219 protein-coding genes, 1 tRNA gene, 1 pseudogene and 4 riboswitches (2 of these 225 running past the window's edge) are annotated in these 222,197 nt (G+C 67.0%); of the genes and pseudogenes, 109 read left to right on the forward strand and 112 right to left on the reverse strand.

Annotated features, from left to right (window positions below):
- Positions 1-521, reverse strand: the beginning of a protein-coding gene (locus ACQR50_RS12910) for a carboxyl transferase domain-containing protein (RefSeq protein WP_428968622.1). 1,078 nt of this gene lie to the left of the window's left edge; 521 of the gene's 1,599 nt are visible here — the first part of the coding sequence; the start codon lies at positions 519-521; its stop codon lies beyond the left edge, outside the window.
- Positions 522-660: 139 nt separating this feature from the next.
- A complete protein-coding gene (locus ACQR50_RS12915; protein WP_428968623.1) occupies positions 661-1,827 on the reverse strand; it encodes an acyl-CoA dehydrogenase family protein in 1,167 nt (388 codons plus the stop codon).
- Between the two features lie 192 nt (positions 1,828-2,019).
- On the opposite strand from ACQR50_RS12915, the gene ACQR50_RS12920 reads away from it, so the two are divergent.
- Entirely contained in the window at positions 2,020-4,176 is a 2,157-nt protein-coding gene (locus ACQR50_RS12920) for a histidine kinase dimerization/phosphoacceptor domain -containing protein (protein ID WP_428968624.1), read from the forward strand.
- Positions 4,177-4,244: 68 nt separating this feature from the next.
- Here ACQR50_RS12920 and ACQR50_RS12925 read toward each other — a convergent pair whose 3' ends face one another.
- The 7 genes from ACQR50_RS12925 to rpiA form a co-directional block, all read right to left on the reverse strand.
- Positions 4,245-4,697: a biliverdin-producing heme oxygenase gene (locus ACQR50_RS12925; protein ID WP_428968625.1), complete on the reverse strand. Its 453-nt coding sequence runs from the start codon at positions 4,695-4,697 to the stop codon at positions 4,245-4,247.
- Between the two features lie 53 nt (positions 4,698-4,750).
- Positions 4,751-5,497, reverse strand: a complete 747-nt coding sequence (locus tag ACQR50_RS12930; RefSeq protein ID WP_056434341.1) for an HAD-IIB family hydrolase — start codon at positions 5,495-5,497, stop codon at positions 4,751-4,753.
- Positions 5,494-6,327 carry a Cof-type HAD-IIB family hydrolase gene (locus tag ACQR50_RS12935; protein WP_428968626.1) on the reverse strand — a complete coding sequence of 278 codons (834 nt, stop codon included), beginning with the start codon at positions 6,325-6,327 and terminating at the stop codon, positions 5,494-5,496. Before ACQR50_RS12935 ends, ACQR50_RS12930 begins: the two co-directional genes overlap by 4 nt.
- The gene (gene gnd / locus ACQR50_RS12940; RefSeq protein WP_428968627.1) at positions 6,324-7,307 is read right to left on the reverse strand and encodes a phosphogluconate dehydrogenase (NAD(+)-dependent, decarboxylating); all 984 of its coding nucleotides are present in this window, start codon (positions 7,305-7,307) and stop codon (positions 6,324-6,326) included. The genes ACQR50_RS12935 and gnd overlap by 4 nt, the downstream gene beginning before the upstream one ends.
- Positions 7,308-7,379: 72 nt before the next feature.
- On the reverse strand, positions 7,380-8,501 hold the full coding sequence (gene tal / locus ACQR50_RS12945; RefSeq protein ID WP_428968628.1) for a transaldolase: 1,122 nt from the start codon (positions 8,499-8,501) through the stop codon (positions 7,380-7,382).
- On the reverse strand, positions 8,501-10,588 hold the full coding sequence (gene tkt, locus ACQR50_RS12950) for a transketolase (RefSeq protein WP_428968629.1): 2,088 nt from the start codon (positions 10,586-10,588) through the stop codon (positions 8,501-8,503). The genes tal and tkt overlap by 1 nt, the downstream gene beginning before the upstream one ends.
- A gap of 71 nt (positions 10,589-10,659) precedes the next feature.
- Positions 10,660-11,331, reverse strand: coding sequence for a ribose-5-phosphate isomerase RpiA (rpiA, locus tag ACQR50_RS12955; protein WP_428968630.1), 672 nt, complete (start codon positions 11,329-11,331; stop codon positions 10,660-10,662).
- Positions 11,332-11,595: 264 nt separating this feature from the next.
- Between rpiA and ACQR50_RS12960 the strand changes: the two genes are divergently transcribed.
- Genes ACQR50_RS12960 through ACQR50_RS12970 form a run of 3 tightly spaced genes read left to right on the forward strand, consistent with a single transcriptional unit; the run spans position 11,596 to position 17,616 of the window.
- Positions 11,596-12,780, forward strand: coding sequence for an efflux RND transporter periplasmic adaptor subunit (locus ACQR50_RS12960; RefSeq protein WP_428970700.1), 1,185 nt, complete (start codon positions 11,596-11,598; stop codon positions 12,778-12,780).
- Between the two features lie 7 nt (positions 12,781-12,787).
- Positions 12,788-16,015 (forward strand): multidrug efflux RND transporter permease subunit, encoded by a 3,228-nt coding sequence (locus ACQR50_RS12965; RefSeq protein WP_428968631.1) that lies wholly within the window; start codon positions 12,788-12,790, stop codon positions 16,013-16,015.
- On the forward strand, positions 16,015-17,616 hold the full coding sequence (locus tag ACQR50_RS12970) for an efflux transporter outer membrane subunit (RefSeq protein WP_428968632.1): 1,602 nt from the start codon (positions 16,015-16,017) through the stop codon (positions 17,614-17,616). Before ACQR50_RS12965 ends, ACQR50_RS12970 begins: the two co-directional genes overlap by 1 nt.
- Positions 17,617-17,684: 68 nt before the next feature.
- On the opposite strand, the gene ACQR50_RS12975 is transcribed toward ACQR50_RS12970, so the two are convergent.
- From ACQR50_RS12975 to ACQR50_RS13000, 6 genes are all read right to left on the reverse strand, one after another.
- Complete coding sequence (locus ACQR50_RS12975) at positions 17,685-18,053, reverse strand: phasin family protein (RefSeq protein WP_056434363.1); 369 nt, start codon at positions 18,051-18,053, stop codon at positions 17,685-17,687.
- A gap of 111 nt (positions 18,054-18,164) precedes the next feature.
- Entirely contained in the window at positions 18,165-18,623 is a 459-nt protein-coding gene (locus tag ACQR50_RS12980) for a hypothetical protein (protein ID WP_428968633.1), read from the reverse strand.
- On the reverse strand, positions 18,620-19,078 hold the full coding sequence (locus ACQR50_RS12985) for a hypothetical protein (RefSeq protein ID WP_076717089.1): 459 nt from the start codon (positions 19,076-19,078) through the stop codon (positions 18,620-18,622). The genes ACQR50_RS12980 and ACQR50_RS12985 overlap by 4 nt, the downstream gene beginning before the upstream one ends.
- Positions 19,079-19,130: 52 nt before the next feature.
- Complete coding sequence (locus ACQR50_RS12990; RefSeq protein ID WP_056434369.1) at positions 19,131-19,478, reverse strand: hypothetical protein; 348 nt, start codon at positions 19,476-19,478, stop codon at positions 19,131-19,133.
- 51 nt (positions 19,479-19,529) lie between these two features.
- Positions 19,530-20,090 (reverse strand): helix-turn-helix domain-containing protein, encoded by a 561-nt coding sequence (locus ACQR50_RS12995; RefSeq protein WP_428968634.1) that lies wholly within the window; start codon positions 20,088-20,090, stop codon positions 19,530-19,532.
- Between the two features lie 152 nt (positions 20,091-20,242).
- Complete coding sequence (locus ACQR50_RS13000; RefSeq protein WP_056434373.1) at positions 20,243-20,443, reverse strand: hypothetical protein; 201 nt, start codon at positions 20,441-20,443, stop codon at positions 20,243-20,245.
- A 392-nt stretch (positions 20,444-20,835) separates the two neighbouring features.
- Between ACQR50_RS13000 and acnA the strand changes: the two genes are divergently transcribed.
- Entirely contained in the window at positions 20,836-23,523 is a 2,688-nt protein-coding gene (gene acnA, locus ACQR50_RS13005; protein ID WP_428968635.1) for an aconitate hydratase AcnA, read from the forward strand.
- 249 nt (positions 23,524-23,772) lie between these two features.
- On the opposite strand, the gene ACQR50_RS13010 is transcribed toward acnA, so the two are convergent.
- Complete coding sequence (locus tag ACQR50_RS13010; RefSeq protein WP_428968636.1) at positions 23,773-24,453, reverse strand: hypothetical protein; 681 nt, start codon at positions 24,451-24,453, stop codon at positions 23,773-23,775.
- 4 nt (positions 24,454-24,457) lie between these two features.
- The gene (locus ACQR50_RS13015; protein WP_428970701.1) at positions 24,458-25,672 is read right to left on the reverse strand and encodes a TIGR04063 family PEP-CTERM/XrtA system glycosyltransferase; all 1,215 of its coding nucleotides are present in this window, start codon (positions 25,670-25,672) and stop codon (positions 24,458-24,460) included.
- Positions 25,673-25,769: 97 nt separating this feature from the next.
- Here ACQR50_RS13015 and ACQR50_RS13020 point away from each other — a divergent pair, with 97 nt between their 5' ends.
- The 3 genes from ACQR50_RS13020 (at position 25,770) to ACQR50_RS13030 (ending at position 28,358) form a co-directional block, all read left to right on the forward strand.
- Complete coding sequence (locus ACQR50_RS13020; protein WP_428968637.1) at positions 25,770-25,943, forward strand: hypothetical protein; 174 nt, start codon at positions 25,770-25,772, stop codon at positions 25,941-25,943.
- Entirely contained in the window at positions 25,936-27,303 is a 1,368-nt protein-coding gene (locus tag ACQR50_RS13025) for a putative O-glycosylation ligase, exosortase A system-associated (protein WP_428968638.1), read from the forward strand. The genes ACQR50_RS13020 and ACQR50_RS13025 overlap by 8 nt, the downstream gene beginning before the upstream one ends.
- Before the next feature lie 248 nt (positions 27,304-27,551).
- Positions 27,552-28,358 (forward strand): VCBS domain-containing protein, encoded by an 807-nt coding sequence (locus tag ACQR50_RS13030; RefSeq protein ID WP_428968639.1) that lies wholly within the window; start codon positions 27,552-27,554, stop codon positions 28,356-28,358.
- 285 nt (positions 28,359-28,643) lie between these two features.
- On the opposite strand, the gene ACQR50_RS13035 is transcribed toward ACQR50_RS13030, so the two are convergent.
- Together ACQR50_RS13035 and ACQR50_RS13040 are read right to left on the reverse strand one after the other, a co-directional pair.
- Complete coding sequence (locus ACQR50_RS13035) at positions 28,644-29,570, reverse strand: right-handed parallel beta-helix repeat-containing protein (RefSeq protein ID WP_428968640.1); 927 nt, start codon at positions 29,568-29,570, stop codon at positions 28,644-28,646.
- A gap of 233 nt (positions 29,571-29,803) precedes the next feature.
- Positions 29,804-30,376: a type 1 glutamine amidotransferase domain-containing protein gene (locus ACQR50_RS13040; RefSeq protein WP_056434627.1), complete on the reverse strand. Its 573-nt coding sequence runs from the start codon at positions 30,374-30,376 to the stop codon at positions 29,804-29,806.
- Between the two features lie 122 nt (positions 30,377-30,498).
- On the opposite strand from ACQR50_RS13040, the gene ACQR50_RS13045 reads away from it, so the two are divergent.
- Positions 30,499-31,500, forward strand: a complete 1,002-nt coding sequence (locus ACQR50_RS13045; protein ID WP_322540013.1) for a DNA topoisomerase IB — start codon at positions 30,499-30,501, stop codon at positions 31,498-31,500.
- A gap of 27 nt (positions 31,501-31,527) precedes the next feature.
- Positions 31,528-32,700 carry a mechanosensitive ion channel family protein gene (locus ACQR50_RS13050; RefSeq protein WP_428968641.1) on the forward strand — a complete coding sequence of 391 codons (1,173 nt, stop codon included), beginning with the start codon at positions 31,528-31,530 and terminating at the stop codon, positions 32,698-32,700.
- On the opposite strand, the gene ACQR50_RS13055 is transcribed toward ACQR50_RS13050, so the two are convergent.
- Both ACQR50_RS13055 and ACQR50_RS13060 read right to left on the reverse strand, forming a co-directional pair.
- Positions 32,682-33,725: a DUF2167 domain-containing protein gene (locus ACQR50_RS13055; RefSeq protein WP_428968642.1), complete on the reverse strand. Its 1,044-nt coding sequence runs from the start codon at positions 33,723-33,725 to the stop codon at positions 32,682-32,684. The two genes, ACQR50_RS13050 and ACQR50_RS13055, sit on opposite strands and share 19 nt — an antisense overlap.
- A gap of 48 nt (positions 33,726-33,773) precedes the next feature.
- Complete coding sequence (locus ACQR50_RS13060) at positions 33,774-36,740, reverse strand: L-glutamate gamma-semialdehyde dehydrogenase (protein ID WP_428968643.1); 2,967 nt, start codon at positions 36,738-36,740, stop codon at positions 33,774-33,776.
- A 551-nt stretch (positions 36,741-37,291) separates the two neighbouring features.
- Between ACQR50_RS13060 and ACQR50_RS13065 the strand changes: the two genes are divergently transcribed.
- On the forward strand, positions 37,292-37,771 hold the full coding sequence (locus ACQR50_RS13065) for a pyridoxamine 5'-phosphate oxidase family protein (protein WP_428968644.1): 480 nt from the start codon (positions 37,292-37,294) through the stop codon (positions 37,769-37,771).
- A 100-nt stretch (positions 37,772-37,871) separates the two neighbouring features.
- Here the strand turns inward: ACQR50_RS13065 and ACQR50_RS13070 are convergent, their stop codons facing one another.
- On the reverse strand, positions 37,872-39,089 hold the full coding sequence (locus tag ACQR50_RS13070; RefSeq protein WP_428968645.1) for a polyhydroxyalkanoate depolymerase: 1,218 nt from the start codon (positions 39,087-39,089) through the stop codon (positions 37,872-37,874).
- A 225-nt stretch (positions 39,090-39,314) separates the two neighbouring features.
- Between ACQR50_RS13070 and ACQR50_RS13075 the strand changes: the two genes are divergently transcribed.
- The gene (locus tag ACQR50_RS13075) at positions 39,315-41,108 is read left to right on the forward strand and encodes an ABC transporter transmembrane domain-containing protein (protein ID WP_428968646.1); all 1,794 of its coding nucleotides are present in this window, start codon (positions 39,315-39,317) and stop codon (positions 41,106-41,108) included.
- A gap of 222 nt (positions 41,109-41,330) precedes the next feature.
- Positions 41,331-43,280: a beta-N-acetylglucosaminidase domain-containing protein gene (locus tag ACQR50_RS13080; RefSeq protein ID WP_428968647.1), complete on the forward strand. Its 1,950-nt coding sequence runs from the start codon at positions 41,331-41,333 to the stop codon at positions 43,278-43,280.
- Here ACQR50_RS13080 and ACQR50_RS13085 read toward each other — a convergent pair.
- Positions 43,264-45,759 (reverse strand): family 20 glycosylhydrolase, encoded by a 2,496-nt coding sequence (locus tag ACQR50_RS13085; RefSeq protein WP_428968648.1) that lies wholly within the window; start codon positions 45,757-45,759, stop codon positions 43,264-43,266. The two genes, ACQR50_RS13080 and ACQR50_RS13085, sit on opposite strands and share 17 nt — an antisense overlap.
- A 299-nt stretch (positions 45,760-46,058) precedes the next feature.
- Between ACQR50_RS13085 and rnr the strand changes: the two genes are divergently transcribed.
- Together rnr and ACQR50_RS13095 are read left to right on the forward strand one after the other, a co-directional pair.
- Positions 46,059-48,257, forward strand: a complete 2,199-nt coding sequence (rnr, locus tag ACQR50_RS13090; RefSeq protein ID WP_428968649.1) for a ribonuclease R — start codon at positions 46,059-46,061, stop codon at positions 48,255-48,257.
- Positions 48,258-48,435: 178 nt separating this feature from the next.
- Positions 48,436-49,404: a glutathione S-transferase family protein gene (locus ACQR50_RS13095; RefSeq protein ID WP_428968650.1), complete on the forward strand. Its 969-nt coding sequence runs from the start codon at positions 48,436-48,438 to the stop codon at positions 49,402-49,404.
- 127 nt (positions 49,405-49,531) lie between these two features.
- Here ACQR50_RS13095 and proS read toward each other — a convergent pair whose 3' ends face one another.
- Positions 49,532-51,064 (reverse strand): proline--tRNA ligase, encoded by a 1,533-nt coding sequence (gene proS, locus ACQR50_RS13100; RefSeq protein ID WP_428968651.1) that lies wholly within the window; start codon positions 51,062-51,064, stop codon positions 49,532-49,534.
- A 92-nt stretch (positions 51,065-51,156) separates the two neighbouring features.
- On the opposite strand from proS, the gene ACQR50_RS13105 reads away from it, so the two are divergent.
- On the forward strand, positions 51,157-52,062 hold the full coding sequence (locus tag ACQR50_RS13105; RefSeq protein ID WP_428968652.1) for a DMT family transporter: 906 nt from the start codon (positions 51,157-51,159) through the stop codon (positions 52,060-52,062).
- A gap of 27 nt (positions 52,063-52,089) precedes the next feature.
- Here the strand turns inward: ACQR50_RS13105 and bluB are convergent, their stop codons facing one another.
- On the reverse strand, positions 52,090-52,713 hold the full coding sequence (gene bluB / locus ACQR50_RS13110; RefSeq protein WP_428968653.1) for a 5,6-dimethylbenzimidazole synthase: 624 nt from the start codon (positions 52,711-52,713) through the stop codon (positions 52,090-52,092).
- A gap of 109 nt (positions 52,714-52,822) precedes the next feature.
- Here bluB and ACQR50_RS13115 point away from each other — a divergent pair, with 109 nt between their 5' ends.
- Positions 52,823-53,062: a SemiSWEET family transporter gene (locus tag ACQR50_RS13115; RefSeq protein ID WP_428970702.1), complete on the forward strand. Its 240-nt coding sequence runs from the start codon at positions 52,823-52,825 to the stop codon at positions 53,060-53,062.
- A 175-nt stretch (positions 53,063-53,237) separates the two neighbouring features.
- Here the strand turns inward: ACQR50_RS13115 and gcvPB are convergent, their stop codons facing one another.
- From gcvPB to ACQR50_RS13140, 5 genes are all read right to left on the reverse strand, one after another.
- Positions 53,238-54,794 carry an aminomethyl-transferring glycine dehydrogenase subunit GcvPB gene (gene gcvPB / locus ACQR50_RS13120; protein ID WP_428968654.1) on the reverse strand — a complete coding sequence of 519 codons (1,557 nt, stop codon included), beginning with the start codon at positions 54,792-54,794 and terminating at the stop codon, positions 53,238-53,240.
- Positions 54,791-56,149: an aminomethyl-transferring glycine dehydrogenase subunit GcvPA gene (gene gcvPA / locus ACQR50_RS13125; protein ID WP_184105506.1), complete on the reverse strand. Its 1,359-nt coding sequence runs from the start codon at positions 56,147-56,149 to the stop codon at positions 54,791-54,793. The genes gcvPB and gcvPA overlap by 4 nt, the downstream gene beginning before the upstream one ends.
- Before the next feature lie 191 nt (positions 56,150-56,340).
- Positions 56,341-56,712, reverse strand: a complete 372-nt coding sequence (gene gcvH / locus ACQR50_RS13130) for a glycine cleavage system protein GcvH (protein ID WP_056434420.1) — start codon at positions 56,710-56,712, stop codon at positions 56,341-56,343.
- A gap of 2 nt (positions 56,713-56,714) precedes the next feature.
- The gene (gene gcvT / locus ACQR50_RS13135) at positions 56,715-57,890 is read right to left on the reverse strand and encodes a glycine cleavage system aminomethyltransferase GcvT (RefSeq protein WP_428968655.1); all 1,176 of its coding nucleotides are present in this window, start codon (positions 57,888-57,890) and stop codon (positions 56,715-56,717) included.
- A 162-nt stretch (positions 57,891-58,052) separates the two neighbouring features.
- Positions 58,053-58,161, reverse strand: a riboswitch (glycine riboswitch).
- 253 nt (positions 58,162-58,414) lie between these two features.
- Positions 58,415-59,053 (reverse strand): hypothetical protein, encoded by a 639-nt coding sequence (locus tag ACQR50_RS13140; protein ID WP_076717129.1) that lies wholly within the window; start codon positions 59,051-59,053, stop codon positions 58,415-58,417.
- 114 nt (positions 59,054-59,167) lie between these two features.
- Between ACQR50_RS13140 and ispH the strand changes: the two genes are divergently transcribed.
- The 3 genes from ispH to rnhA are packed head-to-tail and all read left to right on the forward strand — an operon-like array spanning position 59,168 to position 61,515.
- A complete protein-coding gene (gene ispH, locus ACQR50_RS13145; RefSeq protein WP_428968656.1) occupies positions 59,168-60,124 on the forward strand; it encodes a 4-hydroxy-3-methylbut-2-enyl diphosphate reductase in 957 nt (318 codons plus the stop codon).
- A gap of 3 nt (positions 60,125-60,127) precedes the next feature.
- Complete coding sequence (gene thrB / locus ACQR50_RS13150; RefSeq protein ID WP_428968657.1) at positions 60,128-61,081, forward strand: homoserine kinase; 954 nt, start codon at positions 60,128-60,130, stop codon at positions 61,079-61,081.
- A complete protein-coding gene (rnhA, locus tag ACQR50_RS13155) occupies positions 61,078-61,515 on the forward strand; it encodes a ribonuclease HI (RefSeq protein WP_056434428.1) in 438 nt (145 codons plus the stop codon). Before thrB ends, rnhA begins: the two co-directional genes overlap by 4 nt.
- A 37-nt stretch (positions 61,516-61,552) precedes the next feature.
- On the opposite strand, the gene ACQR50_RS13160 is transcribed toward rnhA, so the two are convergent.
- From ACQR50_RS13160 to ACQR50_RS13170, 3 genes are read right to left on the reverse strand one after another with little or no spacing between them, the layout of a single operon-like run.
- Positions 61,553-61,729: a YegP family protein gene (locus ACQR50_RS13160; protein ID WP_076709711.1), complete on the reverse strand. Its 177-nt coding sequence runs from the start codon at positions 61,727-61,729 to the stop codon at positions 61,553-61,555.
- A 25-nt stretch (positions 61,730-61,754) separates the two neighbouring features.
- Entirely contained in the window at positions 61,755-62,840 is a 1,086-nt protein-coding gene (locus tag ACQR50_RS13165; protein ID WP_428968658.1) for an NAD(P)/FAD-dependent oxidoreductase, read from the reverse strand.
- Positions 62,837-63,775 carry an alpha/beta fold hydrolase gene (locus ACQR50_RS13170; RefSeq protein WP_428968659.1) on the reverse strand — a complete coding sequence of 313 codons (939 nt, stop codon included), beginning with the start codon at positions 63,773-63,775 and terminating at the stop codon, positions 62,837-62,839. The genes ACQR50_RS13165 and ACQR50_RS13170 overlap by 4 nt, the downstream gene beginning before the upstream one ends.
- A 50-nt stretch (positions 63,776-63,825) precedes the next feature.
- Here ACQR50_RS13170 and ACQR50_RS13175 point away from each other — a divergent pair, with 50 nt between their 5' ends.
- From ACQR50_RS13175 to ACQR50_RS13210, 8 genes are all read left to right on the forward strand, one after another.
- Positions 63,826-64,320, forward strand: a complete 495-nt coding sequence (locus ACQR50_RS13175) for an A24 family peptidase (protein ID WP_428968660.1) — start codon at positions 63,826-63,828, stop codon at positions 64,318-64,320.
- Between the two features lie 50 nt (positions 64,321-64,370).
- Positions 64,371-65,399: a Flp pilus assembly protein CpaB gene (gene cpaB / locus ACQR50_RS13180; RefSeq protein ID WP_428968661.1), complete on the forward strand. Its 1,029-nt coding sequence runs from the start codon at positions 64,371-64,373 to the stop codon at positions 65,397-65,399.
- A gap of 2 nt (positions 65,400-65,401) precedes the next feature.
- Positions 65,402-66,952 (forward strand): type II and III secretion system protein family protein, encoded by a 1,551-nt coding sequence (locus tag ACQR50_RS13185; protein WP_428968662.1) that lies wholly within the window; start codon positions 65,402-65,404, stop codon positions 66,950-66,952.
- 26 nt (positions 66,953-66,978) lie between these two features.
- Positions 66,979-67,647 (forward strand): CpaD family pilus assembly protein, encoded by a 669-nt coding sequence (locus ACQR50_RS13190; RefSeq protein ID WP_428968663.1) that lies wholly within the window; start codon positions 66,979-66,981, stop codon positions 67,645-67,647.
- Positions 67,644-68,906 carry a pilus assembly protein CpaE gene (locus ACQR50_RS13195; RefSeq protein ID WP_428968664.1) on the forward strand — a complete coding sequence of 421 codons (1,263 nt, stop codon included), beginning with the start codon at positions 67,644-67,646 and terminating at the stop codon, positions 68,904-68,906. Before ACQR50_RS13190 ends, ACQR50_RS13195 begins: the two co-directional genes overlap by 4 nt.
- Positions 68,907-68,911: 5 nt before the next feature.
- On the forward strand, positions 68,912-69,892 hold the full coding sequence (locus tag ACQR50_RS13200; RefSeq protein ID WP_428968665.1) for a type II secretion system F family protein: 981 nt from the start codon (positions 68,912-68,914) through the stop codon (positions 69,890-69,892).
- Complete coding sequence (locus ACQR50_RS13205; RefSeq protein WP_428968666.1) at positions 69,893-70,885, forward strand: type II secretion system F family protein; 993 nt, start codon at positions 69,893-69,895, stop codon at positions 70,883-70,885. It begins immediately after the preceding gene.
- 97 nt (positions 70,886-70,982) lie between these two features.
- Complete coding sequence (locus ACQR50_RS13210) at positions 70,983-71,357, forward strand: hypothetical protein (protein ID WP_428968667.1); 375 nt, start codon at positions 70,983-70,985, stop codon at positions 71,355-71,357.
- A gap of 223 nt (positions 71,358-71,580) precedes the next feature.
- Here ACQR50_RS13210 and ppdK read toward each other — a convergent pair whose 3' ends face one another.
- From ppdK to ACQR50_RS13225, 3 genes are all read right to left on the reverse strand, one after another.
- Positions 71,581-74,241, reverse strand: coding sequence for a pyruvate, phosphate dikinase (ppdK, locus tag ACQR50_RS13215; RefSeq protein ID WP_428968668.1), 2,661 nt, complete (start codon positions 74,239-74,241; stop codon positions 71,581-71,583).
- 124 nt (positions 74,242-74,365) lie between these two features.
- Positions 74,366-76,540: a glycine--tRNA ligase subunit beta gene (glyS, locus tag ACQR50_RS13220; protein WP_428970703.1), complete on the reverse strand. Its 2,175-nt coding sequence runs from the start codon at positions 76,538-76,540 to the stop codon at positions 74,366-74,368.
- On the reverse strand, positions 76,540-77,379 hold the full coding sequence (locus ACQR50_RS13225; protein ID WP_056434449.1) for a glycine--tRNA ligase subunit alpha: 840 nt from the start codon (positions 77,377-77,379) through the stop codon (positions 76,540-76,542). Before ACQR50_RS13225 ends, glyS begins: the two co-directional genes overlap by 1 nt.
- 248 nt (positions 77,380-77,627) lie before the next feature.
- Between ACQR50_RS13225 and ACQR50_RS13230 the strand changes: the two genes are divergently transcribed.
- Genes ACQR50_RS13230 through ACQR50_RS13250 form a run of 5 tightly spaced genes read left to right on the forward strand, consistent with a single transcriptional unit; the run spans position 77,628 to position 79,835 of the window.
- Complete coding sequence (locus ACQR50_RS13230; protein ID WP_056434642.1) at positions 77,628-77,831, forward strand: helix-turn-helix transcriptional regulator; 204 nt, start codon at positions 77,628-77,630, stop codon at positions 77,829-77,831.
- The gene (locus ACQR50_RS13235; RefSeq protein WP_428968669.1) at positions 77,809-78,258 is read left to right on the forward strand and encodes a hypothetical protein; all 450 of its coding nucleotides are present in this window, start codon (positions 77,809-77,811) and stop codon (positions 78,256-78,258) included. Before ACQR50_RS13230 ends, ACQR50_RS13235 begins: the two co-directional genes overlap by 23 nt.
- A complete protein-coding gene (locus ACQR50_RS13240; protein WP_428968670.1) occupies positions 78,255-78,446 on the forward strand; it encodes a hypothetical protein in 192 nt (63 codons plus the stop codon). Before ACQR50_RS13235 ends, ACQR50_RS13240 begins: the two co-directional genes overlap by 4 nt.
- Positions 78,443-78,886, forward strand: a complete 444-nt coding sequence (locus ACQR50_RS13245; protein ID WP_428968671.1) for a hypothetical protein — start codon at positions 78,443-78,445, stop codon at positions 78,884-78,886. Before ACQR50_RS13240 ends, ACQR50_RS13245 begins: the two co-directional genes overlap by 4 nt.
- A 49-nt stretch (positions 78,887-78,935) precedes the next feature.
- A complete protein-coding gene (locus tag ACQR50_RS13250; RefSeq protein WP_428968672.1) occupies positions 78,936-79,835 on the forward strand; it encodes a TraB/GumN family protein in 900 nt (299 codons plus the stop codon).
- A 175-nt stretch (positions 79,836-80,010) separates the two neighbouring features.
- Here the strand turns inward: ACQR50_RS13250 and ACQR50_RS13255 are convergent, their stop codons facing one another.
- Both ACQR50_RS13255 and ACQR50_RS13260 read right to left on the reverse strand, forming a co-directional pair.
- On the reverse strand, positions 80,011-80,247 hold the full coding sequence (locus ACQR50_RS13255) for a helix-turn-helix domain-containing protein (RefSeq protein ID WP_428968673.1): 237 nt from the start codon (positions 80,245-80,247) through the stop codon (positions 80,011-80,013).
- Positions 80,247-80,858, reverse strand: a complete 612-nt coding sequence (locus ACQR50_RS13260) for a hypothetical protein (protein ID WP_428968674.1) — start codon at positions 80,856-80,858, stop codon at positions 80,247-80,249. The genes ACQR50_RS13255 and ACQR50_RS13260 overlap by 1 nt, the downstream gene beginning before the upstream one ends.
- 115 nt (positions 80,859-80,973) lie before the next feature.
- Here ACQR50_RS13260 and ACQR50_RS13265 point away from each other — a divergent pair, with 115 nt between their 5' ends.
- Together ACQR50_RS13265 and ACQR50_RS13270 are read left to right on the forward strand one after the other, a co-directional pair.
- The gene (locus tag ACQR50_RS13265; RefSeq protein ID WP_428968675.1) at positions 80,974-81,549 is read left to right on the forward strand and encodes an outer membrane protein; all 576 of its coding nucleotides are present in this window, start codon (positions 80,974-80,976) and stop codon (positions 81,547-81,549) included.
- 137 nt (positions 81,550-81,686) lie between these two features.
- Positions 81,687-82,313 carry a 50S ribosomal protein L25/general stress protein Ctc gene (locus tag ACQR50_RS13270; protein WP_428968676.1) on the forward strand — a complete coding sequence of 209 codons (627 nt, stop codon included), beginning with the start codon at positions 81,687-81,689 and terminating at the stop codon, positions 82,311-82,313.
- Positions 82,314-82,518: 205 nt separating this feature from the next.
- Here ACQR50_RS13270 and ACQR50_RS13275 read toward each other — a convergent pair whose 3' ends face one another.
- Complete coding sequence (locus ACQR50_RS13275; RefSeq protein ID WP_428968677.1) at positions 82,519-82,962, reverse strand: EF-hand domain-containing protein; 444 nt, start codon at positions 82,960-82,962, stop codon at positions 82,519-82,521.
- A 215-nt stretch (positions 82,963-83,177) separates the two neighbouring features.
- Here ACQR50_RS13275 and purB point away from each other — a divergent pair, with 215 nt between their 5' ends.
- Complete coding sequence (gene purB, locus ACQR50_RS13280) at positions 83,178-84,491, forward strand: adenylosuccinate lyase (RefSeq protein ID WP_428968678.1); 1,314 nt, start codon at positions 83,178-83,180, stop codon at positions 84,489-84,491.
- A 180-nt stretch (positions 84,492-84,671) separates the two neighbouring features.
- Here the strand turns inward: purB and ACQR50_RS13285 are convergent, their stop codons facing one another.
- From ACQR50_RS13285 to dnaK, 4 genes are all read right to left on the reverse strand, one after another.
- On the reverse strand, positions 84,672-85,184 hold the full coding sequence (locus ACQR50_RS13285; RefSeq protein WP_428968679.1) for a thioredoxin family protein: 513 nt from the start codon (positions 85,182-85,184) through the stop codon (positions 84,672-84,674).
- Between the two features lie 86 nt (positions 85,185-85,270).
- Positions 85,271-86,128, reverse strand: a complete 858-nt coding sequence (locus ACQR50_RS13290) for a hypothetical protein (RefSeq protein WP_428968680.1) — start codon at positions 86,126-86,128, stop codon at positions 85,271-85,273.
- Positions 86,129-86,221: 93 nt separating this feature from the next.
- A complete protein-coding gene (gene dnaJ, locus ACQR50_RS13295) occupies positions 86,222-87,349 on the reverse strand; it encodes a molecular chaperone DnaJ (protein ID WP_428968681.1) in 1,128 nt (375 codons plus the stop codon).
- A gap of 177 nt (positions 87,350-87,526) precedes the next feature.
- Complete coding sequence (gene dnaK, locus ACQR50_RS13300) at positions 87,527-89,425, reverse strand: molecular chaperone DnaK (RefSeq protein WP_428968682.1); 1,899 nt, start codon at positions 89,423-89,425, stop codon at positions 87,527-87,529.
- 179 nt (positions 89,426-89,604) lie between these two features.
- Here dnaK and ACQR50_RS13305 point away from each other — a divergent pair, with 179 nt between their 5' ends.
- The 4 genes from ACQR50_RS13305 (at position 89,605) to ACQR50_RS13320 (ending at position 94,327) form a co-directional block, all read left to right on the forward strand.
- Entirely contained in the window at positions 89,605-90,051 is a 447-nt protein-coding gene (locus ACQR50_RS13305) for a copper chaperone PCu(A)C (RefSeq protein ID WP_428968683.1), read from the forward strand.
- A gap of 230 nt (positions 90,052-90,281) precedes the next feature.
- Complete coding sequence (locus ACQR50_RS13310) at positions 90,282-92,375, forward strand: LamG-like jellyroll fold domain-containing protein (protein ID WP_428968684.1); 2,094 nt, start codon at positions 90,282-90,284, stop codon at positions 92,373-92,375.
- A gap of 69 nt (positions 92,376-92,444) precedes the next feature.
- Entirely contained in the window at positions 92,445-92,906 is a 462-nt protein-coding gene (locus ACQR50_RS13315) for a vgr related protein (protein WP_428968685.1), read from the forward strand.
- 290 nt (positions 92,907-93,196) lie between these two features.
- Positions 93,197-94,327 (forward strand): flagellin, encoded by a 1,131-nt coding sequence (locus tag ACQR50_RS13320; protein WP_428968686.1) that lies wholly within the window; start codon positions 93,197-93,199, stop codon positions 94,325-94,327.
- Between the two features lie 55 nt (positions 94,328-94,382).
- Here the strand turns inward: ACQR50_RS13320 and grpE are convergent, their stop codons facing one another.
- Both grpE and hrcA read right to left on the reverse strand, forming a co-directional pair.
- Positions 94,383-94,928 (reverse strand): nucleotide exchange factor GrpE, encoded by a 546-nt coding sequence (grpE, locus tag ACQR50_RS13325; RefSeq protein WP_056433430.1) that lies wholly within the window; start codon positions 94,926-94,928, stop codon positions 94,383-94,385.
- Between the two features lie 12 nt (positions 94,929-94,940).
- On the reverse strand, positions 94,941-95,981 hold the full coding sequence (gene hrcA / locus ACQR50_RS13330) for a heat-inducible transcriptional repressor HrcA (RefSeq protein ID WP_056433433.1): 1,041 nt from the start codon (positions 95,979-95,981) through the stop codon (positions 94,941-94,943).
- Positions 95,982-96,274: 293 nt separating this feature from the next.
- On the opposite strand from hrcA, the gene rph reads away from it, so the two are divergent.
- Positions 96,275-96,991, forward strand: a complete 717-nt coding sequence (gene rph / locus ACQR50_RS13335; protein WP_056433287.1) for a ribonuclease PH — start codon at positions 96,275-96,277, stop codon at positions 96,989-96,991.
- Positions 96,988-97,614 carry an RdgB/HAM1 family non-canonical purine NTP pyrophosphatase gene (gene rdgB, locus ACQR50_RS13340; RefSeq protein WP_056433290.1) on the forward strand — a complete coding sequence of 209 codons (627 nt, stop codon included), beginning with the start codon at positions 96,988-96,990 and terminating at the stop codon, positions 97,612-97,614. Before rph ends, rdgB begins: the two co-directional genes overlap by 4 nt.
- A 41-nt stretch (positions 97,615-97,655) precedes the next feature.
- Here rdgB and ACQR50_RS13345 read toward each other — a convergent pair whose 3' ends face one another.
- Positions 97,656-98,042: a hypothetical protein gene (locus tag ACQR50_RS13345; RefSeq protein ID WP_056433293.1), complete on the reverse strand. Its 387-nt coding sequence runs from the start codon at positions 98,040-98,042 to the stop codon at positions 97,656-97,658.
- Between the two features lie 33 nt (positions 98,043-98,075).
- Positions 98,076-98,696 (reverse strand): CAP domain-containing protein, encoded by a 621-nt coding sequence (locus tag ACQR50_RS13350; protein ID WP_428968687.1) that lies wholly within the window; start codon positions 98,694-98,696, stop codon positions 98,076-98,078.
- Between ACQR50_RS13350 and hemW the strand changes: the two genes are divergently transcribed.
- Entirely contained in the window at positions 98,695-99,858 is a 1,164-nt protein-coding gene (hemW, locus tag ACQR50_RS13355) for a radical SAM family heme chaperone HemW (RefSeq protein ID WP_428968688.1), read from the forward strand. The two genes, ACQR50_RS13350 and hemW, sit on opposite strands and share 2 nt — an antisense overlap.
- Positions 99,859-99,864: 6 nt before the next feature.
- On the opposite strand, the pseudogene cutA reads toward hemW, so the two are convergent.
- Both cutA and ACQR50_RS13365 read right to left on the reverse strand, forming a co-directional pair.
- Positions 99,865-100,177, reverse strand: a pseudogene (cutA, locus tag ACQR50_RS13360) (divalent-cation tolerance protein CutA).
- Positions 100,174-101,409, reverse strand: a complete 1,236-nt coding sequence (locus ACQR50_RS13365; protein WP_428968689.1) for a penicillin-binding protein activator — start codon at positions 101,407-101,409, stop codon at positions 100,174-100,176. Before ACQR50_RS13365 ends, cutA begins: the two are co-directional and overlap by 4 nt.
- Here ACQR50_RS13365 and rsmI point away from each other — a divergent pair.
- From rsmI to gmk, 7 genes are all read left to right on the forward strand, one after another.
- Positions 101,408-102,277 carry a 16S rRNA (cytidine(1402)-2'-O)-methyltransferase gene (gene rsmI / locus ACQR50_RS13370; RefSeq protein WP_428968690.1) on the forward strand — a complete coding sequence of 290 codons (870 nt, stop codon included), beginning with the start codon at positions 101,408-101,410 and terminating at the stop codon, positions 102,275-102,277. The genes ACQR50_RS13365 and rsmI overlap by 2 nt on opposite strands.
- Positions 102,278-102,336: 59 nt before the next feature.
- On the forward strand, positions 102,337-102,693 hold the full coding sequence (locus ACQR50_RS13375; protein WP_428968691.1) for an STAS/SEC14 domain-containing protein: 357 nt from the start codon (positions 102,337-102,339) through the stop codon (positions 102,691-102,693).
- A 39-nt stretch (positions 102,694-102,732) separates the two neighbouring features.
- Positions 102,733-103,110: a YraN family protein gene (locus ACQR50_RS13380; protein WP_428968692.1), complete on the forward strand. Its 378-nt coding sequence runs from the start codon at positions 102,733-102,735 to the stop codon at positions 103,108-103,110.
- Between the two features lie 57 nt (positions 103,111-103,167).
- Positions 103,168-104,130 (forward strand): glutathione synthase, encoded by a 963-nt coding sequence (gshB, locus tag ACQR50_RS13385; RefSeq protein WP_428968693.1) that lies wholly within the window; start codon positions 103,168-103,170, stop codon positions 104,128-104,130.
- Positions 104,131-104,328: 198 nt separating this feature from the next.
- The gene (locus ACQR50_RS13390) at positions 104,329-104,538 is read left to right on the forward strand and encodes a hypothetical protein (RefSeq protein WP_428968694.1); all 210 of its coding nucleotides are present in this window, start codon (positions 104,329-104,331) and stop codon (positions 104,536-104,538) included.
- Positions 104,535-104,744, forward strand: coding sequence for a hypothetical protein (locus ACQR50_RS13395; protein WP_056433316.1), 210 nt, complete (start codon positions 104,535-104,537; stop codon positions 104,742-104,744). Before ACQR50_RS13390 ends, ACQR50_RS13395 begins: the two co-directional genes overlap by 4 nt.
- 81 nt (positions 104,745-104,825) lie before the next feature.
- Positions 104,826-105,485: a guanylate kinase gene (gene gmk / locus ACQR50_RS13400; protein WP_172839685.1), complete on the forward strand. Its 660-nt coding sequence runs from the start codon at positions 104,826-104,828 to the stop codon at positions 105,483-105,485.
- A gap of 147 nt (positions 105,486-105,632) precedes the next feature.
- Here gmk and ACQR50_RS13405 read toward each other — a convergent pair whose 3' ends face one another.
- The 3 genes from ACQR50_RS13405 to ACQR50_RS13415 are packed head-to-tail and all read right to left on the reverse strand — an operon-like array spanning position 105,633 to position 107,190.
- Complete coding sequence (locus tag ACQR50_RS13405; RefSeq protein ID WP_428968695.1) at positions 105,633-106,316, reverse strand: ATP12 family chaperone protein; 684 nt, start codon at positions 106,314-106,316, stop codon at positions 105,633-105,635.
- Entirely contained in the window at positions 106,313-106,528 is a 216-nt protein-coding gene (locus tag ACQR50_RS13410; protein WP_056433321.1) for a hypothetical protein, read from the reverse strand. Before ACQR50_RS13410 ends, ACQR50_RS13405 begins: the two co-directional genes overlap by 4 nt.
- Positions 106,525-107,190, reverse strand: a complete 666-nt coding sequence (locus ACQR50_RS13415) for an HAD-IA family hydrolase (protein WP_428968696.1) — start codon at positions 107,188-107,190, stop codon at positions 106,525-106,527. Before ACQR50_RS13415 ends, ACQR50_RS13410 begins: the two co-directional genes overlap by 4 nt.
- 166 nt (positions 107,191-107,356) lie before the next feature.
- Here ACQR50_RS13415 and ACQR50_RS13420 point away from each other — a divergent pair, with 166 nt between their 5' ends.
- From ACQR50_RS13420 to ACQR50_RS13430, 3 genes are all read left to right on the forward strand, one after another.
- The gene (locus tag ACQR50_RS13420; RefSeq protein WP_056433325.1) at positions 107,357-107,746 is read left to right on the forward strand and encodes a glycine zipper 2TM domain-containing protein; all 390 of its coding nucleotides are present in this window, start codon (positions 107,357-107,359) and stop codon (positions 107,744-107,746) included.
- A gap of 125 nt (positions 107,747-107,871) precedes the next feature.
- Positions 107,872-108,207: a PadR family transcriptional regulator gene (locus ACQR50_RS13425; protein WP_428968697.1), complete on the forward strand. Its 336-nt coding sequence runs from the start codon at positions 107,872-107,874 to the stop codon at positions 108,205-108,207.
- Positions 108,204-108,773 carry an HAAS signaling domain-containing protein gene (locus ACQR50_RS13430; protein WP_428968698.1) on the forward strand — a complete coding sequence of 190 codons (570 nt, stop codon included), beginning with the start codon at positions 108,204-108,206 and terminating at the stop codon, positions 108,771-108,773. Before ACQR50_RS13425 ends, ACQR50_RS13430 begins: the two co-directional genes overlap by 4 nt.
- A gap of 32 nt (positions 108,774-108,805) precedes the next feature.
- On the opposite strand, the gene ACQR50_RS13435 is transcribed toward ACQR50_RS13430, so the two are convergent.
- The 3 genes from ACQR50_RS13435 to ACQR50_RS13445 are packed head-to-tail and all read right to left on the reverse strand — an operon-like array spanning position 108,806 to position 111,066.
- Positions 108,806-109,900: an RluA family pseudouridine synthase gene (locus ACQR50_RS13435; RefSeq protein WP_184106028.1), complete on the reverse strand. Its 1,095-nt coding sequence runs from the start codon at positions 109,898-109,900 to the stop codon at positions 108,806-108,808.
- Positions 109,897-110,271, reverse strand: coding sequence for a fluoride efflux transporter CrcB (crcB, locus tag ACQR50_RS13440; protein WP_428968699.1), 375 nt, complete (start codon positions 110,269-110,271; stop codon positions 109,897-109,899). The genes ACQR50_RS13435 and crcB overlap by 4 nt, the downstream gene beginning before the upstream one ends.
- Positions 110,272-110,331: 60 nt before the next feature.
- On the reverse strand, positions 110,332-111,066 hold the full coding sequence (locus ACQR50_RS13445) for a hypothetical protein (protein WP_428968700.1): 735 nt from the start codon (positions 111,064-111,066) through the stop codon (positions 110,332-110,334).
- Positions 111,067-111,341: 275 nt separating this feature from the next.
- On the opposite strand from ACQR50_RS13445, the gene ACQR50_RS13450 reads away from it, so the two are divergent.
- On the forward strand, positions 111,342-111,563 hold the full coding sequence (locus ACQR50_RS13450) for a hypothetical protein (RefSeq protein WP_056433343.1): 222 nt from the start codon (positions 111,342-111,344) through the stop codon (positions 111,561-111,563).
- Between the two features lie 56 nt (positions 111,564-111,619).
- On the opposite strand, the gene ACQR50_RS13455 is transcribed toward ACQR50_RS13450, so the two are convergent.
- Positions 111,620-112,183 carry a glycine zipper 2TM domain-containing protein gene (locus tag ACQR50_RS13455; RefSeq protein ID WP_428968701.1) on the reverse strand — a complete coding sequence of 188 codons (564 nt, stop codon included), beginning with the start codon at positions 112,181-112,183 and terminating at the stop codon, positions 111,620-111,622.
- 175 nt (positions 112,184-112,358) lie between these two features.
- Positions 112,359-112,667: a glycine zipper 2TM domain-containing protein gene (locus ACQR50_RS13460; protein WP_042484532.1), complete on the reverse strand. Its 309-nt coding sequence runs from the start codon at positions 112,665-112,667 to the stop codon at positions 112,359-112,361.
- A 136-nt stretch (positions 112,668-112,803) separates the two neighbouring features.
- Between ACQR50_RS13460 and ACQR50_RS13465 the strand changes: the two genes are divergently transcribed.
- Positions 112,804-113,442, forward strand: coding sequence for a trimeric intracellular cation channel family protein (locus tag ACQR50_RS13465; protein WP_428968702.1), 639 nt, complete (start codon positions 112,804-112,806; stop codon positions 113,440-113,442).
- 18 nt (positions 113,443-113,460) lie between these two features.
- Here the strand turns inward: ACQR50_RS13465 and fumC are convergent, their stop codons facing one another.
- On the reverse strand, positions 113,461-114,861 hold the full coding sequence (gene fumC / locus ACQR50_RS13470) for a class II fumarate hydratase (RefSeq protein ID WP_428968703.1): 1,401 nt from the start codon (positions 114,859-114,861) through the stop codon (positions 113,461-113,463).
- Between the two features lie 101 nt (positions 114,862-114,962).
- Positions 114,963-115,147: riboswitch (cobalamin riboswitch) on the forward strand.
- 90 nt (positions 115,148-115,237) lie between these two features.
- On the opposite strand from fumC, the gene ACQR50_RS13475 reads away from it, so the two are divergent.
- The 4 genes from ACQR50_RS13475 to cobS are packed head-to-tail and all read left to right on the forward strand — an operon-like array spanning position 115,238 to position 117,919.
- Positions 115,238-115,645 (forward strand): DUF1636 domain-containing protein, encoded by a 408-nt coding sequence (locus ACQR50_RS13475; RefSeq protein ID WP_428968704.1) that lies wholly within the window; start codon positions 115,238-115,240, stop codon positions 115,643-115,645.
- Positions 115,642-116,652: a nicotinate-nucleotide--dimethylbenzimidazole phosphoribosyltransferase gene (gene cobT / locus ACQR50_RS13480; RefSeq protein ID WP_428968705.1), complete on the forward strand. Its 1,011-nt coding sequence runs from the start codon at positions 115,642-115,644 to the stop codon at positions 116,650-116,652. The genes ACQR50_RS13475 and cobT overlap by 4 nt, the downstream gene beginning before the upstream one ends.
- Positions 116,649-117,206 carry a histidine phosphatase family protein gene (locus ACQR50_RS13485; RefSeq protein WP_428968706.1) on the forward strand — a complete coding sequence of 186 codons (558 nt, stop codon included), beginning with the start codon at positions 116,649-116,651 and terminating at the stop codon, positions 117,204-117,206. The genes cobT and ACQR50_RS13485 overlap by 4 nt, the downstream gene beginning before the upstream one ends.
- Positions 117,203-117,919: an adenosylcobinamide-GDP ribazoletransferase gene (cobS, locus tag ACQR50_RS13490; protein WP_428968707.1), complete on the forward strand. Its 717-nt coding sequence runs from the start codon at positions 117,203-117,205 to the stop codon at positions 117,917-117,919. The genes ACQR50_RS13485 and cobS overlap by 4 nt, the downstream gene beginning before the upstream one ends.
- Here cobS and ACQR50_RS13495 read toward each other — a convergent pair.
- From ACQR50_RS13495 to ACQR50_RS13505, 3 genes are read right to left on the reverse strand one after another with little or no spacing between them, the layout of a single operon-like run.
- Positions 117,904-119,358 carry a cobyric acid synthase gene (locus tag ACQR50_RS13495; protein ID WP_428968708.1) on the reverse strand — a complete coding sequence of 485 codons (1,455 nt, stop codon included), beginning with the start codon at positions 119,356-119,358 and terminating at the stop codon, positions 117,904-117,906. The two genes, cobS and ACQR50_RS13495, sit on opposite strands and share 16 nt — an antisense overlap.
- Positions 119,346-120,284, reverse strand: a complete 939-nt coding sequence (cbiB, locus tag ACQR50_RS13500) for an adenosylcobinamide-phosphate synthase CbiB (protein WP_428968709.1) — start codon at positions 120,282-120,284, stop codon at positions 119,346-119,348. Before cbiB ends, ACQR50_RS13495 begins: the two co-directional genes overlap by 13 nt.
- The gene (locus tag ACQR50_RS13505) at positions 120,277-121,266 is read right to left on the reverse strand and encodes an aminotransferase class I/II-fold pyridoxal phosphate-dependent enzyme (protein WP_428968710.1); all 990 of its coding nucleotides are present in this window, start codon (positions 121,264-121,266) and stop codon (positions 120,277-120,279) included. Before ACQR50_RS13505 ends, cbiB begins: the two co-directional genes overlap by 8 nt.
- 27 nt (positions 121,267-121,293) lie before the next feature.
- On the opposite strand from ACQR50_RS13505, the gene cobU reads away from it, so the two are divergent.
- Both cobU and cobO read left to right on the forward strand, forming a co-directional pair.
- A complete protein-coding gene (gene cobU / locus ACQR50_RS13510; protein ID WP_428968711.1) occupies positions 121,294-121,818 on the forward strand; it encodes a bifunctional adenosylcobinamide kinase/adenosylcobinamide-phosphate guanylyltransferase in 525 nt (174 codons plus the stop codon).
- Positions 121,818-122,417, forward strand: a complete 600-nt coding sequence (gene cobO / locus ACQR50_RS13515) for a cob(I)yrinic acid a,c-diamide adenosyltransferase (protein WP_428970704.1) — start codon at positions 121,818-121,820, stop codon at positions 122,415-122,417. Before cobU ends, cobO begins: the two co-directional genes overlap by 1 nt.
- Positions 122,418-122,626: 209 nt before the next feature.
- Here cobO and cobF read toward each other — a convergent pair whose 3' ends face one another.
- The 6 genes from cobF to cbiE are packed head-to-tail and all read right to left on the reverse strand — an operon-like array spanning position 122,627 to position 127,720.
- Positions 122,627-123,391 (reverse strand): precorrin-6A synthase (deacetylating), encoded by a 765-nt coding sequence (gene cobF, locus ACQR50_RS13520; RefSeq protein ID WP_428968712.1) that lies wholly within the window; start codon positions 123,389-123,391, stop codon positions 122,627-122,629.
- The gene (gene cobA / locus ACQR50_RS13525; protein WP_428968713.1) at positions 123,388-124,110 is read right to left on the reverse strand and encodes a uroporphyrinogen-III C-methyltransferase; all 723 of its coding nucleotides are present in this window, start codon (positions 124,108-124,110) and stop codon (positions 123,388-123,390) included. The genes cobF and cobA overlap by 4 nt, the downstream gene beginning before the upstream one ends.
- Positions 124,107-125,414, reverse strand: coding sequence for a cobyrinate a,c-diamide synthase (locus tag ACQR50_RS13530; RefSeq protein WP_428968714.1), 1,308 nt, complete (start codon positions 125,412-125,414; stop codon positions 124,107-124,109). The genes cobA and ACQR50_RS13530 overlap by 4 nt, the downstream gene beginning before the upstream one ends.
- Positions 125,411-126,175, reverse strand: a complete 765-nt coding sequence (gene cobM, locus ACQR50_RS13535; RefSeq protein ID WP_076717228.1) for a precorrin-4 C(11)-methyltransferase — start codon at positions 126,173-126,175, stop codon at positions 125,411-125,413. Before cobM ends, ACQR50_RS13530 begins: the two co-directional genes overlap by 4 nt.
- Position 126,176: 1 nt before the next feature.
- Positions 126,177-126,527 carry a cobalamin biosynthesis protein gene (locus tag ACQR50_RS13540; RefSeq protein ID WP_428970705.1) on the reverse strand — a complete coding sequence of 117 codons (351 nt, stop codon included), beginning with the start codon at positions 126,525-126,527 and terminating at the stop codon, positions 126,177-126,179.
- A complete protein-coding gene (cbiE, locus tag ACQR50_RS13545; RefSeq protein WP_428968715.1) occupies positions 126,521-127,720 on the reverse strand; it encodes a precorrin-6y C5,15-methyltransferase (decarboxylating) subunit CbiE in 1,200 nt (399 codons plus the stop codon). The genes ACQR50_RS13540 and cbiE overlap by 7 nt, the downstream gene beginning before the upstream one ends.
- Here cbiE and ACQR50_RS13550 point away from each other — a divergent pair.
- A complete protein-coding gene (locus ACQR50_RS13550) occupies positions 127,719-128,465 on the forward strand; it encodes a cobalt-precorrin-6A reductase (RefSeq protein WP_428968716.1) in 747 nt (248 codons plus the stop codon). The two genes, cbiE and ACQR50_RS13550, sit on opposite strands and share 2 nt — an antisense overlap.
- Here ACQR50_RS13550 and cobJ read toward each other — a convergent pair.
- From cobJ to ACQR50_RS13585, 7 genes are all read right to left on the reverse strand, one after another.
- Positions 128,441-129,190, reverse strand: coding sequence for a precorrin-3B C(17)-methyltransferase (gene cobJ, locus ACQR50_RS13555; protein WP_428968717.1), 750 nt, complete (start codon positions 129,188-129,190; stop codon positions 128,441-128,443). The genes ACQR50_RS13550 and cobJ overlap by 25 nt on opposite strands.
- Positions 129,187-129,912 (reverse strand): precorrin-2 C(20)-methyltransferase, encoded by a 726-nt coding sequence (gene cobI, locus ACQR50_RS13560; protein ID WP_428968718.1) that lies wholly within the window; start codon positions 129,910-129,912, stop codon positions 129,187-129,189. Before cobI ends, cobJ begins: the two co-directional genes overlap by 4 nt.
- Positions 129,909-130,538: a precorrin-8X methylmutase gene (locus ACQR50_RS13565; RefSeq protein WP_428968719.1), complete on the reverse strand. Its 630-nt coding sequence runs from the start codon at positions 130,536-130,538 to the stop codon at positions 129,909-129,911. Before ACQR50_RS13565 ends, cobI begins: the two co-directional genes overlap by 4 nt.
- A complete protein-coding gene (locus ACQR50_RS13570; RefSeq protein WP_428968720.1) occupies positions 130,538-131,659 on the reverse strand; it encodes a cobalamin biosynthesis protein CobG in 1,122 nt (373 codons plus the stop codon). The genes ACQR50_RS13565 and ACQR50_RS13570 overlap by 1 nt, the downstream gene beginning before the upstream one ends.
- Entirely contained in the window at positions 131,656-135,099 is a 3,444-nt protein-coding gene (gene cobN, locus ACQR50_RS13575) for a cobaltochelatase subunit CobN (protein WP_428968721.1), read from the reverse strand. Before cobN ends, ACQR50_RS13570 begins: the two co-directional genes overlap by 4 nt.
- A 4-nt stretch (positions 135,100-135,103) precedes the next feature.
- A complete protein-coding gene (cobW, locus tag ACQR50_RS13580; protein ID WP_428968722.1) occupies positions 135,104-136,141 on the reverse strand; it encodes a cobalamin biosynthesis protein CobW in 1,038 nt (345 codons plus the stop codon).
- A gap of 181 nt (positions 136,142-136,322) precedes the next feature.
- Positions 136,323-136,521: riboswitch (cobalamin riboswitch) on the reverse strand.
- A 25-nt stretch (positions 136,522-136,546) separates the two neighbouring features.
- Positions 136,547-137,602, reverse strand: coding sequence for a HoxN/HupN/NixA family nickel/cobalt transporter (locus ACQR50_RS13585; protein WP_428968723.1), 1,056 nt, complete (start codon positions 137,600-137,602; stop codon positions 136,547-136,549).
- Positions 137,603-137,774: 172 nt separating this feature from the next.
- Positions 137,775-137,976, reverse strand: a riboswitch (cobalamin riboswitch).
- 99 nt (positions 137,977-138,075) lie between these two features.
- Here ACQR50_RS13585 and ACQR50_RS13590 point away from each other — a divergent pair.
- Together ACQR50_RS13590 and ACQR50_RS13595 are read left to right on the forward strand one after the other, a co-directional pair.
- Positions 138,076-138,651: a septal ring lytic transglycosylase RlpA family protein gene (locus tag ACQR50_RS13590; RefSeq protein WP_428968724.1), complete on the forward strand. Its 576-nt coding sequence runs from the start codon at positions 138,076-138,078 to the stop codon at positions 138,649-138,651.
- A gap of 437 nt (positions 138,652-139,088) precedes the next feature.
- Complete coding sequence (locus ACQR50_RS13595) at positions 139,089-139,349, forward strand: hypothetical protein (protein ID WP_428968725.1); 261 nt, start codon at positions 139,089-139,091, stop codon at positions 139,347-139,349.
- 171 nt (positions 139,350-139,520) lie between these two features.
- Here the strand turns inward: ACQR50_RS13595 and ACQR50_RS13600 are convergent.
- Positions 139,521-139,597: transfer RNA gene (locus ACQR50_RS13600), tRNA-Pro, on the reverse strand.
- 225 nt (positions 139,598-139,822) lie between these two features.
- Here ACQR50_RS13600 and yajC point away from each other — a divergent pair.
- Genes yajC through ACQR50_RS13620 form a run of 4 tightly spaced genes read left to right on the forward strand, consistent with a single transcriptional unit; the run spans position 139,823 to position 143,140 of the window.
- The gene (gene yajC / locus ACQR50_RS13605) at positions 139,823-140,140 is read left to right on the forward strand and encodes a preprotein translocase subunit YajC (protein ID WP_428968726.1); all 318 of its coding nucleotides are present in this window, start codon (positions 139,823-139,825) and stop codon (positions 140,138-140,140) included.
- Between the two features lie 4 nt (positions 140,141-140,144).
- Positions 140,145-141,749, forward strand: a complete 1,605-nt coding sequence (gene secD, locus ACQR50_RS13610; RefSeq protein ID WP_428968727.1) for a protein translocase subunit SecD — start codon at positions 140,145-140,147, stop codon at positions 141,747-141,749.
- A 16-nt stretch (positions 141,750-141,765) separates the two neighbouring features.
- The gene (secF, locus tag ACQR50_RS13615) at positions 141,766-142,746 is read left to right on the forward strand and encodes a protein translocase subunit SecF (protein ID WP_428968728.1); all 981 of its coding nucleotides are present in this window, start codon (positions 141,766-141,768) and stop codon (positions 142,744-142,746) included.
- Between the two features lie 10 nt (positions 142,747-142,756).
- Positions 142,757-143,140, forward strand: a complete 384-nt coding sequence (locus ACQR50_RS13620; RefSeq protein WP_076717249.1) for an Mth938-like domain-containing protein — start codon at positions 142,757-142,759, stop codon at positions 143,138-143,140.
- A gap of 133 nt (positions 143,141-143,273) precedes the next feature.
- On the opposite strand, the gene ACQR50_RS13625 is transcribed toward ACQR50_RS13620, so the two are convergent.
- Positions 143,274-144,446, reverse strand: a complete 1,173-nt coding sequence (locus ACQR50_RS13625) for a glycosyltransferase (RefSeq protein ID WP_428968729.1) — start codon at positions 144,444-144,446, stop codon at positions 143,274-143,276.
- Between the two features lie 205 nt (positions 144,447-144,651).
- Between ACQR50_RS13625 and ACQR50_RS13630 the strand changes: the two genes are divergently transcribed.
- Entirely contained in the window at positions 144,652-146,100 is a 1,449-nt protein-coding gene (locus ACQR50_RS13630) for a S41 family peptidase (RefSeq protein WP_428968730.1), read from the forward strand.
- Between the two features lie 198 nt (positions 146,101-146,298).
- Here ACQR50_RS13630 and ACQR50_RS13635 read toward each other — a convergent pair whose 3' ends face one another.
- Positions 146,299-147,123, reverse strand: a complete 825-nt coding sequence (locus ACQR50_RS13635; RefSeq protein ID WP_428968731.1) for a phosphoheptose isomerase — start codon at positions 147,121-147,123, stop codon at positions 146,299-146,301.
- Positions 147,124-147,318: 195 nt separating this feature from the next.
- Here ACQR50_RS13635 and ACQR50_RS13640 point away from each other — a divergent pair, with 195 nt between their 5' ends.
- From ACQR50_RS13640 to ACQR50_RS13670, 7 genes are all read left to right on the forward strand, one after another.
- Positions 147,319-148,257: an outer membrane protein assembly factor BamD gene (locus tag ACQR50_RS13640; protein WP_294310129.1), complete on the forward strand. Its 939-nt coding sequence runs from the start codon at positions 147,319-147,321 to the stop codon at positions 148,255-148,257.
- Positions 148,258-148,464: 207 nt separating this feature from the next.
- Positions 148,465-150,126 carry a DNA repair protein RecN gene (gene recN / locus ACQR50_RS13645; RefSeq protein ID WP_428968732.1) on the forward strand — a complete coding sequence of 554 codons (1,662 nt, stop codon included), beginning with the start codon at positions 148,465-148,467 and terminating at the stop codon, positions 150,124-150,126.
- Between the two features lie 137 nt (positions 150,127-150,263).
- The gene (locus ACQR50_RS13650) at positions 150,264-150,419 is read left to right on the forward strand and encodes a hypothetical protein (protein WP_428968733.1); all 156 of its coding nucleotides are present in this window, start codon (positions 150,264-150,266) and stop codon (positions 150,417-150,419) included.
- A 65-nt stretch (positions 150,420-150,484) separates the two neighbouring features.
- Entirely contained in the window at positions 150,485-152,623 is a 2,139-nt protein-coding gene (ligA, locus tag ACQR50_RS13655) for an NAD-dependent DNA ligase LigA (protein WP_428968734.1), read from the forward strand.
- Between the two features lie 317 nt (positions 152,624-152,940).
- Positions 152,941-155,697, forward strand: coding sequence for a TonB-dependent receptor (locus tag ACQR50_RS13660; protein ID WP_428968735.1), 2,757 nt, complete (start codon positions 152,941-152,943; stop codon positions 155,695-155,697).
- A 112-nt stretch (positions 155,698-155,809) separates the two neighbouring features.
- A complete protein-coding gene (locus tag ACQR50_RS13665) occupies positions 155,810-156,949 on the forward strand; it encodes a sensor histidine kinase (protein ID WP_172839688.1) in 1,140 nt (379 codons plus the stop codon).
- On the forward strand, positions 156,946-157,743 hold the full coding sequence (locus tag ACQR50_RS13670; RefSeq protein WP_056431755.1) for a LytR/AlgR family response regulator transcription factor: 798 nt from the start codon (positions 156,946-156,948) through the stop codon (positions 157,741-157,743). The genes ACQR50_RS13665 and ACQR50_RS13670 overlap by 4 nt, the downstream gene beginning before the upstream one ends.
- Positions 157,744-157,877: 134 nt before the next feature.
- Here ACQR50_RS13670 and queE read toward each other — a convergent pair whose 3' ends face one another.
- From queE to ACQR50_RS13685, 3 genes are all read right to left on the reverse strand, one after another.
- On the reverse strand, positions 157,878-158,510 hold the full coding sequence (queE, locus tag ACQR50_RS13675; RefSeq protein WP_428968736.1) for a 7-carboxy-7-deazaguanine synthase: 633 nt from the start codon (positions 158,508-158,510) through the stop codon (positions 157,878-157,880).
- A gap of 4 nt (positions 158,511-158,514) precedes the next feature.
- Positions 158,515-159,210, reverse strand: a complete 696-nt coding sequence (gene queC, locus ACQR50_RS13680) for a 7-cyano-7-deazaguanine synthase QueC (RefSeq protein WP_058746824.1) — start codon at positions 159,208-159,210, stop codon at positions 158,515-158,517.
- Between the two features lie 212 nt (positions 159,211-159,422).
- Complete coding sequence (locus ACQR50_RS13685) at positions 159,423-160,274, reverse strand: ABC transporter permease (RefSeq protein WP_056431909.1); 852 nt, start codon at positions 160,272-160,274, stop codon at positions 159,423-159,425.
- An 87-nt stretch (positions 160,275-160,361) separates the two neighbouring features.
- Between ACQR50_RS13685 and ACQR50_RS13690 the strand changes: the two genes are divergently transcribed.
- The gene (locus tag ACQR50_RS13690; RefSeq protein ID WP_219020718.1) at positions 160,362-161,021 is read left to right on the forward strand and encodes a GcrA family cell cycle regulator; all 660 of its coding nucleotides are present in this window, start codon (positions 160,362-160,364) and stop codon (positions 161,019-161,021) included.
- A 144-nt stretch (positions 161,022-161,165) separates the two neighbouring features.
- On the opposite strand, the gene ACQR50_RS13695 is transcribed toward ACQR50_RS13690, so the two are convergent.
- Positions 161,166-162,026 (reverse strand): outer membrane protein, encoded by an 861-nt coding sequence (locus tag ACQR50_RS13695; RefSeq protein ID WP_428968737.1) that lies wholly within the window; start codon positions 162,024-162,026, stop codon positions 161,166-161,168.
- A gap of 152 nt (positions 162,027-162,178) precedes the next feature.
- On the opposite strand from ACQR50_RS13695, the gene parE reads away from it, so the two are divergent.
- The 5 genes from parE (at position 162,179) to ACQR50_RS13720 (ending at position 168,726) form a co-directional block, all read left to right on the forward strand.
- Positions 162,179-164,158, forward strand: a complete 1,980-nt coding sequence (gene parE / locus ACQR50_RS13700) for a DNA topoisomerase IV subunit B (protein ID WP_428968738.1) — start codon at positions 162,179-162,181, stop codon at positions 164,156-164,158.
- Between the two features lie 83 nt (positions 164,159-164,241).
- Positions 164,242-165,408, forward strand: coding sequence for a hypothetical protein (locus ACQR50_RS13705; RefSeq protein ID WP_428968739.1), 1,167 nt, complete (start codon positions 164,242-164,244; stop codon positions 165,406-165,408).
- A gap of 94 nt (positions 165,409-165,502) precedes the next feature.
- Entirely contained in the window at positions 165,503-166,693 is a 1,191-nt protein-coding gene (locus ACQR50_RS13710) for an aspartate aminotransferase family protein (protein ID WP_428968740.1), read from the forward strand.
- Positions 166,694-166,758: 65 nt separating this feature from the next.
- Positions 166,759-167,694, forward strand: coding sequence for an ornithine carbamoyltransferase (gene argF / locus ACQR50_RS13715; protein ID WP_428968741.1), 936 nt, complete (start codon positions 166,759-166,761; stop codon positions 167,692-167,694).
- 117 nt (positions 167,695-167,811) lie between these two features.
- Complete coding sequence (locus ACQR50_RS13720) at positions 167,812-168,726, forward strand: Hsp33 family molecular chaperone HslO (protein ID WP_076717274.1); 915 nt, start codon at positions 167,812-167,814, stop codon at positions 168,724-168,726.
- Between the two features lie 329 nt (positions 168,727-169,055).
- Here the strand turns inward: ACQR50_RS13720 and ACQR50_RS13725 are convergent, their stop codons facing one another.
- The 3 genes from ACQR50_RS13725 to ACQR50_RS13735 are packed head-to-tail and all read right to left on the reverse strand — an operon-like array spanning position 169,056 to position 171,435.
- The gene (locus tag ACQR50_RS13725) at positions 169,056-169,835 is read right to left on the reverse strand and encodes a LysR family transcriptional regulator (protein ID WP_058743821.1); all 780 of its coding nucleotides are present in this window, start codon (positions 169,833-169,835) and stop codon (positions 169,056-169,058) included.
- Entirely contained in the window at positions 169,832-170,230 is a 399-nt protein-coding gene (apaG, locus tag ACQR50_RS13730) for a Co2+/Mg2+ efflux protein ApaG (protein ID WP_428968742.1), read from the reverse strand. Before apaG ends, ACQR50_RS13725 begins: the two co-directional genes overlap by 4 nt.
- Positions 170,227-171,435, reverse strand: a complete 1,209-nt coding sequence (locus ACQR50_RS13735) for a trans-sulfuration enzyme family protein (RefSeq protein ID WP_184105981.1) — start codon at positions 171,433-171,435, stop codon at positions 170,227-170,229. The genes apaG and ACQR50_RS13735 overlap by 4 nt, the downstream gene beginning before the upstream one ends.
- A gap of 134 nt (positions 171,436-171,569) precedes the next feature.
- Between ACQR50_RS13735 and ACQR50_RS13740 the strand changes: the two genes are divergently transcribed.
- The gene (locus ACQR50_RS13740; RefSeq protein ID WP_056431906.1) at positions 171,570-171,875 is read left to right on the forward strand and encodes a hypothetical protein; all 306 of its coding nucleotides are present in this window, start codon (positions 171,570-171,572) and stop codon (positions 171,873-171,875) included.
- Between the two features lie 154 nt (positions 171,876-172,029).
- Here the strand turns inward: ACQR50_RS13740 and ACQR50_RS13745 are convergent, their stop codons facing one another.
- Positions 172,030-173,904, reverse strand: a complete 1,875-nt coding sequence (locus ACQR50_RS13745) for a glycoside hydrolase family 35 protein (RefSeq protein ID WP_428968743.1) — start codon at positions 173,902-173,904, stop codon at positions 172,030-172,032.
- 323 nt (positions 173,905-174,227) lie between these two features.
- Entirely contained in the window at positions 174,228-175,571 is a 1,344-nt protein-coding gene (locus tag ACQR50_RS13750; protein WP_428968744.1) for a methyl-accepting chemotaxis protein, read from the reverse strand.
- A 171-nt stretch (positions 175,572-175,742) separates the two neighbouring features.
- Between ACQR50_RS13750 and ACQR50_RS13755 the strand changes: the two genes are divergently transcribed.
- Positions 175,743-176,987 (forward strand): phospholipid carrier-dependent glycosyltransferase, encoded by a 1,245-nt coding sequence (locus ACQR50_RS13755; protein ID WP_428968745.1) that lies wholly within the window; start codon positions 175,743-175,745, stop codon positions 176,985-176,987.
- A gap of 28 nt (positions 176,988-177,015) precedes the next feature.
- Here the strand turns inward: ACQR50_RS13755 and ACQR50_RS13760 are convergent, their stop codons facing one another.
- From ACQR50_RS13760 to ACQR50_RS13825, 14 genes are all read right to left on the reverse strand, one after another.
- A complete protein-coding gene (locus ACQR50_RS13760; protein WP_428968746.1) occupies positions 177,016-178,116 on the reverse strand; it encodes a glycosyltransferase family 2 protein in 1,101 nt (366 codons plus the stop codon).
- Between the two features lie 5 nt (positions 178,117-178,121).
- Positions 178,122-179,165 (reverse strand): 3-isopropylmalate dehydrogenase, encoded by a 1,044-nt coding sequence (gene leuB, locus ACQR50_RS13765; protein WP_184105976.1) that lies wholly within the window; start codon positions 179,163-179,165, stop codon positions 178,122-178,124.
- 56 nt (positions 179,166-179,221) lie between these two features.
- Positions 179,222-179,953: a DNA repair protein RecO gene (recO, locus tag ACQR50_RS13770; RefSeq protein WP_428968747.1), complete on the reverse strand. Its 732-nt coding sequence runs from the start codon at positions 179,951-179,953 to the stop codon at positions 179,222-179,224.
- 332 nt (positions 179,954-180,285) lie between these two features.
- Positions 180,286-180,486: a hypothetical protein gene (locus ACQR50_RS13775; RefSeq protein WP_428968748.1), complete on the reverse strand. Its 201-nt coding sequence runs from the start codon at positions 180,484-180,486 to the stop codon at positions 180,286-180,288.
- A gap of 598 nt (positions 180,487-181,084) precedes the next feature.
- Positions 181,085-183,004: an excinuclease ABC subunit UvrC gene (gene uvrC, locus ACQR50_RS13780; protein WP_428968749.1), complete on the reverse strand. Its 1,920-nt coding sequence runs from the start codon at positions 183,002-183,004 to the stop codon at positions 181,085-181,087.
- Between the two features lie 224 nt (positions 183,005-183,228).
- Complete coding sequence (locus ACQR50_RS13785; protein WP_042484285.1) at positions 183,229-183,549, reverse strand: DMT family transporter; 321 nt, start codon at positions 183,547-183,549, stop codon at positions 183,229-183,231.
- A gap of 291 nt (positions 183,550-183,840) precedes the next feature.
- Positions 183,841-184,503, reverse strand: coding sequence for a hypothetical protein (locus tag ACQR50_RS13790; RefSeq protein WP_428968750.1), 663 nt, complete (start codon positions 184,501-184,503; stop codon positions 183,841-183,843).
- Entirely contained in the window at positions 184,496-184,990 is a 495-nt protein-coding gene (locus tag ACQR50_RS13795) for an ATPase (protein WP_056431687.1), read from the reverse strand. Before ACQR50_RS13795 ends, ACQR50_RS13790 begins: the two co-directional genes overlap by 8 nt.
- A gap of 60 nt (positions 184,991-185,050) precedes the next feature.
- The gene (locus ACQR50_RS13800; protein ID WP_307002385.1) at positions 185,051-185,281 is read right to left on the reverse strand and encodes a F0F1 ATP synthase subunit C; all 231 of its coding nucleotides are present in this window, start codon (positions 185,279-185,281) and stop codon (positions 185,051-185,053) included.
- A gap of 80 nt (positions 185,282-185,361) precedes the next feature.
- Complete coding sequence (locus ACQR50_RS13805) at positions 185,362-186,153, reverse strand: F0F1 ATP synthase subunit A (protein ID WP_428968751.1); 792 nt, start codon at positions 186,151-186,153, stop codon at positions 185,362-185,364.
- Between the two features lie 33 nt (positions 186,154-186,186).
- Positions 186,187-186,531, reverse strand: a complete 345-nt coding sequence (locus ACQR50_RS13810) for an AtpZ/AtpI family protein (protein WP_420854040.1) — start codon at positions 186,529-186,531, stop codon at positions 186,187-186,189.
- A gap of 330 nt (positions 186,532-186,861) precedes the next feature.
- Positions 186,862-187,242 carry a YdbL family protein gene (locus ACQR50_RS13815; RefSeq protein WP_076711475.1) on the reverse strand — a complete coding sequence of 127 codons (381 nt, stop codon included), beginning with the start codon at positions 187,240-187,242 and terminating at the stop codon, positions 186,862-186,864.
- 2 nt (positions 187,243-187,244) lie between these two features.
- Positions 187,245-187,433, reverse strand: coding sequence for a YnbE family lipoprotein (locus ACQR50_RS13820; protein ID WP_244955784.1), 189 nt, complete (start codon positions 187,431-187,433; stop codon positions 187,245-187,247).
- A gap of 29 nt (positions 187,434-187,462) precedes the next feature.
- On the reverse strand, positions 187,463-190,621 hold the full coding sequence (locus tag ACQR50_RS13825; protein WP_428968752.1) for an intermembrane phospholipid transport protein YdbH family protein: 3,159 nt from the start codon (positions 190,619-190,621) through the stop codon (positions 187,463-187,465).
- Between the two features lie 157 nt (positions 190,622-190,778).
- Between ACQR50_RS13825 and radC the strand changes: the two genes are divergently transcribed.
- The 9 genes from radC to ACQR50_RS13870 all read left to right on the forward strand — a co-directional run bounded on the left by radC (position 190,779) and on the right by ACQR50_RS13870 (position 197,932).
- A complete protein-coding gene (radC, locus tag ACQR50_RS13830) occupies positions 190,779-191,468 on the forward strand; it encodes a RadC family protein (RefSeq protein WP_428968753.1) in 690 nt (229 codons plus the stop codon).
- A gap of 285 nt (positions 191,469-191,753) precedes the next feature.
- On the forward strand, positions 191,754-192,728 hold the full coding sequence (locus tag ACQR50_RS13835) for a hypothetical protein (RefSeq protein ID WP_428968754.1): 975 nt from the start codon (positions 191,754-191,756) through the stop codon (positions 192,726-192,728).
- An 86-nt stretch (positions 192,729-192,814) separates the two neighbouring features.
- Positions 192,815-193,390 (forward strand): aminoacyl-tRNA hydrolase, encoded by a 576-nt coding sequence (gene pth, locus ACQR50_RS13840; protein WP_428968755.1) that lies wholly within the window; start codon positions 192,815-192,817, stop codon positions 193,388-193,390.
- Positions 193,387-193,989: a TIGR02466 family protein gene (locus tag ACQR50_RS13845; RefSeq protein ID WP_058745799.1), complete on the forward strand. Its 603-nt coding sequence runs from the start codon at positions 193,387-193,389 to the stop codon at positions 193,987-193,989. Before pth ends, ACQR50_RS13845 begins: the two co-directional genes overlap by 4 nt.
- Positions 193,990-194,156: 167 nt before the next feature.
- Complete coding sequence (locus ACQR50_RS13850) at positions 194,157-194,351, forward strand: hypothetical protein (RefSeq protein ID WP_294306076.1); 195 nt, start codon at positions 194,157-194,159, stop codon at positions 194,349-194,351.
- Positions 194,352-194,490: 139 nt separating this feature from the next.
- Entirely contained in the window at positions 194,491-195,591 is a 1,101-nt protein-coding gene (ychF, locus tag ACQR50_RS13855; RefSeq protein ID WP_056431664.1) for a redox-regulated ATPase YchF, read from the forward strand.
- A gap of 91 nt (positions 195,592-195,682) precedes the next feature.
- The gene (locus tag ACQR50_RS13860) at positions 195,683-196,075 is read left to right on the forward strand and encodes a BLUF domain-containing protein (protein WP_428968756.1); all 393 of its coding nucleotides are present in this window, start codon (positions 195,683-195,685) and stop codon (positions 196,073-196,075) included.
- Between the two features lie 39 nt (positions 196,076-196,114).
- On the forward strand, positions 196,115-197,467 hold the full coding sequence (locus ACQR50_RS13865; RefSeq protein ID WP_428968757.1) for an ectonucleotide pyrophosphatase/phosphodiesterase: 1,353 nt from the start codon (positions 196,115-196,117) through the stop codon (positions 197,465-197,467).
- Positions 197,468-197,479: 12 nt separating this feature from the next.
- Positions 197,480-197,932: a MaoC family dehydratase gene (locus tag ACQR50_RS13870; RefSeq protein ID WP_428968758.1), complete on the forward strand. Its 453-nt coding sequence runs from the start codon at positions 197,480-197,482 to the stop codon at positions 197,930-197,932.
- Between the two features lie 23 nt (positions 197,933-197,955).
- Here the strand turns inward: ACQR50_RS13870 and ACQR50_RS13875 are convergent, their stop codons facing one another.
- Complete coding sequence (locus ACQR50_RS13875) at positions 197,956-198,471, reverse strand: hypothetical protein (RefSeq protein WP_056431651.1); 516 nt, start codon at positions 198,469-198,471, stop codon at positions 197,956-197,958.
- 298 nt (positions 198,472-198,769) lie between these two features.
- On the opposite strand from ACQR50_RS13875, the gene petA reads away from it, so the two are divergent.
- The 7 genes from petA to ACQR50_RS13910 all read left to right on the forward strand — a co-directional run bounded on the left by petA (position 198,770) and on the right by ACQR50_RS13910 (position 204,179).
- On the forward strand, positions 198,770-199,363 hold the full coding sequence (petA, locus tag ACQR50_RS13880) for a ubiquinol-cytochrome c reductase iron-sulfur subunit (protein WP_219020744.1): 594 nt from the start codon (positions 198,770-198,772) through the stop codon (positions 199,361-199,363).
- A gap of 14 nt (positions 199,364-199,377) precedes the next feature.
- Positions 199,378-200,661 (forward strand): cytochrome b, encoded by a 1,284-nt coding sequence (locus ACQR50_RS13885; protein WP_428968759.1) that lies wholly within the window; start codon positions 199,378-199,380, stop codon positions 200,659-200,661.
- A gap of 26 nt (positions 200,662-200,687) precedes the next feature.
- Entirely contained in the window at positions 200,688-201,536 is an 849-nt protein-coding gene (locus tag ACQR50_RS13890) for a cytochrome c1 (RefSeq protein ID WP_428968760.1), read from the forward strand.
- Between the two features lie 158 nt (positions 201,537-201,694).
- Positions 201,695-202,231, forward strand: a complete 537-nt coding sequence (locus ACQR50_RS13895) for an adenine phosphoribosyltransferase (RefSeq protein WP_428968761.1) — start codon at positions 201,695-201,697, stop codon at positions 202,229-202,231.
- The gene (locus ACQR50_RS13900; RefSeq protein WP_428968762.1) at positions 202,231-202,686 is read left to right on the forward strand and encodes a tRNA (cytidine(34)-2'-O)-methyltransferase; all 456 of its coding nucleotides are present in this window, start codon (positions 202,231-202,233) and stop codon (positions 202,684-202,686) included. Before ACQR50_RS13895 ends, ACQR50_RS13900 begins: the two co-directional genes overlap by 1 nt.
- 34 nt (positions 202,687-202,720) lie before the next feature.
- Positions 202,721-203,581: an oxygen-dependent coproporphyrinogen oxidase gene (hemF, locus tag ACQR50_RS13905; RefSeq protein ID WP_428968763.1), complete on the forward strand. Its 861-nt coding sequence runs from the start codon at positions 202,721-202,723 to the stop codon at positions 203,579-203,581.
- Positions 203,582-203,585: 4 nt separating this feature from the next.
- A complete protein-coding gene (locus tag ACQR50_RS13910; RefSeq protein WP_428968764.1) occupies positions 203,586-204,179 on the forward strand; it encodes a GNAT family N-acetyltransferase in 594 nt (197 codons plus the stop codon).
- On the opposite strand, the gene ACQR50_RS13915 is transcribed toward ACQR50_RS13910, so the two are convergent.
- Entirely contained in the window at positions 204,163-204,909 is a 747-nt protein-coding gene (locus ACQR50_RS13915) for a hypothetical protein (protein ID WP_428968765.1), read from the reverse strand. The two genes, ACQR50_RS13910 and ACQR50_RS13915, sit on opposite strands and share 17 nt — an antisense overlap.
- 16 nt (positions 204,910-204,925) lie before the next feature.
- Positions 204,926-205,777: a hypothetical protein gene (locus tag ACQR50_RS13920; protein WP_428968766.1), complete on the reverse strand. Its 852-nt coding sequence runs from the start codon at positions 205,775-205,777 to the stop codon at positions 204,926-204,928.
- A gap of 170 nt (positions 205,778-205,947) precedes the next feature.
- Between ACQR50_RS13920 and lipB the strand changes: the two genes are divergently transcribed.
- From lipB to ACQR50_RS13940, 4 genes are all read left to right on the forward strand, one after another.
- Positions 205,948-206,601 carry a lipoyl(octanoyl) transferase LipB gene (gene lipB / locus ACQR50_RS13925; protein WP_056431893.1) on the forward strand — a complete coding sequence of 218 codons (654 nt, stop codon included), beginning with the start codon at positions 205,948-205,950 and terminating at the stop codon, positions 206,599-206,601.
- Positions 206,602-206,691: 90 nt separating this feature from the next.
- Entirely contained in the window at positions 206,692-206,964 is a 273-nt protein-coding gene (locus tag ACQR50_RS13930; RefSeq protein ID WP_042484220.1) for a hypothetical protein, read from the forward strand.
- 247 nt (positions 206,965-207,211) lie between these two features.
- Positions 207,212-207,922, forward strand: coding sequence for a hypothetical protein (locus ACQR50_RS13935; RefSeq protein ID WP_428968767.1), 711 nt, complete (start codon positions 207,212-207,214; stop codon positions 207,920-207,922).
- A gap of 182 nt (positions 207,923-208,104) precedes the next feature.
- Positions 208,105-209,967, forward strand: coding sequence for an ABC-F family ATP-binding cassette domain-containing protein (locus tag ACQR50_RS13940; RefSeq protein ID WP_428968768.1), 1,863 nt, complete (start codon positions 208,105-208,107; stop codon positions 209,965-209,967).
- A 177-nt stretch (positions 209,968-210,144) separates the two neighbouring features.
- Here the strand turns inward: ACQR50_RS13940 and ACQR50_RS13945 are convergent, their stop codons facing one another.
- On the reverse strand, positions 210,145-210,429 hold the full coding sequence (locus ACQR50_RS13945; RefSeq protein ID WP_428968769.1) for a DUF3297 family protein: 285 nt from the start codon (positions 210,427-210,429) through the stop codon (positions 210,145-210,147).
- 91 nt (positions 210,430-210,520) lie between these two features.
- Complete coding sequence (locus tag ACQR50_RS13950) at positions 210,521-210,913, reverse strand: hypothetical protein (RefSeq protein WP_056431605.1); 393 nt, start codon at positions 210,911-210,913, stop codon at positions 210,521-210,523.
- A gap of 139 nt (positions 210,914-211,052) precedes the next feature.
- Between ACQR50_RS13950 and ACQR50_RS13955 the strand changes: the two genes are divergently transcribed.
- Positions 211,053-211,454 carry an EVE domain-containing protein gene (locus tag ACQR50_RS13955; RefSeq protein WP_428968770.1) on the forward strand — a complete coding sequence of 134 codons (402 nt, stop codon included), beginning with the start codon at positions 211,053-211,055 and terminating at the stop codon, positions 211,452-211,454.
- 129 nt (positions 211,455-211,583) lie between these two features.
- On the opposite strand, the gene ACQR50_RS13960 is transcribed toward ACQR50_RS13955, so the two are convergent.
- The 3 genes from ACQR50_RS13960 to ACQR50_RS13970 are packed head-to-tail and all read right to left on the reverse strand — an operon-like array spanning position 211,584 to position 214,205.
- Positions 211,584-212,402, reverse strand: coding sequence for a shikimate 5-dehydrogenase (locus ACQR50_RS13960; RefSeq protein WP_428968771.1), 819 nt, complete (start codon positions 212,400-212,402; stop codon positions 211,584-211,586).
- Positions 212,403-212,446: 44 nt separating this feature from the next.
- Positions 212,447-213,442: an NAD(P)H-dependent flavin oxidoreductase gene (locus tag ACQR50_RS13965; RefSeq protein ID WP_428970706.1), complete on the reverse strand. Its 996-nt coding sequence runs from the start codon at positions 213,440-213,442 to the stop codon at positions 212,447-212,449.
- Between the two features lie 52 nt (positions 213,443-213,494).
- Complete coding sequence (locus ACQR50_RS13970; protein WP_428968772.1) at positions 213,495-214,205, reverse strand: c-type cytochrome; 711 nt, start codon at positions 214,203-214,205, stop codon at positions 213,495-213,497.
- A gap of 129 nt (positions 214,206-214,334) precedes the next feature.
- Here ACQR50_RS13970 and ACQR50_RS13975 point away from each other — a divergent pair, with 129 nt between their 5' ends.
- Positions 214,335-215,225, forward strand: coding sequence for a prephenate dehydratase (locus tag ACQR50_RS13975; protein ID WP_428970707.1), 891 nt, complete (start codon positions 214,335-214,337; stop codon positions 215,223-215,225).
- A 125-nt stretch (positions 215,226-215,350) separates the two neighbouring features.
- Here ACQR50_RS13975 and nudC read toward each other — a convergent pair whose 3' ends face one another.
- Genes nudC through mutY form a run of 3 tightly spaced genes read right to left on the reverse strand, consistent with a single transcriptional unit; the run spans position 215,351 to position 218,588 of the window.
- Positions 215,351-216,208, reverse strand: coding sequence for an NAD(+) diphosphatase (nudC, locus tag ACQR50_RS13980; RefSeq protein WP_428968773.1), 858 nt, complete (start codon positions 216,206-216,208; stop codon positions 215,351-215,353).
- The gene (locus ACQR50_RS13985) at positions 216,205-217,503 is read right to left on the reverse strand and encodes a serine hydrolase domain-containing protein (protein ID WP_428970708.1); all 1,299 of its coding nucleotides are present in this window, start codon (positions 217,501-217,503) and stop codon (positions 216,205-216,207) included. Before ACQR50_RS13985 ends, nudC begins: the two co-directional genes overlap by 4 nt.
- Before the next feature lie 23 nt (positions 217,504-217,526).
- Positions 217,527-218,588: an A/G-specific adenine glycosylase gene (gene mutY, locus ACQR50_RS13990; protein WP_428968774.1), complete on the reverse strand. Its 1,062-nt coding sequence runs from the start codon at positions 218,586-218,588 to the stop codon at positions 217,527-217,529.
- A gap of 26 nt (positions 218,589-218,614) precedes the next feature.
- Here mutY and ACQR50_RS13995 point away from each other — a divergent pair, with 26 nt between their 5' ends.
- Genes ACQR50_RS13995 through ACQR50_RS14005 form a run of 3 tightly spaced genes read left to right on the forward strand, consistent with a single transcriptional unit; the run spans position 218,615 to position 220,595 of the window.
- A complete protein-coding gene (locus ACQR50_RS13995; protein ID WP_156361024.1) occupies positions 218,615-219,130 on the forward strand; it encodes a DUF721 domain-containing protein in 516 nt (171 codons plus the stop codon).
- Entirely contained in the window at positions 219,130-219,825 is a 696-nt protein-coding gene (locus tag ACQR50_RS14000; protein ID WP_428968775.1) for a thioredoxin domain-containing protein, read from the forward strand. Before ACQR50_RS13995 ends, ACQR50_RS14000 begins: the two co-directional genes overlap by 1 nt.
- 29 nt (positions 219,826-219,854) lie before the next feature.
- Positions 219,855-220,595 carry a DsbA family protein gene (locus ACQR50_RS14005; RefSeq protein ID WP_184105953.1) on the forward strand — a complete coding sequence of 247 codons (741 nt, stop codon included), beginning with the start codon at positions 219,855-219,857 and terminating at the stop codon, positions 220,593-220,595.
- A 459-nt stretch (positions 220,596-221,054) separates the two neighbouring features.
- On the opposite strand, the gene groL is transcribed toward ACQR50_RS14005, so the two are convergent.
- Positions 221,055-222,197: the 3' portion of a chaperonin GroEL gene (gene groL, locus ACQR50_RS14010; protein WP_056431576.1), read on the reverse strand. 498 nt of this gene lie beyond the right edge of the window; 1,143 of the gene's 1,641 nt are visible here — the last part of the coding sequence; the start codon falls outside the window, past its right edge; it ends in the stop codon at positions 221,055-221,057.

Below are 222,197 nucleotides of genomic sequence, written 5' to 3' on the forward strand. Positions count from 1 at the left end.
ATCTGCGCCTGGTTGAAGAAGATGCGGCCGAAATGATCGCGGTCGGGAAAGACCTCCGCCTGATGCGGCAGGTTCGCGCCGCCGCTATCGACCAGATAGATGCAGGGCAGCCGGTTCTCGAGCGCGATCTCCTGCGCGCGGAGGTGCTTCTTGACGGTCAGCGGGTAATAGGTGCCGCCCTTCACCGTCGCGTCATTGGCGACGATCATTACCTGACGACCATGCACACGTCCGATCCCCGCGATCACCCCGGCGCCCGGCACGGCATCGTCATACAGGCCGTTGGCGGCGAGTTGGCCAATCTCCAGGAAGGGCGCGCCCGCATCGAGCAACTGTTCCACCCGGTCGCGGGGGAGCAGCTTGCCGCGCGCAACATGACGCTCGCGCGAGGCCTCGTTACCGCCGAGCGCTGCCTGAGCGACATCCGCACGCAACCGCTCGGCCAGCACACGGTTGTGGTCGGCATTGGCGCGGAACGCCGCATCGTCACGCGAAAGGCGCGAGGAAAGAACCGCCCCCATCAAATCCTCCCCAAGCTATGCTTGGGGAGGGGGACCATGCGCAGCATGGTGGAGGGGCAAGCCCCTCCGGCCCCTCCACCCCTCGCTTCGCGAGCGGTCCCCCTCCCCGCGCTATGCGCAGGGAGGATTTGGTTACGGCTCATTGCGCCACCTTTTCGAGCTTGCCGATCAATTCGCGGCCGATCAGCATCCGGCGAATCTCGTTGGTCCCTGCCCCGATGTCGAGCAGCTTAGCATCGCGCGCAAAACGTTCGACCGGCCACTCCTTGGTATAGCCCGCCCCGCCCAGCGCCTGGATCGCCTCCAGCGAGACCTTCACCGCATTCTCGCTCGCCAGCAGGATCGCGCCCGCCGCGTCGAACCGGGTCGTGCGCCCGGCGTCGCAGCTCCGCGCAACGGCATAGACGTACGCCCGCGCCGAATTGAGCGCGACATACATATCGGCGATCTTCGCCTGGATCAGCTGGAACTCGCCGATCGCGCGGCCGAACTGCCGCCGCTCGCGGACGTAGGGCACGACCACGTCGAGGCACGCCTGCATGATCCCCAGCTGGATACCCGCCAGCACCGCACGCTCATAGTCGAGCCCGCTCATCAGCACGCCGACACCGCCGTTCACCGGCCCCATCACCTGCGCGTCGCCGACGAAACAGTCGTTGAACACCAGCTCGGCGGTCGGGCTGCCGCGCATGCCCATCTTGTCGATCTTCTGGCCGATCGCGAAGCCCGCCATGTCCTTTTCGATCAGGAAGGCGGTGATGCCCCGGCTCCCCTCGCCCGTCTTGGCATAGACGACGAGCGTCTCGGCATAGGGCGCGTTGGTGATCCAGAATTTGGTACCGTTCAGCACCCAGCCGCCGTCCGCCTTCACCGCGCGCAGCTTCATCGACACGACGTCCGAGCCCGCCGACACTTCGGACATGGCCAGGCTGCCGACATGCTCGCCGGAGATCAGGCCGGGCAGATATTTCGCCTTCTGCTCCGCGTTGCCCCAGCGGCTGATCTGGTTGACGCAGAGGTTGGAATGCGCGCCGTAGGACAGTCCCAGCGAGGCCGAAGCCCGCGACACTTCCTCGATCGCGACGACATGCTCCAGATAACCGAGCCCCAGGCCACCATCGGCCTCGGCGACGGTGATGCCGTGCAGGCCCAGCGCGCCCATTTCGGGCCATATGTCACGGGGAAACCAGTCTTCCGCATCCATTCGTACGGCGAGCGGTGCGATCCGGTCGGTCGCGAAACGGCGCGTCGCCTCACGGATCATGTCCGCGCTTTCGCCGAGCGCGAAGTCGAAATCGTCGATCATGTCCTCTCCAAGCGGCTCTTTGAGTCCGTTAGCTCGCTTTAAACGTATATTACCCAAACGCGCAATCTTCGTTCCGTCCCCCACAGTGCCCCCTCCACGCTCGATCCCATATCGGATCGATTGCAGGCTTCAGGGATTTGCAACCCCGTATGAAACGCGCCATGTGACGGATCGAGAGGAATTTTTTGCCCGATGGCCACTCGCCCCGTCGCCACTGATCCCAATCTGGACATTACCGCCTGCGATCGGGAGCCCATTCATATTCCCGGCGCGGTTCAGCCCCATGGGCTGTTGCTGGTGGTCGACGCAGCGACGCTGGAGGTGATCGCGGGCGCCGGGCCGATCGAGGAGCGATTGGCCCCCGCCTGGCTGAGTCGACCCCTGGCCGCCTTGCTGGGCGACGAGGTTGCGCAGATGGTGTCCGACATGCCGATCGGCCCCGGCACGACGGTCGCCGCCGTGCCGGTCGAGGGTATTTCGGAACGCTTTTCAGTCACCGCGCACCGCATCGCGGGCGAGCGCGTGCTGATCGAGCTGGAAGCCGGAAGCACCGACGCTCCCTGGGGCAAGGGCAGCCCGCTCAACTGGATCGACGCCGCCGTCACCAGTTTCGAGCGGACCGCCGACCTGCCCATGTTGTTCGAACGGGCCGCCACCACCTTCCAGATGCTGACCGGATTCGACCGGGTCATGCTCTATCGCTTCCTCGACGAGGATGCGGGCCGCGTCGTCGCCGAGGCGCGGTCGGCCGGCCTGCAATCCTTCCTCCATCATCATTTCCCGGCTTCCGACATCCCGAAACAGGCGCGCGCGCTCTATGTCCGCAACCGGACGCGCAGCATACCGGACGTCGATTATGTCCCCGCCCCGATTCGGCCCGAGGGTTTCGAGACGCTGGACCTCAGCGATGTCGGCCTGCGCAGCGTGTCGCCGATCCATGTCCGCTATCTGAAGAATATGGGCGTGGCAGCTTCGGCGTCGATCTCGATCGTCAAGGACGGCGTGCTGTGGGGCATGATCGCCTGCCACCATTATACGCCCCGCCGCCTGTCGCCCGACCTGCGCGCCGCCGCCGCCGGGCTGGCCAGCGCGCTGGCGCGGCAGATTCGGTCGAAGGAAGAGGCCGAGCTGTATCGCGAGCGGCTGCGCCTGCGCGCCGCGGAGGACAGCCTGTTGCCGCGCATCATCGGCATGGGCGATCTGGTCCCCGCCATACGCCGCCTGATGCCCGAGATGATGGCGATGATGGGCGCGACCGGCTTCGCCGTCGTCGACCAGGGCAAGGCATATCGCCACGGCACCTGTCCGCATGACCTGGCGATCCCCGATATCGCCAGCTGGGCCGTGATCCGGGGCGCGGGCGACGTGTTCTTCACCCATGAGCTACCCGCCCAGATGCCCGATGCCGCACCGCTGGCCGCGACGGCGGCGGGTGTGCTGGCGCTGCCGCTGGTCGATGGCGGCGTCACCCTGCTCTGGTTCCGGGCCGAGCATGTCGAAGAGGTCGAATGGGCGGGCAATCCGCACAAGTCGGTCGCGCTGACGCCCGATGCGACGCTCAACCCGCGCACCTCGTTCGAAAGCTGGCGGGAGACGGTGCGCGGCCGCTCGCGCCGCTGGACGATGGAAGAGGTCGAGGCGGGGCACCGCCTGCGCCGCGCACTGCACGATGCCGCGCAGAATTACCGGCTGCGCGGGCTGAACACCGCATTGCAGCGCACGCTCGACGACAAGGAAGCGCTGCTCCTGCAGAAGGACGTCCTGATGAAGGAGGTGGACCACCGGGTCCAGAACAGTCTTCAGCTCGTCTCGTCCTTCCTGTCGCTCCAGGCCAAGGCGGCGGACGACCCCCGCGTGCGCGAGCAGCTGGCCGAGGCGCAGGCCCGGCTGTCGGCCGTGGCGCTGGTCCATCGCCGCCTGTACCGCGACGATCAGATTCAGACGGTCGATCTGGCGCGCTATCTGGAGGATCTGGTCGGCGACATGAAACAGTCGCTCGGCCGCGACTGGGCGGCGATGATGCGGCTGGACCTGGCGCCGGTGCTGATGCCGACCGACCGGGCGATCAATCTGGGGCTGGTGACGACGGAGTTGATCATCAACGCCACCAAATATGCCTATGCCGGCGCGGTCGGGGCCGTGACGATCACCCTGGAGCAATATGGCAACCGCCTGCGCCTGATCGTTGCGGATCAGGGCCGCGGCAAGGGCGACGAAGAGCCCGGTCAGGGTCGCGGATTCGGCAGCCGGATGATGGCGGCGATGATGCAGCGGCTGTCTGGCTCGATCGAATATGACGACAACCAGCCCGGCCTGCGCGCCATCGTGGTCGCGCCGATCGCGGATTGAGGGCTGGACCCTGATGACCCGAAATGCTCCCCCTCCCCTGGAGGGGGGGGCTTACATGTCACCCTGCCCTAAGTAGCCCTCCGATATAGTCCAAAGACCTGCTCAGCCGCCACGACGGCGCAGTCGACCCATGCTTCATCGCCAGCTGCAGCATCAAGCGCATGGCGAAAATCCCGCCACTCCCCCGCCCCGAAACCGGATTCCAGATAGGCGCGGGGAAGCCCCTCCCCCACCTGCCGGGCCAGCATCACGCCGCCCAGTCGCGAGCCCTCGGTCACGTAGAGCGCGCCCCAGCGCGCCGCCTCGTCATCAGCCGGATCGAACGGCAAGGGCTCGGGCATCTCCCGCCCGAGAGCGGCCAGATCCGCCGCCAGCGCCGCGCGTCGCGACCGCCACGGAAAAGCGATGCTCCGCTCCGCAAGCCACGCCTCGACCGCGGGCAGTGCGCGGGCATGGGCGATTAGGAACGCCGTATAGCTTTCCCGATCGTCCAGCCGATAGGCTCCATAAGCCGCGTCCACCGCCTCATGCGCGGGAGCTGTGCGGGCCCGTAGGGCGGCGGACGCGCTGTCGCTTACTTCAGGCAGGCGACGATCCCGGCGATGACCGCCAGCGTCTCTTCCGGATCGCGCACGCGCACCGTGTCGAGGCCCAGCTCCTTGGCGGGATAGTCGTTGCCGCCCGGGAAGATCGCGTCGCCGATGAACATCATCGCGTCGAGCGGGATGCCGCTGGCGTCGCGCAGCTTCTTCAGGCCGTACGCCTTGTCGACGCCCTCACGGGTGATGTCGATCGAGGTCGCGCCGCCCATGTTGATCGACAGGCCCGGCAGGCGCTGCTTCAAGTCAGCCTGGATGACCTTGCGCTTCTCGAACTTGGGGTCCCAATGTTCCTTGGCGTCGATCGGCGCCTGCTGGCCGAGCGCGGAGAAGGTGATCTGGCTGCCGCGATCCTCGATCCGCTCGCCCCAGGTCTGCTCGGGCACGAAACCGGTCGCTTCCAGCGAGGCGTCGAACGCCTCCAGGATCTTCGCCTTGGTTTCGTCGTCGAACAGCTCGGCATAGACCGGGGTCCAGCTGCCGTCCTGATAGGTGTAGAGCTTGGTGCCGGTGGTCGGCATCAGCCACAGCTTGGTGCGATCGGCGCGCTCGGGCAGGCGGCTGGCGACCTGCTTGTCGAATTGCGGCCAGTCACCGCCCGAGATCACTGCGACATGCGCGACGTCGAGCAGGTCGGCCAGCGCCTCCCCCATCGGCTCGCCCAGGGGCTGCTTGCTTTCGGCCAGCGTACCGTCGAGGTCGAACGCAACCAGTTGCTTCATGAAGGCACTCCGATTCTGGGCAGGATGATGGTGTCGATGGCATAGGCTACGCCATCCTCGGCATTGGAACGGGTGTGTACCGAGATCTGTTCCCTAACCGCGTCCGGCGCATTCGCCATCACGATCGGCAGCCCGGCGCGTGTCAGCATGGGAAGGTCGTTGGCCTGGTCGCCCAGCACCGCCACTTCCTCCAGCGAGACGCCGAACGCCTTGGCCAGGGTCGCCACACCGTCGCCCTTGTTGGCCTTCGAAGCGGTCACATCGAGATAATAGGTCTGCGACTGGGCGATGGTCGCCGCTTCGCCATGCGCCGCATTCGCCTTGTCATGCAGGCCGCGCAGCAGATCGGCATCGTCGCTGACCAAGGTGATCTTGTCGACCTTTTCCACCAGCCCGGCGAAGTCCTGCGTTACCACCGGCTCCTGTGCGGAGGCCTTGCGCTCGTGATCGACATGGGTGCCCTCACCGCTGCTGGCGTACCAGCGATCGTCGGCGAAGACCCAGATGGCGACGGGATTGTCCGCCGCCATCGCCAGCACGGCGTTGACGACATCGACCGGCACGCGGAACTGCGCGTCGACCGAGCCGTCGCGGCGGAACACCGTCCCGCCGTTGAACGCCCCGATCGGCGCGTCGATGGACAGCTCGGCCGCCAGCCAGCCCAGCCCCGAACGCGGCCGGGCGCTGATGATGGTGAAGCCGACGCCCGCCGCCTCCAGCCGCTTGACGGCGGCGATGGTGGCGGCGCGCAGCGTCTTGTCGGGGTCGACGAGCGTGCCGTCGACGTCCGACACGACAAGCCGGATCGGCCCCGAAACCGGATCGCTCATTGCGGGATTTCGGTGTGGCCGCCAAAGCCGAAGCGCATCGCCGACAGCACCTTGTCGCCATAGGTATGCTCGACCCGGCTGCGATAGCGCGCGAAGAGCGAGGCGGTCAGGACGTTGGCGGGAACCTTCTCCTCCATCGCCGCGTCGATCGTCCACTGGCCCTCGCCGGAATCGGCGACATGGCCCGAGAACTGCTCGAGCATCTCGTCCTTGGCCAGCGCGATGGCGGTCAGGTCGAGCAGCCAGGACGAGATCACGCTGCCGCGACGCCAGACTTCGGCGATGTCGGTCAGGTTCAGGTCGAAGCGCTCATCCTCGGGCAGCTTGTCGCTGTTCTTCGACTTCAGGATATCGAAGCCTTCGGCATAGGCCTGCATCAGGCCATACTCGATGCCGTTGTGGATCATCTTCACGAAGTGACCCGCGCCCGCAGGCCCGGCATGGATATAGCCCTTCTCGGCGCGCTGATCGACCTTGTCGGCGATGCGGCCCGGCGTGCGGACGATGTCACCCAGCCCCGGTGCCAGCGCGTCGAAGATCGGATCGAGATGGTCGACGGTTTCCGTATCGCCGCCGATCATCATGCAATAGCCGCGCTCCAGGCCCCAGACGCCGCCCGAGGTGCCGACATCGACATAATGGATGCCCTGTTCGGCCAGCATCTTCGCGCGGCGAATGTCGTCCTTGTAAAAGCTGTTACCGCCGTCGATGATGACGTCGCCGTCCTTCGCGAGCTTGGCGATTTCCGCGATCGTGTCCTCGGTCGGGCCACCGGCGGGCAGCATGACCCACCAGATCGCCTTATCGGCGAGCTTGGCCGCCATGTCCTCCAGCCCGGTGGCCGCCTCCGCGCCGTCCTTGGCGAGCGTCTGCACCGCCTCGTCGCTGCGATCCCAGGCCACCACCTGATGCCCAGCCTGCATCAGGCGGCGTGCGATATTGCCACCCATGCGGCCAAGGCCGACCAGACCGATCTTCATGCGGGAACTCCATTAACTGACATGAGAAATGAAAAGGCCCCCTCCCCGCTGGGGGAGGGGGCCGCCGGGGCCTCAGGCCGCCGGCTGCTTTTGCCCGATCGCGCCGAGCAGATCGTCGAACGCCTTGACGAAGGAGGCGACCCCCTCGGCCACCAGCGTGTCGGTCACGCCGTTCAGGTCCAGGCCCAGCCGCTCGGCCTCGGCCAGGACGTGCTTGGCTTCGTCGATATCGGCGGTCAGCGTCTCGGCCACCGTGCCATGGTCACGGAATGCGTCCATGGTCTTGGGCGGCATGGTGTTGACCGTGTCCGGCCCGATCAGCGTGTCGATATAGAGCGTGTCGGGGAAGGACGGATCCTTGGTCCCCGTCGAGGCCCAGAGCAGACGCTGCGGCTGCGCACCCTTGGCGGCCAGCGCCTGCCAGCGGTCGGACTTCAGGAAGTCCAGATACCATTGATACGCCATCTTGGCGTTGGCAATGGCGACCTTGCCGCGCACGGCCTTCAGGGCGTCCGACTCCGTGTCACCGGCCGCGATACGCTCGTCGATCTTCTTGTCGATCGCCGAGTCGATGCGGCTGATGAAGAAGCTGGCGACGCTGGCGATCCGGTCAATCGGCTGCCCGGCCTTCACCCGCTCTTCCAGACCCGCCGCATAAGCCTCGGCCACCTTGATATAGGCGTCGACCGAGAAGAGCAGCGTCACATTGACGTTGATCCCCTTGGCGATGGTCGCCGAGATCGCCGGGGCGCCCGCGTCGGTGCCCGGGATCTTGATCATCAGGTTCGGGCGGTCGACCGCGTGCCACAGCTTTTCGGCCTCGGCGATGGTCGCGTCGGTGTCGTCGGCGATGTAGGGCGACACTTCCAGGCTGACATAGCCGTCCTTGGCGTCGAGCCGATCATAGACCGGCTTCAGCGTTTCCGCCGCCGCCTTGATGTCCTGGATCGCCAGATGCTCGTAACGGTCGATGGTCGCCGCGCCGGGGTTTTCCTTGTCGAAGGCGGCGAGCGTGGCGTCATAGGCGTCGCCATGCCCCATCGCCTTTTCGAAGATCGACGGATTGGAGGTGACGCCGGTCAGCCCGTCCTCGGCGACGAGCTTTTCCAGGCCCTTCGCCTCAAGGAACTTGCGATCGACGAAATCGAGCCAGGGGGCGCAGCCCTTGGCGCCCAGTTCCGACAGCTTGCTCATCACTTGGTCTCCAGCATTTCGCGGGCCACCTTCACGACATTGTCGTGGGTGAAGCCATACTTGTCCTGCAACTTGGCGAGCGGCGCCGAAGCCCCGAAGGTCGACATGGTGATCGTGCGACCGTCGAAGCCGACATAGCGGTCCCAGCCGATCGAACCGGCCTGCTCGACCGCCAGACGCTTGGTCACGGTCTTCGGCAGCACGCTGTCCTTGTACGCCGCATCCTGCAGCTCGAAGCGATACCAGCTGGGCAGCGATACGACGCGCGCCTTGATGCCTTCGGCCTTCAACGTTTCATAGGCGTCCGCCACGAGCGACAGTTCCGACCCCGTTGCAATGAGGATGATGTCGGGTGTGCCGTCGCAATCCGCAAGGACGTAGCCGCCCTTCTTCACGCCCGAGGCCGGTGCGTACTTGCTGCGATCCAGCGTCGGCAGCGCCTGACGCGAGAAGATGAGCGCGGTCGGGTGGCTGGCCGACTCGACGGCGCAGCGCCAAGCCTCGGCCACTTCGTTCGCATCGCCGGGGCGAATGGTATCGAGACCGGGGATCGCACGGAGCGTCGCCAGATGCTCGATCGGCTGATGGGTCGGGCCGTCCTCGCCGACGCCGATCGAGTCGTGCGTGAAGACGAAGGTCGCGCCCAGCTCCATGATCGCGGCAAGGCGGATCGGCGCGCGCATATAGTCGGAGAAGACCAGGAAGGTCGCGCCGTAGGAACGCAGGTGTGACAGCGCCATGCCGTCGACGATCGCGCCCATCGAATGCTCACGCACGCCGAAGTGCATGTTGCGGCCTTCATAGCTGCCCGCCTGGAACGAGCCGCCGTCCTTGATCAGCGTTTTGGTCGAGGGCGCGAGGTCGGCCGAGCCGCCGATCAGCCACGGCACCTTGGCCGCGATGGCGTTCTGTACCTTGCCGCCCGAGTCGCGGCTGGCGACGCCCTTGGCATCCGCCTCGAACACCGGGATATCGGCATCCCAGCCCTCGGGCAGCTTGTCCGCCAGCATCGCGTCCAGTTCGGCGGCGAGTTCGGGATATTCGGCGCGATACTTGTCGACCATCGCGACCCATTCGTCGCGCAGCGGCTTGCCGCGCGCTTCGATGGCACCCTGGAAGGCTTCGCGCACGCCGTCGGGCACCAAGAACTTGGCATCCTCGGGCCAGCCATAGGCCTTCTTGGTGGCACGGATCGCGTCGTCGCCCAGCGGTTCGCCATGCGCCTTTTCGCTGCCCGCCTTGGGGCTGCCATAGCCGATGACCGACTTCACGACGATGAAGGTCGGCTTGTCGGTCGTCGCCTTGAAAGTGTCGAGCGCGGCGGTCAGCGCGCCGACGTCATTGGCGTCGTCGACGTGCAGGACGTTCCAGCCATAGGCCTCGAACCGCTTGGCGACGTCTTCGTCGAACGCGATGTCGGTGCCGCCCTCGATCGAAATCTGGTTCGAGTCGTAGATCCAGCACAGGTTCGACAGCTTGAGGTGTCCGGCGGTCGAGGCGGCCTCGGACGCGACGCCCTCCATCATGTCGCCGTCACCGCATACGACATAGACGTCATGGTCGAAGATCGGGAAACCCTCGCGGTTGAAATGCGCGGCCAGCCAGCGCTCGGCGATCGCCATGCCGACCGAATTGCCGCAACCCGCGCCCAGCGGACCGGTCGTCGTCTCGACGCCGGTGGTGTGGCGATATTCGGGGTGGCCCGGCGTCTTGGAGTTCAGCTGGCGGAAGCCCTTCAGGTCCTCCAGGCTCAGCGCTGGGTTGCCCGACTTGTTGCCGTCCGCGTCGATCTCCTCGATGCCCGCCAGGTGGATCAGCGAGTAGAGCAGCATCGAGGCGTGGCCGACCGACAGTACGAAGCGGTCGCGATTGGGCCAGTCGGCGTGGGCGGGATCGTAGCGGAGGAACTTGGACCAGATGGTGTGACCGACCGGGGCGAGCGCCATTGGCGTGCCGGGGTGGCCCGAATTGGCCTGCTGCACCGCATCCATCGACAGGGTGCGGATGGTGTCGATGGTCAGGCGCTCGATCGACCCGTCCTCGTGGAGATGGCTGTCGGCCACGGCGGTGGTGGTGGCATCGGTCATGAAACTGGCCTCATCCTCTTATGTACGATCGAACGCCTCCGCGCTCGCTCTGGTTGCCATGCAGGGTCGCCTTAGCGCGGGTTCCGTCCCCGTTCCAGCCGGGTAACGACCCCATTGTCGGCGATATAGGCGGCGTCGATCTCGGATAGGAACAGGCCATGCCCGACGACGCCCGGAATCGCCGCCAGCGCCGCCGCCAGCCCCGGCAGGTCGGCATCGTCCCAGCCATGGCCATCGACCACGATGTTGCCATTGTCGGTCAGATAACCGGTCCGTTCGTCAAGTCGCTCGAAAAGCCCGGAAAGCCGTTCCATCGCAAAGGCGCGGGCGAAGGGCAGGATTTCGATCGGCAGCTTGGTGTCGTGCAGCCGCTCGACCCGCTTGGAGCCATCGGCAATGACGATCATCCGGTCGGCGGCGGCCGCGACGACCTTTTCCCGCAGCATGGCCCCGCCAGCACCCTTCACGGCCGACAAGTCGGCGTCGATGGCGTCCGCGCCGTCGATCGCCAGGTCGACCCGCGCCACCGCGTCGAACGGCCGGACCTCCAAACCCAATCGCTCGGCCAGCTCCGCGCTGGCCCGCGAGGTGGCCACCGTCTCGATGGCCAGACGCCGCTCGGCGAGCAGCACGATGACATGGGCGGCCGTCGACCCGGTGCCCAGCCCGACGAGCATATTGTCGCATACCTCATCCACCGCGGCGGCGGCGGCCAGGCGCTTGTCGGCATCACGATCGGTCATGTACTTTGAAAATGCTTCGGAAACCCAAAGGCTCCCGCCACCCGCGCTTTTGCCGCACCGCGACAAATTGCGACAATTAAGACGGACGGTTTAGGCCATGATCGCTTGCCTTTTCGAACCCCGTTCGTGCAATTTGACACAGGTCAGCAACGTTCCGCCGTCTCGCGCATTAAGGCGCGGGCCGGCTCCGCGGCACATTTCAGGCAGGTGAACGAATTGAACTTTGCAGGTTTTCGCGGTCGCCCGGCGCTTGCCGGGACGGCCATGGCTCTCGCGCTGGTCAGTTTGTCGGCCTGTGGCGGCGGAGACAAGGGCAAGGCAAAGGGCGGAGCCGGCGGACAGCAGCAGACCCCGACCGTCGGTTACGTGACCGTCCAGCCGACCGACGCGCCGATCGTGACCGAACTCGCCGCGCGCACCACCGCCTTTGAAAGCTCGGACGTGCGGCCCCAGGTGACCGGCGTCATCCGCCGCCGCTTCTTCACCGAAGGCACGCTGGTGAAGCGCGGCCAGCCGCTCTACGAAATCGATCCCCGGCTGTATCGCGCCTCGGTCAACCAAGCCGCCGCGAATGTGCAAAGCGCGCAGGCCAATGCCGAGGCGACGCGGACGCTCGCCGAGCGCTATCGCCCGCTGGCCCAGATCGAGGCGATCTCGAAGCAGGACTATACCAACGCCCAGGCCAGCGCCCGCCAGGCCGCCGCGCAGGTGGCACAGACCCGCGCCGCGCTGGAGACGGCGCGCGTGAACCTGCAATTCACCACCGTCCCCGCCCCCATTACGGGGCGCATCGGCCGATCGCTGTTCACCGTCGGCGCGCTGGTCAGCGCGGGCCAGACCGATCCGCTGGCACAGATCCAGCGGCTCGACCCGATCTTCGTCGATATCCAGCAGTCGGCGACCGACCTGTTGTCGCTGCGCCGCAGCCTGTCGGCGCGCGACGGCCTGATCCCCGCCAGTGCCACTGTGACGCTGCGGCTGGAGGACGGCACCGATTACGGCCAGACGGGCCGGGTCGAGTTCGCCGAAGCCGTCGTCGACCAGCAGACCGGCACCGTGACGCTGCGCGCGCGCTTCCCCAATCCGCAAGGCTTGCTGCTGCCCGGTATGTTCGTCCGTGCCCGCTTTGCCCAGGCGATCGACACCAGCGCCTTCCTGGTCCCGCAACAGGCGATCGCGCGTGATCCGAAGGGCAATGCGACGCTGTTCGTCGTCGGCCCGAATGACAAGGTGCAGCAGAAAACGGTCAAGGCCGAGCGGACGCAAGGGGCCTTCTGGGTCGTCACCGACGGGCTGAAGCCCGGCGACAAGATTGTGACCCAGGGCCTGAACAATCTGCGCCCCAACCAGAGCGTACGTGCGGTGCCCGCCAACAGCCCGCAAAAGGTCCAGCCCCCCTCGCCCGAACAGCTGAAGAAGATGCAGGCCGCCAAGGGCAAGGCGGGCTGACCGGATCATGCTCAGCCGCGTCTTCATCGATCGTCCCATCTTCGCCTGGGTCCTTGCCATCATCGTCATGCTGGCGGGCGTCGGCGCGATCATGGGCCTGCCCATCGCGCAATATCCGGATGTCGCGCCGCCCCAGGTGTCGATCCGCGCCACCTTCCCCGGCGCGTCCGCCCAGACGCTGCAGAACTCGGTCACCCAGGTCATCGAACAGCAGCTGACCGGCATCGACGGGCTGCTCTATTTCCAGTCGTCCTCGTCCAGCCGTGGCTCGGTGACGATCACCGCCACCTTCGCCAAGGGCACCGACCCCGACATCGCGCAGGTGCAGGTCCAGAACCAGGTCCAGCAATCGGTCGCGCGACTGCCGCAACAGGTGCAGCAACAGGGTCTGGTCGTCCGCAAGTCGAACCCCGACTTCCTGTTGATCGCAGGCGTCTATGACGAGACGAACCGGATGACGAACCAGGACGTCGCCGATTACCTCGTCTCCAATCTTCAGGACCCGCTGGGCCGCATCCAGGGCGTCGGCGATACGAACGTCTTCGGTTCACAATATGCGATGCGCATCTGGCTGAACCCGCAAAAGCTGGCCTCCTATCAGCTGATGCCCTCGGACGTGACGACCGCGATCCAGAACCAGAATACCGAGGTCGCGGCGGGCGAAGTCGGCGGTACGCCCTCGGCAACGACCCAGATGTTGAACGCCACCGTGACCTCGCAGTCGCGGCTCCAGACGCCCGAGCAGTTCCGCGAGATCATCGTCAAGACGTTGAACAACGGCGCGACCGTCAAGCTGTCCGACGTGGCGCGTATCGAGCTGGGTGCCGAAAGCTATGCCGCGGTCAGCCGGATCAACCAGCATCCGGGTGCGGGTATCGCCGTCCTGATGGCACCGGGCGCCGACGCGCTGAAGACCGCCGAGCTGGTCAAGGCCGAGATCACCCGCGTCGCCAAGGGCTTTCCGCAAGGGTTGAAGATCGCCTACGCCAACGACACGACCGCCTTCATCAAGCTGTCGATCGACGAGGTGGTCAAGACGCTGATCGAGGCGATCATCCTGGTCGTGATCGTCATGTTCGTCTTCCTGCAAAGCTGGCGCGCGACGCTGATCCCGACGATCGCGGTGCCGGTCGTGCTGCTCGGCACCTTCGCCATCTTCTATCTGGCCGGGTTCTCGATCAACACGCTGACCCTGTTCGGGCTGGTGCTGGCGATCGGCCTGCTGGTCGACGATGCGATCGTGGTCGTGGAGAATGTCGAGCGTCTGCTCGAGGAAAATCCTGACATGACCCCGCGCGAGGCGACGATCGAGTCGATGAACGAGATCACGGTCGCGCTCGTCGCCATCGCGCTCGTCCTGTCGGCGGTGTTCCTGCCGATGGCGTTCTTCGGCGGGTCGACCGGCGTCATCTATCGCCAGTTCTCGATCACCATCGTCTCGGCGATGATCCTGTCGGTCGCGGTCGCGATCATCCTGTCCCCCGCCCTCACCGCCAGCCTGCTCAAGCAAAAGGCCAAGGAGCATGAGGAAGGCGCGTGGCTGGAGCGCAAGGCGCCCCGCGTGGCGCATGGCCTCCAGCGGGCGAAGGACGGGTTCAACACCCGCTTCGACTGGATGGTCGGCAAATATGTCTCGGGCGTGCGTACCGTCGTCGACCGCAAATGGCTGTTCCTGCTGATCTATGCGGGCGTCGTCGCGCTGCTGGCGGTGCTGTTCCTGCGCCTGCCGACCGGCTTCCTGCCGACCGAGGACCAGGGATCGGCCATCGTCCAGTTCCGCCTGCCCGCCGGTGCGTCCCAGGGCCGCACCATGGAGGTGCAGCGCCAGGTCGAGCAGTATTTCGCCCAGCATGAGGGCAAGAACGTCAAGGTCCTGTTCTCGGTCGCGGGCGGCGGCGGGGGCGGCACCAGCGGCCAAAATACCGGCCAGGGCTTCATCAACTTCGTCGACTGGGCCGACCGCAAGGGCAAGGAGAACAGCGCCGACGCCATTACCGGCCGCGCCTCCGCCGCGTTCCGCGGGCTTCGCGATGCGCAGGTGTTCGCCCTCGTGCCCCCCGCCATTCGCGGCCTCGGCCAGTCGGACGGCTTCACCATGGAGTTGCAGAATATCTCCGGCATGCCGCTGGAGAAATTCGAGGCGGTTCGCGACCAACTGCTCGCCAAGGCCAATGCCGACCCGATGCTGGCTTCGGTCCGCCTGACCGAGCTTCCCGACATCGCCACGCTGCGCGTCGATCTGGACCAGCAGAAGCTGTCCACGCTGGGCCTGACGCAGCAGCAGGTGAATTCGACCCTCTCGACCGCCTGGGGCGGGCAATATGTAAACGACTTCATCGATCGCGGCCGCGTGAAGCGCGTCTTCGTCCAGGGCGACGCGCCCTATCGGTCCGAGCCGGAGGACCTGAAGCAGTGGTTCGTGCGCGGATCGAGCGGCCAGATGGCGCCCTTCTCGTCCTTCTCGACGATCAACTGGGGCGTGGCGCCGACCACCCTGTCGCGGTTCAACGGCATTCCGTCCTATGAATTCCAGGGCTCGGCCGCGTCCGGCTATAGCTCGGGCGACGCGATGAAGCGGATGACCGAGCTGGCGGCGGAAATCCCCGGCACCTCGATCGCCTGGGCCGGCCTGTCCTATCAGGAACGGCTGTCGGGCGGACAGGCGCCGATCCTGTACGGGCTGTCGATCCTGGTCGTCTTCCTGTGCCTGGCCGCGCTGTATGAAAGCTGGTCGATCCCGTTCGCGGTGCTGCTGGTCATTCCGCTGGGCCTGATCGGGGCGGTCGCCTTCGTGACCCTGCGCGGGCTGACCAACGACGTCTACCTCCAGATCGGTCTGCTGACGACCATGGGGCTGGCGGCGAAGAACGCGATCCTGATGATCGAGTTTGCCGAGCAGGCGGAGAAACAGGGCAAGCGCGTCATCGACGCCGCACTGGAAGCCGCCAAGATCCGTCTGCGGCCGATCCTGATGACCAGCTTCGCCTTCATCTTCGGCGTGCTGCCGCTCGCCATCTCGACCGGCGCAGGCGCGAACAGCCGGATCGCCATCGGCACCGCCGTGATCGGGGGCATGCTGACTGCGACGGTGCTGGCGATCTTCTACATCCCGTTGTTCTTCGTGCTGGTCCGCCGGTCGGTCCGCAACGGTCTGGCCCGGTTGCGGGGCAAGCCGATGAGCGAGCATGGCGCGGGGCATCGTCCCGCCCCCGAAGGCGGAGCGGAGAAGGCCTGATGCGTATCCTGTCCCCCCTCTCTGCCCTGCTGCTCGCCGCCACCGCGCTGTCGGGCTGCTCGCTGGCCCCGAAATATGAGCGGCCCGCGACGCCGGTGCCGCCTTCCTGGCCGGTCGGCGATGCCTATCTCCGCCAGTCGGAGGCGGCCCTGCCGACGGTGCGCTACAGCGACATCTTCCGTGACGCGCGGTTGCAGCAGTTGATCGTCCAGGCGCTGGTCAATAATCGCGACCTGCGCGTGGCGGCGGCGAACATAGCCTCGACCCGTGCGCAATACCGCATCCAGCGCGGCAGCCTGTTCCCTGCCGTCAGCGCGACGGGCCGATACAGCTATACGGATCGCGGGTCGGGTGGCGCAGGATCGAGCGCGGTTGGCGGCGGCGGCACGGGTGTCGGTACCGGCAACAACGGAGGAACGGGCACCGGGACCGGCAACGGCACCGTCGATGGCGGCACGGGAACCGGCGTCGGCAATGGCGGCGTCGATACGGGCGGGACCGGCGGCATCGTCACCGGCGCGAATGGCAGCGGCAGCGCCTGGTCGGTGAATTTGGGCGTGAACGCCTTCGAACTCGATCTTTTCGGCCGTATCCGCTCGCTGACCGGCGCGGCACTCGACCGTTATTTCGCGACCGAGGCGGCGGCGCGCGCGACCCGGCTGACGCTGGTCGGAGACATTGCCGATGCCTGGCTGAATTACGGCGCGGACCAGAGCCTGCTCGCCATCGCACAGCAGACCGCCGCCAGCGCCGAGCGCAGCGTCACCCTGACCCGTGCCCGGCTCCAGGGCGGCATCTCACCGCGCACCGACCTGCGCCAGGCCGAACAGGTGCTGGCGACCGCGCAGGCGGACCTTGCGCTCCAGAAGACCGCCGTGGCGCAGGACGTCAACGCGCTGCAACTGCTGGTCGGCGCGCCGATCGATACCGCGCTCCTGCCCCGCTCGATCGAAGAGGCCGCGCCGACCGTCGCGACTCTGCCCGCCGGACTGGACTCAGGCATCCTGCTGCGCCGTCCAGACGTGGTGCAGGCCGAATATCTGCTGCGCGCCACCAATGGCCAGATCGGCGCGGCCCGGGCGGCCCTGTTCCCGCGTATCTCTCTGACCGGGCTGGTCGGCTTTGCCAGCACCGCGCTGACCTCGCTCTTTTCGGGGGGCAGCTTCAACTATTCGGTCGCGCCCTCGGTCAGCTACCCGATCTTCCAGGCGGGCGCGGGCGTGGCGAACGTCCAATATTCGCAGGCCCAGCGCGACGCCGCGCTCGCGACCTATGAAAAGGCGATCCAGACCGCTTTCCAGGAAACCGCCGATGCGCTGGCGCGGCAGGGGACGATCGACGACCAGCTGGGCGCCAATCGCCGCTTCCTGAACGCCGCGAGCGATACCTATCGCCTGACCGAGGCGAGCTATCGCGGCGGGGTGACGCCGTTCCTGAATACGCTGGATGCGCAGCGCTCGCTCTATTCGGCGCAGCGGACGGTGATCGCGACGCAGCTGACCGCGGCAAGCAACCGGGTGACGCTGTACCGGGTGCTCGGGGGCGACTCGCTGCTGGAGGCGACCGCCAATGGACCGGTGGCGCTCAGCCCCGGCAATTAAGCGACGGGGGTGCCCTCACCCTTCCCGTTCACCTCGGGGTGAATCGGAAGGGTGAGGGTCTTGCGCGTTCAGTCCTGCTTCGGCCCGCGCGCCGCGCCGACCGCGTCGCGACCGAACTGGACGATCATCTCGCCGATCTCACGCGCCTGCGACATGGAGCGGTTGCCCTGCTCGCGGAGGAACTCGGTCTGGATACGCATGACATCGCCCAGGTCCTTGGCCGACGCCGCCGAACGCATCGCGGCGAAGGCCTCGCGCGTGTTCGTCTCGGCCTGTTCGAGCATCTTGAGCGTGACCTGCGAACCGCCCTCGGCCATCTTCTGACCCGTCGCCTGCATCGCCTCGCCCGCGCCCTTCATCCGGTCGGTGAAGGCGCCCGCGCCCATATCGCCACCGATCGCACCCGCGCCGCCGCCCGTTCCGATATCCTCGGCCATGTCCGTCTTCTCCTGTGGTTATGCCCGTGTCGGTTGAACCCGCGGAGGGTTCAGGAGTTGCACGGCGTTTCCGCCGTGACATCAAAGTTCACGATCCGGCCGGATCGCGGCTCAAAGGCGCGTGAAATAGCCGTTCAGGATGGTGGCCATCTTATCGGTCGCGTGCAGATGGCCGTCGTCGTGCCGCTCGACCCACCCGCGCGCCAGCAACAGCTGGATCCAGCGTTCGCCGACCTGACCGCTCGGCGACAGCCCCGCCATTTCCAGCAGCGCGGCGTCACTCTTCTGCCCTTCGGCATGAAAGACGGCGAGCGCGATCTCCCAGGCCGGATCGCCGAACATATCGGCATCGCCCCCGGCGATCGCGCGGACATCGTGACGGTGCTTCAGGATCATCGCGGCGCATTCGCGCGGCGTCGGCACGCGCGGCGGGCGCGGCACCGGAACGCCGCTAGCCTCGCCGGAAATGGCCTGGATGCGCGCCTGCACATCCGCCATCACGGCGGTGAAGCGCCCGAAGCTCGCCCGGTCCTCGGCGGGCCAGTGCAGCAGTCGCAAATCGCAATTCATCGGATACCCCGCCATGGCAGCGACCAGTCGGGGTCCGTGCCATATCGCGCCAGTCTGATCCGGTGCCGCAGCACCCCGGCCGCCAGCAGCACGAGCATGGGATAGGCCAGCTTGCCGCCCGCCTGGGCATACATCCACGGCATCAGCGCGGTGTCGAACCCCTTGACCCCATGAATCCCGACCGCCAGCAGATGCAGCGCGGCCAGCCAGAGCGGCCAGAATCGATTGGCGAGCAGCGCGACCGCCATCAACCCGCCCATCAACGCCACGTCGATGACGAGTTCCAGTGTCTCGACGCTGCGGAAACTGGTGGAGGGATCGAAGGGCAGCACGATGGTCGCCACCGAGGCGCAGAGCAGGATGACCGCCGTCGCCCGCTCCGGCCAGCCGCCCAGCGTCAGCGCATAGAGACAGACCAGCGCCTGAAGGATGTTGAAGACATAGATGTGCGTCACGGCGTGCCCCGCTGGCCAGGATGGGAGAAGGACACGCCGCGTCGCGCCGGGATCAGGCGGCCGCGCGCAGCGGCAGGGCCTCGACGATGCCGGTCGTCTGGGGCGGCTTGGGACGGTTGTCGCCATATTCGTCCGCATCGAAGCCGATGGTCTGGCCGACCTTTTCCAGGATCCGGTGGCTCTGTACCGCATGACCGCGGGCCTGCCCGATCGCCATCATCGCCTGGCCGAGCATTTCGAAGGCGTGCTGGCCGACCACCGCCGACAGCCGCGCCTCGGCGCGCGCACGGGGCAGCGCCATCGCCAGTTCGCCCGCCGTGGCGAACGCCGTGTCGAGTTCGTTCTCCAGCTTCCACAGGAGCTGGGTCACCTGAAGAGCCGCTTCATGTTCCGTCGTCATCGCCTGTGCCCCCTGATCTGGTCCATGCGCCCCCGGCGACATGGAGGATGGTCATCCGGCAAGATGCGTCAAACGTCCGATCACCCGGGTCATCACGTCGAGTCCCGTCGCCAGCATGCCGAAGCCGATGGCGAGTGCGACGGCGATCGTGGGAACCCAGAGCAGCCTTTCGGCCATGCTCATGTCGTTGCGTGTCTGCCCTTGCCGCCGGACGGGAAGGGACAAGCGGGGCGATGCGTGGACATGGCCGTCCTGCACCGCCCCACCGACCGTACTCCCATCCGGTGCCATCGGAAGTGGCATGGGCGATGGTTCGGGAGCTAGCCCCGTAAAATCAGGTATGATTTTATGCGGGGTAGCTTCTTCTTGTTCTTCAACAACTTGGTCATTCGACTGGGCGTCTGTCCGGGCCTCGTATTCGTCCAGCGCCATCGCCGCCTCGCGCCGGTTGCGGGCGCCGAGCAGCCGCACCGCCTCGGCCAGATAGCTGTCGACGGTCGACTTTCCCAAGCCGAGTTCGGTGGCGATTTCCTTCGAGCCCTTGAGCGCCTTGACCCCGCGAAGACATTCGCGATGGCGGCGGGTGAGCAGGGCGAAGCGTTCGGGCGTCATCTCATTTTCCGGTCGCGCCGGATAATCGGTCCAGCCATGACGCTGCCCTAGCCGGACGGACGGGGGCTCGCCAAGCGGTTCCGTCTCCGATGCGGGGGAGATGAGCCATTAATAATCAAGGTTAATCGCTCTCGCCGGTTATTCCAGGCCGGTCAGTCCTTCCGATGTGGCACGTGAATCGCCTCGATCGAATCGAGCGCCTGGAGCAGGTCGTCAAAGGCCGTGTCCTCCTCGACCGGAAAAGACCGGCGAAATCCCGAACCCAGCACGTCGAGATCGCGCTGGGTCAACAGGCCGACCGCGACGATCGGATCGGGACGGCGGACATCCTTGCGCGGCGGGTTCCCGGTCATTTCCGCCACCGCCGGTATTGCACGGCGAACACACGCCCGTCGGCCGATCCCGTGCGTCCCGCAGGACCATATAAGGTGATCGACCGATCATTCTTCAGGGCACGCATTGTCCGAACTCCATCCATGACCATCTGAACCCGCTATCGACCTTGGCTGTTCCACGCATTTTCACGCATGCGACCAGCCGTCCGCCGCGAACCGTGCCGGGCCAGGATGCAGTTCGATACGGGCCGAAGTTGCGAATGGCTTTCAATGCGCTGCACCCTTCCCTGTCGAGCAACCCCTTGCTAAGGCCGCTGGCGTCAACCGGAGATTTCCCCGGCGCGCCTGCTCGCGGCTGCATGCTGCCGTGTCCCACTGGGCGTGCCCGGCTCGACCATGAAGGGACGCCCATGACTGCGATAGGCCAGGACAGCCTGAACACCCGCTCGACCCTCGACGTCGACGGCAAGAGCTATGATTATTACAGCCTCGCCAAGGCTTCCGAGCAGCTCGGCGACATCAGCCGCCTGCCCTTCTCGATGAAGGTGCTGCTGGAGAACCTGCTGCGCTTCGAGGACGGCAAGACCGTCACGCGCGAGGATATCCAGGCGATCGTCGACTGGCAGAAGACCCAGCGTTCGGACCGCGAGATCCAGTATCGCCCGGCCCGCGTGCTGATGCAGGACTTCACCGGCGTTCCTTGCGTGGTCGACCTCGCCGCGATGCGCGACGCGATCACCAAGCTGGGCGGCGATGCGGCCAAGATCAATCCGCAGGTTCCCGTCCACCTCGTCATCGACCACTCGGTCATGGTCGACGAATTCGGTACGCCGCAGGCTTTCGAGGATAACGTCGACCTCGAATATCAGCGCAACATGGAGCGCTATGAGTTCCTGAAGTGGGGATCGAAGGCGCTCGACAATTTCTCGGTGGTTCCGCCGGGCACCGGCATCTGCCACCAGGTGAACCTGGAATATATCGGTCAGGCCATCTGGTCCTCGACCGAGAGCGGCGAGCACGCCAAGGGCGGCGCGACGATCGCCTATCCGGACACGCTGGTCGGCACCGACAGCCACACCACGATGATCAACGGCCTGGGCGTGCTCGGCTGGGGCGTCGGCGGGATCGAGGCGGAAGCCGCGATGCTCGGCCAGCCCGTATCGATGCTGATCCCCGAAGTCGTCGGCTTCAAGCTGACCGGCAAGCTCCAGGAAGGCATCACCGCCACCGACCTGGTGCTGACCATCACCCAGATGCTGCGCGCCAAGGGCGTGGTCGGCCGCTTCGTCGAGTTCTACGGCCCCGGCCTGTCGTCGATGACGCTCGCCGACCGTGCGACGATCGCCAACATGGCGCCCGAGTACGGCGCGACCTGCGGCTTCTTCCCGATCGACGACAAGACGCTCGACTATATGCGCCTGACCGCGCGTTCGGACGACAATGTCGCCCTGGTCGAGGCCTATGCCAAGGCGAACGGCTTCTGGCGTCATGACGATGCCGCCGACCCCGTCTTCACCGACACGCTGGAACTCGACATGTCGACGGTCGTGCCGTCGCTGGCGGGTCCGAAGCGTCCGCAGGACAAGGTGGTGCTCACCGAAGTCGACGACGTGTTCAACGCCGACCTCGCCAAGGTGTACAAGAAGGACGCCCCCGCCCGCGTCTCGGTCGACGACCGTGGCCATGACATCGGCGACGGCGACGTCGTGATCGCCGCGATCACCAGCTGCACCAACACCTCGAACCCGTCGGTGCTGGTCGCCGCCGGCCTGGTCGCCCGCAAGGCGAACGCGCTGGGCCTCAAGCCCAAGCCCTGGGTCAAGACCTCACTCGCCCCCGGTTCGCAGGTCGTCACCGATTATCTCGACAAGGCGGGCCTGACCGCCGATCTCGACGCGATCGGCTTCAACCTGGTCGGCTATGGCTGCACCACCTGCATCGGCAATTCGGGTCCGCTCGCCGAGCCGATCTCGAAGGCGATCAACGGCAACGACATCGTCGCGGCCTCGGTCCTGTCGGGCAACCGCAACTTTGAAGGCCGCGTGTCGCCCGACGTGCGCGCCAACTTCCTCGCCTCGCCGCCGCTGGTCGTCGCGTACGCGCTGAAGGGCACGGTCACGCAGGACATGCGTGAGACGCCGATCGGCCAGGGCAAGGACGGCCAGGACGTCTACCTCAAGGACATCTGGCCCTCGAACGACGAAGTCCGCAGCCTGATGGATGCGAACATCGACGACGAGATGTTCCGCTCGCGCTACGGCAACGTCTATGCGGGCGACGCCAAGTGGTCGGCGATCGAAGTGACCGGCTCGGACACCTATGCCTGGCCGACCGGCTCGACCTATGTCGCCAACCCGCCCTATTTCGAGGGCATGGAGATGACGCCGAAGCCCGTCACCGACATCATCGAGGCCAAGCCGCTCGCCATTCTGGGCGACTCGATCACCACCGACCACATCAGCCCGGCCGGTTCGATCAAGGCCGACAGCCCGGCAGGCACCTTCCTGCAGGAGCATCAGGTCGCCAAGAAGGACTTCAACTCGTACGGGGCGCGTCGCGGCAACCATGACGTGATGATGCGCGGCACCTTCGCCAACATCCGCATCAAGAACGAAATGGTGCCCGGCGTCGAAGGCGGCATGACCCAGTATGACGGCGAAGTGATGCCGATCTATGACGCCGCAATGCGTCACAAGGCCGACGGCACGCCGCTCGTCATCGTCGCGGGCAAGGAATATGGCACCGGTTCGTCGCGCGACTGGGCGGCGAAGGGCACCAACCTGCTCGGCGTGCGGGCGGTCATCACCGAGAGCTTCGAGCGTATCCACCGTTCGAACCTGGTCGGCATGGGCGTCCTGCCGCTTCAGTTCGCCGAGGGCGTGACCCGCGAGACGCTGAAGCTGGACGGCTCCGAGAGCTTCACCATCCAGAACGTTGCAGGCCTGCGTCCGCGTCAGGATGTCGAAGTGATCCTGGCCCGCAAGGACGGCACGACCGAGACCTTCCTGACCAAGTGCCGCATCGATACCGTCAACGAGCTGGAATATTTCCTGAACGGCGGCATCCTGCAGTACGTGCTGCGCAACTTGGCGGCGTAAGTCGCCCATGGGGGCGGGCCGCAAGGCCCGCCTTCAGGGTTACAAAAAAAGGCCCGTCCGGAGCGATCCGGGCGGGCCTTTTTGTTTGGGTGGCGGTGGATCATGCCCTTCCACCACTCGCTATCGCGAGCGGTCCCTCTCCCCAAGCAGAGCTTGGGGAGGATTTGGCGTGCCCTTATTCCTCCCTGTGCGGAGCACGGGGAGGGGGACCGCCGCGAAGCGGTGGTGGAGGGGCAAGCCCCCTTCCCGTCAAATCTTGCGCTGCTGCGCCTTACGCAGGGCCGTCTCGCGCTCCAGCCGGTCGAGCATCGTCTCGATCGATTCGTCCTGTCGATCGGGAAGCGGCAGGGCGGCACCCCGTTCCTCGGGCGCAGGCTCGCGCATCGGCGGGATCGGCATGGGTTCGGCCGGAGCCGGGCGCATGGGCTCGCGCGGCGCCGACAGGATCGCCTCCGGGTCATAGGCCGAAAGCGGCTGGTCCAGATCGGCGGGCAGAGTCCGCTCGACAATGTCCTCCTCGAGCGGCGGCGGCGGGGCGCCCAGTTCGGCGGCGTTCAGCGGACGGCGCGGCGGCGCGTCCGGGTGGCGGTCGGAGCGGCGCACGGCGGGCACATAATCCTCGTCATCGTCGTCGCGCGCCGGCTTGGCGCGGCGCGCGAGCAGACCGCCCGGTCCCCAGAGCAGATAGACGACCGCCCAGGTCACGGCCCCCGCCCCCAGCCCCGCGACCAGCGCGAGCAGCATCCGCGCCTTCATGCCCAGCGGGGGCCGGGCGGCGGCCAGGATATCGCCGAGGCTCAGGCTCGAGACCAGCGATTCGAGCCGCCAGTCGGGCACGATCATGACGAGCAGGATCGCGAACAGTCCGACGGCCCCGCCGATCCAGGCAGGTCCGAAGCGTCGTTGAGGGGGCATGGCGGTGAAGGTCATGATCTTACGTCTTCGCCCCGTCTAACAATCGTTGGTAAACAGGTTCGTAACGCTGGATATTCGACGCCCAATTGCGTTCCTTTTCGACGAACACCCGGCCCGCCGCGCGCCGCGCGTCCCAGCCGCCGCGATCCGCCAGCAGGGCGGCCAGCGCATCGGCGATCGCCGTCGGATCGTCGGGCGCGAACAACGTGCCCGTCCGCCCGTCCTCGATCAGCTCGCGATGCCCGCCGACATCCGAGGCGGCGACCAGCTTGCCCTGCGCCATGGCCTCCAACGGTTTCAGCGGCGTGACGAGATCGGTCAGCCGCATCTTCTTGCGCGGATAGGCCAGGATATCGACCATGCTGTAATAACGCTCGACCTGCTCGTGCGGCACCCGTCCGACGAAGCGGATCGCCGCCGCCACGGGCGAATGGTCCGCCTGCGCCCGCAGCGCCGCCTCCATCGGGCCGCCGCCGACCAGGAGCAGCCGCGCCTTGGGTCGTGCGGCCACGAGTCGCGGCATCCCGGCGATCAGGTCGTCCAGCCCTTCATAATCATAGAAGCTGCCGATGAAGCCGATCACCTCGGCATCGGCCAGTCCCAGTTCCTCGGCCAGCGCTTCGTCGCGGGCGAGCGGCTGGCCGAACAGCCCCAGATCGACGCCATTGGGCGAAACGATGATCTTGTCCCGCGGCAGCCCCCGCGCGATCAGGTCGCCGCGCAAGCCTTCGCAGATCACCGCAATCGCATCGGCGCGCCGACAGGCCCAGCTTTCCAGCGCGCGCGTCACGCGGTAGCGGGCGCTCCCCGCCGTGCCGGTGCCGTTGCCGACCGCGGCATCCTCCCAAAAGGCGCGAATCTCATAGACCAGCGGCAGTCGCCGCCGCCGCGCGACAGCGAGTCCGGCCAGCGCGTCGAGCACGGGCGAATGGGCGTGAAGAATGTCGGGCCGGAAGGCCGTCACCGCCCGGTCGATCGCCCGGACATGCGCGGCCAGTCCGGCGGCCTCGCCGACCAGTCCAGCACGCATCGCGACCGGCGTGCGATAGAAGGTCAGGCCGTCGAGCGTCTCGACGTCGGCATCCCCTGCCCCCTGTCGCCCTCCCTGCCGAACGCCCGTCACCGCCGCGACGTCATGCCCGGCCCCCTCCTGCGCCTTCAGGATGGCGCGGGTGCGAAAGGTATAACCGCTTTGCAGCGGCAGCCCATGGTCTAGGATATGCAGGATACGCATCAGCTTACGACCTGTCATGCCAGCCCTTAACGCCGCGTCAACCGCCGGTTTATAAGCAGGTCCCGGAAGCGGCGTTAAGGGTTTGAGGAAACGGGCGATGATCGACAGCTTTGCCCTTCTCCTGACCCATGGCCTGATGCTGATCGCGGCATGGCGGCTGGTCGGACGGCGCGACCTGGACCAGGAAGGCGATGCCCGCCCGGCCGTCTCGAAGCCTGGCACGAAGCGGCGTCTCGACCCCGACGCAAAGCGGCGTTTCGACGATGCGTGATCTGTTCCTGATCGGATTTCTGTTCAGCCTCTTTGCGCTGGGGCTGCGGCGACCATTCCTGATGGTGCTGGCCTATATCTATATCGACATCGTCTCGCCGCAGCGGCTGACCTATTATCTGCTCAACACCGTGCCCATCTCGTTGATGGCGGTGATCGCGGCGGTGGGCGGCTGGGCTATTTTCGACGACAAGCGCGACAGCCGGTTCACCGTGCGGCAGGGCGCGATCCTGCTGCTGCTGGCCTATTGCGCCCTCACCACCTTTTTCGGCGCCGACTTCCCCACCGAGGCGAAGGAGAAATGGGACTGGGTGTGGAAGGCGCTGGCCTTTGCCGTCTTCCTGCCGCTGACCCTGCGCACCCGGCTCCGGATCGAGGCGCTGCTGCTGTTCATGATGTTGTCGGTCGCGTCGATCGTGATCGTCGGGGGCATCAAGACGCTGTTTTCCGGCGGCGGCTATGGCGAGCTGAACCTGATGGTCAGCAACAATGCCGGGCTGTACGAGGGCAGCATCATCTCGACCGCCGCGATCGCGGTCATCCCGATCATCCTGTGGTTCATGCGATACGGAACCGTCTATCCGCCCGACCTGCGGGTGCGGGCGTTCGGGATCGGGCTGATCTTCGCCTGCCTGCTGATCCCGGTCGGCACCTCGGCGCGGACGGGGCTGCTCTGTATCGGGCTGCTCGCCATCCTGATGCTGCGCGATGTGAAGCGGCGGCTGCTCTATATCGGCATGCTGGCAGTGGCGGGCATGGCGGTCGTGCCGCTGCTCCCCTCTTCCTATACCGAGCGGATGAACACGATCCGCAGCTATCAGGGGGACGAGTCCGCCTCGACCCGGCTGGCGGTGTGGAAATGGACCCTCGACTATGCCGCGTCCAATCCGTTCGGCGGCGGGTTCGACGCCTATCTCCAGAACAGCTTCCGCTACGACCTGACCGTGGTCGAGGGATCGGCGCATGACAGCAAGGTCCAGCAAAAGGTCACGACCGACCGCGCCCGCGCCTATCACTCCAGCTATTTCGAGATGCTGGGCGAACAGGGCTGGCCGGGGTTGTTCCTGTGGCTGGGGATCAACATCGCGGGGCTGTTGCGGATGGAGGCGCTGCGTCGGCGTCATCGCAGCGCCGACGACCCGCTGCACTGGGGCGGCCAGCTGGCGGGCGCGCTCCAGCACGGGCATATGATCTATCTGCTCGGCGCGGCCTTTGTCGGGATCGCATATAATCCCTTCCTCTATCAGTTGATCGCAGCGCAGATCGGGCTGGATACCTATCTGACCCGCAAGTCCCGCGAGGCGCGCCTGAAACAGGTGCCCGGTCGCGCCATGCCTGGCCGACTTTCATCGGCAGCATAATCCGGTCTTTCCCGAGAAGAGAAACAGACGAAGCCAGATCGCCCCCCAGTTTCGCCGAGTACCGGACCGGGGATGCATCCATATCCGATATGATTGATGTGGACATGCCTTCATGTCCGCCTTGCCCTTGGGGCGAATTTCCATTTTCCGGATCAATCCATGGCGTTCAAGCCGAACTCTATTCCCCTTGCCGATTGACCGGCCCGGAAATGACCGTATCGTCATGATGGTTAACAGGGGAGGCAAACTTGGTTCACGACAATCTGTACGGCTACGGCTTGTTCGCAAAGGATGATTATTACAGGTTTTCGTCGACCGAGGTCATGGCGGGCAACATCCTGAATAATGATCGCGAAGGTGATAATGGTGAAAAAGCGCTCCGCTTCTTCGGCGGCAGCCGCGTCAGCCTGACCAACTCCGGGACAACTGAAGTAGCGGGAAAATATGGCACATTCCGAATCAAGGCCGATGGCAGCTTTACTTATGCGCTGAATGAAGGCGTCAAGACCGCCACGGCCGGCGGCACGGTCCTGACCGAGAATATTCCGTACAAGATCAGCGACAAGATGGGGAAGACCGACTTCGCCTATCTCACCATGGACATCAATGTCGGCAAGACCAGTCAGGTCCGCGAAACCGTCTACACCTTCGACAAGAATCCGACTCTCGACATCCTGTCGTTCGGCACCACATATGACGGCGACCAGATGATGTTCGGCAGCGAAAACGGCAACGGGCACTGGCAAGCCGACCCATGGGGCCTCGGATTCTTCTCGAGCACGGGCGCCGACTTCGTGCTGACCGACATGACGGTCGCAACCGGAAATTCCTCGCCCGTCACGGCAGTTGTCGTATTCCAGGGATATCGCGACGGCAGACTGGTGGGCACCAAGACGGTCAATCTCGATGCGACCACCATCTCGGACCAACAGCATGTCTCGCTTGCGGAAATGGGCAAGATCGACCGCGTCTCCTATTATATTCCGAATGTCGTGGGGGGCGAATTTGACGGCCTTCCGACCCTGTTGTTCGACGATATCCACTTGCTGATTTGACCCTGTCGGGCCTGTGGCGACGTGTCTGCGACAGGCCCGCATGGAGACCGGGCGGGTCGATGGTCATCATCGCCTATCCCCTCCCCGGGGCGGGGGCGCGGAAAGGGGCGTATTCGAATGTCGATCCGCCCTGGACTGCGATGACCTGAAATGCCCCCCTCCCCTTCAGGGGAGGGGCCGGGGGTGGGGCGCTTCCGCAAGCGCGGCGTTCGTGGAGAGGCCCCACCCCAACCCCTCCCCTGAAGGGGAGGGGCTCACGTTGGCGCTATGTGATGTCGATCCACCCTAGTACCGCCGAGCGGTCGGCGTGATCCCGGCGCCCAGGATATTGCCCCGGATCACCAGCGGCTCGCCCGACCAGTTGCCGACGAAGACCGGCTTGAAATCGACGCCGGGGGCCAGACGGGCGCGGTTGTTCTCGATCACCAGACCCGACGAGTCGTTCTTGGCCCCCTCCGGTGCGACGGTGATCAGCGTCGAGTGATTGTCCTTGTCGCGGCCGAAGACGAACTCGTTCCCCGCGATCCGTCCCTTCGCGCCGTTGGACAGGTCGATCATATAGTTGGTCGAGTGGCCCTTGCTGTCGTCGAAGCTGCTGTCGAGCACCTCGACATAAGGCGCGCGGGTCTTGACGTAATGGCCCCCCTGCCCATTCTCGAAGCGGCAGGCGGTGACGCGTAAGGACTTGTAGCGGCCCATATAGATGCCGTGCGCGCCGTTGCCGGTCGGGTCGTTGCCCAGTCCGGAAAACGTCGAATGGTCGACGGTGACGGTGCCATTGGGGTCCTCGGCCGACAGGATCCCCGACTGGCTGTCGAGGAACATCGCGTTGCTGACGGACAGCGGCCCCTTTTCGATGCGGATGCCCGCGCCATTGCCGTCGCCGACCTCGATATGGCTGAAGACGATACCCTGGACCGAAGCGCCCCGCCCGCGCAGGACCAGCGCCGCCTTCCCCTCGCAGGCGATGCGGGTGAAGATGACCTTGCCCGGCTCGGTCGCGACATAGCTGATCCGCCCCGCCCCCTGGATCGCGCATTCGCGGTAGGTGCCCGGCGCGATGCGGATCGTGCCCTCGCCATCGCCGATCGCGGTGACCGCCGCCTGCAACGTGGCGAAGCCGCGCCCGCCGACCATGAAGGGCTGCGCGCTTCCTTGTGCGAGCGCGACCGCCGACGTCATACCGAGGATTAGGAGCGGAACCAGACGCATGGGATCATCCTGAAAAAGCGAACGGGCGCCGCATCCTGCCACGCATGGGAACAGGATGCGACGCCCGTGATCGTCCCGGGAAGGGATACGAAACCAAGTCCTCCCTGAGCTTGCTCGGGGAGGGGGACCGCGCTCGCAGGGCGTGGTGGAGGGGCATGGCCGGTCCGTCTTGCCCCTCCACCATCGCTGACGCGATGGTCCCCCTCCCCAAGCATCGCTTGGGAGGATTGGGATTACGCCTCTTCGGTCTCGTCCTCGTCGGCCAGTTCTTCCTCCAGCGCGGTTAGGATCGCCTGGTTGAAGGCGGGGATGTCGTCGGGCTTGCGGCTGGTGATCAGGTTGCCGTCGACCACGACTTCCTCGTCCACCACGTCCGCGCCCGCATTGGAAAGGTCGGTGCGGATCGAGGGGTAGCTGGTCAGGCGGCGACCGTCGATCACGTCTGCCTCGGCGAGCAGCCAGGGGCCATGGCAGATGGCGGCGACGATCTTGTCGTCTTCCATGAACTCGGTGACGATCTCGACCGCACGCTCGTTGAGACGCAGCTTGTCTGGGTTGCACGTGCCGCCCGGGATGACCAGCGCATCGTAATCGTCGGTGTCGACCTCATCGACGGTCAGGTCCGGCGTCGCGGTCTCCGCCTTGTTGATGTCGCCTTCCATGCCCTGGATCGGGTCGGACTTGAGCGAGGCGAGCGTCACCTTCGCGCCCGCTTCCTCCAGCGCCTGGCGGGGCTTGAACAGCTCGACGGTCTCGAAACCGTCGGCGGCGAGCATCAGGACGCGTGCCTGGGAAAGATCGGCCATGATGAAAAACTCCTGTCGGGGAAATGGCTTGGGGGAGCCAGCACCAGAACCCGCGACCGCATCGGCCGTTCCGGAACGAAGCGACCGGCGGCGCATTTGCAGAGATGACCCGAGAGAGAGCGATGGCCACCCGTCTAGTCTATTGCGATGACAGCAAACCCGGCATCACCCGGACCAAGGTTCGCGGCAAATGGGCCTATTGGACCGCCAGGGGCGAGCGGATCACCGACGCGGACGAGATCGACCGGCTGAACCGTATCGGCCTGCCCCCCGCATATAGGGACGCCTGGTTCTGCCCGCGCGCCAACGGCCATATCCAGGCGGTCGGCTGGGACGAGAAAGGGCGCAAGCAATATCGCTATCACGCCGATTTTCGCGAAGCGCAGGAAGCGGCCAAATATGAACGCTGCGCCGCGTTCGGCCATGCGCTCCCCACCTTGCGCAAGCGGGTCGAGGCGGACCTGAAGAAACGCGGCCTGTGCAAGGAGCGCGCGGTTGCCGCCGTCGTGCGGCTGCTCGACAACGGCCATATCCGCGTCGGCAACGAAGCCTATGCCGCGACCAACAAGAGTTTCGGCGCGACGACCCTGCGCAAGCGGCACGGCCAGGTGAAGGGCACGACCCTGCGGCTGCGCTATCGGGGCAAGTCGGGCAAGATGCGCGACATGACGCTGACCGACCGTTCGCTCGCCAGCTTCGTGAAGCGATGCCAGGATCTGGACGAGCAGCATCTCTTCGCCTGGGTCGACGACGAGGGCGAGGCCAATCCGGTCACCTCCTCCGACGTCAACACCTATATCCGCGAAGCCACGGGCTGCGACTTCACCGCCAAGCATTTCCGCACCTGGGCGGCCAGCGTCGCCGCGTTCGAGGCACTGGCGCTGGCCGAGGCGGATCTCAGCCTGAAGGCGATGCTGGAGCCGGTCGTCGAAAAGCTGGGCAACACGCCCGCCATCGCACGCAAATCCTATGTCCACCCCTCGCTGATCGCGCTCGTCAAAGAGGGCCAGGCGGCGTTTCGCAAGACCCTGCGCCTGCCGCGCGCGCGCGCCGGACTGTCCCGCATCGAGTGCGGCCTGATCGCATTTCTGGAGGCCGGAACCCCGGCCAGCAAGGCGGCCTGACCGCCCCCGATTTTTCAAGGAGTCCCCATGGCGAAATCCTCGCCCAAGGCGCCGATCTTCGACGGCTCCCGCATCCCCGATCAGGTCGGCAGCATCATCGACGCCACCTCCTGGTGGGTACAGCATTACTGGCTGAAGGTCCTGATCGCGATCGGTTTCGGCGCGGTCATCGTGCTGGCGCTGCTCTGGGTCCGCAAGCTCGGCGACCGCTTGTGCAGCCGTCCGGGTTTCGCGGGCGGATGGGGCGTGATCCTGGGCCATGCCATCGCACGGACCAACATGTTCTTCATCGTCACGCTCGCCGCGCAACTCGTCGCGGGCTATGCGGGTGCGCCGGGCGAAGTCGCCCGGACGATTAGCTTCCTGTTCACCATCGCCAGCGTGTTCCAGGCCGCGATCTGGGCGCGAGAATTGATCCTCGGCACGATCGAGCATCGCACCCAGTCCGAACATTATTCGGGCGAGGCGCTGCTGTCGGCCATGGGGCTGATCCGGTTGCTGGTGACGGCGGTGCTGTTCGCCATCGCGCTGGTCGTGGTGCTCGACAATCTGGGCGTCAACGTCACCGGCCTGGTGGCGGGTCTGGGCGTCGGCGGCATCGCCATCGGTCTGGCCGCGCAGGGGATTTTCGGCGACCTCTTCGCCGCGCTCGCCATCATCTTCGACCGGCCGTTCCGGCGCGGCGACAAGATCGCCTATGACAATACCAGCGGCGTGATCGAGGCGATCGGCCTGAAATCCACGCGTATCCGCGCCTTTACCGGTGAGTTGCGCATCATCTCGAACCGCAACCTGCTGGACAAGGAAATCCAGAACCAGACGGTGCGCCAGCATGTCCGCCTGTCGTTCATGATCGGCGTCGCGTACGAAACCCCGCCCGAAACCCTGGCGCGCATTCCCGCCCTGTTGACCGAGATCGTCGAGGGCGAAGGCGGCAAGGTGGCACGGGCCGGGTTCGAGAGCTTCGGCGCGTCCAGCCTGGACTTCGCGCTACAATTCGACGTTCCTGGCGACGACTGGGCCACCGCGCACGACCTGCGCAACCGGGTGCTGGTGACGCTGATGAAGCGGTTCGCGACAGAGGGGATCGTGATCCCCTACCCGACCCAGACGACCTACACCGCCGCGCCCGACGGCACCCTGGTCATGCCCTATCCGCAGGTCCAGCCGGTGGAGGTGCATCACACCGCCGGGGGATGATCCCCGGCGGGCTTGAGCTCGGCGGACACGTCCGGTGCAGGTTCGGCAAGATGATCGGGTTCGACCGCATCGTCAGCGGGCGCGGCTTCGGTATCGGCTTCCGCTTCCTTGCGCCCGAACAGCTTTCTACCCCAGCGCATCACCGCCATGCCGCCAGCCACGATCAGCACCAGGAACTTCTTGCCGAAACCCAGGATAATGGCGAGCAGGCCCAGCTTCTTGGCCGCCGCCACGCCGACGCCCGCCGCGACCAGGCCCGCCAAGCCATATTCGGCGGTCTTGTCGGTCGCGGCATCATAATCGGCATAGGTTTCGCCACGATCGAAGCTGGCGGCACGCCCAAAATCGGCGGCCGCCGCGCGGACCTCGTCCAGATGCCCCATGTCGGACACCATATTGAGGCTCAGCACCCCGCGACGCCCCAGCAGGCGAACGTCGTAATTGAGCGAGTCCGGCCCCTTGCTGCCTTCAAACTTCAGCTGCCGTGCCCAGACCAGCGAGTGGCTGCCCGCATCGTAAGAGGGCGGCTGCGCCCAGCCGACGATCTCCACTGCCGAGAAGCCTTGCTTCTTGCGCTCTTCGTTCCCCTCGTTCGCGGCGTCGCGCATGTTGGACAGGACCTCGTCGTAATCCTGCTCATGCGCGTCCTTGTCGCTGACATAGCCGGTGTCGTCATAGGTCACCACCGCGCCCCAGACATTGTCCGATACCGTGGTGCCGGTCGGCAGGACCAGGCCCAGCACGTCGCTGACCGCGTCTGTCGGGTTGCCCCAGATCTGGGTCAGCACCTTTTTGGCATCCTCGGCGGGCAGGAAATAATAACGGTCGCCCAGATGCAGCGTCGCCTTGGCCGGGCCGATCACGACATCACCCGTCTGCTTGTGCAGCCCCTGTTCGAAGGCGCGCAACGGCGCCTCGGCAATATTCGCCGCCGGCGCCGGATCGGCGGCCCATGCCCCACCCGACCAGCATCCGACCGCCAGCATCATCGCCACCGCAATGGCGCGGCTTATCCGTGGATTCATCTTCCCCCCTCGCCCGCCCTCCCGCGACAGACGAGGGGAGGATAGCCGTCAGATTCCGCCTTCGTCCAGCGACAACAGCGTGGCGTTGCCGCCCGCCGAGGTCGTGTCGACCGACACCGCCCGCTCCGCGCAGAATCGGTACAGATAATGCGGTCCGCCCGCCTTGGGCCCGGTGCCCGACAGGCCCTCGCCGCCGAAAGGCTGGCTGCCAACGACCGCGCCGATCATCGAGCGGTTGATGTACAGGTTGCCGACCGCCGCTTCCGCCTCGATCACCTCGCCCGCCCGCGCGATGCGGCTGTGCAGGCCCATGGTCAGGCCGTAACCCTTGGCGTTCACCTTCGCGATCGTCTCGGACAGCGTGCCCGCTTCCCAGGTGGCGACGTGCAGGATCGGGCCGAACCATTCCTGGGTCAGGTCCTCCACGCGGTCGAGCCGGATCAGCGTCGGCGGGACGAACAGGCCATCGGCAGGTGCGTCGAGCGTCTTGATCGTCTGCGTCACCATCGACGCGCGGTACGCCATCAGCTTGTCATAGGCGGCCTGGTCGATCACCGGGCCGACATCGGTCGCCGGATTGCCGGTCGCACCGAGCACCAGCGTCTCCATCGCGCCCTTGAGCATTGCGATGACATTGTCGGCGACATCCGCCTGCACCAGCAACAGCCGCAGCGCCGAGCAACGCTGCCCCGCCGAGCGGAAGGACGAGGTGATGACGTCCGCCACCACCTGTTCGGGCAGCGCGGTCGAGTCGACGATCATCGCGTTGATGCCCCCGGTCTCCGCGATCAGCGGCACGATCGGGCGATCATCGTCCGCCACGAGGGTGCGCGCGATCCGCTTGGCAGTGGCGGTCGAACCGGTGAAGGCCACACCCGCGATCCGGTGATCCTCGGTCAGCTTCTGGCCGACCTCCGGCCCACCGACCGCGAGCAGCAGCGCATCGCGCGGCACGCCCGCACGGTAGGCCAGCTCTACGGCGGCCTGTGCGATGGCGGGCGTCTGGGGCGCGGGCTTGGCGACGACGGTGTTGCCGGTGACGAGCGCCGCAACCGTCTGGCCCAGGAAGATCGCCAGCGGGAAGTTCCATGGCGCGACCGTCGCCCAGACGCCGCGTCCTTCCAGGTGCAGCGTGTTGCGCTCGCCCGTCGGCCCGGGCAGCTCGACCGAGCCGAGCCGTGCGCGAGCCTGCTGTGCATAGTAACGGCAGAAATCGGCGGCCTCGCGAACCTCGCCGATCGCGTCGGGAATGGTCTTGAACGCCTCCTGCACCAGGATCGCCATCAGCCGCTCGCGATCCTGCTCCAGCAGATCGGCCAGCTTCTCCAGCACGCTCGCGCGGGTATCGAGCGGCGTCGCGTTCCAGGCCGGGAAGGCCGCATGGGCGCGCGACACCAGCGATGCGACATCGGCAGTGGCGGCGACCGGCTGCACGGCGGGGGCGTTGACCGCCTTCACCGTGGCGTCCAGCGTTGCGATGTCGCTCAGATCGATGCCGGTCGAGTTGCGATGGCCCGGCGCGAACAGGTCGATGGGCAGCGGGATGCTCGGGTGACGCGCGCCGCCGACGGCCGCGATCTTGGCGACCGGATCGGCGAGGATCTCCGCCTCGGTCAGTCGCGCATCGGCGAGCTGGTGCACGAAGCTGGAATTCGCGCCATTCTCCAGCAAGCGGCGGACGAGATAGGCCAGCAGGTCGCGATGCCCGCCGACCGGCGCATAGATGCGGCACTTGTGACCATGCTCGCGCACCAGCCGCTCATACAGGCCGTCGCCCATGCCGTGCAGCCGCTGGAACTCGAAGTCATGGCTATTGCCCGCCCATTCCAGGATGGTCGCGACGGTCAGCGCATTGTGGCTGGCAAAGGCGGGGCGGATATTCTCCGCCGCCAGCATGTCCTTGGCGACCGCCAGATAGGACACGTCGGTCGCCGCCTTGCGGGTGAAGAGCGGATAGTCGGCCAGCCCCTCGACCTGGGTGCGCTTGATCTCGCTGTCCCAATAGGCGCCCTTGACCAGCCGGACGTTCATGACCCGATCGAGGCCGTTGGCCCAGCCGATGACCGCGCGCGCACGCTTGCCATAGGCCTGCACCGCCATGCCGAAGCCGTCCCAGCCCTTCAGCGCCGGGAGCGCCGCGACGCCGCCGATGATGTCGAGGCTCATCTCCAGCCGCTCGGACTCCTCGGCATCGACGGTGAGGGCAATGCCCTTGTCCGCCGCCTGCCGCGCCAGCTGCGCCAGCATGTCGGTGAGCGCGGGCACGCACTCGTAGGCGCGCGGCAGTTCGTAGCGCGGGTGGAGCGCCGACAGCTTGACCGAGATCGAATGGCCCGCCGCCGGGTCCGACCCCACCGCGTCGATCGCCTTCACATAGGCCTGGAAATAGCGCTCGGCATCCTCATGCGTCCGCGCCGCCTCGCCCAGCATGTCGAAGCTGGCAGTGAAGCCCTTGTTCTCGGGCTTCTTCATGCGGCGCATCGCTTCCTCGATGGTGCGGCCCATCACGAAGATCTCGCCCATCATCCGCATCGCGGCGCCGACCGCCTGACGCACGAACGGCTCGCCCGCGCGCGACAGCAAACGCTTCAGCGGTCCCGCCTCGCCCTCACCGACCAGCGCGCGGCCGACGACCAGGCCCCAGGTGGCGGAGTTGACCAGCTTCGACGCCGAACGCCCGGTATGCGCACGCCAGTCCGCCTCGCCCAGCTTGTCGGCGATCAACAGGTCGGCGGTCTCGGGATCGGGCACGCGCAGGAACGCCTCGGCGAGGCTGAGCAGCGCGACGCCCTCGGACGAGTTGAGGCGATATTCCTGGAGGAACTGGTTCACCCAGCCGCGATTCTGCGCGGCACGCAGGTCGGCGAGCAGGCCCGAGGCATGGCCCATGATCCGCTCGCGCATCTCCGGCGTCGCGGCGGCGCGGTCGAGCAGCGGCTTCAGGACATCGGGTTCGGGCGCACGATACAGCAATTTCATGGTCTTGCGCGCATCGGCGGTAACGGCAGAGGTCATAGGTCTTCGTCCGGTCGGGCGGCCCGGCGTGCGGCTAAGCGCTTGGCGGGTCGCATGGCTATGCTGTGATGGACCAGCGCTTAGCGGGAAATATGGGGATTGGGTATCGTTTGATACGAGACGAGGCGCGCTTCGCGACTGCCATCAGAATTGAAATTTTGACGTCGTTGGCGTATATATCTCGCAGGCGAGGACATCCGCCTTTCTGTAGAGCCCCGGCTGTTGCAGCGGCCGGGGCTCAAATGCCTTTGGGGCCCGGGTTGCAGCCCGAGCCCCGCCGGGCACCTTACCTGTTGCGAGCCTCAACGATCTTCACGACCAAGGTCGCGAAGGCGATGATGACGCCCAGGATCAGGCACAGATCGGCTACGGACATCCGTGGTCCTTTCTGTGGGTGACGGCGGAATTGCCGTCGCTGTCCTTGTTTCAACTCTCACTCAGTTTGTCAGCGAACTTTTGCACGCTCAAATCCCGCAGATGCATTTCGTACATCCGCAACCATCCCCGCCCCCGCGTCGTTCTCCCGCCAAACCCCTGAAAGGAGAGCCACGATGGCCGACGACAGCCCCCAGGAAATCGCCGCCAAGTTCCTCGACAAGCTGAAGAGCAGCCCGTTCGTCATGATCGGCCTGAACGATGGTCAGCATTCCGAACCGATGACCGCACAGATCGATGACGATCAGCCGAACACGCTGTTCTTCTTCGCCGGTCGCGACAACCGGATCGCAGGCGGTGGCGAGGCGATGGCGCAGTTCGTCGGCAAGGGTCACGACTTCTTCGCCTGCCTGGCGGGCCATGTGTCGAAGGACAATGATCCGGCGCAGATCGACAAGCTGTGGAGCAATCAGGTCGAGGCCTGGTTCCCGGAAGGAAAGTCGGACCCCAACCTGACGCTGCTGCGCTTCGACATCAGTTCGGCCGAGCTGTGGGAAACCGACATCTCGCTGTCGGGCCGGGTAAAGATGCTGTTCGGCGGCACGATCCGCTCGGACGAATCGTCCAGCCATGCGGTGGTCGGCTCGGTCGCGTAATTCGCGATTGCTGAAAGGCGAAACGCCGGAGGCCAAGGCTTCCGGGCGTTTTTCCTATGTCCCAAACGTCGCGCAGGCCGAACAGAGGATGTGGCGAGGATCAGGCGTTGGCCTTGATCCACTCCTCGACCACCGGCGCGATGCGGTTGCGCCATTTCGAGCCGTTGAAGATGCCGTAATGGCCGACCTTCTCGGCCATGTAATAGCGCTTCTTCTCCTCCGGCAGATTGGTCGCCAGCGTCAGCGCGGCGCGCGTCTGGCCCAGGCCGGAGATATCGTCGCGCTCGCCCTCGATCGCCAGGATGCCGATATCGGTGATCGCGCCCGGATCGACGCGCTTGCCATGGTGCAGCATCTCGCCTTTGGGCAGCGCGTGACGCTGGAACACCAGCTCGACGGTCTGGAGATAGAATTCCGCCGTCATGTCGCAGACCGCGCGATATTCGTCATAGAATCGCTTGGTGGAGTCGGCGCTTTCGCCGTCGCCCTGGACCAGATGCTTGAACATCTCCCAATGCGAAATCATGTGGTTGCCCAGGTTCATCGACATGAACCCGGCAAGCTGCAGAAAGCCCGGATAGACCCGCCGCCCGGCACCCGGATAGGTCATGGGCACGGTGGCGATCGCATTCTGCTCGAACCAGGCGTGCGGGCGATCGGTCGCCAGCAGGTTGACCGCCGTCGGCGCCTCGCGCGTGTCGACCGGCCCGCCCATCAGCGTCAGGGTGCGTGGCGTACAGGGATGCTTGTCCGCGCTCATCACCGCTGCGGCGACATAGGACGGCACGGAGGGCTGGCACACCGCCAGCGCATGCGCCCCCGGCCCGATCGCCGTCAGGAAGTCGATGATGTAATCGACATAATCGTCAAAATCGAATCGCCCGTCCGACAGCGGCACCAGCTTCGCGTCGCGCCAGTCGGTGATGTACACCTCGCAGGTCGGCAGCATCCGCTGCACCGTGCCGCGCAGCAGCGTCGCATAATGGCCCGACATCGGCGCGACGATCAGCAGCTTGGGGCTGTCCTCCACGCCTTCGCGGCGGAAGCGCTTCAACTGGCCGAAGGGCTTGCGCAGCACGATCTCTTCATGGACGACCACCTCGCGCCCGTCGATCTCGGTCTTGGTCAGTCCGAAAGCGGGCTTGCCGCGCGGGGCGGCGGCATGGGCAAAGACCTCCAGCGCCGACCCCATGATCGCACCGCCGCCCAGATAGGCGAAGGGATTGGCCGGATTCTGGAGCAGCCCCGCCCCGAAATTGGCCAGCGCGCTTGCGCCCGCCAGCATCGAGCGCTGCATTTCATAGGCGTCGTACAACATCGTCGATTCCCCTGCGCTCCGCCGGACGGAGCCGTGACTGGCATTTACCTATCACGAAACCGTTTGCGCATGATGACCAGAATATGGCCGATCGGTCATAGTGCCGAACCGATGACAGGTTCATGATCTCCATCACATCCCCTGAACGCACCAAAGCGCCCAAACGATGCGTCGGCCCCATAGCCCGGCGTTGAGCCGATGCGCCCACGCTGCTAGGCCCCCGGCATGGCCAGATCCGCCGCGTCCCGCAAATCCGCAGAGCCCCCCGTCCCGGCCAGCCGCCGCCTGAGCAACCTGAAGATGGTCTGGCGCTATACGCTGCGCTATCCGGGGCATCTGGCCGCCGCCACCGTGTCGCTGGCGGTCGCGGCACTCGCCACGCTGTTCATCCCGCGCACCTTCCAGAAGGTGATCGACCACGGCTTCGGCAACATCGCCGACACCGGCGATATCGCGCCCTATTTCCAGGGGCTGCTGGCGGTCGTCGTGGTGCTGGCGATCGCCACCGCGTTCCGTTTCTATTTCGTGTCGTGGCTGGGCGAGCGGACGGTCGCCGATATCCGCATCGCGGTGCAGGCCAACCTCCTGCGCCTGGCACCCCGCTACTTCGAGGAAAACCGCCCGTCCGAGATCGCCAGCCGGTTGACCGCCGACACCGCGATCATCGAGCAGGTCGTCGGCTCGACCGTGTCGATCGCGCTGCGCAACACGGTGATCGGGATCGGCGGCACCATCTATCTGTTCGCGCTGTCGCCCAAGCTGACCCTGTCGCTGCTGGTATGCATTCCGCTGATCGTCCTGCCCATCGTCGTGCTGGGCAAGAAGGTGCGTAGCTATTCGCGCGACAGCCAGGACCGGCTGGCCGATATCGGCGCGACCGCCGTGGAGACGCTGGGCGCTATGAAGGTCGTCCAGGCGTTCGGCCAGGAGCGCCGCGAGGCCGAGCGATTCGAGCTGGCGGTCAGCAACGGCTTCGCCACCTCGCGCAAGCGCTTCCTGCTGCGTGCCATCATGACGGCAATGGTCATCGGGTTGTTCTTCGGCGGTCTGACGCTGCTGCTGTGGGAAGCGGTCGCCGATGTCGCCAGCGGGCGGCTGTCGGGCGGGTCGCTGACCGCGTTTGTCGTGACGGGCATGCTGGTTGCGGGCTCGTTCCAGGCGCTGACCGAAGTATGGGGCGACATATTGCGCGCATCGGGCGCGGCGCAGCGTCTGGCCGAGTTGCTGGCCGAGGAACCCGAAATCGCGCCGCCCCCCGCCCCCGCCGTCATGCCGGTCATCCCGATGGGTGCGCTGCGTTTCGAGAATGTCGTGTTCCACTATCCGACCCGGTCCGAGGTCGCGGCGCTGAACGACTTCTCGCTCGACATCCGGCCGGGCGAGACGGTGGCGGTGGTCGGCCCCTCGGGCGCGGGCAAATCGACCCTGTTCCAGCTGGCCGAGCGTTTCTACGATCCGCAGGGCGGCAATATCTCGCTCGACGGCGTGTCGTTGCGCGATGCCGATCCGGCGGCGATCCGCGCGCGCATCGCAATGGTGCCGCAGGAGACGGTGATCTTCGGCGCTTCGGCACGCGACAATCTGCGCTATGGCCGGTGGGAAGCGAGCGACGACGAGCTTTGGGCCGCCGCCGAGGCCGCCAATGCCGCCGACTTCCTGCGCGCGCTGCCGCAGGGGCTGGATACCTTCCTGGGCGAAGGCGGTGCGCGGCTGTCGGGTGGCCAGCGCCAGCGGATCACCATCGCCCGCGCGCTGCTCCGCGATGCGCCGATCCTGTTGTTGGACGAGGCGACGAGCGCTTTGGATGCCGAGAGCGAGCAGCTGGTCCAACAGGCGCTGGAGCGGTTGATGGCGAACCGGACGACGCTGGTCATCGCGCACCGGCTGGCGACGGTCCGTGCGGCCGAGCGGATCGTGGTGATGGATGGCGGACGGATCGTCGAACAGGGGCGGCATGCGGAGTTGATCGCGGGCGGCGGTCTCTATGCCCGGTTGGCGAGCCTGCAATTTCACGATTGATGGGGCCGGTCTAATACCACTTGGCGAGGGGATTCCCTTGGCCTTCGACTTCGCTCAGGCTGAACGGGGGTTTGGCAGGACCCTACTTCCCCGCTCCGTTCATCCTGAGCGAAGTCGAAGGCCACGCCCCAACCCATTGAAATCCAACCCGCAATCGCGCTTGCAGCCCGCCCCCCACTCCCCTAGGCTCCGACAATACCAGTTCAATACCGGAGATTGAGGATGACGCGGGCGGCAAACAGAGCAATGGGGGCGGCCCTGGCGGCGATCGCACTGGCGACGCTGACCCCGGCGGCTCAAGCGAGCCCCGCCACCCTGCCCGCGATCTTCCCCGCCCCCGCCGTGATGACTCTGGGCGATGGCACGGTGACGCTGGGCCGTGCGGTCACGCTGATCGTCGCACCCGGCACCGAGCCGGAGACCGCCGCGCTGGTGCGCGACATGCTGACAAAGGCCGGTGTCACGGAGATCGCGACGGCCAACCGGCTGCCCGCCTCGCCCGACCGTCCGACCATCGTGATCGGCCCGGACAGCGCCGCCCCGGTCCGTGAGGCCCTGTCACGCAGCAACGCCAGCCCCGACGATGCCCGCGAAGGCTATACGCTGACCATCCTCCCCTCCGGTCGCAGCGGGCTCATCACGCTGGCCGGGCATGACGCGGACGGACTGTTCCACGCCGCCCAGACGCTGCGCCAGTTGCTGGCCCGCCAGACCATCCCGGCGCTGACCATCCGCGATCATCCCGCCATGCCGATCCGCGGCACGATCGAAGGTTTCTACGGCAAGCCCTGGTCGATGACCGACCGGACCAAGCATCTCGACTTCCTCGGCCAGATGAAGGCCAACACCTATGTCTACAGCCCGAAGGACGATCCCTTCGCCCGCGACAAGTGGCGCGATCCCTATCCCGCCGCGACGCTGAGCGCGCTGGGTACGCTCGCGGCGCGCGCCAGGGCGAACCATGTCGATTTCGTCTATGCCATCTCGCCGGGGCCGAGCATCTGCTTCTCCGATCCGGCGGACGAGCAGGCGCTGCTGCGCAAGTTCGCGGAGTTGCGCGGGATCGGCGTACACAGCTTCTATGTCGCGCTGGACGATATCGAATATCAGAAGTGGAATTGCGAGGCGGACAAGGCCGCATTCGGCCCCTCGGGCGCGCAAGCCGCCGGGATCGCCCAGTCCAAGCTGCTGAACGCGGTCCAGGCCGACCTGCTGAAACAGGACCCTGCCTCGCGTCCGCTCATCATGGTGCCGACCGAATATTATGATGCGAAGGAAAGCCCGTACAAGGCGGCCCTCCGCGCCAATCTGAACCCGCGCATCGTCGTGCAATGGACCGGCACCGATGTCGTACCGCCCGCCATCTCCATTCCCGATGCCAAGGCCGCGACCAAGGCGTTCGGGCGCAAGACGCTGCTGTGGGACAATTATCCGGTCAACGACTATGCCAGTTCGGCCGGACGACTGCTGCTTGCCCCCTATGCCAAGCGTGAGGCCGGGCTGTCGTCCGAGCTGACCGGTATCCTCTCCAATCCGATGAACCAGGAAGCGCCCAGCCGGGTCGCGGTGACGGGGGTGCTGGCGTTCGGGTGGAACGACAAGGGCTATGACGCCGACCGCACCTGGCATTACGCCGCGCGCGATCTGGCTGGAGGAGATGCCCGCGCGACGGCGGCACTGCTGGAACTGTTCGACACCCAGCATCTCGCCCCCACCTTCGGCAGCCAGCCCTGGCAGGAACAGGCACCCAAGCTGAAGGCGCTGCTCGACCATGTTCGCGAGGCGCTGGCGAACGGTGACGCGGGCGAACGCCGTGCGGCGCTGGCCGAACTCCATGCCAAGGCCGATGCGCTGGCCGATGCGCCCGACACGATCCGCGCGGGCGTGGTCGATCCGGCCTTTGCCGAGCAAGCCGCCCCCTGGCTGGAGGCGATGCAGCTCTGGGGTCGCGCGCTTGGGCAGACCGCCGCCGGGCTGGACGCCGCCGAGCAGGGCAATACGGCGGCGACGCGCTACTTTGCCGATGCCAAGCGGATCGCGGATCAGGCCACCGCCGTGCAGAGCATCAAGGGCGCGGTGCGCTTCGACGGGCCGATCAAGATCGCCGATGGCGTGCTCGACCGCTTCATCGCCGATGCGCCCGGCCTGATCATGATTACGGCGAAACCGTAACCGTCCGGCTGGCGCGGCGGCCATCAGGGGTACGGGTGCGAAGCTCGACCACCCCCGTCACCGCCACCGGCCCGTTATAGCGGGTCCAGGCCGAGCCGCCGGTGCGATACTCGATCGGCGTTCCGGCGAACTCGGTGTTCGCCTCCAGCCTGCCATCCACGATCCGCGCGCCCGGCGGGGCGAGGCGATAGGTCACGCCCGCCCGGTCGAGCAGTCGCATCTGCGCACCCATCCGGCCCGCGAAATCCCGCCACCCGGCGAGCAGCTTGGCCCGATCGACACGAGCGTCGTTCGGCTGATAGCCGGTGCCCGCAACATAAGCGGGCTCCCAATCCGGCTTGCTCCACGCCCGCTCGGCCAGCGCCAGCAGGCGCGGGAAGAGCATGTAATCGACCTGGCTGTCGCGCCGCACCGTCTCGCTCCATAGCTGCGCCTGGAGCCCGGCGATGCTGCGGCCCGGCTGGAGCGGCACGGTGTCGGCAATCGCCTTGGGCTGGGCCAGGATATTGGGGATCAGCGCGGCGTTGGCGGCCAGATTGCCCGGCATGAAACCGAACACCTGGAAACTGTCCACCCCGCGCGACGCCCAGTCATAGCCGGTCTCGTTCGGGTCGGCGGCATAGGGCATGTCGAAATAGCCCAGATCGGGGATCGACAGCACCGTCTTCCACCCGCGATTGGCCTGGCCATGCGCCTCGGCCACGCCGCCCGCGTGCAGGTTGCTCCAGATGTTGGTCTGGACCTTGGGCGGCATCTTGGCGGGGTCGGTATGGCCCAGGCCATCGCTCCACCCGGCGACCGCGATGCCGCGCTGGGCGAGGTCGGCGGAAATGCGCTCGATGAAATAGGCGCCCAGTTGCTTGGGCTGCATGCCCGTCTGGCCCATCATCACCTTGCAGGCGGGCGACTGAACCCAGGCCCCCGCCGTCTCGTCCGCGCCGATATGATAGGTGGTCAGCGGCACCCCCGCCGCCTTGTGCAGGGCGGCAATGTCGTCGATCACCGTGTCGATGAAGCGATAGGTGCTCGGAATACAGACGTTCAGCGTATTGTCGTCATAATGCTGGACGCTGGAATAGCGGGTGGTGTCGCCCGGCTCGACCAGCCGGAAACGCTCGGCCCCGGCGCGGTCGCCCTTGGCCATCAGCCGCTGGTAGCGCACCTCCATCGACCGGATCGCCGCGCGCGAATGGCCGGGCATGTCGAAGGACGGGATGACGTCGATCTGCCGTGCTGCGGCGGCGCGCAGGATTTCAGTATAGTCGGCGGCGGTCAGATAGCCGTTGGTGGCCGCATCCCTGGCCGGGTCGGCCCCCAGTTGCGGCGACAGGCAGTTCTTCTCCGACAGGTCGGTGCAGCGATACGCCCCCACCTCGGTCAGTTCGGGCAGGCCTGCGATCTGCAAGCGCCAGCCCTCGTCATCGCCCAGATGCAGGTGCAGCGTGTTCAGCTTGTACACCGCCATCTGCTCGATCAGCTTCAGGATCTCGGCCTTGCTATGGAAGTTGCGCGCCAGGTCGATATGCAGCCCGCGAAAGCCGTAGCGCGGCGCATCCTCGACGATCAGCGGGCGGAGCGTCGTCCCCTCCGCCGCCATCTGCTGCGCCAGCGAACGAAGCGCATAGGATGCCCCCGCCGCATCCGCCGCCGCAATGGTGACACCGCCCTGGGCCACGGTCAGGCGATAACCCTCGGCGGCGAGCCCCGCCTGCTTTCGGATGGTCAGCGGCACCGTCCCCATCGGCAATCCGGCCAGCGCGGGCGCGATGGCGGCGCGGGTGAAACCCTGGGTGGTGACGCGCAATCCCTTGGACAGATCGACCGGCGCACCGGCCGGGCGCGTGACCTTCGCAGGCCGGGGCAGGATCGCGACATCGACCGGCGTCGCCGCCCCCCGCTCGGCATAAAGAGCAAAGGCGCGCTCGGGGGTCCGCCAGACCGTCTGATCGTCGGGGGCGCTGCGGGCGAGCGCGGCCTCATCGGTCATCGGGGCTACGAAAGGCAGGGTCTCCAGCCCCGTCTCGGCATCGGTCCCCGTCCGGCTCGCGGCGATCACACGCGGGGCAAGGCCCTCGGCCGCCAGCATCGCATTGGGCATCATGTGATTGCGCGAGAAGAACGCGCCCAGGCCGGTCAGCTTCACATGATAGGTCTGGCCCGGCTTCAACTGCTGGCCGGGCTTCAGCGTCAGGACGTTCAGATCGCCGTTGATCGTGCGGTTGTCGAAGGTGTCGCTGTCGATCTTCAGAACCGGGTTGACCAGGCTGTAGCGGATTTCGACCGGCAGACTTGGCGCGCCCTCCGGCACGACGATGGCGATATCCGCCTCGAAACAGCGCGGCGTGCCGGTCGGGCAGGATGCGGGACGGTTGGTCAGGATGGTGTAGCGATAGCCGAGCGTCGCCGCGAGTCGGTCGAGATCGGCCTGCGCCGCCGGAGCCGCCGCCAGGATCGCGGCCGAAGCCCATAATGTCATCATAATCGTCGGTCCCGCTACGCCATACTGGTATTACATTGGATCATGACCCGACTATTCCTCCCCTGCAAGGGGAGGGGGTGTTCGAGCTTTGGCCTGCCCCCGGCAGACCAAGATTGTGCCGGGGGCACAATCTCGCTTAAACACGAACCATGGTGGAGGGATGTAACCGCTCGTGATGGCGGGCTGTCCTCGCAAATGGCGACATCCCTCCGTCAGGCCTTCGGCCTGCCACCTCCCCTTGCAGGGGGGATTGGAATGCTGGGGGTGACGCCGCCTCCCCTACCCCCTATCTCCGTCTGATGAAAAAACCCCAGCCGGGTCTGCCGACCCGTGAGCAAATCCTCGCCTTCATCGAACAGTCGGACCAGCCCGCTGGCAAGCGCGAGATCGCACGTGCTTTCGGTCTCTCCGCGCAGGAGAAGATCGGACTGAAGGCGCTGCTCAAGGATATGGCCGATGAAGGGCTGATCGACAGCGCCCCCGGCCGCGCGTTCCACAAGATGGGCGGGCTGCCCAAGGTGACGGTGTTGCGCGTCGTCGATGTCGATGACGGCGGCAATGTCTGGGGCCAGCCCGAGCGTTGGGAGGCGGACGGCGTCCCCATCCCTCGCCTCCGCATCCGCGAGCGCAAGCGCGGAAGCCTCGGCATCGGCCAGCGGGTGCTGGCGCGTACCGAGGAAGCGGGCGGCGGCTGGATCGCGCATGTCATGAAGACGATCGCGCCCGCCTCCGAACAGGTGCTGGGCGTGCTGCGCGAGGAGGCGGGGCGTTTCTGGCTGACCAGCGTCGACAAGAAGGACCGGCGCGAGATGATGGTGTCGGACACCGGCGGCGCGGAAGCGGGCGACCTGGTGCTGGCCGAAAAGGCGGGCCGTCCGCCGCGCATCACCGCAAAGGTGGTCGAGCGGCTGGGCGATCCCTTCGCCCCGCGCAGCTTCTCGCTGATCGCGATCCACAAATTCGAGATTCCCGACCGCTTCCAGCCCGAGACACTGGAAGAAGCCGAACGTGTCGCGCGCCAGCCGCTGGGCGACGACCGTGAGGACCTGCGCGACCTGCCGATCGTCGCGATCGACCCCGTCGATGCGCGCGACCATGACGATGCGGTCTGGGCCGCGCCCGACGACGATCCCGCCAATCCGGAAGGCTGGCGCGCCATCGTCGCCATTGCCGATGTCAGCTTCTATGTCCGCCCCGGCTCGGCGATCGACAAGGATGCACGGCGGCGCGGCAACTCGGTCTATTTCCCCGACCGGGTAGTGCCGATGCTGCCCGAGATCCTGTCGGCCGATGTCTGTTCGCTGAAGGAGGGCGAGGACCGCGCCGCGCTCGCCTGTCATCTGCAGGTGACGAAGGACGGCAAGCTCAAGAGCTTCCGCTTCACCCGCGCGGTCGTACGGCTGGCGGCGAATATCGCGTATGAGGATGCGCAGGCCGCCATCGACGGCGAGCTGTCGCACCCGCTGACCGAGACGGCCCTGCGGCCGCTCTGGGACTGCTGGGCGGCGCTGGCCAAGGCGCGCGACGATCGCGAGCCGCTCGACCTCGACCTGCCCGAACGGCGCGTGGTGCTCGACCAGAATGGCCGTATCCTGTCGGTCGCGCCGCGGGCCCGGCTGGATGCGCACCGGCTGATCGAGGATTACATGATCGCGGCCAACGTCGCCGCCGCCAAGGCGCTGGAGGCCAAGAAAGCCCCCGTCATGTACCGCGTCCATGAGGTGCCCAGCCGCACCAAGCTGGTCGCGCTGAAGGAGTATCTCGAAACCTTCGACATTCCATTTGCGATGGGACAGGTGATCCGCCCGGCGACCTTCAACCGGATCATCGACAAGATCGGCGACGCGGACTTCAAGCCGCAGGTGATGGAGCAGATCCTGCGCTCGCAGACCCAGGCCTATTATGCCCCGGTCAATCAGGGGCATTTCGGCCTGTCGCTGGGGTCGTACGCGCATTTCACCTCGCCGATCCGGCGCTATGCCGACCTCGTCGTGCACCGTGCGCTGGTCGGGGCGTACAAGCTGGGCGATGGCGGGTTGCTGCCGGAGGGCGAGGAGATGGAGCGGCTCGGCACCTCGATCAGCCAATATGAGCGCCGCGCGATGGAGGCGGAACGCGAGACGATCGACCGCTATGTCGCGGCCTATCTGTCCGAGCATGTCGGCCAGGTGGTCGAGACGCGGATCACCGGCGTCACCAATTTCGGCTTCTTCGCCACCGTCGACGGCGTGGGTGGTGACGGGCTGATGCCGATCCGCGACCTGGGCGGCGATTATTTCCATTACGACGAGTCGTCGCAGCAGCTGCTCGGCGAGAAGAGCCGCGAAATCTACAAGCTGGGCCAGCGCCTGCCGCTGCGCCTGGCCGAGGCGAACCCGGTATCGGGCGCGCTGCGCTTCGAGCTGCCCGACGGCAAGGGTGCCGCCCCCGAACCGCGCCGGGTGCTGAAACGGCGCGGAAGGCCCGCCAACATCCGCCACAACGGCAAGCGGCGCTAAATCCTCCCCGGAACGGGGAGGGGGACCAGCGAAGCTGGTGGAGGGGGATTGCCACACAGGACACCTCTTTCGGCACGCCCCCTCCACCACCGCTGCGCGGCGGTCCCCCTCCCCGTGCCGGGGAGGATCGGGATCGCTCCCCCGCCCCATGCGTACCTTCTCCGAAGGAGACACACGCATGGGCAATATGGTGGACGGCGTCTGGCACGCCGACGGGCTGTTCAAATCGGACGATAAGGGCAGCTTCAAACGCCCCGACTCCGGTTTCCGCGATTGGGTGACGGCGGACGGCCAGCCTGGCCCCGATGGCCAGACCGGCCACCGTGCGGAGGCGGGGCGCTATCACCTCTATGTCTCCTATGCCTGCCCCTGGGCGCATCGCACGATGATCGTCCGCGCGCTGAAGGGACTGGAGGACATGATCGGTCTGTCGGTGGTAGATCCGCTGATGCGCGAAAATGGCTGGACCTTCGCCACCGAGCGCGGCGGCACCGGCGACCCGCTCCATGGCGCGGACTATCTGTGGCAGCTCTATGCCCGAGCTCGCGACGGTTACAGCGGCAAGGTGACGGTGCCGGTCCTGTGGGACAAGCAGCGCGATACGATCGTCAGCAACGAGTCGGCCGAGATCATCCGCATGTTCAACACCGCGTTCGACGGGCTGGGCGCGCGGGAGGGGAATTACTACCCTGCGGACCTGCGCGAACAGATCGATGCGGTCAACGCCACCGTCTATGACCGGGTGAACAACGGTGTCTACAAATGCGGCTTCGCCAAGACGCAAGGTGCGTATGACGAAGCGGTCGGCCCGCTATTCGCCGAACTGGATTCGCTGGAAGCGCGGCTGAAGGGGCGCGAATGGCTGGTCGGTGATCGGATGACCGAGGCGGATATCCGGCTGTTCACCACGCTGGTCCGCTTCGATGCGGTCTATCACGGGCATTTCAAATGCAATGTCCGGCGGGTGCAGGACTATCCGGCGCTGGAAGCCTTGCTGGAGCGGATGCTGGCGATCCCGGAGATCGCGGCGACGGTGCATCTCGATCACATCAAGACGCATTATTATGCCAGTCATTTGGAGTTGAACCCGACCGGGATCGTGCCCGCGGGGCCGGACTTGCCATGGGCGGGGTTGGTAGCGAGTTAAGCCCCCTCTTCTTCTCCCCTCCCGCAGGCGGGAGGGGCCGGGGGAGGGAAACGCCACGAGCGATGGTCTCGGTGAGACCTCCGGCCCTCCCCCCAACCCCCTCCCGCCTGCGGGAGGGGGAGTTCCGTTAGTAAGCCCGGCCGATCAGCACGCGCTCCACCGCCTCGCGGCCGGTGAAGATGCAGGGACCGTCGTCGCAACCGGTCTGGCCCATCGGCGCGTTGCGGATGGTCAGCTTCAGCCCCTTCAGCTTCTCGACCACCTGCTCCAGTTCCGCCCCCGTGGGCTTGGCCCAGCGGACATCGACCCAGCCGGGGTTTTTCACGCCGTCCGCGAAATGCGCCTCGACGCCTGCCCAGTCGTCGACGGGCACGATCTGCGCCTTCAACCGCTCGGCCGACTGGCGGTGGAGTTCGCCCTGGATGTCGGCCAGCAGATCGGCGACTCCGCTTACGAAATCACCACGCGGATGCACGACCGAATCGAGCTTGCCGTCCTCGCGGTACAGCCGGTCGCGGCGGATGACCGAGACGTTGCCGCCCGCCATGTCGCGACCGCCGACCTCGATGATCACCGGCGCGCCCTTCTTGACCCAGCCCCAGCGCTTGTTGGCGGCCTTTTGCGCGCGGCCATCGACCATCGCGCGGATCGGCTCGCCCAGCGCGGACTGACCGACCAGTTCCTTTTGCAGGTCGCGGCAATAGCTCAGCAGCGCCTCGTCCTCGGGCTGGTCGCGCAGCATGGGCACGATCACCACCTGCCACGGCGCAACCTTGGGCGGCACACGCATGCCGTCATCGTCGCCGTGGACCATGATCATGCCGCCGATCATCCGGGTCGACACGCCCCAGCTGGTCGTCTGTGCGAAGTCCAGCCCGCCCTCGGCATTCTGGAAACGGATATTCTGGGCTCGCGCGAAATTGTCGCCCAGGAAGTGGCTGGTCCCGGCCTGAAGCGCCTTGCCATCCTGCATCATCGCCTCGATCGAATAGGTTTCGACCGCGCCGGGGAAGCGCTCATTCTCCGGCTTCTCGCCCGCAATGACGTGCATGGCGAGGCAGTCCTCGGCGAAGCTGCGATAGACCTCCAGCATCTGGATCGTCTCTGCGCGGGCCTCGTCGACCGTGGCATGGGCGGTATGCCCTTCCTGCCACAGGAACTCGGCGGTGCGCAGGAACATGCGGGTGCGCATTTCCCAGCGGACGACATTGGCCCATTGGTTGATCAGCACCGGCAGGTCGCGCCACGACTGGACCCAGCGGGCAAAGGCGGTGCCGATCACCGTCTCCGACGTCGGCCGCACGACCAGCGGCTCCTCCAGCTTTGCCTCGGGATCGGGGACCAGCCCACCCTTGCCATCGGCGATCAGCCGGTGATGCGTGACGACCGCCATTTCCTTCGCGAAGCCGTCGACATGCTCGGCTTCCTTCTCGAAATAGCTGAGCGGGATGAACAGCGGGAAATAGCAATTCTCATGCCCCGTCGCCTTGATGCGATCGTCGAGCAGGCGCTGGATGCGCTCCCAGATGCCATAGCCCCAGGGGCGGATGACCATGCAGCCACGGACGCCCGATTCCTCGGCCAGATCGCCCTCGGCGATGACGGACTGATACCAGGCGGAGAAATCCGCGTCGCGGGTGACGGACAGAGCATGCTTCATGCCCGCCCGATAGCGGCAAAGACCCGGTTTCGCCAAGAGGGCGGACGCTTGCGGCCTTTCGCCATAGTCGCACAGCGGCTAGGAGGCGCCCCATGTCCCCCAAGTCCGATGACCGCGTGCTGAAAGGCATCGGCCTGCGCCTGATCGCCATCTTCTTCCTGTCGACCATGTCGGCGTTCGTGAAGCTGGCCGAGTCGCGCGGGGCGACCTTGTCCGAGACCATGTTCTTCCGCCAGCTTTGCGCGCTGCCGGTCGTGCTCGCCTTCGTCCTGGCGGGGCCGGGCCTGGCGTCGCTGCGCACCCGGCGGCTCAAGGGGCATGCCAAGCGAGCGATGGTTGGGCTGGTCGGCATGGTCTTCACCTTTGGCGCGGTGATGCTGTTGCCGCTGGCCGAGGCGACGACGTTCCAGTTCACCGTGCCGATCTTCGCGACATTGCTCGGCGCACTGGTGCTGGGCGAGAAGACGGGCTTGCAGCGGTGGAGCGCGGTGCTGGTCGGTTTTGCGGGCGTGCTGCTCGTCGTGCGGCCGGGGGCGAGCGACATGTCGCTGTTCGGGGCGGGCGTCGGGCTGATGGCGGCGATGTTCGTCGCGATCGTCGCCATCGTGCTGCGCCAGCTGCGCGACGAGCCCGCGACCACGACCGTCTTCTACTTCACCGTCCTGACCCTGCCCTTCATCGCGGTGCCATACGCCTTCCACCTGAAGATGCATGATCCGCTGACCTGGGTGGTGCTGGTCTCGATCGGACTGGCGGGCGGCCTGGGGCAGCTGGCGCTGACCGGCGCATCGCGGCTGGCACCGGTCGCGGCCGTGGTGCCGATGGATTATTCGGGGCTGATCTGGGCGACCGTCTATGGCTGGCTGATCTTCGGGGTGCTGCCGACGGCGGGAACTTGGGCAGGCGCGCCGGTGATCATCGCCAGCGGGTTGTTCATCGTCTGGCGCGAGCAGAGGCTGGGCAAGCAACAGACCAGTTCGGCCGCCGCGGAGGATTGATCCTCCCCCGGAAGGGGAGAAAGTTTGTTACCGCACCTCCCAGCGGGTCGGTGCATTCTCCTGCCACCCGGCCCGGTGGAGCAGCGGCGTATCGTCGTCCCATTCGGCATGGCCGAGACACAGATACGCCGTAAAGGCCCAGTCCTCCGGCACCGCGAAAAGCCGCTCCATCGCGCCCGGGACGAGGATCGACACCATCCCCATCCCCAGATTGGCTGCGCGCGCCGCCAGCCACAGCGTGTGGATCGCCATCGCGGTCGACTGGCGCAGCGTCTCGGGCATGGTGCGGCGGCCCAGCCCATGGCCCGCCGCCGGATCGATATGGGTGAAGACCGCCAATTGCACCGGCGCGGCATCCAGCCCGGCCAGCTTGAGCGCGCGGTACGCCGCAGCCTGCTCACCGGCATAGTCCGCTGCCGCCGCCTGGTCGCATCGCTGGAAATCGGCGCGGACGGCGGCGCGCAAACCAGGGTCCTCGACCCGGATCACCCGCCAGGGTCGGGCATTGCCGACCGAGGGGGCCAGCGCCATCGCCTCGGCCAGTCGGGCCAGCAGCGCTTCGTCGACGGGATCGCGCCGGAAGTGCCGGACGTCACGCCGCCAGCGCAGGATCGACTCCAGCGTCGCGGCCTGGGTTTCGTCAAAGCGCATCGCCCTGCCGTCCGCGCCCGGAACATCCCATGCCGCTCGCGCGTCCGCTTCGGTGGAGTTCAATCGATTTACCAAAGGGGATCAACTACCTGTGAGCGAACGGAAATTGATGCTGCTCGGCTGGATCGCCACGGCGACGGCGGTGGCGATGTACCTGTCCTATATCGACCAGATCCAGCTGAATCTGGCGGGACAGAAGGGTTCGGTGATTCAACCGCTGGCAACGATGGTGAACTGCTCGCTCTGGGTCGCGTACGGGTTTCTGCGCGAGAAGCGGGACTGGCCGATCGTATTCGCCAATGCGCCCGGGGTGATCCTGGGCGGGATTTGCCTGTTCACGGCGGTTTGATCGGCAAGCCGCCCTCACCCTTCCCACCCGCTTTCGCGGGCGGGCCCAGTGCCGGGTGAACAGCGCCCCGCGCTGTTCAGTCCATGCCGGGGGCATGAACGACCCGTCACTCCTCTCCCGATGGGAGAGGGAGGGAGGCGCGAAGCGCCGGAAGGGTGAGGGTCGCTTCAGCCGATCAGGCCGCCTTGTCCTTCCACACCAGCACGGGCTTACGCGCGGCCAGCGTCTCGTCGAGGCGCGCGCGCGGCGCGAAGTGCGGCGCGGTCTTGAGCGACGGGTCGCCCGCCTTGGCCCGCTCCGCCACCGATGCCAGCGCGCCGATGAACTGATCGAGCGCGGCCTTGGACTCGGTTTCGGTCGGCTCGACCAGCATCGCGCCGTGGACGACCAGCGGGAAATACATGGTCATCGGGTGGAAACCCTCGTCGATCAGCGCCTTGGCGACGTCGATCGTCGAGAAGCCCTCGGCCAGGCCTTCGTCCGAGAAGATGGCTTCGTGCATACACGGGCCGCTCTTGGCGAACGGGGCGTCCAGCGTGTTCTCCAGCGAGCGCAGGACATAATTCGCGTTGAGCACCGCATCCTCGGCGACCTGGCGCAGGCCATCGGCGCCGTGGCTGAGGATATAGGTCAGCGCACGGGTGAACATGCCCATCTGGCCGTGGAAGGCGACCATGCGGCCGAAGCTGTCGGCGTGATGGTCGTCGGCATTTTCCTCTTCGACCAGGCGGAAGCCCTCACCCGTCTTCTCGACGAAGGGCAAAGGCGCGAACGGCGTCAGCGCTTCCGAGAACACCACCGGCCCCGAACCCGGCCCGCCGCCGCCATGCGGGGTCGAGAAGGTCTTGTGCAGGTTGATGTGCATCGCATCGACGCCAAGGTCACCTGGACGCACGCGCCCGACGATGGCGTTGAAGTTCGCGCCGTCGCAATAGACGTATCCGCCCGCCGCATGGACCGCGTCGGAAATGTCCTTCAGATCGCGCTCGAACAGGCCGCAGGTGTTCGGGTTGGTGATCATCACGCCCGCCACGTCCGGCCCCAGCCGCGCCTTCAGCGCATCGGTGTCGACACGGCCGTCCGCGGTCGCGGGGATGTCCTCGACCGAGAAGCCCGCAAACGCCGCCGTCGCCGGATTGGTCCCGTGCGCCGACTCCGGCACCAGGATGACCTTGCGATGGCCCTCGCCCCGCTTCTCCAGCGCCGCCTTGATCGCCAGGATGCCGCACAGCTCACCATGCGCGCCCGCCTTGGGGCTCATCGCGACCGAGGTCATGCCGGTCAGCGTGACCAGCCAGTGCGCCAGCTGGTGAATGACCTCCAGCGCGCCCTGCACCGTGTCGACGGGGGCCAGCGGGTGAACGTCGCTGAAGCCCGGCAAACGGGCCATCTTCTCGTTCAGGCGCGGATTGTGCTTCATCGTGCACGAGCCGAGCGGGAACGGCCCCAGGTCGATCGCGTAGTTCTGCCGCGACAGACGGGTATAGTGGCGCACCGTCTCCGGCTCCGACAGACCGGGCAGGCCGATCGGGTCCTTGCGGGACAGGTCGCCCAGACGCGAACCGGCGACATCGCCCTCGGCAAAGTCGACACCGGTCGTCTCGCTGTCGCCGATCTCGAAGATCAGCTTTTCTTCCAGCATCAGCGCACGGTTGCCGGTGAAGGTCGCCGGGACCGCCGCTTCGTTGGCTTCGGGGCTCGTGGGCTTCCAGCCGCTCTGGTTGATCGTCATGCCAGCACCTCCTCGAGAGCCTTGGCAAGCGTCTCGATATCCTCCGCCGTCACCGTCTCGGTGACCGCCACAACCAGTCCGTTCGCAAGCGCGTCCTCACCCGGATAGAGCCGCCCGAGCGACACGCCCGCCAGCACGCCGCGCTCGGCGAGCGTCCGCACGACCGGGCGCGCTTCACGGCCCAGGTCGAGCGTGAACTCGTTGAAGAACACGTCGTTGACCAGCTTGACGCCGGGCACCTTCGCCAGACGATCCGCCGCACGGCAGGCATTGGCATGGTTGATCCCCGCCATCCTGCGCAGACCCGCCTCGCCCAGCAGCGTCATGTGGATCGAGAAGGCGAGCGCGCACAGACCCGAATTGGTGCAGATGTTCGACGTCGCCTTTTCGCGGCGGATATGCTGCTCGCGGGTCGAGAGCGTCAGCACGAAGCCGCGCTTGCCGTCGGCGTCCACCGTCTCGCCACAGAAGCGGCCCGGCATCTGGCGGATATATTTATCCTTACAGCCCATCAGGCCCACATAGGGCCCGCCGAACTGAAGCCCGACGCCCAGCGACTGGCCTTCGCCGACGACGATATCGGCATCCATCTCGCCCGGGCTACGGACAGCGCCCAGCGCGACCGGCTCGGTCACGACCGCGATCAGCAGCGCTTTCTTGGCGTGGCAGGCCTCGGCCAGCGGAGTCAGGTCGGCGATGCGGCCGAGAATGTCCGGATACTGGACGACGACGCAGGACGTGTCGGCGTCGATCGCCGCGATCATCTGGTCGATATCGGTCTCGGCGGTCAGGACGGGCGTGCCGGTCTCCAGCGTGTCGCCGGTATACTTCGCCATGGTCTTGGCGACCGAGACATAATGCGGGTGCAGGCCCGACGACAGGATCGCCTTCGACTTCTTGGTGATGCGCCGCGCCATGCCGATCGCTTCCCAGCAGGCGGTCGAGCCGTCATACATCGACGCGTTGGCGACATCGGTGCCGAGCAGACGCGCGACCTGCGTCTGGAACTCGAACAGCATCTGCAGCGTGCCCTGCGCGATTTCCGGCTGATAGGGCGTGTAGGCGGTCAAGAACTCACCGCGCTGGATCAGGTGATCGACGCTGGCGGGCACGTGATGGCGGTACGCGCCGCAGCCCAGGAAGAAGGGCACGTCGCCCGCGACCATGTTCTTGCGCGCGAGCGCGGTCATGTGCCGCTCGACCGCCAGTTCGGACGCGTGGTTGGGCAGGCCTTCGATGGGGCCAGACAGGCGGGCGGATTCGGGCACGTCGACGAACAGATCGTCGACCGATCCGGCACCGATGACCGAGAGCATCTCGGCCCGATCGGAAGAGGTAAGGGGCAGGTAGCGCATGCGTTCCATTTCTCCGCCCCTCACCCCGAAAACCTCGCGGATCGAGGGGTCATCGCCCTTCCCCTTCTTCTCCCCTCCCGCAGGCGGGAGGGGTCGGGGGAGGGCAGTCGGCTTCAACAAGCCTGATGGTCCGGGGGAGAACGAGTCCCCTCCCCCAGCCCCTCCCGCCTGCGGGAGGGGAGTAAGGAAGATCAGAGTTTTGCGACGAACGCGGCGTAGGCGGCCTCGTCCATCAACGCGTCCAGCTCCGAGGCGTCCGACAGCGTGATCTTGAAGAACCAGCCCTCGCCTTCCGGATCGCTGTTCACCAGCGCGGGCTCGTCGGCCAGCTGGGCATTGCCCTCGACGACGGTGCCCGACACCGGCGCATAGACGTCCGAGGCGGCCTTGACCGACTCGACCACGGCAGCCTCGTCACCCTTGGACAGTTCGCGGCCTTCCTCGGGGACGTCGACGAACACGATGTCGCCCAGGGCTCCTTGCGCATAATCGGAGATGCCGACCGTGCCGACATCACCGTCGACGTCGATCCACTCATGATCTTCGGTGAAATAGCGGCTCATGGTCACTTGGCTCCTGAACGAACGTAACGATGGGGGACGAACGGCATCGCCGTGACGGTGGCGTCATGGGTCTTGCCGCGCTGAAGCAGTTTGAGGGCCGTGCCGGGCGTCGCCAGCGCGGTCGGGACATAGGCCATGGCGATTGGCGCGCCCATCGAGGGGGCAAAGCCGCCGCTGGTCACGCGACCGATAACCGAGCCGTCCTCGGCGACCACCGACGCGCCTTCGCGCACCGGCTGGCGACCCGCGACGGTCAGGCCGACGCGCTTGACGGCCGGACCGTTCTCACGCTCGGCGAGAATACGCTCGGCGCCCAGGAAATCGGCCGCCTCGCGACGCTTCTTGGCGAGCGCGAAGCCCAGATCGGCCATCACCGGCGTCGTCTCGGGGTCGAGGTCATGGCCGTAGAGCGGCAGCCCCGCCTCCAGACGCAGCGAGTCGCGTGCGCCCAGGCCGATCGGCTTCACTTCCGCCTGTTCGCACAAGCGGTCGGCGAACGCGGCGGCATGCTCGGCCGGGATCGAGATTTCGTAGCCGTCCTCGCCGGTATAGCCCGAGCGGCTGATCCACAGCGGCACGTCATTCCAGGTAAAGTCGGCGGCGGTCATGAATACCAGCGCCTCGACGCCCGGCACGATCCGCGACAGCGCATCGACCGCCTTGGGCCCCTGGAGCGCCAGCAGCGCCTGCTCGTCGAGCAGGTTCAGCGTCGCATCGTCGGGGATGAAGTCGAGCAGATAGGCGATATCGTCATACTTCGTCGCGCCGTTGACGACCATGTACAGCTCTTCCGCGCCGTCGAGGGTGCGCTTGGTCACCATCAGGTCGTCGAGGATGCCGCCCTCTTCGTTGAGCAGCAACGAATAGCGATTCTTCCGATCACTTAGGCCGGTGATGTCGCCCGGCAGGACCTTCTCCAGCGCGGTGATGACCGGGCCCAGACCGTTCTCGCCGGTGAAGACCACCTGGCCCATATGGCTGACGTCGAACAGGCCCGCCGATTCGCGGGTCCAGAGATGCTCGGCCATGATGCCTTCATACTGGACCGGCATTTCATAGCCCGCGAACGGGACCATCCGGCCGCCGCGCGCACGATGCCATGCGTCCAGCGGCAGCGTCTGGATGATCTCCTGACCCTCGGGGGCGTCTTCTACGTTCAGATCTGCGGTGTCGCTCACGGGGCCGGTCTCCGTCAAAAGGGTGTCGGCTAGGGACGCAAATGTCCTTACCCGATCCGATCCCCCTCTGTCACGGAACCTGAGAGCTTTCGCCGGAAATTCCGGCTTACCCCTTCGGTGGCACGACGGCGTGAGCCGAAGCGCGCTTTCCAGAGTGTCGATGGCGATCGCGCGGTCCCATTTGCCTGAGAGATTCCGGGGTGGTTGCTCCTTCGGCGGCCAGGTTTTCGTCACCTGAAAGGCGAACCCGGCGCTCTCCCGCGCGCGCCTATGTCGGACATGTCCGACATCGACGCCGCGCCCTCTGCCGATAGGGTTGTCCCAAGTCAATCGGGAACGGCCGTGGGCGCGATCAATCTTGTGGATTGTGCGACCATATTCCTCCCCTGCAAGGGGAGGTGGCAGGCCGAAGGCCTGACGGAGGGGTGTCACCGGCTGCCACGGTATCCCGCACTCTCCAGCGGCGACACCCCTCCACCATCCTTCGGATGGTCCCCCTCCCCTTGCAGGGGAGGAATCAGGGGTTACCGAGTCGCGTTGTACCGCAGCTGCGCGTCGGTCAGCTGGAACCCGACCAGCGCCTCGAAGCTGGCGCTGGCCACCGCCTGGCGCACCTCCGGATTGGTCAGCGGATCGACCGCCGCATCCTCGTCCCCGGCCTTGCGGCGACGGGTCAGCTTTTCGCGGACGTCGTCGGGCAAGGTCGCCGCCGCCCGCGAGATGGTGGTCGAGGCCTCGCCCGCCACCTGGCCGCGCGCCTGGCCCGCATCGAAATGCACGTTCACCCGGCCGACGCGCTTGGCGACGACGTTGGTCCCGCCGCGCACGATCGCGATATAGTAAGGCAGCACCACGTCCCGCGCCGCCGCCGTGTCGGTACGCCGCGCCTCGACGTCGAAATTGACCGTCGTCACGATGTCCGAACCAGCATCGGCGCAGTTGCCGCGAACATTGGTCAGGTTGGCGATCAGGTCGATCGAACCCTGGTCGGTCGCGCCGGGCGTCTTGAACAGCGTGATGTCGCCGGTCCCCGCCGCGACGCCGACGATCGGGCAAGCCGAGCGGACGGCGGTGATGCCGCCCGACGCATCGATCTCACCCGTACGGGCGCAGCCGCCGAGAACGAGCGCAAGGGCGACGGGAGCGAGAAACGATGCTTTCACAGGTCGAAACGCCTATTCTGGATGCCGAAGCAGGATGCCGGTTTGGCCGCCAGCATAGGAACCGGGTTGGACGCGCGCAAGCAATGGCGTAGAGCCGTCCCCATGACCCCATCCATGACCGACGCCACGAAGCCGCCGCTCGACCTGTTGATCGCCGCCCCGCGCGGTTTCTGCGCCGGTGTCGACCGCGCCATCCGCATCGTCGAGCTGGCGCTCGAGAAGCATGGCGCGCCGGTCTATGTCCGGCACGAGATCGTCCACAACAAGTTCGTCGTGGACAGCCTGAAGGCCAAGGGCGCGATCTTCGTCGAGGAACTGGACGAGGTGCCGCCCAACGCGCATGTCGTCTTCTCCGCGCACGGGGTGCCGAAGTCGGTGCCCGCCGATGCGGAGAACCGGGGCCTCGCCTATTTCGATGCCACCTGCCCGCTGGTGTCGAAGGTGCATCGCCAGGCCGAGCGGCTGGTCGAGATGGGCCGCCACATCGTCTTCATCGGCCATGCCGGACACCCCGAGGTCATCGGCACCTTCGGCCAGGTGCCGCACGGCTCGATGTCGCTGGTCGAGACGGTTGCGGATGTCGAGGCGTTCGCGCCCGCCAATCCCGACAATCTCGCCTTCCTGACCCAGACCACCTTGTCGGTCGACGACACCGCCGCGACGATCGAGGCGTTGCAGCGCCGATTCCCGACGATCCAGGGGCCGCGCGGCGAGGATATCTGCTACGCCACCTCCAACCGTCAGGCCGCCGTCAAGGCGATCGCCGCCGAGTGCGACGCGGTGCTGGTGATCGGCGCGCCCAATTCCTCCAACTCGCTGCGCCTGGTCGAAGTGGCCGAGCGGGCGGGCAAGCGCGCGATGCTGATCCAGCGTGCCGCCGATCTCGACTGGGCGTTCCTGGACGGCGTGAAGACGCTGGGCCTGACCGCCGGGGCTTCGGCACCGGAGTTGCTGGTGCGCGAACTGGTCGATCGCCTGTCGGAACGCTTCATCGTTTCCGAACGCGAGGAAGAGACCACGCGCGAGACCATCGCCTTCAAGCTGCCCCGCGGGCTGGAAACGGCCGCCTGAACCATGGCCGTCTATACGCAGGTTTCGGCCGAAGCGCTGTCGGCGTTTCTGGCACGCTATGACGTGGGCGACCTGATCTCCGCCAAGGGGATCGCCGAGGGCGTCGAGAACAGCAATTACCTGGTCGATACCACGACCGCGCGGTTCATCCTGACGCTCTACGAAAAGCGCGTGGCGGCGGGCGACCTGCCCTTCTTCCTGGCGCTGCTCGACCATCTGGCGGCCAAGGGGCTGCCGGTGCCACCCGCGATCAAGGACCGGGGCGGCGTGGAGATACAGGAGCTGGCGGGTCGCCCGGCGTGCCTTATCCAGTTCCTGACCGGCGTGTCGCTGTCGCACCCCACCCCGGCCCAGGCGCTGGCGGCGGCGGATGCGCTGGGGGCGATGCACCGGGCGGTTCAGGACTTTCCGCAGAACCGCGCCAATTCGATGGGCCATGCCAGCTGGCGGCCGCTATTCGCGCAATGCGGGCGCGATCTCGACCGGATCGAGCCGGGCCTGCACGACGCAATGGACAAGGCGCTCGACGCCGTGCTGGGCGGCTGGGAGGCGCAGGACCTCGATACATGCGTCATCCATGCCGACCTGTTCCCCGACAATGTCCTGGTGCTGGGCGACAAGGTCACCGGGCTGATCGACTTCTATTTCGCCTGCACCGATTTCCGCGTCTATGACCTGGCCGTCATGCACTCCGCCTGGAGTTTCGACGCCAGCGGTGACGTGTACGCGCCGGAGATCGGCGAGGCGCTGGTCGAGGGCTATCAGCGCCACTTTCCGCTGACCGAGGCGGAGCGCGCGGCATTCGCGAAGCTGGCGATGGGGGCATGCCTGCGCTTTGCCCTGTCGCGGGCGTGGGACTGGCTCAACACCCCCGCCGACGCGCTGGTGACGCGCAAGGACCCGCTGGCCTATTGGCGGCGCTACATCGCCTATCGCGACGGAAAGGCCGGACTGTGACCCCCGTCGAGATCGCCACCGATGGCGCATGCAAGGGCAATCCCGGCCCCGGCGGCTGGGGCGCACTGATCCGCGCGGGTACGCATGAAAAGGAATTGTCCGGCGGCGAGGCGCTGACGACCAACAACCGCATGGAGTTGATGGCCGCGATCGAGGCGCTGAACGCGCTCAAGCGCCCCTGCGCCGTCACGCTGTCGACCGACAGCCGTTACGTGATGGACGGCCTGACCAAGTGGATCCACGGCTGGAAGCGCAATGGCTGGCGCACGGCGGACAAGAAGCCGGTCAAGAATGCCGAACTCTGGCAGGCCCTGCTGGCGGCGGCCGAGCGCCACCAGATCGAGTGGAAATGGGTGAAGGGCCATGCCGGGCACCCCGACAACGAGCGCGCCGACAAGCTGGCCAGCGACGCGGCGGAGACGTTTCGGAAATAATCCGACGCCTGCCGCGTCCTTTGCCCCGAAGCGCAGATCACTCCGGTTCGTGGATCGGCGCGTTCGGACCGTTCTTCAGGATCGATTCGATGGCGTTGCGGGCTCCGGCCTTGCTGGCATAGCCCTCGGTCCACCAGATCAGTTCGCTGTTGTAGCGGAACTTGGCGACATACTCGCCCGCCTTGTTCTTCTCGATCGCAAAGCTGTGTGCCATGATGATCTCTCCGGAAAAGAAGCGATCATCCGTTAGCAGAAAACCGGCCTGCGCCATAGCGTTGGGGGTCGATCCCCTCGGGCACAGGCCCCGCGCCTAGCAGCAACGCCGCCGCCAGCGCCGAGGCGGCGGGGGCGGTCTGGATGCCGAAGCCGCCCTGCCCCGCGCACCAGAAAAAGCCCGGCATGCGTGCATCGAAGCCGTATACCGGCGCGCGGTCGGGGGCGAAGCTGCGCAGCCCTGCCCAGCGACGCTCGACCGCCTCGACGCGCCAGTCGACGACCTTTTCCAGCCGGTCGATGGCGACCGCGACGTCCCATTCCTCGGGCGCGATGTCGCAGGGCACGCTCGGCGTCTCGTCATGCGGGGTCAGCCAGAGCCGCCCGCCCGCCTCGGGCTTGAAGTAGAAACGACCCGCTATGTCGACGACATGGGGGAGGCCTTCCGGTACGGGCGGATCGGTGCGCAGTTGCACCATGGTCCGGCGATAAGGCGTGATGCCGATCGGCGCGGCGCCCGCAAGCTTCGCCACGTCATCCGCCCAGGCACCGGCTGCATTGACCAGCACTTTCGCCGAGAAGGATCCCGCGCGGGTTTCCAGATGCCAGACGCCATCGCGCCGCTCGGCCGCCAGCAAAGCCCCGTGGGTCCGGATTTCCGTACCAGACACCTTCGCCGCCGCCAGATAATCCGCATGCAGCGCGGCGACGTCGATATAGGCGCAGCTCGGCTCCCAGACGCCGTGCACCCATTCGGGACGAAGGCCGGGGATACGCGCCGCCGGATCGACGCGCGATAGGTCCACCCCGCTCCCGTCGAAATCCGTGAGCAGCCGCTCGATCCGTGCCTCGTCCTCCGTGCGGCCGACATGCAGCGAGCCGAGCGGCGTCAGATAGCCGCCTTCGCGCAGGGCAGGCCCCGAGGCGGTGGTCAGCGGCTGCACCGCCGGGCCGCCATAGGTTTCCGACCAGAAGGCCGCCGAACGCCCCGTCGCATGGCGGCCGGGCATGTCCTCCGCCTCCAGCAGAAGGACGCGCGCACGCGATCCGATCGCGGCGGCCAGCCCCGCCCCGGCCATGCCCGCGCCCACGATCGCGACGTCGTGGATCACGCCGCCACCCCGTCCAGAAAAGCATCGATCGCCGCGAGCGCGCGCAGCCGCACCGGATCGACCTCGCGCAGCAATTCATGCGCCGCCTCCGGCCCGAACCGCTCGACCTGCGCGCCGATGCGGGCCGCGATGGCGGTGGCGGCCTTGGGATCGACCAGCCGGTCGGCGTCGGCGATCAGCATCAGCGAGCGGACGCTCACCCGGTCCAGCCGGGGATCGCGCGCCAGCGCCCGGATCGAGCGCAGCGCGGAGGCCAGCCAGCCCCAACTCGGCGGCCCCAGCGCCAGATCGGGCTGTCGGGCGTACCAATAGCCCTCATCCTCGAACCGCTCGATATCATGGGTCAGGTTGCGCTGGCGGGTATGATGACCGGGACCTTGCTTGGCCTCCCAGATACCGCGCTCGGCCCGGCCCAGCGCGTTCATCAGGCCGATGATTCCCGCCCCCAGCAGCGCGCCAGTCGGCAGGCGCAGGCCCAGCATCGGCGCGACGAGGATCAGGGCGTGCGGATCGACCGCCCCCTCGACCACCGCCCGCAGCGCCAGATGCCCGCCCATCGAATGACCCAAAAGGACGTGGGGCAGGTCGCCCGCGGAGTCCTCGGCCCGCCATGCCGTCCAGAAAGCCCGTAGGTCCTCGACCAGTATGGAGAAATTGCCGCCATGCCCGACATGGCGATCGGCCAGCAACCGCCCCGATCCCCCCTGCCCGCGCCAGTCGAAGGCGGTGACGCTCCACCCCCGCCCGACCAGATGGGCGAAGACCTCCAGATATTTCTCGATCACATCGGCACGGCCGGCCTGGAACAACAGCCGTCCGCGCGGCGCGCGCGCCGCCCAGTCGAAGCGCCGATGCTCCCACCCGTCGGGCGCGTGCCAGCGCGACAGCGTGGCGGCGGCCGAAAAACTGCGGCGAAGGGACAGGGCGTCGGTCATCCGCATCCCGGTTACGGTTTTGAAAGCCCCGCCGTCTAGGGCTTGATGCCATGGAATGGACCATAATGCGTATCGCGCTGCTCGTGGCGCTCGTCCTGCTGCTCGTGTCGGCGGGGATCGAGGATGCGCGGACCCGCGAGATCGCCGACCGCAAGAATATCGCCATCGCGCTGCTCGCGCCGCTGTGGTGGTGGGCGAGCGGCGTTCCCGTCTGGCCCGGCATGGCGGTGCAACTCGGCGTCGGCGTCGCGATGTTCCTGCTGTTCGCCCAGGCGTTTCGCATCGGCATGATGGGCGGCGGCGATGTGAAGATGATCGCGGCCGTAGCCCTGTGGCTGCCCCTGCCGTCGCTGTTCCGCATGTTGCTGGTCATGTCGCTTGCGGGCGGCGCGGTCACGATCGCGATGCTGGTCGATCACCGCCTGCGCGTCCGAAGGCTGGGCGATGCCGCTCCGGCGATCGAGGTTCCCTACGGCGTGGCCATCGCGGTGGCCGCGCTCGTCATCCTTCAGGAACCGTTATTTAACCCCTTTTCGTCCATTTAACCCACCAATCGAACCGAGCATCGGGCTCGGCCAATGCCGAAGAACGCAGGATGGACAGTCGAAAAGTGTTACTGCTGGTCGGGGCCCTGCTGATTGCAGGGATCACGGCCCTATTCGCCCGAACCGTCACCGCCGGTAGCAGTGTTCCCCAGGCCCAGGCCGTCACGGTCGCCGCTCCCGTCGCGCCGCAGACCGAGATCCTGGTGGCCACGCGCACCCTGCCGGTCGGCACGATCATCGACGCCACCGCCCTGAAGTTCCAGCCCTGGCCCAAGGACATGCTGGCCGGGGCCTATTATGTGCGCGGCAAGGACGATATCGCCAAGTTGCAGGGCACCGTGCTGCGCTACGCGATCACCGCCGGTCAGCCGCTGACCCAGGGCGCGGTCGTCAGCCCGGGTGATCGCGGCTTCCTGGCCGCCGCGCTCACGCCCGGCATGCGCGCCGTCACCGTGCCCGTGTCGGCGCAGACCGCGGTTGCGGGCTTCGTGTTTCCGGGCGACCGGATCGACATGGTCCTGACCCAGGATGTCGCAGGCGGCGGCGATGGCCCGCCGCTGAAGGTGTCGGAGACGATCCTGCGCAACATCCGCGTGCTGGCGACCGACCAGCGCACGGACAATCAGGCGGCCGAGGACGGCAAGACCCAGGTCCACACCTTCACCACCGTCACCGTCGAGGCGACGCCGAAAATGGCCGAGCAGCTGGCGGTCGCACAGACGGTCGGCACGCTGTCGCTGTCGCTGCGCGCGCTGGCCGAGCGGCCTGCCGACCTGGCGGCGGGCAGCGATCCGAGTGCGGTCGCCCAGCCGACGGTCGACCGGGCGTCCTATGTCACCGGAGCGGACGTGTCGCGCTATCAGCGCCGCACCATACCCGGCCACAACACCGACTCCTCGCCCAGCCACGGCGCGATCGCCATGACCAATGACAATTCCGCCATGAACCCGGGTGCGCCTGCCATCGGTCAGGCACGCGGCAGGTCCGAAAACGCCGGCGTGCGCGTCGCTCGGGGCAGCGCGGTCGCCCCGTCATCCGGCGCGTCATCGGGCGCCACGCCGATGGGGGATGGAAATTGACCATGTCGCTTCGTTCGCTGCTCTTGCGCGCGCCGCGCACCTCGGCCTTCGTGCTGATGCTGGCTCCGCTGCTTCTCGCCCCGTCGCCCGCGCGGTCGGCGCCGTCCGGGCCCGGTGATTCGACCCCGGCCAGCGACGGTTCGGGCGCGCTGGAGATCAACACCGGCCGGGCGCGGCTGATCACCCTGCCCCGTCCGATGACCGACCTGTTCGTCGCCGACGACAGCATCGCCGATGTGCAGGTCCGCTCGCCGACCCAGCTCTATATCTTCGGCAAGAAGCCCGGCGAGACCACCGTCTCCGCCACGGGGCGCGGCGGCGCGGTCGTCTATGCGGCGACCGTCCGTATCGGCAACAATCTCGACTCGATCGGCCGGATGCTCAGGCTGGCCATGCCCGAGGCGCAGATCGTCGCCACGCCGATGAACGGCCTGATCCTGCTGACCGGCACCATCGCCGCGCCCGACGACGCCGCCGAGGCCGAGCGGCTGGTCCAGGCCTATGTCGGCAAGGACACGCGGATCATCAGCCGGTTGAAGACGGCGACCCCGCTCCAGGTCAACCTTCAGGTCCGCATCGCCGAGGTGAATCGCAGCTTCGTCAAGCAGATCGGCGTCAACCTGCTGAACCGCGACGCCAATTCCAGCGGCTTCGTGTTCGGCATCGCGTCGGGCCGCAATGCGGGCAGCATCGACAAGCTGACCGATGCGGCGGGTCTTCCGGCCGGCACCCGATATACGTTCAACCCCGGCACGCAGCGCACGACGCTGGGCCTGGGCGGGCGCGTATTGGGCATGGACCTGCTCAGCGCGATCGACCTGGGCGAATCGCTGGGTCAGGTAGCGACGCTGGCCAACCCCAATCTGACCGCCCTGTCGGGGGAGACCGCGACCTTCCTGGCGGGTGGCGAGATTCCCATTCCGCTGGCCAGCGGCTTCGGCGCGGTGTCGGTCGAGTATAAGCAATATGGCGTCAGCCTGTCCTACACGCCGACGGTGCTGTCCGACGGGCGCATCTCGCTGCGCGTCCGGCCGGAGGTGTCGCAGCTGTCGTCGGTGGGCTCGGTCACGATCAGCGGAACCTCGATCCCCGCACTGACCACCAGGCGCGCCGAGACCACGCTGGAGCTGGGGTCGGGCCAGAGCATGATGATCGGCGGCCTGCTGTCCAACTCGCGCGACAATTCGATCGAGAAGACGCCGTGGCTGGGCGACCTGCCGCTGATCGGCTCGCTGTTCCGGTCCAACGCGTTCAAGCGCAACGAGACCGAGCTGGTCATCATCATCACCCCCTATCTGGTGAAGCCGGTCAACTCGCCCTCCGAGATCGCGCTGCCGACCGACGGCATGCGTCCGGCCAATGACGCCGAACGCGTCCTGCTGGGCCGGATGGGCGGCGGCGGCGATACGTCGGCGCCGCGCCCGGTGCCGACCATGACCCCGCCGGTTCAGGGTCGACCGATGGCGGCCGAGGTCGCGCCCGTGCCGCATGGTGCCGCGACCGCGCTGCCCGCGAGGAAGAAGAATATGCCGACCCCGGGCTTTTCCGAATGACCGCCTGCCCAAGGATAATGCGCCCCATGCGTCGCTCGCCCCTCCTTCTGATGCCGCTCGGCCTGGTGCTGATGACCGGCGGCTGCATGGGTGCCGGTCAGCCGGATCTGGAGACCCGGCATCAACCGGTGGTGTCGCAGACCGAATATGCGCTCGACCTGGCGCTGTCCGGCGGACGGCTGGCGGCGGATGAGGATCGGCGGCTCGACGGCTGGGCACGCAACCTGCATCTCGGCTATGGCGACCGCGTCGCGGTGGAGGACCCGGCGGGCGAAGGCCCCGGCGCCTATCGCGAAGTCGCGGGCGTCGTCGGCCGCTATGGCCTGCTGCTCGGTCAGGCGTCGCCGATCACGCGCAGCCCGGTCGCACCCGCCACGATCCGCGTCGTCGTGACCCGCGCCCGTGCCACCGTGCCGGGCTGTCCCGATCTGCGCAGCGACACCGCGCTCGACTGGGAGGGCAAGACCTCGTCCAACCATGGCTGCGCGGTCAATCGCAACCTTGCCGCGATGGTCGCCAACCCCACCGACCTGGTACAGGGCGTGCCCGGTGCCGCCACCAGCGATACCGAGACGGGCACCCGCGGGGTCAAGGCCCTGCGCGCCGCTCCCCCGACGGGGCGTGGCGGCACCGTGCTGCGCGATCCCAATAGCAGCCAGAGTGGCGGTGGCGCGTCTGCGGGAGGCGCACAGTGAACGCCCCCTGGAAACCCGCCATGCTGACCATTCGCGACCCGTTCCTCGCCTTCGTCAGCGACGACTGGACGGTCGAGGCGATCCGGCCGCTGGTCGCCGAACAGGGATGGTCCGTCGACAAGGTCATGAAAGGCGGCCTGTCCGGTGCGATCCAGTCGCTGTCGGTCTCTGCCAGCCCGCAGATCCTGCTGGTCGACCTGACCGATACCGACGATCCCGCCAACGAGATCGGCAACCTGGCCGAAGTGTGCGAACCCGGCACGATCGTGATCGCGGTCGGATCGGTCAACGACGTCCGGCTGTACCGCTCGCTGATCGCCAGCGGTCTTCACGACTATCTGTTGAAGCCGATCAACGCCGACCAGCTGCGCGAGACGATCGCGCAGGCCCGCACCATCCTGCACGCGCCCCGCGCCATGGAGATGGCCCCCGAAAAGGCGACGTGCAGCGTCGCGGTGGTCGGCGTGCGTGGCGGCGTGGGCGCCTCGACCATCGCCACCTCGCTCGGCTGGCTGATGGCGGAACGGCTCGACCGGACGACGGCGCTGCTCGACCTGGATGTCCATTTCGGCACCGCCGCGCTGGCGCTGGACTTGGAGCCGGGACGCGGGCTGGTCGATGCGATCGACAATCCCAGCCGCATCGACGGGCTGTTCCTGGAACGCGCCATGGTCAAGGCGTCGGAAAAGCTGGCGATCCTGTCGGCCGAAGCGCCGATCAGCGCGCCGATCCTGACCGATGGCCAGGCCTTTGCCCAGTTGCAGGACGAAATGCGCCTGAACTTCGAGACGACCATCGTCGACCTGCCGCGCGGGATGATGATCCAGCAGCCGATGCTGGTCGGATCGGCGCAGACCATCGTGCTCGTCACCGAGCTGACCCTGGCCGCCGCGCGCGATACCATCCGGCTGCTGTCCTGGGCCAAGACCCATGCGCCGCAGGCGACGGTGCTGACCATCGCCAACCGGGTGCAGCCGCCCGGCCAGTGCGAGATCGCGCAGAGCGATTTCGAGGGCTCGATCGAGCGCCCGATCGATTTCGTCATGCCCTATGACCCCAAGCTGGTCGTCCAGGCCGCCAAGGTCGGCAAGCCCATCGCCGAACTCGGCCGCACCTCGCGCACCATCGCGCCGCTGATCGAGCTGACCCAGCGGCTTTGCGCCTCGGCCGAGGGCACCGTCGACATGTCGGCCAAGCGCGGACTGCTCGACCGGTTCGACTTTAAGTCGCTGCTCGGCAAGCGGGCCCGGGCCGACTGACGACCATGTCGATGACGGCGACCCTGTTCCTGGCCATGGGCGTCTTCCTGACGCTGGTACTGGCCATGGCGGCCTTTGGCGCGCCCACCCGCTCGCGCAGCCAGACGCGGCGGCTGGCGGAGCTTCGCGGTCGCGTCGCACTCGACCTCGGCAAGCCGCTGGAGGCCGTCGCCGCCTCGCGCGGGATCGCGCTGGCCGGTGACACGCGGATGGACAAGGCGTTCGGTCGCCTGCTTCCCAATCCCGCCAAGCTGGCCACGCGGCTGGACAGTACCGGACGCGACTGGACCGTCGGCCAATATGGCATGGCGAGTGCGGGACTGTCGTTCGCGATGCTGATCCTGCTGATGCTGTTCGGCCTGCCCTTCTTCGGCGCGCTGCTGCTCGGCCTGTGCCTCGGCCTCTGGGTGCCGCATCTCCTCGTCGGCCGCATGATCGCGAAGCGGCGCAACAAGTTCGTCGTCCGCTTCCCCGATGCCATCGAGCTGCTGGTCCGCGGCCTGCGCTCGGGCCTGCCGATCAGCGAGACGATGGCGGTCGTCGCGCTCGAACTGCCGGGTCCGATCGGCGAGGAATTCCGCGCCGTCACCGACCGGATGCGCATCGGCCGCAGCATGGACGCCGCGCTTCAGGAAACCGCCGACCGGCTCGACATTCCCGAATTCCGCTTCTTCGTCATCGCCATCGCCATCCAGCGCGAGACCGGCGGCAACTTGGCCGAGACGCTGTCCAACCTGGCCGATGTGCTGCGCAAGCGTGCGCAGATGAAGCTGAAGATCAAGGCGATGTCGTCCGAATCCAAGGCGTCGGCCTATATCATCGGCTTCCTCCCCTTTGCCGTGTTCGGCATGATCTGGATGATCAACCAGCCCTATATGGCCCGCTTCTTCATCGATCCGCGCCTGATGCTTGTCGGGGCGGCGGGCTTCGTCTGGATGGGCCTGGGCGCCTTCATCATGTCCCGCATGATCAGTTTCGAGATCTGAATGACCAGTCCCGCGCCCGCCCCTCTCGGCCTCGACCCCGCATCGTTCAGCGCGCTGCTCTGGGGCGTCTGCGTCTTTGCGCTGCTGGTCGCAGGCTACGCCCTGATCGGCAAGCGCGACCCGATGACGAAGCGGGTGCGCGCCTTGAACGAACGACGCGAGATGCTGAAGGCCGGGATCGACAGTGCGCCGAAGCGCCGTGCGCAGCTGATCGACCGCGCCACGTTGCTGGAACGGATGCGCACCGTCCTGGGCGCGCTCAAGATGCTGCAGGACGAACAGGTCAAGGCGATCCAGCTGCGCCTGCTCCAGGCGGGCATCCGGTCGAAGGACATGGTCTTCGCGGTCATCTTCGGACGGCTGGCCCTGCCGATCGTGCTGGGCGGCGGCATGGCCCTGTGGGTCTATGGCACCGGGGACTTTGCCGATTGGAGCGGCTTCAGCTGCTATATGATCGTCGCGGGTACGCTCCTGCTGGCCTATAAGGCCCCGGACCTGGCGTTGAAGAACAAGGTCGACAAGCGGACCGCCGCGATCCGCAAGGGCCTGCCCGATGCGCTCGACCTGATGGTCATCTGCGCCGAGGCAGGGCTGACCGTCGATGCCGCCTTTGCCCGCGTGTCGCGGGAGTTGCGTCGCGCCTATCCCGAACTGGGTGACGAATTTCAGCTGACCTCGGTCGAACTCGGTTTCCTGACCGATCGGCGGCAGGCGCTGGAAAACCTGGCGATGCGGGTGAACCTCGATTCGCTGCGCGGGGTGGTCACCACGATGATCCAGACCGAGAAATACGGCACGCCCCTGGCCAGCGCCCTGCGCGTCCTGTCGGCCGAATTCCGTCACGAACGCATGATGCGCGCCGAGGAAAAGGCCGCGCGCCTGCCCGCGATCATGACCGTTCCGCTGATCCTGTTCATCCTGCCGGTGCTGTTCGTCGTCATCCTCGGCCCCGCCGCCTGTTCGATCAAGGATACGCTGATCGCCGGACAATAGGGACAGCCGGGCAATAAGCCCGCCGCTCGCAACCAGCGCCCCCGCCAGTCGTTGACCCGTCGTAACAGACCAAATTCAACAGGATGGGATCGACGCGATGCTGTTCACTTCGACGACGCAGTTCGCCGTGCTGGGGCTGGTCCTCATTGCGGGTTGGCTCTTCGGGCTGGCGAGCCATCCGGGCGGGCGGAAATGGCGCACCCGCTACGCCACCGAGCGGGATGCCCATGCCGCGCAGGTAAAGGATACCGAGGCCAAGCTGACGGCGGCGCAGGCCCGGATCGCCGAACTGGAAAAGGAAAACCGCCGCCTGGCGAGTGCCCAGCCGGTCGCGGCCGCGCCGGTGGTGGAGCGGGCCGCCCCGGCGTCGACCTATCGCCCAGTCGCGGCGAGCGCGGCGCGTCCGGCCTATCCGGCGGGTGAGCGTCGCGGGTGGTTCGACTTCGGCAACCGGGTTACGACGCGCGGGTGATTGGTTTCGTGGGTTAGGGCTCGGTGAGACACCCTGCCCTCCCCCATCCCCTCCCGCTTGCGGGAGGGGTGTGCCTGGCGGAAACGTCCAGCGCTTCGACTAGGCTATAGCTTCTGAGATAAGCAAAACCGCTGCCCAGCAACGCGCCCCTCCCGCAGGCGGGAGGGGATGGGGGAGGGAAAGGGGCCAGGCGGCATACCCGCCAAACCCCCTCCCCCGACAATCACCGCGCCTTCAACGCCGCCTGCGCCGCCGCCAGCCGCGCGATCGGCACGCGGTACGGGCTGGCCGATACATAATCCAACCCGACCGACTCGCAGAAGGCGATCGATGCCGGATCGCCGCCATGCTCGCCGCAGATGCCGAGCTTGATCCCCGGCCGCGTCGCGCGACCGCGCTCGGCGGCCAGGCTGACCAGTTCGCCCACGCCGTCCACATCCAGGCTGACGAACGGGTCCTTGGCGTAGATGCCCTTTTCGACATAGGCGCTCAGGAAGCGCGCCGCGTCGTCGCGGCTGACGCCCAGCGTCGTCTGGGTCAGGTCGTTGGTGCCGAAGGAGAAGAATTCGCCGACCTCGGCGATCTCGCCCGCCTTCAGTGCGGCGCGCGGCAGTTCGATCATGGTGCCGACGAGATATTCGACCGTCTTGCCGCGTTCGGCGAAGACGGCCTGTGCTGCCTTGTCGACCACCGCCTTCATCAGCTCCAGCTCGCGGCGCGTGGCGACCAGCGGGATCATGACCTCGGGAATCGGGGCCTCACCCGACTTTTCCGCCACGTCCAGCGCCGCCTCGAAGATGGCGCGCGCCTGGATCTCGTAGATTTCCGGATAGGTCACGCCCAGGCGGCAGCCGCGATGGCCGAGCATCGGGTTGAACTCGTGGAGTTCGTTGGCCCGGCGCTTCAGCGTATCGACGTCCACGCCCGCCGCCGTCGCGACCTCGGCGAACTCGGCCTCCTGCTGCGGCAGGAATTCGTGCAGCGGCGGGTCGAGCAGGCGCACCGTCACCGGCAGGCCCGCCATCACCTCGAAGATCGCGGTGAAGTCGGCGCGCTGTTCGGGCAGCAGCTTGGCGAGCGCGGCGCGGCGGCCCGCTTCGTCCGAGGCCAGGATCATCTGGCGCACCGCCGTGATCCGCGCGGCGTCGAAGAACATATGCTCGGTGCGGCACAGGCCGACGCCCTCCGCGCCGAACTCGCGCGCGGTGCGACAATCGAGCGGGGTTTCCGCATTGGCGCGGACCTTCAGGCGGCGGACCTGGTCGGCCCATTCCATCAGCGTGCCGAAGTCGCCCGCCAGTTCGGGCTGCACGGTCGCCACCGCGCCGACCATCACCTCGCCGGTCGAACCGTCGAGCGTCAGGATGTCTCCCTCGCGTACCTCACGGCTGCCCACGCGCAGCAGCTTGGCCTTGTTGTCGATGGCCAGCGAACCCGCGCCCGAGACGCAGGGACGCCCCATGCCGCGCGCCACGACCGCCGCATGGCTGGTCATGCCGCCGCGCGCGGTCAGGATGCCCTTGGCCGCGTGCATGCCGTGAATATCCTCCGGCGAGGTTTCGACACGGACGAGGATCACCGCCTCGCCCGCCGCCGCCGCACGCTCGGCGGCATCGGCGTCGAACACCACCTTGCCCGAGGCCGCACCCGGCGAGGCGGGAAGCCCCTTGGTCAGCACGTCGCGGCTAGCATCGGGATCGAGCGTCGGGTGGAGCAACTGGTCGAGCGCCGCCGGATCGACCCGCGCGATCGCTTCCTCGCGGGTAATCAGCCCCTCATTTGCCATGTCGACCGCGATCTTCAGCGCCGCCTTGGCGGTGCGCTTGCCCGAGCGGGTCTGGAGCATCCAGAGCTTGGCCTGTTCGACCGTGAACTCGATGTCCTGCATGTCGCGGTAATGCGTCTCGAGCTGGTCGAAGACGGCGGCCAGCTCGGCATAGACCTCGGGCATCGCCTCTTCCATCGAGGCGGGCTTGGCGTTCGCTTCCTCGCGCGCGGCCTTGGTCAGATATTGCGGCGTGCGGATGCCCGCGACCACGTCCTCGCCCTGCGCGTTGATCAGGAACTCGCCATAATAGGCCCGGTCACCCTTGGACGGATCGCGCGTGAAGGCCACGCCCGTCGCGGAGGTGTCGCCCATATTGCCGAAGACCATCGCCTGGACATTGACGGCGGTGCCCCAGTCGGCGGGAATGTCGTTCAGGCGGCGATAGACCTTCGCGCGCTCCGACTGCCACGAGCCGAACACCGCGCCGACCGCGCCCCAGAGCTGGTCGTGCACGTCCTGCGGGAAGGGCTTGCCCCACTGCTCCTCGACCAGGCCCTTGTAGGTGGTGACCAGCGCCTTCCAGTCCTCGGCCGACATCTCGGTGTCGAGGGTGAAGCCGTTGTCTTCCTTGGCGATCTCCAGCGCTTCCTCGAAGGCACCGTGATCCAGCTCCAGGACGACATCGGCATACATCTGGATGAAGCGGCGATAGCTGTCCCAGGCGAAACGCTCGTCGCCCGCCTTCTTCGCCAGCCCCTCGACGGTTTCGTCGTTCAGGCCGAGGTTCAGCACCGTGTCCATCATACCCGGCATCGACACGCGCGCGCCCGAGCGAACCGAGACCAGCAGCGGGTTTTCCGGATCGCCGAAGCGCTTCTCCGTCACCGCCTCGATATGCGCGATGCCGTCGGCCACCTCGTCGCGCAGCTCCTGCGGGAACTGCTCGCCATCCTCATAATAGCGGGTGCACATCGCGGTCGAGATGGTGAAGCCCGGCGGCACCGGCAGCCCGATCGAGGCCATCTCGGCCAGGTTCGCGCCCTTGCCGCCAAGCAGGTTCTTGTCCCCCTTACCGCCGTCCGAAACGCCGCCGCCGAAACGGTACACATAGGTCATCGGTTCGATCCTTTACTGGTCGTCACGTCCGACGCCCTGGGGACACAGGCGTCGGTGTTAATAAGGCGATATTGCCGGAGGGGAAGACAGGAACGTGCGCCCCCGTCTCCCGATCCGGCTCAACTCATCCCTCGATCCGCGAGAAATCCGCCACCGTATGCACGGCGGCCCGGACACGGGCGAGCAGCGCAAGACGCGCGGTCCGCTTGGCCGGATCGGCGTCGTTGACGGTCACATCGTCGAAGAACCGGTCGATCGGCGCGCGAAGCGAGGCGAGCGCGGCCATCGCGACCTCGAAATCCTCGGCCTGCACCGCTTCAGCCGCCTTGGGCTCGGCGGCGTCGAGCGCGGCGATCAGATCGGCCTCGGCGGGTTCGAGCGTATAGGTCGGCGCGCTCCAGGCCTGGTCGCCCTCGACGCCTTCCTTCTTCAGGATGTTCGCGGCGCGCTTATACCCGGCGAGCAGGTTGGTGCCGTCGTCGGTGGTGACGAAGGCTTGCAGCGCATGGACGCGGGCGAGCAGGCGGACGAGATCGTCCTCGCCACCGAGCGCGAACACCGCGTCGATCAGGTCGTGACGGACGCCCGCTTCGCGTTGCTGAACCTTCAGGCGGTCGATGATGAAGTCCATCATTTCCGTCGATCCGTGGTCGACATTGCCCATGGCCCGGATGCTCGCCGCGTAGAAGGGCAAGCGCAGGCCGTTCTGCTGGATGGTGCTGGCGATACCCAACGCCGCCCGGCGCAAAGCGAACGGATCTTTCGAACCGCTGGGCTTCAATCCGACCATGAAGAACTGTGCGACGCTATCCAACTTGTCCGCCAGCGCCACAGCCACCGTAACCAGAGCAGTAGGAACATCATCCCCCTGCCCAACCGGCTTGTAGTGATCGCGAACCGCCTCGGCGACGCGCGGGTCTTCGCCCTGCGCGGCGGCGTAGTAACCGCCCATCAAGCCCTGCAATTCGGGGAACTCGCCGACCATGCCGGTGACGAGATCGGCCTTTGCCAGATACGCGGCGCGCTCCGCCAGATCGGCGAGCCGCTCCCTCTCCCCATCGGGGAGAGGGCCGGGGTGAGGGGCCGACACGGGCGAGGCGCTGCCGGGCTGCCCCTCACCCTCCCCACGGCCTTGCCGCGGGTCCCCTCCCTCTCCCCGATGGGGAGAGGGCGTTGCGCCGACGATACCCTCTTCGACCAGCCAGCGGGCGAGCTTGGCCACCCGCTCGACCTTGTCGGCGACGGTGCCGAGCTTTTCGTGGAAAACGATCTTTTCCAGCTTGGGCCGCAGATCGTCGAGCTTCGTCTTCAGGTCCGTCTCGTAGAAGAAGCGCGCGTCGGACAGGCGGGCGGCGAGCACCTTGCCATTGCCCTCGACGATCTTCGCGCCGCCATCGGTCGCCTCGATATTGGCGGTGCAGACGAACGCGTTCGCCAGCTTGCCGTCGGTCGAACGGCAGACGAAATACTTCTGGTTCACCCGCGCGGTCAGCTGGATGACTTCGGGCGGCACGTCCAGATAGGCTTCGTCGAAGCGGCCGAGCAGCGGCACCGGCCATTCGGTCAGCCCGGCATTCTCGGCGACCAGCCCTTCGTCCTCGACCAGCTCCAACCCGGCCTCGGCGGCCAGCGCCGACGCGCGCTCGCGGATGATCGCGGCGCGCTCGTCCTGGTCGACCAGCACCTTGGCAGCGCGAAGCTGTTCGACATAGGTGTCGGCGCCGGTCAGCACGATCTCGGCGGGCGCGTGGAAGCGGTGGCCGCGCGTGACATTGCCGCTGGTGATCCCGGCAATTTCGAAGGGCACCACCTCAGCCCCGAACAGCGCGACGATGGCGTGCAGCGGACGGACCCAGCGCATCGACTCGGTCGAGGCGGACTCCGCCCCCCAGCGCATCGACTTGGGCCAGGGGAAGGCGCGGACGATCGCGGGGATCGCCTCGGCCAGCACTTGCGCCGTCGCGCGGCCGGGCTTTTCGGTGATCGCGAAGAGCACGCCGTCGCGCTCGGTCAGCTGCTCGCGCGTCAGCCCGGTCTTGCGCAGGAAGCCCTCCAGCGCCTGCGGCGGGGCGGAGGCGCGCGGGCCCTTCACTTCCTCGGACACCGCCTCGGTCGCGGCAGGCAACCCGCGCGCGATCAGTGCGAGGCGACGCGGCCCCGCATAGGTGACGATCTCACCCGCCGACAGACCGGCTTTCGCCAGTTCGGCAGTGAAGAGCTTGGCGAGATTCTCCCGCGCCCCCGCCTGCATCCGGGCGGGGATTTCTTCGGAGCGGAGTTCGAGCAGAAAATCGGTCATCACGCGGCCCAGCCGTTCTTGTCCATCCAGGCGCCGCACGCGCCCTTCGCCAGATCGCGGACGCGGCCCATATAGGCCTGGCGCTCCGCCACCGAGATCACGCCGCGCGCCTGCAGCAGGTTGAAGGTGTGGCTGGCCTTGATCGCCTGTTCATAGGCGGGGATGGGCAGCTTGGCCTCCAGACAGCGTTCGCACTCGGCCGCGGCCTTCTTGAAGGCGTCGAACAGCGTGTCGGTGTCGGCGACCTCGAAATTCCAGGTCGACATCTGCTTCTCGTTTTCGAGAAACACGTCGCCGTAACTCACGCCCGCATCGTTGAAGCGCAGGTCGTACACATTGTCGACGTCCTGGATGTACATGGCCAGCCGTTCGAGCCCATAGGTCAGCTCGCCTGCGACCGGCTTCATGTCGTATCCGCCCATCTGCTGGAAATAGGTGAACTGGGTCACCTCCATCCCGTCGCACCAGACTTCCCAGCCCAGGCCCCAGGCACCGAGCGTCGGGCTTTCCCAATCATCCTCGACGAAGCGGATATCGTGCTTGGTCATGTCGACGCCGATCGCGGCCAGGCTGCCCAGATACAGGTCCTGCAAGTCGGCGGGCGAGGGCTTCAGGATCACCTGATACTGGTAATAATGCTGGAGCCGGTTGGGGTTCTCGCCATAGCGGCCGTCGGTCGGGCGGCGGCACGGCTGGACGAAGGCGGCGTTCCAGCTGTCCGGCCCCAGCGCGCGCAGCGTGGTCGCGGGGTGAAAGGTGCCCGCCCCCATCTCCATGTCATAGGGTTGCAGGATCACGCATCCCCGCTCGCTCCAATAGTCATGGAGGGTGAGGATCATGCGCTGGAAGGAAAGTGGTCCTTCCGGGGGGCCGTTTCGGGTCTGCATAATGGGGCAGGCTTTGGCGGATGGCCCTTGTGCGGTCAAGGCGAGCGGCCGCCCTAATCACCCCGACAAGTCAGCCACCCATGATATTTTGTCAGGTCTTGTTGACAATGTCGCGACTCGCTGTCACTTTGTCATGGTCACCTGACATTACGTCACGCATGGGTGACAAAGGGAGGTTGGCCATGCAAGAGGAGGTGGACATGAAAAATCGCCTCAAGGTGCTGCGCGCCGAACGCAACTGGAGCCAGGCGGAACTCGCCGGGCGGCTGGATGTGTCGCGCCAGGCCGTCAACGCCATCGAGACGGGGAAATACGACCCCTCGCTGCCGCTCGCCTTCCGCATCGGACGGCTGTTCGAGATGCCCATCGAGGAGATTTTCGATGATGAACATGACGGCGAGTGAACGCGACGCCCATTGGGGCGAGAGCCGCGAGGCGGGGCGCGTGCTAAGGAAGAAACGGCGGCGCAGAGAGTTTTTGATCGTCACGATGCTGGGCATGATAAGCGCCCCATTGGCCATCGACGTCGCGAATAGAAACTTACCGCTTTCCTCTCCCGTCACACCTGGGCTCTTTGGCCAAGTTGCCGCTCTCGCAATCCTGGTTTTCGGAAGCCTCGTCGTGTGGCGTAATTGGCGCGAGACCGACGAAATGCACCGGCGGCTGTCTATCGAGACCTGGGCCGTGATCGGGTTGACGAACTTCGTCCTGCATCCGGTGCTGACCATTATCGGTACGCAACTGCACAAAACCGATTTCGAAGGTCATAGTTGGGGCATTGCGCTCGTTATCGGCCTGACCTTCTACCTTATCCGCCGGGTGCGGTCATGAGCCGCCTTCTGACCCGCACGGCCATCGGTACCGGTATCGCGCTATCGTTGCTCGGCTGGGGTGTCGGACGGGTGAGCGAGATTACGCTCGATACGCTTCGCCCAACCATACGGACTGCCAGCATTGCCGACCACAAGCTCGCAATCCCAAAGTTTTCCGTCCATCTTTCCATCGAGGTGCGGCCATGACCGATCTATCCAAGCGCGACACCCGTGGCCCCAGCGAGCGCGCCAATCGTCGACTGGTCGCCATTTCGGGGGCGCTGGGCGGCGTGATCGGCGCTGCGATGGCAATCATGTCCGTCGTCCAACTGCCCCACGGAGCCAAGCCCGGTCCGCTCGATATGTGGACATCGCCGCTGCCGCTATGGTTCGCGATCGTCATGGCGCTGGTGTGGGGCGCCTTCCTGCCGATCATCTCCTGGCGCTGGCACCGGGTCGTCGACGAGCATGAGAGCCGCGCATATCGCGACGGCGCGCTGGCGGCCTTTTACGTCGTGGGCCTGGGCGCCCCCGTCTGGTGGTTCCTCTGGCGTGGCGGCGTGCTGCCGCCCCTTCAGGTCGAATGGATGTACGGCGCGCTGATGGCGAGCTGCGGCATCGTCTGGATGTGGCGCAAATATGCCTGACCTCTCCCTTCTCCCATCCGGCCCCTTCCTTTTCCGAAAGTCCGATCCCATGAAGACGATCATGAAAGCCGCCCTCACCTCGCTCGCGCTGATGCTGGCGCTGCCCGCCTGCGCCCAGAGCAAGCCCGCGCCGAACCCCAATGACGCCGATCCGGCCTTGTGGGTGGTCAAGGATGCCGACACGACCATCTATCTGTTCGGCACCATCCATGTGCTGAAGCCCGGCCTGTCCTGGTTCGACGAGGCGGTGAAGACCGCTTTCGACAAGTCCGACCAGCTGATGCTGGAGATGGTACAGCCCGATCCGGCGACGATGCAGCAGATCGTGATGAAGAACGGTTTCGTCACCACCGGCCCGACCCTGACCGAGCAGCTGCCCGCCGACAAGCGCGGCGCCTATCTGAAGGCGGTGACCGATCTGGGGGCCGATCCGCGCAACTTCGACCGGATGAAGCCGTGGCTGGTGGGCGTCACCCTGTCACTCGCGCCGATCCAGAAGCTGGGTTACGATCCGAAGAACGGGCCGGAGACGGTGCTGGCCGACGCGGCCAAGGCGGCGAACAAGCCCGTCGCGGGGCTGGAAACCGCCGAACAGCAGATCGGCTTCTTCAACGGCCTGTCGCAAAAGGCACAGATCGAGTTTTTGACCTCGACGGTCGACGACCTGCCCAAGGCGGGAGAGGAAATGGCCGAGATGGTCGACGAATGGGCCAAGGGCGATCCCGACGCGCTGGCCAAGACGATGAACGAAAGCCTGAAAGACTCGCCCGAGGTCGCCAAGACCCTGCTCACCGACCGCAACGCCCGCTGGGCGACATGGATCAAGGAGCGCATGGCCAAGCCCGGCACCATCTTCATCGCGGTCGGCGCGGGGCATCTGGCGGGCAACGACAGTGTCCAGGCACAGCTCGCCAAGCAGGGCATCAAGGCCGAACGCATCGCCTATTGACCTCGTTACAGGACATTCGCGCCCTCTCCCCGCGATAGGGGAGAGGGTAGCGGAGCTTGCCAGCCTGTTGGCTAAACCGTGACGGCATTGCGTGGAACCAAAGCGAGTTCTGGATGCTCGGTCCCCGCTGCACGATCATCACCGGCCGGACCGGCGCCCTCGTGCTGGCGACCGATCAGGCGCCATCCTCGGCGGTCAGGTCGTCGTCGGAGGGCTCGTAACCCAATATGTCGCCCGGCTCGCAGTCGAGATAGCGGCAGATGGCCGCCAGGGTGGAAAAGCGCACCCCCTTCACCTTGCCCGATTTCAGCAGCGACAGATTCGATTCGGTGATCCCGATCGCGCGGGCGAGTTCGTTGGACTTCACCTTGCGGCGCACCAACATCAGATCGAGATGGACGGTCACAGGCATCAGACGATCTCGGCCAGATCGCCCCGCGCGCGCAACCCCGCCGCCAGCGCCCAGGTCGCGGCCCAGGCCGCACAGGCGAGCAGCAGTCGCTCGATAATCAGGGTAAATTCGATCGAATAGGAAAAGGCCCCGACATCCGTCATCGCCCCCAGAAAGACGGCATCCCGCAACATTTGCGCCAGGGGTTCGGCGATCGCCATGGCAATGCCCGCGGCGGTCGCCCGCTGCAACCAGCGCATTCCGCTCCAATCGCGATGCTCCTGCCGATTGCCGAAACGCCATAGCGCCATGCCGACCGAGAAGAACAACAGCGTGAAGGGCAAGGCATCCAGCATCTGGATGCCCAACAACCGCCACCACCAATAGGGTTCCGCCATGGCGGCGATCATGCGTTCCGAGGCCTCGGGCAGATTGGCGATGACATGCCGGACCTCCGGCGACAATTGATCGAGCGGCTGGGGCTTGGCGCGGCATCCGTCGTCGCAGTCGATCATGAAGGCCTGCCACTGCGGCCCCACCAGCATCGTGGGCAGCGTCGCGACCCCCGCCCCCGCAATCAGGAAGCACAACACCGCGAACGCCCGCACCGCCCGAGCCCGCCCCCGGCTCATGAAATATCTGCCCGCCATCATCATCTTTCTGTTTTACAGAAATTTATAACTATCATACATCAACATTCATAGGGAATCGATGGGGAGCCCTATGACCGATCGAAGGACGTTATCGATGCGCATCCTGTTCGCCGCCGCACTGCTGACCTGCCTGCCCGCTACTGCCTTCGCACAGGAAAAGCCCGTTTTTGCAGGGCCCTATGCAGGGCCGGAGACCGGGGTCGTGATCCATGGCTTCACGTTGAGCGATGGTAATGACGACAATGAGATGACCTACCGGACGACCGGGCTGGCGGCCGGCGGCTTTGCCGGATGGATGGCGCCCGTGGGGAAGCGGCTGCGGCTTGGCGGCGAAGTCGCGGTTCACGGCGGCGGCGGGACCGCGCGCAGCCAGCAGGTCTTTGCCTATGCCGAACAAAAGGTGACATGGGGCTACAGCCTGACCGCCCGCGCGGGCTATGTCCTGGGCCGCGACACCATGATCGTCGCCGAGGCGGGCTATGGCGGCTATCGCTTCGACACGCGGCTCTCGTCGAACGTCCTGCCGGACGGCTCGCTCGACGAAACCAGCGGACTGGTCGCAGGCCTGGGTGTCGAGCAGCGGCTGAACCGCAACCTCTCGCTCCGCGTGCGGGGACAGGCTGGCGGGTCCGCTGGCCGCATCATGGTCGGCCTGCCGATCCGCTTCTAAGCGAGAACGGGGGCGGGGCGGCGGCATCGGCCTTGTATTTTTCAGTCTTTGCCGCTATGCGCCGCCGCTTCCGGTCATGGTCATCCCTGGAGGCGTGGTCGGAAGCCTATATCCATTTTTGTTTCGGAGTACCTGGAATGAGCGACACCCTTACGCTCGCCGCCGAGACGCGCGATCAGGTTGGCAAGGGAGCCTCCCGTTCGCTGCGTCGTGAAGGCCGCGTCCCCGCCGTGATCTATGGCCAGAACAAGGCCGCCGCGTCGATCCATCTCGAAGAGAAGGCCCTCGTCAAGGCGCTGATGACCGGTCATTTCTTCACCTCGGTCATCATGGTGGACGGCCAGCGCACGCTGGCGAAGGACGTCGCGTTCCATCCCGTCACCGATCGCCCGCTGCACGTCGACTTCGTGCGCATCGGCGAGCATGAGACCGTCACGGTCGCCGTGCCCGTCGTGTTCACCGACGAAGACGAGAGCGGCGTGAAGCAGGGCGGCGTCCTGAACGTCACCCGCCACGAGATCGAGCTGGTGGTCGACGCCGCCAACATCCCGACCGAAATCAGCGTCTCGCTGAAGGGTCTGGCGATCGGCGACTCGATCCACATCTCGGACGTGAAGCTGCCCAAGGGCGCCGAGCCCGCCATCGACGACCGCGACTTCGCGATCGCCACCATCGTTGCCCCGACGGTCCTGACCGCCGAGGACGAGGCGATCGACGCCGAGGCGCAGGCCGCCGACGCAGCCGAAGGTTCGGAAGAGGCCTGATCCGGCCTCGCTTTCCTTTCGAGGTCAGCGAACGAAAAGAAGGGCAGGTGGCGGCGACGCCCCTGCCCTTTTTCGTTGCCGGTCAAAATCGCCGCGAGTTCGATTGGGGGATTGGCACAAGCAAAAGGGCCGCCGAACCCGAAGGTCCGACGGCCCCGCTCATCCCCGCTCGGGGAATCGTCGGAACGGAGGGGGTGTTCCGGTCTTAGCCCTGACCCTGGCTCAGGAAGCCGGTCAGCTCGGTCTTGGACACCGTCTTGTCCTTGTCGGTATCCGCCTGGGCAAAGGCGCTGCCGACCCACTTCTTCGTCGCGGGCGCATCGGCCTTGGTCGACGGGTCGGTCTGCGACTTCAGCGCGACCATCCACTGGGCGAATTCGGCCTTGTTCAGCTTGCCGTCACCGTCCTTGTCATAGGTCGGGAACTGCGTGTCGACGACCTGGGCGATCTGGCTGCCGTTCGCCTGCACCTGACCCTGGGTCGATGCGGACGCATCCGCCGTGGGCTGTGCAGTCTGCGTCGGGTCGGCGGTGGTTGCCGGAGCAGTTTGCGGTGCGGCCGGAGCGGTCTGGGCCGGCGCAGGCGTGACCTGGGCCAGAACGGGGGCAGACGCCATCATCGCGGCGCCAAGAAAAGCATATTTCATCATCTCGTCTCTCCCTTACGTTGGTCGATCGATGACTGTGAAGACCAGGAACGCATCTTCGTCATTAGTGATACGGTCCTAAACTCCATTATGCCAGATGGGGATCCGTCCTTGGGATTTGAAGGCTCGGCTCGTCCCTGCTAACGGCACGGTACGCCGTGATTCCGAGAGGGAGTGCACGGTGAGCCGTGCCGTTTCCACGACCTGAAGGTGCCCCGATGATTCCGCGCTATTCCCGTGCCCCCATAACCCGGATCTGGGACCCCCAGACCCGTTTCCGCATCTGGTTCGAGATCGAGGCCCATGCCACCGACGCGCTCGCCGAGCTGGGCGTCGTGCCCAAGGAAGCCGCCGCGCGCATCTGGGAAGCCGACAAGGCCGCGGGCGACTTCGACATCGACCGCATCGATTCGATCGAGGCCGAGACCAAGCACGACGTCATCGCCTTCCTGACCCATGTCGCCGAGCGCACCGGGCCGGAAGCACGCTTCCTGCACCAGGGCATGACCTCGTCCGACGTGCTCGACACCTGCCTGGCGGTGCAGCTCGCCCGCGCCTCGGACATCCTGATCGAGGATCTGGACGCGCTTCTCGCCGTCATCAAGCGTCGCGCCTATGAGCATAAGCTGACCCCGACCATCGGGCGCAGCCATGGCATCCATGCCGAGCCGGTGACCTTCGGCCTGAAGCTGGCCCAGGCCTATGCCGAGTTCGACCGCAACCGCGCCCGCCTGGTCGCGGCGCGTGCTGACATCGCCACCTGCGCGATCTCGGGCGCGGTCGGCACCTTCGCCAATATCGACCCCAGCGTCGAGGCGCATGTCGCCGAGAAGATGGGCCTGACCGTCGAGCCCGTCTCGACCCAGGTCATCCCGCGCGATCGCCATGCGATGTTCTTCGCGACGCTGGGCGTCATCGCCAGCTCGATCGAGCGTCTCGCAACCGAAGTCCGCCATCTGCAGCGCACCGAGGTTCTGGAGGCCGAGGAATATTTCTCGCCCGGCCAGAAGGGCTCGTCGGCGATGCCGCACAAGCGCAACCCGGTGCTGACCGAGAACCTGACCGGTCTCGCCCGCATGGTGCGCGGTTACGTGACCCCGGCGCTGGAGAATGTCGCACTATGGCATGAGCGCGACATCAGCCACTCCTCGGTCGAGCGCTATATCGGCCCCGACGCGACCATCACCCTGGACTTCGCGCTGGCCCGTTTGACCGGCGTGATCGACAAGCTGGTCGTCTATCCGGCGCGGATGGAGAAGAACCTGAACAAGATGGGGGGCCTGGTCCATTCGCAGCGCGTGCTGCTGGCGCTGACCCAGGCGGGCGTGAGCCGCGAGGACAGCTATCGCCTCGTCCAGCGCAACGCGATGAAGGTCTGGGAGTCGGACGGCGAGTTGTCGCTGATGGAACTGCTCAAGGCCGATGCCGACGTGACCGCCGCGCTGTCGGTCGAGGAGATCGAGGCACGGTTCGACCTCGATTATCACTACAAGAATGTCGACACGATCTTCGCGCGGGTGTTCGGCGAGTAACTGTCGGAGGAGTCCCATTGGCGCGGTAAATGCCGATAGGTACTCCCCTCCCCCATCCCCTCCCGCCTGCGGGAGGGGAGTAGCTTGGGGAAATGCGGCCCCTCTTTCCTCTCCCCTCCCGCAAGCGGGAGGGGCTGGGGGAGGGAACACCGTCAGCCGGAAATCAACCGGCCTATGGGTCTATCCCACCCAACCCGCCAGCCAGTCCGCCACCGCCTGCGGCGTCATCGCCCGCGCATCGGCCAGCGCGGTCTCGCGTCCGGCATTGACCAGCCTGTTGGTCTTGGGATCGACGATCAGCACGGCGGGCACGCCCTGAAGCCGCCCCTTGATCCCATAGGACGCCGGGATATCCATATTCTGGTCGAAGCGGCCGACATCGACCGTCACCACCTCGAAATGCTTCGCGACGAAGGGACGCATCTGCGGCGTTTCCATCACCCCCGCCAGCAACCGGCAGTCCAGGCACCAGTTGCCGCCCAGATCGATCAGCACCCGCTTATGCGCCTTCGCCGCTCGCACCCGCGCTGCCGCGATCGCCGCCTTGGCATCACCCGCGTGATAGGGCAGCGGCAGCGGCTTGGGCAGCGCCTCGAAACTGGCGATCCCGACGCGCGGGGCCGATACCGGCGCGGCGGCGGGGAGCAGCGCACATGCGGCGAGCAGGGGCAAGGCGGCTTTCCACGGCGACATGACAATCTCCCTCATTCAACGCGCCATTGGAGCGCGCCCGTCGCCGCAATGCAATATGACTTTGCTTGGGGGCGGTGCCGTGTCGGCTATACCCCCCGTTCGGGGATCAGGGTCGGGACGTCATGGGCCGCCAGAACCCAGCGATAAAAGGCCTCTATCAGATAGACCCGCAGGGTCGTCGGCTCGATGCTGAGCTTTTTCACCCCCTCGAGGCATTCGGGCGAGTTGACGATGATCGCCTGCTCCAATCCCCGAACGAGATCGCTGCCCTGTTGTGCATGAAACAGCCGCGTGGTCAGGACGGGCTGGGTCTGCACCAGACAGGCTGCTACAACGAAGCCGGACAGTTCGGGATTCTGTCGATAGCGATTGTGCTGCGTCTCGATCTTGCGGAACCGTGCGCGGACCGCGGGGTCGAAGGTCTGCGAGGCGTCCAGCGCAACGTCAGGCATAAATTGACGCAATGTTCGCTCGATCAGGATACCACGGTCTAGAAAATTGGTCCCAATCAAAGCCGGGTTCAAAGGCGGACTGTCACCTGGCGGCGGATAACAACCCCAGTTCGTCGAGATGACCATGCCCTGTGCATATTGCGTGCCGGTGAAATTCGGAGGCCCTTCCACCGCCTTGCGCAACCATTCGCGGCTGGCTTTGGCAAAAGCACATGTCAGGAACATATCAGCGCGTTCGTAGGCGATATTGACCTGCGTATTGTCGACGGGCGCCCAACGGACATTGACGGGCAGTTTATCACGCGGAAGACTAAGCGCCTTGACGATGATCTCGTCAGACGAACCGCCGTCAGGCAAAACGCTTTGTTCAACCTTGCGCGACTTCGCGTCTTGCGCCGACACAGGACCAGCGAGGATCACACCCAGGGCGATCAAACATCCGAATAGCTGACGCATCGCAAGACCTTCTCCCAAAAGCCGCGACACAATCATGACTCTGATGATAGTCACGAGTCAATGCGGCCGGAGCAAATACACGCTCCGGCCTTTGACGTTCATTATCAGGAAAAGAAAACAAAAATCGGCTTATTCGCCCGCAAAGACACTCTTCAGCTTGGCGAAAAAGCCCTGACTTTCAGGACATTCGTCGCCTGTTTCCGTTTCACGGAACAGTTCGAGCAATTCGCGCTGGCGGGTGGAGAGCTTGGTCGGCGTTTCGACTTCGATCTGGATGACCAGATCTCCGGTGCCGCGCCCTTGCAGCACGGGCATGCCCGCCCCGCGCTGGCGGAGTTGCTTGCCCGACTGGATGCCCGCCGGGATCTTGATTTCATGGCTACGGCCGTCGAGGCCGGGAATGGACAGCGAGCCGCCCAGCGCCGCCGTGGTGAAGCTGATCGGCGCACGCGCGAACAGGGTCGTGCCCTCGCGCTCGAAAAGGGCGTGCCGCTTGACGTGAAGGAAGATGTAGAGGTCACCCGCCGGGGCCCCGCGCGCGCCCGCCTCGCCTTCGCCGGTCAGCCGGATGCGGGTGCCTTCATCGACGCCCGCCGGGATGTTGACGACCAGCGTCTTGGTCTTTTCGACGCGCCCGTCGCCGCGACAATCGGGGCAGGGATCGGCGATGATCTGGCCTGCGCCCTGACAGACCGGGCAGGTCCGCTCGACCACGAAGAAGCCCTGCTGCGCGCGGACCTTGCCGTGGCCGCCACACTGCTGACAGGTCTTGGCGCTGGTCCCGGCCTTGGCGCCCGTGCCGTCACAGGTGTCGCACGCCGCCGAGACATCGACCGTGATCTCGGTCTGCTTGCCGTGGAACGCCTCTTCGAGGGAGATTTCCATGTCGTAGCGCAGGTCCGCGCCGCGACGCGGCTGTTGCCGCCCGCCGCCGCGTCCGCCGCCCATGAACTCGCCGAAGACGCTTTCGAAAATGTCGGAAAAGGCGCCGAAATCCTGCGCGCCGCCGCCACCGCCGCCCATGCCCTGCTGGAACGCGGCATGGCCATAGCGATCGTACGCCGCCCGCTTCTGGGGGTCCTTCAGACAGTCATAGGCTTCGCTGATCGCCTTGAACTTGGCCTCGGAGTCCTTGCAGCCCGCATTGCGGTCCGGATGGTATTGCATGGCCAGCTTGCGGTAGCGCGACTTGATCGTCGCATCGTCCGCCGTGCGCTCGCATTCGAGCAGTTCATAATAGTCGATCGTCGTGCTCATGCCCGGTCTCGCCCCTGCGCTGGTGGATGGTGCGGCCGCCGACCGTGCCGTCAGGCCGGACGGAGCGACCGCCCAAGCGCTTCGCCACTTCATGCCCCGACAAATCGGTCGGGGCGGTATTCGCAAATTCTGGACCGAAGGCCCGGCCCCACCGACAGGGGGACCGGGCCGACCGTCTTACTTGGTGTCGTCGACTTCCGAGAATTCGGCGTCGACCACATCGTCCTGCTTGGCCTGACCGGCATCAGCGGCGGGCGAAGCCTCGCCCTGCTGCTGCTTTTCGTAGATGGCCTGGCCCATCTTCATCGCGACCTGAGCGAGGGCCTGCGCCTTCTCGTTCATGGTGTCGGGATTGCCACCCTCGACCGCCGTCTTGGTCTCGGCGATGGCCGCCTCGATTTCCGACTTCAACGACGCGTCGATCTTGTCGCCATTGTCGGCCAGCTGACGCTCGGTGGTGTGGATCAGCGACTCGGCGTTGTTCTTCGCCTCGGCCTCGGCACGACGCTTCTTGTCCTCCTCGGCGAACTTTTCCGCGTCACGGACCATCTGGTCGATGTCGTTGTCCGACAGACCGCCCGACGCCTGGATGCGGATCTGCTGCTCCTTGCCGGTGCCCTTGTCCTTGGCCGAGACATTGACGATGCCGTTCGCGTCGATGTCGAACGTGACCTCGATCTGCGGCACGCCGCGCGGCGCAGGGGGAATGCCGACCAGATCGAACTGGCCCAGCATCTTGTTGTCCTGCGCCATTTCGCGCTCGCCCTGGAAGACCCGGATCGTCACCGCGTTCTGGTTGTCGTCGGCGGTCGAATAGACCTGGCTCTTCTTGGTCGGGATCGTCGTGTTGCGGTCGATCATCTTTGTCATGATGCCGCCCAGCGTCTCGATACCCAGCGACAGCGGGGTCACGTCGAGCAGCAGCACGTCCTTGACGTCGCCCTGCAGCACGCCCGCCTGGATCGCCGCCCCCATGGCGACGACTTCGTCGGGGTTCACGCCGGTGTGCGGGTCCTTGCCGAAGAAGTTCTTCACGACCTCACGGACGCGCGGCATGCGGGTCATGCCGCCCACCAGCACCACGTCGGCGATCTCGTCGGCCTTCATGCCCGCATCGGCCAGCGCCTTCTTGCAGGGCTCCAGCGTGCGCTGGATGAGGTCCTCGACCAGACGCTCCAGATCGGCGCGGGTGATCGACTTGACCAGGTGCTTCGGGCCGTTCTGGTCGGCGGTGATGAAGGGCAGGTTGACCTCGGTCGACTGGGCCGAAGACAGCTCGATCTTCGCCTTTTCGGCCGCTTCCTTCAGACGCTGGAGCGCCAGCTTGTCTTTGGTGAGGTCGATGCCCTCGTCCTTCTGGAAGCCCGACGCCAGGAAATCGACGATCTTATTGTCGAAGTCCTCGCCGCCCAGGAAGGTGTCGCCGTTGGTGGCCTTCACCTCGAACACGCCGTCGCCGATCTCGAGGATCGAGATGTCGAAGGTGCCGCCGCCAAGGTCATAGACCGCGATCGTCTTGCCGTCCTGCTTCTCCAGGCCATAGGCCAGAGCAGCCGCCGTCGGCTCGTTGATGATACGCAGCACTTCGAGGCCGGCGATCTGGCCGGCGTCCTTGGTCGCCTGGCGCTGGGCGTCGTTGAAATAGGCCGGAACCGTGATGACCGCCTGGGTCACCGTCTCGCCGAGGTACGATTCGGCGGTTTCCTTCATCTTCTGCAACGTGAAGGCCGAGATCTGCGACGGGCTGTAATCCTTGCCGCCTGCATTCACCCACGCATCGCCGTTCGGACCGCGCGCGATCGCGTACGGGACCAGCTCGGTGTCCTTCTTGGTGACGGGATCGTCATAGCGACGGCCGATCAGGCGCTTCACCGCGAAGATGGTGTTGTCGGGGTTGGTCACCGCCTGGCGCTTGGCAGGCTGGCCGATCAGGCGCTCGCCATCCTTGGCGAAGGCGACGATCGACGGCGTGGTGCGCGCGCCTTCCGCGTTTTCGATAACCTTGGGCTTGCCGCCCTCCATGACAGCGACACAGCTGTTGGTGGTGCCGAGGTCGATGCCGATCACTTTTGCCATAAGTCTCTAAATGCCCCTCAAGAACATAGTCTGGAAGTTCGATGCCGGGGCCGTCCGGTCCCGAAAGCGGCAACCGAAAACCCCGTTCACGAAGGCGGATATAGGTGGGCGATCCGTTGCCGCAAGATTGGATGGAACCTAGTGTCGCCTCGGGATTTGCCGAAACGGGAGGGTTTGTCATGCGTCGCGCCATTTTTCTGGGCCTCTGGGCCATCGCAGGGGCGGTGGGACTGGGGGCGCTGGGCGGATGTTCGACCAAGGCCGAGCTTTATGCCGAGGAAGGCTGGGTCCGCCTGGCCGCCGTGCCGGGGCGCCCCGCAGCGGCCTATTTCATCGTGCATGGCGGCCCGAAGCCACTGAACCTGATCGGCGTCAGCAGCGACGTCGCGATCACCAGCGAGATGCACGAGGGCGGCATGGCGATGAAGAAGGTCGATTCCGTGCCTATCCCTGCCGGGGCCACCATCGCCTTCGAACCAGGCGGGCGGCATGTGATGCTTTACGACATGAACCAGGGCGTCAAGCCGGGACGCATCCTGTCGCTGCTCTTGACCTTTTCGGACGGCACCCGCCTGCGCCAGGGCGCGCGAGTGATCGCGGCGGGTGACCCTGCCCCGGGGCAATAACGGTTTTCGAACGCCAATCGACATTCGCGATGCCTCCTTCCCTCTGCGAGGGGCGAGGGAAGGTGCGATTTGGAAGCAGGAACATAGCTGCCGAATAGATGAAAACAGGACGCGCGCTTTTTTTCACGTCAGACCAAAATCGGTAATAATTCGGTCCCTCATGTGTCAAAGTCGCGCCATACAGCGCCTCCCGCTTGCTCGATGGAGCAAAAAGTGGGGTAATTTTGACCATGTCCGATACGACCGAAACCCAGTTTGCCTTGCGGCGGATCGCCGACCGGCGGCAGTTGCTGCGCGGGGCGGCGGGTCTGTCGATGCTGCCGCTGACGGGGGCGCTGGCGGCGTGCGACGACGATGCGATGCTGAACGCCAAGCCGACGACCGCCACGGGAACGGCCGCCAGCACGGCCGCCGCCACGCCGGTCGGCACCACCAGCTTCTCGATCGCGGTGCTGCCCGACACCCAATTCTATTCGCGCTACGCGACCGTCGACGAGAACCGGCAGTTCCAGCGCAAATATGGCTCGGAGCCGTTCGCGGCACAGACCCAATGGATCGTCGACAACGCCCAGACCTATGCGATCCCCTTCGTCATTCATCTGGGCGACGTGGTGGATCAGGTGCGCAAGCCTGCGCAATGGGCGGTGGCCGATGCCGCGATGAAGCGACTGGAGACGGCGCCCATCCCCTATTCGATCCTGGCGGGCAATCACGACGTCCTGTACGATGTCGATTACCACGTCCCCGCCGACCAGCAGGCAGGCACCGACAGCCAGCGCACCTTGTCGTCCGAGCCCTATCTGACCTGGTTCCCGACCTCACGCGCGCAGAACCAGTCGACCTTCCGCGAGCGCGACCGCACCGGCTTCCACGAATATCACATCTTCGAGATGTACGGCGTGAAGTTCATGGTGCTGTCGCTGTCCTGGCGCATTTCGGACGCAGGGATTTTGTGGGCGCGGGACGCGATCCGTCGCAACCCGACCCTGCCGGTGATCCTGGCCAACCACCAGTTGCTCAACATCGACAAGGACGGCAAAAGCCCGTTGGAGACCGATTACGGCCTGATGGTGTGGAACACCCTGATCCGCGACAACGACCAGATCTTCATGACGCTGAACGGCCATCACCATGGTGCCGCGCTGCTGACCAAGACCAACGACTTCGGCAATCCGGTCCATGAGATGGTCGTCGATTACCAGATGGCCTATCAGGGCGGCAACGCGCTGATGCGGCTCTACGAGATCGACTTCTCGGCCAACAAGATCGACGTCATGAGTTTCTCGCCCTGGGTCGTGCAGAAGCCCAAGGAAACGCTGAACCAGTTCGACCGCGCGGTGCTGGAGGATGCGAACAACCGCTTCACCATCAGCATCGACTTCAAGAAGCGCTTCGCCCGCTTCCTGCCGAACTTCGCCTATACCGAGATGACGGCGGGCGTGCCGATCCTGCCGCGCGTTCGTACCGCGCTGCTGTCGGGCTATACCGAGCCCGCCGCCCCGGCCGAGGTGCTGCCGCGCGATGCTGACGACTATCCCAAGATCGCCGAAACCGCCGCGCACTGGCGCGTGGCCAGCGGCATCGTCGACGGCAGGATCGTCCAGGTCGGCGAGACGCTGCCCGATGTGACGGGCCGCAACCCGATGACGCGCGTACCGCTGTCGGGCCCGGCAATGGTCGAGGACGTGGTCTGGTCGACCGACCGCCACCGCCTGTCCTCCGCACCGGGCAGCGTCCGCTTCCGCAACACCGACAAGGTGACCGCGCGCAGCAGCGCCTTCGCGACCGCCACCAATGCGCCGATCAACGCGGCGACCTTCGGCGCAGGCTATACGGTCGAGGCGTTCATCAAGATCGACGCGAACTGGACGGTGACCAACCACCGTTGGGGCAACATCCTGACCCGCAACGGCAATCGCGGCAAGCTGCCGGGCTTTGCGGGCGGCGACAGGGAAGCGCCGCCGATCCTGTTCGCGATCTCGTCGCTGCGCGAAGTCCAGTGGGAGGTCGTGCCCGCCTCGAACACCGCTTATCCGCAGGCCAACTGGTCGGGCGAGGTGATGGTCGATACCTGGTATCACATCGCGATCGTCAACGATCCGGTGGCGAACGAGACGATCCTCTATGTCGATGGCGCGCCCGTACTGCGCAACAGCGCAGGTCAGGTCGGCATTGCGACGCTTGCCGCCGACATGCCCTGGGTGCTGGGCGCCGCCTGGTGGGACGGCGCGCGCAAGGACGGCTATTTCGGCCATATCGGCGAGGTCCGTATCGTCGCCAGGCCGCTGGCCAACACCCAGTGGCTGACCGCCCGGCGGAGCTGATGAACGGGGGCGGGCCGTGAAACCGGCCCGCCCCTTTCCTACCCACGCCATGCGCCCCATCTGGGCGCCATGACCAAGCGCCCCCTCACCCCGGCGGAAGAAACGCTGGCCCGATCCGTCTTCGGCGATGCGATCGACTATACGCAGGTTCGCCTGTCGCCGACCAAATGGGCGTTCTTCCAGCCGCGCGACACGGTGATGGCACCGACGGGCTGCATCCATTTCCACCCCGAGGGCGATCTGTGGCGCGAGGATTTCGGTGCCTGTCCGCTGCACGAGCAGGGGCTGTTCATCCATGAGATGGTGCATATCTGGCAGCATCAGCGGGGCATATTCCTGCCGCTGAAACGCCACCCCTTTTGCCGCTATAGCTATTGCCTGAAGCCGGGGCAGCGCTTCGATCGCTATGGACTGGAGCAGCAGGCGGAAATCGTCCGCCATGCCTTTCTGCTGAAGCGCGGCGCGGTGGTCGCGGGGGCGCCGCCGCTGGCGCAGTATCGGACCTTGGTGCCGTTTCGGGGGGCAGACTGAGGGGGGTTTCGCTTGGGGTGAATGCCCTCCCCCATCCCCTCCCGCCTGCGGGAGGGGAGCGATACTGGGTGGGCTTCGGGACCAACGTCGCGGCGGCGTATGCTATCGCCCCGGGCACGCCCCTCCCGCAGGCGGGAGGGGATGGGGGAGGGAAAGTCCCGAACCCCGAAAATCTCACGGCCACCCGCTAATATCCGGGAAAAGCCCGGATTGTTCGATCATGGTTAATTTCGTCAACCATCTTTTTCGCGCGCGGGGCCTCCCGCGCTCGTCAGGGGATGGGAGTTACCATGACGGTCATCAACACCAACGGGGCCGCGCTTCGAGCGATGGCGGCCACGCAGCGCGCCAATACCGATCTCGCCCAGTCCATGGCGCGGTTATCCTCGGGCCAGCGGATCAATTCGGCCAAGGACGATGCGGCGGGGCTGGCGATCAGCAGTTCCATGACGGCGCAGATCCGCGGCATGACGCAGGGCATCCGCAACGCCATGGACGGCGTCTCGCTGGTCCAGACCGCCGACGGTGCGCTGACCGAAGTGTCCAACATGCTGCAACGCGTGCGTGAACTGGCGGTGCAGGCGGGATCCGGCACCTACAGCATGAGCGACCGCGCGGCGCTCCAACTGGAGGTCGCCGCGCGGTCGACGCAGATCGACCAGACGCTTCGCAATGCCTCGTTCAACGGGGTGGCGTTGTTCAATGCGAATGCACCGGTTTATGATAATAACGGACAGCTGATGGATGCCAGCGTCAAGCTGAACGTACAGGCCGGACCGAATATTACGGACACAATTCCGGTCAAGATTCCGCCGATCCCTATCGAATATCGGCATGACACCATAGATGGCTATTGGTCCTCACGATATCAGGCGCCCCTTACGCCACCACAGGCCTACAACGTCGTGACAAACGGGGTGACGCCGCATCTGGTGACCTTCAACGATTATATGGCACGGGGAAAGATTGCTGGTGCAGATATCAATCGTGAAGATATTGGCCGTATCGTTTATCAACAGCCTGGCGATCAGTGGTACGATCGAAACGGTTCGACATATAGTACTGGCTACACATATGAAGAATATGTACAGCGGACCCACTTCTCGCTAACCGACGAACTTAACGTCACGAACCGCTATCGCACCGATAATACGCTGAAGCGCGTCGACGATTTGTTGACGACCGTAGCGAACGCGCAAGGGCAGCTCGGCGCGACGGCCAATCGACTGCAATCGGCGGTAAACACCCTGACCAGCGGCACCACCAACCTGTCGGAAGCCCGCTCGCGGATCGCCGATACCGATTATTCCGAAGAGTCGGTGAAGCTCGCCCGCGCGCAAATCCTCGCCCAGGCTTCGACCGCGATGCTCGCCCAGGCCAATCAGAGCCAGAAGGATGTGCTGAAGCTGCTCGGCCAATAACGAAAAAGGGCGGCCCCGAAGGACCGCCCTTTCCTCATCCGTCCGGAAAGCCCGATCAGTCGGGCTTCTTCGCCACCGCGACCAGCGCGGGGCGCAGCAGGCGGTCCTTGATCATATAGCCCGACTGCATCTCCTGCACGATCGTGCCCGGCTCCTGGTCGGAGGGCATTTCGATCATCGCCTGATGCTTGTTGGGGTCGAGCGGCTGGCCCATCGCCTCGATCTTGGTGATGCCGTGACGGCCGAGCACGCTGTCCAGTTCGCGGCCGGTGGCGTCCAGGCCGGTCACCAGCCCCTTCCACTTGTCGTCGGTGCGCAGGTCGGCCGGAATCGCCTGAAGCGCGCGCTGGAGATTGTCGGCGACCGACAGGACGTCGCGCGCGAACGCGGTCGCGGCATAGTTGCGCGCGTCGACCGCTTCCTTCTCGGCACGACGGCGGACATTCTGGTTCTCGGCCTGGGCGTAGAGATATTGCTGCTTGGCCTCGGCCAGCTGGTTCTCCAGCTCGGCGACGCGGTCCTGCACGGCCACTTCGGGCGCGGCCTCGGCCGTCTCTTCGCGCAGGTCGTTCTGGGTCTCGTTGGTCGTGTTATCGCTCATCATAATCCCTGTTCAGCCCATCATCCGGGCGAGCGTTGCCGCCGTGAAATCCACCATGGGCACGACGCGGGCATAGTTCAACCGCGTGGGCCCGATTACGCCGACCACACCGACCACTTGGCCGTCCAGTCCACGAAAAGGCCGGGCGATCACCGAAGACCCCGACAGCGCGAACAACTTGTTCTCCGCGCCGATGAAGATACGCGTCGAATCCCCGGCGCGCGCCGAATCGAGCAGGCTGGCGATTTCCTGCTTGCCCTCCAGATCGTCAAGCAGGTCGCGGACCCGCTCCAGATCGGCGGCGGCGGCGGCATCGATCAACCGCCCCTGCCCGCGCACGATCAGGATCGGACGCCGCGCGCCATCCTCGCTCCAGACGATCAGCCCCTGTTCGACGAGCGCCCGCGCCGCCCCGTCCAGCGCCGCGCGCCCCGCCGCCAGTTCGCGCTCCAGCCGATCGCGCGCCTGGCCCAGGGTGAGGCCCGCCAGCGTGGCGGACAGGTAATTCCCTGCCTCGACCAACGCCGACGGCGTCATGCCGGCGGGCAGTTCCAGCACGCGGTTCTCGACCGCGCCATCCTCCGCGACCAGCACGGCCAATGCCTGGGTCGGCGACAACGGCACGAAGCCGATCGAGCGCAGCTTCATCTCGCGCTTGGGCACCATGACCAGGCCCGCACAGGCCGACAGCCCCGACAGCACTGCCGTCGTCGCCGCCAGCGCCTCCTCGACCGGGCCGGAGCGGGCGGCGCGCGCCTCGATCGCGGCGCGTTCCTCGATGCTGGGCTCCATGGCGTGCATCATGCCGTCGACGAACAGCCGCAAACCGATATCGGTCGGCATCCGCCCCGCGCTGGTATGCGGTGCCGCCAGCAATCCGCGCTCCTCCAATTCCTGAAGGACGTTGCGGATCGAGGCGGGCGACAGGTTGATCCCGGACAGCGCGATCGTCTTCGACCCCACGGGCTGGCCGCTCGTCAAATAGCTGTCGACCACCACGCGAAAAATATCGCGCGCCCGGTCGGTCAACTCGGTGATCGGTGGGGTGACCATGACGCGAATGTAGGCATCGCCCCGCACCGGCTCAAGCGATCGGGAGACCTCTCTTCTTCTCCGCGTCCTCTGCGCCTCTGCGCGCAAAAGGGAGATCGATCACGCGAAGCCGCGAAGGCGCGAAGATTTCCAGTTCGCTCTTCGCGGCGTCGCGGCTTCGCGTGAACCATTTTGTTGCGCAGAGGCGCAGAGGACGCAGAGAAGAAGGGGAGTGTCTTCCGATCGCCGCCGTCCTCTCTGGCGCTAGGCGCGGGGGCCGGTTAGGGCTGTCTTCAAGGAACAAGGAGAAGACTATGCGCCCGTCCGGCCGGATGCCCGACCAGATGCGTCCCATCACCATCGAGCCGAATTTCACCCGCCACGCCGAAGGTTCGGTGCTGATCGGGTTCGGCGATACCAAGGTGCTCGTCACCGCCAGCGTCGAAGAGCGCGTGCCCCCCTTCCTGCGCGGCAAGGGCGAAGGCTGGGTCACCGCCGAGTACGGCATGCTCCCCCGCGCCACCCATACGCGCGGCAGCCGAGAGGCGGCCAAGGGCAAGCAATCGGGCCGCACCCAGGAAATCCAGCGGCTGATCGGCCGTTCCCTGCGCGCCGTCTGCGACCTGAAGGCGCTGGGCGAGCGGCAGATCACCATCGACTGCGACGTGATCCAGGCCGATGGCGGCACCCGCACCGCCGCCATTTCGGGCGCCTGGGTCGCGCTGCGCATGGCGGTCAACAAGCTGATGGCCGAGGGCAAGCTGGCCAGCGATCCGATCCGTAACAAGGTCGCCGCCGTCTCCTGCGGCATCCATCAGGGCACGCCCGTCCTCGACCTCGACTATATCGAGGATTCGAACGCCGATGCCGACGCCAATTTCGTGCTGATCGAGAACGGCCACATCGCCGAGGTTCAGGCGACCGCCGAGCACGCCACCTACGACGAAGAGGCGCTGCTGCGTCTGCTCCGCCTGGCGCGCATGGGCTGCACCGAGATTTTCGCGGCGCAGGACCGGGCGATCCGCGCATGAGCGGCGAAGGAAACGGCCGTCAGGCGATCCGCAAGCTGACGCCGGGCAAGCTGGTCCTGGCCAGCCACAACAAGGGCAAGATCGTGGAATTCCGCGAACTCCTCGCGCCCTATGGCATGGAGGTCATCGCGGCCGGTGACCTGGATCTGCCAGAGCCCGAGGAAACCGGCACGACCTTCGTCGCCAATGCCGAGCTGAAGGCGCTCGCCGCCGCCGACCTGTCGGGCCTGCCCGCGCTGTCGGACGACAGCGGCTTGTGCGTCGAGGCGCTGGGCGGCGATCCCGGGCTGTTCTCGGCGCGCTGGGCCGGGCCGGAAAAGGACTTCGGCATGGCGATGCGTGCGGTCGAGGATCGGCTAAACGAGGAACCGGACATGAGCCGCGCCGCGCATTTCGTCTGCGCGCTGGCGGTCGGCTGGCCCGACGGCCATGTCGAATGGTTCGAGGGCCGCGTCGACGGCACGATCGTCTGGCCGCCGCGCGGGGACAAGGGCCATGGCTATGACCCGATCTTCCAGCCGATCGGCGGCACCGAAACCTTCGCCGAGATGGACCAGGACGAAAAGAACCGCATCAGCCACCGCGCCGACGCGTTCGGCCAGCTGGTGAAGGCGGTGTTCTGACCGTTTATTCCTCCCCAAGCACAGCTTGGGGAGGAATGCGCTTATCCCTTCGCCAGCCGCTTCTGATTGGCCGTCACCGTCCGGTGCACGGGTGCCATCGCCTGGACCGGCATCGACGCGCCGATCAGCATCGCGCGCGCCATCGACTCCCAGGCATGCAGCATCCCGCCCTGCGGATTGTGCCGGGACAGTTTCGACAGGGCCGCCTGATCGCGGTTCCAGACCTTCGCCGACTGGTCGAAGGCCTTGACCTTCTCGCTGACCATCAGCGTCATTTCCGCTGCCGAGGACGTGCCCGTCGCCATCGCCCCCATGCGCGAGGCCATGACGCTCTGCGCGCTCAGCATCGCCTCGCCCGCCATCACCGCGAATCGGGCCGGTGCGGTCCAGAAGGTGATCCACGCCATCGGATCATAAGGGTTCGCCATCGCGTCAGTACCTTCCCGTCATGCCCGGCCGAGTCAGAAGGCTCGCTCGCCAAAGACGTTGCCGGTCGGGCTATAGCGGCAAACGAGGAAATCGTCGCGCGCATTGCTCGCCATCGCGCAACCGACCGCCGTGGAACGGGCCCAGACGATCTGGCTATAATGGCCGACATCGCCGAACTGGCCCGTGCGGCTGGACTGCGGCACGGGCAGGTTCACGAAATTGCGCCGCTCGGCCAGCCAATGGCCCATCATCTCGTCATAGCGATAGGCGCCGCGCGTGCCGGTCCACAGATTTTCACCCTGCCGCGTCGGTCCCTGCGGCTGTTCGGCATGCTGGAACCGGCCGGTCCGCGCCAGTTCCTGCGCATAGGCCAGCGCGCTCGCCGCCAGTCCCTCGTCCCACGCCAGCGGCGGCAGGCCCATATCCGCCCGCGCGGTCCGGTGGCCGTCGAGCATCGCCTGACGCAGCAAACCTGCCCCGCGCGACGCTGGTGCGTCCGAGGTCCGCTGCTCGACGACGCGGGGCGGCGGCCGTTCCATCCCGCCGGTCTGCGAAGGGATCACCGGTCCACAAGCCGCCAGCAGCAGCACGGCGGGGACGAAAGATAAGAGATGGCGAAGCGTGCGCATCGCCGCCATATCGTCGCACATCATGTCCTTCGCAATATCGCCCGCACCCAGTCCGCTCGCGCTCTACGTCCATTGGCCCTTCTGCGTCTCCAAATGTCCCTATTGCGACTTCAACAGCCATGTCCGCGAGTCGGTGGACCAGGCGGCCTGGGCCAAGGCGCTGCTCGCGGACCTGGCGCATGAAGCGGCCATGCTGCCGGAGCGGCGGCTGACCTCGATCTTTTTCGGCGGCGGCACGCCCTCGCTGATGCCGCCCGCCACGGTTGCTGCGATCCTGAACGCGGCCGAGCGCCATTGGGGCTTTGCCGACGGGATCGAGATCACGCTGGAGGCCAACCCCTCTTCGGTCGAGGCGGCGCGCTTCGCCGACCTCGCCGCCGCCGGGGTCAATCGCGCCTCGCTGGGCGTGCAGGCGCTGGATGACGAGGCGCTGCACTTCCTGGGCCGCGCGCACGGCGTGGACGAGGCGCTGCGCGCGCTCCAGACCGCGCAGGAGCAGTTCGGTCGGGTCAGCTTCGACCTGATCTACGCCCGCCCCGGCCAGCCGCTGGAGGATTGGGAAGCCGAGCTGACCCGCGCCATCGGCTTTGGCACCGCGCATCTGTCGCTCTACCAGCTGACCATCGAGCCGGGCACGCGCTTCCACACCGAGGCGGCCGCCGGGCGGCTGGTCATTCCGGACGGCGATGCCGCCGCCGACCTGTTCGAGACGACGCGCGCGATCACCACCGCCGCAGGCCTGCCCGCCTATGAGACCTCCAACCACGCCCGGATCGGCGCGGAGAGCCGCCATAACCTGACCTATTGGCGATACGGCGATTATGCCGGGATCGGCCCCGGCGCGCATGGCCGCCGCGAAGGCGTCGCCACCGCCCGCCGCAAGAAGCCGGAAAACTGGATGGGCGCCGTCGACCGCAACGGCCACGGCATCGAGCTGGAGGAAACCCTCCCCCCGACCACCCGCGCGACCGAGGCCCTGGTCATGGGCTTGCGTCTGGCCGAGGGCGTCGACCTGTCCCGCGTCACCGCGCTGGCCGAAGGGCGCGAGATGGTGAATCACGCCGCCATAGGCACCCTGACCCAACAGGGTCTGGTCCGGCTGGACGGCGAACGGTTGATCGTCACCGAAGCGGGGGCGCTCCTGCTCGACGCGATCCTGCGGGAAGTCGTGCTGACAGAGGACTGATTCGCCTCAGCCAACCGACCGGCGCACCCATGTCAGATAGCGCGGCGACGCGTCGGTGATCGGCAGCGCCACGATCTCCGGCACGTCATAGCTGTGCAGCGCCTCGATCGTCTCGCACAGTTGGGCGAAGCGGCTGTGCATCGTCTTGATGTGCAGCATCGCCTCCGGCTCATGCTGGACCATCCCAGTGATACCAGCTTTCGACCGGCGTCATCTGGACGCACGCGGCCTGTCTTTGTTCGATCAGCGCGTGCGCGATCCCCGACGCTTCGTCGCGGCTGCCGACCGCGCACAAGACGACGATGGCAGCGTCGCTCACCCTCCGAACCCGGCTGGCGCGGGGCTGACGGTCACGGCGGTGCCGTCGCGCAGTTCCTGCACCTCCAGCGCGCGTTCGGCCACGCCGTCGCGGCCGAAGCGGAAGGCGCCGTCGATTCCGGCAAAGCCGTCCGCTGCGCGCAGCCGCGTCTCGGGGAAGGGCGCGTTCATCTTCCAGTCGCGCGCGATCCGCACGGTCAGCAGGACCGCATCATACCCCAGGCTCGACAGGCGATAGGGCGCGGCGCGGAAGCGGGCGCGGTACTTGGTCGCATATTGGCGGTAGAGCGTGTTGGAAACGCTGGCGAACCACGCGCCGTTCAATCCAGCCCGCGAAGCGATACCCGATTCGGAATTCCACAATTCGGTGCCCAGCAGCCGCGTATTCGCGCCCGATCCGCGCTTCAGGATCGGCGCCGCCGCCGCCGCCGTGGCGCCGCCATCGGCGATCAGCACGGCGTCATATGGGGCCTTGGCGTTCAGTCGCTGCGCCGCCGCGCCGATGCCGCCCGCGACCCGGCCATAGGGCTGGAGCGAGACGACCTGCCCCCCTGCCCCTTCGACCGCGCGCAGAAAGGCGGTGGAGGCGCGTTCGCCATACAGGCCGTTGGGCACCAGCCCCGCAAAGGTCGTCACGCCGCGCCCGCGCGCATAGGTGACGACCCGGTCGATCGACTGGGCGGGCGTATAGCCCATCAGATACGTGCCGTTCCCGGCCACGCCCACGTCGTTGGAAAAGCTGATGACCGGCACCCGCGCGGCGCGTGCCACCGGGCCGACGGCCCGGACATCCTCGGACAAGAGCGGCCCCAGGATCAGCTGCGCGCCCTCGGCAATCGCCTTCTGCGCCGCCGCGGCTGCACCGGTCGTGGTGTCGTAATTGGTGATGCGGATCGTGTCGGCCTGTGCGTCGAGCAGCGCCATCATCGTCGCATTGGCGATCGACTGGCCGACCCCGGCATTGCTGCCCGACAAGGGCACCAGCAGCGCGATGCGATGGCGCGCGGTGTCGCGCGGCAGCCCCGCCTCCGGCTCGGTCGAGGGGCGCGGCGTGGTCGGCACCGGCCGCGTTTCGGGCTGGTCGACGGGGCCGCGCGGCACGATCGTCTGACAGGCGGCCAGCGCCAGCGTCGTCGCCAACGCGACCGCGCGGCCGATCCGCCCGGCACCATAGGAACGGAAGCGGCCCCGAATGACGGCCCCCGGTTGTACGAACAGCCCTGCCTCTGTCATGACGATCCCCGTGACCCAAACCGAAAACACTCTCGAACCCGGCCTGTACATCGTCGCGACCCCCATCGGCAATCTCGGCGATCTGTCCCCGCGTGCGGCCAACATTCTGACAAACGCCGATATCATCGCGGTCGAGGACAGTCGCGTGACGGCCGGGCTGCTCCGCCATATCGGGGTGAAGCGGCCCATGCAGCCCTATCACGACCACAATGCCGAGCATGTCCGCCCCGGCCTGATCGCGCGCATGGCGACTCAGGCGGTGGCGCTGGTGTCCGACGCCGGGACACCCCTGATCTCGGACCCCGGCTACAAGCTGGTGCGTGACGCGCGCGCGGCGGGCCATGCGGTGGTGACGATCCCCGGCCCCTGCGCCGCGATCGCCGCGCTGACGCTGGCCGGGCTGCCGACCGATCGCTTCCTGTTCGCGGGCTTCCTGCCGCCCAAGGAAAAGGCGCGGGCCGACGCCATTGCCGAGATCGCCGGCATTCGCGCGACGTTGGTCCTCTACGAATCGGGGCCGCGCCTGGCGGCGACGCTGACCGCGCTGGCCCAGGGACTGGGCGACCGCGAGGCGGCGGTGACGCGCGAGATCACCAAGAAGTTCGAGGAGGCGGTGACCGGCACCCTCTCCACCCTGGCCGCGCGCTATGCCGAGGGTGGGCCGAGGGGCGAGATCGCGATCGTCGTCGCGCCGCCCGGCGAAGCCCCGCCCGCCACCGAACAGGATGCCGACGCCGCGCTGGCCGAAGCGCTCACCCGCCTGCCCGTCGGCCGTGCGGCGAGCGAGGTCGCCAAGGCGCTGAGGCTCGACCGCAAGACACTCTATGCCCGCGCACTGACAATGAAAGACGGCGATTCAAGCGATTAGGAGGCTGCATTAGCGATTCCGCAAGGATCGGCGGCGCAGAGAGGAAGCCGGGGACCGCCATGTACGCCTTTCAGTTTCGCCGCGACATCAACCTGCTGGATATTCAATGGACCGGGCATTTCACGCCCGAGGTCGCGAACCGCTATGCCCAGGAACTGGTCGAGGCGTTCCGGCGCAGCGGCTTCCGCCCCGGCTATCGCCTGCGCATCGACATGTCGGCGATCAACGTCCAGCCGAAGGACGCGATCATGACGGTCCATGAGGCGCTGCGGGACTTCCCCCGCGCCAGCCGGATCGCGATGATCAACGGCAGCGCGATCGGGCGGCAACAGATCCGTCGGCTGATGACCCAGCCCTATTTGCGCGTCTTCGATCCCGCCGAGGACAGTCTGGCCTGGCTGACCGCGCCGGAGTAACCGCTCGCCCGCGCCGCTATCCTTGGATAGCATGGGTCCATGCCGCTACCCTCCGCCCGCCCCCGCCGTGATCGCCGTGCCGCCGAAGAAACGGGCCGTCGCGGCGAGCGGCTGGCTGCCTGGTGGCTGCGGCTGAAGGGCTGGACGATTCTCGACCGCCGCGTCCGCACGCCTGCGGGCGAGGTCGATCTGGTCGCGCGGCGCGGGTCGCTGGTGGCCTTTGTCGAGGTGAAGACGCGCAAGACCGCCGCCGAACTGGATTTCGCGATCGACGCGCGGCGGCTGGCACGGGTGGCCGCCGCCGCCGAGGTGCTGATGGCGACCTATGCCGGGCCGGGTGACGACATCCGGGTCGACGTCATCCTGCTCGCACCCGGCACGCGGCCACGTCACATCGAAAACGCATGGTGTGGGTGACAGGCGCGCGGGCAGCGATTACCTCCCGTCCGCAACACCCCAAGGAAGGAAGCCCCCATGTCCCAGCCGCTGACCGTCGCCGTCCAGATGGACCCGATGGACCAGATCAATGTCGCGGGGGACTCGACCTTCGCGCTGATGCTGTCGGCCCAGGCCCGCGGGCATCAGCTGTTCCACTATGACGCGGGCGATCTCAACTGGTTGGATGGGCATCTTTGGACCAAGGCGCATCCCGTCACCGTGCAGCGCGTCGCGGGCGACCATTACAGCTTCGGCGAGCCGGTCAAACTCGATCTGGGCGACGAGGCCGATGTCGTGCTGATGCGGCAGGATCCGCCCTTCGACCTGGGCTATATCACCGCCACGCATCTGCTGGAGCGGGTCGCGGAGAAGACGCTGGTCGTGAACAATCCGCGCAGCGTGCGCAACGCGCCGGAAAAGGTCTTCGTTCTCGATTATCCGCAGTTCATGCCGCCGACGCTCGTCACCCGTTCGCTGGACGAGGCGCGGGCATTCCTGGCGCAGCATGGCGAGATCGTGATCAAGCCGCTGCACGGCAATGGCGGCAAGGCGATCTTCAAGGTCGGGCGCGACGGCGCGAACCTGTCCGCGCTGATCGAGGTGTTCAACACCGCGTACCGCGAACCGCATATGGTGCAGGCCTTCCTTCCGGCCGTGGCCAAGGGCGACAAGCGCATCGTCCTGATCGACGGCGAGGTCGCGGGCGCGATCAACCGCCTGCCAGGCGAGGGTGAAATCCGTTCCAACCTGGCGGTCGGCGGTTCGGCGCAGAAGACCGAATTGACGGAGCGCGAGCGCGAAATCTGCGCGGTGCTCGGGCCGGAACTGAAACGGCGCGGGCTGCTGTTCGTCGGCATCGACGTGATCGGCGGCGAATGGCTGACCGAGATCAACGTCACCTCGCCGACGGGCATCGTCGCGATCGAGGCGTTCGACGGGACGGATGTCGCGGGCCTGATCTGGGACGCGATCGAAGCGAAGGTCGCAGGTAGGGGCTGAACTTCATCCTCCCCGGCACGGGGAGGTGGCAGGCCGCAGGCCTGACGGAGGGGGCGTGCCGCGAGGGACTACCATGCGGCGATCCCCCTCCACCATGCTGCGCATGGTCCCCCTCCCCGTGCCGGGGAGGATTTGCCCCCCAAGGAACCCATCCCCCTCCCATGCTTTGTTCGCCTCGAGCAACGAAGGGCATAGGCAATGGGTGCAACGACCATCGGCGCCATGGTGGGCGCCGCCATCGACGGCATGTCGGGTGACGACGGCGTCGCGGACGGCGCGATCGTCGGCGCAGTCACCGCCAATGTCCTGAAAGTCGTGCTGCCGCTCGCCATCACCTATGCGGTGGGCTGGGCGGTGCTGCGCGGCGTGGGTGAGATCAAGGACCGGGTTTTCGGAGAAGCAGCATGATCGGACGTATTATCGGCGCGCTCGTCGGGCGTGAAATTGGTCGCCGCGAAGGCAATGACGGCTTCAAGGGCGCGGCCCTGGGCGCGCTGGCCGTCGGCGGCATGCGCCGTCTGGGTCCGCTCGGCCTGCTGCTCGGCGGCGGTTATGCGGCCAAGAAGGCCTATGACCGTCGCAAGGCGGGCAAGGCGGTGGGCAACCGCTACTGAGCGACGCTCGAAGGCCACAGCGATACCGCAGCGCGTCAAGCATCTCTTGACGCGCTGCAACCGCGTGCGTCAAAGGCGGATATGCCCAACTCGCCCGCCCATCTCGACGATCCCCACAAGCTGAAGCGCCGCGGCATGTTGTTCGTGCTGTCCTCGCCCTCGGGCGCGGGCAAGTCGACGATCGCGCGCAAGCTGCTTGCCGACGACGATGGCCTGCAGATGTCGGTGTCGGCTACGACGCGCGGCATCCGGCCGGGCGAAGAGGACGGCCGGGACTATCACTTTGTCGATCTCGAGGAATTTCGCCGCATGGTGGCGAATGACGAGTTCCTCGAATGGGCGCATGTCTTCGACAATCGTTACGGCACGCCGCGCGCGCAGGTCGAGGCGATGTTGGCGGCCGGCAAGGACGTGCTGTTCGACATCGACTGGCAGGGCGCGCAGCAGCTGTTCCAGATCGCGGGCGGCGACGTGGTCCGTGTGTTCATCTTCCCCCCCTCGATGGAGGAACTCCGCCAGCGACTCGAGCGCCGCGCGACCGATTCGGTCGAGGTGATCGACGCCCGCATGGCCCGCGCGACCAACGAGGTCAGCCACTGGGACGGCTATGACTATGTCCTGGTCAATGACGATGTGGAGCAGTGTTTCCAGGGGGTGAAGACCATCCTCCAGGCCGAACGGCTGAAGCGCTCGCGCCAGACGGGGTTGATCGGGTTCATCCGGAAGCTGACGACGAAGTAAGCGCTCGGGCGGCCTTTCGAGCGTGCACTTCGATTTCGCTCAATGCGAGCGGGGTGCGGGCAACCGTACCGGGTCGGCTTCCCAAACTCTCCCACCCACGTTCAGGCTGAGTCTGGTCGAAGCCCACGCCCCGCGCTGCAAGCAGGCTTAGCCCAGCGCCTTCAAGAACCGCACCGCCGCGTCGAACTCGCGCCGCTTGGCCTCGCGCGCCTCGACGGCGAGGTAATCCTCGCCCCATTGCTCCGCCTGGAAATCCTCGTCGACATGCGCGGCGGTCCAGATCGTGTCGGCATCCGCCGCATCCTCCAGCAAAGCCAGCGCCAGCACCAACGACCCCGTGATCGTCACCACCGGCGACAGCGCGGCCAGACGGAACGGATCGAGCGCCGCCACAGCCTGCGCCAGTCGTTCGACCGTCGCGGAAGGTTGCGGCCGGTGCATGATCCCTGTCACCAGCGTGAAATGCACGTCATAGCGGTCGCGCGCCCAGTCGAGCAGCGGGTTCCACACCGCATCCTGCCGCGCCACCAGTTCGGGCGGCGAGTCGGCGCGGTAACAAAGCAGGTCGCTCTCCGCATAGCGTGCCAGCCCGTCCACAAAGGGCGCCGGGTCCGTGCCGATCCGATCAATCGCCGCATTGGCAAGACCCGTCAGCGGCATGGCGCGCGGATCGACCGTTTCCTCGACACTGCGCCACTCGCCCGCGACCGCCTCGGCCAGCGCGGGCGTCGGCAGCGCCAGCGGCACCCGCCCCGGCGTGCGCACCGGCCGGTCGTCGAGCCGCACCACCTGCTCGGCATCGACCGAGACGTCCTTCCAGAACCGCTTCATTCGCCCCCGCTCCGCCAGCGATGCGCCAGACCGGCGGGCACGATCGCAATCATCGCCAGCGCCGAAAGGATGATGGCGACACCCAGCGCCTTGTGCGGCCACGCCACCCCGCGCGAGGCGAGCACCACGCCGAACAGCGCCCCCGCCACGCCGATCAGGCGCACCCCCATGATGATGAACCAGTGCCGCCGCGCGCGCGTATCGCCGCTCATGGCCGCACCAGCAGGGCGGGCAGATCCGCGACCTCTTGCGCCACGACCTCGGCGCCTGCGTTCACCAGTTCTTTCACGTCATGATATCCCCAGGCGACGCCGACCGCGAAGGCGCCCGCCGCCTTGCCCATCGCCATGTCGAAGCTCGTATCGCCGATCATCGCGACATCCTGGGCCGCCACGCCGGTCTCGGCCATGGCGGCGAGCACCATCGACGGGTCGGGCTTGGAGGGATGCCGGTCGGCGGTCTGCAGCGTGACGAAATGATGGGCCAGGCCATGTTCGGCCAATACCCGCTTCAGCCCGCGATCCGACTTGCCCGTCGCCACGCCCATCAGCCAGCCCTCCCCCGCCAGATGGTCGAGCAGGGCGGGGATGCCGTCGAACAGCGGCTCGGGCTCCATCGCGCCCGCCGTACGCAGGCGGAAGAAGGCGTCCTTATAGTCGCTGGCCAACTGGTGGTGCATCGCGTCGGCTTGCTCGGGGGCGAGCACGCGCATCGCCTCGACCAGGCTCAACCCGACGATCCGACGAATCGCAGGGGCGGGCGGCGGGGTGAGGTCCGCCATGGTGAACGCCTCGACGGCGGCGAGACAGATATTAGCCTGGCTATCGACCAGAGTACCGTCACAATCGAACAGGGCAAGGCGCGGGCGCGTCATCGCTCCCTCCTATCGGCAAGCCCGGCGCGGGGGAAGCATGACGTTTCGGATGAACAACAGCTAACAACCGCATTCAGCATTGGAACATGGCGAATCACTCATAAGGGCTTCAACGACGACGGGAATCACCCCGCCGCCGCCGGTTTGAAGATCAAGGGAGATCGTGATGTTCAAGAAGCTTTCGCTCGCTGCCGCCGCCCTTGCCGTCGGCGCCACGGCCATGGTTCCGACCGCCGCTTCGGCGCAGCGTTACTACGACCGTTATGACCGCGCCTATGGCGACGCCTATTCGGACGGTTACAATCGCGGCCCGCGCTATGATCGCGGCTATTACGACCGTGGCGGGTATAATCGCGGCTATTACAATCGTGGCCCGCAGCGCTGCAACAACGGCACCACGGGCACCATCGTCGGCGCGATCGCCGGTGGCCTGCTGGGCCGCACGATCGACACGCGGGGCGACCGTACCCTGGGCACGATCCTGGGTGGTGGCGCGGGTGCGCTGGCCGGTAACGCGATCGAAAAGTCGAACAACCCCGGCTATTGCCGTCGCTAACGGCACGGGGGCCAAAAGCCCCCTCCCCTGACATCAAAGGCCCCGTCGACCCCGGTCGGCGGGGCCTTTCCATTTCGCTTACAATGTGCCTTGCATAGCAAGATAGGTTGCATTATATTTTGCATATGGATATCGGAAGTTGGCAATCGCAGTTGCGTAAAGGGGCGGCAGAACTGGTGCTGCTGTCGGTCCTGACTCGCGGCGAAGCCTATGGCCTGGAAATCCTTGGCCGCATCCGGGCGGGGGGCGATTTGGTCAGCGAGGGCAGTCTGTATCCGCTTCTCGCCCGGCTGGAGAAAGCAGGCCGCATCACCGGCCGTTGGGAATTGCCAACCGAGGGCGGCAACCCGCGCAAATATTACAGCCTCACCCCGGAGGGCGCGGCCCTGGCCGAGGCGATGCGCGTGGCCTGGATCGATTTCCGAACCACCATCACCACCCTAGTCGAGGATCAGCCATGACCGAGCCTGCCCGCCTCATCGCCGATTATGTCCGCCGCCTGCGCTGGTCGTTGCAGGTGATCCCGGCCGAGGATCGCGACGGCCTCGTCCGCGAAATAGAAAGCCATCTAACCGACAGCCTGGCGGCGGGACACGGTTCGCTCGAAGCCGCGATCGCGGCGATGGGACCGCCTCATGCGATGGCCGCGCGCTATATTCAGGAGTTTCGGCTGGCCGGGGCGCTGGGTGACGATCGCCCTGCCCCGCTGATCCACGCGCTGTTGATACGGTCGGGACGCAGCGTGGCGGCGTTCGGCGGGGTGCTGGCCGCCATGCTGCTCTATCTGTTCGCACTGTGCTTCGCGGCTGTCGCGATCGTGAAGCCGCTCTTTCCCAGCCATGTCGGGCTTTGGTCACTGCCGCAAGGATCGGCCTTCGGCATTCTCACCGATCCCCCCGCTGCGCCGGAAATGATGGGACTGTGGATTCTGCCGCTCGCTCTCGCCGGGGCGCTCGCCTGCTACGCACTGGCGACGCTGGTCCTGCGCGGCACGGGGCGGCATGTGTTGCGGATGACCAACCCATAATTTCCTCCCCTTGAAGGGGAGGAAAAGACGGATCAGCGCGCCCCCCGACCCCGCCGTTCGCCGCGGCGTTCCTTGCGATACTGTTTGGCGTGCGCCTTGGCGCGCTGCTTCAGGACTTCCTTGGGCGGGGGGCCTCGATCCTCGTCCTGGGGCAGGACGTCGCCGCGAATCTCGTCGAAGCCGAGCTGGTTCATCGATTCGGCGAAGTGGCTGGGCAGTTCGGCGGTCTGGTCGATGCGGCCGCCATCGGGGTGGTCCACGCGGATGCGCCGGGCGTGCAGGTGCATCTTGCGGCTGATCCCGCCGGTCAGGAACGCCGCCGCGCCGCCATATTTGCCGTCGCCGACAATGGGGTGGCCGATCGCCGCCATGTGCACGCGCAGCTGGTGGGTGCGGCCCGTAAAGGGCTGCAACTCGACCCAGCAGCAGCTGTTGCCCGCGCGCTCGATCACGCGGTAGCGCGAGCGCGCCGACTGGCCGTTTTCCTCGTCGACGTGCATCTTCTCGCCGCCGGTGCCGGGCTGTTTGGCGATGGGCAGCTCGATCGTACCGTCGTCGATCGAGGGCACGCCGACGACCAGTGCCCAGTAGATCTTCTTGGCGGTGCGCCCCGAAAAGGCCTTGGCGAAGAACGCCGCCGCACGGGCATTGCGCGCGACCAGCAGCGCGCCCGACGTGTCCTTGTCCAACCGGTGGACCAGCTTGGGCCGCCCCTCCGCCTCGAACTGCAAGGCGTCGAGCAGGCCGTCCACATGGGTCGTCGTCTTGGTCCCGCCCTGCGTCGCCAGGCCCGGCGGCTTGTTGAGGACCAGCGCATCGCGATCCTTGTGGATCACCATCTCGCGCGCGAACGACTCCTCATCCTCGGACAGGATGTGGCGCGGGCGCATCGTCGGCTTGCTGCTCTCGGCCAGCGCGGGCTCGGCGGGGGGTACGCGCAGCACCTGGCCCGCCGCGATCCGGTCGCCCGGCGTCGCGCGCAGCCCGTCGACGCGCAACTGGCCGGTGCGTGCCCATTTAGCGACCGTGGTGAAGCTGGTGTCGGGCATATGCCGCTTGAACCAGCGGTCCAGCCGGATGCCGTCATCGTCGTAGCCGACCGTGAATTGGCGGACAGAGTCCGTCATGCGAAAATCCTTGTTATCGAAAGTCCGGCCCAAAGCGCGGCCAGCGAACCCAGCAACGACAAGGCGACATAACCGAGCGCGACCGTCATTTGGCCGCGTTCAATCAGGGTGATGGTATCGAGCGAGAAGGAGGAGAAGGTGGTGAACCCTCCCAGAACGCCGACGCCGATGAACAGCCGCCACCCCTCCGCGCCGCCGGTCCGGGCGAGGACGCCCGCCAGCAATCCCATCAGCAGGCAACCGACCCAGTTGACGGTCAGCGTGCCATAGGGAAAGTCCGGGCCGAACGCATCGAGCATCTGGCGGCCGGTCCAATACCGGGCCCCCGAACCCAATGCGCCGCCCAGCATCACGAGAAAAAGCGGTGACATGATCGCCGTCCCTTAGCGCAACCCCGTCACCCGCGCAAAGGACAAGCGCGAGGGTGCCGTTCAGCCGCCCCGGACCACCAGATCGATGTCGGTGCCGCCCTCGGGCCGGGCGGTCGCATAGACCATATAGGCCGCCGCTCCCCGCGTGCCGCCCAGAATATGCTGCGCGCCGTCCAGCTTGTGTTCGGCGCTATAGCCCGCTCCGCCGGCGCGTGTGTAATAATAGTCGATGACCTTGGCGGCGGGGGCTGCCGTGCGCAAGCTGACGATACGGAAGGCGCAGCCATTCGCGTCATTGCCCGCCGCCTCCGCGACGCGCGAACCCGGATAGGGCGCGAAGGCCTGCGGCATCCGGTTCGCCCATGTCGCCGAATAGCGCAGGCCCGACAGGCAGGTCGCATTGCCCGCCTGCTGCCCCGCCTTGGCCGCCAACGTGAAGGCTCCAGCCGCGGCACGGCATTCGGGACAGTCGCGTGCGGCGGCAGGCGCGGACTTCAGCGTACGGGCATCGACCGGATCGGCGGGCGGCGGCATCGCGGGCAGTTGATCGCTGGCGGGCCGGTTGGGCGGGCGCACCGCATTGGCGTTCGCGCTTTGGGTCAGGCCGGGGTCGACCATGATCTGCCCGGCCAGCGCCTCGCGCAGTTGCGGGTCGCGTGTCGGGCTGCCGTCGTTCATCGACGCCAGTTCATTGTCGAGCGCGTTCAGCTGCGCATCGTCATCGGACCGGCCGCCGCATGCCGCCAGCAACAGGCAGCCCAGCGGGATCAGGATATAGTGCGACTTCGCCATCATGAGGGACCGTCTAGCACGGGGATGCGATCTGATCCTTAACGATCGTCACCGATGGGGCCATCCTCGACAGAACCCGCCTGCCCATCCCGGCAAAGGCCGGGATTCAGTTGGGTGAGCGCTTGTGAGTTTCTCCCATTGTCCGCAACTGGACCCCGGCCTTCGCCGGGGTGGTGCTTTGGGAAGCGCATGGCCAACTTTCACCACGATACCCCATCATGACAGGATATGGACGGCCGCGCTTGTAGACCGGGCCCCGCCACGCCATCTTGGACGCCATGCTGAACCTGTTCTCGATCGTTATCGGCCTGGTCGCGCTTCTGCTCGGGATCGTGCCCTTTCTGCCCTTTTTCGCCTGGGGTTACTGGTTCGTGATCCCCATCGCGATCGTCGGCGCTGCCGTGGGGGCGCTGTCGTCGCGCAATACGGGGCGCAATCTGAACCTGATCCTCATCCTGATCTTTGGACTTCGCCTGATGCTGGGCGGTGGCTTCATCTGAACGACGAACGGCCCGGCAGGTCTCACCGCCGGGCCGTCCTTTACGCCGTCCGCCGATTAGCGGCAGCGAACCTGGCCGCGATCGATCTGCTGGCCGAGCAGCGCGCCGCCACCGGCCCCGATCACGGTGCCCAGCAGGCGCGAACCGCCGCCCGCGATCACATTGCCCAGCGCGCCACCCGCCAGGCCACCGATGACCAGACCGGTCGTGCCGTCATTGCGGCGGCAATAATAGCGACCGTTCATGCCGCGATAGATGCGGTCGTTCCGGCCGAGCGCGCGCGGCTGGTAATAGCGGCCGTCGCGATAATAGCGCTCGGGATAGTAACCGCGCTGGCCCGGCTCTAAGCGGTTATAGTCGTAATTGCGCCAGCGGACGTTGCGCATGTCGCGCCGGTAATCCTTGCGGGCGTCGCGGATATCCTCGCGATATTCGCGGCGGGCCTTGCGGACGTCGCGCGGCGAGTCGGCGCGGCGGACATCGCGGTTATAGTCGCGGCGGGCATCGCGCACGTCTTCGCGATATTCCTGACGGGCTTCCCAGCCATTCCGCTGCGCCTCGGCAGGGATGGCGGAAAAGGCGGTGGCGGCCATCGTCGCCGTCAACAGAGCAATACGCATACTCGAACTCCCGTTGATGATGGGAGGAAGAACCCGCGCTTATCCCGCTTGTTGCGTGAACCGAAAACTACTTGGCGTTCACTATCGAGACAGAATCATCTGTTTGATTTTTATAACAAAAAAGGGCGCCACCCGAAGGTGACGCCCCTGTTTCACCGTCAGGGGGAAAGCCGGTTCAGCGGCAGCGGCGGTTGCTCGTGCCGCGCTCGATCTCGCGACCGGCGAGCGCGCCGACGGCGGCACCGCCCAGCGTACCCAGCGTGCGGTCGCCGCGCGTATCGATGGTACGGCCCAGCAGCGCACCCGCGACGCCACCGACGACCAGACCCGTCGTGCCGTCCGGCTTGCGGCAGCGGACGCGGCCACGGTCATCGCGCCATTCGCGATACTTGTAGCGGCGCTGCGCGTCGGCGGCGGTCACCGGCAGGACCAGCGTGGGGACGACCATGGCGGTGCAACCCAGGGCAAGCATCAATTTCCGCATCACAAACTTCCTTTCGAATTGATCTGACGCCGTAACGTCCCACTTCTACCGTCCGTTGCATGAACGGGAGATAACGTCACGTTCATCCTCGCGCCGCCCTTTCCCCCTGCGAAGGGCCGTTCTAGGGTCGCCCGCGATGCTGCCTCAAACCACCGCCATGCTGCCCGCCGTGATGCCCTGGCTCGACCTGGCGGGGCTGGCCGTGTTCGCCGTGTCGGGCGCGCTGGTCGCGGCCAAGCACCGCCAGACGATGGTCACGCTGGTCTTCTTCGCGCTGATCACCGGGGTGGGCGGGGGGACGCTGCGCGACCTGCTGATCGATGCGCCGGTCTTCTGGGTGCATGACGCCCGCGTGCCGCTGGTCTGCCTGATCGCGGCCGTCGCGGTCTGGGCGACGCCTGCGCGCTGGTGGCGGGGCAGCGCGCTCGACTGGTTCGACGCGGTGGGGCTGGCGGCCTATGCCGTGTACGGCGCGGCCAAGGCGAGCGGCTATGGCATTACCCCCATCCCGGCGGCGATGCTGGGCGTGGTGTCGGCCTGTGTCGGCGGCATCATCCGCGACGTGATCGCGGGCGAACCGTCGATCCTGATGCGGCCGGAGCTGTACGTGACGGCGGCGGCGCTATCCTCGACCAGCTATGTGATCCTGATGCAGCTGGGGGTGCCGGGCGCCGGGCCGATCGCGGCGCTGGCCGGGTTCGTGCTGCGCGGGGCGGCGATCCGGTATCGGATCGCCTTGCCTGCCTATCCGGCGAAGGGGTGGGATCGGGGGTGATTCCCTCGGGCCTCGACCTCACCGTCCCAGCATCAACTCCGGCCGCACCACCCGATCGAAGGTCGCCTCGTCGACCAGGCCCAGTTCCAGCCCGGCCTCCTTCAGCGTCTGCCCCTTCTGGTGCGCGTGCTTGGCGATCTTGGCGGCGTTGTCGTAACCGATCTCGGGCGCCAGCGCCGTCACCAGCATCAGCGAGCGGTCGAGCAACTCGGTGATCCGGTCGCGATTGACCGTCATCCCCTCGACCGTCCGCTCGGCGAAACTCTCCATGCCGACCGACAGCAAGTGGATCGAGCGCAGCACGTTCGACCCGATTAGCGGCTTGAAGACGTTCAGTTCCAGATGCCCCTGAAGCCCGCCGACCGTGACGGCGGCATTGTTGCCGATCACCTGCGCGGCGACCATGGTCAGCATCTCGCACTGGGTCGGATTGACCTTGCCCGGCATGATCGAACTGCCCGGCTCGTTGGCGGGCAGTTCCAGCTCGCCCAGCCCCGAGCGCGGGCCGGAGCCCAGCAAACGGATGTCGTTGGCGATCTTGGTCAGCGCCACCGCCAGGACATTCAGCGTCCCATGCAGGTCGACCAGCCCGTCATTGCTCGCCAGCGCCTCGAACTTGTTGGGCGCGGTCACGAAATCGAGACCGGTCGCCTCGGCGATCTCCGCCGCGATCGCCTCGGCAAAGCCGTTCGGCGCGTTCAGCCCGGTGCCGACCGCCGTCCCTCCCTGCGCGAGCGGCAGGATATTGCGGTGGAGCGTCCCCTCGATCCGGTCGCGGGCATTGGCGAGTTGCTGCACATAGCCCGAAAATTCCTGGCCCAGGGTCAGCGGGGTCGCGTCCTGCAAATGGGTGCGGCCGATCTTGACGATCGAATCCCAGTCCTTCGCCTTAGCCTCCAGCGCGGCATGGAGCCGGTCGAGCGCGGGGAAAAGCTGCCTCGTCACGGCAATCGCGGCGGCGACGTGGAGTGCGGTCGGGAACGTGTCGTTGGAGGACTGGCCGCGATTCACATCGTCATTGGGGTGGACCGGCGACTTGCCGCCACGCGTACCGGTCAGCATCTCGTTGGCGCGGCCCGCAATCACCTCGTTCGCGTTCATGTTGGACTGGGTGCCGGAGCCGGTCTGCCAGATGACGAGCGGGAACTGCTCGTCATGGCGCCCGTCGATCACCTCCTGCGCCGCCGCCTCGATCGCATCGGCCTTGTCCGCCGTCAGGCCATGGCCGCGATTGATCCGCGCCGCCGCCTTCTTCACGATGGCAAGCGCATGGACGATGCCGATCGGCATCTGCTCGCGCGCGCCGAAGGGGAAATTCTCCAGGCTGCGCTCGGTCTGCGCGCCCCAATAGGCGCTGGCGGGGACTTGGATGGGGCCGATCGAGTCGGTTTCGGTGCGGGTGGTGGCGTTCTGGGTCATGCGGCAGGGACTCACCGATGGGGTCAGGGGTTCCACCCATATAGTCACCGCGACGCCGACGGACGAGGGCACAGTGCTTGCCACCCGGCCCCTGCCCGCCTATCGCCGCCCTCGCGACAGGTTCCTTGAAAGAGGATGAAAAGGGAATGGGGTGCGACACCCCGGCTGCCCCTGCAACTGTAAGCGGCGAGCCGCCCGCCACGACGCCATTGGGGTAATCTCCGAGAAGGCGGCGGACCGGCCCCGACCCGCGAGCCAGGAGACCTGCCCGTCGTGGTCGTCCTTCGGCTGGTCAGGGTGTACCGGACGGAACGGGGCTTTCCCCTCGCGCGGCGACAGCGCCTTTGGAGACTTGCCCGATGTACGAGCCCTTTTCATGCTGAAGCCCGCCGCGAACGGCCCCGCCGTGGTCGCCTGCAACACCTGCCGCCTGTCCGCCGAGGCGCGCGAAAACGACCAGGGCCAGCGCGGCGGCGCGCTGCTGGTCGAGGCGTTGCGCCGGGTGCAGGCGTCCGACCCCGCCTATACGCATATCGCGGTCGAGGAGATGCCCTGTCTCTTCGCCTGCCAGTCCTTCTGCACCGTCCATCTGCGCTGCCCCGGCAAGGTCGGATACGTCATGGGCAAGTTCACCCCCGATGACGACGCCGCGCGCGCCATATTGGACTATGCCCGCGCCTATGCCGACAGCGACTGGGGACAGGTGCCCTACAAGCAATGGCCGCAAGGGGTGAAAGGCCATTTCCTGACCCGCACGCCCCCCGAAGGATATGTCGTCGAATGACCGCTTTTCCCGACATCGCCGCGTTCGAGACGGCACTCGCCACCCTGCCCCGGCCCGACGACCAGGCCCGCGCCGCCGCCACCGCGCGACAAGGCCAGTTGACCAAGCCGCCGGGCTCGCTGGGCCGCCTGGAGGATATCGCGATCTTCCTCGCCGGATGGCAGGGCGTCGAGCGGCCCCGGATCGAGCGCGGCCGCGCGGTCATCTTCGCGGGCAATCACGGTGTCACCGCCCGCGGGGTCAGTGCCTTTCCGGCCGAGGTGACGGAGCTGATGGTCGCCAATTTCGCCGCCGGCGGGGCCGCGATCAACGCGCTGGCGGCGGCGGCTGGGCTGGAACTGGCCGTGGTGCCGCTCGACCTCGACCGACCGACCGCCGACTTCACGGCCGCCCCCGCGATGACCGAGGAAGAGTGCCTGAACGCGCTGTCCGCCGGGGCCGAGGCGGTGGGCGATGCCGACCTGCTCGTGCTGGGCGAGATGGGGATCGGCAACAGCACCGCCGCCGCCGCGCTCGCCGCCGCCAGTTTCGGGGGCGGCCCGGCCCTGTGGGTCGGGCCGGGCACGGGGGTCGATGCGCAGGGCGTTCAGCGCAAGGCGGCGGTGGTGGCAGAGGGCCTTGCGCTACACCGCGAACATCTGACCAGCGCCTTCGAGATCCTGCGCCGCCTGGGCGGGCGCGAGATCGCGGCAATGGCAGGCGCGGTGCTGGCCGCCCGGCACAAGCGCATCCCAGTCGTGCTCGACGGTTTCATCGGCACCGCCGCCGTCGCACCGCTGGCCCATGCCAATCCGGCGATCAGCGCGCATTGCCTGTCGGGCCATTGTTCGGCCGAGCCAGGCCATGTCCTGCTGCTCGCCCGGCTGGGGCTGGAGCCGATCCTGTCGCTGGGCATGCGGCTGGGCGAGGCGAGCGGCGCGGCGGTCGCGGTGCAGGTCATCCGTTCCGCGATCGCGGCGCATGACGGCATGGCGACCTTTGCCGAGGCGGGCATCGCGGGCGCGTGACCGGCTTTCGCCTGCATCTGCTCCGTCACGGCGAGCCCGAACTGACGGGGCGGATGCTGGGCCGCACCGACAGCCCGGCCACCGCCGGGGGCATCGCGGCCTGTGTCGCGCGGGCGAGCGGGTTGGACGTCACCCGCCGCATCGCCTCCGACCTGTCGCGCGCGCGCGTCTGTGCCGAGGCGATCGGGCCGGCCGAGGTCGATCCGCGCTGGCGGGAACTGGATTTCGGGGACTGGGACGGGCTGGCGGCGGGGGACATCGACCCGGAGGGGCTGGCCCGCTTCTGGGACGATCCCGATGTCGCCCCGCCACCGGGTGGCGAGCGTTGGTCCGATATGGTCGCCCGCGTGCGAGGGGCCATCGCCGATCTGTCCCCCGAGCCGACCCTGGTCGTCACCCATGGCGGCGCGATCCGCGCAGCGCTGCATGTCCTGTGCGGGTTCGACCTGCGCGCGACATGGTCGTTCGCGCTGCCCTATGCCGCGCTGGTCACGCTGGAAGTGTGGGACGGCACGCCCCGCAGCGCGCAGGTGACGGGGCTGGCGACCGCATGAAGGCACTGATCGTCGCGCTGGGCTTCCTGACCCGCTTGCCCATGCCGCGCGTCGAGGCAGACGAAGCGGATTTCGCACGCGCCATCCGGCTATACCCGGTGGCGGGGCTGGTCATCGGAATCATCGTCGCGGGCGCAGGCTGGCTGGGCGCGCGCATCGACCCGTGGACGGGCGCGCTGGCGGCACTCATCGCCTGGGTCTGGACGACGGGGGCGCTGCATCTGGACGGGCTGGCCGACCTGTCCGACGGGCTGGGCGCGGCGCATGGCGATCGCTCGCGGTTGCTGGCGGTGATGGCCGATCCGCATATCGGCAGCTTCGGTGTGGTCGCGCTGGCGATGCAGTTGCTCGCCAAGCTGGTGCTGCTCCATGCCTTGCCCCGCGAGGCATGGCCGATCGTCGCGCTGATCCCGGCGGCGGCGCGGGTCGGCCCGCTGGTCTGGGCGCGACTGTTGGCGCCGCTTCGTCCCGGAGGACTGGGCGCGATGGTCGCACGGGCGGTGCGGCCGGTCGACATGATCGGCTGGATACTCGCAGCCCTTGCGCTGGGCCTGTTCTATCCGCCGGTCGCGACCGCGCCGCTCATCATCCTGGCGCTGTCGCTCTGGTTCGGGCGCAAGCTGGGCGGGGTGACGGGCGACGTGCATGGCGCAGGGATCGAGCTGACCGAAACCGCGCTGCTCCTCGCCGCCGTCCTTTACGCCCTGCCCTGAGCGATCCGCAGCAGCGCGTCGCAATCGACATGCGCCTCCAGCACGGCGGCGATGGCGTCGAGCGCAGCATCGACATCGGCGCGGTGATCCGGCCCCTGCCCCGCCACGCCGATCCGCGCCAGCCACGCCGCGCGCTGCCCCGCCTGCCCAAGCAGGCCATGGACATAGCTGCCCGCGACCAGCCCATCGGCGCGGATCGCCCCCTCCGCCCGGCCATCGGCGAGATGGCCGACCGGCCGTGCCGTATCGGGGCCGCTGGTGCGCCCGAGATGGATTTCATAACCCGAAAAGGACGCGCCCAGCGCCTCGCCCGTCACCGGCCGCACGGTCTTCTCGCCGGTGAGTACGGTCTCCACGTCGAGCAGCCCCAGCCCTGCGACAGATCCCGCAGGCCCTTCGATCCCGTCCGGGTCGGCGACCGAGCGACCCAGCATCTGATATCCGCCGCACAAGCCCAGCACCGGCCGCCCGCGCCGGACATGCGCGGCGATGTCGATGTCCCAACCCTGCTCGCGGATAAAGGCCAGGTCGGCGATGGTCGCCTTCGACCCCGCCAGTACGATCATCGCGGCGTCGGGGATCGGCTCGCCGGGGCGGACCATGACCAGATCGACCTGCGGCTCCAGGCGCAGCGGATCGAGATCGTCGAAATTGGCGATGCGCGGCGTGATCGGACAGGCAATGACCACCCGCCCCCCGGCGCCCGTACGGCTCCGCTCCAGAACGACCGCATCCTCGCTGGGCAGTCGCGCGGCGTCCGCCAGCCAGGGGATCAAGCCCAGCGAATGCCAGCCGGTATGCTCGGCGATCACGCCCATGCCATCGGCGAACAGCGCCGGATCGCCGCGAAACTTGTTGACGAGAAAGCCCCGGATCATCGCGGCGTCCTTAGGCGCGATCACCGCCTTGGTCCCGACCAGCGAGGCGATCACCCCGCCCCGATCGATATCGCCCGCCAGCACCACCGGCACATTCGCCGCGCGGGCAAAGCCCATATTGGCAATGTCGCCGCTGCGCAGGTTGACCTCGGCGGGCGACCCGGCGCCCTCGACGACCACGAGATCGCACTGCGCCTCCAAACGGCGATAGCAGTCGACCACCTCGGGAAGCAGCCCGATCCGCCCCTCGCGCCACTTCGACGCGGGCAACATCCCCCGCACCTGCCCGCGCACGATCAGTTGCGAGGTGCGGTCGCCCTGCGGCTTCAGCAGCACCGGATTCATGTCGACATGGGGGGGCACCCGCGCCGCCATCGCCTGGGTCGCCTGCGCCCGCCCGATCTCGCCGCCATCGGGCGTCGCGGCGGCGTTGTTGCTCATATTCTGCGGCTTGAAGGGGCGAACGCGCAGCCCGCGATTGGCGAAGGCGCGGCACAGCCCCGCCACCAGCACCGACTTGCCCACGTCCGAGCCGGTGCCCTGGATCATCACGCCAGCCATGCGACACTCCCCGCGATCACCCAGAGCAGCAGGCAGGCGCGTGCATAGATTTGCAGGGCCGTCACGATGTCCTGCGGCGAAGCGGCCCGCCCTTCGCGTCCGATCCACGGCTTGATCTGGGTCACGCCGTCATAGGCGACGGGCCCGGCCAGCGCGACACCCAGCGCCCCCGCCATCGCCGCCTCGGGCCAGCCCGCATTGGGCGAGGCATGGGCGCGCGCGTCGCGCTTCATCACCGCCCAGCCGCCCGCTCCCGCCAAGCAGACCAGCAACCCGGCGATCCGCGCCGGCACCCAGTTCGCCCCGTCGTCGATCCGCGCCGCCGCCCAGCCGAACGCCCGCCAGCGCGGTTCCTTGTGCCCGATGATGCTGTCGGCGGTGTTGATCGCCTTGTACATCCACACCCCCGGCAGCCCGAGCAGCAGCAGCCAGAAGAGCGGCGCGACGATGCCGTCGCAAAAGCTCTCCGCCAGCGTCTCGATCGCGGCGCGCGACACGCCCGCCTGGTCCAGCCGCCCGGTATCGCGTCCTACCACCCGCGCGACCAGCGCTCGCGCGGCGGGCAGATCACCGCGCAGCAGGGCATCGGCCACGGGCCGGACATGGACATACAGGCTACGCTGCGCGAGGGCGGGCCAGGCCAGCACGGCGCTGGCGATCCAGCCCCAGCGGCCGAGCCACATATGCGCCGCGTGGTCGATCCCCCATGCCATCCCGCCGGTCAGGGCGATCAGGAGGATCATGGTCAGGACACCCAGGCCCCGCCGAGCGCCCTCGGACCGCATGGGCGAATTACCCAGCCGCTCGGCCAGATTCAGGAACCGTGCAAACGCCCCTACCGGATGGCCGACACGCGCATAAAGCCGGTCCGGCCAGCCGATCGTCGCGTCGAGCGCCAGCGCCACCAGCGCCACCGGATCAGCCATGCCGCAACGCCTCATCCAATCGTTCGAGATCCGCTGCCGCCGCAGGCACGCCGAAGCGCAGTCGTTCCGGCGCATCGGCGAAGGGCCGAACCAATATGCCCGCCGCCGCCAATCGCCGGAAGATGACGGCCGCCGCCGGTGTCTCAACCATGCGGAACAGCGGACAGGCTCCGCGCGCGATCAGGCCATGACGCGCCAGCGCCGCATCCAACGCCGCCGCCCGTTCGACCAAAGCGATCCGGGTCGCCGCGATCCATGCGCGATCGGCATAGGCCGCGCTGCCCCAGCCGATCGCATGCGCCGACACCGGCCAGTCCCCCAGCAGGTCGCGCAACCGCGCCAATATCTCCGGCGCGGCCATCACGAAGCCCAGCCGCATTCCGGCCAGCCCGAAGAACTTGCCGAACGACCGCAGCACCACGAACTGGTCGCCGCCGTCGAAGCCGCTTCCCGGCATCGCATCGGCAAAGGCTTCGTCCAGGATCAGCCAGCCCCCCGCCCGCGCTTGCGCCGCCGCCAGCCGGGCCAGTTGCTCGGGCAAACGGTGGACGCCATCGGGATTGTTCGGGTTGGCGATCAGCAGGCTGCCCGCCTGCCCCGCCCAATCGTCCAGCGCGGACTGATCGATCCGCGCGGAAGCCACCGCGCCGTGGGTGCCATAGCTCGGGCGAACCGCGACGATCGGCTGCGGCACGCCCAGCAGCGGCAACAGGCGAAGCGCCATCTCGCTGCCCGGTACCGCCGCGACCCGCTCCGCCGCAACGCCGAAATAGGCCGCCGCCTGTGCTTCCAGACGGGCCAGCGCGCTGCGATCCGGCAAGGGGGCGGGATCAACCTCCAGCCCCTCGGGCGGGGTCCAGGGCACCGGGTTGATCCCTGTCGACAGATCCAGCCATGGGCCGGGCGCGTTCGGGAACAGCGCCCTGGCCGCATCGATCCGGCCGCCATGATGGGTCAGCGCCGCCATTTGGACTTGCGTCATCGGCCCGCTCCCGCGATGCGGACCGGCATGACGAAGCCCCGCACCCTGTTGGTCCTCGGCGGCGCCCGGTCGGGCAAGAGCCGCCATGCGCAGGCGCTGGCCGAGGCGATGACGCCCACCGGCTGCTTCATCGCGACCGCGCAGGCCTGGGACGACGAGATGCGCGACCGGATCGCCCGGCACCAGGCCGATCGCGACGAACGCTGGATGACCGTCGAAGCGCCCATGGCCCTGCCGGAAGCGGTCGCCGAGCATAGCCGGTCCGACCGGGTGCTGCTGGTCGACTGTCTGACGCTGTGGCTGACCAACCTGTTGCTGGGGGAGGCCGATCTGGCGGCGGCAGGCGATGCGCTGGTCACGGCGCTGGCAAACGCACCCGGCCCGGTGGTGCTGGTCAGCAACGAGGTCGGCTTCGGCATCGTCCCCGACAATGCGCTCGCCCGGCGCTTCCGCGATGCGCAAGGCACGCTCAACCAGCGGCTGGCGCGGGTGTGCGATGCGACCGATCTGGTGGTGGCGGGGCTTCCCTTGCGGCTTTCAGGAGAGAAATGATGCGAACCGACGCCGAACATGCCGAGCGCATGGCCAAGAAAAAGGCCGCGCAGGACAGCAAGGTCGCCGCCCGCGATGCCGAAAAGGGCCTGATCATCGTCCATACCGGCAAGGGCAAGGGCAAGACGACCGCTGCACTCGGCATGGTGATGCGCGCGGTCGGCCACGGCATGCGCGTCGGCATGGTCCAGTTCGTGAAGGGCGCGATGACCACCGGCGAGGCGGCGGTGCTGGCGCGCTTTCCCGAGGTGGATTTCCACGCCATGGGCGAAGGCTTCACCTGGAACACCCAGGACCGCAGCCGCGACATCGCCACCGCGCGGGGTGCGTGGGAAGAGGTCAAGCGCATGATCGCCGACCCGTCCTACGACCTGATCGTCGCCGACGAGCTGAACATCGTACTTCGCTACGACTATCTGCCGGTGGACGAGGTGCTGGAGGTGCTGAGCACCAAGGGCACGATGACGCATGTCGTCATTACCGGGCGGAATGCGCCGGACCCGCTGATCGAGGCGGCGGATCTGGTGACCGACATGACGCAGGTGAAGCACCCCTTCCGCGAACAAGGCGTGAAGGCGCAGAAGGGGATCGAGTTCTAAGCCTATAAAGGGATCGTGGCCCTGCCCTCCCCCCTGCGGGAGGAAAGCCCTCTGTGTTTGAGCGATATGTGTTAAGCCCCTCCTCCCGGTAGGGGGGAGGGGTTTGGGGTGGGGGCTAAGCCACGGGCGACACGGCTTTGGGCGAGGCCCTCCCCCAACCCCTCCCGCCTGCGGGAGGGGAGCGGCTAGAGGCGAGTTGAGGAGATTCATCACGACCCCTCCCCCACCAAATCCCCACCCCGCCGCAACAGATACACATCCATGATCCACCCATGGACCCGCCGCAGTTCGGCACGGCGCGCGACGATCCGATCCGCCACATCCGCCAGCCGCCCCGCCTCGACCGCCGCTTGCGCCATGCCCAGATACGCCCCCCACCAGATCACCGCATCCGGCTGGTCCAGCGTGGTGAACGCGCATCCGCCGTCGAGCATCACCGCCACGCTGTCCGCCCCCTCGGGCCAGCCGCCCTCGCGCAGGCGCCGCCCGGTCGTCACCATCACTGGCGCGCCGACCGCGTTGAACGGAATGGCGTGCGCGGCGCAGAGCAGTTGCAGGCTGGTGATCCCCGGCACCACCGTGACCCGCTCCACCGCGACCAGCCGCCGCGCGATGCGGATCGTACTGTCGTAAAGCGACGGATCGCCCCAGACGAGCAGCGCCACCCGCCCGCCCTGCGGCAGATGCGCCGCGATCTCCGCCGCCCAGCATCCGGCGATCGCGTCGTGCCAATGCTCGACCGTATCGAGATACGCCCCTTCGGCGGCGCGGACCGGCAGGTCGAACTCGACCACCCGCACGCTTGTACCCGCCAGCACCTGCGCACAGATGTCGCGGCGCAGGTCGATCAGCTCGGCCTTGTCTTCCTTGCGCGGCAGCAGGATCAGGTCGGCGCTCCGCATCGCCGTCTCCGCCGCGCGGGTCAGGTGATCGGGATTGCCCGTGCCGATGCCGATCAGGTCGAGATGGATCACAGATCCTCCATCAGCGGGCCGTAGAGGATCAGTGCGGCCTTGTCCGACACGGCTTCCGCCAGTTGCGCGGCCAGCGCACCGATCGTCGCACGGGTCAGCCGCTGGTCGGGGCAGCCGACATGCTCGGCCATCAACGCGGGGGTTTCCGGCGACAGGCCATGCGCGACCAGCGCCTCGACCAGCGCGGGGAATGTCCGCTTGGGCATGAACACCACGGTCGTCGCCCCCGCATCCGCCAGCGCCGCCATGTTGCGGTCGGCGGGCAGCGCGCCGGTGACGTCATGGCCGGTCACGAACTGCACCCGCCGCGCCTCGGACCGCCGGGTCAGCGGCAGGCCCGCCGCCGCCGCCGCCGCGCTCGCCGTGCTGACGCCGGGGACGATCTCGAAGGGGATGGCGGCAGCCTTCAGGGCGATGATCTCTTCCTCCAGCCGCCCGAAGATACCCGGATCGCCGGACTTCAGCCGGACGACGCGCTTGCCGCTCAGCGCGTGGTCGACCAGCAGCCGGTCGATCTCGCCCTGCTTGGGCGAGGCACGGCCCGCACGCTTGCCGACCGCGATCAGTTCGGCGTCGGCGCGGCAATGGCCCAGCATCGGCCCGGCGGCGAGATCGTCGAACAGCACGACATCGGCCGCGCCCAGACAGCGCACCGCCTTCAGCGTCAGCAGCTCCGGATCGCCCGGCCCCGCGCCGACAAGGGAAACGAACCCAATCACCACCAACGCGCCACCAGATGGAAGAAAGTGCCGGTCACGGCCCCCCGCCGCGATCCGGTTTCGGGCACCGCCTCGCCTTGCGCATCCACGACATGGGCAAGGGCTGCATCGGGTTGTTCGAGCACGGTCGAGTAATGAAACTCATGCCCGCCCAACACCGCCCCCTCGGGCATTCCCGCCACCTCGCCCAGCAGGGTCGCGCGGCGATAGCCGAGATGCATCTTGCGCTTGGCATAGCTGGTGACGAGGCCGAGCAGACCGGCCATACGGTGGCTGACACCCTCCGCATCGATCAGCGCCTCGCCGAGCGCCATATAGCCACCGCACTCGCCATGGATCGGCTTGGTCGCGGCATGGGCGTCGAGACCGGCCCGGAACGTCTCCGCCGCCGCCAGTCGTCCGGCATGAAGCTCGGGATAGCCGCCGGGCAGCCAGACCAGATCGGCCGAGGCATCGGGGGCTTGATCCGCGAGCGGCGAGAAGGGCAATATTTCCGCCCCGCCTGCGCGCCAGCCCTCCAGCATATGCGGATAGACAAAGGAAAAGGCCGCATCCTGCGCCAGTGCGATCCGCTGCGCGGGCGGTGGCGGCAGGGTGCCGGACGCAGGCGTGACGGGCTTGGCATAGGCCGCCGCGCGGATCGCCTCCAGATCGACATGCGCCGCCAGAAACGCCGCATAGTCGCCGATCAGCCGGTCGAGTTCGGGATGCTCGACCGCCTGCACCAGCCCCAGATGCCGCTCGGGCAGCACCAGGTCGCCGCGCCGGGGCAGCGCGCCGAAGACCGGCAGGCCGATCGCCTCGAACCCCAGCTTCGCCAGCCGCTCGTGACGCGGGCTCGCCACCCGGTTGAGGATGACGCCCGCGACCCGCAATTCGGGGTCGTAGCGCGCAAAGCCCAGCGCGGTCGCCGCCGCCGACTGCGCCTGTCCCGATACGTCGATGACCAGGATCACCGGCCAGCCCATGCGCCTGGCCGTCTCGGCACTGCTGCCCATGCCGGTGGCGCCGGGTTTGGCCACACCGTCGAACAGGCCCATCGAGCCTTCCGCCAGCACCAGATTCGCGTCCGCCCCGCGCTGCCCCAGCGTATCGAGCAGCGTCGCCGGCATCGCCCAGCCGTCGAGGTTGAACGACGCACGCCCGCAGGCCCCACGGTGGAAGGCGGGGTCGATATAGTCGGGGCCGCTCTTGAACGGCTGCACGGCCAGCCCCGCGTCGCGAAACGCGCGGAGCAGGCCCAGCATCACCGTCGTCTTGCCCGTGCCCGAGGCGGGCGCGGCAATCATCAGACCCGGCGTCATTCTACGCTGTTCCCGGGACGATAGCGGCGGTCATAACCCTCCGCATATAAGCGGCTCTCGGCAAAATCGCTCTGATCGAGCACCCGGCCGACCAGGATCAGCGCGGTCCGCTCCGGCCCATCGGCGGCGGCCTCCGCAATGGTCGATAGCGTCGCGCGGACGATACGCTGCTCGGGCCAGCTGGCGCGCCAGACGATCGCGACCGGGCAGTCGGCGCCATAATGCGGGGTCAGGTCGGCGACGACCTTGTCCAGATTGTGGATCGACAGATGGATGGCCAGCGTCGCGCCGGTCGCGGCGAAGGCGGTCAGCGACTCACCCTCCGGCATGGCGCTGGCGCGGCCGGGGGTGCGCGTCAGGATCACCGATTGCGCGATGCCGGGCAGGGTCAGCTCGCTCTCCAGCACCGCTGCGGCGGCTGCGAAGGACGGCACGCCCGGCGTCACCGAGACGGGGATGCCCAGTTCGCGCAAACGCCGCACTTGCTCACCCATCGCCGACCAGACCGACAGGTCGCCCGAATGAAGCCGGGCGACATCCTGCCCCTTGGCATGGGCGTCCGCAATCTCGGCCATGATCTCGTCGAGCGTCATCGGCGCGGTGTTCACGATTTTCGCATCCGGCGGGCAATGCGCCAGCACCGCCTCCGGCACCAGCGATCCGGCATAGAGGCAGACCGGGCAGGCGGCGATCAGATCGCGGCCGCGCAGGGTCAGCAGGTCGGGGGCACCGGGTCCGGCGCCGATGAAGTGAACGGTCATCTCAATGTCCCTGGGCAATGGCGCAGGTCGCCATGCGGTCGGAGGAAATTACACGCAGGCCGACGATCCGCGCTCCCGGCCCGGCGGCGGCCAGCGCGACGGCTTCGGCGACGCTGCCGACCCCGCGTGCGGCCAAACTGACGGTCGAGCGGGTCGGGGTGTCGATGCCTGACAGCAGATCGGCGGCGACGCGGTGGACGACCAGCCCCTCGGCCTCGGCAAAGGGCACGATCACCCCGCCCCGGTCAGCGGGCACGGCCAGCGCATCGGGGCGCATGCCGGTGGCGGCCAGCGCGCTGCGGAAGGACTCGATGGTCGCCTCCGCCCGGCATCCGAACCCGGCGATCACCATGCGACCCGCCACTGCACGATGGGATAGCTCGCCTTCCACCCCCGCTTGGTGCCGAGCGGTCGTGCACGCGCCAATTCGATGCGCAGCAGTTCCCCGCCATAACGGGCATGGCTTTCGGCCAGCAGCGCCTCGGTCTCCAGCGTGACGGCGTGCGCGACCAGGCGACAGCGCGGCAGTGCCCGCAGCGCCTCGACCAACGGTCGCGACAAACCGCCGCCGACGAACACCGCATCGGGGTGCGGACGCTCGGCCAGCTCCGAAACCGCATCACCCTCGATCAGGTCCAGCCGGGTCAGGCCCAGCCGCGCGGCATTGTCGGCGGCGCGGGCCAAGCGCGCGGGATCGCGCTCGAAGCCGATGGCGCGGGTGGTCGGGTCGCTCAGCAGCCATTCGATCGCGACCGATCCCGATCCGGTGCCGATGTCCCACAGCAACTCGCCCGGTCGCGGCGCGAGCGCCGACAGCGCCAGCGCGCGGACGGGGCGCTTGGTGATCTGTCCGTCATGCGCGAACCAGTCATCGTCCAGGCCACTCGCACGCGGCAGGACACGGCCCGACCCGGCAGGCTCGATCGCCACCGCGACCGGGTGGGCGATGTCGGTCCAGTCGAGCGCGTCCGCCGTGCAGGCCCGCACCCGCTCGCGCGGACCGCCCAGCGCCTCCAGCACGGTCAGCATACTATCGCCGAAGCCCTGTTCCGCCAGCCATGCGGCCAAGCCCGTCACCGAAGCGCCATCGCGCATCAGAGCCAGGATACGCTGCTCCGGTGCCAGAAGCGGTCGCAGCGTCTCGACGGGACGCGCGTGAAGGCCGACGCTGTGGATCGTCTCGACCGGCCAGCCCAGCCGCGCCGCCGCCAGCGACAGGGTGGACGGTGCCGGATAGGCGATCCACTCGCCCGGCTCCATCGCCCGTGTCACCACCGACCCCGCCCCGAACCAGAAGGGATCGCCCGAGGCGAGCATCACCACCCGCTCAGCCTTCCGTTCGAGCAGCATGGGAACGCCATCGGCAAAGGGGACGGGCCAGACGATCCGCTCCGCCCGGCCCTGCTCGGCCAGCAGCGACAGGTGACGGGGGGCGCCCATCACGCTATCGGCAGCCAGGATCGCGGCGCGCGCGGGGGCGGTCAGGCCGTTCCAGCCATCCTCGCCGATCCCGACGATCGTCAGCCACGCCTGGGAGTCAGCCATGCGCCACATCCTTCTGCTCGGCGGCACCACCGAAGCGAGCGCCCTGGCCACCGCGCTGGCGACGCGCGGCGAGCGCGCGGTGCTGAGCTATGCGGGCCGGACCGAAGCCCCGCGCGCCCAAGCGATCCCGATGCGGGTCGGCGGTTTCGGCGGTGTCGAGGGGCTGGCCGACCATATGCGCCGCGAAGGCGTGACCCATCTGGTCGACGCCACCCATCCCTTTGCGGCGCAGATCAGTGCCAATGCGATTGCGGCGGCGGAGTTGGCGGGCGTCCCCCTTCTCGCGCTGACCCGGCCCGAATGGGTAGAGACGCCCGGCGACCGCTGGACCCGCGTGGCGGATATCGAACAGGCGGTGGCCGCACTCGGCTCCGATCCGGCGCGCGTCTTCCTGGCGCTCGGGCGTCAGACCATCGGCGACTTCGCCAGCGCGCCGCAGCATTTCTACCTGCTCCGCTTCGTCGATGCCGCCGCACCGCCCGCACTGCCCCGCCACCATCTGGTCGTGGACCGAGGTCCCTTTACGCTGGCTGGCGAACTGGCGCTGCTGCGCGAACATCAGATCGAAGGGATCGTGGCCAAGAATGCAGGTGGCTCCGGCGCACGGGCGAAGCTCGATGCGGCACGCGAAATCGGGTTGCCGGTCGTCATGATCGACCGACCCTTCATTCCGCCCCGCCCGCAGGTCGGCAGCGTCGCGGCCGTGCTGGACTGGCTGGATCACGGCGTCGTCCGGGGGGTGTAGAGGATCGGGCGCCCCGCGTGCGGGATCATCCGCGTGCGGCTGGAGCCGATGATGATGACGGTGCGCATATCGGCCATCTCGCCCCGCGCTTGCGGAAGCGGCACGATGCGCAAATGCTCCTCGGGTGTGGAGACGGCGCGGGCGAACAGCACCGGGCGGTCATCCCCGCATGTCTCGCGCAACAGCGCAAAGGCGGCATCCAGCGCATCGGGCCGCGCCTTCGACCGGGGATTGTAAAGCGCGATGGCGAAATCCGCCTCCGCCGCCAGCGCCAGCCGCCGCTCGATCAGTGCCTGGGGCTTCAGGTTATCCGACAGGTTGATCGCGCAGAAATCATGGCCCAGCGGCGCGCCCGCCCGCGCGCTCGCCGCCAGCATCGCGGTGATGCCGGGCAAGACGCGGATGTCGAGATCGTGCCAGCGCGCAGGATCTTCCTCGACCCGCTCGAAGATCGCCGCCGCCATCGCGAACACCCCCGGATCGCCCGAGGATACGACGACGACGCGGCAGCCCGCCTCCGCCATCTCCAGCGCATGGAGCGCGCGGTCGCGCTCGACCCGGTTGTCGCTGGCATGGCGGGTCAGGCCGGGCCGCTCTGGGACGCGCGCGACGTAAGGAATATAGCCGACGACATCGGTCGCCTCGGCCAGCGCCGCCGATACCTGGGGCGTGACCATCGCCTCCGCGCCCGGCCCGAGCCCGACGACGATCAGCCAGCCGCTCATGGCCGCCGCCCCTGTCCGTGGATCAGCGCGATCGAGAAATAGGGGGCGGGAGCATCCTCCACCTCTGCCAGTCGGCGGACCCGTTCCCCGGCCTGGGCGGCATGTTCGACCAGCCAGGCCTGCTCGGTCCGCCCCGCCGCCGCGATCGCGCGGCGCAGCTTGGGCAAGTGGCGGCCGATCTTCATCACGACCAGCGCGTCGGTCTCGGCGATGCGGCGGGTCAGCTCCGGCTCGGGCAAGGTCGCCATCGCGACGGTCAGCACGTCGTCGCCCCAGGTGATCGGCGCGCCGCTGGCGGTCCAGGCGCCCGACATGCCGGTGATGCCGGGCACCACCGTGACGGGCACATGATCCTTCAACCGGCTGTGCAGGTGCATGAACGAGCCGTAGAAGAACGGATCGCCCTCACACAAGACCACCACATTCTCGCCGCCCTGCACCAGCGACAGGATATGCGCGGTGCACTGCGCGTAGAAGGCGGACAGGTACTCATTGTAGCGCGGGTCGGTGAACAGGATCTCGGTCGTGACCGGATAGTCCATCGGATATTCGACCACATCGCCCCGCAGCATGCCCTCGACGATGGTGCGCGCATGGCCGCGCCGTCCGGCCTTGCGGAAGTACGCGACATGCCGCGCCCCGCGCACCAGCCGGTCGGCGCGCACGCTCATCAGGTCCGCCGCGCCCGGCCCCAGGCCCACACCGTGAACGGTCCCCGTCATTCGGCGCGGCTCGCCAGCGCGTTGATCGCCGCCACCGTGATCGCGCTGCCGCCGGGACGGCCCTTCACGATGGCGCACGGGACCGGCTGCGCTTCCCACAGCGCATCCTTCGACTCCATCGCGCCGACGAAACCGACAGGACAGCCGATGATCGCCGCCGGGCGCGGGCAGTCGGGGTCTTCCAGCATGGTCAGCAGATGGAAGAGCGCGGTCGGCGCATTGCCGATCGCCACCAGCGCGCCTGCCAGATGCGGCCGCCACAGCTCCAGCGCGGCGGCGGAACGGGTCGTGCCCATTTCCTTGGCGAGCGCGGGCACGGCGGGATCGCGCAGCGTACAGATCACCGGATTATCGGCGGGCAGCCGGGCACGCGTGACCCCCTCGCTGACCATATGCGCGTCGCACAGGATCGCCGCGCCGTTCACCAGCGCCTGCCGCCCCGCCACCGCGAAACCGGCCGAGAAATGGATCGACGGCGCCAGTTCGACCAGCCCGGCGGCATGGATCATGCGCACCGCGACCGGCTCTTCCTCCGTATCGAAGCGGGCCAGCTCCGCCTCGGCGCGGATGATGGCGAAGGACTGGCGATAGATCGCCGCGCCATCGGTTTCATAAGTGTACGGCATCAACAGGCTCCGAAAAGCGCGACCGCCCGCTCGGGCGTCAATCCGGTGTGAAGGGGCGCGGCCCCGGCGCGGGCGTGTCTGGCCAGATCGAAAGCCCCCTCCCGCCCGGTCAGCACCCAGTCCGCCGCCCGTGCCCGTGCGCAGCCCTTCGCGCAACCCGAGACGTGCAGGCGTCCGTCGATCAGCGGTGCGAGCCGGACGGCCACCTCACGGGTTTCGACACTCGCCTGCGGACAGGCGGGCGCGCCGACACAGGCATCGATATGCAGGATGGGACTGTCGGCGAGCAGCATGTCGGCGGCGGGGGCCGGTGCGATGCCTTCCGCGATCAACAGCCGCCAAGGGGTAAGGCGCAGGGCGCAACCATGCGTGCGAACGAATGCCGCCAGTGACGCGGCGTCGATCCGGCCGAAGGGCAGCCCATAGACCGCCCCGATCGGATGCGCGCCCGGCTGCATCGGTTTGCCGGATGCGGGTACGGCGTCGCCTTGGGCCCAGTCGGGCAGGGCCACCTTGTGGCGCGCCATTCGCCCGGCCGCGTGTCCGCCGCTTTCGCTGAACCAGTGCGCCAGCCGAATCAGGGCGTCGACCGCGTTGGACCGCGTCACGACGACACCGCTCGACCGCCCATCCCCACGCAGCGCCAGGGTGCCAGTGGCGGTCCTCTCGATACGGAAATCCCCGGGCGCATCCGTTACTATCGGCGACGGCCCCGCATCGATGATAAAGCCCACCTTGCCCGGCAGTTCGGGCAGTTCGGCCAGGCGCGCCCGCAATTCGCTGGCGATGGCATGACTATCGTCGCCCTCACGCCAATCCGGGTTGACAAGGATCGCCCCCCGCCCCTCCGACACCGGATCGGGATCGACCAGCCCCAACGCCTGCAACTCCGCCAACAGCATGGGCCAGCCGGCCTCGGTCACACCCCGGATTTGCAGGTTCGCACGGACCGTCAGGTCGATCTGGCCATTGCCGTGGCGGATCGCGCCCGCGCACAGCCCTTCGGCCTGTTCCGCCGTCAACCGTCCCAGCGGCGGGCGAACGCGGACCAGCAGCCCGTCGCCCGCCATCATCGGCCGGAATGCATCGGGGCACCAGCCCTTGACCACGAAGCCGGTCATGCCGCGCCGTCCAGCATCGCGAGCACCGAATTGCGCCGCGTCGGCCACAGCCCCGCCGCATGAAGCGCCGCAAAGCGCGCCTCCATCGCCTTCAACGCCGCCGGGTTTGCCTGCGCCATGAAGTCGCGCACGGCATCCTGCGCCAAGGTCGCGTCCCAATACAGGTCGATCAGCGCGGCGGGCACGGCCTCCGCCAGATGCGCGAAGCTACCCAGATGGTCGAGCGTCGCGGCGATCTCCGCCGCGCCCCGGAAACCATGCGCCATCATCCCCGCCACCCAGCACGGATTGGCGGCGCGGGCATGGACGGTGCGCGCGATCTCCTCGGCCAGCGTCCGCGCCTTGGGGTTGGCGGGATCGCGCGTGTCGAGATGATAGAGCGCCGCCGCGCCCTCCCCCAAAGCCACGCGCGCCGCTGCGAAACCCGCCTGATGCGCGGCATAATCGGCGGCGAGCAGCAGATCGCTTTCGGGCAGGTCGTGGAGATGGACGAACGCCTGCGCCGCCGCCACCCGCGCGGCGATCCCCTCCGCATCGCGCCGGTCGCCATCGTCGAGCGCGGTCGCCGAGGCGGCAAGCCAGCTCTGCCCCGCCTCGATCCGTGCCGCCTCGTCATAGTCCGCATTCGAATCCAGCCCGATGCCATAGCGTCCCGGCGCCGGGCCATAGACGCGCGGTGTCGCCTGTCCGAGAAACGGATTCCAGTCCGGCGCTTCGTCCCGCTGGCCGAGCGCGCGCACCGCCTGCCCGAACAGCGCGACCAGATGCGGGAAGGCGTCGCGGAACAGCCCCGAGACGCGCAACGTCACATCGACGCGCGGCCGGTCGAAGCGCATCAGCGGCATCACCTCGAACCCCGTCACCCGCTCGGAACGGTGGTCCCAGACCGGCTCGACCCCGATCAGGTGCAGCGCCATGGCGAATTCCTCGCCCGCCGTGCGCATCGTCGCCGATCCCCACAGATCGACGATCAGGGTGCGCAGGTGATCGCCCTCCTCCTGCATATGGCGGCGGATCAGTTCCTCGGCGAGCTTGACGCCCTGAAGATGCGCGGCCCGGCTCGGCACCGCACGCGGATCGATGGCGTAAAGGTTGCGCCCCGTGGGCAGCACATCGGCACGCCCGCGATAGGGCGAACCCGAAGGCCCCGCCGGAACGCGCTTTCCATCCAGCCCGGCGAGCAACCCCGCCCGCTCCGCCGCGCCCTGCTCACCGCGCCCGAAGACGTGCAGGCCTTCGCCGAACTGGCTGTCCTTCACGTCGCAGACGAATGCGTCGATCCGGGCGAGCGGATCCTCCGCCCCCGCCAGCCCCAGCGTCTCGCCCAGGCCGACGCTGTCCGCCTCCTCGGCAATGCTGGTGCGCAGCCGATCGCGGCGGGCGGGGTCGAGGCCGTCGGCATTGGCATATTCGTCGAGCAGCGCCTCCAGCCGCCCCAGCCCCGCGCCGGTCTCCGGCTGCATCAGCGCCGGGGGGACATGGCCGATCGTCACCGCGCCCAGCCGCCGCTTGGCCTGCGCCGCCTCGCCCGGATCGTTGACGATGAAAGGATAGAGCACCGGCCAGTCGCGGGTCAGCGCCTCAGGCCAGCAGGCGCCGGACAGTGCGACCGCCTTGCCTGGCAGCCACTCCAGCGTGCCATGCGCGCCGACATGGACCAGCGCATCGATCCCCCGCGCACGGAGCCAGAGATAGAAGGCGACATAGGAATGGCGCGGGCAGCGCGAAAGGTCGTGATACTCGTCCGCCCGAGCCTCGCGTCGCCCGCGCTCGGGCTGGAGCGCGACGATCGCCTTGCCGAGCATGAGGGCGGGGAATTGGAACTGGTCGCTCTCGACCAGCGGGTCCTCCTCGACCGCGCCCCAGCTTTCGGCAAGGTCGGCGCGCAGACTTTCGGGAAGAGCGGCCAGCGCCTCGCGATAGGCGGCGACGGGCCAGGCGATCCGGTTGCCGAGCAGCGCGGCGGGCAGATCGGCCTGCGGTTCCAGATCATAACCCGCCTCGCGCAGATCGGCGAGGATCGCCGCCGTCGAGGCGAAGCCGTCCAGCCCCACCGCATGCGCCGCCTGCCAGTCCTTGCCCGGATAGGTCGACAGCAGGATCGCGAGGCGCCGCTCCGCCGCCGGGGTCGCCGCCAGCCTCGCCCAGCCCGCCACCTTGTCCGCCACCGCCGCGATCCGCTCGGGCTCGGCGCGGTGGAGACGCAGCGCGACGTCGAAATCGGGGTCGCGCTCTCCCGGCTGCTTGAAGCTGATCACCCCCGCGAACAGGCGCCCGTCGATCTCGGGCAGCACGACATGCATGGCGAGGTCGGCAGGCGACAGGCCGCGCGCGGCACCCTCCCAGCCCGCCCGGTCGCTGGTGGCGAGCGCAACCTGGAACACCGGCACGCCCGCGCCGTCGAGCGGGGTGGCGTCGTCCTCGCCGCGTGCCGAGAAGGCGGTGGCGTTGACGATCGCGGCGGGGGTGAGAGCCTTGACCCAGCGCGCGACCCAGGGGCCTGCGCCCTCAGCCTTCAGCGAGGGGACGAACAGGGCGACGGGGTCGAAGCCACATTCGGCCAGGGCGGCGTGGAGGGCGGCGATGGGTTCGAGGTCGGTGGCGGCGAGATAGGCTCGGTAGAAGGCGATGAGGACGCGGGGGCGAGCTGTGATCAGCAGGGTCGCGGCCGGGCAAAATAGGCCTCCTGGCATCCACCCTCCGACGGGCGGCACCTCAAAGCCCCTCTCCCGGCAGGGGGAGGGGTTGGGGAGGGGCAAGGCCGCAAGCGACGTCGCTTGTGGAGACGGCCCTCCCCCATCCCAGTTGCGGGTGAACGATGCCCCGCATCGTTCAGGCCATGCCGGGGGCATGGCCGACCCGCAACTCGCTTGCGGGAGGGGCGTGAGCGGGGAAGTCGTGCCGAGCAAAAGCCCCTCTCCCGGCGGGGGGAGGGCTTGGGGAGGGGCAAGGGCCGCAGGCGATTCCGCCGCCAATGTGCTTAGAGCCATCGCAGCCGCCTGAGCTCCGCCCGCATCGCACAGCGCCGTCAACCGCCGAACTATCGCCTCCCCCACGGTCGACGCCGCCATCAACCGCCGGTCCTCGCGCCCGTCCGCCGCCAGCACCGCCAGCGCGATACCGCGCTCGCACGCCAGCCGCTCGACCTCGCGCAGGCCGTATTCCCAGTACGCCGCGCCGCCGATCAGCCGGATCAGGATCGCCTTCGCATGCGCCAGGGTCTGCTCGACATAGGTGTCGACAGACAGCGGATGGACCAAGGCCGCCAGATTGGCGAGCCGCAGCGACCAGGAAAATCCCCCCGCCCGCCAGCCCGCCGCAAAGGCGCTGAGGTCGCTGTCGGAGAAGGACAGCACGACCACGTCACCGGGGCGCTGCCCCAGATCCTGTGGAACGGCCTGTTCCTCCAGCCCATGGCTCTCGCGAAAGACGAGATGCACGTATTCAGCCCTTCAGCACGGCCTCGATCGAAGGCCGGTCGATGCGGTCATGCTCGGCGATGACCACCACTTGCGTGCCGCGCGGCTCGCCCGCGCCCCAGGGGCGGTCATAGCTGGTGCGCACCCGGCGGCCGACCGCCTGGACCAGCAGCCGCATCGGCTTGCCCGCGACCGCCGCATAGCCCTTCACGCGCAGGATATCCTGCTGTTCGGCCAGCGCCACGATCCGCGCGGCGATCGCCTCGGGGCTCTCCACCTCGCCCAGCATCACCGAAATGCTGTCGAAATCGTCATGCTCGTGATCGTCCGCGCCGTCATGGTGCGAGGGGCGTGCGGCGATGTCGTCCTCGGCGGCGGCTTCCAGGCCCAGCACGATCTCGGCGGAGACGATGCCGTCGACCGCCTCGACCATCGGCAGCGGGCGCGGCGCCTCGGCGGCGATGATTTCGCGAGCCTTGGCGACACCCTCCGGCCCGGCGAGGTCCGCCTTGGTCAACAGGACGATATCGGCGCAGGCCAGCTGGTCCTCGAAAACCTCCGACAGTGGCGTTTCATGGTCGAGGCTGGGGTCGGCGGCGCGCTGCGCCTCGACCGCGTCGAGATCGGGGGCGAAGCGCCCCGCAGCCACCGCCTCGGCATCGGCCAGCGCCACCACGCCGTCGACGGTGATGCGCGAGCGGATGGCGGGCCAGTCGAACGCCTTGAGCAACGGCTTGGGCAGCGCCAGACCCGAGGTCTCGATCAGGATGTGATCGGGACGCGGCTCCATCGCCAGCAGCTTCTCGACCGTGGGAATGAAGTCGTCGGCGACGGTGCAGCAGATGCAGCCGTTTGCCAGCTCGACGATATTCTCCGCCGGGCAATCGGGGATCGCGCAGGACTGGAGGATGTCGCCGTCGACGCCCAACGTGCCGAATTCGTTGACCACCACCGCCAGGCGACGGCCGCCGGCGTTGCGGATCAGATGGCTGATAAGCGTGGTCTTGCCCGCGCCCAGAAAGCCGGTAACGATGGTGACGGGGACCTTGGAAAGGTCACGCATGGTAATTCTCCGACGCGCCGGACGAGCGAGCGCGGACACGGGGCCGATCGCCGGAGCGGTGACGGACGGGCGCGCGACATGCGTCCACCCCGCTGAACCGGCGACCGATGCGGCCCCGGCCGCATGGCTTCGTCGCTCCCCGACGGAGAACCGTGCCCCAACCACCCCCTGGGTCCAGGCAAGAGCGACCATGACGCCGGCAGGTCTCCTGGCTCGCGGGTCAAAGCGAAGGGATGCGCCTTCCCGGATCGCTCCAGTGGCCGTGCCTCGAATGGGCACCAGCATCGCTCGCTCACCGCTTACAGTTGCAGGGACAGCCGGGGATTTGCACCCCATTCCCGTTTGAAGCCCTTGCGGGCACCGGCGCGATCTTCGGACGGCTTATCACCCTCCGATCAGCGGCATTTATCCCGCCGCGCCGGGCTTGGCAATTCGCGCCTCCATCGCCGCGAACCCGCGCCAGCGATAAAGGAGGAAGCTCGCGCCCCAGCAGACCACGAACAGCCCGACGATGGCGAAACCCAGCACGTTGAAATGCTCGGCCAGCGCGCCCGCATAGCGGAACGGCCCCGCCGTCCAGCCGAACCGCTCGGCGAGCAAGGCGGTCGCCTGGATGCCGCCGATCACCAGCGCAACCAGTGCAGACACCAGAGTGATCGTCATGTTGTAGTAGAGCTTACGCAGCGGATGGACGAACGCCCACTCATAGGCGCCCAGCATCACCAGCCCGTCGGCGGTGTCGATCAACGCCATGCCGACCGCGAACAGCACCGGGAATACCAGGATCGTCGCCAGCGACACGCCGTCCGCCGCGTGCGAACCCGACAGGCCCAGGATCGCCACCTCTGTCGCGGTGTCGAAGCCCAGCCCGAACAGGAACCCCAGCGGCGCCATGTGCCAGCTGCGCCGGATCAGCCGGAAGAGCGGCCGGAACAGACGCGACAAAGGCCCCTGCCCCGAAAACATCATGTCGGCATCGGCCGCCGCCATCGGCTCGCCGCGTGCGACCCGGCGGAAACGGGTCCAGACATCGCGCAGGATGATCAGGTTCATGATCGCGATGGCGAACAGGAAACTCGCCGAGACGATGGTGGCGATGGTCCCGCCGCTCTGGCCGAACGCCTCGAAGTCGGACAGGGTGCTGGCGGCCAGCGCCACGGTGGTCGCGGCGATCAGGACGATGGCGGAATGGCCGAGCGCGAACCACAGGCCGACCGCGATCGGCCGCTGGCCGTCCTGCATCAGCTTGCGCGTGACATTGTCGATGGCGGCGATGTGATCGGCATCGACCGCATGGCGCAGCCCCAGGCTGTAGGCGAGCAAAGCCGTGCCCAGCATCAGGCTGTTGCCCGCAAAGACGCTGAGCGCCCAACCCCAGACGGCGATATTCACGACGATCAGCGCGCTCATCAACAGGGTGACGCGACGCTTCAACGATGGTCGGGCGGAAACTTCGGACATGGGCGGATCATGCCTTAACGGCGCCGTTGCGACTCAGGCCGACCTTCCGCTGTCGCGGTCGTCCCCCACCTTCGACGGGCGCACGCCGGGCCGGGTTCCGATTCAGGTTTGCCCTATGGCGTCGCTCGCATGATACAATATATCCTGGCCATGACCATCCCCTGGATCGCGGCAAGAGCGACTCGCATCGGCAGGTCTCCTGGCTTGCGGGTCGAAGCGTCGGCAATGCGGCCTTCCCGGATCGCTCCAGTGGCTGTTCCCTGTTGCAGGAACCGGCATCACGCGCTCACCGCTTACAGTTGCAGGGACAGCTATGGATTTGCACCATATTCCCGTTTGAAGCCCCGAGGGGCACCGATGCGATATTCCGGCGGCATGGCTGAAAGCCTTTGCCGGTCGGCATAGGGATAGTCTGCGCCGGACAGAGGCGCAAACGGCTTTATCCCGGCGCGCGGTCAGCCTAATCGAAGCGCATGGTGGTTTGGAAAGCGATGCGCCGATGGACACCGGCAGCGGCCTGCCTGGTCGCGGCCTGTTCGGGTGGCAATTACCGGCCGGTCAGCGATTTTCCGGTGCGGATCGGCAAGCCCTATACGGTGCGGGGCATCACCTATGTCCCCGCCGAGGACACGACTTATGACATGCTCGGCTATGCCAGCTGGTATGGCGGCGAATCGGGCAAGCGCACCGCCAACGGCGAACGTTTCCGTCCCGGCTGGGCGACGGCCGCGCATACCACCCTGCCCCTGCCCAGCTATGTCGAGGTGACGGCGCTGGATACCGGGCGGCGGATCATCGTGCGGGTCAATGATCGCGGGCCGTTCGCGGGATCGTCGCGGATCATCGACCTGTCGCGCGGCGCCGCCGAACAACTCGGCCTGCGCGCGGTCGGCAAGGCGGCGGTGCGGGTGCGCGTCGTCGAGCCGGACGAAAAGGACCGCGAACGCCTGCGCCACGGCAAGGCGGCGCGGCCATTGCCTCCGGTGTCGGATGCGGTACGAGCGAATTTGCTGTCGCAAATCGCGGCGGCGGGGATGGCGGTTCGGTAGAGGCGGCGGCTTTCGCCCACTGGCGGACACTCAGCGACGCCGGGCTTGGGCAAGCTTACGCAAGAGAGAGACGACCAGGGCGGCAGGTATTCCACCAGCAACACATCCAGCTGCGATTGGAATGGCGCTCATGACAAGCATCACAAGAGCCATGCCTGCGTCCTGCCACGAGCCTATGTACCACGGCTGCATCAGGAGAATAGCGAGGGCGTAGGCGACCAAGAACGGGCTGCGAAACATTGGCTCACGTCCAAGTGCAGCAGCGATGATTACCCACGTTGCGGTGATTATCGCTCCGAGAGGAAGCATGAGCAAGCCGACCACGTCCATACCTCATCATAGTCAGCCCCTGAACGGATAACCAGTTGGTCTGATGGTCGGCCGACGACCGCTATCGCCCACTTGCGGACATTCGCTAATAGCAGCATGCTGCCTCGATGAGCCGCCTCTATCCCGCGCGTCGCATTCCGCAGGGAATGATCCTCATCGGCTCCGTATTCGTCATGTTCTCATTGGCTGTGGGCATCGCCCACTATGGCCTCGGCGTCCCTGTCTACGACAGGAACACAGGTGAACCTTCGTCTGATACGACGATTGGTCTATTGCTTGCTTTCTTCGCGGGCGTGGGTCTTCTAATCGCGCTGCTAGGCCGCTCAATTCTCCGTGCAGGAGCCCGCCATAGGGTCGCCAGATTATAAGCGGGGAACGTCCGCTCCCCACCAATAGCCGCCATTCAGCTTGGATCGCTTTGGTCCGCTGTGAAGCCAAACCTCCCGCGCTTCACTCCACGGTGAAAGCAGAAAACGCCAGAAACGAAAAAAGCGGGCTTTCGCCCGCTTCGTCCTCGTCCACCGATGTCAGTAGAAGATTGGTCGGGGCGACAGGATTCGAACCTGCGACCCCCACACCCCCAGTGTGATGCGCTACCAGGCTGCGCTACGCCCCGACCGAGCGGCGGCCTCTAGGCGGGTTTTCTTCGCGATGCAAGCCTTGATGTTGCGATACTGCCGACACCACATCCGCCTCTCCATTGCGCCTGTCCGCCTGCGATGGTAGCGGGCAGGCTATCCGACATGGGGGCTTGTCGATCGTCAACGGTCGGCCGGTACCCGTGCCCATTCAGCATAGACGGGTCCGAATGTTCATTCCCATCACCGCCCCAGTCGCCGCGATGGCAGCCGCATCCGGCGCCGCCGCATCGAGCGGAGCCGCCTCGTTCCTCAGCCTCGCGCCGCTGCTCCTCGTCTTCGTCGTGTTCTATTTCCTGATGATCCGCCCGCAGCAGCGCCGGATGAAGACGCTGCAGGCGTCGATCGAGGCGGTCAAGAAGGGCGATCAGGTCACCACGGCGGGCGGCATCGTCGGCAAGGTGACCCGCGTCGAGGATCAGCTGGTCGAGGTCGAGATCGCGCCCAACGTCCGCGTCCGCGTGGTCAAGGCGACGCTGACCGACGTGCTCGACCCCACCGCCAAGCCCGCGAACGACTGATCCGATGCTGGATTTCCCCCGCTGGAAGGTCGCTTCCATCGTCGCATTGCTGGCCGCTTTGTGCCTGCTGGCGATCCCGAGCTTTCTGCCTGAGAGCGTCACGAACAGCTGGGGGGCGATCCCGCATCCCCGCGTGAACAAGGGCCTCGATCTGGCGGGCGGCAGCTATCTGCTGCTGGAGGCGGACACCGGCGATCTGGCCAATACCCGGCTGGAGACGATGCGCGACCAGGTCGCGGCCGAGATGCGGCGCGGCAATCCGCGGATCGATATCGGTGACATCTCGGTGCGCGGCGGACAGCTCAGCTTCATGCTGCGCGATCCGGCCCAGGTCGACGCGGCGCGCGAGCGGCTGCTGTCGATCACCGGCGGCGGGGCGGGCATGACCGGCCAGCGCGAATGGGACATCCAGGTCGTCGACACCTCGCGCTTCGTGCTGAAGCCGACCCAGGCGGGCCTGACCCAGGCGGTCGACACCGCCATGAAGACCGCGACCGAGGTCGTGCGTCGCCGTATCGACGCGCTGGGCACCAAGGAACCGACGATCCTGCAACAGGGCAGCAACCGCATCGTGGTGCAGGTGCCCGGCCTGCAGGATCCGCAACAGCTCAAGGACCTGATCGGCAAGACCGCCAAGCTGGAATTCAAGCTGGTCGACACCACGGCCAACCCGGTCGAGGTGGCCAAGGGCAATGCGCCCGCGGGCAGCCAGGTCCTGCCCTATCCGGGCAATCCGCTGGGTGCGCCGGTGATCGCGGTCAAGCGGCCGGTCATCATCTCGGGCGACCAGCTGATCGACGCGCAACAGGCCTTCGACCAGCAGACCAACGCGCCGCAGGTGGCGATCACCTTCGACGCACAGGGCGGCCGCAAGTTCGCGCGGATCACCCAGGAGAACACCGGCAAGCCCTTTGCCATCATCCTCGACGGTCAGGTGCTGTCGGCCCCCAACATCAACGAGCCGATCCTGGGCGGTCGTGCCTCGATCAGCGGCAACTTCACCGTCGACACCGCCAACCAGCTGGCGATCTCGCTGCGCTCGGGCAAGCTGCCGATCGACCTGAAGGTGGTCGAGGAACGCACCGTCGGCCCCGACCTGGGCGCCGATTCGATTCGCGCAGGTATCCTGGCGTCGGCGATCGCGGCGGTTGCGGTCATCATCTTCATGACCGTCACCTATGGCCGGTTCGGCATCTATGCGAACATCGCCGTCGTCATCAACGTGCTGGTCATCCTGGCCGTCATGGCGATGCTGAACGCGACGCTGACCCTGCCGGGTATCGCGGGCTTCATCCTGACCATCGGCACCGCGGTCGACGCCAACGTGCTGATCAACGAGCGCATTCGCGAGGAACGACGGCGCGGACGCAATGTCGTCCAGTCGGTCGAGTTGGGGTATAAGGAAGCCAGCCGAACGATCTTCGAGGCGAACGTGACCCACGCGATCTCGGGCGTCATCATGCTCGTGCTCGGCTCGGGCCCGGTGAAGGGCTTCGCGGTCGTGCTGCTGATCGGCATCGTGACCAGCGTGTTCACCGCCGTTACCTTCACGCGGATGCTCGTGGCGCTCTGGTTGCGCCGCGAAAAGCCCAAGACCATCAATATTTGAGGCAGGAGAACAGATCATGCGCCTCCTGAAACTCGTCCCCGACAACACGAACATCGACTTTGTCCGCCTGCGCGGCTGGGCGTTCGGGCTGACGCTCGCGCTCACCCTGCTGGCGGTCGGCGTGACGTTCGCCAAGGGCCTCAATCTGGGCGTCGACTTTGTCGGCGGCCTGATGATCGAGGAAAAATTCCCCTCCCCGCCTTCGGCCGATCGGGTCCGCTCGGTCGTCGATGGCCTGGGCGTGGGCGAAGCCAATATCCAGACGGTCGGCGACGGCCGCACCATCAGCATCCGCCTGCCGGTCCCGAAGTCCAATGACGAAGGCGCGACCAACGCCGTCGTCCGCAAGGTGGAAGCCGCTCTGGGCCAGCAATTCCCCGGCGCGGCCTTCAGCCGTTACGACACGGTGTCGGGCAAGGTGTCGGGCGAGCTGATCAAGCACGGCGTGCTGGCGGTCGTCCTGGCGATCCTGGGCATCGGCCTGTTCGCCATCTTCCGCTTCGAATGGCAGTTCGGCGTGTCGACCATCGTCGCCATCGTCCACGACCTTCTCGTCACGCTGGGCTTCTTCGCGATCACCCAGTTCGAGCTGGACCTGACCATCATCGCGGCGTTCCTGACCATCATCGGCTATTCGATCAACGACAAGATCGTCATCGACGACCGTATCCGCGAGAATATGCGCCGCTATCGCAAGATGGACATGCGCGAGATCATCAACCTGTCGGTGAACGAGACGCTGCCGCGCACGGTCATGACCTCGGTCACGATCCTGCTGGCGCTGGTCGCGCTGCTGCTGCTGGGCGGCCATGTGCTGCGCGGCTTCACCGCGGCGATGATCCTGGGCATCGTGGTCGGCACCTATTCGTCGATCTACGTCTCGTCCTCGCTGCTGATCACGCTGGGCCTGCGCGCCGAGCCGAACCGTGAGAAGCCGGGCACCACCGACAAGCGCAAGGTGGCCGACGCCGAGCGCATCACCCCGCGCGAGAGCTGAGCGAACGGGAATGAGCGATTCGATCCGCATCACGCGCGATCCGACCGCGCCCGGCCCGATCGTCCGTGGCTTTGCCGCCACGGGCTTTCGGGTGGGCGAGATCGCTTACCCTGCGCTGCTCCTCTCGCCGGACTGGCACGAGCCCTGGAGCCCGCCGCCCTTCGAAGCGCTGACGCCGGAAGCGGTCGCCGCGCTGGTCGATGAGGGGCCGGAATTCCTGTTGCTCGGCACCGGCGCGAACCTGCGTCGGGCGCCCGCCGCGTTCGTCGCCGCGCTGGAAGCGCGTGGGGTCGGCGTCGAGATCATGGACAGCCGCGCCGCTGCCCGTGCCTGGGGCGTGTTGCGCAGCGAAGGCCGCAAGATCTGCGCAGCCCTCTACCCGCTCGACGCCTGATCCGCGTCCATTCCTCCCCTGCAAGGGGAGATGGCAGGGCGAAGCCCTGACGGAGGGGTATCACGGCCAGCGGGGACACTCCTCCACCAGCTTCGCTGGTCCCCCTCCCCTTGCAGGGGAGGAATTGTTGTCCCTACCGCCCCCGCGCGACCAGCTCCGCCAGATGCGAATGCAACCCGGCGGCATTGGCGGGCCAGGTAAAGTCCCGCACCGCCGCGCGCACCGCCCAGGGGTCCGCCGCCTGCTCCAGCACGTCACGGATCGCGGCGGCGAACTCGTCCGGATCGGCCTGGGCGATCCGTCCCGCCACCCGGCTCGTCACGACATCCTCCGCCCCGCCCGCCGGCGTGATGACCACCGGCGTCCCGCAGGCCAGCGACTCGACCCAGGCATTGGCCAGCCCCTCCGACGCAGAGGCCAGCGCCATGACATCCGCTGCCCCCAGCAAGGGCGGCAGTTCGGCATGCGGTATCGCACCGATCAACCGCACTCGGTCGGCGACGCCCGCCCGCTCGGCCCGTGCGGTCAGGGCGGCGCGCTCCGCCCCCTCCCCCACGATCATCAGCGTGACACCGGGCAATCGCGCCACGGCATCGATCACCACACCATGCCCTTTTCGCGGGATCAGCGCGCCCAGCGACACGACCAGCGGCCCGGTCACGCCCAGCGCCTGTTTGGCGGCTTCACGGTCGATCGGCTGGAAGCGGCTCTGGTCGACGCCGGTATGGTGGACGCGGATCCGGTGACGCGAGACGCCGAGCGCCGCCACGTCGTCGGCCATCGCATCGCTGACCGCCAGCAGGCCATCGGCGCGCATCGCGGCGCGCGCGATCTGGTGCCGCGTGGCGGGGGCATGCCCCCAAAGATGGATATCCGCCCCCCGCGCCTTGATCGAGACGGGCACGCCGTAACGCCGCCCCAGCGCGACCGCTGCCGGGCCATCGGGAAAGAAGAAGGACGCGTCGATCACGTCGAACCGCGCCTCGTCCCGCAGCCGGTCGAGCACCGGGGCCAGCGCGCGCACCAGGGCGGGCACATGGAAGCGCCCGGCGGTGCCGGGGATCGTCAGGAAGCGCGGGCGGCTGACATCCAGTCCCGCCCATTCCTCGCGCAAGGGCAGCGCCGCTTGCGCCCGAAACCGCGCCGAGCGCGCCAGCGGCCAGACCGGCAAGCCGATCGGCGCGACCACCCGGACGGCGATACCGGGCCGCATCGCCAGCGCGGCGGTCTGGCGTTCGACGAAGATTCCGAAATTCGGCCGCGTCGCATCGGGAAACAGGCTCGACAGGGTCAGCACGTTCAGCATGAGACCTCATACTCCTGTCGAGGCAATAAGACGCCGCCTATCGGTATTTTGTCGCCGACGTCATCCGCCTGAACCACGGCTTCGGTTTACAAGATCATAAATATGACCGCCAAGATACAGGCCATTCATCAACCCGACAGATCGATCCTGACACAATTGTGATGATAAGCTATCCCCTTGATAGCTTTTGCGGGTGGGGGTTTCGATGAGCCGATTCGGACGTTTGGGTACGCTGCTGGCTCTGGCAGCGACCTTGGCGGGTTGTGGCGATGGCGGCGGTGGCAGCAGCAGCGCGATCGGATCGAATAGCGGGGGCTCGGGCGGCGGGACGGCGACCGGCACGGTGGACAGCAGCTGTTCGCTGCGCAACCGACAGAACTGGGTCTCGGCCCAGATGAACGAATGGTATCTCTTCCCGGATACCCTGCCCGCCTCGCTCGATCCGACGCCTTATACAACGGTCAGCGACTATATCGACGCACTGACCGCGACCGCGCGGGCGCAGCGCAAGGATCGTTACTTCACCTACATCACCTCGATCAAAGAGGAGAATGCGTATTACAGCTCGGGTGCTTCGGCAGGCTTCGGCTTTCGTCTGACCGCGGACTCGACCCAGTCCAAGCTGATGATCGCCGAGTCGTTCGAAAGCGGCGCGGCCCTCGCCGCCGGGATCGATCGCGGCACCACGATCCTGGGCATCGGCACGACCGCCTCGAACATCCAGTCGATCCAGGATATCGTCCGCGCCGATCCCAATAACGGATTGTCCAACGCGCTGGGTCCCGACACTGCGGGTACGACGCGCTTCTTCAACGTGGCGGATCCGTCGGGCGCGACACGCACCGTATCGCTGACCAAGTCGGCCTATACGCTTCAGCCGGTGTCGCCCAATTACGGAACGCAGATCATCACCGACAACGGCCGGCGCTATGGCTATGTCAATCTGCGCACCTTCATCAGCACCGCCGACCCGCAGCTGCGCGCCGCCTTCGCCTCGTTCAAGCAACAGGGCATCACCCAGGTCGTCGTCGACCTGCGCTATAATGGCGGCGGCAGCATCGATATCGCCGACCTGTTCAACAACCTGCTGGGCGGCAATCGCCAGACGTCGGACGTGATGGGCTATATCGCCTTCCGCCCCAGCAAGTCGTCGAACGACGAGACGACCTATTTCGCGCCGCAGCCCGAATCGATCGTGCCCACCCGCCTCGCCTTTATCGGCACCGGCGGGACGGCCTCGGCCAGCGAACTCGTCCTGAACCGCACCCTGCCCTATATGGGCAGCAATACCGGGCTGATCGGTGCCAACACCTATGGCAAGCCGGTGGGCCAGATCGCGCGCGACAATGCGCAGTGCGACGACCGGCTGCGCGTCATCGCCCTGTCGATCCAGAATGCGAACCGGCAGGGCGATTATTATAACGGCCTGGCCGGCGTCGTACCCGCCAGCTGTCGCGCCAGCGACGACCTGACCCGCAAGATGGGCGACCCGCAGGAGGCGTCGACCCGCGCCGCGCTCGACTTCCTCCAGGGCAAGAGCTGCACCCCGATCAGCGCGACCGCGAGTGCGCAAGCGGCGGGCGACGGCCCGCGCAGGCTGCTCCAGCCCGAGCGGCCCTCGGTCGCCCAGCGCGACGTGCCGGGGTTGTTTTAAAATGTGATGCCAGCGCGTCTCAGTGCTGCAAGCCCCTCCCCTTCAGGGGAGGGGTTGGGGTGGGGCATCACCACGAACGGCACGCCTGCGGATGCGCCCCACCCCCATCCCCTCCCCTGAAGGGGAGGGGCTCGCGTTGATCCGACGCGAGGTCATCCTGATCTCAACTGCTCCCCGTGCCGGAGAGGGAAGGCCTTCTTACAGCCGCTGGGTGCCCGCATAGGCGAACAGCGCGTCGCCATCCGACGACAACGTGACCGTCTCCGCGCCGGTCACGGTCAGGCACTGGCCCGCCTGGAACGCGACGCCTGCCACCTCGCCCGATCCGGTGATCGGGATCAGCCACGCGGTTCGCCCCTCGGGCAAAGCCACCGCATGCTCGCCCGCCGCCCAGCGTTCGAGCACGAATTTCGGCCCTTCGACCAGGATATCACGCCCCTCGCCCGCCGGTCCCGGCGAGACGATCGGCTGATACGGGGTCAGGTGCGCGACATCGACACCATCCTCCAGATGCAGTTCACGATCACTGCCATAGTCATAGAGGCGATAGGTGGTTTCGCTGTTCTGCTGCACCTCGATCACGGTCAGCCCGGCCCCGATCGCGTGGATCGTGCCCGAGGGGGCGTAGTAGAAGTCGCCTTCCTTCACCGGCACCCAGTCGAGATCCGCCTCGACCAAGCCGTCCCGCGCATCGGCGCGAAGCTGTTCCTTGGTCATCGGCGCCTTGGGCCCCAGCGCGATGGTCGAATCGGGCTCGGCGGTCAGGATAGTCCAGCATTCGTCCTTGCCGCGCGGCAGGCCACGGGCCTGGGCCTGTTCGTCGTCCGGGTGGACCTGCACCGACAGCTTCTCGCTGGTGAACAAATATTTGATGAGCAGGTCGGGCGAGGTGTCGCCCGGCTCCTGGAACCACACCTCGCCGATGGGGGTGCCATCGGCCGGGGCGTCCTCGAAGCCGGGGTACAGCGTGTGGCGGCCCCAGGGCTTTTCGACGCGGTGGGTGTGGAGCATCGTGGCGGGCATGGTCGTTCGATTCCTTCCGATCGGGCGACGGCAAAACCGTCGGGGCCATGGGGGCGTTCCCTGCCGCCCGGCCCGTCAAAGTCCCATGCCGCGAGCGCTATCAGGATGGCAAGTCGTCTCTCGTTGCGGCCTATCGTCGGGCGGCGTGCGGGAGGGACTGTTCCCCGCCCCAATGCTGCGCTAAGGACATGCGCGATGCGTTACCCCCGTTCCCGTGCGCTGTCGCTGGCGCTGATCGCCGCCATGGCCCTTCCGATCGCGGGTTGCGCCCGCAACCGTGCCCGCACCGACCTGCCTTATGTCGCGCGCGACGTCGGCACGCTGTATACGGCCGCCAAGAACCGGCTGGACCAGCATCGCTACAAGGAGGCGGCGCTGCTGTTCGACGAGGTGGAGCGTCAGCACCCCTATTCGATCTGGGCCCGCCGCGCACAGCTGATGAGCGCGTTCAGCTATTATCTGGGCCGCGACTATACCCAGTCGATCCAGTCGGCGCAGCGTTTCATCTCGGTCCATCCGGGCAACCGCGATGCGCCCTATGCCTATTATCTGATCGCGCTCGGCTATTACGAGCAGATCCAGGACGTGACCCGCGACCAGAAGATCACCCGCCAGGCGCTGGACGCGCTGGGCGAGTTGATGCGCCGCTATCCCAACAGCCGCTATGCCGCCGATGCGCGGCTGAAGGTCGATCTGGTCAACGATCACCTGGCGGGCAAGGAGATGGAGATTGGTCGCTTCTACGAGGACCGCCACCAGTGGCTGGCCGCGTCGATGCGTTTCCGCACCGTCGTCGACAAGTACCAGACCACCAGCCACACACCCGAGGCGCTGATGCGCCTTGTCGAGACCTATCTGGCGCTGGGTGTACGCCCCGAGGCCGAGCGCTCCGCCGCCGTGCTGGGCGCCAATTACCCCGGCAGCGACTGGTATAACCGCGCCTATAAGCTGATGCGCGAATATCCGGTGCAGCCGATCGCCCCGATCCAGCCGGGCCAGCCCGTGGTGCCGACCGGCACGCCGGGTTCGGTCAATATCGGCCTGCCCGGCGGCGGCGGCAGCACCGCCACGCCGAGCGCGGCGGCGCCGGGGCGTCCGACCCCAACGGGCAACAACAGCTCGCCGACGGGGTGATCTCCCTTTCCTCCCCTGCAAGGGGAGGGGGACCAGCGAAGCTGGTGGAGGGGTGTCCCGCTATCGAGAGGGCGACACCCCTCCGTCAGGCCTACCGGCCTGCCACCTCCCCTTGCAGGGGAGGAATAGATGCGCTCCCGAACAAATCGGGATCATTTTTGCCGCGGGGGATAACATCCGCCCCCGTTTCGCTTTATATCGCGCGCCATGCTGACCGCGCTGTCCATTCGTGATGTCGTCCTGATCGAGGCTCTGGACCTGGATTTCGGCCGGGGCCTGGGCGTCCTGACCGGCGAGACCGGGGCGGGCAAGTCGATCCTGCTCGACGCGCTGGGCCTGGCGCTGGGCGGGCGTGGCGACAGCGGACTGGTCCGTCACGGCGCGGGCCAGGCCATCGTCACCGCCAGCTTCGAGCCCCCTGCCCCCGACAGCCGCCTCGCCACCATCCTCGATGAGGCCGGTATCGACATCGAACCGGGCGAGCCGTTGATCGTCCGCCGCCAGGTGAAGGCCGATGGCGGCAGCCGGGGCTTCGTCAACAGCCAGCCCGCCTCGGCCGCCCTGCTCCGCGACATCGCGCCCTATCTGGTCGAAATCCACGGTCAGCATGACGATCGCGGCCTGCTGAATCCGCGCGGCCACCGGACGATGCTCGACAGCTTCGGGCGAATCGACACGAGCGCGGTCGCCGCCGCCTGGGCACGCTATCGCGAGGCCGAAGCCGCGCTGACCGCTGCGCGCGAAGAGATCGAGACGGCGGCGCGCGATCGCGAATGGCTGGAACATACGGTCGCCGAACTAACCAAGCTTGCCCCCGAACCCGGTGAGGAAGAGGCGCTGGCCGACCGCCGCCGAACCATGCAGCGGTCGGAAAAGATTGCGGGCGAACTGGGTGCGATCGACGAGCATCTGCAAGGCTCCGACGGTGCGCTGGCGGGCCTTCGTCAGGCCGCGCGCGTATTGGAGCGGATCGGCGAGGATCACCCCGCCCTCGCCGAAGCGCTGGCCGCGATCGACCGCGCGGTGATCGAGGCGTCGCTGGCCGAGGAGCGGCTGATCGAGGCGCAGCGCGAACTCGCCTATGATCCGCGGGCGCTGGAAGAGGACGAAGCCCGGCTGTTCGAGTTGCGCGGCATGGCACGCAAGCACCGCGTCCAGCCCGACGACCTTGCCGACCTGACCGAGCAGTTGCGCGGGCGGCTGGAGCGACTGGACGCGGGCGAGGAAGGCATCGGCCGGCTGGAAGCGGCGGTCGCGACCGCGCGCGCCGCTTATGACAAGGCCGCCGCCAAGGTCACCGCCGCCCGCACGGCCGCCGCCGAACGGCTGGACCAGGCGGTGAAGAGCGAGCTGGCCCCGCTGAAACTGGACGCCGCGCGGTTCCGCACCATCGTCGCGGCCCTCGAACCCTCGGGCTGGTCGGCGGCGGGCAAGGACCGGGTGGAGTTCGAGATTTCGACCAACCCCGGCGCGCCCTTCGCCCCGCTCATGAAGATCGCGAGCGGCGGCGAATTGTCGCGCTTCATCCTCGCGCTGAAGGTCGCGCTGGCCGAGGAAGGCGGCGCGACGACGATGATCTTCGACGAGATCGATCGCGGCGTCGGCGGCGCGGTGGCGTCTGCCATCGGCGACCGGCTTCACCGGCTGGCGGGACGCACCCAGTTGCTGGTCGTCACCCACAGCCCGCAGGTGGCGGCGCGTGGTGCCGCGCATCTGCTGATCGCCAAGAGCCATGACGGCACCGTCACCCGCACCGGGGTTCGCGCCCTGAGCGACGCGGAACGCCGCGAGGAAATCGCCCGGATGCTGTCCGGCGCCACCATCACCGACGAAGCGCGCGCGCAGGCCGATCGGTTGCTGGAATCCTGACAGAATTTTCTAGGAAGTTATTTCATATCTGATATGCTCTATCACCAACGGGATGCTGGGCTGTCCCCGGATTGTGATGGATCTATCGGATGTCGAATAATTTGGCCTCTGCCGCTCCGATTGCCGATTCAAACGATATGACCGTGCTGGTCGGCCATCTTCATTCTTGTCTCGCGCTGGCGGACAAGCTCGACCTGCCGATGGTCGCGATCCATATCGAACAGGCGCGCAGCCTGATGACGGATCAGGATCACGGGCCTGACAATCACCGCGCGGCGGACCCACTTTCCTGACTTGCGTGAACGGGTCGGCCGCAGTGGCTTGATCCCGCCGTCACCGCTGGACTAGCACGGGCGGCGTGACCGCACCTCAGACCCTGCCCCAGACCGATCTCGAAGCCGCCGCCGAGCTGAACAGCCTCGCCCGCGAGATCGCCCATCACAACCGCCTCTATCACACCGAGGATGCGCCCGAGATTTCGGATGCGGACTATGACGCGCTGGTCCGCCGCAACACCGCGATCGAGGCCGCCTTCCCGCACCTGATCCGCAGCGACTCGCCCAATACCCAGGTCGGCGCCGCCCCCGCCGCGCACCTGGCCAAGGTGCCGCACGCCCGGCCGATGACCAGCTTGGACAATGCCTTTACCGACGAAGAGGTCGAGGAATTTGTCGGCCGTGTCCGCCGCTATCTGAAGCTGCCCGAGGACGAGCCCGTCACCCTGACCGCCGAGCCCAAGATCGACGGCCTCTCCTGCTCGCTGCGCTATGTCGACGGGCGGCTGGTCCAGGCGCTGACCCGCGGTGACGGCGCGATTGGCGAGGACGTGACCGAGAATGTCCGCACCATCGCCGACATTCCCCAAGCACTGCCGGACGACGCACCGCAGGTCTTCGAGGTGCGCGGCGAGGTCTATATGAGCAAGGCCGATTTCGCCGCGCTCAATGCCCGGCTGGCGCAGGAAGCCGCCGAAACGGGCAAGGAAGCCCGCCAGTTCGCCAATCCGCGCAACGCCGCCGCCGGATCGCTGCGCCAGAAGAACCCCGCGATCACCGCCGGGCGCCCGTTGCGCTTCCTGGCGCATGGCTGGGGCGAGGCAAGCGCGGTGCCGGTCGAGACCCAATTCGACATGGTCGAGGCGTGGCGCCGCTGGGGCTTTCCCATTGCCGATGCCTTTGCCCGCGTGCCCGATGCCGGTGCCGCGCTGGCCATCTATCGCACCATCGAGGCGCAGCGCGCCGACCTGCCCTTCGACATCGACGGCGTGGTCTACAAGGTCGACCGGCTCGACTGGCAGGCGCGACTGGGGATCGTCGGGCGCACCCCGCGCTGGGCGATCGCGCACAAATTCCCGGCCGAGCGCGCCCAGACCACGCTGGAGAAGATCGATATCCAGGTCGGCCGCACCGGTGCCCTGACCCCCGTCGCCCGGCTGGAGCCGGTGACGGTTGGCGGGGTCGTCGTGACCAACGCCACGCTGCACAATGCCGACGAGATCGAGCGGCTGGGCGTCCGCCCCGGCGACCGCGTGGTCCTGCAACGCGCCGGCGACGTGATTCCGCAGATCGTCGAGAACCTGACCCGCGAGACGCCGCGCCAACCCTTCATCTTTCCCGACCATTGCCCCGAATGCGGCAGCCTGGCGACGCGCGAGGAGGGCGAGGTCGTCATCCGCTGTACCGGCGGCCTGATCTGCCCGGCGCAGCGCGTGGAACGCCTGATCCACTTCGTCTCGCGTCACGCCTTCGATATCACCGGGTTGGGGCTGGTGCGCGTCGAGGAATTCTTCCGCGACGGCCTGATCGCCTCGCCCGCCGACATTTTCCGCCTTCACCAGCATCGCGAGGCGCTGATCCAGCGCGAGCGCATGTCGGAACTGGTCGTCGACAAGCTGCTCGCCGCCATCGACGCGCGGCGCGACATATCGCTCGACCGCTTCCTCTTTGCGCTGGGCATCCGCCATGTCGGTGAGATTACGGCGCGCGACCTGGCCCGCCGCTTCGTCTCGATGGCGGGCTTCCGCGCGATGATCGACGCCGCGCTTCAGGTGCGTGCCGACACCGTCCCCGCACTGGGCGAGCCCGACCGCAAGTTCGAGCTTCGCCGCCAGCGCGCCATCGTGGCCGCCATCGACACGCCCCAGATCGGCCCCGAAGTCGCCGACGCGTTGCTCGACTTCTTTGCCGAGACGCATAACCGCGACGTCGTCGACGACCTCCTGAGCGAGGTCACGCCGGCAGACACCGTCCACCAGACCCGCGAGTCGGAGGTCACCGGCAAGACCCTGGTCTTCACCGGCACGCTCGAAACCCTGTCGCGCGACGAGGCCAAGGCGCAGGCCGAAGCGCTGGGCGCGCGCGTATCGGGATCGGTCTCCGCCAAGACCGACCTCGTCATCGCCGGGCCGGGCGCCGGATCGAAGCTGAAAAAGGCGCAGGATTTGGGCATCCGGGTGATCGACGAAGCCGCCTGGAACGATCTGGTCGCCGCAAGCTGAGCATGGTGGAATCGTGACTCGCCCGTCACGATTCCGGTCTCGCTAGTTACGCTCCGGCGGGGTTCACGCCCCCGCCCAAAGCCACCGAACCGCTCAAGCGATGCGAGAATTTCGACGTCGAATGAAGGCCATAAGACTGTTATCGCTCCCATAACCGTTGCCAAACTGCAACGCCCGCCAACGGAGTGAAAGCCCCCCTGTCCCCGCCCCGTTCTTTGTAACATAACGGCAATGTTCGTAGCGCAGGGCACGCTCAACCGAGCCGCACAAGCGGCCGGAACGCGCCGCTTCGCGCGCGAAAAGGGGACCTATAACTCATGCGTAATTCGCTTTTCCTGGGCGCGGCCATCGTTGCGCTTGCCATTCCGGCCGCAGCCTCGGCTCAGTCGACCGGCTCGGTGGATGCCGAAGAAGTTGTCGTCACCGGCAGCCGCAACGACAGCGTCGGCGGCGTCAAGACCGTTGACACCACTCGTAACAAGGCTGTCCTGACCCAGCAGTTCATCAGCCGCCAGACGCCGGGCCAGAGCGTTAACGAGATCATCAACAACCTGCCGGGCGTCAGCTTTCAGAACAACGATCCGTTCGGTTCGGCTGGCGGCACGCTGACCATCCGCGGTTTCGACTCGACCCGCATCAGCCAGACCTTCGACGGCATTCCGCTGAACGACACCGGCAACTATGCGATCTACTCCAACCAGCAGCTAGACCCGGAACTGATCGAGCAGGTCAACGTCAACCTCGGTACCACCGACGTCGATTCTCCGACCGCCGCCGCGACCGGCTCGACCGTCAACTATCGCAGCCTGATGCCTTCCGACAAATTCGGCGCGCGCATGGTCGGCTCGGTCGGCGACTACAGCTTCTTCCGCGTGTTCGGCCTGGTCAACACCGGCGTCTTCACTCCTTGGGGCACCAAGGCTTGGATCGCAGGAAGCAGCGCGACCAACGACGTCGTGTTCAACAATTACGGCAAGATCGCCAAGCAGCAGTATAATGCCAAGATCTATCAGCCGATCAGCAGCAACGGCGACTTCATTGCCATCTCGGGCCACTACAACCAGAACCGTAATAACTTCTTTGGTTCGGCGCCGCTGCGCAACGACACCAATGTCTTCACCTCGACCGGCGGCACTGGCCCGAACGCCGCCGCCCCAACGCTGGTGACCGGGGCGGTCCGCACCGCGGGCACGGGTTCGAGCAACCGTTTCCCCAACAGCCGCGACGAACTGCCTTACAATGTCGCTCGCTGCCAGATCGACACGCCCTCGGCTGGTACCACCGATGTCCCCAACAGCTGCGGCACGAGCTTCGACGAGCGTTACAACCCGTCGAATACGGCGAACATCCGCGTCAACTCGCGCTTCACGCTGGCCGATAACCTTGTCCTCTCGGCCGACCCGTATTATCAGTACACCAAGGCCAATGGCGGCGGCACGGTACGTGCCCAGGAAGGTGCCTTTACCGCCCGCAACGGCCAGACCTTCTACGGATTTATCGGCAACAATTATTATTTTGGCCGTGATCTGAATGGCGACGGAGACCTGCTCGATCGCACCACCACCATCGGCAACACCACGACCAATGGCGGCGTCACGCTGCTGGCGCCCAGCCAGACCGTCACGCATCGCTATGGCGTGATCTCGTCGCTGCGTTACGACTTCATGCCGGGTCAGACGCTGCGCGTCGCCTATACGCACGAATATGCGCGTCACCGCCAGACCGGCGAGCTGGGCTACCTTCAGCTGAACGGCCAGCCTTTCGACGTCTTCCCGATCAACAATCCGATCCTCGCCACCAACGGCTTCGCCGTGCAGAAGCGCGATCGCCAGTCCTTCGCGATCCTGGATCAGGTATCGGGCGAGTATACGGGCAAGTTCTTTGATGACGCCTTGACCATCCAGGCAGGTGTCCGTGCGCCGTGGTTCAAGCGCGACCTGAACAACTTCTGCTTCGTTACCTCGGGTGGCGGCAATGTCGACTGCTTGGGTCGCGGCAACGATGCGGCCAATGCTGCCTATGCGGCTCAGAACCCGTATTCGTACAATGCAGCGACCAACACGGTCACGGGCTATGCGGTGCCCCAGCAGCGTGTCCTGCGCTACAACCGCGTCCTGCCGAGCGCGGGCTTCACCTATCGCCTCGACAACAGCGCGTCGGTCTTTGCGAATTATTCGCGCGGCTTCCAGGTTCCGGGCACCGACAACCTGTATCAGACGCTGTATTATCCCGCAGGCGCTGAAGCGGCCAATCCGAAGCCCGAATTCTCGGACAATTTCGATCTGGGTGCGCGCTACACGACTAACCGCATTCAGGCGCAAGTCGGCCTGTGGTACACCAAGTTCAGCAATCGCCTGGCCTCGGCCTATGACGTCGACACCCAGCAGACGATCTATCGCAACCTGGGCCGCGTCGATAAGTACGGCATCGACGGCTCTATCGCCTATCGTCCGGTCGACGACGTGATGCTCTATGTCTTCGGGTCGTACCTGAAGTCGGAGATCAAGAACGACGTGGTGCTGGGCCGTTGCCCGACCACGCTGACGGCGGCGAACACCACGACCAACTGCTCGGCCGCTGGCGCTCCGGTCTATGCGCTGACCGCCGGCAAGCGGGAGTCGGGTGCCCCGGTCTACACCTTCGGCGGTCGCGCCCAGGCTACGCTGGGCCCGGTTGATTTGGGTGTCCAGGCCAAGCGCACCGGGCGTCGTTACCTGAACGATCAGAACCTGCCGCAGTTCGCCTGCACCGTGGCGCTGATCAACAATGTCTGCCCGACCGTCGCCAACGTCCCGGCTTCGTTCAGCGGCACGCGGGGTATTCAGTACCAGACCTATGGCGCCTATGCTCCGGGTTACACGACCGTCGATCTCGACGCCCGTATTGCTCTTGGTTGGACCGGCATCGGCACCGACAAGACCTATATCCAGGTGAACCTGCAGAACGTGTTCAACACCTTCTATGTTGGCGGTCTGGGTCAGGCAGGCCAGACGGCCAACGTCGTCTCGTCGTTGCCCTTCGTGCAGATCGGTTCGCCGCGCGCGCTGATCGTGTCGCTTAACACGCAGTTCTAAGTTCCTAACCCGGCGTTGGGGCCGGATGCCTTTGCGGGGCCGTCCTTCCTTCGGGAGGGGCGGCCCTTCTTTTTTGCCCTTCCCCCACAGGCCGTGTAGATGTCGCCCGGCCATGGCCAGTCATTCGCCCGCCGCGACGTCCCCCGCTTCGCCCCCCGCCTCCGATCCCCTGTCGGTGCGGCCGTTTTTCGAGAACAAGGCGCGTGCCTTCTGGACGCTGCAGGCGGCCGGGTGGTCGGGCTATCTGGTGCTGCGATCCGTGGTCGGCATCTCCAACGGCTTTTCGCTGGAGAAGATCATCCCCGTGATCATCGAGGCGATCCTGGGCTATTGCATCACCCTGCTGCTCTCGACGCTGTACGGCTATTACCGGCGCATTCCGCGTATCATGGGGGTGTTCCTGACGCTGGCGACGCTGGCGGCGGCGACGTTCCTGTACGCCGCGCTCAACGCCTTTTCCTTTTCGTTCATCACCACCACCCAGCCGGGCGTCACCGTCACCCTGCTGATCGGCAATCTGTTCATCACCTTCGTTGTGCTGGCGGGATGGTCGGCGTTGTATTTCGCGATCAACTATTATCTGATCGTCGAGAGCCAGATCGACGAGATGCGCGCGCTGGAGCTTCAGGCCTCGACCGCGCAGCTGGCGATGCTGCGCTATCAGCTGAACCCGCATTTCCTGTTCAACACGCTGAACTCGATCTCGACTTTGGTGCTGCTGAAACAGACCGAGCGCGCCAATGCGATGTTAAGCCGGCTGTCAGCCTTCCTCCGCTACACCCTGGCCAATGAGCCGACCGCGCATGTCACCGTGGCGCAAGAGGTTGAAACGCTGAAACTCTATCTCGAAATCGAAAAGATGCGCTTCGAAGACCGCCTGCGTCCCAGTTTCGAGATCGACCCGCGGGCGGAGCGCGCGCGCCTGCCCTCGCTGCTGCTGCAACCGCTGGTCGAGAACGCCATCAAATACGCCGTCACGCCACAGGAGGAAGGCGCGGAAATCCGCGTCGATGTGCGACTGGTCGGGCAACGGGTGCGGATCGCCGTATCCGACACCGGCCCCGGCTTGCACGAAATCCGTCATTCCTCAAGCGTTTCGACCGGCGTTGGACTGTCCAATATCCGCGAACGACTGGCCCAGGCTTATGGCCCGGACCACCGTTTCGAATCCCGCTCCGCGCCGGCTGGCGGATTCTCGGTGGAGATCGAGATCCCCTTCCAGCTTGAGAATGTGAACAGAGAGGCCGCATGACCATCCGTACCATCCTCGTCGACGACGAGCCCCTGGCGATCCAGGGCATGGAGCTTCGGCTCCAGGCGCACGACGACGTCGAGATCATCGAGCGTTGCTCGAACGGGCGCGAGGCGATCCGCGCGATCAAGACGCACAAACCCGACCTCGTTTTTCTCGACATCCAGATGCCCGGTTTCGACGGCTTTTCGGTGGTCCAGGGCCTGATGGAGGTCGAGCCGCCGCTGTTCGTCTTCGTCACCGCCTATTCCGACCACGCGCTGCGTGCGTTCGAGGCGCAGGCGGTCGACTATCTGATGAAGCCGGTCGAGGAAGCGCGTCTCGCCGACACGCTCGACCGCGTACGCCAGCGCCTGAACGAGAAGCGCGGCGCGGGTGAGGTCGAGAAGCTGAAGGAAGTGCTCGCCGAACACGCCCCCGACGCGGTGACCGACCTGAGCGAGGGCGGCGAAGTGGCGTCGAGCCGGTTCGAAAAGCTCATCAACATCAAGGATCGCGGCCAGATCTTCCGCGTCGATGTCGACACGATCGAGATGATCGAGGCGGCGGGCGACTATATGGTCATCAACACCGGCGACAATTCGCTGGTCCTGCGCGAGACGATGAAGGACCTGGAAAAGCGGCTCGATCCGCGGCGGTTCCAGCGGGTGCACCGGTCGACCATCGTGAACCTGGACCTGGTCAAGCAGGTGAAGCCGCATACCAATGGCGAATGCTTCCTGCTGCTGGAGTCGGGCGCGCAGGTGAAGGTGTCGCGCAGCTACCGCGACGTCGTGGCGCGGTTCGTTCATTGATAACCGATTCCTCCCCTGCAAGGGGAGGTGGCAGGCCGTAAGGCCTGACGGAGGGGTATCGCGCTCTCGATAGCGGGACACCCCTCCACCATGCTGCGCATGGTCCCCCTCCCCTTACAGGGGAGGAATGAGAGTTACCGCAAGCCCAGCATCTTGTGCGCCTGGAGCGTCAGCCGCCAGCGCGGCCGCTCCATCACCATGGCGACGCACGCCTCCCGGTTTTCGTCCGCGCGCGGATCGTCGAGCGGCTGGAGCAGGTGGTTCGCGAAATCCCAGCCCTCGACCTCGGCCGGGTCGATTCCCGCCTGCGGCCAGACCAGCTTCAACTCCTGGCCCGAACGCTGGATAACGTCAGACCCCGCCTTGGGACTGATGCACACCCAGTCGATGCCCGGATGCGCTGCGATCGTCCCGTTGCTTTCGATCGCGATGAAGAAGCCCGCCGCATGCAGGCTGTCGACCAGCGCATCGTCGACCTGGAGCATCGGCTCGCCCCCGGTCAGCACCACGAAGCGCTCGCCCCGCGACTCGCCCCAGAAGCCCTCGACCGCTGCCACCAATGCCGCCGCATCGGCAAAGCGCCCGCCCCCCAAACCATCAACCCCGACGAAATCGGTGTCGCAGAAGCGGCAGATCGCGCTCGCCCGATCCTGCTCGCGGCCGGACCACAGATTGCAGCCCGCAAAGCGCACGAACACCGCGCGCCGCCCGGCCTGCACACCCTCGCCCTGGAGCGTCAGGAACATTTCCTTGACGGCATAGCTCATCGGTTCAGCCCTGCGGCTTGACCGCATAGGCGGTGGGATCGGGGATGCCCGCTTCCTCGAAGCCGCGCGAACGCAGGCGACAGCTGTCGCATTCGCCGCAATGCAGCCCCTCGGGCGTCGGGTCGTAGCAGGACCAGCTGATCCCCATATCGACGCCCAGCCGCGTGCCTTCGCGCACGATATCCGCCTTGGTCATGTGCTGAAGCGGCGCATGGATCTTGAATGGCTGGCCCTCGACGCCTGCCTTGGTCGCGATCTCGGCCAGCCCCTCGAAGGCGGCGATGAACTCGGGACGGCAATCGGGATAGCCCGAATAATCGAGCGCATTCACGCCGATGAACAGGTCCCGCGCGCCCGCCGCCTCGGCCCAGCCCAGCGCGAGGCTGAGGAAGATCGTGTTGCGCGCGGGCACATAGGTGACGGGGATACCCGGCTGAACGCCGTCCTTGGGCACATCGATATCGGCGGTCAGCGCAGAGCCGCCAAAGGCCGACAGGTCGAGCGGCAGGACGATGTGGCGCTCGGCACCCAGCGCCTCGGCGACACGCGCGGCGGCGGCGAGTTCGACCTTGTGGCGCTGGTTATAGTCCACCGAAAGCGCAAGCACGCGATAGCCGGCGGCCTTGGCCGAAGCAGCGGAAATCATCGAGTCCAGCCCGCCCGAAACGAGCACGACCGCCATGGGAGCAGAAGATGTCATGATGGGGCCGATCGCTACGCCCATTAGCGCGCGGTTGCAATGGTGCGTTGGGGCCGAGCTTAGGAGCTGCAAGAAGGGGCGGGACCGAAAAATCAGTCCCGCCAAGGACCTGACCGGGCATGCTGAGGACCCGGGCGAGGGAGAATTCCGCTACTGAAGCAGAACCCCCTTCTAGCAGCATGATGGTTAAAAAACGGAAAAGCCGATCCGTTTCAGTTCTTCAATTTCCAGCCCTTGCGCAGCAGGACGTAACACAGGACCGCCATCACGATGTCGATGCCGAGCACGACGAACCCGCCCAGCGTCACCGGCGAGTCGGCAAGGCCCAGGAAACCATAGCGGAAGCCCGAGATGACGTAGAAGAACGGGTTTGCATGGCTGATCGCGCGGAACGCCGGGGCGAGGCCATCGACCGAATAAAAGGTGCCGGACAGCAGCGACAGCGGCACGACGACGAAATTGGTCACGGCCGCCGCATGGTCGAACTTCTCCGCCCAGATCGAGGTCAGCACGCCCAGCAGCGCCAGAAAGACCGAGCCCAGCAGGCCGAACCACAGCACCGCGAACAGCGCGTGCGGCGTGACATGCACTCCCGGCCAGATCGCCATCGCGGCCCATACCGTCACCCCGACCAGCACCGCGCGCGTCACCGCGCCGCCGACCAGCGCGGCCAGCAGCTCGGCGGTGGAGAGCGGCGGCATCAGATAGTCGACGATCGTGCCCTGGATCTTGCCGACCAGCAGCGAAAAGCTGGCATTGGCAAAGGCATTGTTCATCATGCCCATCACGATCAGGCCCGGCGCGATGAAATCGGCGAACGGCACCTGCATCCCCGCGACCGGCACGGCGTGGCGACCGCCTAGGGCGGTGGTGAAAATGATGAGGTAAAGCAGCGTCGTGACCGACGGCGCCCAGATCGTCTGGAGCTGCACCTTGAAGAAACGGCGCACCTCCTTGATATAGAGGGTTCGAAGGCCGCCCCAGTTGATGTTCCGGATGACGGGCTCACCGGGGGCGGCACGCACCGCCGAGTGGATTTCACCGAGGGGGGGCTGGCTGCTCATCGCCATAGCGCGTAACGGTTGCCGTGGCCGCCCGCAACCCGGTACGATGACTGGCGGTTGCGATGATGAAGTGAGGAAAGGTTTCGAATGTCGTGGACCGATGAGCGGATCGATACGCTCAGGACGATGTGGGAGGCGGGACAGACCGCCAGCCAGATCGCCGAAGCACTGGGCGGAGTCAGCCGCAACGCGGTGATCGGCAAGGCGCACCGCCTGGGCCTGCAGGCGCGCCCGTCGCCGGTGAAGGCCAATGAGCCCGCCGCGGCTCCTGTGGCCGAGCCGGTGGTCGCGGCTGCTCCGCCGCCGCCCCCGCCCGCACCGGAACCCGAGCCCGAGCCTTCGCCTTTCGTGGCCGAGGACGAACCGGACACGGAGATCGAAGCCGAACCCGCCAAGGCGCGCGAGCCGCAGCCGATCCTGCGGTCGGTCGGCCCCGGCGGCTTCGTCCGTCAGTCGCCCGGCGAGCAGCAGCCCCCGCCCTCGCCCGCCCCGCCGCGCCGTCTGGTGCCCGCCAAGCCGAGCCCCGAAATGGCCGGCAAGACCTCGCTGCTCGACCTGAACGACCGCATCTGCAAATGGCCGATCGGCCATCCGGGTGAGCCGGACTTCCACTTTTGCGGCGACAAGGTGAATCCGGGTTTCCCGTACTGTGTTGCGCATTGCGGCCATGCCTATCAGGCGCAGCTGCCCCGACGCGACCGCCGTCCGCCGCCGCCCTTGCCCTTTGGCGGCCCGCGCGTCCGCTGATTCGGGTCTGAGAAAAAAGCCCGCCGGTTTCGTGACCGGCGGGCTTTTTCGTCGCGGTTTCCCTTGGCCTTCGACTTCGCGCGAGAGCGAAGTCGAAATGCGCGCCCCGCCACTTGCCTCAAGCGACGGGGCGCGCCCCTCACATCAGAACCGGAACGCCGCCGTCGCGCGCAGCGAGTGCCAGCGGAACTTGTCGTCCGACCGCCGGATATCCGTGCCGCTGGTGTTCGGCGCCAGCACGAACGGATTGGTCGCAGGCGCCGACCCTTGCGTCACCCGGACGCGCGTGTCGTCGTCCTGGTACTGGTGGTACATATATTCCATGCCGATCGAGAAGTTGCGCCCGATCTTCTGCTCGATACCGCCGCCGCCGAGGAAGCCGAACTGGTTGCGCTTGCCGCTGAGGGCAAAGGCGTTCGACCCGTTCGAGGTCGCGAACTCGCGGTTGATCCGGGCATAGCCGCCGCCGAACGTGCCGTAGAACAGCGTGTTGTTCGCGGCATAACCGGCGCGACCGCGGACCGAGGCTTCCCAGTCGATGCTGCGCGTGAACGTGTACCAGGCGGGCGTGGTCGAAAAGGCCGAGACGCTGTCGGTGATTTCCGACTTACCGAATTCGCCGACCACGCCGTACACGATGTTGCCCACCTGATGGTCGGCACCGACGCGGCCATAATAGGCAATGCCGTCCTTGTCGTTGTTGCAACCGGTGGCGGCATTTTGCGGCGACAGTACGCTGCGCGCGCGGCCGTTGCAGAAGCCCGGCGAGAAGGCGTTGGCGCCGGTCGCGGTCGTCACGACGTCGCCGAACCGCCCGTCCAGGTTGCGGTCGAACAGGAAGCGCGAGCCGACATCATTGGGCTGCACGTCATAGCCGAAGCTGCCGCCGACATAGACGCCGGAGAAGGGCGCATCGTCCTCACCTGCATAAGTGCCGTCCTGCGCCATGGCCGGCGCGGCGATCAGCGCCGAGGCCATGGCCCCCGCCATCCAGAATTTCATCATTATCACTCCCGTACCCTTGGCATAAAGGTAACGGGCTAACGGTCCGGCCCCGTGGAAATATCCCACGTTAGAATATCGGCAAAGCTTTGTTGCATTTGCGCAACGCGCCACGAAGCTGGCGCAAGCGCGCCGGAAGCCCTATAGTTCCCGTTATGTCCAATGATCTGTTCGCGGGCGGCGCCCGTTCCCAGCCCGCTTATGACGCTTCCTCGATCGAGGTGCTCGAGGGGCTGGAGCCGGTTCGTCGCCGCCCGGGCATGTATATCGGCGGCACCGACGAGCGTGCGCTGCATCATCTGGCGGCCGAAGTCCTCGACAATGCGATGGACGAGGCGGTGGCGGGCCACGCCACCCGGATCGAGGTGAAGCTGGAGCCGGGCAACCGCCTGACCATCGTCGACAATGGGCGCGGCATTCCGGTCGATCCGCATCCCAAATTCCCCGACAAGTCGGCACTCGAAGTCATCCTGTCGACGCTGCACTCCGGCGGCAAGTTCACCGGCAAGGCCTATGCGACCTCCGGCGGCCTGCACGGCGTCGGCATCTCGGTGGTCAACGCGCTATCGTCCGACACGGTGGTCGAGGTGGCGCGCGAGCGTATCCTCTATCGCCAGCGTTTCGCGAAAGGCGCGACGCTGGGTCCGTTGGAGACGGTGGGCGCCGCCCCCAACCGACGCGGCACCAGCGTCGCCTTCACGCCGGATACCGAGATTTTCGGACCCGAACTGCACTTCAAGCCCGCGCGGCTGCACAAGCTGGTGCGGTCCAAGGCGTATCTTTTCGCCGGGGTCGAAATCCGCTGGCACTGCGCGGCCGAGCTGATCACCGACGATACGCCCGCCGATGCGGTGTTCCAGTTCCCCGGCGGCCTGGCCGATCATCTGAAGGAGCAGATCGGCGGACGCGAATGCGCGACGGCTGATTTCTTTTCGGGCAATCAGGACTTCCCGGCCGAACAGGGCCGCGTCGAATGGGCGGTCGCCTGGCCGCTCTGGAGCGATGGCAGCTATAGCTGGTATTGCAACACCATCCCGACCCCCGACGGCGGCACGCACGAACAGGGCCTGCGCCAGGCACTGGTCCGGGGGCTTCGCGCGTTCGGCGAGTTGGTGAATCAGAAAAAGGCCAAGGACATCACCGCCGACGACGTGATGGTCGGCTCCGAACTGATGCTCTCGGTCTTCATCCGCGAACCGCAATTCCAGAGCCAGACCAAGGACCGACTCACGAGCCCGGAAGCCGCCGGTCTGGTCGAAAAGGCGGTGCGCGACCATTTCGACCATTATCTGTCGGCGAACATGGATCGCGGCAAGGCGCTGCTCGGCTATGTGCTCGACCGCATGGACGAGCGGCTGCGCCGCAAGGCCGAGCGCGAGGTCAAGCGCAAGACCGCGACGTCGGCCCGCAAGCTGCGCCTGCCCGGCAAGCTGACCGACTGTTCGGCGGACAGCCCAGAGGGGACCGAGCTGTTCATCGTCGAGGGCGACTCGGCAGGCGGCTCGGCGAAGCAGGCGCGCGACCGCAAGACGCAGGCGATCCTGCCGATCCGCGGCAAGATCCTGAACGTCGCCAGCGCCACCTCGACCAAGATCCTGCAAAATCAGGAAATCGCCGACCTGACTCTGGCGATGGGCTGCGGCACGCGCAAGGATTGCGACCCGACCCAGTTGCGCTACGAAAAGATCGTCATCATGACCGACGCCGACGTGGACGGCGCGCATATCGCCACGCTGCTGATGACCTTCTTCTTCCAGGAAATGCCCGATCTGGTGCGGCGCGGGCATCTCTACCTCGCCCAACCGCCGCTCTATCGCCTGACGGTCGGCGCCAAGTCGCTCTACGCCCGCGACGACGCCCACCGCGCCGAGCTGGAGCGCACCGCGTTCAAGGGCAAGAAGGTCGACGTCGCGCGCTTCAAGGGCCTGGGCGAGATGAACCCCGGCCAGCTGCGCGAGACCACGATGGACCCCGCCACCCGCAGCCTGATCCGCATCACCCTGCCCCAGGAATATGAGGAACGCGCAGGCGTCAAGGACCTGGTAGACCGGCTGATGGGCAACAACCCCGCCCACCGCTTCGCCTTCATCCAGGAAAATGCAGCACGGCTGGACGAAGAGGTTATCGACGCCTGAGGATTGGTGCCCCGATCCACAATTTGTAACTTGCACGACCGGCGATATCGGTACGAATATTCTTCTCCCATCCGGCGTTTATCATGCGGCCGACCCGCGTCGGCACGCTGGGAGAAGGAATTCGTCCGATGATCCTGCTGACGCTGCTTCTGCAATCGCAGTTTAGCCTGCCCATTCCGGTCGACAGTGGACCGACCGTCGTCGTGACGGCGGACAGCCTGTCGGCGACCAGAAAGGCGCTCGCGGATTGCCTGGCACACCGATGCCCGCCCAAGGAGGATATCGCCCGGTCGCTCGCCTATGCCGAGATGCAGTTTCTGACTGGTGATTATGAGGCCAGCTACCGAACGTTGCTGTCGTCGCGCGGTCGCAACGGCCGTTATGACTCGGCGCTTCCCAAGGAGGTTGCCGATCTCCACCGCGCCACCAGCCGCCTGGCCCGGCTGAACGGCGTTCCGATCAACCCCCGGGTCAACGCCGCCGACGCGGTCTATGCCCTACGTGCAGGGCTGCCCGCGAACGACCCCGCCATCCTTGCCCAACGTCTGGAGGTGGGTGACGAACTGGCCCGCGAAGGGCGCGCGGAAGGAGCGTTCCAGCATTATGACTGGGTGGCACGCGAGGCGGAGAAGATTGGCAATTTCAATCTGGTGGGGCAGTCCTACCTCCGCTCGGCGGTACTTCAGAGCGCGCTGGGTTCGCTCTATCCCGAATATCGGACGCGCGCACGGGACATGGCGGAGCGTATCCTGAACCGCCGCGAGCCCGAAATGCTGCCCTATCGCAATGCCGCTCGGGCGATCCAGATCCAGCTGGCCGACGAGAAGGATCGCGCGGCCGTGGCCGACCGGGTGATCGCGGAAATGGAACCGGGGCAGAGCGGCCGTCAGATGTTGGTCTTCTCTCCATCGATCCGGCAGGAAGAACTGCATGTCGGCTCCGCCCCGGGGCAGGAGAAAGCCAGCTTCGTCGATTTCAGCTATCGGGTCACGCCGGACGGGCATGTCGTCGACATCGCCCCCCAGAATGTCAGCGACAAGCTGCCCGCTCAGTGGATCAAGGTGGTCGGCGAGAAACTGGCACTACGCCGTTATACGCCGCGCAGCGACGCCGACCCCGAAAAGGGCCAACGACTCGAGCGTTTCAGCATCGTGGCGCCCCAGGCCGCCTACAAGGGCTCCCGGATGCGCAGCCGGGCATCGACCTGGGAACTGAACACCTTCGATCTGACGGCGGACACCGCGAGCTGACGTCCCCGATGCGTTGACGCAAGGACGCAATAGCCCGTATGATCGAACTGGGCGGCCACCTGTGCCGCCCTTTGCTGTTTGAAGGAGACGTCCCGTGACCATCACCGCCCTGATGCCCGTTTACCCACGGTGCGGGGTGCGTCCGGTCCGAGGCGAGGGCGTCTATCTGTATGGCGAGGACGGCGAACAATATCTGGACTTCGCCGCCGGTATCGCGGTGAACGCGCTGGGCCATGGCCATCCGAAACTGGTGGACGCGATCGCCAAACAAGCCGCAACGCTAATGCATGTGTCGAACCTGTACGGCAGCCCGCAGGGTGAGCATTTCGCCCAGCGGCTGGTCGATTCGACCTTTGCCGACACGGTGTTCTTCACCAATTCGGGCGCCGAAGCCGTCGAGTGCGCGATCAAGACCGCGCGCCGCTATCACTTCGCCAACGGCAATCCGCAGCGTCACACGCTGATCACGTTCAACAACGCGTTCCACGGCCGGACGCTGGGCGCAATCTCGGCGACCAACCAGCCCAAGATGCGCGACGGGTTCGAGCCGCTGCTGCCGGGCTTTGGCTATGCGCCGTTCGACGATCTGGAAGCGGCGCTGGCGCTGATCGACGAGAACACCGCCGGTTTCCTGGTCGAACCGATCCAGGGCGAAGGCGGCCTGCGTCCCGCCAGCATGGAATTCCTCCAGGGCCTGCGCGAGGCGTGCGACGAGCATGGCCTGCTGCTGGTGCTCGACGAGGTGCAGTGCGGTTACGGCCGCACCGGCAAGTTCTTCGCGCATGAGTTGTACGGCGTGAAGCCCGACATCATGGCGGTCGCCAAGGGTATCGGCGGCGGCTTTCCGCTGGGCGCGTGCTTGGCGACCGAGGAAGCGGCCAAGGGCATGGTCGCGGGCACCCATGGCTCGACCTATGGCGGCAACCCGCTTGCCATGGCGGCCGGTGAAGCGGTGCTGGACGTGATCCAGGAGCCGGGCTTCCTCGCGCATGTCGAGGCGATGGGCCAGCGGCTGCGCTCGACGCTGGAGCAGATGATTCCGAACTTCGACCATCTGTTCGAGGAGGTTCGCGGTCACGGCCTGATGCAGGGTCTGAAGATGAAGAGCGACAGCCGCCGTTTCGTGGCGCATTGCCGCGACCATCACGGGCTGCTGTTGGTGGCGGCGGGCGAGAACGTCATCCGCATCCTGCCGCCGCTGGTCATCGACGAGAGCCACATCGCCGAGTTCGCGACGAAGCTGTCGGACGCCGCGCGCGTTTACGTCCCCGCCGCCGACGACTGATATCCCAAATACTGATCTTTGGCACCCCGGCGGCGGCAAACCGCCGGGGGACGGAGTATAGACCCATGACGATCCGCCACTTCCTGAACCTCGCCGACGCCGGTCCCGAGGGTGTGACCGCCATTCTGACCGATGCGAGAGTACGCAAGGCCGCCCGCGCCGGTTTCACCAAGGGCCGCGTCGATGCCGATGCGCCGCTGACGGGCCATGTGCTCGCCATGGTGTTCGAGAAGAACTCGACCCGCACCCGCGTCAGCTTCGACATGGCGATCCGCCAGCTCGGCGGCACCTCGATCGTGCTCGATGCGGGCACGATGCAGTTGGGGCGCGGCGAGACGATCGCCGACACCGCGCGCATCCTGTCGGGCTATACCGACGCGATCATGATCCGCACCGACGACCATGCCAAGGTCGAGGAAATGGCGCATTACGCATCAGTGCCGGTCATCAACGGCCTGACCGACTTGTCGCATCCGTGCCAGATCATGGCCGACCTGCTGACCGTGATCGAGGCGGGCAAGACCCTGTCCGGCATGAAGGTCGCCTGGCTGGGCGACGGCAACAACGTGCTGCATTCGATCGTCGAGGCGGGCGGGCTGCTCGGCTTCGACGTGGTCGCCGCCTGCCCCATCGGCTATCACCCCGAGCCCGGCACGCTGGAACTGGGTAAGGGTCGCGCGACCTGCACCACCGATCCGCGTGCGGCGGTCGAGGGGGCGGACATCGTCGTCACCGACACCTGGATCTCGATGGGCCAGGCCCATGCCGAGGAAAAGTTGGCCGCGATGATGCCGTTCCAGGTCAATGCCGACCTCATGGCTCTGGCCAGGCCGGACGCAAAGTTCCTCCACTGCCTGCCTGCACATCGCGACGAGGAAGTCACCTCGGACGTGATCGACGGCCCGCAGTCGCTGATCTGGCCGGAAGCGGAAAACCGGCTCCATGCGCAGAAATCGGTGCTGCGCTGGTGCTTTGGTCAAGTGGGGGGCCAGATCGGTTGATCGCAGGCCGGGCCATACTATCTATGGAAAGGCCGGCGGGTTCGTCGGCCTTTTCTCTTTTCCCTGCCGCACTGGCATCATAGCGCCCGGCCCCCTCCGGAGCGTAAAGGCACGAGCATGACCGACATCACCCTGCCCGACCTCGACCGCGCGATCGGTTTCATCATCCCCGAGCATCATGCGCGCGGGCGGCTGGTACGGCTGGGCCCGGTGCTGGACGAGATTCTGGCGGCGCACGCCTATCCGCCCGCGATCGAGCGGCTGCTGGCCGAGGCGCTGACCCTGACCGCGCTGATGGGCGCCACGCTGAAGGACACCAGCGGTCAGTTGACCATCCAGACGCGCAGCGACAGCGGCGTGATCCGCCTGCTGGTGTGCGATTATCGCGGTGGCGAGCTCCGCGGCTATGTCCAGTATGACGAGGACCGGCTGGCCGAACTGCCCGCCGAGCCGACGCTGTTCGCGCTGTTCGGTCAGGGTTATCTGGCGATCACCTTCGACCTGGCGATGACCGACGAACGCTATCAGGGCATCGTGCCGCTGGACGGCGACACGCTGTCGAGCGCCGCCGAGAGCTATTTCATCCAGTCCGAGCAGATTCCCAGCCTGCTGCGCGTCGGGATCAGCAAGGGGCCGGACGGGCGGACGGTCGCGGGCGGCCTGTTCCTCCAGCACCTGCCCGAGGGCGAGGAAGGCCGCGAGCGGCTGCACGTCAAGCTCGACCATCCGGAATGGGAGCATGTCCAGGCGCTGGGCCAGACGATGCAGGTCGAGGAACTGGCCGACGCCGCGCTGCCGCTGGAGACTTTGGTGTGGCGGCTGTTCAACGAGGAGCAGAATGTCCGCGTGTCGGAAAGCCCCGCCATCGTGCGCGGCTGCCGCTGCTCGGCGGAGTATATCGCCAGCGTCATCACGAAGTTCTCGGTCGAGGAACGGCGCGAGATGGCGGATGCCGATGGCCTGATCCAGGTGGACTGCGCTTTCTGCGCGAAGAAATTCCCGGTGCCCTTCGACGCCGCACCGGCGGCGTAATGTCTGGTCCTCCCCTGCAAGGGGAGGTGGCAGGGCGAAGCCCTGACGGAGGGGTGTAGCGGCCTGCGAGGGAGCCTGCCCCTCCACCACCAGCCTCCGGCTGGCGGTCCCCCTCCCCAAGCTTTGCTTGGGGAGGAATTAGAGTACTGACCCCTAACCACAAGCACGTCCCCGGCGAAGGCCGGGGCCCAGTTGCAGTGATGGTCAGATGATTCCCCACGTGGTGTGGGAGGTGTGCTCGCGTCTCATGCGACGCCACCGTGCACCACGACTGATATGGAAACTGGGCCCCGGCCTCCGCCGGGGTGACGCAAGGGGTTGGGTGGTCCTTAGCCCCCCAGCGCCTCGACCAGCGCCTTGACCTTCTGCTGGCGCCATTGCGGCAGCGGAGCGACCAGCCAATAGCCCATGCGCGAGGGCACCGCCTCGCCGGTGGCGACTACCCGCCCCTCGGCCAGATCGCGCTCGGCCAGCAGTTGCGGCACGATCGCCCGGCCCAGCCCCGCTGCAACCGCGTCGATCGCCAGGCCGGCATCCGTCACACGCACCAACGGCGTTCCCTCCTCCGGCGCACCTGGCCAGGCGATCAGCGGCGCGTCTTCGGGACCGATCGCGATCATCCCGTCCGACTCGATCGCCTCGCCCTCCAGTCCGCCGGGTCCGTCACCCCAGCGGATGGCGAGGTCGAGATTGGCCTCGGTGAAGTCCAGCCCCTCGTCCGACGCGATCAGCGAGAAACGCAGGTCCGGGTCGCTTGCGGCGATGGCGGCGAGACGCGGCATCAGCCACTTCTCGGTCACGTCGCGCGGGGCGGCGATGGTCAGCGACTTGGACGACTGGCCCGCCTGCATGGCGCGCACGGCATCCTCGAATTGCAGGAAACCGGCCCGCAAGGGGGCTAGGCCCGCCTCGGCTTCGGGGGTCAGTTCCAGCCCGCGCGTCGTGCGGCGGAACAGGACGACGCCCAGCGTATCCTCCAGCGCGCGAATCTGCTGCCCGACCGCCGCCGGGGTCACCGCAAGCTCGTCGGCGGCGCGGGTGAAGCTCAGATGGCGCGCGGCGGCGTCCAGCACGCGCAGGCCGTTGAGCGGCAGGTGTGTCCGCTTCATGTCTCCACCGCCGGGGCGATGAGCGCGAAATGCGGGATGGCCACGTCGAAGGTCACGCCGTCCGCGCCGACCATGCGGTAACTGCCCTGCATCGCGCCGCTGGTCGTCGCCAGCGGGCAACCCGAGACATAGTCATAGGATGCGCCCGGCTGGATCACCGGCTGTTCGCCGACCACACCCTCGCCCTCGACCGAATGCCGCGCACCGCGCGCATCGGTGATGATCCAGCGCCGGGTGAGAAGCTGAACCGGCTGGTCGCCCTCATTCTCGATGCGGACATGATAGGCCCAGAACCAGCGCCCGCGCTGCGGCTCGGACTGTTCGGGCAAATAGCTGACCGACACGCGGACCGTCACCGACCCGGTGGTCAGCGCATGGGGGAAGAGCGCCTTCACAGACCCACGACACGCAGCGCCTGGTCGAGATCGTCGATCAGGTCGTCCGCATCCTCCAGCCCGACATTCAGGCGCAGCATGCCCTCGCCGATGCCCATCTCGATCCGCTTGTCCTCGGCGACACCGGCATGGGTGGTCGAGGCGGGATGGGTCATCAGCGAGCGCGAGTCGCCGATATTGTTCGAGATGTCGATCAACGCCAGTGCGTCGAGCAGGCCATGCGCCTGTTCTCGGCCGCCATCGAGTTCCAGCGCAAAGATGCTGCCGCCCGCCTTCATCTGGCGCATCGCCAGTTCATGCTGCGGATGGCTCGGCAGCGCGGGGCACAGGACGCGCGGTACGCGGCCTTCCAGGAAGGTCGCGACCTTCAGCGCCGATTCCGACTGGCGGTGGATGCGCAGGTCCAGCGTCTCCAGACCCTTCAGCACCACCCAGGCGTTGAACGCCGACAGGGTCGGGCCGGTGTTGCGGGTGAAGGGCAGCAGCGTGTTGGTGATGAAGTCCTCGGTCCCGCACACCGCGCCCGCCAGCACGCGGCCCTGCCCGTCCATCATCTTGGTGGCGGAATAGGCGGTCACGTCCGCACCGAAATCCATCGGCCGCTGGAGCGCCGGGGTCGCGAACGCATTGTCGACCACCGTGGTGATGCCGCGCTCGCGCGCGATGTCGCAGATCGCCTGAAGATCGGCCACGTCCATGGTCGGATTGGCGGGCGTCTCGAAGAAGAAGACCTTGGTCTCGGGCCGCACCGCGTCCAGGAACGCCTGCGGGTCGCGCGCATCGACGACGGTGGTGGCGATGCCGAACTTGGGCAGCAGCGTGTCGGTCAGCCAGCGGCACGACCCGAACGCCGCACGCCCGCCGACCAGATGGTCGCCCGCCTGCAACTGGCAGAGCAGCACCGCGGTCATCGCCGCCATGCCCGACGCCATGGTCCGGCACGCCTCGGCGCCTTCGAGCAGGGCGATGCGCTGTTCCAGCATCTCGACGGTCGGGTTCTGGAGGCGGGAATAGGTCATCCCCTCCTGCTCGCCCGCGAACCGTGCCGCCGCGTCTCCTGCCCGGTCGTAGCAATAGCCCGAGGTCAGGAAGAGCGCCTCGGAGGTTTCGCCATATTCCGACCGCGCGGTGCCGCCGCGCACGGCCTGCGTCGCGGGGCGCCATTGGGAGGTGATCGAACGGTCCTGGCCAGTCTTGCGCTTCATGCCCGTCCATTTGCCGGTCCGGGGGGCGGGGTTCAAGGATATTCGGTCGCGCACCCGATATGTCCGCGTTACGCCAGCGGAACGGAAAAGCGCCCGATCCGGTTATTCCCCCCGATCCAACAGGGAGAATAGTCATGAAGATCCGCATCGGCCTGCTGATGGCCGCCAGCCTGGTGTCGCTGTCCGCCTGCAACGGCAAGGGCACCGATAAGCTTGCCGAGAATGTCGAAAAGGCTGCCGACAACCGCGCCGACGGCATGGAAGACCAGGCCGACGCGCTGCGCAACCAGGCCAAGATGCTCGACAAGCAGGCCGAAAAGACCCGCGACTATGCCGAGGACCGCGCCGACGCGATCAAGGCCGCCGACGTCAATGCCGCCGCGATGAGCCCCGAGCAGCGCGAGGCGGTCATCGACAACCAGGCGGCGGCGGTGCGCTGAGGCGGATGGAGTCCGGCCCCTCCACCATCGCTATCGCGATGGTCCCCCTCCCCAAGCACAGCTTGGGGAGGAATGGGATGCCCAAATCCTCCCCATCTTCGATGGGGAGGGGGACCGCCGGGCATAGCCCGGTGGTGGAGGGGCAAGCCGCCGGTTACTGCGCCTCGCGGTGGTTCGTGACCTTGCCATAGATCGGCTTGGCCACCGTCGTCAGCCTGTCGCTCGCATCCCCGGTCAGATCGAAGAACAGGATGCGGTTCGCCCCGGCCTTCAGCCACGGCGCGGGCGTGTAGAGCGTGTGGACCGGCCCGATGCTCCAGAAACGACCGAGATTATGGTCGTTCAGCCACAACTGCCCCTTATGCGCGCCCCGCATGTCGAGATAGGTGTCGCCGGGCTGCGAAACGGTCATTTCCGCCTCGTAGAAGCAGGGACCGCTGCACGGCTTGGCCGACAGTTTCAGCGACGACAGATTTTCCATCGGCAAGCGGAACATCTGCCAGTCGGTGAGCGGCTGCCCCGCCAGCGTCACCGCGCCGGTCAGCCCCGCCTGCTCGGTGCGGATCGCGTGCGAATAATTCACCCGGCCGGTATTCTCGACCAGGATATCCAGCGTCGCGGGTTTGGCGCGTGCGGGCAGTTCGACCGTTTCCTGATCCAGTCGCCGGTCCAGCGTGCCGACCAGCGCCTTGTCCAGATAGACCTGCGCATAGCTGTGCATGCCCTTGAGGGTCAGCGTCTGCGCAGGCCCCGCAGGGACGGCGACCCGGTAGAGCACATAGCCGAAATTCTGGTCCAGCTCCTCGAACGTCTTCGGCTGAGCGGCCCGCACCGGCGCGGGCAGATTGTCCCAGAGCGATGCGCTGCGCCGCACCGCCGATACCGGGAAGGTCGTCGCGACTGTCGGCGCAGGGGTGGGTGCGGCGGGCTTGCCGGTCACCTCGGCGATGGCCGCAGCGATCAGGCCATATTTGTAGCGCGGATTGCCCGCCTCATCGATCGGCGCGTCATAGTCATAGCTGGTGGTGTCGGGATGATAATCCTTGCCGGTGTGCGAGTCCGCGCCGTTCATCCAGCCGAAGGTGGTGCCGCCATGCACCATGTAGAGCGAGATCGAATAGCCGCGCTTGAGCATATAGGCCATTTCCTCGGCCTCTTTCTTGCCGTCCGTCTCGTGATGGTCCTCGCCCCATTTGTCGAACCAGCCCGCCCAATATTCGCCGACCATGCGCAGGCCTTCGGGGCGGTACGCCTCCAGCTTCGCGACCGAGCTTTGCGCGCCGCCCGAACCGAAATTGACGACCGAAGGCAGGTTGGGCAGCGAACCCTTGGCCAGATCGCCGCCCTGGTTGCTGGTGAACAGGATGCCATCGGCAAACCCCGCGCGCTTGTAGATCGCTTCCAGCCCGCGCAAATAGGTCTGATCGCTGCCGAACGCGCCATATTCATTCTCAAGCTGCACCGCGACGATCGGCCCGCCATTCTTGAGCAGCAGCGGCTTCACCTCCTGCCCCAGCCGCATCAGCCAGCGATCGACGGCGGCGGTATATTGCGGATCGGTCGAACGCAGCACCAGCTTGCGGTCCTTCAGCAGCCAGGACGGATAGCCTCCCAACTCCCATTCCGCACAGACATAGGGGCCGGGGCGCAGGATCACGTCCAGCCCCTCGGCCTGCGCATCGCGAATGAAGGCGACGATGTCGTTCTGACCGCTGAAATCATAGACGCCCGGACGCGGCTCATGCGCGTTCCAGAAGGAATAGGTGGTGATGGTGTTCAGCCCCATCGCCTTGGCCTTGCGCAACCGGTCGCGCCAATAGGCACGCGGGATGCGGGTATAGTGCATCTCGCCCGAGATCACCTGATGCGGCTGGCCGTTGCGCAGGAAGCCCTTGCCCTTCACCTCGAAGGTCCTGGCCGGGCCGTCATTCGACAGGGGGCCTTGCGCCGACGTGCTTTGCGCCGCCAGGGGCGAAAGCGCGGTCGCCGCCAGAATTGCGCACAAGGTCGATCGAACCGCTCGCGTCACGTCACTCTCCCGTTCATTCCGTCGCGTTCGCACAGACGGGGTTCGGGACATGCCGTGTCACCCGTCCGCGCTTCGGCATCATGGGTGCCATGCGGGACGGGGGTTCGTCAAATTGTCTGACGAATGATGCCAAGTTGTCCCTCCCCTGCAACGGGAGGGGGTCCATGCGCAGCATGGTGAAGGGGATGTCCCTCTTATCGAGAGCGAGTGGCAGGCCGGATTGCGCCCGGCAATCCTCGAACCCGCGGGGCGGGTTCGACCTGCCACTCCCCTCCGTCAGGCCTTCGGCCTGCCACCTCCCCTTGCAGGGGAGGAATAGGGGGTTACGCCGCTTTCCACATGGGCTGCGCCATCGCGGGGGATTGGCTGCCCAGGCGGAAGCGGCCGACCTGGTCGGTCATCGCGCTCGCCTCGTTGACCATTTCGCGAGCGGCGGCGGAGGCTTCCTCGACCATCGCCGCATTCTGTTGCGTCACCGAGTCGAGATCGCCGATCGCGATCGTGATCTGCGACGCGCTGCTCGCCTGTTGCTGGGATGCGTTGGCGATGTCGCCGATCAGCGTGGCCATCTCGCTGACCTGCGCGGCGATGCGTTGCAGCGTCGATCCGGCCGCGTCGACCTCCTGCACGCCCGAGCGGATCTGCGCGTCCGACGCGCCGATGCGGCTCTTCACATCCTTGGCGGCATCGGCCGAACGCTGCGCCAGCGCACGCACTTCGGACGCGACGACCGCAAAGCCCTTGCCCGCGTCACCCGCGCGCGCCGCCTCGACGCCCGCGTTCAGCGCCAGCAAATTGGTCTGGAAGGCGATGCCGTCGATCACCCCGATGATCTCGGAGATTTCGTTCGAGGTGCGCTCGATCCCGCCCATCGCGTCCATCGCGCGCTGCACCACGACGCCGCTCTGCGCCGCATTTTCCTGCGCCGAGGCGGCGACCTGCGCGGCCTTGTTGCCGAACTGCGCGGTTTCCTGAATCGCGGTCGTCACCTGGCGCATCGCGGCGGCCGTTTCCTCCAGCGAGGCGGCCTGATGTTCGGTACGCCGCGACAGGTCGCCCGCCGCCCTGCCGATCTCCAGCGCGGCGCTCTGCACCCGGCGCGAGGACGAGTCGATCGACTGGATCGATCCGCCCAGCATCTGCGCGGCCTCGTTGAAATGGAGGCGCAGCGGTTCGTAATCGTCACGGAACGGCTTGGCGATACGATGCGTCAGGTCGCCATTGGCGATACGCGACAGCCCGTCGCCGAGCAGGTTCACCATCTCCATCGTCTCGCCCATATCCTGGATCAGGACCAGCACATCCTGCGGCGTGACCACCTGCGCGGGGATCAGGGTGACGAGGAAGCGCTCCACCTGTCCCTTGGGATCTTGGTTGAGCCATTCGAACCGGGCAAAGCCGTCCCGCAGCGCCTGGGCGACCCGCTCGCCGATATGCGTTTCGGTCGGGCGGCCATCCGCCTGGCAGGGGGCGGAGAAATCCAGCGGGTTATGGCCCAGCACCTCGGACAGGCGGCGATGATAGATCCGCTCGACGGCGGCGTTACCTGCGATGAACTTGCTGTCCGACAAGAGGAGCATCGCATCGGGCGAATGCTCGAACACCGCCAGCGCCAGCCGATCCCCCAGGCTCACATCCTTCTTGCCGAACAAACCCATCGCAGCCATCCGCCCATTGTCTCTCGCGGTCCGGACTCGAAGGCGTATGGCCCATCAATCCCGTCCATGACGTGCTGACCTAACGAGCAAGTCTGAAGGATCGGTTAGGGATGTTTCGTATGGACATCGCCTACCGAAAAAGCATTTGTCCGCCTTGGGCGGGTCGGCCATGACCATGACATGCGCCGCCTGCTTGCTCCGCTCCGTCGTCCCGTTCCGGCGCTATTGTCCCTGTTGATCGCGGCACAGGCGCTGTCCTGCTGGCGGCTGACCATGCCGCCGACGCTGGTCTTCGACGAGGTTCATTACGTCCCCGCCGCGCGCACGCTGCTGGCGCTGGAAGGGCCGGTGAATATCGAGCATCCACTGCTCGGCAAGACGTTGATCGCGGCGGGCATGCTGATGTTCGGCGACAATGCGCTGGGCTGGCGCGCGCTGTCCACGGTGGCGGGGACGGCGATCGTCGGCGGTGTGTTCGGCATCGTCTGGCTGATGACCCGGCGGACACGCACAGCGGCGATCGGGGCGCTGCTGACCATGTTGAACTTCATGGTGCTGGTGCAGGCGCGGATCGCGATGCTCGACGGGTTCATGGCCGCGTTCGTCGTGCTGGCCGTCGTGGCGATGGCTTGGGCGATGCGCGGGAACGCCGTGCAGAGTCGCCGGCGCTGGATGCTGGGCGCGGTGCTGCTGGGCCTCGCGGTCGGAGTGAAATGGGCGGCGGTGCCCTATCTGGGCTATGCGGCGATCGGCTTCGTCCTGTTGAAGCGGCAGGACCCCAGCCGCTGGCCGGGCCTGCGCTGGTGGTCGGCCTGGGGGCTTCTCGGTCTGGGTGCGGGGCTGGCCTATGCGGCGACCTTCGCGCCAGCCTTCTTCTATACGCGCGAGCCGATGACGCTGGCCAACCTCCTGCCCTTTCAGCTGGAGATGTATGCACGCCAGACCCAGATCCTGCCGCCGCATCATTACCAGTCGACCTGGTGGAGTTGGCCCGTGATCGGGCGGCCCATCTGGTATTTCTACGAAATGGCCGAGGGCGCGCAGCGGGGCATTTTCCTGCTCGGCAATCCGGCGGTGATGTGGGGCGGGCTGGTCGCGGTGGCGGCCTGTGCGCTCGGCTGGCTGCGGACGCGCGAGGTGCGGCTGGGCGTCGCGGCGGCGCTCTGGATCGGCGGTTTCGCGGTCTGGGCGATCATCCCCAAGTCGCTCGGCTTTTACTATTATTACTTCCTGCCCGCGATCTGGCTGTCGGTCGCGCTGGCGGTGGCGATCGATCGCTGGCGGACCCGGTTGCGCGACTGGGACGAGGCCTATCTGGTCGCGGTGGCGTGTCTGTTCGTGTATTTCTATCCGATCCTGACAGCGGGAGCGCTGGCGGGGCCGAAGTCCTTTGCGCGCTTTGCTTGGTTCATGGATTGGCGGTGAGGGCCACGCCCCCACCCTCACCCCAAATTCAGTATCGCCCCCAGACGAACCGCGACGACAGCGCATAATTCCACACCGCACCGACCAGCACGCCGATCAGTGCCGACACCGCCCACTCGTTCGCCCGCGCATCGTGCAGGAAAGCCGCCACCCCGACATTGGCGATCGCGCCCACCGCGCAGACCAGACAGAAGGACACCCAGCCGTCGAGCAGCGGCTTGAACCCGGTCAGACGCCGGTCTCGATAGGTCAGCGCGTTGTTCAGGAAGAAGTTGAACGTCATCGCCGCCGCCACCGCGACGATCTGGCTGGCCAGGAAGCTCGCGCCCAGCAGGACGAAGAACAGGCTGAGCACCGCCATGTGCACACCCACGCCCAGCACCCCGATCGCCGAGAACATGGCGAAGCGCACCGGCACCACCTTGCCGAAGCGGCGGTCGTACAGCGCGATCAGATATTCCATCGCCACGACATGATCGAGCTTCGACTCGCCTTCGGTCCGCAGCCGGAAGACATAGGGCATTTCGGCGGCGCGAAGCGGACGCGGCGAGGCGCTCATGATGTCGAGCAGGATCTTGAAGCCGATCCCCGACAGATGCGGCACGGTGTCGCGCGCCACCTGGGTGCGGACCATGAAGAAGCCGCTCATCGGGTCGGACAGGTTCACGTTCAGCACCCGCTGCGACAGCTTCGTCGCAAAGGCCGACTTGGCCACCCGGTCGCGGTCCCAATCGCCCGTCCCGCCGCCATCGACGAAGCGCGAGCCGACGACGATGTCGAGATCGCCTTCCGCCTGCAACCGGTCCAGCATCTTCGGCAGCAGCGTTTCGTCATGCTGCAGATCGCCGTCGATCACCGCGACCACCGGCGCGGCGGTGGCGCACATCCCCTCGATACAGGCGGACGATAGCCCACGCCGCCCGATCCGCTGGATCACCCGGACGCGGCTGTCGACGCGGCCCAGTTCCCGCGCGGCCTCGGCCGTACCGTCGGGGCTGTTGTCGTCGACGAAGATCGCCTCCCACCGCCGCCCGGCCAGCGCCTGGTCAAGCTTGGCGATGAGCACGGGCACATTGGCGCGCTCGTTGAAGGTCGGGATGACGACCGCGAGTTCGAGGAGCGCGCTCATGGGCGTCAGAGGCGTTCGAGAATCGCGTCGGCCATGGCGCGGGTCGAGAGGCTGCCGCCCAGATCGCCGGTCCGCGCGCCCTCGCGGATCGCGCCCGCCACCGCAGCGTCGATGCGGTCGGCCGCCTCGGTCAGGCCCAGCGAGTGGCGCAGCATCATCGCCGACGACAGGATCGCCGCGCACGGATTGGCCTTGCCCTGCCCCGCGATATCGGGCGCCGAGCCATGGATCGGCTCGTACAGCCCCTTGCCCGTCGCCCCCAGTGCGGCGGAGGGCAGCATCCCGATCGACCCCGCGCACATCGACGCCTGATCCGACAGGATGTCGCCGAACAGATTGCCGGTCAGGATGACGTCGAACTGGCCGGGATCGCGCACCAACTGCATCGCGCAATTGTCGACATACATATGGTCGAGCGCGACGTCCGGGTAATCCTTCGCCACCTCGATCACCACGTCGCGCCACAACTGCGAGGTCTCCAGCACATTGGCCTTGTCCACCGACAGCAACCGGCGGCGGCGGCGCATCGCGGTCTCGAAGCCGACGCGGGCGATGCGCGCCACTTCCTCTTCGTCATAGCGCATCAGGTCATGGCCTTCGCGCAGACCCGCCTCGGTGGTGCCGCGGCCCTTCGCGCCGAAATAGACATCGCCGGTCAGCTCGCGCACGATCACCATGTCGATGCGCCGCGCAATGTCGGGGCGAAGCGAGCTGGCATCCTCCAGCCCCTCGAACAGGCGCGCAGGCCGCAGGTTCGCAAACAAGCCGAATGCCTTGCGCAGACCCAGGATCGCCTGCTCCGGCCGGTGCGCACGCTCCAGATTGTCGAAGCGCGGATCGCCGACCGCGCCGAACAGCAGCGCATCGGCGCGGCCCGCCACCTCCAGCGTCTCGGGCGGCAGCGGATGGCCCGCCGCCTCATAGGCCGCTCCGCCGACCTTGGCCTCCTCGAAGGTCAGGCCCAGGTCCAGCGCCTCCAGCACGCGCCGCGCTTCCGCCGTCACTTCCGGGCCGATGCCGTCACCGGCGAGGATCGCGATCAATGCCATGGCTGGCCCCTTGTCCTGTCTATGTTCGGAGCGCCCTTTGCCTTAGCGGACGGTCCTCACGCAACCGCCCTTTTGAACCGATCGAACAGCCGCACGCGGGCGGGCATCGGATCGTTGCGCAAGCCCACCAGGATATCGCGCGCCAGGAAATGCGCGGTGATCCGCCCGGCGGCAAAGATATCCGGCCAGTCGGCCACCCCGCCCTCGCCCAGAAAGGTCGGCAAGGGGAACAGTCGCGCCTCATAGCCGAACGCCGCCCCCACCGACACGGCCGCCCCGCTCTTGGGACTGACATAGGCCAGATCGTCGGTTCCCCCGGTGACGGTGCACCGCTCCAGATCGAGCCCGAAGCCCAACTGCCCCAGCAGCAGCAATTCGTAGCGCACCAAAGCCCCCGCCCAGCCCCGCGCGGAGGGTGCCGACTCGATCGCGGTCAGCACCGCGTCGAGTGCATCGTACAGGACCGGATAAGGCTGTTCCTCGGGCAGGGTGGCGGCAGTCAGCGCGCACAGCCACTCGATCCCGGCGGCGGCCAGCGGCTCGCCATGCAACCCCGCACGGCTATGCCCCGGCTCGATGGTCAGCGCGGCAAGCTGCTCGGCCGTCCGCGCCCGCCACTCGCCGATAATGCCGTTCCCCGGTTGCAGGACGGGCCTGAGCGCCCGCGACCGCCCGCCCCGCACATAGCCCGGCTGCACCCCATCCGCACGGGTCAACGCCCGCACGATCGCCCCATGCTCGCCATGCGGCCGGACCGACAGGATGATGGCGGGGGCGACCCGGTGCATGGGTACGGATGTAGGGGGGAATGGGGTGGGATGCTATGAGCGGGAGCCAACCTACGACTGGACTGAGTCGATCAGTAGAACGCATCCCTCTTCTGCCTCGGTCCCAGCCGTCTTATCTCTGCGGCAGCGCTGTGCGGCAAGCGCGTTTCGAAACCCTTCAATTCCCTGCCCGCTCCGACCTCACCAGCCTTTGCCGCATGCCTCAACCAATGACGATAGCCGGACATATCGTTCCGGTTGAAACAACTGACGGCAGCATTGCATGCCGCGCGGGCATCGCCCGTCCGCCAGGCCCGGCGGTAAAGCCCTGCAGCGCAGAACGCATCGCTGGGCTAACCGAAATGCTTCGCTTTGCCGCCGTAGGAGAACCAATCCGCCAATTCGATCATGCCGCCGGTGTGACCACGTAGCGCCAGATGCCACATGATGGGCATCCACAAGCCGGGCTGGCGGCGCCCTCGTTCATATCGGATGGCCAGCCCTTTGAGATAAAGCCGATCGACGGCTGTTTCGTCCGATACATACTCGATCATGGGATGTTCTCGTACCGAATGACCGACCGCCTATGATCGACCGTCGCTGCATGAATGTATAAACAGGTTCTCTGCATCTGGTGCTTAGTGCAGCAACACTGGCGGGGGAGGGTCAGAATATCGGTCGCTGGCCTTATATGTTATGGACGCGCCGTCGAAGCTGGGCAGGCTTTTGAACACCCGCGCCTGTGATGCATAGGCTACCGACAGTTTCCTGGGAGCATACCAGATGATATTGGTCCAAATCACACCATCAGCACCATCGGCGGCCGCGCCATGATCGCTATCCGCGACGAATACCTCGCCAGCATCAGTGGCTGACTGGCGTCCTCGCCCCATCCTTATAACGGTGACATATCGGGTCGTCGCCCCGCAACTCCGCGACAGCTTTGCGACCCAGCGATCACTACCGATATCATGTGCCTTATCGAGGAGTTCCTCAGTGCAAGCAGGTCCTGCTGTGCAGCTTAGCAACGACAGGGGCAGAATGATGGACAGATGTCTCGCCTTCATTGCACGAAGATGCTGGTTTATATTTACGCAGGCAAGAACTCCGCCATCTAACCAATAAATAGGAGAGACGACCTTTTAACCACCCTCATCGACTATGATAAAAGTCGTACACCTGCTGCGCCACGGCCTGACTAACCCCCGGTGCCTTCCGTAAATCCTCCAGACTCGCATTGCGCACCGCCCGTCCCGTGCCGAAATGCATCAGCAACGCCTTCTTCCGCGCCGGGCCGATGCCGGGCACTTCGTCCAGCGGGCTCGCGCCCATTGCTTTCGCACGCTTGTCGCGGTGGGCGCCAATCACGAAGCGGTGGACCTCGTCGCGCAGGCGCTGGAGGTAGAAGAGCAGCGGCGCGTTGACCGGGAGCATCCGTTCGCTGCCGTCCATCATGTGAAAGACCTCGCGCCCCTCGCGGCCGTGATGCGGGCCCTTGGCGACACCGACCAGGCAGACATCCTCGATGCCCAGATCCTCCAGCACCGCCTTGGCCGCATTGAGCTGGCCGCGCCCGCCGTCGATCAGCACCAGGTCGGGCCAGGTCGCATCGTCGCGGTCGGGGTTTTCCTCCAGCTGGCGGGCGAAGCGGCGGCGGAAGACTTCGCGCATCATGCCGAAATCGTCGTTGGTCGCCGCCTCGTTCCCCTTGATGTTGAACTTGCGATACTGGCCCTTCTGGAAACCCTCCGGCCCCGCCACGACCATGGCGCCCAGCGCATTGGTGCCCTGGATATGGCTGTTGTCGTACACTTCGATCCGCTGCGGCGGTTCGGACAGGTCGAAGAAGTCGGCCACCTCGCGCAGCAACTTGGCCTGGGTGGTCGATTCGGCCAGCCGCCGGTCGAGCGCCTCGACCGCGTTGCGCTTCGCCTGATCGAGCAGGCGGCGGCGGTCTCCCCGCTGCGGCACGGTGAGTTGTACCTTATACCCGGCCCGCTCGCCCAGCGCCTCGGTCAGCAGATCACCCTCGGGCAGGTCGCGATCGAGCAGGATGGTCTTGGCGGGCGGCACTTCCTCATAGAATTGCGTGAGGAAGCTGGTCAGCACCTCCTCCTCGGGCACGTCCGTCGTATGCGCAGGGAAGAAGCTGCGATGCCCCCAATTCTGGCCGCCGCGGATGAAGAAGGCCTGGATGCCCATCACCCCCTCGCGACATGCCAGCGCGAAGATGTCGGCGTTGCCCACCCCTTCGGCATTGATCGCCTGCGTGCCCTGGATGAAGGTCAATGCCTTCAGCCGGTCGCGCAGGATCGCGGCAAGCTCGAAATCCATCGCCTCGGCCGCCGCCTGCATCTGGGTGCCCAGCTTGGCCTGGACCTGGGTCGACTTGCCGCCCAGGAAGTTCTTCGCGTCGGCGACCAGCTCGGCATAGGCCGCCTCGTCGATCCGGCCGACGCAGGGCGCCGAGCAGCGCTTGATCTGATAGAGCAGGCACGGCCGGTCGCGCCCCTTGAAGAAGCTGTCGGTGCACGACCGGAGCAGGAACAGCTTCTGCAGCGCGTTCAGCGTGTTGTTGACGCTGCCCGCGCTGGCGAAGGGGCCGTAATAATTGCCGACCGCACGCCTGGCGCCGCGATGCTTCTGGATGCGCGGGAAGTCATGGTCGTTGCGCAACAGGATGAAGGGAAAGCTCTTGTCGTCGCGCAGCAGGACGTTGAAGGCCGGACGATAGCGCTTGATCAGCTGCGCCTCGAGCAGCAGCGCCTCGGCTTCGTTGTTGGTCGTGACGATGGTCATCGACCGGGTCTGCGCGACCATGCGTTGCAGGCGCTTGGGCAGCCGGTCGACCTGGGTATAGTTGGCCACGCGATTCTTCAGCGCGCGGGCCTTGCCGATGTACAGCACGTCGCCACGCGCATCCTGCATCCGGTAGACGCCCGGCCGCAGCGGCAGCGTCGCCAGCACGTTGCGGATCGCCGCCACCCCCGCCTTCAGATCGGGCGCATCGGCACCGCGCAGGGTGAAGGTGGATTTCTCTTCGTTGAAGCGGTCGACGGGAGGTTCGGACATTGGGTGCGATTTAGGAGCGCGGGGGGCGGATCGCTACCCTGTCAGGGTGTTTGGTTCTCGCGAAGCCGCGAAGACGCGATGGTTTTTTTGATCGCGCAGAGGCGCGGAGGACGCAGAGGCGTTCCGAACGTGGCAATCGGGAGACCTTCTTCTCCCTCCGCGCTCTCTGCGCCTCCGCGCGAACCATCTTCTTCGTGTCTTAGCGGCTTCGCGCGAACGTAACCTCAGCCTTGCGCGAAGAGCTTCGTCCCCATCACGCCGATGACGGTCAGCACCATGAAGCCCGCCTGGATCGGCGCGATCTTGTCGCCGAACACGATGGCGCCGCCGATCACCACACCGACCGCGCCCAGCCCGGTCCACACCGCATAGGCGGTTCCGGCCGGAAGCCCGCGCATCGCCAGCGCCAGCAGGCCCATATTCACGAAGCTGAGGATGATCGGCACGCTCGACGCCTGCCAGGTGGCGACGGTCGCCGCCCATTTCAGGCTGAGCGCCCAGCAAATCTCGGTAATCACGGCAATGCCCAGAATGACCCATGCCATCGGAGCGTCTCCTTTGTCACGGGCTCGAGGATATGGGCATCGTCGCCGGAAACCCGAAAGAGACGGCGATGCGGCCCCGTGGTGACGGGGTTATGTTTTGGGCTTCGTAGCCTGGCCCCTCCACCACCGGGCTTTGCCTGGCGGTCCCCCTCCCCCAAACCGAGCCTGGGGAGGAACGGGCTTTTCCGCTCTCCGTTCAGGCCGAGCGGGACCCATGAAGGAGGCCCCGAAAACGACCGAACCGCGCCTCGGCTTCCCGAAGCGCGGTCCTGTCTCCGGCCGTGAAGCCGATCAGTTCGGGCGACCGAGCCCCGAAATGGTGCGGTCGATCATCGCGCGGTCCGCATCGGCCGAGTGATGCTCGGCGATCAGCAGACCGGCGGCCTTGGCGGCAGCCTCGGCGGCGCGGGCGCGGACTTCGGCGATCGCGGTGCGCTCGGCAGCGGCGATCTTGTCCTCGGCCATCTTGGCGCGACGCTCCATCAGCGCCTCGGCATCGGCCTTGGCCTTGCTGAGCAGCTGACCCGCTTCATGCTGGGCCTGGACGCGCATCGCCTCGGCATCGGCATGGGCGGCCTTGGCCTTGGCCTCATATTCGGCCTTCAGCGTTTCGGCTTCCTGACGCAGCTTGTTGGCTTCGTCGAGCTGGGCGCGGATCCCGGCGATCTTCTGGTCGAGCGAACGACCGATCATCGCGGGCACCTTCTTCACCAGCATTCCGATCAGCACGACCAGAGCGGCAAGCGCCACCCAGCCGGTCGAATCGAAACCCAGCGCGGTCGGGCTGGCGGCGTGATGCTCGGTCTCGACGGGCGCGACCGTGTTGCTGGTCAGACCGTCGCCTTCCCGGATCGGACGCGGGGACATCCCCTCGGCCGAGGCCGCATCGGCCAGATTCTGCGCGACCAGCGCATCGGCATTGGTCAACGCGCCGTTTGCGGAATGATTAGCCATGCGCGCTCACCTTTCGCACCGCGTCGGCCGCCGCATCCTCGCCCACCTGGACGCCGGACAGCTTGGCGACGAGATCGCGCGCGGCCTCGGCCGCCACGGTCTGAAGATTGGCCATCGCCTCGACCTTGGCATTGGCGATCGCCAGGTCGTGATGACCCAGACGCTCGGCCAGCTCGGCATCCGCCGCCTTGACCTGCGCCTCGAAGGCATGGGTGGCCCGCGCCTTGGCCGCGTTGGTTTCGGCCATCGCGGCGACACGGGCGGCGTCCATTTCGGCCCGCCATGCCGCCTCGACCCGGTCGGCCTCGGCACGCGCGGCCTCCGCCGCCGCCAGATCGCCGGCGATACGGCCTTCGCGAGCGTCGACGGTCGCCTGAATCTTGGGCACCATCCCACGACCGACCACGAAATAGAGCAGGCCGAAGGTGATCAGGAGCCAAAAGATCTGCGACGCATAGGTCGCACTGATCTGTGCTATCTGGGGCATGGAGTCCTCGTTGCCATATCAACCGGGCGCATCGTCAGCGACACGCCCGGTTGATCAGAATTATTGGGCGACGAACACCAGGATGATCATCGTCACGAAGGCGAGCAGGCCCAGAAGCTCGGCACCGGCGAAACCGATGAAGAGGCGGCCCTGCTGGCTGTCCGCCGCACCCGGATTGCGCAGCGCGCCTTCGAGGAACTTGGCGAACACGTTGCCCACGCCGAGCGAGGCAATGCCCATACCGATAGCGGCCAGACCGGCACCGATCATCCGTGCGGCTTCTGCGTCCATGTCAATCACTCCAGTTCAAAAAGGGTCGTTTGGGTATTCAAAGTGGCGGCGAGGCAGCCCACCCGATCCGGCTCCCCGGATCAGTGCAGGTTGACCGCGTCGTTCAGATAGACCGAGGTCAGCAGCGCGAAGACATAGGCCTGGATCGCGGCGACCAGCAGTTCGAGAAGCGTGATGCCGATCATCAGCAGGAAGCTCGGCAGGGTGACGAGCGCGGCGTAACCGGGGCCCATGTTGATGCCGTTGATGACGAAGGCGGCGAGAACCTTCAGCAGGATGTGCCCTGCGGTCATCGCGACGAACAGTCGCAGACCCAGCGAGAAGGGGCGCACCAGGAAGCTCATCAGCTCGACCACGAAGATCAGCGGAATCATCAGCTTGGGCGTGCCGTGCGGCACGAACAGCGCAAAGAAGTGGAAGCCGTGGCGGCCGAAGCCGACGATCAGCACGATCGCGAACGAGATCAGCGCGAGCACGCCGGTCACGGTCACATGGCTGGTCACGGTGAAGGGATGGACACCCGGCACCACGCCGAAGGGCAGCAGGCCCAGCACGTTGGCGAACAGGATGAACATGAACAGCGAGAAGACGTAGGGCAGGAAGCGCTTGCCCTCCGGCCCGATATTCGACGTCAGCATCGAATTGACGAAGCCGGTGAAACCCTCGACCGCCGCCTGCCAGCGTCCGGGGACCAGATCGCGCTTCATGCCGCCGATCATGAACACCCACAGCGCGACCAGCGTCGCCACCATCCACAGAGCGGAATTGGTAAAGGAAAGGTCGTAGCCGCCGACCACCCAGTGCTGACCGAGCACCGGCTCGATCAGGAACTGGTGCATCGGATCAATCTTGCCGCCCGATTCTGCCGCCACGCTGCTTCGTTCCCACATATGACGAACGCCCGGTTACTCCGGGCGTTCGCCAGAAATCCGAATGATCTGCCTGAACGCCACGCCGATCCCCAGGAACAGCATCACGATCAGGGCCCAGGGTGCGGTGCCGAACCAGCGGTCGAATAGCCAGCCGATCAACGCACTGCCGACAAGACTTCCGATCAGCGCGGAGATCACGCGGCTGCCCTGGGAATAACCCCTGTCGGCGTCCACCTTCACCCCCTGCCGCGCTGCGCCGTCCGCTCTCGCCTTGGCCAATCGCTGATCCAGCGCGGCCAGACGCGGATCGTCCGCATCGCCAAAGTCCTGTCCGGGTTCCTTCTCCGCCACGCAGCCACCCTCACCTGATTTCGTCACCGAAGGGGAGAATGCGCGCGAACGGCGAGCGACCCCGCCAAGGCGAGGCCCGTTTAGAAAGCCCCTCCCCCCAAGTCAACCGCCTGGGGATGGGCTTGTGACAGATGTGTTAAGCATTGTTGCCGGGGAGTGACAGGATGGTGCCCCTCTCTCTGATTCTTCTCCCCTCCCGCAGGCGGGAGGGGTCGGGGGAGGGCTGGCGCTGTCGGCAAGTGATGCCGCTTGTTGGCTGCGCGGAGGCCGGTCCACTCTTCTTACCTTCGGCCTGATCCCGACCGGAGTCCCCTCCCCCAGCCCCTCCCGCCTGCGGGAGGGGAGTGAGAAGATCGGCTAGACGCAGGCGGGCGCGCGTTCCGGTGCGGCGCCGGTGCGGGTCTTCCACACGCCCTCTGGCGTCTTGTACTTCTCGCCGCTGGCGGTCTGGGCGATCAGGTTGCAGCCGCTGGTGAAGGCCATCTGCTCGACGGTCGCGCCGCTGGCCTGCGCCTTTTGGGTATAGGCCGCCTTGCGCTGGATGTTGATGCTGTTGACCAGCGTGCGCAGCGCGGGCGTCGCGCTGCCGACGATGCCCAGATAGCCGTCGGGCTGTTCGCCCACGAGACCCTCGGCGCGCGCGGCGGCATAGGCCGGGTCGCGCTGTGCCATCGCCATGCCCGATACGCCCAGCAGCGCCACCGCGCCGAGCGCCAGGATCACCGTCTTTGCCTTCATGATTAGAATATCCCCGGATTCTGCTGGATCAGCGATTTGGCCTCGCCATCCAGGCGATATACCACTTCCTGCGTCACATTGATGTTCAGATTGATCTCGATCGGCTTCTCCGGCGCGGAGATGTTGACGCATCCTCCGCTCAGTAGGGTCAGCGCGACCGGCATCCATCGTGTCGCATCCAAGATCGGCATCCTTCCCAGCATTTTCAATCCTGTTACGGTCATGGCACAGTCTCGCTTGCGGCTGGCTGAATGGAGGTGGCGGCGGGATTCGCAGGCGGCGCGGCGCGCTTGTTCTGTTCTTCCAGCAGCGCGGGCAGGTTGCGCTGGATCAGGCGGCGCGGGTCGTAGAAGGACTGCGCCGAATCGAGCAGCCCGCGGAAGGGCGCCTTGATCCGCACGTTGAAGATGAAGGGCAGGCGCTGGAGCCGCCGGACGATGAAGTTGGACTTGGCGCCCTTGCCCTGGCTGATCCCGGCGAAGCGCACATCGGTCACCATCTCGCCCGCCAGCGGCCCGTTCATGTCGATCCGCAAGGACCGATAGTTGAGCGAGCGCAGCGCCCCGAACGCCAGATTGCCCCAGACGCCCAGATCCTTCTGACTCAATTCACCCAGATAGGCGATGCTGCCGCCGCCGGCGCGCACGGCCAGCCGACCGCCCTCGATCCGCCCGCCCCGCTCGTCGAAGATCATCGGCAGGGTGCCGTCGAAGACGCCGGTGGCGTTCAGATTCTTGAAGTCGAACTGGAGCAGGAACTGGTCGGCCGCCGCCCCCTCGACATGGAAGGTCATGCGGCGTTCGACCGGTTGCGAAAAATCGAGCAGCGTCGGGTCCAGGGTCAGCACGCCGCCCGCGAACGGCCAGCGCCCGCTCTCCACCCTCACCCGCGCGCCCGACAGGGTCTGATAGCGGATGACGCCGTTCGTCACCTGAATGCCCGGGTTGATCGTCTTGACGGTCGCCACCTGTCCCGGCGCGCTCTCCAGCGCCAGCAGGTCGGTGAAGTCGATCGTGCCCGCGATGCCGCTGACCGGGCCGAGCGCGGCGGCCAGGTCGATCCCTTCGGTGCCGAATCGCCCGGTCGACCGCACGCCGTTGGCGTCCCAGACGATACGCCCGCGCCCGTTGATCGGCCCGCGCACATCCTCGATCACACCCTTCGTCACCGGGGTCAGCAATTCGGGCTGGAAGTCCTTGGTGAAGGTGATGCCCGGCACGCTCAGATCGGCCTCACCCGCGCCCTTGTCGAGCGCATGGGTGATGGTGACGTCGGCGACCTTCACCGACTTGGTCGGCTCGAACAACGTGCCCCGGGCGTCGATCCGGCTGCCCGCCAGCGTCAGCGTGACGTCGCGCGCCGCCATGGGCAGGAAGCGCGGCGAATCGGCCCGTGCGTCGCGCACCTGAAGCGCGCCGTTCAGCGTCAGCACGCCGCCCGCCAGCCGCCAGTCGCCACCCGCCTCGCCCAGCAGCAGCGGCACCTGCCCCACCTGCCCGGCACCGCCGGTGAACTGGCCCGCAAGGCCTTCCGGCGTGATCCGGCCATTCAATTCGGCCGCGTCGATCCGGGTCGGCGATTCGGGGCGGCCGATGACGGTCTGCACGCCGGTCAGGGTGAAACTGCGGTCGGCCAGCGCAAAGCGGGTGGTCGCCGCCGCCAGGGTCAGCGGGCTGCTGCCGATCTGCCCGACCAGCCTGGTCGCCCCCAGCTGCGCACCACCGCTGAGGCGCGTACCGTCCAGACGCACCAGCGCGCCGTCCAGCGGACACAGCCGTGTGGCCACCTTCGCCAGCCTCAGGCCCGACAGTGCCAGCCGGTCGATCGCCAGCGGCTGGCAGTCCGGATTGATCAGCAACCGCCGCCCGCCGTCCCAGCGCGCGGCGATGGGCAGGACCAGCCCGTCGATCCGCCCGCCGCTGATCGGCCCGGACAGCGCGACACGGGTCGTCACCAGGGTCTCGCCATTGGCGGCCGAGCGGAACACCATCCGGTCGAAGGCCAAGGCCGCGCCGCCCGCCTCGTAACGCGCCAGCTCGGCGGTGCCGCGCATCGGCTGTTTGGGTCCATCCTGCCGCAGCGTCGCCCGCAGGCTCGGCAGACCGCCGCCGCCCATTGCCGCCCGCGTATCGATCCGCAGCCCGCGTGCATCATAGGCGAGGCCATAGCCGCCCGCGAAAGCGAGCCGCCCGCCGCTGGCCGACGCGACCGTCAGGCGCGGCACACGCACCGCGAAGCCCGGCCCACCTGGTCCCCGGTCGCTGTCGATCGCCAGCGCCATATCGGCCGCGAAGCGACGCCCTGCCCGCCCGACCGCCTGGGTCATGGCGTGCAGCACCGGCCCGACCGGCGTGCCCGCCGCCGCCTCGCCCGCCTTCAAGACGGGGGCCAGCGCGGCGGCCGATGCCTGCGCACCGCCCAGTTGCGCCTGTCCGTCGAAGCGGGTGGCAGAGCCGATCAGATAGCGACCCGCGACCATCGCCCGCTCGGCGCGACCGACGCGGGCAACGACGTTGCGCGCCGCGACCTGCATGCGCCCTTGCGTACCCTTGGGCGTGCCGGAAAAGTCGATCTGTCCCTCGATCGCCGCAGCGGCCAGGACCGGATGGCGGATCGCCCCGCTGCCGAGTGATGCCCGTCCCTGCCAGCGATCGAGCGCTGCGCCGAAAGTCACATCGACCCGCGCCGCCAGATCGGCGGCCGCCACCTCGCCACAGCGCAGATGGCCGAGTTGCAGCGGGCCGGTCAGCGTCGGCTGTTCGCGCACCACCCGGACTCGCAGGGGGGCAGCCAGCCCCGTGGCGACGCAATCGCCCATCACGAGCCTGGGCGCGACCGCCGCCAGCCGTCCGGTAAAGCCGTCGCTCAGCACCCCCTGCCCGGCGAGGCTCAGGCCGACGATTCCGTGCGGCGTTTCGAGCCGGATGCCGCCATTCTGCACCGCCACGTCGAGCTTGGGCAGCTGGAACGGCTTGCCCGATGTGTCGGGCGGCCCCATCAGCCTGTCGAGCGTGCCCAGGCTGATCCGTCCATCGATCAACCGGCCGCGCAGGCGGACCCGCCCGGCGCGCACGCCCGTCACGACGGGCCCCGACAGGGTCATGCGGGTCCGCGTCTCCAGCCAGTCGGCGACGAGGTCGGGGCGCCGCGGGTCGCCCAGCACGACGTTGGTCAGTCGCTGTCGACCGAAACCCAGATCGGAAATCCTGTAGCGCGCCGGCACGCCGCGCCTGGCCAGTTCGCGGTCCAGCACCTGCCCCGCCAGCGGCTTGCGCTCGATCCACAGTGCGATCAACGCGGCCAGGATGACCAGCGCGATGGCGATCAGGGTCAGCTGAAGGCGACGGAAACGGCGGGCGGGGCCCGCGACCGGGGTCACGCGCGTCTCGCTCTCCTCGCTCGCGCCCTCCACCCCGATGCCACTCCCTTACTGTGACCCACGTCATAAACACCGGGCCGCGCGCCACGCAATCGCGCGAAGCCCGGCGACAGTTCCCGCCGCCCGCTTTATGATGCCCCGCCACGGGGGACGGGACATGCACGACACCAGCGAAATCGAGGCGAACGATCATGCCGGACACCGCGCGCGGCTGCGCGACCGATTGCTGGGCGGTGGCGGATTGCTCGATCATGAACTGATCGAATATCTTCTGATGACCGCCATCCCCCGCCGCGACACCAAGCCGATGGCCAAGGCGCTGCTGCGCGAGTTCCACGACATCGGCGGCGTCCTGACCGCCGACCCCATCGCGCTCCAGCGGGTCGACGGCATAGGCGAGACGGCGGCGGCGACGATCAAGATCGCCCAGGCCTGCGCGCTGCGACTGGTCCAGGCGGAGGCGATGAAGCGCCCGGTCCTGTCCAACTGGCAGGCGCTGCTCGATTATCTGCACGCCGACATGGCGCATCACGGGGTCGAGCGGGTGCGGGTGCTGCATCTGAACACCCGCAACATGCTGATCCGCGACGAATTGATGGGACAGGGTTCGATCGACCAGGCGCCGGTCTATGTCCGCGAGGTGATCCGGCGCGCGATCGACTTCGGTTCGGCCGCGCTGATCCTGGTCCACAACCACCCCAGCGGCGACCCCTCCCCCAGCCGCGCCGATATCGACGTGACCCGCGCCATCGCCGAGGCGGGCAAGAGGCTGGGCATCACGGTGCATGACCATATCATCATCGGCACCTCGGGGCATGTCAGCCTGCGGGCGCAGGGGCTGATCTGATTCTCGGCCCTGCATTGTCCGGCATTTTTCCTTAGGGCGATGCCCCCTTGGTCGAAGCTGCCCCCCTCACCCAACGTGCCACCCCGGTGAAGGCCGGGGTCCAGTTGCGCAACGATCGATGAAATTATTCCCGCTTTCCCGACTGGATACCGGCCTTTGCCGGGATGGCGCATGGATTTTGAGATCGCCTCCGTCCCAAAATAAGGATGACCCCATCCCAAATCGGCCCTCCGTGGTTAGCCATCACAACTTGCCCGGCTCGCGCCACTCGCGCATCACCACGGGATGATGGATGCGATCCGCACGTTGCCGGGGTTCGACCTGGCCTTCCGCATGGTCGACCGACTGGCGCGGACCCGGCGGATGAAGCGGCATTTCCGTCACGCCCGACCGATCGAGGCGACGCCGCCGATCGTCCCCAGACATGACGGCGTGGTGATCCTGTCGATGATCGGCACCGCCACCGTCCTGCCCTATCTGGTCGCGGTGAAGTCGTTTCATCACCATCTGGGCATGGGCCGGGTCGTCCTGCTCGACGATGGCAGCCTGACCGAGGCCGACAAGACATTGCTGGCGCATCATGCCGGATCGCCCACCATCCTCCGGCTCGCCGATGTCGATCGCGGCGGGTGTCCGCGTGGGGGCGCCTGGGAACGGCTGCTGACCGTATTGGAGCTGCGCGCCGAAGATTATGTCATTCAGATCGATTCGGACACGGTGACGCTGGGCGACATGCCCGAGGTTCGTGCCGCCATCGCCGCGAATGACAGTTTCATCCTGCTGGGCGGCCCCGATGCCGAGGAGAAGGGCATCCAGACGCTGCCCGACTTCGTCGCGCATGTTTATCCGCACGGCCCCGTCGAAGAGCCCGCCCATATCCAGAGCCTGATCGAATCACGCCTGGCCGCCCATCCCGATGCCGACCGATATCGTTACATCAGGGGCTGTGCCGGATTTGCGGGCTTTGCGCGCGGCGGCCGCAATGGCCCCGCCGATGCATCACGCTTTTCGCAGATCGCCGCCAAGCTGGTCGGTGACGCCGCCTGGACACGCTGGGGCAGCGAGCAGGTCGCGTCCAATTTCCTGCTCGCCAACGAGCCGGGCGCGCGCATCCTGCCCTATGCCCGCTATCACAATTACTGGCTGGAGCCGCAGCCGGTGGACGAGCGCTTCGTCCATTTCGTCGGCACGCACCGTTATTCCGACGACCGCTATATCGCGGCGACCGACCGCGCGATCGCCCTGCTGCCCCGCGGCTGAGCGGGTTAGGCCGCGGCAAAGCCTGGTTTCGTGTTCGGCACGGCTAGTGCTAGGGGCCAGCGCAACGACGCGAACGAGGAATATACATGCAGGTCTGGACCGGGCTGGGCAATCCGGGGGCGCAATATGCGATGCACCGCCACAATGTCGGCTTCATGGCGATGGACGCCATCGCCGAGGTGCATGATTTCGGCCCGGTGAAGAAGCAATTCCAGGGCTGGACCCAGGAAGGCCGGATCGGCGGGCAGAAGATCCTGCTGCTGAAGCCCGCCACCTTCATGAACGAGAGCGGGCGGAGCGTCGGCGACGCGCTGCGCTTCTACAAGCTGGGCGTCGAGGCGCTGACCGTCTTCCACGACGAACTCGACATCGCGCCTTTCCGCGTCAAGGTGAAGACCGGCGGCGGCACGGCCGGGCATAACGGCCTGCGCTCGATCGACCAGCATCTGGGGCCGGACTTTCGCCGCGTGCGCCTCGGCATCGGCCATCCGGGGCACAAGGACCGCGTGACCGGCCATGTGCTGGGCAATTATGCCAAGTCCGAGATCGAGCCGCTGTCCGACCTGCTCGGCGCGCTGGCGGCGGAGGCGCACTGGCTGGCGGAGGGCGACGACGTACGCTTCGTCAACGATGTCGCCCTTCGGCTGGGGGATGCGGCATGAGCGTACGGCGCCTCTTCGCCTCGTTGCTGTACGAGGGCCAGCTGGACGATGCCGATCTGCTAGCCGACATCGAACAAAGCTGCTGGGCGCTGGCCGAGGATGATCGGGCCGGGCGGCGCTGGAGCAAGGAGCATGGCTATCGCGGCTATACCAGCTATGCCTCGCTCAACGACCTGCCGATCCGCGATCCGGTATTTGCCGACCTCAAGAAGAAGCTCGACCGTCATGTCGCGCGCTTTGCCGAGGAATGCGCCTTCGATCTGGGCGGGCGCAAGCTGAAGCTCGACAGCCTGTGGGTCAATGTCCTGAAGCCGGGCGGCCATCACTCGGCGCATATCCACCCGCATTCGGTGGTGTCGGGCACACTCTATGTCGCCATGCCCAAGGGCTCGGGTGCGCTGAAGCTGGAGGATCCGCGCCTGCCGATGCTGATGGCCGCGCCGCCGCGCCGCCCCGATGCGCCGGACGATCTGGCCACCTTCGCCACCGCCACGCCCGAACCGGGCACGGTGCTGCTCTGGGAAAGCTGGTTGCGGCATGAGGTCGTGCCCAACGGCGCCAAGGGCGAACGGATCAGCGTCAGCTTCAATTATCGCTGATCCGACCGGAACGGGGGCGACGATATGCGCCGCACCCGCGATCAGACGAAAAGTTCCCTCGACTCGTCGTCGATACGGGGCGACTGATCGCGGCGATATCGTGCCGTTAACCTGTATTGGGTAAGGAGGATGGCGATCGCACCTCCTTATTTCCGGACCTGTCCTCGATGCTCGAATTCGCTGTCTTCACCTTTGGTATGTTGGCCAGCTTCGTGCTGTCGGGCCTGGGCCGGAACAAGAAGGCGCAGCGCGCCAATCCGCCGATCCTGCGCTATATGGGCCTGGTGCTGATGGGCTTTTCGGGCGCGATGGGCGTCATGCTGCTCGGCTATGCCGCCGCGCTGGCGGTCGGCGCGGCCTGACGGGCCAGGCATTCCCCGCCTCCGCTCTGGCTGAACGGAGGTTGGGGCAGACACCTCCTCGCCCCCGCACCATCGGTTGAGAAATTCCCCCATCCTCGCTAGAGGGGCGCTTTCCCCTTTCCTGTAGGATAAGCGACGCATGGGTTTCCGCTGCGGCATCGTCGGCCTGCCGAATGTCGGCAAGTCCACCCTTTTCAACGCGCTGACCGAAACGGCGGCGGCGCAGGCCGCCAATTATCCGTTCTGCACGATCGAGCCCAATGTCGGCAACGTCGCGGTGCCCGATCCGCGCCTGTACCAGCTCGCCGAAGTCGCGGGCTCGGCCAAGATCATCGAGACCCAGCTGGCATTCGTCGACATCGCGGGGCTGGTGCGCGGCGCGTCCAAGGGCGAGGGGCTGGGCAACCAGTTCCTGGGCAACATCCGTGAGGTGGATGCGATCGTCCACGTCCTGCGCTGCTTCGAGGACGGTGACGTGACGCACGTCGAGGGCAAGGTCGATCCGATCGCCGACGCCGAGACGGTCGAGACCGAGTTGATGCTCTCCGACCTGGAAAGCCTGGAAAAGCGCGTCCCCGCCTTCATCAAGAAGGGCCAGCAGGGCGACAAGGAAGCCAAGATCGCCGCCTCGGTCCTGGGCCAGACGCTCGAACTGCTGCGCGACGGCAAGCCAGCGCGGCTGACCGTGCCCAAGGACGAAGAGGAAGCCCGCGTCTTCTCGCAGGCGCAGCTGCTGACCGCCAAGCCCGTCCTCTATGTCTGCAACGTCGAGGAATCGAACGCCGCGAACGGCAATGCCCATTCGCAACGCGTCTTCGAAAAGGCCGCCGCCGAGGGTGCGCAGGCGGTCGTCGTCTCCGCCGCCATCGAGGCCGAGATCGCGACCATGCCCGCCGAAGATCGCGGCGAGTTCCTGTCGGAGCTGGGCCTGTCGGAAACCGGCCTCGCCCGCGTGATCCGTGCGGGTTATGCGCTGCTCGATCTGCTGACCTTCTTCACCGTCGGTCCGAAGGAAGCGCGCGCCTGGACCGTCCATCGCGGCGCCAAGGCCCCGAACGCGGCAGGCGAAATCCACAGCGATTTCGAGCGCGGCTTCATCCGCGCCGAGACGATCGCCTATCCCGACTATATCGCCTTCAAGGGCGAAGCGGGCGCACGCGATGCGGGCAAGCTGCGCGCGGAGGGCAAGGAATATGTCGTCCAGGACGGCGACGTGATGCTGTTCCGGTTCAACGTCTGATCCCAACGACGCCGGTCGGGTTCGCTCGACCGGCGTCCTGTCCCGCTTATTGCCACTTTGCAGAAGCGGTTCGGCCCGCTACGCACCAAACATGATCCATGTTAGTGCGTTTCGCCGTGTCATCTACTCCAGCCGCGCGGTCGGCGATGACGAACGTGCCGACCACCAGGCCATTCTGTCCGCCTCGCGCCGGAACAACGGCATGGACGGCATCTCCGGCCTGTTGTGGATCGGCGACGGCGAATATCGCCAACTGCTCGAAGGGCCTGCGGACAGCGTGCGGGAAACGCTGTCGCGCATCATGCGCGATCCCCGTCATGCGGACATCCGTATCCTCGACGACCAGATGACCGATGATCTCGAATTCGGCGAATGGGCGATGGCCGGACTACCCGGCGACCAGCCTGCGGAAGCCGCCGAGCGGCTCCGCCTGTTGCTCCGCAATGCCGACCCGACCATCCGCCAGTTCTTCCCGGTCGACTGACCCTGCACAGGGCGGCAGCTTCCGCTCGCCAGTGTCATAATGCGGCGCTATCGGGCTGATCCGAAAGGACTGCCTCCCGTGATCCGACTTCCCCTCGCCGCCCTTGCGCTCGCCCTGCTGGGCGGTTGCGCCTATCCCTACAACCCGCCCGCCCTGCCCCCGGTGACGAACGCTGCGCCCGCCGCCATGACGGGCACCGCACCCGTTGCCCCGATGCGGGAGGAACGCCAACCGGTCACGATCCTGGTGTCGATCGACGGGTTCCGCGCCGATTATCTGCAACGCGGCATCACCCCCAATCTGTCGCGGCTGGCGGCGGGCGGCGTGAGCGCGCCGATGCGACCGTCCTTCCCGTCCAAGACCTTTCCCAATCACTGGACGCTGGTGACGGGGCTGGTTCCCGATCGCCACGGCATCGTCGCCAACAGCTTCACCGATCCGACGCATCCGGGCGAACGCTTCACCATGTCGTCGGAGCAGCCCTATTGGTGGAACGCCGCCGAGCCGATCTGGGTCACGGCGGAAAAGGCGGGCATCCCCACCGCCACCATGTTCTGGCCGGGCTCCACCGTCGCCTGGGGCGGCGTCCTTCACGACGACATCCATCACACCGTAACGGGCGGCATCCGCCCGCATGACTGGCAGGCGTACAACTCGGCCGTGTCCGACCGGCAGCGGGTCGATGCACTCATCGACTGGCTGCGCCGCCCGGCCGCCACGCGTCCCCGCTTCCTGACCCTCTATATCGACGAGGTGGATATCGCGGGGCACGAGGTCGGTCCCGACGCGCCGGGCGTGAACGCCGCCATCGCCAAGGCCGATGTGGCGATCGGACAGCTGGTGGCGGGCCTTGCCGAATTGCACCAGCCCGCCAACCTGCTGGTCGTGGCCGACCACGGAATGGCCGCGACGTCGAGCGACCGGGTGATCGCGCTCGACCAGCTGCTGGACCCGGCCGATTACGATCTCAGCGACGACGGCCCCTTCGCCTCGATTACCGCCAGGCCGGGACGCGAAGCCGCGCTGGAGGCGCGTCTGCTGGGTCGGCGCGGCCACATGACCTGCTGGCGCAAGAGCGAGATTCCGGCGCGTTTCCATTATGGCCGCAATCCCCGCATCGCGCCCTATTTCTGTCTGGCCGATGCCGGGTGGATGATCGAGGCGAAGGCGCCGGACAAGCCCTTTGCCGGGGGGATGCACGGCTATGACCATGAAGATCCGACCATGGTCGCGCTGTTCATCGCCAATGGCCCGGCCTTCCGGTCGGGGGTGCGGCTGGCACCATTCGCCAATGTCGACGTTGCACCCTTGCTGCGCGACCTGATCGGCCTGCCGCCGGGCCAGGGGCTGGACGGCAATGACGCGCCGTTCCGCCGCGCGTTCCGACGTTAAGGAGACAAGAGGATGATCTGGCTGGAGGATGTCGCGGTCGGCGACGTGTCGCGGTTCGGCGCGTACAAGGTGGAGCGGGACGAGGTCATCGCCTTTGCCCAGCGTTACGATCCCCAGCCCTTCCACCTGTCCGACGAAGCCGCCGCCGCCACCCATTTCGGGCGGTTGTCGGCCAGCGGCTGGCACACCGCGTCGATGGCGATGGCGATGATCGTCGAGCATTTCCGCGACACCGGCTTCCAGAGCATCGGCTCGCCCGGGGTCGACGAGCTGCGCTGGACGAGGCCCGTCTTTCCCGGCGACACGCTCCATTGCGAAGCGGAGGTGCTGGAAACGCGGGCGTCGGCCAGCCGCCCCGAAATGGGCTTCGTCATCAGCCGCTGGACCGTGCTCAATCAGGACGATGTGCCGGTCATGACGATGCGCCCCACCGTCATGATCCGCACCCGCCCGCAAGCCGGTTAACGCGGGCTCCGCCCGCAGGCCGGTTAACGCGGACCGCGCCCGCCGCGTCCTCCCGGTCGGCCGCCACGCCAGCCGCCGGGACGCGGTGCGGACGGAGTCGGGCGAACGCCCTCGCCGCCGCGCCACCGGCCGGGATTGCCGCGCCAGCCGCCGGGCGCGGGAGCCGCGCCGGGCACCGGCCCACGCCAGCCGCCCCGGCCCCAGCCGCGCCACTGATCCCGGATCGCCCCGCCGCGCCACGCATCGCGGCGCCCTTCCCAATAGGCGCGCTGGCCGTCGTTCCAGCGGAACGGACGGCGATACCGGTCGTAGACGTAGACGCCGGTGCCCGGATAATAGAAATCGTCATACCAGCCGAAATAGGACGGGGCGTAACCGTAACCGCCATAGCCGCCGCCATAATAGCCCGGCGCATAACCGCCGCCATAGCCCGCGCCGACCGACACGCCGCTATAGCCATAGCCGTCGGCGCATCCGCCGAGCGCCAGCAGACCGGCCGCAAGGGCCGTGGCCCAGCCCATCTTTTTCAGGGTCATCATCCTCTCCATGCCCCTGATCCAGGCTGAGCGGGTGCGGCAGGGGTCCGTCATCCGTGGCGATCAGCGGTCAACCCCGCAGCGCGAAAAGTGGTTCCTGCGCCCTGCCGTCTGCACGGCTACTGAACGGTCGGCCGCCATCTGGCCAAAGGGGATTGGCAAAGCCGGTCAAGCAAGGCTAACCTGACGCACCGTTCATCAAGAACGGGCTTGGGACAGGCGGCGCATGACCGGGGGCAATCCGGCACGACCGTCGGATCGTGGCGTGTCGAACGCGAGCGAAGGTGGAGGGACAGGACGAATGGCGATGACGGAGAACACCGTACCCCCCGGCGAGGCGCCGGAGCCATTCCACGAAGAGGTCCATGATCCCCGTCGCCGCGACTTCATCAACGTCGCCGCCGTATCCTTTGCGGGCGTGGGCGCACTGGCGATCGTCCTGCCGCTCATCAACCAGATGAACCCCTCGGCCGACGTTCTCGCCCAGTCCACCACCGAGATCGACCTGTCCAAGATCGCCCCCGGACAGGCGATCAAGGCCAGCTTCCGCAAGCAGCCGCTGTTCGTCCGCAACCTGACGCCCAAGGAAATCGCCGAGGCCAACGCCGTGCCGCTGTCCGAACTGCGCGATCCGCAGACGCTGGCGGAGCGGACCAAGCCGGGCAAGACGAACTGGCTGATCACGCTGGGCGTCTGCACCCATCTGGGCTGCGTGCCGCTGGGCGCGGGCGAGGGCGAGAACAAGGGCCCCTATGGCGGCTATTTCTGCCCCTGCCACGGCTCGGCCTATGACACCGCCGCGCGCATCCGGAAGGGTCCGGCGCCGAAGAACCTGTTCGTGCCCGATTACAAATTCGACACCGACACGACCGTCACGGTCGGCGTGGCCGCATAAGGGAGACCCGAGAGATGAGCTTTCCCTGGGCCAAACATTATCAGCCGAAGCAGCCGGTCATGCGCTGGCTGGACGAGAAGCTGCCGCTGCCGCGCCTCGTCTACAACGCCGTGGGCGCGGGCTATCCGGTGCCGCGCAACCTGAATTACTTCTGGAATTTCGGCGTGCTGGCGGGTGCCGCGCTTGCCATCCAGATCATCACCGGCGTCGTGCTGGCGATGCACTATGCCGCGAACGCAGGCGTCGCCTTCGACTCGGTTGAAAGCATCATGCGCGACGTCAATGCGGGCTGGTTCCTGCGCTATGCCCACGCCAACGGCGCGTCGATGTTCTTCATCGTCGTCTACACTCATATCTTCCGCGGCCTTTATTACGGGTCCTACAAGGCCCCGCGCGAGATGGTCTGGCTGCTCGGCGTGGTCATCTTCCTCCTGATGATGGCGACCGCCTTCATGGGCTATGTGCTTCCCTGGGGGCAGATGAGCTTCTGGGGTGCGCAGGTCATCACCGGCTTCTTCTCGGCGATCCCGGTGGTCGGCGATACCATCCGCATCTGGCTGCTCGGCGGGTTCGCGCCGGACAATGCCGCGCTGAACCGCTTCTTCTCGCTCCACTATCTGCTGCCCTTCGTGATTGCGGGCGTCATCATCCTGCACATCTGGGCACTGCATATTCCCGGCTCGAACAACCCGACCGGCGTGGACGTGAAGGGCGAGCAGGATACCGTGCCCTTCCACCCCTATTACACCGCCAAGGATGCGGTCGGGCTGGGCGTGTTCCTGCTGGTCTTCGCGGGGCTGCTGTTCTTCTTCCCCAATTATCTGGGCCACCCGGACAATTACATCCCGGCGAACCCGCTCTCGACGCCCGCGCATATCGTGCCCGAATGGTATTTCTGGCCCTTCTACGCGATCCTGCGCGCCTTCACCGCCGACTTCATCCTGCCCGCCAAGCTGTGGGGCGTGCTGGCGATGTTCGGGTCGATCCTGCTGCTGTTCTTCCTCCCCTGGCTGGACAGCTCGCCGGTGCGGTCGAACAATTTCCGGCCCAAGGCGCGGGTCGCCTTCCGGGTGCTGGTCGTCGACGTGCTGCTGCTCGGCTGGTGCGGCGGTTCGCCCGCGACGCCCTTCTTCATCATCCTCAGCCAGATCACGGCGGCCTATTATTTCCTCCACTTCCTGGTGATCCTGCCCTGGATCGCCCGGACGGAGCGCCCCGCGCCGCTGCCCAACTCGATCACCGAAGCCGTGTTGTCCAAGCATGGCGGGACCGCACCCACCAAGTCGGCCCTGGCCTGACCCGAACCGAAAGAGGATAGCTGAACATGGTTCGTGGCATCGCATTCCTGGTCGGGGCGGCCTTCACCTTCGTCCTCGCCATCGCGCTGTGGGGCAGCGTCTCGGGGCTCATCTCTGAGCCGCCAGCCCCCACCGCCGAGGAGGAGTTCCACCTCCATCCCAAACAGGCGCATCTGGCATCGGACGGCATTTTCGGCCGGTTCGATCGCCGCCAGCTCCAGCGCGGGTTCCAGGTCTATAAGGAGGTCTGCGCGGCCTGCCACTCGCTGCGGCTGGTGGCGTTCCGCGACCTGAAGGACCTGGGCTATAACGAACCCGAGGGGAAGGCGATCGCCAACCAGTGGGTGATCGAACAGCCGAGCATCAACCCGGAGACGGGCGAGGCGACGACGCGCAAGAACGTGCCCGCCGACCGTTTCCCCTCGCCCTTCGCCAACGAGGTGGCGGCGCGCGCGGCGAACAACAACGCGCTGCCGCCCGATCTGTCGCTGATGGCCAAGGCGCGACATGACGGCGGCAATTATATCTACTCGCTGATCGGCCCCGACGCCTATCGCCCGCAGCCCACAGAGCTGCTGCGCAAGTTCCCCGACGCCAAGACGCCGACGGGCCTGCACTACAACCCCTATTTCGCGAACCTGAACATCGCGATGCCGCCGCCGCTGACCCAGGACGGGCAGGTCCAATATGCCGACGGCACGCTGGCCACCCGCGACCAGATGGCCAAGGACGTCGCCGCCTTCCTGACCTGGACCGCCGAGCCCAAGCTGGAATCGCGTCACGCGGCCGGGATCGGGGCGTTCGTCTTCATCCTGATCTTCTGCTTCCTCGCCTGGGGCGCGTATCAGAATGTCTGGCGCGACGTGAAACACTGAGATCGGGAAAGCCCGATGTGAGAGAACTGGGGCGGTTTCCAACGAGGAAGCCGCCCATTTTATTGGGGGGCGTATGCCCCACCTCCGTTCAGGCTGAACGGGGCGGGAATAAGTGCTTGTCTCTTTACCCCCGCCCGTCAGAGGCCCATGACGCCCCCATGAGCGCCCATGACGACCTGAAATCCCTGATCCGCACCATCCCGGATTTCCCCAAGCCCGGCATCCAGTTCCGCGACATCACCACCTTGCTGCTCGACCCCAAGGGTTTCGCGCAGACGGTCGAGCGGATGGCCGCCGCGACACGCGGGACCGTCGATCTGGTCGCCGGGATCGAGGCGCGCGGCTTCATCTTCGCCGCCGCGCTCGCGGTGCCGCTAAAGGCGGGCGTGCTGCTGATCCGCAAGGACGGCAAGCTGCCCGGCGCGACCATCGCCGAGGATTATGCACTGGAATACGGACAGGATCGCATCGCCATCCATGAGGATGCGCTGGTCCCCGGCGCCCGCGTGCTGCTGGTCGACGACCTGATCGCCACCGGCGGCACCGCGCGCGCCGCCGTCCGGCTGATCCGCAAGGCGGGCGGCGTGGTCGAGCAGGCCCAGTTCCTGGTCGACCTGCCCGATCTCGGCGGGGCCGATGCCCTGCGCCGGGAGGACATCGCGGTCGATGCGCTGCTGTCCTTCCCCGGCCACTGATGCGTCTGGCGCTGCATGAGCCCGATATCGCGGGCAATGTCGGCACGCTGATCCGCACCGCGACCTGTTTCGGCGTCGCGGTCGACCTGATCGAGCCGATGGGCTTTCCCTATTCCGACCGGGCGCTCGCCCGCTCGGCGATGGACTATGCCGCCATGGCCGAGGTTATGCGCCATGCCGATTGGGAGGCCTTCCGCGCCGCGACACGCGGGCGGATCGTGCTGGCGACGACGCTGGGTGCGATCCCGCTGCCCGAGATGGTATTCCATCCCGACGATGTGATCCTGCTCGGCTCCGAGGGGGCTGGCGTGCCGGAGGCGGTGCACGACGCCGCCGATATCCGGGTGCGCGTGCCGATGCGCAGCCGCGTCCGCTCGCTCAACGTCGCGATCACCGGCGGGATTCTGCTGGCCGAGGCGCGGCGCCAGACCGGCTGGGACCAAATGCCCGGTTGACCCCCGCCCCTGCCGCCGCCCAGAACGCCGCGCGATGAACAGCCGCACCCCCGACATCGCGCTCGACGCCGAGCAGGACGCCGCCCGCCTCTGGTTCGAGTCCCTGCGGGACCGGATCTGCGCCGAGTTCGAGGCGATCGAGCGTGAGGCGGGATCGGACGCCGCCTTCCAATACACCGCCTGGGATCGTGCCGATCCGAGCGGCGAGCCCGGCGGCGGCGGCGTGCGCGGGGTGATGAAGGGCCGTGTGTTCGAAAAGGTCGGCGTCAACGTCTCCACGGTCGGCGGCACCTTCGAGGGGCCGTTCGCCAAGACCATCCACGGCGCTGGCGACGATCCGCGGTTCGTGGCGACCGGGATCAGCCTGGTCGCGCATATGGCCAACCCGCATGTGCCCGCCGTCCATATGAATACCCGGTTCCTCACCACCACCAAGCGCTGGTTCGGCGGCGGCGCGGACCTCAATCCGCCGCTGCCCATCGCGGAAGACACCGCCGACTTCCACGCCCGGTTGAAGGCCGCGTGCGACGCGCATGACCCGGAGCATTACCCCCGGTTCAAGGCCTGGGCCGACGACTATTTCTACATCCCGCATCGCCAGGTGCATCGGGGCGTGGGCGGCATCTTCTATGACCATCTGGAGGGTGATTTCGGCCGTCATTTCGCCTTCACCCGCGATGTCGGCGAGGCGTTCCTGGATATCTTCCCCCGCATCGTCCGGCGGCGCATGGGCCTGCCCTCGACCGAGGCCGACCGCGCGCAGATGCTGGCGTGGCGCGGCCGCTATGCCGAGTTCAACCTGGTCTATGACCGGGGCACGCTGTTCGGGCTGAAGACCGGCGGCAATATCGATGCGATCCTGATGAGCCTGCCGCCGCTGGCGACGTGGGAGTAAGCCCATGGCGCTGATCCCCGTCGACCCTGCCGAGATCGCCACCATCGTCACCACGCTGGAGATGCGCGAACGGCCACGGCCGCGCCCCATGCCCGGCTCGCCATTGCAACTGGTCGCCTGGGCCAAGCCCGATCCGGCCAAGTATCGCACGCTGTTCGCGCGCGTCGGCGCGCCCTGGCTGTGGTTCTCGCGGCTGGTGATGGACGATGCGACGCTGACCGCGATCATTCACGACCCCGCCGTCTCGGTCTTCGCCGTCGTCGACCGGGCGGGGATCGAGGTCGGGCTGCTCGAACTCGACCATCGCGTCGCGGGGGCGTGCGAGATCGGTTATTTCGGGCTGATCCCCGAACTGGCGGGGCAAGGCCATGGCCGCTGGCTGATGGCACAGGCGCTAATGCGCGCCTGGACCGCGAAGGTCGAGCGGGTGTGGGTGCATACCTGCACGCTCGACCACCCGTCCGCACTCAATTTCTATCGCAGGCAGGGCTTTGTGGCCGTGTCGCGCGCGATCGAGACGTTTATCGACCCGCGGGCGCTGGGCGTCCTGCCCGAGGACGCCGCACCGCAAATCCCCCGGCTCAGCCCCCGCGATTGACCAGTCGGCGATAGGCCGCGACCGACACCAGCGCCTGGCCGAGCCCCGCCGCCATCGCCACCGCCGCCGATCCGGCCTGGAGCAGCGCGACCGCGACCGGATTGCCCGCGCCGTCGCCCTGCACCACGTCGATCAGCGCGAGGAAGGGCTGGGCCGCGATCATGCCGCCCAGATAGGTGCAGGACGCCAACGCCGCCAGCGACAGGCCCGCACCACGCGTCAACGACACCGAACGGGCCAGCGCCGCCATGGCAGGCATCCGCCGCTCGGCGAACAGCACCGGCCCGACCAGCAGCAACCGCCCGGCCACATACAGCCCCGGCAAGATGTAGAGCAGCATCCCCGCCCCCACCGGCAGCGCGACGAGGATCATCGCCAGCAGGAAGCGCGGCGCCATCCTGAGCGCGCGGCCTAGCGCCTCGCCGACCGTGACCGGACCGCTGAGCGTCAGCGCCAGGATCGCCGCCGTCCCGATCATGCCGACCGCATAGCTGGCGAAATACCAGCCGCCATAATGGCCTGCCCAGGTCCCGACCGAATCGACCCAGGCCATGGCCCGCGCGGTCGCCTCTCCGCCCTCGGTCTCGGGCAGCGGGGGCGCGGGCACCAGCAGCCCCAGCGCAAAGGCGGGCCAGAACAGAAAGGGCGCGGACAACCGGATCAGCAGCGCGCGATCGCGGCGGAACAGGGCCCAGGCATCCCGCAGGGTGGCGACGACATCCAATTTCATCAAAAGGCTCGTTTCATCACAGGGACGGCGAACCGACCTCTTCACGATGCGCCTGCTCGCCCGCGGTCGCCACATACAGCCGCGCGACGAAGACATAGGCCAGCGTCATGAACCCCGCGCTGACCAGCGAGCCGAGCAGGCCCGCCAGCCGGACGGCGGTCAGCGCCTGATCCGCGCCCAGCAGGAGGCGGAGGACCGCGCCCGACACGCCCTGCACCGCCATCATCGCGACCAGCATGACCACCCCGAACAGCAGCAGGACGCCGATCAGCCGCCAGGTCAGCCCCCGCGTCAGCGCGATGGAGCGACGGATCGCCCCCAGCCCGCGCCGTTCGTTCAACACCACCGCGTACATCAGCATCAGTCGCGCGGCGAGCCACAGCGACACCACGATCATCGTCAGAACGTAAAGGACCAGGAACAGCGCCGTGCCGCCGCTCATCGGCGGCAATTTCGATGGGTCGCCCTTCGCGGCCATCGCGGCGGCGAAGTTGAAATGGGAAAGCCCCAGCACGACGACCACGACCAGCACGGCCAGCGCCAGCACCAGACCGATCACCAGCGCGACGCCCAGAACCGGGCCGAGCCGCCGAAGGCCCGCGCGCGATGCCTCCGCGCTGGTGGTCGCCGGATGGGTCGCCAGCGCCATGATGGCCAGCTGCGCCCAGATGCCCAGCAACATGGACAGGATGACCAAGCCCAGCCCCGTCACCCCCATGCCCGACGGGCCGGGCGAGGACGGCAGCAGCAGGATCTGCAACACGCCGGGCAGGACGAAGCCGATCAGGGCGAATGGGGCCATCATCCCGGCCCTGCCCGCCAGCACCTGTTGCGTGCTGTCCCACACCGTTCCGATCCTGACGGTCATGCTACCTCCCTTGACGGCCCACCCCGCCCGCCTGTTCGCGTCTGCCTAAACGATTGCCGGATGCAAAGCCATCATGCCCGGCGACGGGACGAGGGTGGCCCCATGGCGGGACGCTTGCATCGGCGACGGGCCGGGCGCAAGGACAGGGAATCGTGACCCATATCCCCGACATGCCCGATATCGAATGGCGGATCAGCCCGGGCCTGACCCCCTATGACCAGTCGCTCGCCGAGATGGAGGCGCGTGCCGCCGCCGTCGTGGCGGGCGAGGCGCGCGAGCTCGTCTGGCTGCTCGAACATCCGCCCGTCTATACCGCCGGGACCAGCGCCGATCCGGTCGAGCTGGTGGATCCCCGTTTCCCTGTGTTCCAGACCGGGCGCGGCGGCAAATATACCTATCACGGCCCCGGCCAGCGGACCGGCTATCTGGTCCTGGACCTGAACAAGCGCGGGCGCGACGTGCGGCATTTCGTCCATACGCTGGAGGATTGGCTGATCGCCGCGCTGGGTCGGCTGGGGGTCAACGCCTTCCGCGCCGAGGGGCGCGTCGGCATCTGGACCCGCGACGGCGGTTCGGAGGCCAAGGTCGGCGCGATCGGCGTCCGCGTGCGTCGCTGGGTGACGCTGCACGGCTTTGCCATCAACGTCGCACCCGATCTTTCGCATTTCGGCGGGATCGTGCCCTGCGGCCTTCCGGAATTCCCGGTGACCAGTCTTTTTGCGTTAAACGGCGTCAAGTCGCTGGAAACCTTTGACGAGGCGCTTGCGTTCAGCTTTCCGGCTTTCCTCAACGATCTCGGTGCGGTGCGACAAAACGAGGCTTGAGGACCAGACGGTATCCGATTAATGTCCACCCCGATTTGGGTAATAGGGCCAGCAAGCCGTTCCAAATCCATAATATCAAGGGAGCTTCCAATGCGTGCAATCATCTCCAAGGTCCTGACGGGCTCGATCATCGCCGGCGCGGCGCTCGCGGTTTCGGCTTGCGGCTCGAAGACCGAGAACACCACCGACGCGAACATGACCACCGAAATGAACGCTTCGGAAGGCATGGACACCGCCACCGACAACATGACCGCCGTCGACGGCACCATGAACGGTGGCATGATGGCCAACGACACCACCATGTCGAACGACATGATGATGGCCAACGACACGATGATGACCAACGCGACCAACGCGATGTAATCATCGTTGGGGTCATCCCAACGAAGGGGGCCGTCCGGGCGACCGGGCGGCCCCTTTTTCATGGGCTCTCCCCGAGCCTTCACGATGACGCAATGGGCCGCGCAAACCCCGGATTTCGCTATGTTTCCGTAACGACCGGCCGTGCGTGGACGATTGCCGTACGGGCGTAATTCCGTTTGGGAAAAAAGCCGGAAAGCGTTATGTTTCGGGACGCTCGAAGGCCCTACGGGGGAAGGATCGGAACACAATGAAAGTGGTGCGTACCGCGCTGGTTGCTGGCGTGGCGTTTTGGGGGATGGGTGCTGCCGCACCCGCATCGGCGCAATTCTTCCTGCAGCCCTATAATTTTCAGGGTAAGCCCGTTCAGGGCGACGAACCCGGCATCGGCCAGCCGCTGCCCGGCGCGACCCCGGCGGAATTGCGCGCCGGCCTGCTGTGGAACATGCGCGCCGCGCTCAACGTCGCCGCGCTGCAATGCCAGTTCGAGCCGATGCTGACGACCGTCTCCAACTATAACGCGACGCTGAAGGATCACGAAGCCGAGCTGAAGGGCGCGTTCGACACGCTGGGCGCCTATTTCAAGCGGCAGAACAAGACGGTGAAGGCCGGGCAGGACGCGCTCGACCAATATGGCACGCGCACCTATGCCAGCTTCTCGTCGGTATCGGGGCAGCTGGGTTTCTGCACCACGGCGGCGTCGATCCTGCATCAGGCGGTGTTCACCCCGCGCGGCCATCTGGCCGAGCTGGCGGTCGACCGGATGCGCGAGCTGCGCAACAGCCTGGTTCCGTACGGCGAACAGCGTTTCCCGCGCTATATCGGCCGCGAGCAGCATATTGCCGCCACCATGCCGCGTCTGGATGCGCTGTGCTGGAACAAGAAGGCGGAATGGATCGTCAAGAAGTGCGGTGTCCAGAACTGGCCACCCGCAGGCGCGACCAGCCTGGCGGCGCGCTAAAACCAAATCCTCCCCGACACGGGGAGGTGGCAGCGCGGAAGCGCTGACGGAGGGGGATTTCCGCTAGGACTGCTCTTTGCGGAAGGCCCCCTCCACCATCCTTCGGATGGTCCCCCTCCCCGTACCGGGGAGGATAAAAGCCCCCTCTCCCCATCCGCGCCGAAATTTGCTAGGCGCGCGCCATGCTCAATCTGAACAGCATCACCGTGCGCCTGGGCGGCCGCACGATCCTCGACGGTGCATCCGCCGCACTCCCCCCCGGCAGCCGCGTCGGCCTGATCGGTCGTAACGGCGCTGGCAAGTCCACGCTCGTCCGCGTGATCGCGGGCCAGCTGGAGGCGGATGACGGCGCCTGCGAAATGCCCAAGGGCGCCAAGCTCGGCTATATCGCGCAGGAAGCGCCCGACGGCACCGCCACTCCGTTCGAGACGGTGCTGGCCGCCGATATCGAGCGCGCCGAGTTGATGGAGCGCAGCGAAACCGAGAGCGATCCGGAAAAGCTGGGCGACATCTATGAGCGGTTGATCGCGATCGACGCCTATACCGCGCCCGCCCGCGCCTCCAGCATCCTTCAGGGCCTGGGCTTCGACGAGGCGATGCAGGGACGTCCGCTATCCAGCTATTCGGGCGGGTGGAAGATGCGCGTCGCGCTCGCCGCGCTGCTGTTCTCCGCCCCCGACGTGCTGCTGCTCGACGAACCGTCGAACCACCTCGACCTCGAAGCGGTGATGTGGCTGGAGGATTTCCTCAAATCCTATCGCGCGACGATCCTGCTGGTCAGCCATGAGCGCGACTTCCTGAACAATGTCGTCGACCACATCCTGCACCTTCAGGGCGGCAAGGTGACGCTCTATCCGGGCGGCTATGATTCGTTCGAGCGCCAGCGCGCCGAGCGGATGGCGCAGCTCGCCGCCGCCAAGGCGAATCAGGAGGCGCAGCGCGCCAAGCTGCAGGACTATATCGCCCGCAACTCGGCCCGCGCCTCGACCGCCAAGCAGGCGCAGAGCCGCGCCAAGATGCTGTCCAAGATGCAGCCGATCGCCGAGATGGCGAACGATCCGTCGCTGTCCTTCGACTTCCCCGATCCCGACCAGCTGCGCCCGCCGCTGATCACGCTGGACCTGGCGAGCGTGGGCTATGCCGAGACGCCGATCCTGAAGCGGCTGAACCTGCGCATCGACCCGGACGACCGGATCGCGCTGCTGGGCCGCAACGGCAACGGCAAGACGACGCTCGCCCGCCTTCTCGCCGCGCAGCTGACGCCGATGGAAGGCGATATGAACTCGTCGGGCAAGATGCGGGTCGGCTATTTCACCCAGTATCAGGTCGAGGAACTCGACACCGACGACACAGCCCTGGAGCATATGACGCGCATCATGCGTGGCGCGAGCCCTGCAGCGGTGCGCGCGCAGCTGGGCCGGTTCGGCTTTTCGGGCGACAAGGCGACGACCAAGGTCGGCAAGCTGTCGGGCGGCGAACGCGCGCGACTGGCACTGGCGCTGATCACCCGCGACGCGCCGCACATGCTCATCCTCGACGAACCGACCAACCACCTCGACGTCGATGCGCGCGAGGCGCTGGTCCAGGCGCTCAACATGTACAAGGGCACGGTCGTGCTGGTCAGCCATGATCGCCACATGCTGGAGATGACGGCGGACCGGCTGGTGCTGGTCGACAACGGCACCGCGAAGGAATTCGACGGCTCGCTGGACGATTACATCGCCTTTGTCCTGAAGGGCGATGCGGGCCAGGGCGACGCCGCGTCGAAGGCGGACCGGGCGGCGAACAAGAAGGCCTCGGCCGAGCAGCGCGAACGCTTCAACGCGATGAAGAAGACGCTGCGCGGCATCGAGGACGAGATGGCCAAGCTGACCCGCGAGCGCGACGCGCTGGACAAGGCGATGAACGACCCCGCGGCGGCCGAACCGCGCCATGCCAAGCTGTCGATGGGCGAGTTGAACAAGCGCCGCGCGGAGGTGGTCGACAAGCTGGCCGAGGCCGAGACGCGCTGGATGGAAGCGGGCGAGGCGATGGAGGCGGCGTGATCCGCCGCCTCTGGGCGAATTCGGCGCGGGCGAGCTTATCCCTCAAAACCCACTTGTTCCCCGGCGAAGGCCGGGGTCCAGTTTCTATAACGCAGGTGGTGCGCTAACCACCGCGTGGGAGGCCATCGCCCGCACACCGCACCTGGACCCCGGCCTTCGCCGGGGTACGCACGATATTTAGGCTTCGGTCTCTTCCGAACCCTCTGCGGCATCCTCACCATCGGCCGGGGTCTCGATCCAGGCCTCGACCTCGCCGTTCAGCTTCAGGGTCAGCGGGCGGCCATGGCGGTCGACCTTCTTGCCCAGCGCGACGCGGATCCAGCCTTCGGAAATGCAATATTCCTCGACGTCGCGGCGCTCATTGCCCTTGAAGCGGATGCCGACCCCACGCGAGAGGAGGTCCTGGTCGAAATAGGGGCTGTCCGGGTTGGTGGACAGGCGATCGGGAACGGTATCGGTCATGCTCCTGGCCTTAACGCCGACTCGGGGGCGCTGCCAAGCAGGGGCTCCAAGAAAAACGGCGCCGGGATCGCTCCCGACGCCGCCAGGGGCCTTAGTTACAGACCCGCACCTGCACATTGCGGCCCCAATAAGGGTCCCAGCGCCAGTCGGTCCAGCAGCGTGGCGCATAGCTGCGATACTCATATTGATACACCGGCGGCGGGGGCGGCGGCGCGTAATAGGGGTCATAGCCCCGGTTGTAATAATAGCCGCGATCGACATAGCGCGGCTGGTTGCTGCTCGCGATGGCCGCGCCGATGCCCAGGCCGACGATGCCGCCGATCAGCGCGCCTGCGGCCGCATCGCCGCGATCGCGGTGATAATAGCCGCCATAGCCGCCACCCCAGCCACGGCCCCAACGCTGCGCCTCGGCCGGAGCCGCCGCCGTCAGCGCGGTGGCGCCCAAGGCGAGGCCCAGTCCCAGTTTCTTCCAAACTCCGTTCATACCGAACCTCCGATACTGATACGCCCGGTCCGCTGATCGCAAAACGCGCAGGCGGCGTCCGTGTTGCCTTCCCTGCCACTATCGGGCTGAATGGACACGGAATGTGGCGTTTAGGCGCGGTTCAGGAGGAAAAGCGGAGATGGCATACTGGCTGCTGAAGTCGGAGCCGGAAAGCTATGGCTGGGACGATCTGGTCCGTGACGGGCGGGCCGAATGGGACGGCGTGCGCAACGCCGCCGCCGCCGGGCATCTGCGGGCGATGCAGCCGGGGGACTCGGCGCTTCTCTATCACAGCGGCAAGGACAAGGCCGCGGTGGGCATCGCGACGATCTCCCGCGCCGCCAGGGCCGATGGCGATGACGGACGCTGGGTCTCGGTCGAGATCACCCCTGACCGTCCGCTGCCCCGCCCCGTCACGCTGGCCGCGATGAAGGCCGAGACGAGGCTCACCGCCTTGCCGATGCTGCGTCAGTCGCGGCTGTCGGTGTCGCCGGTGGGCGAAGCGGAATGGGCCGTGTTGATGGGGATTGCAGGACTCTGAACGTCCTCCCCGGTACGGGGAGGTGGCAGCGCGTAGCGCTGACGGAGGGGGGCTTCCACAAAGGCCACCCCTTGCGGCACGCCCCCTCCACCATCCTGCGGATGGTCCCCCTCCCCGTCCCGGGGAGGATCACCCCATGCGATAGGCGTAATCCGCCGCCTCCTGCACCTGCTCGGGCGTCGGGCGGACGCCGGTATAGAGCACGAACTGTTCGAGCGCCTGGATGGTCGCCACCTGGGTGCCGGTGATCACCCGCTTGCCCAGCCCCCGCGCGGTGGACAGGAAGCACGTCTCGGGCGGATATTGCACCACGTCGAAGGCGATGTCGGCGCGTTCGATCATCGCCTCCGGGAAGGCGAGCTGGTCCTCATTGCCCCCGGTCATGCCGATCGGCGTGACGTTGATCAGCAGCGGCGCACCCTCGTCCGGTTCCGCCGACCAGCCGAACCCGTAAAGCCCCGCCAATTGGCGTCCCAGCGGTTCGTTGCGCGCGACGATGGTGCCCTTGGCGAAACCCGAGTCGCGCAAGGCCGCCGCCACCGCCTTCGCCATCCCGCCCGATCCGCGCAGGACGAACGGCGTGGCGGGATCGAGATCGGCGATCAGTTCGACGACGGCGGCATAGTCGGTATTGTAGCCGGTCAGCCGCCCGTCGTCGTTGACGATGGTGTTCACGCTGTCGATCGCCGCCGCCGACCCGGCCAGCCCGTCGAGCATCGGGATCACCGCTTCCTTGAACGGCATCGAGATCGCGCACCCCCGGATGTTCAGCGCCCGGATTCCGCCGACCGCCGCCGCCAGATCGGCTGTGCTGAACGACTTGTAGACATAGTCGAGCCCAGTCAGCTCATAGAGCCGGTTGTGGAACCGCGACCCGAAATTGCCGGGCCGCGCCGACAGCGACATGCACAGCCGCGTGTTGCGACCGATGGGAGGTTTGCTGGTCATGTCACGGGTTTAGCGGAGTGTTGTGGTGAGCGCATCCCTTGGCCTTATACCCGCATCTCTCCCGCGATCACCCGAACCAGTTCCGCTGCGGGCAGGGCACGGGCGAGAGGCGTGCCCTGCCCCGCCCATTGGGCGCCGTAACCGCCCTCACCCCGCGCCTTCGCGGCGGCGTTCAAGGCCTTCCCCGCATCATAGGCGATCGGATAATCCGGCACCGCCGCCGTCAGAGTCTCACCCAGCGCGGTGAAATGATTGGGCAAGCACCGTGCCGGACGCCCCGAAATCGCGCGGGTCATCACCGTATGCGCGGCCCCCTCGCCCATCAGGGCGGCGCGGTACGCCGCATCCGCCGCGCTTTCGGGACAGGCGATGAAGGCCGTCCCCAGTTGCGCCGCTACCGCCCCCAGCGCGAGGACAGCCGACACCCCCGCCCCGTCCATCACCCCGCCCGCCGCGATCACGGGCAACCGTGTCCGCATCGCCAGCAATCGGGTCAGCGCCAGCGTCCCCGACTGATCATCCGCCGCGTCCGGATCGAAAACCCCGCGATGCCCGCCCGCCTCATAGCCTTGTGCGACCAGCATATCGATCCCGGCACGCTCGGCGGCCTGCGCCTCGGTCAGCGAGGTCACGCTCGCCAGCAACAGGCATCCCGCCTGTTTCAGCGCGGCGATGCGCGGACCGTCGGGCAGGCCGAAGTGAAAGCTTACCACCGCCGGTCTCGTCTCGACCAGCAGCGCCAGCATCGCATCGTCCTGCGCGAAGCTCTGATAGATGGTGCGCAGCGCGCCTGGCGGCTCGGCGTCGAACGCGGCGAAGGCGGGACGAAGCGCCTCGCACCAGGCCGTCTCGCGCAACGGATCGGGCGCGGGCGGGGCATGGACGAAGAGGTTGACGTTGAACGGCCGCTCGGTCCGCTGGCGCGTTTCGGCGATCATCCGGGCGGCCGCATCGGCATCACCCGCGCCGAGGGCGATTCCGCCCAGACCGCCGCCCGCATTCACCGCCGCCGCCATGGCGGGGGTCGACACCCCCGCCATCGGCGCCTGCAGGATCGGAACGTCGAGGGTCAGCCGATCCCGCGCATCGGTATCAGCGCGGGGCCTTGGCACCTTCCACCGCGGCTTGCGGATCGACCGAGGGCGCGCCCCTGGCAGGCGTGCCGGTATTGGCGATCGATCCGGTGTCGGCGCGCGGATCCTCCTCGACCTTGTTGACCGCCGCGTCCGCGCCATTGGCGGGGGCATCGCCCGCCGCCGGTTCCGCGTTGGCGGCCGGGGCCGCCGGGAGCGGCAGGTTCGATCCCTGCTGGTTGAGGTACAGGATCACGTTCGCGCGGTCCTGCGGATTGGAAAGTCCGGCAAAGGTCATCTTGGTGCCGGGCGCGAACTTGCGCGGCGACGTCAGCCACGCGTTCATCTTGTCCCAGTCCCATTTGCCGCCGACCGCCTTCAACGCGTCGGAGAAGGCGAATCCCGCCTTACCCTGTGCGATCGCCTCGCCCATGGTGGCATAGAGATTGGGGCCGATGCCGTTCGCGCCACCCTGGTTGATGGTGTGGCACGCGGCGCATTTCTTGAAGACTTCGGCGCCCTTGGCCGCGTCGGCGGTGGGCAGCAACGAGGCGATCGGCACCTCGGCGGCACCGCCGCCCGCGCCTTCGGCCTCCACGCCCTCGATCGCATAGCCCATTTTTTCGGGGCGCTCTTCGTGGAAGATCATGCCGCCGACGATCGAAAGGCCCAATGCCGTGCCTGCCGCACCCAGCACCCATCCCGCGATCGTATTGGTCTTTAGGTCCATCGCGTTTCGCTGCCCCGCCAATATCTCTCCTGAACGCGGACCTTAGGTGCGGCTTTCGCGAACGGCAAGTTCTGCTTCCCTTGTCGCCTGCCTTGATCGTGCCGCGTGCCCGCTCTACGCCGCTGCGCCATGGAGAATTACGCCGCCCCCGCCCGCCCCATCGTCGCAGGCATGACCGCCGCCGCCCTGGCCGAGCCGGCCCGCGCCGTCGCCTTTCAGGGCGCGCCGGGCGCCAACAGCCATGTCGCCGCGACCGAGGTGTTTCCGGACGGCCTGCCGCTCCCCTGTTTCGATTTCGCCGACGCGCTGGACGCGGTGAAGAGCGGCAAGGCCGACCGCGCGATCATTCCCATCGAGAATTCGCTGCACGGGCGGGTGGCCGACATCCATTTCCTGCTGCCCGAATCCGGGCTGGTCATCGTGGGTGAGCATTTCCTGTCGATCCGCCACGCGCTGATGGCGACGGGCGGGCGCGACGGGCTGGTCGAGGCGATGAGCCATCCTCAGGCGCTGGGCCAGTGCCGCCACTGGCTGCGCGCGCACGGCATCCGCCCGATCGCCTATGCCGATACGGCGGGCGCGGCGGCGCGGGTGGCGGAGATGAACGATCCCCGCGTCGCCGCCCTCGCCCCGCCCCGCGCCGCCGAGCTGTACGGCCTGAACCTGCTGGCCGAGGATATTTCGGACGCCGACAGCAACATGACCCGCTTCGTCGTGCTGGCCCGTGGCGGCCAGCCGCCGGTCGGGGATGGGCCGTGGATGACCAGCCTGATCTTCGAAGTGAAGAACATTCCCGCTGCTTTGTACAAGGCGATGGGCGGTTTCGCGACCAACGGCGTCAACATGACCAAGCTGGAAAGCTATCAGCGCGGCGGCAGCTTTGCCGCGACGGAATTCTATTGCGACGTGGTCGGGCGCCCGGGCGAAGCCGCGTTCGACCGGGCGATCGAGGAACTGGGCTTCCACAGCAAATGGGTGCGGATGCTGGGCACCTACGCTCAGGCGCGGCAGCGGGGCTGAATATGAAAACTCCTCCCCTGCAAGGGGAGGTGGCGCGCGCAGCGTGACGGAGGGGTGTCCCGCTCTCGAGAGGGCGACACCCCTCCACCAGCTTCGCTGGTTCCCCTCCCCTTACAGGGGAGGAATCATTGGGCCGCCCACGCCTCCAGCAGCGTATGCGCAATCGCGTAGGACGGCGGCACACCGAAACGCGATCCGTCCCCGGCCAGCGCCGCACGCACCTCGTCGCGCGAAACCCAGATTGCGTCCTCCAACTCGGTCGTGTCGATGGTCAGCCGGTCATCCACCGCCTCCGCCACACAGGCGATCATCAGCGACGACGGGAACGGCCAGGGCTGGCTGGCGATATAGCGGACGTGTCGAACCCGCACGCCCGCTTCCTCGAACAGCTCGCGCGCCACCGCTTCCTCGATCGATTCGCCCGGTTCCAGAAACCCCGCCAGCGCCGAATAGCGCCCCGGCGGAAAGGCGGGCTGTCGGCCCAGCAGCGCACGGCCGTCATGCTCCGCGATCATGATGACGACCGGGTCGACGCGCGGGAAATGCTCGGTCCCGCATGCGGGGCAATGCCGCCCCCAGCCAGCCCGGAACGGCGCGGTCGCCGCCCCGCATTTGGCGCAAAAGCCGTGCCGCGCATGCCAGTCGAGCACCGAGCGCGCCGCCGCATAGGTCGCCGCCTCGCCCGCCTCCAGCGCATGGAGCGCCGCGATCATCTCGAACGACCGGTCGACCGCCGCTTCTCCGGTCAACCGCGCGAAATGCGGCACCCCATGCTCGATGCCGAGCAGCACATGGTCCTCGGGGGCCGCATCCGCATCGATGGCGGTCCAGCCCAGCCGTCCGTCCTCCATCACCGGCTGATAGTCGTTCAGCACCAGCAGCCGCGCCGCCGGATCGGCCAGCGCCGCCGCGAAACCCGCCGGATCGTGGCGCAGCGGGTCGGCACGATCCAGCCGTCCGCCGGTAAATCCCAGGGTCGTCACTTCGCCATCCGCCCCAGATCCTTGTAAAGCGCCGTCGCCAGATCGCTGCGCAACGGATAGCGGTCGGCGGGGAAGTAATTGACCATCACCGTGCCCCGCACATGCCGGGTCGGATCGACATAGGCGATGGTGCCCGCCGCCCCGCCCCAGCCATAGGTGCCCTTGCCCGGGCCGCCCGGCGTATCGGCCAGCGTCACCGATCCGCCCGCGCCATAACCCGTCGGCACCTCGCCCCCGCTGCCGCCGCTCGCCCCCGTCACCGAGCCATAGGTGACGCCTGCGGGCAGCAGGTTGGACATGGCCAGCCGAACCGTTTCCGGCTTCATCACCCGGACGCCGTCGACCTGGCCCTCATTCTGGAGCATCTGGAGGAAGCGGTCATAATCGCGCGCCGACATGACCAGCCCCGCGCCGCCATAGGGAAAGCTGGGGGCCAAGCGAAAGACCGAGGTCGCCGCCGGGTCCACCGGCACCATCCGGTCGCCCAGAAAGGTATAGTTGGTGACCAGCCGGTTCGCCGCCGAAGCGGGCACCTGCCAATAGCTGCTGTTCATCTTCAAGGGCGTGAAGAGACGGGTCTGGACGAACCGCTCGAACGGCATGCCCGACACCTTCTCGACCACCGCCGCCAGCACGTCGAGGCCCATCGAATAGCTCCAGCGGGTGCCCGGCTCGGCGATCAGCGGCGCGGTGGCGGCGCGCTCGGCGAATTGCTGGAGGGTCGCTGGGCGGGTCGGTCGGACCTTGGCCTCGACCTGCGCATTGGCGGCGAAGGGCACCAGACCCAGCCGCTCATATTCGCGGAGCAGCGGCCCCTTGGCGGTGAAGCTGTACCCCAGCCCCGCCGTGTGGGTCATCAGTTCGCGGATGGTGATCGGCTTGGTCGCCGGACGGCTGTCGAGCGAGGCCTGCGGATTGGTGAGCACCCGCATATTCTTATAGGCCGGATAGATATCGGACAGCGGCTGGTCGAGCTTCAGCCTGCCCTCCTCGACCAGGATCATCGCGGCCATGGCGGTGATCGGCTTGGTCATCGAATAGACCCGCCACAGCGTATCCGGAGTGGCGGCGGGCGCGTTCGGCCCGATCGCGGTCCGGCCTGCGGCCACGAACATCGGCGGTCGTCCCGGCAGCCCGATCGCGGCCACGATGCCGGGCATCTTGCCCGACCGGACATAGGTGTCGAACAGCGCCTGGGTGGCGGGCAGCGCGCTCGTGGCTTGCGCCCTCGGGGCCTGCGCCACCTGCGCGGGGGCGGCGGCACCCAGCAAGGCCAGCATCGCCCCGCTTGTCATCATCACTCGACGAATCATTGATATCAGACCCTTTTCAACAGATCGGCTGCCCGCGCGAACAAGGTGGGCAGCCCTGCGGTTCCCAGATCGACGATCGGCCACCATTCGCCCACGCTCGAATCGTCCGGCTCGCCATCGGTGCGGGCCAGCGCCAGTTCGAGTTCGAAATGGGTGAAGCCATGCACGACCGTCTCGTTCAGCATCGTCCACGGCCCCTGCCCCGGCGCATCGGCCAGCCCCGGCCGCTCATCGACCCAGGGCCCGGTCGGCAGCGCGCGCATACCGCCCAGCATCCCCTTGTCCGGGCGGCGGACCAGCCAGACGCGGCCCTCATGCTCGATCCAGAAGACGGTGCCGTGACGATAGGGCCGCGCCTTTTTGGGCGCCTTTGCGGGCAGCGTCTCGGCCATCCCCTCCGCCCTCGCCCTGCAATCCACCGCGATCGGGCACAGCAGGCATTGCGGCTTCTTCACCGTGCAGACGGAAGAACCCAGATCCATCATCGCCTGCGCGAAATCACCCGCGCGCGTGTCGGGCGTAATCCGGTCTGTGGCCTCGCGGATCGCGGGCCGCGCGGCGGGCAGCGGGGTCGTGATGGCGAACAGCCGGGCGACGACCCGCTCGACATTGGCGTCGACGACCACCGCTCGCTCGCCGAACGCGATCGCCGCCACCGCCGCCGCCGTATAGGCCCCCAGCCCCGGCAGCGCGCGCAAGCCCGCCTCGGTCTGGGGAAAGCGCCCGCCATGCTCGGCGACCACCGCCCGCGCGGCCTTCACCAGATTGCGGGCACGGGCATAATAGCCCAGCCCCGCCCAGGCGGCCATGATGTCCTCGTCCGACGCCGCCGCCAGGCTGGCGACATCGGGCCAGCGCGCCACCCAGGCGGTGAAGCGGGGCGTGACCGCCGCCACCGTCGTCTGTTGCAGCATCACCTCGGACAGCCAGACGCGATAGGGGTCGGGCACCTCCCCCGGACGGCTGCGCCAAGGCAGTTCGCGGGCGTGCCGGTCATACCAGGCGAGCAGCCGGGCGGCGGGGCCGCCGTCCAAGGGGGCGGGCGATGATGAATGCTTGGCGTCCACCCGCCCGCTATGGCATGGGGACGGATATGAGCAAGCGCGTCCGCGCCCCCCAGGAGCCGCCCCCCCGTTCCAACCGCCCCCGCGCGGTATCCGAACTGCTGCCCGCCATCGGCGGCGCGGCCTTTCGCCGCTTCGGTTTCGTCCAAAGCGCGATCGTCAGCCGCTGGCCCGATATCGTCGGCCCGCGCCTGTCGACCGCCAGCGCGCCCGAATCGATTCGCTTTCCGCAGGGCGAGAAGCAGAACGGCGTGCTGACGCTGGTCGTGCGCGGTGCCCACGCGCCGATGATGCAGCATATCGCGCCCGAGATCATCGAGCGGGTGAACCGTTTCTTCGGCTATCCGGCGGTCGCCCGGCTCCAGATCCGGCAGGGCGAATTGCCCATGGCCGCCCCCCGCCGCGCCGCGCCGCCCAAGCCGCAGCCGGTGCCGCCGGAGATGGGCGACGGCTTGCGCCAGATCGCCGATCCGGAGCTTCGTGCCGTGCTCGAATCGCTTGCCGCGGGCGTCGCTGCGACGCGCGGCCTTCCCAAGGTGTCGTGATGCGTCTTTTCCTGTCGCTGGCCGCGCTCGGCCTCGCTGTCTCCGCCGGTTCGGCCCAGGCCGCCCAGGCCCAGCGCAAGGGTGTGAACTGGGCGAGCCATGTCACCCAGACGCCCGCCGGGGCCTATGTGATCGGCAATCCGGCGGCGCGGGTGAAGCTGGTCGAATATGTCAGCTATACCTGTCCGCATTGCGCCGTCTTCACCACCGAATCAGCGCCGGTGCTGAAAGGACAGATGGTCCGGTCGGGCTCGACCAGCATCGAGATCCGCCATTTCATCCGCGACCGGCTGGACCTGGCCGCTGCCCTCATCGCGCGCTGCGGCGGGGCGGCCAGGTTCGCCGGGCTGAGCGACACGATCTTCGCGCAGCAGCGCGACTGGTTGAAGCGCGGCATGGAGTTCGACCAGGCTAATGGCCAGCGGATCGCCGCCTATCCCGCCGCCGCCCAGATGCGGGCGGAAGCGGACGGATCGGGGCTGACCGTGATCGGCAAGAGCGCCGGGCTGAGCGATGCGCAGATCACCGCCTGCCTGTCGGACCGCGCCGCCACCGACCGGATCGTCGCGATGACCACCGCCGCCCCCGACTCGATCGAGGGCACGCCCGGCTTCTTCATCAACGGCAAACAGGCCATGGGCGTGTTTTCCTGGGACAAACTGCTGCCGCTGTTGCGCGCAGGCGGCGCCCGCTAAATCCTTCTTTTCCTTCGGAGCATATGTCGATGAAGTCTCGTCTCCTCCTCCTCGCCCTTCCGCTGGCGCTGGCTGCCTGCGGTGGCGGCAATGGCGACGCCAACGGCAGCGCCCCCGCCGCGTCGCCGCTGCCCGCGGTCGCTGCACCTGCGGGCCAGGACTGGACCCAGGTCGTCAGCAAGACCGCCGAGGGTTATGTGATGGGCAACCCCAACGCGCCCATCAAGCTGGTCGAATATGGCTCGCGCCTGTGCCCGGCCTGCGGCGCGTTCGCGCGTGAGGGCTATGAGCCGCTGACGAACAACTACGTCAAGTCGGGCAAGGTCAGCTGGGAATTCCGCGAGTTCCTGATCCACGGCGCGCCCGATCTTCCCCCGGCGCTGCTCGGCATCTGCGCGGGCGAGGCGACCTTCTTCCCGGTGCTGGAACAGATGTACCAGTCGCAGCAGGGCTTCAACGACAAGCTCCAGGCGATGAGCCCGGCGATGCAGCAGCAGTTGCAGACCGCCAAGCCGGTCGACGTCATCAAGGCGCTGGCCGACCAGATGGATCTGGTCAACTTCGTCAAGCAGCGCGGCATCCCCGAAGCCAAGGCGCGCCAGTGCCTGAGCGACATGACGCAGATCGACCGCCTGACCAAGCAGACCCAGGATCGCGGCGCCGACGGGACCGTGACGGGCACCCCGACCTTCATCCTGAACGGCAAGCCGCTGAAGGGCGCGGTCAGCTGGTCGGACGTGCAGGCGGCGCTGAAGAACGCGGGCGCCTAAGCGGCTCGGGTTTTCGGGTTACGGGAAAGGCGGTCGGGCGAAGGTCCGGCCGCCTTTTTTCATGCCCCCTTTCGTACCCCGGCGAAGGCCGGGGCCCAGTTGCGATGTGGCCGATGGCGCGCGCGGCGATGCGGGGGAGGCCATTGGGATATGTCCGATGTGCTTTCCCACCATGTCCGGCACCAGCTGAAGCACACCGCAACTGGACCCCGGCCTTCGCCGGGGTATGGGACCTCCCTCCCCTCATCCGTTCGCACTGAGCGAAGTCGAAGTGCATGCCCCGCCCGCAACCCGAGCGGGTCCCGTGGCCTTCGACTTCGCTCAGGCTGAACGGGGGTGACGTGCAGGACGCATAGAAAAAGGCCCGGGGATCGCTCCCCGGGCCTTTCTTTGGCATTGCCGCAAGGACAAGGCCGGTCCGGTTCCCGGCGGGCAAGCCCCGCCGGTCCCCGATCCGACTTAGAAGTCCATGCCGCCCATGCCGCCCATGCCGCCACCGGCGGGCATGGCGGGCTTGTCTTCGGGCAGCTCGGCCACGGTGGCTTCCGTGGTGATCAGCAGGCCCGCGACCGACGCCGCGTTCTGGAGCGCGGTGCGGACGACCTTGGTCGGGTCGATCACGCCGGCGGCGACCAGGTTCTCATAGGTGTCGGTCGACGCGTTGAAGCCGAACGAGGTGTCGTCCTGGTCGAGCAGCTTGCCCGACACGACCGCACCGTCATGACCGGCGTTCTGAGCGATCTGGCGAACCAGCGCGGTCAGCGACTTGCGAACGATGTCGATGCCACGGGTCTGGTCGTCGTTGACGCCCTTGACGCCGTCCAGCGCCTTGGTCGCGTACAGCAGCGCCGTACCACCACCGGGGACGATGCCCTCTTCGACGGCCGCGCGGGTCGCGTGCAGCGCGTCGTCGACGCGGTCCTTGCGCTCCTTGACCTCGACCTCGGTCGCACCGCCGACCTTGATCACGGCCACGCCGCCAGCGAGCTTGGCCAGACGCTCCTGGAGCTTCTCGCGGTCGTAATCGCTGGTGGTGTTCTCGATCTGCGCACGGATCGCCTCGGTGCGGCCCTTGATCGCGTCGGCTTCACCCGCACCATCGACGATGGTGGTGTTGTCCTTGTCGATCGTGACGCGCTTGGCGGTGCCCAGCATGCCGACGGTGACGGTCTCGAGCTTGATGCCCAGGTCTTCCGAGATCAGCTCGCCCGCGGTCAGGATGGCGATGTCTTCCAGCATCGCCTTGCGACGATCGCCGAAGCCCGGTGCCTTGACCGCTGCGACCTTCAGGCCGCCGCGCAGCTTGTTGACGACGAGCGTGGCCAGAGCCTCGCCCTCGATGTCCTCGGCGATGATCAGGAGCGGACGGCCCGACTGGACGACGGCTTCCAGGATCGGGAGCATCGCCTGCAGGTTCGACAGCTTCTTCTCGTGGATCAGGATGTACGGGTCGTTCAGTTCGACCGTCATCTTTTCCGGGTTGGTGATGAAGTAGGGCGAGAGGTAGCCGCGGTCGAACTGCATGCCCTCGACGACGTCGAGCTCGAAATCGAGACCCTTCGCTTCCTCGACGGTGATCACGCCTTCCTTGCCGACCTTCTC

Source organism: Sphingomonas sp. Xoc002, assembly GCF_050408055.1.
Classification (GTDB): domain Bacteria; phylum Pseudomonadota; class Alphaproteobacteria; order Sphingomonadales; family Sphingomonadaceae; genus Sphingomonas; species Sphingomonas yabuuchiae.

What these genes read in the sequence shown, in the direction of transcription:
- leuB (WP_184105976.1), bottom strand. Translation starts at nt 179,165, where the DNA reads ATGGCATTGATCGCGATCCTCGCCGGTGACGGCATCGGCCCGGAAGTG.
- cbiB (WP_428968709.1), bottom strand. Translation starts at nt 120,284, where the DNA reads ATGGCTGATCCGGTGGCGCTGGTGGCGCTGGCGCTCGACGCGACGATC.
- ACQR50_RS13455 (WP_428968701.1), bottom strand. Translation starts at nt 112,183, where the DNA reads ATGCGTATTGCTCTGTTGACGGCGACGATGGCCGCCACCGCCTTTTCC.
- gcvPA (WP_184105506.1), bottom strand. Translation starts at nt 56,149, where the DNA reads ATGCGCTACCTGCCCCTTACCTCTTCCGATCGGGCCGAGATGCTCTCG.
- ACQR50_RS13185 (WP_428968662.1), top strand. Translation starts at nt 65,402, where the DNA reads ATGTCGCTTCGTTCGCTGCTCTTGCGCGCGCCGCGCACCTCGGCCTTC.
- ACQR50_RS12930 (WP_056434341.1), bottom strand. Translation starts at nt 5,497, where the DNA reads ATGAAGCAACTGGTTGCGTTCGACCTCGACGGTACGCTGGCCGAAAGC.
- ACQR50_RS13410 (WP_056433321.1), bottom strand. Translation starts at nt 106,528, where the DNA reads ATGAGCGGCGATACGCGCGCGCGGCGGCACTGGTTCATCATCATGGGG.
- ACQR50_RS13640 (WP_294310129.1), top strand. Translation starts at nt 147,319, where the DNA reads ATGCGTTACCCCCGTTCCCGTGCGCTGTCGCTGGCGCTGATCGCCGCC.
- cpaB (WP_428968661.1), top strand. Translation starts at nt 64,371, where the DNA reads ATGGACAGTCGAAAAGTGTTACTGCTGGTCGGGGCCCTGCTGATTGCA.
- ACQR50_RS13415 (WP_428968696.1), bottom strand. Translation starts at nt 107,190, where the DNA reads ATGACGCGCCCGCGCCTTGCCCTGTTCGATTGTGACGGTACTCTGGTC.
- ACQR50_RS13725 (WP_058743821.1), bottom strand. Translation starts at nt 169,835, where the DNA reads ATGAAGCGGACACACCTGCCGCTCAACGGCCTGCGCGTGCTGGACGCC.
- ACQR50_RS13000 (WP_056434373.1), bottom strand. Translation starts at nt 20,443, where the DNA reads ATGACCGGGAACCCGCCGCGCAAGGATGTCCGCCGTCCCGATCCGATC.
- ACQR50_RS13755 (WP_428968745.1), top strand. Translation starts at nt 175,743, where the DNA reads ATGCGCCGCCTGCTTGCTCCGCTCCGTCGTCCCGTTCCGGCGCTATTG.
- ACQR50_RS13395 (WP_056433316.1), top strand. Translation starts at nt 104,535, where the DNA reads ATGATCGGACGTATTATCGGCGCGCTCGTCGGGCGTGAAATTGGTCGC.
- recN (WP_428968732.1), top strand. Translation starts at nt 148,465, where the DNA reads ATGCTGACCGCGCTGTCCATTCGTGATGTCGTCCTGATCGAGGCTCTG.
- gcvH (WP_056434420.1), bottom strand. Translation starts at nt 56,712, where the DNA reads ATGAGCCGCTATTTCACCGAAGATCATGAGTGGATCGACGTCGACGGT.
- ACQR50_RS13365 (WP_428968689.1), bottom strand. Translation starts at nt 101,409, where the DNA reads ATGACAGAGGCAGGGCTGTTCGTACAACCGGGGGCCGTCATTCGGGGC.
- ACQR50_RS13995 (WP_156361024.1), top strand. Translation starts at nt 218,615, where the DNA reads ATGAGCAAGCGCGTCCGCGCCCCCCAGGAGCCGCCCCCCCGTTCCAAC.
- hrcA (WP_056433433.1), bottom strand. Translation starts at nt 95,981, where the DNA reads ATGGTCACCCCACCGATCACCGAGTTGACCGACCGGGCGCGCGATATT.
- ACQR50_RS12960 (WP_428970700.1), top strand. Translation starts at nt 11,596, where the DNA reads ATGGCTCTCGCGCTGGTCAGTTTGTCGGCCTGTGGCGGCGGAGACAAG.
- fumC (WP_428968703.1), bottom strand. Translation starts at nt 114,861, where the DNA reads ATGACCCAGAACGCCACCACCCGCACCGAAACCGACTCGATCGGCCCC.
- ACQR50_RS13875 (WP_056431651.1), bottom strand. Translation starts at nt 198,471, where the DNA reads ATGATGACCCTGAAAAAGATGGGCTGGGCCACGGCCCTTGCGGCCGGT.
- ACQR50_RS13885 (WP_428968759.1), top strand. Translation starts at nt 199,378, where the DNA reads ATGAGCTTTCCCTGGGCCAAACATTATCAGCCGAAGCAGCCGGTCATG.
- ACQR50_RS13920 (WP_428968766.1), bottom strand. Translation starts at nt 205,777, where the DNA reads ATGACCGTCAGGATCGGAACGGTGTGGGACAGCACGCAACAGGTGCTG.
- ACQR50_RS12970 (WP_428968632.1), top strand. Translation starts at nt 16,015, where the DNA reads ATGCGTATCCTGTCCCCCCTCTCTGCCCTGCTGCTCGCCGCCACCGCG.
- rsmI (WP_428968690.1), top strand. Translation starts at nt 101,408, where the DNA reads ATGACGATCCCCGTGACCCAAACCGAAAACACTCTCGAACCCGGCCTG.
- ACQR50_RS13915 (WP_428968765.1), bottom strand. Translation starts at nt 204,909, where the DNA reads ATGAAATTGGATGTCGTCGCCACCCTGCGGGATGCCTGGGCCCTGTTC.
- dnaJ (WP_428968681.1), bottom strand. Translation starts at nt 87,349, where the DNA reads ATGAGCACGACGATCGACTATTATGAACTGCTCGAATGCGAGCGCACG.
- lipB (WP_056431893.1), top strand. Translation starts at nt 205,948, where the DNA reads ATGCCCGATATCGAATGGCGGATCAGCCCGGGCCTGACCCCCTATGAC.
- secF (WP_428968728.1), top strand. Translation starts at nt 141,766, where the DNA reads ATGCGCCTCCTGAAACTCGTCCCCGACAACACGAACATCGACTTTGTC.
- ACQR50_RS13720 (WP_076717274.1), top strand. Translation starts at nt 167,812, where the DNA reads ATGACCGACATCACCCTGCCCGACCTCGACCGCGCGATCGGTTTCATC.
- ACQR50_RS13285 (WP_428968679.1), bottom strand. Translation starts at nt 85,184, where the DNA reads ATGTCGCCGTGGAAAGCCGCCTTGCCCCTGCTCGCCGCATGTGCGCTG.
- ACQR50_RS12995 (WP_428968634.1), bottom strand. Translation starts at nt 20,090, where the DNA reads ATGACGCCCGAACGCTTCGCCCTGCTCACCCGCCGCCATCGCGAATGT.
- ACQR50_RS13650 (WP_428968733.1), top strand. Translation starts at nt 150,264, where the DNA reads ATGACCGTGCTGGTCGGCCATCTTCATTCTTGTCTCGCGCTGGCGGAC.
- proS (WP_428968651.1), bottom strand. Translation starts at nt 51,064, where the DNA reads ATGAAGCATGCTCTGTCCGTCACCCGCGACGCGGATTTCTCCGCCTGG.
- ACQR50_RS13735 (WP_184105981.1), bottom strand. Translation starts at nt 171,435, where the DNA reads ATGAAGCGCAAGACTGGCCAGGACCGTTCGATCACCTCCCAATGGCGC.
- ACQR50_RS13235 (WP_428968669.1), top strand. Translation starts at nt 77,809, where the DNA reads ATGATGAACATGACGGCGAGTGAACGCGACGCCCATTGGGGCGAGAGC.
- ppdK (WP_428968668.1), bottom strand. Translation starts at nt 74,241, where the DNA reads ATGACCTATGTGTACCGTTTCGGCGGCGGCGTTTCGGACGGCGGTAAG.
- ACQR50_RS13590 (WP_428968724.1), top strand. Translation starts at nt 138,076, where the DNA reads ATGGTGGTTTGGAAAGCGATGCGCCGATGGACACCGGCAGCGGCCTGC.
- ACQR50_RS13035 (WP_428968640.1), bottom strand. Translation starts at nt 29,570, where the DNA reads ATGCGTCTGGTTCCGCTCCTAATCCTCGGTATGACGTCGGCGGTCGCG.
- ACQR50_RS13275 (WP_428968677.1), bottom strand. Translation starts at nt 82,962, where the DNA reads ATGATGAAATATGCTTTTCTTGGCGCCGCGATGATGGCGTCTGCCCCC.
- ychF (WP_056431664.1), top strand. Translation starts at nt 194,491, where the DNA reads ATGGGTTTCCGCTGCGGCATCGTCGGCCTGCCGAATGTCGGCAAGTCC.
- ACQR50_RS13405 (WP_428968695.1), bottom strand. Translation starts at nt 106,316, where the DNA reads ATGAAGCGGTTCTGGAAGGACGTCTCGGTCGATGCCGAGCAGGTGGTG.
- petA (WP_219020744.1), top strand. Translation starts at nt 198,770, where the DNA reads ATGGCGATGACGGAGAACACCGTACCCCCCGGCGAGGCGCCGGAGCCA.
- ACQR50_RS13465 (WP_428968702.1), top strand. Translation starts at nt 112,804, where the DNA reads ATGCTGCCTCAAACCACCGCCATGCTGCCCGCCGTGATGCCCTGGCTC.
- ACQR50_RS13505 (WP_428968710.1), bottom strand. Translation starts at nt 121,266, where the DNA reads ATGACGCAAGTCCAAATGGCGGCGCTGACCCATCATGGCGGCCGGATC.
- ACQR50_RS13045 (WP_322540013.1), top strand. Translation starts at nt 30,499, where the DNA reads ATGGCCACCCGTCTAGTCTATTGCGATGACAGCAAACCCGGCATCACC.
- ACQR50_RS13940 (WP_428968768.1), top strand. Translation starts at nt 208,105, where the DNA reads ATGCTCAATCTGAACAGCATCACCGTGCGCCTGGGCGGCCGCACGATC.
- ACQR50_RS13835 (WP_428968754.1), top strand. Translation starts at nt 191,754, where the DNA reads ATGATGGATGCGATCCGCACGTTGCCGGGGTTCGACCTGGCCTTCCGC.
- ACQR50_RS12975 (WP_056434363.1), bottom strand. Translation starts at nt 18,053, where the DNA reads ATGGCCGAGGATATCGGAACGGGCGGCGGCGCGGGTGCGATCGGTGGC.
- rpiA (WP_428968630.1), bottom strand. Translation starts at nt 11,331, where the DNA reads ATGACCGATCGTGATGCCGACAAGCGCCTGGCCGCCGCCGCCGCGGTG.
- ACQR50_RS13620 (WP_076717249.1), top strand. Translation starts at nt 142,757, where the DNA reads ATGAGCGATTCGATCCGCATCACGCGCGATCCGACCGCGCCCGGCCCG.
- ACQR50_RS13775 (WP_428968748.1), bottom strand. Translation starts at nt 180,486, where the DNA reads ATGATCGAGTATGTATCGGACGAAACAGCCGTCGATCGGCTTTATCTC.
- ACQR50_RS13270 (WP_428968676.1), top strand. Translation starts at nt 81,687, where the DNA reads ATGAGCGACACCCTTACGCTCGCCGCCGAGACGCGCGATCAGGTTGGC.
- ACQR50_RS13820 (WP_244955784.1), bottom strand. Translation starts at nt 187,433, where the DNA reads ATGCCGATCTTGGATGCGACACGATGGATGCCGGTCGCGCTGACCCTA.
- ACQR50_RS13375 (WP_428968691.1), top strand. Translation starts at nt 102,337, where the DNA reads ATGTACGCCTTTCAGTTTCGCCGCGACATCAACCTGCTGGATATTCAA.
- ACQR50_RS13075 (WP_428968646.1), top strand. Translation starts at nt 39,315, where the DNA reads ATGGCCAGATCCGCCGCGTCCCGCAAATCCGCAGAGCCCCCCGTCCCG.
- ACQR50_RS13685 (WP_056431909.1), bottom strand. Translation starts at nt 160,274, where the DNA reads ATGAGCAGCCAGCCCCCCCTCGGTGAAATCCACTCGGCGGTGCGTGCC.
- ACQR50_RS13010 (WP_428968636.1), bottom strand. Translation starts at nt 24,453, where the DNA reads ATGACCTTCACCGCCATGCCCCCTCAACGACGCTTCGGACCTGCCTGG.
- gcvPB (WP_428968654.1), bottom strand. Translation starts at nt 54,794, where the DNA reads ATGACGATCAACCAGAGCGGCTGGAAGCCCACGAGCCCCGAAGCCAAC.
- ACQR50_RS13630 (WP_428968730.1), top strand. Translation starts at nt 144,652, where the DNA reads ATGAGCCGATTCGGACGTTTGGGTACGCTGCTGGCTCTGGCAGCGACC.
- ACQR50_RS13740 (WP_056431906.1), top strand. Translation starts at nt 171,570, where the DNA reads ATGAAGATCCGCATCGGCCTGCTGATGGCCGCCAGCCTGGTGTCGCTG.
- ACQR50_RS13345 (WP_056433293.1), bottom strand. Translation starts at nt 98,042, where the DNA reads ATGGCGAACCCTTATGATCCGATGGCGTGGATCACCTTCTGGACCGCA.
- ACQR50_RS13625 (WP_428968729.1), bottom strand. Translation starts at nt 144,446, where the DNA reads ATGCTGAACGTGCTGACCCTGTCGAGCCTGTTTCCCGATGCGACGCGG.
- ACQR50_RS13390 (WP_428968694.1), top strand. Translation starts at nt 104,329, where the DNA reads ATGGGTGCAACGACCATCGGCGCCATGGTGGGCGCCGCCATCGACGGC.
- ACQR50_RS13635 (WP_428968731.1), bottom strand. Translation starts at nt 147,123, where the DNA reads ATGCCCGCCACGATGCTCCACACCCACCGCGTCGAAAAGCCCTGGGGC.
- ACQR50_RS13845 (WP_058745799.1), top strand. Translation starts at nt 193,387, where the DNA reads ATGAGCGTACGGCGCCTCTTCGCCTCGTTGCTGTACGAGGGCCAGCTG.
- gshB (WP_428968693.1), top strand. Translation starts at nt 103,168, where the DNA reads ATGTCCCAGCCGCTGACCGTCGCCGTCCAGATGGACCCGATGGACCAG.
- ACQR50_RS13760 (WP_428968746.1), bottom strand. Translation starts at nt 178,116, where the DNA reads ATGAGCGCGCTCCTCGAACTCGCGGTCGTCATCCCGACCTTCAACGAG.
- cbiE (WP_428968715.1), bottom strand. Translation starts at nt 127,720, where the DNA reads ATGGCTGACTCCCAGGCGTGGCTGACGATCGTCGGGATCGGCGAGGAT.
- ACQR50_RS12980 (WP_428968633.1), bottom strand. Translation starts at nt 18,623, where the DNA reads ATGAATTGCGATTTGCGACTGCTGCACTGGCCCGCCGAGGACCGGGCG.
- ACQR50_RS13055 (WP_428968642.1), bottom strand. Translation starts at nt 33,725, where the DNA reads ATGAATCCACGGATAAGCCGCGCCATTGCGGTGGCGATGATGCTGGCG.
- ACQR50_RS13950 (WP_056431605.1), bottom strand. Translation starts at nt 210,913, where the DNA reads ATGAACGGAGTTTGGAAGAAACTGGGACTGGGCCTCGCCTTGGGCGCC.
- ACQR50_RS13305 (WP_428968683.1), top strand. Translation starts at nt 89,605, where the DNA reads ATGCGTCGCGCCATTTTTCTGGGCCTCTGGGCCATCGCAGGGGCGGTG.
- gnd (WP_428968627.1), bottom strand. Translation starts at nt 7,307, where the DNA reads ATGAAGATCGGTCTGGTCGGCCTTGGCCGCATGGGTGGCAATATCGCA.
- ACQR50_RS13860 (WP_428968756.1), top strand. Translation starts at nt 195,683, where the DNA reads ATGATCCATGTTAGTGCGTTTCGCCGTGTCATCTACTCCAGCCGCGCG.
- ACQR50_RS13565 (WP_428968719.1), bottom strand. Translation starts at nt 130,538, where the DNA reads ATGCCGTACACTTATGAAACCGATGGCGCGGCGATCTATCGCCAGTCC.
- tal (WP_428968628.1), bottom strand. Translation starts at nt 8,501, where the DNA reads ATGAGCAAGCTGTCGGAACTGGGCGCCAAGGGCTGCGCCCCCTGGCTC.
- pth (WP_428968755.1), top strand. Translation starts at nt 192,815, where the DNA reads ATGCAGGTCTGGACCGGGCTGGGCAATCCGGGGGCGCAATATGCGATG.
- ACQR50_RS13085 (WP_428968648.1), bottom strand. Translation starts at nt 45,759, where the DNA reads ATGATGACATTATGGGCTTCGGCCGCGATCCTGGCGGCGGCTCCGGCG.
- ACQR50_RS13175 (WP_428968660.1), top strand. Translation starts at nt 63,826, where the DNA reads ATGGAATGGACCATAATGCGTATCGCGCTGCTCGTGGCGCTCGTCCTG.
- uvrC (WP_428968749.1), bottom strand. Translation starts at nt 183,004, where the DNA reads ATGTCCGAACCTCCCGTCGACCGCTTCAACGAAGAGAAATCCACCTTC.
- ACQR50_RS13425 (WP_428968697.1), top strand. Translation starts at nt 107,872, where the DNA reads ATGGATATCGGAAGTTGGCAATCGCAGTTGCGTAAAGGGGCGGCAGAA.
- ACQR50_RS13290 (WP_428968680.1), bottom strand. Translation starts at nt 86,128, where the DNA reads ATGATTGTGTCGCGGCTTTTGGGAGAAGGTCTTGCGATGCGTCAGCTA.
- ACQR50_RS13255 (WP_428968673.1), bottom strand. Translation starts at nt 80,247, where the DNA reads ATGCCTGTGACCGTCCATCTCGATCTGATGTTGGTGCGCCGCAAGGTG.
- ACQR50_RS13050 (WP_428968641.1), top strand. Translation starts at nt 31,528, where the DNA reads ATGGCGAAATCCTCGCCCAAGGCGCCGATCTTCGACGGCTCCCGCATC.
- ACQR50_RS13380 (WP_428968692.1), top strand. Translation starts at nt 102,733, where the DNA reads ATGCCGCTACCCTCCGCCCGCCCCCGCCGTGATCGCCGTGCCGCCGAA.
- glyS (WP_428970703.1), bottom strand. Translation starts at nt 76,540, where the DNA reads ATGACCGATTTTCTGCTCGAACTCCGCTCCGAAGAAATCCCCGCCCGG.
- ACQR50_RS13240 (WP_428968670.1), top strand. Translation starts at nt 78,255, where the DNA reads ATGAGCCGCCTTCTGACCCGCACGGCCATCGGTACCGGTATCGCGCTA.
- ACQR50_RS13550 (WP_428968716.1), top strand. Translation starts at nt 127,719, where the DNA reads ATGCGCCACATCCTTCTGCTCGGCGGCACCACCGAAGCGAGCGCCCTG.
- yajC (WP_428968726.1), top strand. Translation starts at nt 139,823, where the DNA reads ATGGCAGCCGCATCCGGCGCCGCCGCATCGAGCGGAGCCGCCTCGTTC.
- ACQR50_RS13115 (WP_428970702.1), top strand. Translation starts at nt 52,823, where the DNA reads ATGCTGCTCGGCTGGATCGCCACGGCGACGGCGGTGGCGATGTACCTG.
- ACQR50_RS13020 (WP_428968637.1), top strand. Translation starts at nt 25,770, where the DNA reads ATGATCGACAGCTTTGCCCTTCTCCTGACCCATGGCCTGATGCTGATC.
- ACQR50_RS13025 (WP_428968638.1), top strand. Translation starts at nt 25,936, where the DNA reads ATGCGTGATCTGTTCCTGATCGGATTTCTGTTCAGCCTCTTTGCGCTG.
- ACQR50_RS13665 (WP_172839688.1), top strand. Translation starts at nt 155,810, where the DNA reads ATGGCCAGTCATTCGCCCGCCGCGACGTCCCCCGCTTCGCCCCCCGCC.
- ACQR50_RS14005 (WP_184105953.1), top strand. Translation starts at nt 219,855, where the DNA reads ATGAAGTCTCGTCTCCTCCTCCTCGCCCTTCCGCTGGCGCTGGCTGCC.
- ACQR50_RS13205 (WP_428968666.1), top strand. Translation starts at nt 69,893, where the DNA reads ATGACCAGTCCCGCGCCCGCCCCTCTCGGCCTCGACCCCGCATCGTTC.
- cobU (WP_428968711.1), top strand. Translation starts at nt 121,294, where the DNA reads ATGACGAAGCCCCGCACCCTGTTGGTCCTCGGCGGCGCCCGGTCGGGC.
- tkt (WP_428968629.1), bottom strand. Translation starts at nt 10,588, where the DNA reads ATGACCGATGCCACCACCACCGCCGTGGCCGACAGCCATCTCCACGAG.
- recO (WP_428968747.1), bottom strand. Translation starts at nt 179,953, where the DNA reads ATGCACCGGGTCGCCCCCGCCATCATCCTGTCGGTCCGGCCGCATGGC.
- ACQR50_RS13930 (WP_042484220.1), top strand. Translation starts at nt 206,692, where the DNA reads ATGCGTGCAATCATCTCCAAGGTCCTGACGGGCTCGATCATCGCCGGC.
- ACQR50_RS13895 (WP_428968761.1), top strand. Translation starts at nt 201,695, where the DNA reads ATGAGCGCCCATGACGACCTGAAATCCCTGATCCGCACCATCCCGGAT.
- ACQR50_RS13660 (WP_428968735.1), top strand. Translation starts at nt 152,941, where the DNA reads ATGCGTAATTCGCTTTTCCTGGGCGCGGCCATCGTTGCGCTTGCCATT.
- ACQR50_RS13945 (WP_428968769.1), bottom strand. Translation starts at nt 210,429, where the DNA reads ATGACCGATACCGTTCCCGATCGCCTGTCCACCAACCCGGACAGCCCC.
- ACQR50_RS13245 (WP_428968671.1), top strand. Translation starts at nt 78,443, where the DNA reads ATGACCGATCTATCCAAGCGCGACACCCGTGGCCCCAGCGAGCGCGCC.
- ACQR50_RS13705 (WP_428968739.1), top strand. Translation starts at nt 164,242, where the DNA reads ATGCGGCCGACCCGCGTCGGCACGCTGGGAGAAGGAATTCGTCCGATG.
- ACQR50_RS13040 (WP_056434627.1), bottom strand. Translation starts at nt 30,376, where the DNA reads ATGGCCGATCTTTCCCAGGCACGCGTCCTGATGCTCGCCGCCGACGGT.
- ACQR50_RS13315 (WP_428968685.1), top strand. Translation starts at nt 92,445, where the DNA reads ATGACCAAGCGCCCCCTCACCCCGGCGGAAGAAACGCTGGCCCGATCC.
- ACQR50_RS13015 (WP_428970701.1), bottom strand. Translation starts at nt 25,672, where the DNA reads ATGCGTATCCTGCATATCCTAGACCATGGGCTGCCGCTGCAAAGCGGT.
- ACQR50_RS13225 (WP_056434449.1), bottom strand. Translation starts at nt 77,379, where the DNA reads ATGATCCTCACCCTCCATGACTATTGGAGCGAGCGGGGATGCGTGATC.
- gmk (WP_172839685.1), top strand. Translation starts at nt 104,826, where the DNA reads ATGCCCAACTCGCCCGCCCATCTCGACGATCCCCACAAGCTGAAGCGC.
- ACQR50_RS13960 (WP_428968771.1), bottom strand. Translation starts at nt 212,402, where the DNA reads ATGACCAGCAAACCTCCCATCGGTCGCAACACGCGGCTGTGCATGTCG.
- ACQR50_RS13095 (WP_428968650.1), top strand. Translation starts at nt 48,436, where the DNA reads ATGGGCAATATGGTGGACGGCGTCTGGCACGCCGACGGGCTGTTCAAA.
- dnaK (WP_428968682.1), bottom strand. Translation starts at nt 89,425, where the DNA reads ATGGCAAAAGTGATCGGCATCGACCTCGGCACCACCAACAGCTGTGTC.
- radC (WP_428968753.1), top strand. Translation starts at nt 190,779, where the DNA reads ATGCACGACACCAGCGAAATCGAGGCGAACGATCATGCCGGACACCGC.
- argF (WP_428968741.1), top strand. Translation starts at nt 166,759, where the DNA reads ATGACGATCCGCCACTTCCTGAACCTCGCCGACGCCGGTCCCGAGGGT.
- secD (WP_428968727.1), top strand. Translation starts at nt 140,145, where the DNA reads ATGCTGGATTTCCCCCGCTGGAAGGTCGCTTCCATCGTCGCATTGCTG.
- cobI (WP_428968718.1), bottom strand. Translation starts at nt 129,912, where the DNA reads ATGACGGGGACCGTTCACGGTGTGGGCCTGGGGCCGGGCGCGGCGGAC.
- ACQR50_RS13420 (WP_056433325.1), top strand. Translation starts at nt 107,357, where the DNA reads ATGTTCAAGAAGCTTTCGCTCGCTGCCGCCGCCCTTGCCGTCGGCGCC.
- ACQR50_RS13800 (WP_307002385.1), bottom strand. Translation starts at nt 185,281, where the DNA reads ATGGACGCAGAAGCCGCACGGATGATCGGTGCCGGTCTGGCCGCTATC.
- ACQR50_RS13445 (WP_428968700.1), bottom strand. Translation starts at nt 111,066, where the DNA reads ATGATGGCGAAGTCGCACTATATCCTGATCCCGCTGGGCTGCCTGTTG.
- ACQR50_RS13910 (WP_428968764.1), top strand. Translation starts at nt 203,586, where the DNA reads ATGGCGCTGATCCCCGTCGACCCTGCCGAGATCGCCACCATCGTCACC.
- ACQR50_RS13985 (WP_428970708.1), bottom strand. Translation starts at nt 217,503, where the DNA reads ATGACAAGCGGGGCGATGCTGGCCTTGCTGGGTGCCGCCGCCCCCGCG.
- parE (WP_428968738.1), top strand. Translation starts at nt 162,179, where the DNA reads ATGTCCAATGATCTGTTCGCGGGCGGCGCCCGTTCCCAGCCCGCTTAT.
- cobJ (WP_428968717.1), bottom strand. Translation starts at nt 129,190, where the DNA reads ATGAGCGGCTGGCTGATCGTCGTCGGGCTCGGGCCGGGCGCGGAGGCG.
- ACQR50_RS13250 (WP_428968672.1), top strand. Translation starts at nt 78,936, where the DNA reads ATGAAGACGATCATGAAAGCCGCCCTCACCTCGCTCGCGCTGATGCTG.
- ispH (WP_428968656.1), top strand. Translation starts at nt 59,168, where the DNA reads ATGACCGACGCCACGAAGCCGCCGCTCGACCTGTTGATCGCCGCCCCG.
- bluB (WP_428968653.1), bottom strand. Translation starts at nt 52,713, where the DNA reads ATGCGCTTTGACGAAACCCAGGCCGCGACGCTGGAGTCGATCCTGCGC.
- hemF (WP_428968763.1), top strand. Translation starts at nt 202,721, where the DNA reads ATGAACAGCCGCACCCCCGACATCGCGCTCGACGCCGAGCAGGACGCC.
- ACQR50_RS13540 (WP_428970705.1), bottom strand. Translation starts at nt 126,527, where the DNA reads ATGGTGATCGCCGGGTTCGGATGCCGGGCGGAGGCGACCATCGAGTCC.
- cobS (WP_428968707.1), top strand. Translation starts at nt 117,203, where the DNA reads ATGAAGGCACTGATCGTCGCGCTGGGCTTCCTGACCCGCTTGCCCATG.
- ACQR50_RS13350 (WP_428968687.1), bottom strand. Translation starts at nt 98,696, where the DNA reads ATGATGTGCGACGATATGGCGGCGATGCGCACGCTTCGCCATCTCTTA.
- queC (WP_058746824.1), bottom strand. Translation starts at nt 159,210, where the DNA reads ATGACATCTTCTGCTCCCATGGCGGTCGTGCTCGTTTCGGGCGGGCTG.
- ACQR50_RS13065 (WP_428968644.1), top strand. Translation starts at nt 37,292, where the DNA reads ATGGCCGACGACAGCCCCCAGGAAATCGCCGCCAAGTTCCTCGACAAG.
- ACQR50_RS13070 (WP_428968645.1), bottom strand. Translation starts at nt 39,089, where the DNA reads ATGTTGTACGACGCCTATGAAATGCAGCGCTCGATGCTGGCGGGCGCA.
- ACQR50_RS13430 (WP_428968698.1), top strand. Translation starts at nt 108,204, where the DNA reads ATGACCGAGCCTGCCCGCCTCATCGCCGATTATGTCCGCCGCCTGCGC.
- thrB (WP_428968657.1), top strand. Translation starts at nt 60,128, where the DNA reads ATGGCCGTCTATACGCAGGTTTCGGCCGAAGCGCTGTCGGCGTTTCTG.
- hemW (WP_428968688.1), top strand. Translation starts at nt 98,695, where the DNA reads ATGTCCTTCGCAATATCGCCCGCACCCAGTCCGCTCGCGCTCTACGTC.
- ACQR50_RS13475 (WP_428968704.1), top strand. Translation starts at nt 115,238, where the DNA reads ATGCTGAAGCCCGCCGCGAACGGCCCCGCCGTGGTCGCCTGCAACACC.
- ACQR50_RS13965 (WP_428970706.1), bottom strand. Translation starts at nt 213,442, where the DNA reads ATGGCGGGGGTGTCGACCCCCGCCATGGCGGCGGCGGTGAATGCGGGC.
- ACQR50_RS14000 (WP_428968775.1), top strand. Translation starts at nt 219,130, where the DNA reads ATGCGTCTTTTCCTGTCGCTGGCCGCGCTCGGCCTCGCTGTCTCCGCC.
- cobW (WP_428968722.1), bottom strand. Translation starts at nt 136,141, where the DNA reads ATGCGTGACCTTTCCAAGGTCCCCGTCACCATCGTTACCGGCTTTCTG.
- cobO (WP_428970704.1), top strand. Translation starts at nt 121,818, where the DNA reads ATGCGAACCGACGCCGAACATGCCGAGCGCATGGCCAAGAAAAAGGCC.
- cobT (WP_428968705.1), top strand. Translation starts at nt 115,642, where the DNA reads ATGACCGCTTTTCCCGACATCGCCGCGTTCGAGACGGCACTCGCCACC.
- ACQR50_RS13750 (WP_428968744.1), bottom strand. Translation starts at nt 175,571, where the DNA reads ATGGCTGCGATGGGTTTGTTCGGCAAGAAGGATGTGAGCCTGGGGGAT.
- ACQR50_RS13935 (WP_428968767.1), top strand. Translation starts at nt 207,212, where the DNA reads ATGAAAGTGGTGCGTACCGCGCTGGTTGCTGGCGTGGCGTTTTGGGGG.
- ACQR50_RS13230 (WP_056434642.1), top strand. Translation starts at nt 77,628, where the DNA reads ATGAAAAATCGCCTCAAGGTGCTGCGCGCCGAACGCAACTGGAGCCAG.
- ACQR50_RS13900 (WP_428968762.1), top strand. Translation starts at nt 202,231, where the DNA reads ATGCGTCTGGCGCTGCATGAGCCCGATATCGCGGGCAATGTCGGCACG.
- acnA (WP_428968635.1), top strand. Translation starts at nt 20,836, where the DNA reads ATGACTGCGATAGGCCAGGACAGCCTGAACACCCGCTCGACCCTCGAC.
- purB (WP_428968678.1), top strand. Translation starts at nt 83,178, where the DNA reads ATGATTCCGCGCTATTCCCGTGCCCCCATAACCCGGATCTGGGACCCC.
- ACQR50_RS13585 (WP_428968723.1), bottom strand. Translation starts at nt 137,602, where the DNA reads ATGTCCGAAGTTTCCGCCCGACCATCGTTGAAGCGTCGCGTCACCCTG.
- ACQR50_RS13265 (WP_428968675.1), top strand. Translation starts at nt 80,974, where the DNA reads ATGCGCATCCTGTTCGCCGCCGCACTGCTGACCTGCCTGCCCGCTACT.
- ACQR50_RS13435 (WP_184106028.1), bottom strand. Translation starts at nt 109,900, where the DNA reads ATGACGGACTCTGTCCGCCAATTCACGGTCGGCTACGACGATGACGGC.
- ACQR50_RS13260 (WP_428968674.1), bottom strand. Translation starts at nt 80,858, where the DNA reads ATGAGCCGGGGGCGGGCTCGGGCGGTGCGGGCGTTCGCGGTGTTGTGC.
- ACQR50_RS13870 (WP_428968758.1), top strand. Translation starts at nt 197,480, where the DNA reads ATGATCTGGCTGGAGGATGTCGCGGTCGGCGACGTGTCGCGGTTCGGC.
- ACQR50_RS13450 (WP_056433343.1), top strand. Translation starts at nt 111,342, where the DNA reads ATGCTGAACCTGTTCTCGATCGTTATCGGCCTGGTCGCGCTTCTGCTC.
- ACQR50_RS13595 (WP_428968725.1), top strand. Translation starts at nt 139,089, where the DNA reads ATGAGCCGCCTCTATCCCGCGCGTCGCATTCCGCAGGGAATGATCCTC.
- ACQR50_RS13890 (WP_428968760.1), top strand. Translation starts at nt 200,688, where the DNA reads ATGGTTCGTGGCATCGCATTCCTGGTCGGGGCGGCCTTCACCTTCGTC.
- ACQR50_RS13955 (WP_428968770.1), top strand. Translation starts at nt 211,053, where the DNA reads ATGGCATACTGGCTGCTGAAGTCGGAGCCGGAAAGCTATGGCTGGGAC.
- crcB (WP_428968699.1), bottom strand. Translation starts at nt 110,271, where the DNA reads ATGTCACCGCTTTTTCTCGTGATGCTGGGCGGCGCATTGGGTTCGGGG.
- ACQR50_RS13785 (WP_042484285.1), bottom strand. Translation starts at nt 183,549, where the DNA reads ATGGCATGGGTCATTCTGGGCATTGCCGTGATTACCGAGATTTGCTGG.
- ACQR50_RS13200 (WP_428968665.1), top strand. Translation starts at nt 68,912, where the DNA reads ATGTCGATGACGGCGACCCTGTTCCTGGCCATGGGCGTCTTCCTGACG.
- ACQR50_RS13670 (WP_056431755.1), top strand. Translation starts at nt 156,946, where the DNA reads ATGACCATCCGTACCATCCTCGTCGACGACGAGCCCCTGGCGATCCAG.
- ACQR50_RS13795 (WP_056431687.1), bottom strand. Translation starts at nt 184,990, where the DNA reads ATGCCCCAGATAGCACAGATCAGTGCGACCTATGCGTCGCAGATCTTT.
- ACQR50_RS13570 (WP_428968720.1), bottom strand. Translation starts at nt 131,659, where the DNA reads ATGACCGGCTTCGTGGTCAAGGGCTGGTGCCCCGATGCATTCCGGCCG.
- rnr (WP_428968649.1), top strand. Translation starts at nt 46,059, where the DNA reads ATGAAAAAACCCCAGCCGGGTCTGCCGACCCGTGAGCAAATCCTCGCC.
- ACQR50_RS12935 (WP_428968626.1), bottom strand. Translation starts at nt 6,327, where the DNA reads ATGAGCGATCCGGTTTCGGGGCCGATCCGGCTTGTCGTGTCGGACGTC.
- ACQR50_RS13530 (WP_428968714.1), bottom strand. Translation starts at nt 125,414, where the DNA reads ATGACGCCGGGTCTGATGATTGCCGCGCCCGCCTCGGGCACGGGCAAG.
- ACQR50_RS12920 (WP_428968624.1), top strand. Translation starts at nt 2,020, where the DNA reads ATGGCCACTCGCCCCGTCGCCACTGATCCCAATCTGGACATTACCGCC.
- ACQR50_RS13170 (WP_428968659.1), bottom strand. Translation starts at nt 63,775, where the DNA reads ATGACCGACGCCCTGTCCCTTCGCCGCAGTTTTTCGGCCGCCGCCACG.
- ACQR50_RS13060 (WP_428968643.1), bottom strand. Translation starts at nt 36,740, where the DNA reads ATGACCTCTGCCGTTACCGCCGATGCGCGCAAGACCATGAAATTGCTG.
- rph (WP_056433287.1), top strand. Translation starts at nt 96,275, where the DNA reads ATGCGCCCGTCCGGCCGGATGCCCGACCAGATGCGTCCCATCACCATC.
- ACQR50_RS13690 (WP_219020718.1), top strand. Translation starts at nt 160,362, where the DNA reads ATGTCGTGGACCGATGAGCGGATCGATACGCTCAGGACGATGTGGGAG.
- ACQR50_RS13865 (WP_428968757.1), top strand. Translation starts at nt 196,115, where the DNA reads ATGCGGCGCTATCGGGCTGATCCGAAAGGACTGCCTCCCGTGATCCGA.
- ACQR50_RS13970 (WP_428968772.1), bottom strand. Translation starts at nt 214,205, where the DNA reads ATGGACCTAAAGACCAATACGATCGCGGGATGGGTGCTGGGTGCGGCA.
- ACQR50_RS13695 (WP_428968737.1), bottom strand. Translation starts at nt 162,026, where the DNA reads ATGATGAAATTCTGGATGGCGGGGGCCATGGCCTCGGCGCTGATCGCC.
- grpE (WP_056433430.1), bottom strand. Translation starts at nt 94,928, where the DNA reads ATGAGCGATAACACGACCAACGAGACCCAGAACGACCTGCGCGAAGAG.
- ACQR50_RS13105 (WP_428968652.1), top strand. Translation starts at nt 51,157, where the DNA reads ATGTCCCCCAAGTCCGATGACCGCGTGCTGAAAGGCATCGGCCTGCGC.
- ACQR50_RS13495 (WP_428968708.1), bottom strand. Translation starts at nt 119,358, where the DNA reads ATGGCTGGCGTGATGATCCAGGGCACCGGCTCGGACGTGGGCAAGTCG.
- ACQR50_RS12915 (WP_428968623.1), bottom strand. Translation starts at nt 1,827, where the DNA reads ATGATCGACGATTTCGACTTCGCGCTCGGCGAAAGCGCGGACATGATC.
- ACQR50_RS13320 (WP_428968686.1), top strand. Translation starts at nt 93,197, where the DNA reads ATGACGGTCATCAACACCAACGGGGCCGCGCTTCGAGCGATGGCGGCC.
- ACQR50_RS13815 (WP_076711475.1), bottom strand. Translation starts at nt 187,242, where the DNA reads ATGAAGGCAAAGACGGTGATCCTGGCGCTCGGCGCGGTGGCGCTGCTG.
- rdgB (WP_056433290.1), top strand. Translation starts at nt 96,988, where the DNA reads ATGAGCGGCGAAGGAAACGGCCGTCAGGCGATCCGCAAGCTGACGCCG.
- cobM (WP_076717228.1), bottom strand. Translation starts at nt 126,175, where the DNA reads ATGACCGTTCACTTCATCGGCGCCGGACCCGGTGCCCCCGACCTGCTG.
- ACQR50_RS12965 (WP_428968631.1), top strand. Translation starts at nt 12,788, where the DNA reads ATGCTCAGCCGCGTCTTCATCGATCGTCCCATCTTCGCCTGGGTCCTT.
- ACQR50_RS13190 (WP_428968663.1), top strand. Translation starts at nt 66,979, where the DNA reads ATGCGTCGCTCGCCCCTCCTTCTGATGCCGCTCGGCCTGGTGCTGATG.
- queE (WP_428968736.1), bottom strand. Translation starts at nt 158,510, where the DNA reads ATGAGCTATGCCGTCAAGGAAATGTTCCTGACGCTCCAGGGCGAGGGT.
- ACQR50_RS13975 (WP_428970707.1), top strand. Translation starts at nt 214,335, where the DNA reads ATGGAGAATTACGCCGCCCCCGCCCGCCCCATCGTCGCAGGCATGACC.
- ACQR50_RS13210 (WP_428968667.1), top strand. Translation starts at nt 70,983, where the DNA reads ATGCTGTTCACTTCGACGACGCAGTTCGCCGTGCTGGGGCTGGTCCTC.
- ACQR50_RS12990 (WP_056434369.1), bottom strand. Translation starts at nt 19,478, where the DNA reads ATGACGACGGAACATGAAGCGGCTCTTCAGGTGACCCAGCTCCTGTGG.
- ACQR50_RS13160 (WP_076709711.1), bottom strand. Translation starts at nt 61,729, where the DNA reads ATGGCACACAGCTTTGCGATCGAGAAGAACAAGGCGGGCGAGTATGTC.
- ACQR50_RS13790 (WP_428968750.1), bottom strand. Translation starts at nt 184,503, where the DNA reads ATGGCTAATCATTCCGCAAACGGCGCGTTGACCAATGCCGATGCGCTG.
- ACQR50_RS13310 (WP_428968684.1), top strand. Translation starts at nt 90,282, where the DNA reads ATGTCCGATACGACCGAAACCCAGTTTGCCTTGCGGCGGATCGCCGAC.
- ACQR50_RS13460 (WP_042484532.1), bottom strand. Translation starts at nt 112,667, where the DNA reads ATGCGGAAATTGATGCTTGCCCTGGGTTGCACCGCCATGGTCGTCCCC.
- ACQR50_RS13850 (WP_294306076.1), top strand. Translation starts at nt 194,157, where the DNA reads ATGCTCGAATTCGCTGTCTTCACCTTTGGTATGTTGGCCAGCTTCGTG.
- ACQR50_RS13080 (WP_428968647.1), top strand. Translation starts at nt 41,331, where the DNA reads ATGACGCGGGCGGCAAACAGAGCAATGGGGGCGGCCCTGGCGGCGATC.